The following is a 230,686-nucleotide window of genomic DNA, read 5'->3' on the forward strand; positions in this document are numbered from 1 at the left end:
GTGGCTCCAATACGCCGATCAGCCAGTGGCTCCATTATGGCGATCACGCCGTGGCTCCATTACGCCGATCATCCACTGGCTCCTATATGCCGATCACTAGATGGCTCCAATATGCCGGTCGGTGACACCTCCATCGCCCCCCGGTGTCCGCTCGAGATTCGCTGTCTGTCGGACCCAACGCATATGCTCTGCGCGCGAGTCGACGGCGTTCGGCATCCGTGAATCGCAGGCGTCGACCGCCGAGGCGCTCCTTCAGCAGCCGATTCTCTTCCTTGAGGTACTCGATCACATCGAGCTGCCGGCGATTAATCCAGCGAGCAAGCAGAGTCAGGAGGAATTGCAGTGGCTGGATGGGGGGAAACATCCGGGCAAGTATGGCCCGTTACGAACCATGGGACCCGCGGACTGTCGAATCTCAAAGCCGGAGCAGGTGACAACTCTGGCGAGTGTCGACCCCCGTTATCAGGCGCTGAGGAGCTCGCGGATCAGCGAAAGTAACTCGTCCGCGTTGATGGGTTTGCTGGTGATGCGCAACCGCTGATCGTGCTGCAGGTTGCGCACTACCGAGGACGTGTCGCCCGTCATCAGGATGGTCCGGAGATTCGTCTCGAGTTGCCCCCGTATCGCTGCGATCACCTGGGCGCCCGTCTCCTGATTCGTGAGATGGTAGTCGGTCACCAGCAACTCGATGTCAGTGTGTTCCTCGGCTTGCCGAAGCGCTTCGGCGATCGAGCCGGCCGTGGTCACACGATAACCCTCGAGGACCAGCAGCAGACTGGTGGCCGTGCGCACGCCCGGGTCGTCCTCGACCAGCAGGATGTGCGCCAGGGCTGCGGGCTGTTCTGCGATGATCTCGGAACGCTCCGACACATGATCGTCCGCATCCGTTCGCCTGCCTCTGGGCAATTGCAGCGAGAATGTCGAACCTCTGCCGAGCTCGGATTGAACTTCCAGCTTGAGGCCGAGCAGGTTTACGATCCGGTGCACGATGCTCAGTCCGAGGCCATATCCTTCGCGCGCGGTGTTGGTGGGGACACCAACCTGGTAGAACTCATCATAGATATGCGTCAGCGCATTCTCCGACATCCCGATACCCGTATCGAGGACTTCCAGGCGCACGAATGCCTGGTCGTGCAGGCACCGCAACTGCACGAAACCGTGTCGAGTGTATTTGATCGCGTTGGATACCAGATTTCGCAGCACCTGCTCGATGAGCGATGGGTCGGACTGCACGCAGTCGGCACATGTATCCACGCGTAGCTGCAGACCCTTTTCCGCGGCCAGATTGGCAAACTCATTACGCAGCTCGGCAAAGATCGCGGCAACGGTGAAGTCGGTCACTTCCGGCTTGATGGCGCCGGATTCGAGCTTGCTGATGTCGAGGAGCGCGTTCAACAGGCGCGACATCGCGCCGATGGCCTGCTCCTGTTGCGCCAGGGCTTTGGCGGGCTCGGGATCTTTCACCATCCGGCGCAGCGCTCCGTTCAGCAGCGCGAGAGTTTGCAACGGTTGGCGAAGATCGTGGCTCGCGGTGGCGAGAAAACGGCTCTTCGTTTGATTTGCGCGCTCGGCTGCTTCCCGTGTGTCCAGCAGCTGCAGCTCGATCGCGCGGCGATCCGTTACGTCGTGGATCGTGGCGGCTCGCAGCTCATCCTTTCCGACGATCGGGCTCAAGCTGATCTCGATGGAAAACTCCGTACCGTCCTTACGCAGGGCGAACAGATCGAGGCCCCAGCCTTCGGAGATTCGCACGTTCTCGGCGCCGTTCCGGGGATGCGCGATGTGGTGTTTGCGACAGCGTTGTGCCAGGAGGACGTCGACGGGCCGGCCGGAGATCTCGTTCAGCGCATAGCCGAAGAGCGATGAAACGCGGCGATTCGCAAATACAATTGCCTCGCAGGCGTCGATGATCACCATTGCATCCGGAGCGGAATCGAAAGCGCTGCCCGCGATATCGGAGGAAAGCATAGGCCACCAATTGTTGGAGCAATACCAGCGGCTGGTTTCTCCCTGTCGTCTGACAGGGAACACGGGGGCATGCGACGCCCACGCAGAAGCCGCTCCCGGCAGTCGCTGCAAGGTCACGATTAGTCGTCAGTATGCACCGGAGGCGTGGTTGGTCTGTGCGTTGGCGTACGTACGCAGCGAGTCACGCTATATTCCCGACCCGAGTTCTCGCCGGCCATTCGTAGTTGGGGGCCGGCAGGCAGCCTCTACCTAGCGAACAAGCGGTATCCGCGAGTTCAAATCAACCGCGGAAGCGCAAATCGCCGCCGGTCTGGGCATCGCCTATCGTTCCATTCCGATCCAGGGAGCGCAGTCACTGACGGAGGAGAACGCTCGCACGCTGGACGCAGCGCTCGCGGAGGTCGGGCCTCACGTCGCTGGAAGCTTCAGTTCGCGAGCTGCTCGAAACGCGCGCGCAGTCGAACAGGCCGTAAGCGGACCAACTCGGCATCGAGTGCACCGGCGACAACGCTAGGTGCCCACCGCGCCGATCACTTTCGCGAGGCGTCGCCGAACTTCTCCGGCCGTCGCGGCAAGCGCTGGATTTCCAGTGCGCTCCATGGCAACCACTGGATCGACGCTAGCGATCTCCACCTGCTTCTCGGGTGTCTCGCGCACGATGACATTGCAGGGTAGGAGCACGCCAAGCTTGTTTTCCAGCGCGAGCGCTTCGTGGGCGAATGTGGGATTGCACGCGCCGACGATCCGATATTTGGGAATATCAGCGCCGATCTTGTTCTTCAGCGTCGCTTGCACGTCGATGTCGGTCAGGACCCCGAAACCTTCCTGCTTCAGTTGCTCGACGACCGCGGCGAGCACGCTTTCGAACGATCCCGTGACGGTCTTCGCGATGTAGTAGCTCATAAGTACCTCTCAACGTTCGCAGAATTCCCGGTGCAGCAGGCCGATGATCTCGGTCGCTACGCCCGCGGGCAGTGCATATCGAATGCTCTGCGATTCTCGCGTGGTCGCGACGATCTGCGCCTCGCGCAATACCGCAAGGTGTTGCGAAAGGGCGGATTGGCTCAAGGCGACGCGCCCATTCAGCTCGCTCACCGACAGCGGGCCCTCGATGAGCGTACACAGGATCATCAATCGTTGCTCATTCGCCAGTGCCTTGAGCAATGCGGCAGCCCGAGCGGCATGCGGCTCGATGTCCTGCGCTGCGCCGGGGCGCAATGCACCTGTCTTCTTTCGCGGTTTGCTTGCCAATGTCTGCTCGAGTCTACGATCGGGTGGATAGATAATAAATCAGTGTGTTCTAAATTAGCAAGTGATAATGTAATGGCTCGGCAGAACTGACCGATCTTGCTAAGGGGATGTTCTGTACGGCTAGCCGGGGTTCCGGATACGGCAGAAGGTCGCCGCGCCGTTTAATGCTCTGGCTCGATCTCAATGACTACAAACCCGTTGCAAAGGTGCCCTATGGTGATCGATCGCATCGTGCTCGCGTTCGCGGGCCTCATGGTCCTGACCAGCTTGTCGCTCGCGTACTGGGTCAGCCCGTACTGGCTGATACTCGCGGCATTCGTCGGCTTGAATCTGTTTCAAGCGGCATTCACCGGCTTCTGTCCACTGGCAATGGTGTTGAAGAAGCTGGGCTATCGGCCCGGCGCGGCGTTCTAAAGTCATGCGTCGCCTCACACCATTCGTGGCGGCTGGATTGGCGTTGCTATCAGTCGGCTGCTCGCACGAAGAGCCCGAGCGCGCGGGCGCATCGGTACCGGTGCTGGAAACGGTAGTGATATCGCCGCGCCCCACGCCGATAGAGCGGCTCCTGGACGGCACCGTCGAGGCAGTGAATCAGGGGACGGTGGCGGCGCAAACCTCCGGGCGCGTGACCGAGATTCTGTATGACGTGAACGATTTTGTGCCGGCGGGCGCCGTCATCATGCGTTTGCGGGCGACGGAACAGCAATCAGGCTTGAAGCAGGCGGAGGCGGCGCTGCAAGAGGCCCGGGCGCGCGAGCTGGAAGCACAGACGAGATACAAACGTGTCGCCGACATGTATGAGCGCCAGGTGGTGCCTAAAGCCACGTTCGATGAGGCCACGGCTGCTCGCGACTCCACAGTGGCTCGCCTGGCGGCGGCGCGTGCGGCATTGGATACGGCGAAAGAGGGCGTCAGCTACACGGAGATTCGAGCGCCATACGCGGGCGTCGTGACCAAACGACTCGTCGAGCCCGGGGAATCCGTACATCCGGGCACACCGTTGATGAGCGGATTGTCGTTGCAGTATCTGCGCGTCTCGGTGGACGTGCCCCAGTCCAGCATCGATGCGATCCGACGTATCAAACAAGCCGCGGTTTATATCGACGGCCGTCGCGTCGAGGTCAGTAAGCTGACCGTCTTTCCCGAAGCCGCCAAGCCGTCGAACACGTTTCGCGCGCGATTGGAACTGCCGGAGAACGCCGCCGATCTGTATCCCGGGATGTTCGTCAAAGTGGGCTTCGTCACCGGCGAGGCTCGACGTTTGTTGGCGCCACTGAGCTCAGTGGTCGAGCGCGGTGAGGTCACAGCATTGTACATCGTGAACGACGACGGCCGCGCCTCGCTGCGTCAGGTGCGATTGGGTCATAAGTTCGAGAAAGACGTTGAAGTGCTTGCGGGGCTCGCCGAGGGTGAGCGGGTTGCTCTGGATCCGGTGGCCGCGATGAAGCAGCTGCGGCGTGCCGAGGACCTCGATTCATGAGCGAGGAACTCGGGTTCAGCGGGCGGATCGCGCGTCGATTCCTTGGCAATCAGCTGACGCCGCTGCTCGCATTGGCGGCGCTGTTGCTTGGAGTGTTCGCGGTTCTGGTCACGCCCAGAGAGGAAGAGCCGCAGATCGATGTGACTTTCGCGAACGTGTTCGTGCCGTTCCCCGGCGCTTCGGCCGTGCAAGTCGAAAGTCTGGTAGCGACGCCGATGGAGCAGGTGCTCGGGGAAATTGCCGGCGTGGAGCACATTACGTCGATGTCGCGTCCGGGCATGGCCGTGCTCGGCGTGCAGTTCAAAGTGGGCGAGCCGCGCACGGAGGCCATCGTACGCCTGTATAACGCCATCTATTCCAATCAGGACTGGCGGCCGGCGAACGCTGGCATCCTGCCTGCGCTGGTCAAGCCCAAAGGCATCGACGATGTGCCGATCGTCACTCTGACCTTGTGGACCGCCGACCCGCAGCGTGGCAGTCATGAGCTCGGGCTCGTGGCGCGCTCGATTCAAACCGAGCTCAAACGTGTTGCCGGCACTCGTAACATCTATGCGATCGGCAGCCCGCGGAACACCGTGCGAGTCGAGCTCGATGCACAGAAGCTGGCGGGCTATGACCTCACGGTCGGCGAGCTGACCGCGGCCCTGCAGGCAACAAATATTGTTCAGCACATCGGCTCCGTGGTCGGCGACGATCGCGTATCGGTGGTGGACGCCGGGCAATTCCTCGCAGGGCAGGAAGACGTTGCGTCGCTCGTAGTCACCGCGCGCGACGGCCGACCGGTTTATCTGAGCGACGTCGCCGACGTGAGCCAGGGCGCCGAGCAACCGGTTTCGTATGTTTCTTTCGGCACCGGTCCCGGAGCGGCGTCGCGCGGCCTGCCGGAAGTCGAGCATGCGCCGGCCGTCACCATTGCGATCTCCAAACAGCCGGGAGCCAATGCGATCGACGTCGCCGACGAGGTTCTGCGTCGCGTCGAGGGATTGAAGGGAACATTCATTCCGGAAGGCGTGGAAGTCACCGTAACGCGCAACTATGGCGTGACCGCAAATGACAAAGCACAAAAGCTGATTCAGAAGTTGCTGTTCGCGACCGCGTCGGTGGTGCTGCTGGTGGTGCTGGCCATGGGACGGCGCGAGGCGCTGGTCGTCGGCGCGGCCGTCATCGTCACCCTGGCGGCCACGCTGTTCGCCTCGTGGGCTTGGGGATTCACGATCAATCGTGTCTCGTTGTTCGCCCTGATCTTTTCCATCGGCATCCTGGTGGACGACGCCATCGTGGTGGTGGAAAACATTCATCGACACATGCGCCTCGACGCCGGTCCGCTCACGGAGTTGATTCCAAGAGCGGTGGACGAGGTCGGCGGTCCAACCATCCTGGCCACGCTGACCGTCATCGCGGCGTTGCTGCCGATGGCGTTCGTCAGCGGTTTGATGGGCCCCTACATGAGCCCGATTCCCATCAATTCGAGCATGGGCATGCTGATCTCACTCGCGGTGGCGTTGGTGTTCACGCCATGGCTGTGCCGCAAGTTGCTCAGTGGACATGCCGAGCGTTCGGCGGAAGAGGACAGCGGGTTGCATCGATTGTTCACCCGACTGTTGCGCCCATTCCTGGATGCTGAAAACGGTCGGCGCCAGCGACATCGATTGTACGGGGGCGTCGCCGTCGCCATCGTGCTCGCGGTCGCGCTGGCAGGAGTGCGTCTGGTGGTGCTGAAGATGCTGCCCTTCGACAACAAGTCCGAGTTTCAGGTGGTGTTGAATCTGCCGGAGGGCACGACGCTCGAGACGACCGCGCGCGTGCTCGACGAGCTCGCACATCGGATCGATCAGGTGCCGGAAGTGAGCGACTATCAGGCTTACGCCGGGACCGCAGCGCCGATCAACTTCAACGGATTGGTGCGGCAATATTATTTGCGGGAAAGCCCGGAACTGGGCGATCTGCAGGTGAATCTGGTCGACAAACATGAGCGCGACCGGCAGAGCCACGAGATTGCGCGGGCCGTGCGAGCGGATCTCACCGCCATCGGCGAGCGCTTCGGCGCATCGGTACAGGTGGTGGAAGTCCCGCCCGGGCCGCCGGTGCAAGCGCCGCTGGTGGCGGAAATCTACGGGCCGAGCTACGAAGCACAGCGACACGTGGCTTCGGAGGTGCGCAAGCTCTTCGCAGCCACGCCAGACATCGTCGACGTCGACGACAGCCTGGAGACACCCGCTCGACGTTTCGTGGTGACCGTGGATCGTCAGAAGGCGGCGCTGCTCGGCGTATCACAAGAGCAGATCGTCCAGACCCTGGCAACGGCGCTGCACGGCGCCGATACAACTTATATCCATGCCGGCCACGAGCGGCAGCCCATTCCGGTGCGCCTGGAGCTGCCGATCGCGGACAAGGCCAGTCTCGGCTCGATGACGGCGTTGCAGGTTCGTAGTGCCAGCGGCATCGCGATCCCGCTATCGGAGCTGGTGCGGATACAGACGACGGAGTGGGACGGCGCCATTTATCACAAGGATCTGCTGCCAGTCGTGTATGTCACGGGCGATATGGCGGGGCGGCTGGACAGTCCGCTGTACGGCATGTTCTCGATGGTCGGCAGCATCTCACGCGAGCCACCCGGCGGCGCGCCGATCGCGCAGTACTTCATCAGGCAGCCCGACGATCCACTCGCGACCGCGGTCAAATGGGATGGCGAGTGGCAGATCACCTATGAAACATTCCGCGACATGGGGCTGGCGTACTCGGTCGGGTTGATCTGCATCTACCTGCTGGTGGTCGCGCAGTTCGGCTCTTATTTTCTGCCGCTGATCATCATGGCGCCCATCCCTTTGACCATCATCGGCGTCATGCCCGGGCACGCCCTGCTGGGCGCGCAGTTCACCGCGACTTCCATGATCGGCATGATCGCGCTGGCCGGCATCATCGTGCGCAACTCAATATTGTTGGTGGACTTCATCGATGCCGAGGTGCGCACCGGCCGCACGTTGGAGGATGCAGTCATGCGGGCCGGCGCGGTGCGGGCCAAGCCGATCGCACTGACCGCACTCGCGGCCATGATCGGCGCGTTCTTCATCCTCGACGATCCTATCTTCAGCGGGCTCGCGGTATCGCTGATCTTCGGCATCCTGGTGTCGACCGCGCTTACGTTGATCCTGATTCCAGTCCTGTACTACGCGTATCTGCGGCGTCGAACGTTGCAAGGAGCATGACCATGGCACACGTGATCGTGATTGGGGCTGGCATCGGCGGCGTGCCCGCAGCGTACGAATTGCGCAAGAAACTCGGCAAACAGCACGCGGTCACGTTGATCGGCGCCTCGCCGTACTTCGAGTTTACCCCGTCGAATCCATGGGTCGCCGTGGGCTGGCGTCAATGCGAGCAGACACGTGTCGCCTTACAAGAGCCGTTGCAAGCCAAAGGCGTGCAATGGATTGCCGAACGCGTCGATCGCATCGATGCGGATACCCGGCGCTTGCAACTGAGCGGCGGTCGCGAGCTCGACTACGATTATCTGGTGATCGCCACCGGACCGAAGCTGGCGTTCGACGAAGTCCCGGGACTTGGGCCTGCCGGTTTCACGCAATCGGTCTGCACGCAGGAGCATGCGGCGCAGACGTGGCAGAAGTATCAGGAGTTCATCAAGGATCCCGGGGCGATCGTGATCGGCGCTGCCGCCGGCGCGAGCTGCTTCGGGCCGGCGTATGAATTCGCGATGATCGTGGATGCCGACCTGCGCAAACGCAAGCTGCGCGATCGGGTGCCGATCACGTTCGTCACGAGCGAGCCGTATATCGGACACATGGGGCTCGGTGGCGTCGGCGACAGCAAAGGACTGATGGAATCGGAGCTGCGCCAGCGCCATATCAAGTGGCTGACCAACGCCAAGATCACGCGCGTCGAGAGTGGTTCGATCCTGGCCGTCGAGCACGACGAAGACGGCAAGCCGAAGAAGGAGCACGAAGTACCGTTCAAGTACGCCATGGTGATCCCGGCGTTCAAAGGTGTGGACGCGGTCGCTGCCGTGCCGGGATTGTGCAATCCACGCGGTTTCGTGCTGATCGATATGCAGCAGCGCTCGACGAAGTATCCAAACATTTTCTCCGCAGGCGTCTGTGTGGCGATCCCACCCGTGGAGGCGACACCGGTACCCACCGGCGCGCCCAAGACAGGTTACATGATCGAGTCGATGGTCAGCGCGCTGGTCGAGAACATCGCGGCGGATATCGACGGCAAATCCGCCACAGCCCAAGCGACCTGGAATGCCGTCTGCCTCGCCGACTTTGGAGACACGGGCGCGGCCTTCGTCGCGTTGCCGGAGATCCCACCGCGCAACGTCACGTGGGCTGGCGTGGGGAAGTGGGTGCATCTGGCGAAGATTGCCTTCGAAAAGTATTTCCTGCGCAAGGTCCGCACCGGCTCGGTGACGCCGATCTATGAGCGGTATGTGCTGAAGCTGTTGGGCATCGTTGCGCTCAAGGAGCGTCCTCAATGAGATGGCCGGCGCGAGCGGGGAGCGTATTTCTCGCCATGGCGGCGGCGTCGGTCTGCATGTCATCTTCGGCGGAATCGCTATCCGAAGCATGGCAGATGGGACTGAGCAGAAACATGGAATTCGCAGCCGTTGCGGCGGAGGCGGAGAGCGCTCGTGCCGCCGAAAGCGCGGCGCGTGCCGAACGGTGGCCGTCATTGACCGCTGCCGCCAGTTACACGCAATTCGATAACGCTCCGCAGCTCGACATCGTCGCGGCAGGGATGGCGTTGCAGGCTCCGATCTTTCCAGGTCAGTCCTACGCATCCGGTGGCGTACAGTTGAAGTTGCCCTTGTACACGAGCGGTCGCCTCTCGGCGCAGATCGGCGCCGCACATAAAGTGGCGATGGGCGCGGCGGATTCCGAGGCGGCCGCGCGCTCCGGCTTACGCATGGCGATCGCGACGGCCTATGTGAACGTGCTCCGGTCGCAGCGCCTGCTGCAAGCGGCGCAGTCATCGGTGACGAGTCTGAAGGCTCATGCGAGCGACGTGAAGCTCATGGTCGAGCGTGAGTTGGTGACCCGCAGCGACTTGTTGGCGGCGCAAGTGGCCCTGGCAAATGCGGAACAGCTGCGCGTGCAGGCTGACAACGGCGTGGCGTTGGCCTACGCAGGCTACAACCGGCTCGTTGGCGAACCGAGCGAGCGCACGCCGGAGCTCGACGCCGTGTTGCCCATCGAGCGGGCGCTCAGCGAACAACCACTGGATCAACTGATTCAGAGCGCGCTGAATTCACGCAGTGAAATTTCGGCGCTGGGCGCCCAGGCCGATGCGTTGTCGCTGCAGTCGGATGCACAGCGCGCCCTATTGCTGCCGCAGCTGGCGCTGTCCGGCGGCTATACCTATGTCGAGAACGAGATCCTCGACCGGCAAAGCTTCGCGGCGGTCGGCATCGGCGTGAGCTGGAATCTTTTCGACGGTGGCGTGGTGCGTAATCGCAGCGAATCGCTGCGGCGTGCCAGTCGCGCGGCTCAGCACCGGCTCGATGATTTGCGATCCCAAGTACAGCTCGAGGTTCGGCAAGCCTGGTTGGATGTGCGTGCGGCTCAGGCAAGAATCGCCGCACTACGAGAAGCCAGAGCGCAGGCCGAAGAGAATCTGCGCATGTCGCGGGAGCTTTACGGCGGCGAGCTTGGCACCAATACGCAGGTCTTGGACGCCGTCACTTTGCAGATCACCGCGACCAGCAATCACGACAATGCGGTGCTGGACGAAGCGCTGTCACTGCTGGCGTTGGAGCGCGCGGTGGGCAGGTTATGAGCGCGGCACACGGCGATGATTGGCGCAGCTGGCTGCGACGGAAGATCGGCTGGTTGCTGCTGGTCAAACTGCTCGGCTTGCTGTTGCTGCGCTCGATGTTCTTCTCCGGCGAGCATCGCCAGAGCGTCGATGAGGACAGCCTGGCGCAGCGCCTGGCGATCGAGCAAGCCAACAACCAACGAGAAGCGAGGTCACCGTGATCGATTTCGAAGTCGTCAATCTGTCGCGCCTGCAGTTCGCGCTGACCGCGCTGTATCACTTCCTGTTCGTGCCGCTGACGCTCGGGCTGTCGATGATCCTGGTGATCATGGAGGCCACATACGTGATGACCGGCAAGGTCATCTGGAAACAGATGACGCAGTTCTGGGGCGTGCTGTTTGGGATCAACTTCGCCATGGGCGTTGCGACCGGCATCACCATGGAGTTTCAGTTCGGCACCAACTGGGCCTATTACTCGCACTACGTCGGCGACATTTTCGGCGCGCCGCTCGCGATCGAAGGACTGATGGCGTTCTTTCTGGAGTCCACGTTCGTCGGGCTGTTCTTCTTCGGCTGGAACCGGCTGTCGAAAGTGGGGCATCTGATCGTCACCGGGCTGGTGGCGCTCGGTTCGAGCCTGTCTGCGCTGTGGATTCTGATCGCGAATGCCTGGATGCAGAATCCGATCGGCGCGGAGTTCAATTACGAAACCATGCGAATGGAGCTCACCTCGTTCGGCGCGGTGATCTTCAATCCGGTCGCGCAGGCGAAATTCGTCCACACGGTTGCCGCAGGCTATGTGGTCGGGTCGATCTTCGTGCTCTCGATCAGCGCGTGGTATCTGCTGCGCGGTCGTAACGTCGAGGTCGCACGGCGCTCGCTCGCGGTGGCCGCGAGTTTCGGCCTCGCGTGCTCGCTGTCGGTGGTAGTGCTGGGCGACGAGTCCGGCTACGTCGCCAGCGAGAACCAGAAGATGAAGATCGCCGCAATCGAAGCGGCGTGGCACACGGAGCCGGCGCCGGCCGGATTCACATTGTTCGGCGTGCCCGATGTGGCCGAGCGGCGCACGCATGCGGAAGTGAAGGTGCCGTGGCTGCTCGGGCTGATCGCGACGCGCTCTATCGACGGTGAGGTCGCTGGAATCACGGAACTCGTGGAGCACGCCAAGCAGCGCGTGCGTAATGGCATGCAAGCGCACGGCGCCTTGCAAAGACTGCGAGCCGATCCAAACGACAGCGTGGCGCGTGCCGAGTTCGACAAGCATCGGAGCGATCTCGGCTACGGATTGCTTCTGCTGCGCTATACAACCGATCCTGCCAAGGCCGACGAGGCCCTGATCGAGCGCGCGGCCTGGTCGACCGTGCCCAATGTTCCGGTGCTGTTCTGGAGCTTCCGGATCATGGTGGCGCTGGGCTTCTTTTTCATTTTCCTGTTCGGCGCGACCTTCTATCTGGCCTCGCGCCATCGCCTCGATCGCCACCGCTGGTTCCTGCGACTGGCATTTTTCAGCTTGCCCTTGCCCTGGATCGCCGCCGAGCTGGGTTGGATCGTGGCCGAATACGGTCGACAGCCGTGGGCGATCGATGGACTGTTGCCGACGTTTCTCGGTGTCTCCACGACGTCGGCGGCCAACGTCTGGATGTCGCTGCTGGGCTTCGTCGTGTTCTACACCACGCTCGCTGTCGTCGATATTTATCTAATGCTCCGAGTGGTGCGTCGAGGGCCGGACGGGCTCGGCTACTGGCCGCAACCGTCATCCACTTCCCAACCTGCGCCGGCCGCGGCCGCCGTTTCCTGAAGGTGCCGCCATGTTCGACTATGAAACATTGCGTCTGATCTGGTGGGCGATTCTCGGCGTGTTGCTCATCGGCTTCGCGGTGATGGACGGCTTCGATCTCGGCGTCGGCGCGATCTTTCGTTTCGTCGGCCGCAACGATGAGGAGCGCCGCGTGCTGCTGGAGACCGTGGAGCCGGTGTGGGAGGGCAACCAGGTCTGGTTCATTCTGGGCGGCGGTGCTGCGTTCGCGGCGTGGCCATTGCTGTACGCCGCGGCGTTCTCGGGGCTATATCTGGCACTGTTCCTGGTGTTGATCGCGCTCATCTTGCGGCCGGTGGGTTTCACTTTCCGAGGTCACGTAGATGATGCGCGCTGGCGCAATGTCTGGGACTGGGCGCTGTTCGTCGGCGGCGCCGCGCCGGCGCTGCTGTTCGGTGTCGCCTTCGGCAATCTGTTGCTGGGCATTCCATTTCATTTCGATGAGTTGAGGCGGCCCGTGTACACGGCGGGCTTCTTCAACCTGCTGCATCCGTTCGCATTGTTGGCCGGGATCGTCAGCCTGAGCATGCTCGTGATGCACGGTGCGACGTATGCCGCGCTGAAGATCGACCGTTCCCTGGCTTCGCGGGCCGCGGCGGTCGGCAGGGTAGGGGCGCTGGTGTTGATCGTCGCGTTCGTAATGGCCGGGTTCTGGATCGCCACCGGCATCGACGGGCATCGGATCGTGTCCGAGATCAACACCGCCGGACCTTCCAACCCGGTGGCGAAAGGCGTCGAGTTGATACGCGGTGGCTGGCTTGAGAACTATCGCGCGCACGCGTCGTTATGGATCGTTCCCGGACTGGCGTTGGCGATGGCGCTCGTGACCGAGCGCCTGCTGAACCGCGGACGTTACGGTTTGGCATTCCTGAGCAGCGCGCTAGCAGTGGCGGGGGTGATTCTCACCGCGGGCATCGCGATGTTTCCTTTCCTCATGCCATCCTCGATCCAGCCGGGTCACGGGCTGACGATTTGGGATGCCTCCAGCAGCGCGAAGACGTTGGGAATCATGCTGGTGGCGGTCATCGTGTTCTTGCCGATCGTGCTGGCGTATACGAGTTGGGTGTTTCGCACGTTACGCGGCGAGGTAACGCTCGAGCACGTGCGGCGTCAGTCCGGACTCTACTGATCCATTAAGTGAAGAGGCAGTCCTATGTGGTACTTCTCCTGGATTCTCGGCTTGGGCTTGGCCCTGGTGTTCGGCGTGCTCAATGCCATGTGGTATGAGTTCGGTGAGCGCGACGAGCAGCATGGCTTTGGGCCCGAGGCATAGGGGGATTGATCATGCATCCCTATCCCCATGTGTATCGAGTGAGTGCCAAGGCCGTGCTGAGCGGCAATGTCACGGTCGAATCGCCCGGCCTGCCGCCGTTGCAGACTGCGCCGCCGGTGGAGTTCGATGGCCCCGGCGATGCCTGGTCGCCCGAGACGTTGCTCTGTGGCGCCATCGCGGATTGTTTCATCCTGACTTTCCGGGCGGTCGCGCGCGCCGCGAAGTTCGAGTGGTCGAAGTTAGAATGTCACGTCGACGGAACCCTGGAGCGCGTCGAGGGCGTAGCGCAGTTCACGAAGTATGCCGTCCATGTCACGCTCACGCTGGCAGGGAACGGGGATGAGGCGAAAGCCAAATCTCTGCTGGAGCGCTCGGAGCGCGGCTGCTTGATCTCGAACTCCGTGCGGGGTGAACGCACCTTATATATGGAGGTGCTGTCCGAGGTGTGATTCATATTTATCATGCACGGTCGATGCCGGTGGATGCGCTCGGGCTCGAACGGCTACTACTTCGCATCAGCGACGGCTGTGTGCGAGCGGGCGTCCACAGCTGAATGAGCAACCTTCTGGACGTGGCTGCCCTCCTTGGAGCGATACTGCTGGGCTATCTGCTCTACCTCGTGCTGTTCGAACGCGGCGTATTCTACAAAACCAGCACAGCGCTCCATGGGCTGAGCGAATCGCAGCGCCTGCGGCTGCTCAGCGCCGTGTTGGGGACGCCAGCACAGCGCATCGATTCGATTCGCGTCCTTCGAGAGGGCGCCGACCTCTATGACGCTCAGTTTGCCGCGATGGCTGCGGCGAAACACTCCGTTCACCTCGAAGTGTATATCTACTATCCGGGGCGGATTGCGGAGGCCTATCTTGCTGCCCTCTGCGAGCGCGCCAGATGTGGGGTGCGCGTGCGTGTGGTGATCGATGCGATCGGCAGTCTGCGCCGTGCCGGGCGCCGTCGGTACGGCGTGCTTCTCGAGGCAGGGGTCGAGATCTTTGAATACAACTCGGCGAGTTATCGAACGTCATCAGTGAGATGTCGTAGTCCCTCAGCTAAGAGGGAACACGTGCCTCATGCGCGGATGTCCCGGTTCGTTACGCGATGAGAGGCACTAGTATCTTCGACAGCAATCGCAGTCGTCGGGCGGACCGCCATGTATCGGAAAATACTCGTCGCAGTCGATGGCAGCACGACCTCGCTGCGGGGGCTGGATGAAGCGATGCGCGTAGCGAAGGCGACCGGGGGATGCCTCGGAGGAGATCATCGCTCAGGCCAAGGACTGGCCCGCGGACTTGATCGTACTCGGAACACACGGCCGCCGTGGACTGACGCGACTGGTCATGGGCAGCGACGCGGAGCGAGTGTTGCGGCGATCGCCGGTTCCGGTATTGATGGTTCGAGGAAATTGGCTAGACCGCGGCGAGCCTGTTCTGTCTGAATCCAGGAGATTGAATCATGAGTAAGTCACAAATTGCGTCTGGACCGATCCAGGTCCTGATGGCGGCAATCATGTTCGCCGGCGCTGCATTCGCAGCAGAAGTGCCACCGGCCGCCGACCCGGTTCCATCCAAGGAAGTGCGTGCGAAGATGGCGGCAGCGCACGAGGCGATGGCGGCCTGCTTACGCTCCGATAAGAGCGTTGCCGATTGCCGTAACGAAATGCAGACGACCTGCAGGAAGATGCACGGCGATGGCTGCATGATGATGAGCATGGGAATGCATGATCACATGCAGAAGTAATAGCCCAGGTGGCGTCGCCTTACCGCGGATGGGACGCCAGTTGCTGCAAGGAAAGTGAAACCTCATGCAGCAGATCGGTGTCGCGACAAGGCATGCCCTCATCCTCGGCGGTCGCGATCTCCACGGCGTCGTATTGCCAGTGGCGCAGGATGTCGATCTTCTGAGCGTCCGGCAATGAGTCACATTTCAATAGCGCTGCGGGCGAGCCAAACGTCGAGCCCGGATCGAGCTGCGGCTCTTCAATGTTCGGCTGGCCGCCGTCGTTTCGATCGGCGGGCATGCCAGTTGAGTCGGGCTCGCCGCAGTGTTCGAGGATGTGGCGCCGGGCGGCATCGCGCAGTTGGATCGTCGCTGCGAAGGCATTGCGTGCGCCAGGTGGTTTGATTGGAGCGCCGACATGAACGGCGACAGGTCCGCGTCGTGGTAGCCACTGGCCATCGCGAAGTAGGGCACGGGCACCGTGTAGCGCAACCGGAACGATGGGCTGGTCAGCTTCAACTGCCGCGGCAAATGCCCCCAGATGGAATGCCAACAAGCCAGGCACGGCAACGAATGTTCCTTCGGGAAAGATAATGCACGACTCGCCTTGTGACGCCAGCGTCGCCAATCGATGCGCATCTTCGACGCCGGCACGAACATCGAAGCGTTCGACAAACACAACGCCGAACCGGCGCAGGAAGGTGCCGACAATCGGCACGCGAGCGAGCTCGCGTTTGGCGACGAAGCGGCAGGCCTGCGGAAGGGCCGCCATGAGTAGCACGCCGTCGAGATAGCTGGCGTGATTCGCCACGATGATTGCACCTTTTGCTTCAGCAGCAGCGTCGAGCCGATGGACGGTGAGCCGGACGCCGGCCATGCGGAGGAACGAGCGAGCTGCGCGATGGCCTATCGACCAGATTGTTTGTGCCGGCAGTGGCAGAAGGGAGAGCAGGAACGTAGTGCCGCCGAGCAAGCCGAACACCGCCCAGAAATACGCGCCGTACAGAAGATCCAATACTCGGTGAACGGCGCGTTGTGACATGGGACGCGCGGTGCTCAACGCGAGATGCAGCAGCTGCACTCCCGTGCCGTGCTGGTGCATCGGTCCATAGTGCTTCGATTCGTAAATTTCGCGGCTGGCCGCCCGGCGAATCTTGCCGCTCGAGGTCTTGAGGACAGTGTGGGGGGCTGCTAACGCGACGTCGTCGGGCGGTTCGCCGAGCAGCCCGAGTGTAGTTGCAATGATCGACTGTCGCAGGCTCTCACGATCCTCGGCGCGCTGTAGATGCGTCTCGGCGAGCACGATGACGCGCTCGGTGCCAGTAGCGGTATCCGTGCTACCGAATACTGCGACACAACCTTTGCGCACACCCGGGATGGCGCCGATCGCAGACTCCAACTCATCCGGGTGAATGTGGCGGCCGGCACGAATGATGATGTCCTTGATGCGGCCGGTGACGTAAATTTCGCCGCCTGTCATGTAGGCACGATCGCCGCTATCCAACCAGTCATCGTGTATTAGCTTCGCAGTCGCCTCTGGGTTTCGGTAGTAGGCTTGGGTAGCGGACGGCCCGCGAAACTCCAAGCGGCCCTCGTGACGTTCCCCCACAGGCCGGCCGGCGTCGTTGACGATGCGAACATCGTGCCGTGCGAGGGGGCGGCCGCACGACACGAAGGACAGTGTGTTGGCGCCTGCGATGACAGGAGCCGCGATGCCTTGTCGCACGAACGATTCGCGGTCGATCACATCGATCAGCGGACCGCGTTCCAGAGGTGGCACAGTCAGGCCGACCGAGCATTCCGCAAGACCGTAAACCGGAGTCAAAGCACTCCGACGTAAGCCACATCGCGCGAACCTGCTCTGAAATTTCACGAGCGTGTCCGGCATGACCGCTTCCGCGCCGTTCATGGCAATACGCCATGTGCTCAGGTCCAATCCGGCGAGGTCCCGATCAGTCACGCGTTTCAGGCATAGCTCGTACGCAAAGTTGGGCGCGGCAGAGAGCGTCCCCCGGTGCCGATGGATTGCTTCCAGCCAGCGCAGCGGACGGGAGAGGAAGGAGATCGGCGACATCACGACCAGCGGCAGGCCGTGATACAGCGTTCCAAGCCATGCGCCAATCAGTCCCATGTCGTGATACAGCGGCAGCCAACTCACGAACACATCTTCCCGTCGCACCGCGAGCGCGTTTCCTAACGCTGTGATGTTGGAGAGCACGTTGGCGTGGCTCAGCACGACGCCTTTGGGCTGCCCGGTGCTGCCCGATGTGTACTGGAGCAGGGCAGTCGAGCCGTGGTCTACATCGACGTGTATCGGTTCAGCGTGCGCGCATCGCAGTTCATCGGCGGTCGCAATTCCGTGCAGCGACGGCACATGCATGCGCAGAACGGCCGCGAGCCGGTGCATCGCCGCTGTAGTAATGAGAGTGTCGGCCATAGCATTTGTGAGAATCCCCGCGTGCCTGCGCACATGCTCTTCGATCTGGCTCAGTCGATTGGGAGGATAAAGCGGCACAGGCACCGCGCCCGCGAGCAGAACTCCGAAGAACGAGCCAAAGTAGTCGCGACCCGTTGGCAGCATCAACGCGACAGTGTCGCCGCGCCGGACTCCTTGATGTTGAAGGCCGCCGGCCACCGCGCAGGCGTCGTTCCACAGTTGTTCGTAAGTGATGGTCTCCTCACCGGTATCCAGGCACACCGTGATTTGCGGGAAGTCGGGATGATGCTCACGATGCCAGCGAAGCACCTGCCCAAGAGTGTCGATGTTCGCTGGAGGCGAGGCGACCGGATAGGGCGCCGGCGTGCGTTCAGCGGGCTGACGCGAGAGCGCTTCGAGAGACTGAGCTCCTTTAAGCGCGGCGGCGATATCACCCAGCGTTTCGGCGGTCTCGAACAACGAGTCGGGCAATCGAACGCGCAACTCTTGCTCGATGCGCGCGAACAACTCTACGCGAGCGAGACTGTCGAGGCCGAGGTCATGATCGAGTGTGCTGTCGAGGGTTAACGGCAGCGAATCGGCTTCCACCTGATGGAGATCTCGCAGGGTTGCTCGCGCGATCTCAACCAGAGGCTCGGGCACATGCACTACGGCCGCGCTCATAACTAATGAAGGCGTGGCGGCCGCGCGCGTGCTGGGGCCTCGTTCCACCACGATGGCTGTGGTGACGGTGTCCAGCGCGCAGGTTCGAGCGCGGGAGCTGGCAATTGGGGCTCGCTCATCGTTGAGTCGTCGGGTTCTGGCTGCGGGGGCTCGCCAGCGAACAGCGGGAAGATTCTTTGCTTGCCCATGACGTTACTCCTTTGACGTGCCAGTGCATGAGCGTAGGGGGTTTGTCGAAATAAACTACCGGGGGATCCCATGCGCTACTAAGTTGGAGTACGTGGGGCTTTTTCCACTCGGTCAAGCATCCTTCATGATGGTCTTGCGCCTCCAGTACCTAGTCACTCACGGGAAGACACGCTGCACCGGACGATCCGGGCGCGCAGCATCGACTCACGGACCTAACTCAACGGGAGCGCCGCAATGATCAACAAAGTACTGGTTCCGATCGATGGCAGTCCAACCTCGATGCGCGGCCTTGCCGAAGCTGTAGCGTTGGTAAGGCAAGTGAACGGCACACTGCGGATACTGCATGTAGTGGACGAGTTGCTGATGAGCGACGTCCCGTTGGGTACGGATTACTACAACAAATGGGTCGAAGGGGTGCGCGCTCGCGGCCAAAAGGTCATCCGCGACGCTCAAACGTTTTGCCGTGCGAAAGATGTCGATGCGGAGGCGGTGCTCGCCGAGACGATGGGCAAGCGCGCGGCCGATGCCATTATCGACCAAGCTAAGCAATGGCCCGCTGACATTATCGTGATGGGTACACACGGACGGCGAGGGATCACTCGCGTACTGATGGGGAGTGATGCAGAGCTAGTGCTCCGGTCTGCCGCAGTTCCGGTAATGCTGGTGCGCGAACATCCCGAATCAACCTGGACTCCGGGAGCTGCGCCGGTGTAGCGGATCGAACACTTATTACCTCGACGTAGTGACCCTGGGCGGAATTTCCCGGAGCGCGGTCAAACAGGCATTCGTCGGTAGTACGGCGGAGTGCGCTCTCGAGCGGCTACCATGCGATGCGCTGGTCGTCAAAACGTAGAGGTGAATGGATCGCCGAGGACCATTGATTATGCAGCCTGCTAACACCCGATACATATTGTGGTTCGAGAGCTTGAGCCGAGGCGATGTAGCGCGGGTCGGAGGCAAGAATGCCTCGCTCGGTGAGATGGTTCAGCGACTCACGTCGAAGGGTGTGCGTACGCCGGAAGGATTTGCCACGAGCGCCGATGCGTATCGCGCCTACGTCGAGGAAAACGCCATTGCGAGCGCTCTTGCGACAAGGCTGCAGGCACTGAAGGCAGGCAAGGTGAGCTTGCACGACACAGGCGAAGCTGTGCGCCGCCTGTTTCTCGACGGTGAGTTCCCCAAGCCGATCGCAGAGTCGATCACAGAGGCCTATAGAAAATTATCAGCCCGTTGCGAGCAAGGCGAGGCGAGTGTGGCGGTTCGCTCGAGCGCTACGGCCGAGGACCTGCCGGACGCCAGTTTCGCCGGCCAACAGGAGACGTTTCTCAACGTGCGCGGCGAGCGAGAGCTGCTCGATGCCTGTCGTCGTTGCTACGCCTCGTTGTTCACGGATCGAGCGATCTCATACCGCGAGGCTAAAGGCTTTGACCACTTGCAGGTCGCACTCTCGATCGGCGTACAGCGCATGGTGCGCTCCGATATCGCAAGCTCGGGTGTAATGTTCTCGATCGATACCGAAACAGGGTTCCCGCGCGCCGCAGTGATCAATGCAGCGTGGGGCCTGGGCGAGACGGTCGTGCAGGGCTCCGTCGACCCGGACAAGTACGTCGTGTTCAAGCCGCTGCTCGAGAACGAGCGGCTGCAGCCGATCATCGAAAAGACGCTCGGGAGCAAGCAGCGCAAGATGATCTATGCAAGCGGTGGAAGCGCACGCACCGTCACTGTCGAGACGACACAGAAGGAACGTCGTTCGTACGTGCTTTCCAATGAGGAGATCCTGCAACTCGGCCGCTGGGCGGTGCTCGTGGAGAATCACTACGGCTGCCCCATGGACATGGAATGGGCAAAGGATGGTGAAACTGGCGAGCTATACATGGTGCAGGCACGACCGGAGACGGTGCAGTCAACGCGCGGCGCCGGCACGCTCAAGACGTTTCGCTTGCAGAGGCGGAGCAAAGTTCTCATCACCGGTTCAGCCGTCGGCGAGGCGATCGCAACCGGAGTCGCGTGTCTTATTCGTAGCGCAGATGAGATAGACCGCTTCAAGGACGGCGCGATTCTCGTTACCGAAATGACCGACCCCGATTGGGTGCCTGTCATGAAACGCGCCGCGGGCATCATCACCGATCACGGCGGCACGACCAGCCACGCTGCGATCGTCAGCCGCGAGCTCGGTGTGCCTGCGATTGTCGGCACGGGTCGCGCGACTGAGCTGCTGCGCGATGGCGATGCTCTGACGCTGTCGTGCGCTGAGGGCGAGCAGGGTGTCGTATATGAGGGCGCACTGCCGTTCGAAACGCAGCAGGTGGATCTCACCACCATTCCCCAGACACGGACCGCAATGATGGTGAACATTGCGAGCCCCGCCGCGGCGTTTCGTTGGTGGCGTCTTCCCGCGAAGGGCGTGGGACTGGCGCGCCTTGAATTCATCGTGAGCAATTCGATCCGTGTGCATCCAATGGCGCTGGTGGAGCCGCAGCGCGTGGCAGATCCGGCCGCGCGGCGCGAGATCGACGCGCTCACCCGCGGCTATCAAGATCCGACGGACTTTTTCGTCGACAAGCTTGCGCTCGGCATCGCAAAGATCGCCGCGCCGTTTTACCCCCATCCAGTGATCGTGCGCTTGAGCGACTTCAAAACGAATGAGTACGCCGATTTGCTCGGCGGTGCGGCGTTCGAGCCGAAAGAGGAAAACCCGATGATTGGCTGGCGCGGGGCATCGCGGTATTACGACGAGCGCTATCGCGCAGGTTTTGCGCTCGAGTGCCGGGCCTTGCGCAAGGTGCGCCAGGATATCGGCTTCGACAACGTGATCATCATGGTTCCATTCTGTCGGACGCTCGATGAGGCCGATCGAGTACTGGCAGAGATGGCGAAGGGCGGGCTCACCCGCGGGCGGGATGGTCTGCAGGTCTACATGATGTGCGAGGTTCCATCGAACGTGATCCTCGCGAAAGAGTTTGCAAGTCGCTTCGATGGATTCTCGATCGGTTCCAACGATCTCACGCAGCTGGTGCTCGGTGTCGATCGCGACTCCGCCGACCTCGCCCGCCTGTTCGATGAGCGTAACGAAGCGGTCAAGAGATTCGTCGGCGCGGCTATCTCGGAGGCGCATGCGACCGGGATCAAGATCGGGATCTGCGGTCAGGCGCCGAGCAACTATCCGGAGTTCGCGGCCTATCTGGTCGAGTGCGGCATCGATTCGATCTCGCTGAATCCGGACAGCTTCGTGACCACGACGCGACGCGTAGCGCAGGTGGAGCAGCAGAAGAATAAAGCGCCCGAGGCGATCGCGACTTGAGGAGCCAGTGGTCCTTCAAGCCGAACATCCCGCCACTTCATGGTTTGGCCGCCAGGCCCCCGACTCGGGTCGCACGCGTTGGCTGTCCTGGCTGGCCGGCGTGGCATTGGTTGGCGCGCTCGGCATTGCGGTAGTCCATTTCTCGGAAGCGGAGGAGATCGCTCGACTTGCCCAAGGCGCGCAGCCCTGGTGGCTGTTGCTTGCCTTCGCCTTGCAAATCGGGACGTATTTTGCGCAGGGTGAAATCTGGCGCGCAATCGGCAATGCCGCTGGCTTCGCATTGACTCATGCGGCGGCTGCCCGACTGAGTCTCGCAAAGTTGTTTGTCGACCAGGCGCTGCCCTCGGCCGGGATTAGCGGCACTGCCGCCGTCGCGAAGCATCTCGAGCAGGCCGGCATGGCGAAACCCGCGGTGATGGCGGGCGTTGCGATCAACCTCACTTCCTACTTCACTATTTATGTAGTGCTGCTGCTGGCTGCCGTATTCCTCTTGCCGATATCAGGCCCGGCAGGCAGGGCCGTGATGCTCGCGGCTGCCGTATTCGTCGCGTGCGCCGTTGCGTTGATTGTCTTGATGTTCTTGCTCCCTGGACGAGTGGGCTCGCGCTTGCCCCAACAGCTGGGGCACATTCATCCGCTCAAGAGTTTGCTCGCTTCATTCGAAGCGGCGGACACTGTCATGGTTCGCAACCGGCGGCTGTTCCTGGTGGCCTGTGCCGGCCAGGCAGCAATCATGTTGCTCGATGCCGCGACCGTTTGGGTCCTGATCAAGGCACTCGGCGTAACCGCGACCGCATCGGCGGTCTTCGCGAGTTTCATGATCTCGAATGTCTTTCGTTCGATCGGCATTTTGCCCGGCGGGCTGGGCGCGTTCGAGACGAGTTCGGTCGTCACCTTGCAGCTGGTGACTGTCCCGTTGCCCGTCGCGCTGTCCGCGACGCTGCTGTTTCGCGGCTTGAGCTTCTGGCTGCCGATGATCCCCGGCATGTGGCTGTCGCGCCGGATCTTCGGTCGCCGACCTGGCGGTTCCGCTGCTACGAACGCCGGCGACTATTGGTCGCTGACAGTGGATGATTTACTGCGACAGCTGGGCACTACGCGAAGCGGACTTGCGTCGGCGCAGGCGGCTGAGCGTCTGGCGAGATTTGGGCCGAATGAGCTGCGGAAACAAAAACCGCTGTCGCGTCTGGCGGTGCTATTACGCCAGCTTGCAAGCCCCTTGTTGTTGCTGCTGGTGTTTGCGGTGGTCGTGGCAGCTGCATCGGGGGATCTGACGAACGCCACCATCGTGCTCACGATTCTGTGTGTGAGCGTATTCATTGGTTACAGCCGGGAATACAGCGCACATGCCGCGGCCGCAGCGCTGCGCGAGCGAGTCAAGATACGAGCAAGCGTGCTACGGGACGGCCAGGCGCAGTCGGTGCCGACGGAAGAGGTCGTGCCGGGAGATGTCGTCCTGCTGTCGGCAGGAAATCTCGTGCCGGCGGATGCGCTGGTGTTCGAGGCTGCCGATGGATTCGTCAGCGAGTCCGTGCTCACCGGAGAAAGCTTTCCGGTCGAGAAGGAACCCGGTGTGATCGCGGCCGATGCGCCGCTCGGCAAGCGCCCGAACTGCGTTTATCTCGGTACAAACGTTCGCAGCGGAAACCTGCGCTGTGTGGTCGTCGCGACCGGTGCGGCGACCCAGTTCGGCGCAATCGCGCAGCGCCTCGCCTTGCGGCCTCCGCAGACGGAATTTGATCGTGGGATACGAAGCTTTGGCTATTGGCTCACCAGCGCCATGCTGGTGATGGTGCTGCTGGTTTTCGCAGCGCATATGTTGGCCGGCCGGCCCGTCGTCGAGACGCTGCTGTTCGCCATTGCACTGGCGGTGGGCTTGAGTCCCGAACTGTTGCCTGCGATCCTGAGTGTGAATCTGGCGCGTGGTGCACAGATGATGGCACGCCATGGCGTGCTCGTGCGGCATCTGAACGCGATCGAGAATCTCGGCAGCATGGACGTGCTGTGTACCGATAAGACAGGCACGCTCACCGAAGGCGTCATCAATCTGGAGGGTGGGTACGACGCCACCGGCATGGCATCGCCCGCAGTCGTGGAGTTGGGCGCGATCAATGCGGCGCTCGAGACCGGGATCGCAATCCCCCTCGACGATGCGATCCTGGCGACTCGCAAGCCCGATCTCACTAACGTGGAAAAGCGTGGGGAGATACCGTTCGATTTTGTCCGCAAGCGAGTCAGCGTCTTGATCGAGCGGGACGGCCGCGTGCAACTGATCAGCAAAGGAGCTTTTGAGCACGTGCTCGATGCCTGCACGACGCTCGCCACCGGCGTAGCGCTCAACGAGGGTGAACGCGCCGGTCTCGTGCAGCGCTACGCAATCTGGAGCAGCCAGGGGATTCGCGTGCTCGCTGTCGCGACACGGTACATCGAGAAGAAGGAAAAATATGACCGCAACGATGAGCATGATCTCGCCTTCGAGGGCTTTCTAACATTCATGGATCGGCCCAAGGAGGGCGCAGCCAAAGCCCTCTCGGAGCTGGCTGCCCTCGGCGTCTGCGTAAAGCTCATCACCGGCGATAGCAAGCTCGTAGCTCAGCACGTTGCGGGATTGGTTGGCATGCGTCACGAGCGGGTGCTCACCGGCATGCAACTGGATGAGTTGCACGATGAAGCTTTGTGGCGCGAGGCGGAGCGCACCGATTTGTTCGTCGAGGTCGACCCAAATCAGAAGGAGCGCATCATCCTGTCGCTCAAGAAGATGGGACACGTCGTCGGCTTTCTGGGGGATGGGGTGAACGATGCGCCGGCGATGCACGCGGCCGATACGAGTCTGTCGGTCGAGTACGCGGTTGACGTGGCTCGGGAGGCCGCCGACTTCGTGCTGCTGGAGCGGGACCTGGATGTCATCCGACGCGGTGTGGAAGAAGGCCGGCGGACATTCGCAAATACACTCAAATACGTGCTGACAACGACCAGCGCCAATCTCGGCAACATGATCAGCATGGCGGTCGCGTCGGTGTTCTTGCCGTTCTTGCCGCTGACTGCCGGGCAAATCCTGCTCAACAATTTTCTCTCCGACATCCCAGCAGTGGGAATCGCAGATGACAGCGTCGATCGCGAACTGGTGGAGCGCCCGCGGCGGTGGGACATCCGCTTCATCGGCCGGTTCATGCTGGAGTTCGGATTGTTGAGCTCCGTGTTCGATTTCCTGACGTTCGGCGCGCTCCTCTATATATTCCACGCCTCGCCGGAAATGTTCCGCACGGCGTGGTTCATCGAATCGCTGCTGACCGAGTTGGTGATTGCGCTCGTCGTGCGCACGCGGCGGACCTTCTTCCACAGCCGGCCAGGAAATACACTGTTGGTTTCAACGCTGGTGCTCATAGTGCTGACGCTGGCGATTCCTTATCTGCCATTCGCGCCTGCCCTTGGGTTCATGCCGTTACCTGCGGCGCTCGTCATGACGGTAATTGCCATTACCGGGTTCTACGTTCTGGCGGCGGAGACCACGAAGCACTGGTTCTATCGCTTGGCGGACTGAGCGCGCTGCTGGGATTCTGGGTCCTCGACCTCGTGTTCCGCTGCAGCCATGTCAACAACCACCACGGACACCGTCGAACTGCACGCATTGCATTCCTTGCCCGGAAAACATGCATTCGTGTGCTCTGCGTAGCCAGCCAGGAAATGCCCTGTGTCGTAGACGCAAGCGCCCGTGACCAGGAGCATGGAGCTGGGCGTGCTCGGGCAGAGTTCTCGACTATCGAACAACTGCACGAGGCTAAGCATTACATCCATGCGCGGATGCGAGTTGGACGGGAGGGACCTTCGTGCGAATTTCACAAATCATTGCTGTTGTCGCGCTTGCATCAGTTACAGCTTGCGCCGGTCAAACATCACGCCGGGAGGTGTCCCAGATGTCCGGCAAGGAGATGTATGGGCGGCTGTGTACGAGCTGTCACGGGGTGGGAGGAAGAGGCAATGGCCCAATGGCTCCGATGCTGAAGGTGGAAGTGCCCGACCTGACCGGAATCGCGCAGCGCCATGGCGGCGAATTTCCGGCGGAGCAGGTGAGGCGCACCATCGACGGACGATTCGAGCGTCCGGCCCATGGGCTGCCGTACATGCCGGTCTGGGGCTGGAAATTCTATGATGCCGAAGCCTCGAATGACGCGGAGGCGCGTGCGCTCGCCGACTCACTGATCGATCGCCTGGTCGTGTATCTTGGCTCGATACAGGAAGACTGAACTCTGCGGCCGGATTGGCCAGTGCCGGCTTGACACTCGACGGGGGAGGAGCGAATGAAGAAAGGGAAGCGTCGAGCTTTACCCGACAGCGCCGAACAGGGCACCCGCAGCGCTCGTCACGGCCATGGCCATCGCTCCCCACAAGGTCACGCGCCACGCGCCAACCGATAGACGAGCGCCGCCGATGTTAGCGGCGAGTGCACCCAGCATCGCCAGCAATCCCACAGAGACTGCCGACACCGCCCAGCTCACAACAGGCTCAGGCGCGAGCATCACAACGATCAATGGAAACATCGCGCCCACTGCGAAGCTCGCTGCCGATGACAGAGCGGCCTGGACGGGCCGAGCGGTGAGCGTTTCGGCAAGGCCCAACTCATCGCGCGCATGGGCACCAAGTGCATCGTGCGCCATGAGTTGCTCAGCGACTTGCCGCGCCAATTCGGGTGTCAGGCCTCGGCGGATATAGATGCCAGCCAGTTCACGCCCCTCGGCTGCGTAGTCAGTAGCCAATTCCTGGCGCTCGCGGGCTAGATCGGCTTTTTCCGTGTCCGCCTGTGAGCTCACGGAAACATATTCACCTGCCGCCATTGAGGCTGCACCGGCGATGAGTCCAGCGACGCCTGCGGTGAGAACGCCTCGCATATCAGAGCCAGCGGCCGCCACGCCCAGAATCAGGCTGGCCGTGGAAATCAATCCATCGTTGGCGCCGAGCACTGCCGCTCGCAGCCAGCCAATGCGCTGCGTCCGGTGTCGTTCGGTATGTCTTCGCACCTCGGGGCTCCTTTGAAATATACGTCGTCTGCCAGGTTATATCGTAGTTGGCGCTTCGCGCGGGAAGCGACAGGTTTCTGCGCGGGGCGCGGAAGTCTCGAAGCGCGACGGGTCCGAGTAATTCGCACAGGCTCTAAAGATGAGATTCGTGAGCTGCGCTCGCCGCTGCCGAAGGCTCGACAAGCAATCCGGTCCTCCGCGTAACGTCTCCGGAATTCCCACGTGGAGCAGGCGGCGGCTCGCGATTAGGCAGGTTCTCGGCGTTCTTGGCGGGAATCCCTAATAACCCCGCGCGGTGCGAGACGACACTCTGAAAACTTCAATGCCAAGCGGCGAGGCCCGCACCTCATGAATGCCGGGAGCGCGGATCATCCGCTCGTCACAGTGCAACTGGACGCCGGTGCCATCCAGGGCCGGCTGCAGCTGTCGCGTGCCTTCGGGATTTTGGTGGCGACGCTCGGCGCGAGTGTGTTACTCGGCTGGTGGTTGCGCATTCCCATCGTGACCACCGTTCTCCCCGGGCTCGTATCGATGAAGGCGAATACGGCACTTGGCTTTGTGATGACTGGTATCGCCTTGGCACTCGCGCCCTGGAGCAGCCGAGGTGCCGCTCACGTCGCGCGTATCTGCGCGTCGATTACGATGGCGATGGCGTCGCTTACGCTGCTCGAATACGGCAGGGGTGTCGATCTTGGCATCGACAATCTTCTGATCACCGGTCTGAACTACCAGCCGCCGCCGACCCGCATGTCGCTCGCTACCGCCGTGGCGTTTGTGGCAGCGAGCCTGCCGGTGCTGCTGCTGTCGCGCACTCCCCGCAACAGCCCGCTCATTCGTGACATCGCCGCCATGGCCAGCGCTATCGTCGTCATCATAGGCACAGTCGGACTGATTGGTTACGCCATTGATATCGACGTGCTGTACTCATGGGCCGCATTCGGTACGGTGGCGATGCACACTGCGGCGGCGTTCTGTCTGCTGGGAAGCGGCTTGTGGTTGATCCGAACTCGTTGGCGTGCGCCGCGCGCCGAGGAGGTACGCATCGCCCGGCGCGCGAGCGGGCTCATTGCGTTGGCTGCGTGCGCGCTCGGCATCGCCGCCCTCGTCTCGAACGCGAACAGCTTGAAAAGTATGTTGGCGCAAGGATTGGAGTCGACGCTTCATGCGCGCGCCGCACAGATCCGCACCTCCATGACGCTGCGAGCGAATCGCGCTTCGGTGCTAGCAAATCGGCACGACTTGCTCCGGTGGGTACGGCTCCTGGCGGCCGATCCGACGCGCTCGGATCTTCGCGGCGCCATCCGTGAGGAGGCCCAGAGCCATGCTGCGGGCGATGTTACATCCATTATTGTGATGGATGGTGCCGGTCGCGAGCTGGTCAGCATTGGCAATCCGATGGAGCGCGACGCGCAGGGTTTGCATGCCACGGCCGATATTCCAACCACGCTCGCGTGGAATCGGGGCATCCACGTTCGACACGAAGTGCCGTTGGACGACGAGCTGGGGCCGCTCGGCACGCTCGTAATGGAGCAGTACATGCCTGAAGCCACTCGCGGCCTGCTCGGTTTGGCGGAGGCATTCGGAAAATCGTCGCGCCTGATGTTGTGCGACAGGCAGCGGCGCGGCATCGATTGTTTCCACGTCAACACAACGATTCCGGCGGTGCTGTTGAAGGATACGGATCCGTTGACGCAGCCGGCGAATCGGGCGTTCAGCGGACAGCACGGGGTCACGAGCAGCTTCGCTGCGGGACGGCGGCTGACGGTCGGCTACGCTCCGATCGAGCCGTTTGGACTGGTTGTTTTGCTGAGCGTCGACTCGACGGAAATCTATCGACCCCTCGGGCGGCAGCTGCAGTGGGTGCTGGCGCTGGTCATGGCGACCTCGTTCGCGGGTTATTTCCTGGTGAGGACATGGGTGCGACCGCTCGCCGTGAGCTTGGAACAACGGGTTCAGGCCCGGACGGCGCAGTTGGCTAAGACCAATGGGCGATTGGCACTCAGCGAGCAGCGATTCCGCACGCTGTTCGAAGCAACGCCTGTCGCGATGGTAGTCACTGACGCCGCGGGACGGATCGCGCTGGTCAATGCCGCGACCGAGGCGTTGTTTGGTTATGAGCGTAGCGAGCTGCTGGGCCAATCCATCCAGATCCTGGTACCGCGTGATCTGCGTGCGAAGCATGAAACGCTCTGCCGCGAGTTCATACGCGAAGCCAGTACGCGCCAGATGGGGAGCGGCCAGGAGCTGCATGGACTGCGCAAAGACGGCTCTGAGTTCGTAGTCGAAATCGGACTGAGCCCGGCGCAAGCCGATGGCGGCATGACGGTGCTTGCGACGATCGTCGATCAAAGTGAGCGCTTGCGCCAGTCAGCCGTGCTGAGAAATGTGAATGCGGCGCTCAAGCGCAGCAATCTGGAGCTGGAACGGTTCGCATACGTTGCCTCACATGACCTGCAGACACCGATGCGCGGCGTCGCCAGCTTCGCTGAGTTGCTGAGCTCGAAGTATGCCGACAAGCTGGATACTCAGGCGCGCGATTGGCTGCGGCGCATAATCGACTCGATCGATCAGTTGCAGCGACTGATCCGCGACTTGCTGGAGTACTCCCGCATCGGCGCGGAAGTGCAGCCGCTGGAGCGCGTCCAGCTTCGCGACGTTTTCAATCAGGTGCTGGGTCTGCTCGAGAGCACGATACGTGATACCGGCGCGCAGGTCACGTGCGGTGAGCTGCCGACGGTCATGGGACATCGTTCGCCGCTTGTGGAGCTGCTGCTCAACCTCATCGATAACGCGATCAAATACCATGGACCTGAGTCGCCGCGCGTGTACGTTTCAGCCGAACGCGTCGGTGGGGAATGGCAGGTCACCGTCCAGGACAACGGTATCGGCATCGCGCCTCGCTATCACGAGCGCATCTTCGAAATATTTACGCGGCTGCACGGACCGCATGAGTTTCGTGGGACGGGCATTGGTCTTGCCGCTTGCCGTCGCATCGTTCACCGGCACGGTGGCCGCATCTGGGTGGACTCGGATGCAGGTCTAGGCAGCGTGTTCCGTTTTACCCTTCCGGAGTTGAGCGATGAGTAGCACTCTCGTGGCATGCGGCCGGCCCGTGGATATCCTGCTGGTCGAGGACAACGACAACGATGCGGAGCTGATGCGGCTGGCATTCCAGGACGCCAAGCTGCTGGTGAGGGTGCATCGCGTTTCTGACGGAGAGGCATGCATGGCGTTTCTGCGCAAGCAGACGCCGTTTGAAAACGCCCCGGAACCGGACTTGGTCTTTCTCGACTTGAACATGCCGCGCATGGACGGACGCGAGGTCATGCAGGAACTAAATAAGGACGAGCGACTCAGGCATTTTCCCGTCATCGTCATGACCAGCTCCGACGCCGATGCCGATGTGCTTGCTTCATACAAGCTGCGGTGCAGCTCCTATGTCGTCAAGCCGATCGGTTTCGAGAACTTTGCGCAAATTATCCGCTCGCTCAGCAACTACTGGTTCACGGTCGTGGTTCTGCCGACCACGGGGAGCCCGGGCACGGTCACATGAGGTGTGACAATGCAGTACTCACTCAGCGGCATCGAGCGTGCGCCAGATCTGGTACTGAGCGCTGAAGTCCTGGCCGTACAGCGTGGTGCTGACAGCGCGCTGTAACGAAGTAGGTCAGTGCCTCCGGCGCGATCGGGTAGTACCAGACGCGCTCGGTCCGGCCTTTAATGGAGATGATGGGCTCGCCGATGCCGAATGAGGCTCCCCGGCCGCGCTGGAGCGAGAACAAACGATCGTCAGCTGCGATCTCGAGTCTTGCGCCGCTCGCCGGCAACTTTGAGTTCTCACTCACGGTCGACCACGCGCGCGCCACCAGATACGTCCGCCGCTCGCCCCTAGTATCCAACAATTCGAACGGCTCGCTTCAGTCGAGGACGGAAGGCGCTCGATGAGTCGTATCTCGCTATGCTGACGAAGATGCTTCGCTCCATCCAGCCGCTGCAGTTCCTCCTGACGCTGGCTGGATCGAGCGCCGGCAGCTCGAGGCGATCGAGTACCTAAAGAGGAAAATCGGTTGCTGAAGGGGAGCGGCTCGGCGACCGACGCCTTCGATTCACGATGCCGAACGCCGTTGACTCGCACGCAGAGCGTATGCGTTGGGTCGCAAAGCGCTCAGCGAACTCGACACGTTGATCGCATGAGACCCAAGGCAATGCCCGGCGAGCTGCACCACGCGTACTCGCTGGCGCGTGCGCGATGCAGATCGGCAGATCGGCAGATCGGGGCCGCAGGCTATCCGCGGCGAAGGCGTCGGCGTCGACGATTGCCGTCATGCCGGCAAGTCAGTTGCCGGTAGCAGAGCGTTTTTGGTTGTCAGTGCAACAATCCCCAGAGAATGTCTTGCTCATGGCCGTAACCGGCCGCCCCCAGGAGATCGACCACGGCGGGTGCGAACTGAGCAGCGACTGACGGTGCGATGCCGAGACGCACCAGTACCGATTCGTATTCGCCGACATTGTCGATCGGCTTCGTCACGATTCCGCTCTGCTTGACATCTTGCATGATGCGCTCTGCATTTGGGATGCGCTCGGAAAGATCGTCGAACTCGGGCTTGGCAAGCCGTTCGCGGGAAAACACCAGCAGAGCACCGAGGGCGCCGCGCACCTGATGCTCGCTGAGGCCGAAACGTTCCTGCAGGGCTGGAACGAGGCTCCACGCGCGCTGCGCGAGGACAGGTCCATTCGCTGTGAGACACGCAATTAGGGTGGCGAGCATTGCGGCTCGCCAAAAATGCAAGCGACTTCCGCGTGTGTGCATTCGCATTTCCGGACGGAATGTGGATCGCCACTCGAGGATTCGTTTTAGTATGGAAATTCCATCGCCACGATGCGTATGCAGGGCACGTGCTTTCACGCGCCGAACGAAGCCATACGCGTGTGCTCTGTACTCTCGTTGGTGCTTGTTCAGCGCTGCGTTGCCACCCAGACCGTGGATCAATGAGTCAGTTGGCTGCGCTTCACGCTTGGCGTTCTTTTTCCGTGCGCTCCGCCCGCGAGACAAGAGGACCTTGGGCCATCCGCGAAAAGTCCAATCGTGCGAGTGCCGTAGCCTGCGTACGTTGATCTTTTTCTGAGTTTCTCGTGCCCTGTCGAGGGCTGCGACGAGCGGGAGAATGGCCATGGCACGCAATGCAGAGCAGGCGCGACTCGACGAGGCACGCGACAAAGATGGTGCCTGGAAGCGATGGGGTCCCTACCTCAGCGAGCGCCAATGGGGAACCGTGCGAGAGGACTACAGCGACAACGGTAACGCGTGGGACTACTTCACCCATGAGCAGTCGCGCTCTCGGGCCTACCGCTGGGGTGAGGACGGACTCGCCGGGATCTCGGATGACAAGCAAAGGCTTTGCTTTGCGCTCGCGCTCTGGAACGGCAAGGACCCGATCGTCAAGGAACGCCTGTTCGGTCTCACCAACAGCGAAGGCAATCACGGCGAGGACGTGAAGGAATACTACTTCTACCTCGATAGCACTCCGACGCACTCGTACATGAAATATCTGTACAAGTACCCGCAATCCGAATATCCGTATGAGCAGCTCGTGGCCCGGAACAGACAGCGCGGTAGGCAGGATCTGGAGTACGAACTGCTCGATACGGGCATCTTCGACGCGGACCGCTACTTCGATGTCTTCGTGGAGTACGCCAAAGCGGATCCGCAGGACATCCTGATCCGGATCACTATCGCGAACCGTGGCCCTGAGGCGGCAACACTGCATGTGCTGCCAACGCTCTGGTTCCGCAATACCTGGAGCGTCGGACCGCATGCATCGCGACCGATACTGAGAAACGCGGGCGGCGAGTCGGGCATGCCGGCGATCCTGGCCTCGCATGATGCGCTCGGCGAACGCGAGCTGTACTGTGAAGGCGCTCCCACTCTGCTATTCACGGAGAATGAGACCAATAACAAACGCCTCTTCGGCGGCAACAACGCCACGCCGTATGTGAAGGACGCATTCAACGAATACGTCGTCCATCAGCAGCGTGATGCGGTGAACCCCGACGGCATGGGCACCAAGTCGGCCGCGCACTACATGCTGACCGTGGGAGGGCAGGAGAGTGCGGTGATTCGACTACGTCTCACCGACCCGAGCCGGCGAGCGGGCGAGCTGTTCGGAACGGCCTTCGATGCGGTGTTCACGGACAGGCTGCAAGAGGCGGATGAGTTCTATAAATCCATCACGCCACCGTCCGCCACTCGGGACGAGGCGCGTGTGCTGCGTCAGGCGCTCGCCGGCATGCTCTGGAGCAAGCAGTACTACTTCTTCGACGCCAACCTGTGGCTGGAGGAGCATCGGGCCAATCCGTTGCATGCGCAGGAGCGCGCAATGCGCAATCGCGAGTGGTATCACATGGTGAACGACAATGTGATATCGATGCCGGACAAATGGGAATATCCCTGGTACGCGGCCTGGGACCTGGCGTTTCACTGTGTGGCGCTGGCCGCGGTCGATCCGGATTTTGCACGGACGCAGCTCGATCTGATGCTGCGTGAGATTTATATGCACCCGAGCGGGCAGATCCCCGCGTACGAATGGAACTTCAGCGACGTCAATCCGCCCGTGCACGCGTGGGCCACTCTATTCATCCATCGCGTCGAGATGGCCCTTGGCCACGCGCCGGACATGGACTTCCTCAAGCGCGCTTTCAACAAGCTGACGCTCAATTTCAGCTGGTGGGTGAATCGCAAGGACCGCTTCGGCAAGAACGTCTTCGAGGGCGGCTTCCTCGGGCTCGACAACATCGGCGTGTTCGACCGTAGCGCGCCGCTGCCGACCGGCGGCAATCTCGAGCAGGCCGACGGCACGGCATGGGTCGCGCTCTTCTGCCAGAACATGATGGAGCTGGCCGTGGAGCTCGCCGGCCAGGATCCGAGCTACGAGGATATGTGTCTCAAATTCGTGGAGCATTTTCTCTGGATCGCCTCGGGCATGAACCGCACCGGGACTGGTGGGATGTGGGATGAGGAGGATGGGTTCTATTACGACGTGCTGAGATTGCCCGATGGCAGCGCGCAGCGACTGAAGGTGCGCTCGATCGTGGGCCTGCTGCCGGTTTGTGCCACAACCGTTATCGAAGGGTGGCAGCGCGAGCGCATGCCGCGGGTGGTGGCGGCGATGAGCGAACGCGTCAAGCGCATGCCTGAACTGATGCAGAGTGTGCACGCGACCGGCGCAGGGCACCTGGGCGTCGCCGGCCGCGGCATTTTTGCGCTCGTCAATGAGCAGCGGCTACGCCGCATCCTCACACGCATGCTCGATGAGCAGGAGTTTCTGAGCCCATACGGTCTGCGCGCGCTGTCACGCTACCACTACGAGCATCCGTTCACATTCGATGTTGGCTGGCAACACTTCTCGGTGGGCTATCTCCCCGCGGAGTCCGATTCGGGCATGTTTGGCGGCAACTCGAATTGGCGTGGTCCGATCTGGATGCCCGTCAACGCGCTGCTCATCCGGGCGCTGCTGCAGTACTACCTCTACTACGGCGACAGCTTCCAGATCGAATGCCCGACCGGATCGGGCCACAAAATGAACCTATTCGAGGTGAGCATGGAGTTGTCGCGGCGTCTGGCACGCATCTTCCTGCGCGACGCGAACGGTCGCCGCCCGGTGTTCGGAGGGTCGGAGAAATTCCAGACAGATCCGCAATGGCGCGACCACATTCTCTTCTACGAGTATTTCCACGGTGATAACGGCGCGGGCCTCGGCGCAAGCCATCAGACGGGATGGACGGGCGTCGTCGCCCGTCTGATCCAGATGTACGGCATGTTCGACTCGCGCAAACTACTGGAGGCGGGCACGAAGGGAGCGTTCGGCCACCGCGCGGCGGGGTGAGTTGTGAGTGAGTGGCCGAAGCACCCTTCGATTTATGAGATCAATACGTGGGTGTGGCTCGCGGAATTGAGTCGCAAGGCGGATCGCTCTCTGACGCTCGCCTCGGTCCCCGACGTGGAGTGGGACACGATCTCTGAACTCGGCTTCGATGCGGTCTGGCTCATGGGAGTGTGGGAGCGCAGTCCCACAGGCATTGAAATTGCGAATCGCAACGAAGCGCTGCGCGCGGATTTCCAGCGAGCCTTGCCGGACTTTCGTGTCGCGGACAATGTCGGTTCACCATATTGCGTGCGCCGCTATGTCGTCGATGCGCAGCTTGGCGGCCGTGAAGGGCTGGCAACGGCGCGCCAGGCGCTGGCGCGCCGTGGTCTGCGCCTCGTGCTCGACTTCGTGCCGAATCATGTCGCCTGCGATCATCCTTGGGTGAGCGAGCATCCGGAGTACTTTATTCGAGGCACAGCGCAGGACCGCGCGCGCGATCCGTCCTCCTTCGTCGAGCGTGACGGGCAGGTGCTCGCATGTGGCCGCGACCCTTATTTTCCGGCCTGGCCGGACGTACTGCAGGTCAACGCGTTCGTACCGTCGCTGCGCGCTGCCGCCATCGAAACGTTGCACGAAATCGCAAATCAGAGCGATGCCGTGCGCTGCGACATGGCGATGCTCATGCTCAACTCCGTTTTCGAGCGCACGTGGGGAGCGCGCGCTGGCCAGCCGCCGCAGAAGGATTACTGGAGAGAGGTGATTCCCGCGGTGCGCGCGGAGCATCCCGGCTTCAAGCTCATTGCTGAAGCCTATTGGGACCTCGAATGGGAACTGCAGCAGCAGGGCTTCGACTATTGCTACGACAAACGGCTCTACGACCGCCTCGAGCACGGCGATGTCGAGGCCGTGCGGTTGCATCTGTGCGCAGACCTGGCGTATCAGGCCAAGCTACTCCGGTTCCTCGAGAATCACGATGAGCCACGGGCGGCTTCGACATTTGAACCGCGCAAGGCACGCGCGGTTGCGGTTACGGCGTTGACGTTGCCCGGCGCAATGCTCGTGCACGAGGGACAGATCGAGGGCCGGCGTGTGCGCGTTCCTGTCTTTCTTGGGAGGCGACCGGATGAACGTCCGGACGAAGCGCTGAGCGACTTCTATCACAAGTTGCTGCGTGCGATCGCGGATGATGCAGTCCGCAACGGCGAGTGGCGGCTGTGCGAACGAACCGGCTGGCCGGACAATGCGAGCTTCCAGAACATACTGGCATGGTACTGGCGAGGAAGGAACACGCGTTACGTCATCGTCGTCAATCTCTCCGGTGCGCAGTCGCAGGCCAACATCCGATTGTCATGGGAGGATGCGCCCGGACATCGATGGCGCCTCGACGATCAGTTGAGCGGGCAGATGTTCGAGCGGGACGGCCTTGACGCCGCGGGCCCCGGCCTTTTCGTGGACTTGCCGCCGTGGGGAAGCCACCTCCTGCGGGTGCGGCCCGCGTGAGGGTGCATGTCACGGGAACCCTGTGTATTGCAGGCGACTTCGAGCGTCCTTCTGCGCATACCCCCTGGGCCTAACCGCGCCTGAGAATGCCGAACGCGTAACTGCCAAAGTGGAAGTTCTTCGCGTCCCGCGTGTTAGCTGTTGGCGAGGAACGGATCTCGATGTTGCAATCGTCGATAAAGCAAGTGGTGAATCGATTGATCTCATCGACATCATTCGCATCCTGCGAGCAGTGCAGCGGTGTGTCTCGCTTCCCCGGCCGTCCTCTCGAACATCGACATGTATATGGGGGCAAGAAGCTCGTATGAACCGCGGATCATCGATCAAGGGCGGCTTTTGGGCGACCACACTTGTCGTCTTCGTCGGCTGTTCGAGCGGATCTGCGCTTGCGGCCGAGCATCTCAATCCCGACGCCGACGAGATTCTGCGGGCCATGTCAAAATTTCTCGCGGGTACCAAGGCCTTCAGCGTGTCAGCGGACGTAAGTAACGAGATCATCACGCAGGAAGGTCAGAAGCTGCAGTTGAACAGTTACGCAACTGTGATCGTCGAGCGCCCGTCGCGGATCCATGTGGTTCGACAAGGCAAGTTTGCCGACGCCGCGTTGATCTACGATGGGAACAAGCTGACGATGTTCGGCAAGACGTTGAACATCTACGCTCAAATGGATGTTGCGGGCACCATCGACAATGCGATCGCTGCGGTCGAAAGCCGCACTGGATTGGATTTTCCGGGGGCTGATCTCCTGTTCTCCGATCCTTATGCAGTGCTGGCGTCGGGAATAAGCAGTAGCGGCTACTACGGCAAGGCATATGTGCAGGGCGTCGAGTGCCATCACCTGGCATTTCGCAAAGACAACGTCGATTGGCAGGTGTGGGTCATGACCGGCGATCGGCCGTTGCCCGTGAAGTACGTGATCACGACCAAGTGGATGACCGGCGCGCCGCAGTACAGTATGCAATTCAGCCACTGGAACACCAGGCCGGCGATCACTCCTGGAGAGTTCACATTTGTCCCTCCGAAAGGTGCAAGGAAGGTCGATACGCTGCCGGTTGACGAAGCCGGAGAGGTCACCGCAACGGAGGAGGGCAAATGAAGAGGAGATCGACGTTGGTGATGCTGGCGACGGGGCTTTTGTTCGCCGTCATCTGTATGGAACCAAGAGGCGCGTTCGAATACATATCACCGATAGCGTATGCTCATGCCGTCGTCGGCCGGCCGGCGACGCCAGCAAGCGTGGCAGGCGTGGCCCGGCGCACTACGAGGCGCACCATTTACAGAACATCCATGTACGTCGCTTCGCTGCCGCCTTCCTGCACCGTCGTCGTAATAGAAGGCACCAGCCTGCACCAATGCGGTGGAACCTACTATCAGGCCTCTGGTAGTCAGTATGTGGTCGTGAAAGTCGACTGATCCTGCGGACGCGTTGGATTACTTGCCCGGTCGCCATCCGTCGCAGAATGAAGCGGATGTGAGTGTGCACCGTGAACAGACTGACCTCGATCCTCGCGGCTATGGTACTGACCGGCTGCGCCAGTGTCGGCCCCCGCACAGTCGAAATGGATCGATTCGACTACAGCACCGCCATTGCGGACTCATGGAAGCAACAGACGCTGCTCAATATCGTGAAGATTCGCTATGTGGACCTGCCGGTGTTCGTGGACGTCTCGTCCATCGTCGCCGGGTATTCGCTGCAGACCGGCGTCTCGGTGAGCGGCGTACTGTCGTCCGAGCGGGCCGTGCAGGGCGATTATGCGTCGCTCGGTGGGCAAGCCATTTACACGGATCGACCGACGATCACGTACCTGCCGATGACCGGGGAGAAGTTTCTGCGCGGATTGATTACGCCCATCGATCCGAAGAATATCTTCTTCATGCTTCAGTCCGGGTACGCCGCGGATTTCATTCTGTCGCTGTGTGTCGAGTCCTTGAACGGCGTGCGCAATCGAACAGCTTCGGCAGGCTCGGTGAGCGAGGCTGACCCCGATTTCGTGCGGGCGCTGCAGTTGATGCGCGAGGTGCAGCTGGCCGGCGGCGTCGGCATGCGCGTGGAGGAAGATCAGGCCAAGCGCTCAACCGCTGTTCTGTTCTTCCAGCGAGACGACCTGTCTGCAGAAATGAGAGAGAAAACGGCTGAGGTGAGGCGGCTGCTGAAGCTGCCCGAAGGACTGCAGAAATTCGTGCTGTCGTATTCGCCGATGCGAGGCGCTGAGGGCGAGCTTGCAGTGAACAGCCGGTCCCTGTTGCAGATACTGCAGGCACTTGCGAGTTACGTCGAGGTGCCCGATCAGGATCTGCACCAAGGGTTTGCTACGCCATCCTTCGAGCACGCCGACGAGGGCATGCGTGGGATCGGGCGGATTCGTAGTGGGCTCGAAAAGCCGCAGGCTGCGTATGTCTCGGTTCAGTACCGCGGAAAATGGTTCTGGGTGGATGATAACGACTGGAGGGCAAAGCGAGCGATCACGGCCGTCGTGTTCTTCTTCACGCTGGCCGACACTGGCGCCCCGGAACGGTTGCCCTTGGTGACGATTCCGGCGCAGTAGCCGACCGCCCTCCAAGAGTCCGCGGTGCGTCCGCAACAAACATTGCGGCGGCCGCAGCGTCGCGGGTTTACGTCGTCACGTGCCCTACCTACGCATCGTACCGACGGGACGCGAGTACTAAAACTGGCTTCTGCCGGCGATCCACATTTCGGTGCAGATCCAATGCAGCACATCCGGGAGGCGGTTGCGGCCCGCGAATGCCGAACGCCACGCTTCGCTCGATGACTCTGCAGGAGCTTCTACCAATGACACGAACCGCCCCTGCTCGTAAGCACCACTCGCTGGACTACGACGAGCCCGAGGCCGCGCCAGGAGCGCATGTGAAGAGACCATCTATCTGCATGGTCGCGGGCTTTATCGCGGCGTTATTCACCGTGACCGTTCAGGCGCAGACGCAGGTGAAGAAGCCGAATATCGTCATCATCCTCGCCGATGACATGGGTTTCGCCGACATGGGCGCGTTTGGCGGCGAGATCAAGACACCCAACCTCGACTCGCTTGCGAACGAAGGCATGCGCTTCACGAACTTCTATACACACGCAAGCTGCTCGCCAACCCGATCGATGTTGTTGAGCGGCGTCGATACGCATTTGAATGGCCTGGGCAACATGGACGAGTGGACCGCGCCCAACCAGCGTGGCGTTCCCGGCTACGAAGGCTACCTCAACGACCGCGTGGTGACGCTCCCACAGCTGCTGAAGGACGCGGGCTACCACACGTACATGGTTGGCAAATGGCATCTGGGCAAGGCGCCGTCGCAGATCCCGGCTGCGCGCGGATTCGAGCGTGACTTCTCGCTGCTCGACGGCGCGGGCAGCTACTGGGACATGACGAATTTCACGAACGCATCCCCGAAGTCGGTGTTCACCGAGGATGGGCGCTATCTGAGGCGGCTGCCGAAGGACTACTACGCGACCAAGACATACACCGATAAGCTGATCAAATTCATCGATGACAACCACGGCGATGGCAAACCCTTCTTTGCCTACGTCGCGCATCAAGCACCGCATGATCCATATCATCTGCCGCGGGATTGGCGTAATCGTCACGTTGGCACGTACGACCAGGGTTGGGATGCCATGCGCCAGGCAAGGCTGAAGCGGCAGATCGATCTGGGCATCATGCCCGCAGGCACATCGCTCTCCGAGCGCATGTGGTTCGTGCCTGATCCGACGTTGCTTGCTCCGGCGACTCGAAGCGTCCTCGGCAAGAAAATGGAACTCTATACCGGCATGGTGGAGAACCTCGACTTCCATGTCGGCCGGCTCATCGACCACCTCAAGAAGATCGGCGAATACGAGAACACGATATTCATCGTGTTCGGCGACAACGGCGCGGAGGGGAGCGATCTGTTCGCCATGATCTCGGGCACGCCGGGTACGCGCGACTACCTGTTCGCGGCAATCAACTGGTCGCAGACCAATCCGAACGCCTGGGGCGATCCGGGATCGTACGTCGCTTACGGGCCGATGTGGGCACAGGTGTCCATGACACCCTTCAGCCAATACAAGGGGTGGCTCGCCGAAGGCGGCATCCGTAACGCGCTCATCGTTAGCGGCCCCGTGGTGAAGCGGCCCAAGGGAAGTATCAATCACGGGCTCCTGCACGTCGCGGATCTCATGCCGACGCTGCTGGAAATTGGTGGCGCCAGCTATCCAAAGACACACGAGGGGCACGAACTGCCGCCGCTCATGGGGAAGTCCTGGGGGCGGGTGCTCGCGGGCCAGGAGGAATCGCCGCGAACGGACCAGGATTATCTCGCGTGGGAATTGTTCGGCAATCGAGCGGTGCGGCAAGGCGAGTGGAAGCTGCGCTGGCAATTCAGGCCATTGGGTAAGGGCGATTGGGAGTTGTTCGACCTCAAGTCCGATCCCGCCGAGCGCAAGGACCTCGCCGCGGAGCGTCCCGAAAAAGTGAAGGCGATGGTCGAGCTCTGGGACAGCTATGTGCGCGCCGACAACGTGGTGCTACCGAATCGCTCCGTGTTCGAGACGCTATATGACCAGCTTCCCCCGCGCGTTCCGGACGACCCGGGATACCCGCCGCTTACGAGCAAGCGGCAATTCGTGCCTCCAAAGGACATGATGGCCGATCCGAAGCCCTGAGCGTTGTCGACTCAATTGGCATCACGGTTGACTGCGGAATTGCGCGGGAGGTCCGATGAGAGCGGTGATCTGGTTGCGATGGTCGGTTGCAACGATGCTCACCATCGGATTGCTCGGCGCAATGCAAGCTCAGGCTCAGGTCCCGGCGCGTTTCTATTGGAAGACTTTATCGGGCGCCAATGCGGTGCCACTCATTTTCGAGTCGATCAGTGGCAACACGAACCCTTTCGACCCTTCTCACACCGTGACAGCTGGCGCGAACTTCGATGCCACGCTGGCGATGGCAGGCTATGCGCGCACCTTCACTTTGCTCGATCGCTCAGCCTTGGCTGCGGTCATCTTGCCCATGGGGCGGATCTCCGGCTCGGTCACCGCGGCTGGCAATTCAGTCACGCAATCGGCCGATGGGTTCGGCGACCCGATGATCGAGTTTGTCGTCAATCTTCTGGGCCCGCCGGCGCAGAAGAACCTTCCCGACGTCTTGCGTTATGAGCCGGGATTCTCCGTGGACTTGCTCGCCGACCTGGCAGTGCCGGTTGGCGAGTACGACAGCAGCCAGCAGCTGAATATCGGACAGAACCGCTGGTATGGACGCCTGGGCCTGCCGGTGATCTGGCAACTCGGCGCATGGGTGCCGGGCCGGCGTACGACCCTGGAGTTCCTGCCCGGTGTGTGGCTGTTCGGGTCCAACGACGACTACGTTGGGCAGTCGTTGAAGACCGATGCGCTGTTCCAGCTGGACGCGCACCTGACACACGACTTCACCGAGCACGCCTGGGGATCGCTCGACGCCGCCTGGTACAGCGGCGGCAAAGCGAGCATCAACGGTGTGTCGGGAGAGAAGCTCGACAACTTCGGCCTCGGACTCACTCTCGGTTACCAGATCAACGACAACCTGAACCTCACTTTCGGCTACAAGTCGACGCTGAACGATGAGGCGCCGGACGACCTCCGCATGGATGGTTTCATGATCACGCTGGTGCTCGGTTGGCATCCGCTCCTGGAAGGCGCGCGACGGCTGCACGGCGAGAAGTAACTTCACCGCAGAGGCAAGAGGCAATGGGAATTTCCCGAGCCAGGAGACTCAGACCATGAAGATGGAGCAGGTCAGCGCCAATTGTTTTGCCGTCTTGAATGAAAAGAACCTCGTGTGCGATGCCAATTCGGGCCTCATCAATCTCGGTGGCGGCGTGGTCATCGATACGCAGTCCGATCTCGCCCATGCGCGTCAGATGATCGAGATATTCGGCAAGGTCTGGCCGGGCATACCGAAACGCGTGATCAACACTCACGAAGACGCCGATCATGTGTGGGGGAACCAGCTCTTCAAAGGCGCCGAGATCATTGCCCAGCGCAGGGCGGCGGAACGCATGAAGCACGTCGCCGACCCGCAGGAAACGCAGCAGTTGCTCAAGGCGGCGAATGGCTCGCTGTCCAGCCTGCTGCTCAAGATGCTTCATCCCGGCGCGCTGGCCATCGCCAAACAGTTGGCGCGGGACTACAACTTCGATGGCATCGAGCTCGCGCTGCCAACGACCGTGTTCGATGAGCGCTGCGAGCTCAATCTCGACGGTACGCCGGTTCACCTCATCTTCGTGGGGCCATGCCACCAGGCCGGAGACACGATCGTGCACGTGCCGGAGGAGGGCGTGCTGTTCGCTGGCGACGTGCTCTTCCGCCTGTGCACCCCCATGGGCTGGACCGGCACCTACGCAAAATGGATCGAGACGCTCGATCTCATCATCTCGCTCCAGCCAAAAATCGTGGTGCCCGGACATGGGCCGGTGTGCGGGCTCGACGCGGTGGCGCAGATGAAGGCCTACCTCGAATACATGCGCAGCGAATCCAAGCGCTGCTTCGAGAAAGGGCTGACTTCCCTGCAGGCGTCCGAGCAGATCGACCTCGGACCGTATGGCACATGGCGTGCCCCGGCACGTCTCTATCTGAATGTCGAGCGGGCCTATCGGGAATTCCGCCATGAACCGTCGGACAAACCTTGGGATTCGGCGAAGAGCTTCGACGCCATTTACAGAGTCGCTAAAGCGCGCGGCATCGAGGTTGAGTTCTGAGCTGGTCAACCTGGCAGGACGACGTTGGCTGTGGCCGACGCTGTTGATGATCGAGTTGTTGGACAGTACGCCCTGATAATCAATTCGCCCCAGGCACGGTGCGGGTACGTAAAGAGTTCGCTTTCAGCGCGACGCGCGGCTTGCGGCGTCGATCGCCTTGCGCATATCGGGCATGGCGCCTTCGATGGCCTTGTCGATGCATTTTCTCTTGGTGTCGCCTTCGGCGGCGACGGGATATTTCTGCTCCAGCTCGGTGCAGGCGGAATACGCTGCATCTCGGATGCGAGTATCGAGAACCTTCTCGCCTGAGGCTGTTGCCAGGCTGATGTCTGTATAGCTGACCACACGTTTAGCCGTGACAACCTGAGTCTTCTCGCCGCGATCACCGCGCGCGGCCTCGACTGTGATCCCCTCTCTCGTCTGTATCCCAGGAGGCGGGGCGACATACGCAGGCCCGCGTTGCTCGGCGGCGTCGATTGCTTTCTGCGCATCGGCCATAGCGCTTGCAACAGCATCATCGATACATTTCTGAGTGGTGTCGCCCTCAGCCGCGATCTGATACTTCTGGTCCAACTCGCTGCAGGCGGAAGTTGCCGCATCCCGGATGCGAGTCTTGAATACCTGCACGCCCGAGGGCGTCGTGAGGCTCAGACCGGCATAACTCACTAGGCGCTTTGTCGAGACAGTTCTGGTCTCGGCGCCAATTGCGGAACGGCCGAGGCTCGTGGCTTTCACAATGATCTCCTCCTGGGCGGCGTGCTCCTGTGCGGTTACCGCGCAGGGTATTGCGGTCATCGCAAAAGCAAGCGCCACGGAGGCGAGCGTTGGAGGTTGGCAAGTATGGCTGCGCATGGAGAGTTCCCGCATCGGACGATCACTGAGCTCATGATTGCCATGACGCTCGACTGAGACTCTCAACGTGACAAACATGAGGTTGCGCCGGCTGCCGATCGAGCCACATTCGTACCGAGGGCAGGCTGCGGATCACGCCACCTCGATCGTCAGTTCTGAGATGTGTCTTCTCGGCATCGTTCGACGACTTTCGCTCGGCCCATGCCGGCTGCCCCCTCTACATACAGACCCATGCTGCGGCTCATTACACGATCGATAGAACGTCGGGAGTGAGTGGGATGTCACAGCATTTGAATCGCAGCAGAGCTGGTTACGGTCGCGTATTGCTCCCAGGCGTGTTCTTGTGCGTGCTGAGCGCCGAGGTCAGTACAGCGCAACTCGACGATGCCTATTTGTTTCACGACTCGCACTTTCACCTGACGAACTACGTGCAGAAGGGCACGGACATTCGCGACTATCTCGCAATCATGGGCGACAAGATCGGCCGCTCGACGCTGTTTGGCATTCCCTTGCAGCAAACCTGGTCACACGAGAACTCCGGCGATTTCGCCCCGACGTATTACCTGCAATCCGACGCGCCGTTGTATTACTACTCGTTCACGGACGCGTACATCGCGATGGCCTACCGCTCGCTGACACCGGAACAGCAACAGCGACTCGACCCGATGATCACGGGATTCAACCCGGCGGACATGTACGGCGTCGATCATATTAGGCGCGTGCTCGAAACATTTCCCGGCGTGTTCACCGGCATCGGTGAATTCACGATTCACAAAGAGTTCGTCTCCTCGAAGGTGGCCGGCGAGATTGCGAGCCTGGCCGACCCGGCGCTCGACCGCATCCTGGACTTTGCCGCCGAAGTCGGACTGGTCGTGATCCTTCACAGCGACATCGACATGCCCTTTGCCAAGGTCAACGAGGAGCCGGTGTTCTTGTCGCAGATGAAGTTGCTACTGCGCCGCCATCCGAAGGCGACGATCATTTGGGCGCATACGGGCCTGGGACGCGTCGTCCATCCGGTGCAGGTGCAAGCCGTCGCGGGTTCAGCCGAGCGCGATGCCAATCACCTCGAGATCATCTCCGGCATGATCGAGGACCCGACACTGCGGCATGTTTACTTCGACATCTCATGGGACGAGGTCGCGAAGTACGCGGTCTCCTCGCCGGAGGTCGAACGCAGGACGGCTGCGGCGTTCAACAAGTACTCGGATCGCTTTCTGTTCGGCACGGACAATGTCGCGCCTCAGGATCAAGCAACCCAGCTGCGGGTCTTTCACATGTGGGATCCGGTGTTCGCGCGGCTGACGCCAGCAGCCAGCCGCGCCATTCGAAAAGGCAACTACGAACGACTCTTCGATGCAGCTCGCCAACGTGTGCGCGCGTGGGAAAAGGCGAACGTCAAATGATGGCTGTGGCGAATCGAGCTTGGCTAACGGTGGCCAGTCTCGCCGCGCCGATTTGGGCGTTCGCTCAGGCGCCGGCGTCAATCGGCACCGAAGAGCGGCAAAGTATCGAGAAGCAGTTGATCGAGCTGCGTGAAATGCGACGGGACATGGTCCGCCGCATGCAGGATTGGGATGAGCGTATCGCCGCGCTCGAGACCGAGCTTCAGGCCGCGTTGCCGGAATCCGCCGCTCAGCGCTCGCCAGGTGCTCCGGTCTCCACGATCGGCGAGCCACCGACGGAAGGCAACGTTGCGCAAAAGGATCGCTGGGGTGCATTCGAACCTGGTCGGGGCTTCGTGCTCGCCCGCACCGAGCTGGGTGAGGTCGACTTCAGCGTCTTCAGCTATGTGCGCTACCTCAATCAGCGCGCGCTCGACCACGACTACACTGATGCGTTCGGCCGCACGACGCGACTCGATCTGCGCAACGACATTCAGTTTCAGAAAGTGACGCTGAACTTCAAGGGTTGGTTCATCGATCCCGACTTTCGCTACCTCTTCTACACCTGGACTTCGAACACCAGCCAAGGAGATCCCGCGCAAGTCGTCGTTGCGGGAAACTTGAGCTACACGTTCAACGAGCATCTGTCGCTCGCCGCGGGAATCGGTGCGTTGCCGACGACGCGCTCGACGAATTCCACGTTTCCGAATTGGCTCAAGAACGATCACCGAACGATTGCGGACGAGTTCTTCCGTGGCTCATATACGACTGGCGTATGGGCCTCAGGTACGATCGTTCCCGGACTTCGCTATCGCGCGATGATCGGCAACAATCTGAGCCAGCTCGGAGTCAACGCCGCGCAGTTGGACGACAGCTTCAACACAGCATCCGCGGCGGTGTGGTGGATGCCCACGACCGGCGAATACGGTCCCGGTGCGGGTCTCGGCGATTTCGAGCAGCATGAGCGCCCCGCAACTCTGCTCGGCGCTCACTTCACTCACAGCCGCGAGGATGCGCAGGCGCAGCCGGGGACGGAAGGTTTCGAGAATTCGCAGCTGCGCCTGTCGGATGGCACGCTGATCTTCAGCCGTGATCCGTTCGGCACGGGCGGCGTCATTCGCAAGGCGACTTACGAGATGCTGGCGCTCAACTCCGGCGTCAAGTACCGCGGCTGGTCGCTGGAGGGCGAGTTCTACTACCGCTGGCTCGATGACTTCCTGACCGTTGGGCCGATCCCGGTCTCCGAACTCACCGATTACGGCTTTCAAGTGCAAGGATCGACTATGCTATTGCCGCGGAGGCTGCAGGCCTATGCGGCGTACTCGAAGATTTTCGGCGACTACGGCGAGCCCTGGGATGTGAGCGTCGGCGTGAACTGGTTCCCGTTCGAGCGCAAGGAAACGCACTTCAGCGTTCAAGCTCTCTACTTGAAGGACTCACCGGTCGGGTACAGCAGCGTGCCGTTCGCCGTCGGCGGCAACGGCTGGGTGCTCTCGACCGACGCCATCGTGAACTTCTAGCTTGCAACGCTCGCCATTGCGAAGAACTGCGCGAGCTGATCGACGGCCAAGCGAGCGAGGACAGTGTGGCGTAAGGTTTCCATCGTATGCTGCGTCAACATGAGGCCTCCGATGTTAGTTGTAATACTCTGCGCCACGTACATTGGGATGCTTGGGCAGATCGAGCGGTTCAGGCGCCGCCGCTGAGTGCTGGTCACGCCCGGTCTTCAAGATCGACAGCACACTCTTGCGAGTGGGACTTTGTAACTTCACCGCTACGGCGCTCGCTGCCTCGAGTCGCGCCTGTCCGTACTGCCGTGACAGCGACAGCAGTCCCAGACACGCCCGATAACCCTGCTCCGGGTGGGGCTTGCTCTTCAATAGATGCTCAACGACTGCGCCGGTGTGGTTCAGGCCAACCGAATACTCGCTGGATTGCACCACGAGTACTCGTTGGCGCGCGCGTGAACAAGATCGACTCGGCCAAGAGCGGTCTGGCTGAGATAGTTGCGGACCACAACCGACAGTCCGACCGGTTCGGCGAGAACGAGATCGCGTTCATGTCGGAGCGAGGCAGGTTCTATATCGCGTCCGTGTCTGAAACGGGTTGGCCCTATATTCAACATCGCGTGGGCCGAGGCGATTTCTCGGGGGCATCGACGATCGCACGCTCTCGTTCGCCGACTATCGCGGGAACCGCCAATACATCGGCACGGGCAGCTTCATGGCGAACGAGCAAGAGATTGCCGAGGCTGTCCAGCCGGCTGCGTCGTATCCGTGCATGATGACTCGCGCCATGCATGAGGACTGCTCGAGCCTCGAATGTTACTTTTTACTCACGGCTGGAGCGCTGATCTCGTCTCGGCTCAACGTCTGCGGATCGTCACCGCCTCGCCGTCATTCCCCACCACGATTTCCGGGTCGTGCCGCAGGAATTCCAGCAGCGCCTGTGGGTCGTCGGCATTGAAGACGCCGTTGAGTTCGCGTTGCGCGACTTGCGGATCATCGATACGGATCTGCATGCGATTGAAGCGATTGAACTCGCTGGCGACGCTGCTCAGCGAGGCGCCCCGAAAATCCAACTTGCGCTGACGCCAGGCGATCTGGCGCGCCACCTCATCCGCCGAGTGTAGCGCCACACGGCCATCGTTGCGAATATCCGCAACCTGGCCAGCGGCCAACAACTGTGCCGCGCCATTCTTCGGAGAGATCCGTACGATGCCTTCCACAACGGCAACGGTGGTCATCTCATGGCGGCGATAAACGTTGAATTCGGTACCGACGGCCTGAATGACCGCGTGTTCGGTGATGACGCGAAAGGGACGGCTCGCGTCGTGCTCGACGGAGAACAGCGCTTCGCCGTCGAGCAGACGGACGTCTCTCGTCGCCGCCGAAAGATCCACCTCGATACGTGAGCGCGCATTCAATTCGATCCGCGACGCATCCTGAAGCTTGATCGTGCGTTGTTCGCCGATTGCAGTTGTGTAGCGCGGCGTCAGCAGTGCGCCGGCGATCAGCCAGGTGAGCAATGCCACGGCGGCAAGCCCTGCGGCAAGGCGCAGCTTGGAGAAATGCGTCGGCAATTTCTCCGGCATCGAAGCGGGCGGCCTCGTGACTGAGGCCGAGGCGGATGCATTCAACGCCACGATGTTGGAAGCTTCCTCTGCCGACCATTCACCGATGAGCCGGCCGGCGTCGATGCTGCTTGCCCCCTTCAGTGCGTCCAGTTCCTGGTAGGCGGCCGAGACCAGCAGAAAGTTCTCCACATGAAGCGGTGACTGCGACAGCCAGGCCGAGAACTCCGCTTTGCATCCGGCGGTCGGCTCCGCTTCCAGTCGAATCAGCCAGCCGGCTGCGTCTTCGGTGATCTGTCGTACGTCCATGTGGTTATGCCTTTGGTCCGGTGTTGTCGAATTCGTGCTTGAACTGGGCGACCGCACGAATCAGGTAGGTGTAGACGGTCGCCTTGCTCAGGTTCAGTCGCTGCGCGATCTCCTCCGGGGAGAGGCCGTCGCGCTTTCTCAGTAGCAGCACGATCTGATAGCTCTTGGGCAAGCGCCGCAGGACGGTGTCGATCTGCTGTGCCGTGCTGATGCGTTCGCTCACCTCATCCCGCCAGACATCATCCGAGCGCTCGGCGAGCCCGTCGGCGACTTCGGAGTCGAAGGTCACGTGGTTGCGGCGCTGGCGGACATGAAACTCGTAAACGAGATTGGACGCCAGCCGGTAGAGCAGCGCCTGCGGCTCCCGGATGGTTTCCTGGGCCGAGATCTGCAGGAAACGCAGGTAGGCGTCCTGCGAAATGTCATCGGCGTCGCGCGGGTTGCGCAGCCGAAACACCAGGAATCGATGTAGTCGCTCACGGTACTGCTCGAAGGCCGATTGCGCGGCGGCGCGTACGGACTCATTCTCATCGAAGCGGATGGGACTCATGCCTCAGGAGAAGACGCTAGGTTCCTGGACAGTGAGACTGTCCGGGCACGATACTTTAGGGACAGAATTTTATTTCGATCTCTAAAGTACCCGCCCCGCACAGTCTACTCGACCAAGAGCGGTCAACATTACACCGCCATGGGGAGTCGACGATGAAAGTTCTGCATTCGGGCATTCTGGCACCATGCATGGTGGCGACCTGTCTTCTGGCCGGGCCGTCAGGAGCGGCGACCAACCAAGTGCCGGCGCCAAGGATTGCGCTGAACATACCGGCTCAGCCGCTGAGCGACGCGTTGAACGTCCTGGCGCATCAGTCCAATGTCCAGGTGGTTTTCTATAGCGATGTAGGGCAGGGGCTGGCGGCCGAGAAGCTGGAAGGCTCGTTCACGGTCCGCGAAGCGCTCGAGCAGTTACTGGCAAAGACCGAGCTCACGTATGAGTTCGTCAACGATGATGTAGTCCGCATCCTGCCGAAGCAGACCACCGGTAACGCGATGCGCCGGATCTCGCAGGTCACGGAGCATGAGACTGCGCGCGCTGGGGGCGCCGCCGCCCTGAACATCGACGAGGGCGTCGAGGAAGTCCTGGTCTTCGGTACGCTCGAGAATCGGCTGAGTGCCGGCTCCAAATCGGGGTTGTCGCTGCGAGAAACGCCGAAGTCCGTGACCTTGGTGACCCGCGAGCGCATCGAGGCGCAAAACCTGACATCGCTCAACGATGCGCTCAACCAGACCACTGGTGTCACGTTGAGCAGCTTCACCTCGGTCAGCACTTTCTTTTTCTCGCGCGGATTTCGAGTGCAGACCCTGCAGTTCGATGGCGGCGCGCCTGCCTACGATGGCGGTTATGGGTTGTTCCTCACGCCGGATACGGCGGTCTACGATCACATCGAGATGCTACGCGGTGTCGATGGCATGTACAGCGGTGCCGGCGAGCCGGGCGGCGTCATCAACCTGGTGCGAAAGCGCGCCAAGTCGATCCCACAAAGCAAAGTCAGTCTGTCCGCCGGCAGTTGGAATCGCTATCGCGGCGAATTCGATCTGACCGGTCCGATCACCGAGGATGGCCGCCTGCGTGGCCGCGTGGTCGCGGCCTACGAAGACAAGGACTATTTCTACGATCGGGGCGAATCGAACAAGTCGGTGTTCTTCGCCACCGGTGAGTACGACCTTACCCCGAGCACGCTGCTGATCGCCGGGGCGAGCTACGAGCGTCGCAAGGAAGATGGCTATTTCACCTGGGGCTTCCCGCGCTACACCGACGGCCGGGCGCTGAACCTGCCGACCAGCACGGCGTTCAACCCGAAGTGGGCGCATTGGTATTTCACCAACCAGGAAGTGTTTCTACGCGCCGAACAGAAGTACGGCGACACGGGCGTCATCAAACTGAACATGACGCGCTTCGCGCAGAAGAGCGAGAACCGTCAGTTCATCAACTACGGCGGCGTCGAACCGATCACTCGCACCGGCACCATCAGCTATGGCGGCGGGACGGACTACGACTCGGCGGAGAATCTGGTCGACCTGTCGTTCAACGGCACGCTCTCGCTGTTCGGGCTCGAGCATCGATATACGTTCGGTGCGGATTATTCGCAGGTCGACGGCGGTGGCCAGAAGGACTTCGATCTGCCGGGTTACGGCTATCCGGGCCCCGCGGTCGATGTATTCAATTTCGATCCTGGCGCCTACCCGGAACCCACCGCGGTCCTCTCGGGGTACTACCCGGAGAACGGTCAAACGCAGAACGGTTTCTATGCCACGGTGGGCGTGCAGTTGGCCGAGCCGCTGCGCTTGACGCTGGGCGGTCGCTACGGCGAATACCGTTTCAAGCGGATTTATCGATCCGTGGCGCCTGATGGAACGTTCGGTGCGCCCGGCACCCTGCGTTATGACGACAGCAAGTTCATTCCCAGCGTGGCGTTGAGTTTTAACTTTGCCGAGGATTGGTCGGCCTACGCGAGCTTTGCTGAAACGTTCAAGCCGCAGGGGAACTTGCTGCGCGCCTCCGGCGGTTCGCTGGATCCGATCACCGGCGACAGTCTCGAGCTGGGTATCAAAGGTGAGATCGCAGGCGTCCTCAATGCGTCGGCGGCGGTCTATCGCATGACGCGCAATGGGCAGGGGGTGAGGGATCCCGCCTTCCCGCCGACGCCGGGAAATAACGGTTCGAGCTGCTGCTACGTGCAGCAGGCAGACATTACCAGTGAGGGTGTCGATCTCGAAGTCAGCGGCACGGTGGCCCGCGGCTGGCAGCTGTTTGCCGGCTACACCTTTAACAGCAACCGTTACGAGGGCGACAGCAGAGGGTTGTACTCCGCGGGCGCGTACTTCCTCAACATGACGCCGAAGCACATGATGAAGATGTGGACGACGTGGCAGCTGCCGGGGGAACTGTCGCGTTGGACCGTCAACGGTGGCGTGCTGGCACAGACCGAAAGTTACGTAACGGGGACCGCGCTGACCACGCCTGGCGGTACGACTTACGCACCGTACCGGTTTGCCCAGAGCAGCTATGCGATCGTGAACGCATCCGTGCAGTACGAGATCAGCGATCGCTGGTCCGTGGGCCTGTACGGCGACAACTTATCCAACAAGACGTACTACCAGACGCTGGGCCTGCCTTCTTCGGAAAATGTTTACGGCACACCGCGCAGCTACATGCTGACCCTGCGGGGCAACTGGTAGGCAGCCGCGATTCCTGAGGCGAAGTCAAACAGTCGGGCGGCATTGGCCGCCCGGCTCATTCCATTGCGGAAGGTGCTATGAAATCCTGGCTGGGATCGTTTGTTTCCATCGCATTGGGCTCGGCCTTGCTGAGCCACGGTGCGCTGGCGGATCGCTTCGACGGCGTGCGGGAGGCGGTCCGCCGCCACATGCAGGAGAAAAAGGTGCCGGGTCTGGCCGTGGCGGCCTGGCGGGACGGCAAGATTCTTTGGGAGGAGGGGTTTGGCTGGGCGGATGTGGAGAATCGCGTGGCCGCCACTGAGCACACGATGTTCTGTCTTGCGTCGGTATCGAAGACATTGACGGCCGTCGGTGTGATGACGCTGGTGGAGGCGGGCAAGGTCGATCTCGACCGGCCGGCCAACGACTATCTCGGGCCGGACAAAATGAAATCCTGGATCGGCGATCCGAACGCGGCGACCGTGCGCCGACTCGCCAATCACACCGCGGGGCTCACCGGTAGCAGCCAGTTCTTCTATGGCGAGGAAGCCAGGCAACTGCCGTCGATGAGTCAGACCATCAGTCGTTACGGCATCCTCGTGGCGCCGGCAGGAGAGCGTTATCGATACTCCAACATCGGTTACGGCATCCTGGGTCATCTGATCGCGCAAGTGTCTGGAAAGAGCTATGGGGACTACATGCGCCAGGATGTGTTTCTGCCGTTGGGAATGACACATTCCTCGTTGAATCTCGCGCCGGGGCTCGAGAAACATCAGGCCGTGCGCTATGACTTCGACCGGAAGCCACTGCCGTTCTACGAATCCGCCGAGCCGGCATCGGCGTCGATCTATTCCAGCGTGCACGATCTGGCGCGCTTCGGACTGTTCTTTCTCAACAATCGGCAGGCGGATCAGGCTGCCATCCTGAGCGCGCGGTCGATCGCGCAGATGACCGGGCAATTGGTCCCGCAGAATGCGCCTGTCGGCTCGGAGACCGCGAAATCCTACGGCGTAGGCTGGATGGTGTCGCAGGAAGGCGGCTATGAAGTTATCTGGCACGAAGGCTCGACCTCCGGTGTCGGCACGGCGCTGTATCTGGTTCCCGGGAAGAAGGCTGGCGTGGCGATTCTGTCGAATGCCGATGGCGGCGCGTCCGGCCTTCACTCCATCGTGCTCAAGAGCCTGTTGCCTGAGTGGCGCGAGCGAACACCGATCGACAGCGCCGCACCCGTCCCCTCCGCGCCATCTCAGCCGAGCGCGCAGTTGACGGGCAAATGGCGAGGCATCGTGCAGACCTATGAGGGCGAGCAGCCCATCCAGTTGCAGATCCTCGGCACGGGTGATGTGCACATCCGTGTGGGCGGGCCGCCGAAATTCGCCGGCCGCAGCACGTTGCAGCAGGAGGCTCTGCTCAATGATGTCACTTTCAACAATGGCGCCCTGACCGGCACGTCGCTCGCGAGCATTGCGACGTCGGATACGCAGCGTCACCCATCGACCTTGTCGTTGCACCTGCAACTGCGAGGCGACGTGCTCAATGGATATGTAAGTGCGGAGTCGATCTACGAGGGTCGGTGGGGCTATTCATTGCCGTACTGGGCGGAGCTCAGGAAACAATAGGTGCGACTGTCACTTGCTGGCTGCCGACCAACTAGATTGATAGGGCCATCAGAACGCTTCAGCAAGCGATTCTGCAGCCCCTGTAGAGCGCCGGGAGAGAGTCGGTGGAATGCTCAACTTCTATCATCGAGAAGCGGCTTGACGACGGAATTTTCAGATACTACGCGGTCGAGGGCTTCAACTCGATCTGGGGCTACTTGAAGTCTGCCGCCCTCAAGGCCGGCGTCATCGCTCCGGGCCAGCGTGTCACGCTGCAGGGCTTGAAGCGTCGAGGTGTAACAGACACTAAAGGATGAAAATTCAGCGAGAAAGGGTGCAGATTCGGCGTCCAATTTTATAGAGGCTTTCGCGTGTACTCCTCGAGCGCTCGTCCGGATTGGATGGAGGAAGAGTTTCACTGATTTATCGGCGATACCCGCTCACGCCATGGAAAAGCGGCCAAACCGCAAGTGATGGGATTCTCGAGCAGTGCGACGGCCTGCTCATTGAAAGTAAGGGGAGTTGCCTTACATTTGGAGCCTTAAGTGCTCTGAAGGAGGGTTCCCCAATGTCGTCGCTTACCGTGACAACGAAGGGCCAGGTCACGCTCAAGCGGGACCTGCTGCAGCACCTTGGCGTCAAGCCAGGGGAGAAGGTCGATCTTGAAAAACTGCCAGGTGGAGAGCTTCGGGTGCGCGCGGCGCGGCCGGTCGGCAGCATCGACGGCTTCCTCGGACTGCTCGCGGGCAAGACGGACAAGGTCGCCACCATCGAGGAAATGAACGAGGCCGCCGCTGCCGGCTGGGCGGGCGAGCGGTGAAGGTCACTGTCGATACCAATGTGCTCATCCGCGGTGTCGTGCGCGACGACACCAAGCAGGCCCGCGCCGCCGACAAGGTACTGAAGCAGGCATCGCTGATCGCGGTCTCGCTGCCGTGCCTGTGCGAATTCGTCTGGGTGCTGCGTCGGGTGTACGGCTTCGACGCCGCAACGATCGCCGTCGCGATGCGCGCATTGCTCGATACCGCGAACGTGGTCATGAACCGTCCAGCCATCGAAGCCGGACTTGCACTGCTGGCGGCTGGCGGCGACTTCGCCGACGGCGTGATGGCCTATGAGGGCGCCTGGCTTGGTGGCGACACCTTGGTGTCCTTCGACAAGAAGGCGATCGCGTTGTTGAAGAAGCAGGGCCAGGCCGTGCAACTGCTGTCCTGAGCGCGGACGACGGACTGATCGACAGCGATCTCACTGCCGCTGCTTATATCAGCCAGCCTGTGGCCGCGAGACGATCAATTCGCCCCACACAGGCGATGTGCGAAGGCGGGGGCATTGCCAATGTGACTATCGTTGAGGCGCTGTGACGCGGAGTACGTAACGGACCGATATGATCGAGTGCGATCGCTCACAGGCGAAGCCGCAATGAGCGCCGGGAATGTCGGCAGCTCGGCGGTTCGCGAAGGCTTCGAATTCGACGTGCCACGGCTGCACGCATGGATGTGCGACCATGTAGAGGACTATCAAGGCCCTCTACGTGTCGAACAGTTCGCCGGAGGGCAATCCACCCTACTTATCGACTGATCACCCCGGACCGCAATTACGTCCTGCGGCGCAAGCCGCCCGGGCAGCTGATCAAGGGCGCGCACGCGGTGGAGCGTGAAGCGCGCGTGCTGAGGGCGCTCGCGAGCGTCGACTTTCCGGTCGCGAAGGTCCATGGACTGTGCACCGACGATTCGGTCATCGGTACTTGGTTCTACGTGATGGAGATGGTCGAGGGGCGTATCTTCTGGGATACCGCGCTCCCGCAAGTCGATCGCAGCCAGCGGGCCGCCTGTTTCGATGCCATGAATGCGACTATCGCTCGCCTGCACGGGCTGGACCACGAGACATTGGGACTGCGCGATTACGGACGGCCGGGCAACTATTTCGCGCGGCAGATTACCCGCTGGAGCCGACAGTACCAGAATGATGACGCTGCCGGTCGCGATCCGAACCTCGATCGGCTCGTCGAATGGTTGCCCGCGAATATTCCATCCGGAGAACAGACATGCCTGGTGCACGGTGACTTTCGGGTCGACAACCTGATCTTTCATCCCACCGAGCCACGGGTGCTCGCCGTGCTCGACTGGGAGCTATCGACTCTCGGTCATCCCCTCGCCGATTTCACTTACCACTCGATGATGTATCGCATGCCGCCGCACATCGTCACGGGGCTCGCGGGCAGGGATCTCGGCGCATTGGGACTTCCCACGGAATCGGACTACGTCGCTGCGTACTGCCGGCGTACCGGGCGAGCTGCCATCGCCGACTATGGGTTCTACATGGCATTCAACTTTTTCCGCCTGGCAGCGATCATCCACGGGATCAAGGGACGAATGATCCGCGGTACCGCGTCCTCTGCTCAGGCGAAGCGGCGCGTCGAGGTGCTGCCGGAGCTTGCGGCCCTGGCGTGGCGGCAGGCCAGCGGTTCAGAGCCTGTGTGATGGCTCGGTACGTGATCGTGGAGGAGACGGAGAGCGTGTCGTTCGCAAAATTCGATCCTGCCCTCGGTCGCGTAATGTCCATGTATGGACTCCAGATGCAAGCCTTCTACTGCCGCGTCGGGCCTGGGCGGTAACGATTGACAAAATGAGCTGTTGCGGGGAGGGCGGCACTATCGGACTTCAGTGCCGCCCCTTGCTTCAACGCGAGTTGCGATCAGCGCGTCATCCTAAACCGCAGGTGGTTTCCAGCCTCACTGCCGTGCGATCGCGTCCTCGATGAGAGGTTTCAGCGTCCGCTCGATCTCCGTGCCGAGACCCCGGTCGGAGCGCAGGTCGTCCAGTTGCATCCCTAAGATCGCGTAGTAGCCGGCGGTACGGTCGAGCCACGGTGTGAAGCCAAACACGCCGGGTGAGGAGATACTCGTGCAACCGGTCGCGGGCGTGGGGCATTCGAGCCAGGCTGTGAGGCCGTAGCGGGCTTCGCTACGAGGCGAAGTGCCGATGACGGCGTTCGGGTACGGCTCGATCGACTGAGTGTCGAAGATGCTCGCCGCCAGCAGCTGCGATCCTTGCCACCGGCCTTTGTCGAAGACGAAATGCAGCACGCGCTCGTAGTCGTTCATCGAAGCGCGCATGCCGCCGGCGAGTAGCGGGTTGGTCGGCCGCGTATCGCGCCCCTGACGGGGCGCGGCGTAGTAAGCAAATTCCGGAGCCAACTGCAGGGGCTTGTGAAGCTGCTCGGCGAAGATGTCGTTCCAGTCGCTGCCCACTGCGACTTCAGCCATGAGACCGGCGACGTGCAGGTGCGTGCTGCCGTAATCGAACCGGCTGCCCGGCGCACCGAGCAGGTCGCGCTGGCGGATCTGCTCCACGCAGTCGACAAGCGCGATGTCGGGCTGGTACGTGCAGGCATGTTCCGGCTCGAGGCCGGATGTAAACGAGAGCAGATGACGCAGCGTGATCTCGCCCTTCGTGCCGGTCCAGCCCAGCAGCTCGCCGGTCGTGGAGTCGAGCGACAGATAGCCCGCATCGATGAGCCTGAATATCGTGACGCCGGAAACGAGTTTGGACGCCGAAGCGATCGGCACGCGCCGATCGGCGGAGAAGTCGCCATACATGCGCTCGAACACCTTGGTGCCCTCGCGATCGTACACAGCGAGACCCATCGGCACTTGGTGTGTCGTATAAGCAGCGCGAGCTGCATTGTCCACCTCCACGAATGCGGCGGGAACGGAAGGCTCCGACGGCGAGTTGTCGTCGCTGCCGCATGCGGCGAGCAACAAGATCGAAGATGTGAGTAACAGGCGACTCGCGGAGAAATTCTGCATCGATGAAACCATCCAAGTGTTGAACGAGCTGCATAGAACGCGAGGGCGAGCAGTACGTTGACTGCGCGTCACGGTCACGGCGCAACTCGCAGCAATCCTGCAATATTTGCTACTCGTGTGCGGTGATTCGATCACGACAGTTCGACGGTAAGGGGCTCGGGATGTCTGGCGCATGTCATGAATGTGGAGCGACGCTCCCGGAAGGCGGAACGTGTCGCGATCTCTTCCATGCGCTCTTGCTGCTGGAATCGCAGATGCGCGGTGGGCCCGGAGAAACATCGCATTTTCTGGCCGTCAGCGGCTACGTCCTGCAGCATCCGGAGGGAATGAATTACACCGCGGAGGCGCTTGCCGGGTCGCGCCGCTGCGTGGCCGACCGCCTTGCGGGGATCGTCACGATGGAACAGATCCGCAACGACGTGCGACGTGCGGTGGACGGTTCGAAGCGGGTGACTCGACGCAGCGGCGATCCAATCATCCGGTGGCAAGTCTCGGCTTGGCCCATGAATGTCGCGCACGTGTTGGCCGGCGGCGCGGAGGGCTATGCCAGCCGCGTCGAAGCGTGGGCGCGTTCGATCGTTCTGGCTTTGGATCAGGCGGGCGCTGATGCGGCTCGGCGCTGACTCCAGCGACGCAATCGGCTCGATGCGGGCACGATCGGCCGAACAAATGCGACGGTCGCGCGGGCTCGGAGCGGGGGCCACGCTTCGCGCGCGGAATAGAATGGCTCGGCGAGAAGTGCAACACGCAACCTTCACCATACATGGGACTCGGAAATGGATCGCAGAACTGCTATCTCGATGGTGGGGCTCGGCCTGGCTGCGACAGGGACCAGCGTCGCCGAAACCACTCCGTCCAGCGGCGGAATCAAATTGGTGATGCTCTACGGTCATCCACCGGACCCGGCAGAATTCGACAAATACTACCTTGGCGTACACATGCCGTTGGTCGCCGCCATCAAAGGTTTCCGACGAATGGAGGCGGCCAAATGTTTGCCGCAGGCCGATGGCTCACCGCCCGCGTTCTACAGAACCTTCGAGATGTGGTTCGATAGTCCCGAACATATGGCCGCGGTGCTCGCCACACCCGAAGGAATGAAGGTGCGAGCCGACGTTGCCAATTTCACCACCGGAACGACCGTCACACGACTCGTTTGCAAATTGGATCGATGGTGAGACAGGCCGAGTCCATCGCTGGAGCGCACGCCTGCGGCAGGGCCGGCGTGCTCGATGAGCAGACCGATTCGCCTCCAATGGCGACGCTCGATCGGGCTAAGTAATGGCTTTACTGTGCGTATGCCGGGAAGGCGGGCAGCTTGCGGATGTCCGCCTCCTCGTGCTGAATCACGACGAGGGCACGCAGATTCTTGGCGATGCCTTTGAATCGATCCAGCGAGGCGAGTGACTCCGAGCGGTCGGTGTTGAAGATGGGCACGCCGTTGGCTGCGTAGTTCTCCTCGAAGTGCGCCACGTCGCCTGACAATAGAACGTAACCTTGCCTCGGCAACTTTACCAACAAGCCGTGGTGCCCCGGCGTGTGCCCCGGCAAGTCGAGCATCACGACGCTCTGATCGCCAAACACATCTTTGTCGCCCGTGACTTCTTCCAGCTTGCCTGCGCCCGTGAGCCAATGGGCGAGCGGCTTCGCTCGCGCGCTGCCCGGCACTCGAAGCGCAGTGATATCGCCTTTGCCCATCAGCAGCGTTGCCTGCGGGAACAGCGCCGCCTGGCCGGTGTGGTCGTAGTGATAGTGGCTGATGCCTATGATCTCGATCTGCTTCGGATCGATGCCGAGCTTGTTCAGCTGCTGCGGCAACGCCTGGCTCAGACTCTCACCCGTCGCGCCTGGGCCTCGCAACGGCTTGCCGAGTGCATCCGTCGAGATGCCGGTGTCCCAAAGCATGTACCGCTCACCGTGCTTGATGAGATAGCAGCTCGCGGCTAGCTGCTTAGACTTGCCGACGTACGCGTAGGTGTCGGAGAAGATGTTCAGGTCATCCTCCTGAATCACACCGCAGTCCAGACGCCACAGCTGAATCGTCATCGGCGGTTCGGCCGGCGCCGCGGCGGAGAAGAAGAGCAGGATTGCGGCAAGCGATTTTGCGAATCTCGGGCGCATCAGTGAAACCGGTAGCTTTCGAGTATGTAGCGAATGATAGCCGGAACTATCGTCCTCCGGCGATTCCATGACGTCACCTGTCCCGGGTCGTCGGAACCGTTGTTTCTCGTGCTCTCTCGTCGACTTAACTTCCGCTCCGACGGTGCTAATAAAAAATATCGTTTCGCACAGGAAAACTTCAATCTGGCGAATCCCATCGTCGTCAGGTTCCACGCAACCGTAACATGGCACACAGGCCACTCGGCGTGTTCGGTATCAGCCGCAACTCGCCGCCGTGCTGATGAGCCACGCGATCGACGATGGGCAACCCAAGGCCGCTGCCGCCGTGCTTTAGGCTGCGCGCAAAGGGTTGTCGCACACGGTCGGCCTCCTCGGGCGACAGGCCCGCGCCCTGGTCGCACACTTCGATTGTCCACGAGTCTTGCGTCCGAGTCAGACACAAGCTGAACGGCGGCGCGCCATGACGCTGGGCATTGGCGAGCAAGTTGCTGACAGCGCGCAGCAGCGCCATCGGTCGGCCGTGCATCGACGCGGTATCTGGCGCAAAGATGATCCAGTCGCCATTTGCTGCGGTCACGGCGTTGCGGCAGATGTCCGCCAGATTCACTGCTTCGCTGGCCTCGTCGCGACCGTCGCGAGCATAGTCGATGAACTGCGTGAGGATGGCGTCGATCTCCTCGACGTCGCGGCCAATGCCGGCGCGCAGCTCCGGGTCGGTGTCCGGCAACAGCTCGATGGCGTATTGCAGTCGTGTCAGTGGGGTTCGCAGATCATGTGAGATGCCGGCCAGCATCATCGAACGATCCTCGGCCGCGTTGCGTACTTCCTCGCTGGCAGCTGCCAGAGCCTGCGCGAGTTCCGCGACCTCGCGAGACGAGGCGGCGAGCCCCGCGGGCGGAGGCTCTCCACGACTGATGCGAGGTGCTGCTTGCGCGAGTTGTCGCAGCGGCAGGACCAGCCGTCGCGCGTAATATGCAGCCGCGAGCCACACGAGCGGTACGCTGCCAGCCAGCAGCAGTACGGAGAACCGACGTACTAGCTTGCCTGCCCTTGGATATCCCAAGGACATCCAGACGGGCGGAGTCGTATCCAGTTCGAACCAGATCGCTTGCGTGCCGTCGGCCTGCCCCATTTGTATGACCCGCTGTTCCTCCGATCGCTGCTGGGCCTGATCGATGATCTCTCGCATGAACGGTCCAAGGCGCTGCGTGGATCGTTCCGGCGGCGTTTCGCTGACCTGCAGTCCCGCTTCACGCAACGTTTCCAGCATTCGTGCGCGCGGCTGGTGCCTGTCCAGTTCTTCGATTACATCGGCGAACCCATCTATGGCGCGCAGTAATTGCGCGGCGGCAGGACGCGTGACCAGTTCACGGCCGAGCAGCACCGCTAGCATCGCCGCGCCAATCAGCGTAAATGCAATCACGAGCGCCAGCTGAGCGAAAACTCCGCGCGATAGGGGAGTCATGGCGCTTCTCCCGGCGGCACGTACACGTAGCCCGTGCCCCATACCGTTTGAATCAGGCGTGGATTGCGCAGATCTTCTTCGAGCAGCCGTCTCAGCCGCGCGATCGTGACGTCGATACTGCGCTCGAACGCATCATGTTCGCGGCCGTGTGCCAGACTCATCAGCCTGTCGCGGCTGAGCGGCTGGCGCGGATAACGCAACAGCGCTGCGAGCACGGAGAATTCGCCGGAGGTCAGCCGCACGTGTTGGCCATTGCGCAGCAGCTGGCGCGTACCCAGGTCGAGCTGAAATTCTCCGAAACGAATTTCGCCGCCTTCGGGTTTGGGCGCACCGGGCACCGGCCGCGTCCTGCGCAGGACCGCCTTGATGCGCGCGACGAGCTCACGAGGATTGACCGGCTTCGGCAGATAATCATCGGCGCCGATCTCCAGGCCGACGATACGGTCGATCTCGTCGCCCTTTGCGGTCAACATGACGATCGGCGTGACATCGCCCTGGCCACGCAGCCGGCGACAGACCTGCAGCCCGTCTTCTTCCGGCAGCATCAGATCCAACACGATCAGATCGTAATGGCCGCGGTCCATTTGCTGCCGCATCTGGATGGCATCCGCGGCGCCTTTGGCTTCGAAGCCCTGCGACTGCAAATAGCGCAGCAGCAGTTCGCGCAGCCGCGCATCGTCGTCGACCAGCAGGATTCGTGCGGCCACATCGTTCATGCGATCACTATCGCGATTGCGAGCGGCCATGGCAAACGGCGCGGGCGGCAAATTTGTAAATAAATGTTTCGGCGGCCCAAGCTCGCAACAACTGCTGACAAAACGCTGCTGCGCATTCGCCACGGCCACCCTATCTTGTCTTTCACACCGGTTGCCCGAATTCAACGGCGAGTCGGTGCCGCCAAATCATCCAGCCCAAAGACTACTTATAGGGAGTGCATCGATGACCGCCTTCAAAGGTGTTCTTGTCGCAATGGTTGCGGTCGCGGCGATGGGCGCCGCAGGCCCGGTAGCAGCCCAGGCTCGAGAGCGACAGCTGACCGAGGAGCAGCGAGCCCAGATCGAGGCACGGCTCGCGGAAGTTCGCAAACGCCTCGATCTATCGGCCGAGCAGGAAGCGAAACTCGAGCCCATCCTCCGCGACAGCTTTGCAAAAAGGCTCGCCCTGCTGGATTCGTATGGACTGAGCCGGGACGGCGCAGAGCGGCCGAGCTTGCGACAGATGCAAGCCCTGGGCGGCGAAATGGCTGATATCAGGGAAGCCACGGAGAAGCAGGTCGCGACCGTGCTCGATCAACGCCAGATGGCCGAGTTCAGGAAGATTCAGGATGAAATGCGTGAGCAGATTCGGGCGCGCATCCGAGAGCGGAAGCGGTAGAGCGGGAATGCCAGTCGTGACAGCAAGCACACAAACTCATCTCGCGCCGGCGCTCGCAAGGTTCGTGCTCGCGAGCTGTTGCATGCTGGCGCCCGTTTGTTTCTCCGTGGCCAAGGCCGCATCGGATCAAGGGGAGGAGACAAACGGGGCCGAATGGAGCGACAGCAGATGGCTCGACGATCTGGCGACGCTCAAGGCCGAGCTCGAAGCGAGCTATCCGAACTTGCTGTGGAAAGCGTCGCACGAGAGTGACGTGGATCTGCCGGCGCTCGCATCGGCCGCCGAGAGCGCGATCCGGCGCGCGACCACCGATGAGGAAGCGTTCGAGGCAATCGCTGCGCTGATCGACGGCATCGGCGACGGTCATCTCTACGTCGCCGACGTGGAACGTTCCGCGGATCAGCCCCCGAGCGAGGCCAGGGAGCTTTTCCATGATGCGGCTTCCGCCTGCGCCTCGATCGGTTACATCGATTTCGACGGCGACGCCTATTCGCTCCCCTTCGAAGCGGCGGGGAGCTTCGAGCTGATTCGCGGCACTCCGGCATCGGGTTTCAGGACGGGCATCGTCACAACGGCGTCGGGACCGAAAATCGCGGTGCTGCGCGTTGCCTCCTTCCTATCCGTCAATCTCGTGGAGGCCTGCGAGGCATCCTTCATGAAGGTCTCGGTGCAGGCCGGGCGTGGGGGCGGACGTGCAGACTGGCCGCGCTGGTGTTCGGCGAATTGCCTGACCCGGCTCAGAGACGAAACCATTGCCCGGAGCATCGCCTTCCTACGGCGGGATCTGGAGGTGGCGTGGCATCGGGGCGCCCGGATGTTGCTCGTCGACCTCGGCCAGAATCCCGGCGGCGAAGGTTGGGCCTGGGATCTGGCGCAATCGCTCGCACGAACCCCGCTCGACGCCCCGGTGCTCGGCGTCGTCGCGGACGGCCGCCTCGATCGGTATCTCTCTATCGAGACCGATGAGCTGCACGAAACGGCACACGACGCCCGCAACGACCTGGCAACTCGCGAGGCGGCGCTTGCCGCCCACGACGCGCTGCTGCAGTTTCGTGTCGATGCGACGAGCAGCGAGCCGTGCGACCTGTCATGGGCTTGGACGGAGAAGCGAGCGTGGTCGGTGGATGCCTTCTGGCAATGCGGCCGCGTCGCTCGCCTGCCGTTCGACGCCAGCGGCGAACTGCTACTCGACGGGAGGGTGATCGCTCCTGGAAAGGGAGTACTGCGGCGACTCGAGATTGCCGTCGATAAGATCGGATGGCGCGGCTCCTTGGGCGTCTATGTCGATCGCGACAGCGCGTCCGCGGCCGAGCTTTTCGCGGGATATCTTCAGGACTCCAATGCCGCGGTCGTCATCGGCGAGCAGACGCTCGGCGCCGGTTGCGGCTTCATCGGCTATCAAAGATCGAACATCGTGCTGCCGGCCTCCGGCTTGAAGGTCGTCGTGCCTGATTGCGTCATCCTCAGAAAAGATGGGAGCAACAGCGCCGCAGGCGTGCGTCCCGACATATCTATCGACAGGTCTTATGCGGAGAATCCTGCATTGTTTGCTGCCCGCGTCGTCAAGGCGGCCGCCCCGAGGCGTTGATCGGCGCCGTGCCGGGTTGCGATGCGGTTGCCGCTGACGCGCAACGCGTTCGAATCGCGACAAACTTGTCACTCCTAGCCCAAGATCTCTGCAATCTAATCTATCGCACGAACGACGACCGACCGGTCGTCGAGATGGAACGCAGAGACTTATGAACAGCAAGTGGTTTCGCTCCCTGATCGCAATTGCCTTCACAGTTCCCGCGGCCGCGGCAGACACAGAGCGGGAGACGGCGCTCGAAGCCATGCCGGCACAGCTCGAAACGCGGTTCGCGCTGAGCGCACTGCCGCCGGCCTTGCGCGAGCAGGCAACGGTCTATCTGCTCGATCCCAAGTCAGGATATCGCCTCACCCGGCAGGGAACCAATGGCCTGGCCTGTCTGGTCGAGCGGACCGCTTGGGAACTGGCGGATTTCCGGAACGACATCTACATCCCGCTGTGCTACGACGCCGCGGGCGTTGACGCCCATTTCAAAGTGCTCAGGGATACCGCCACTCTGCGCGCGCAGGGATTCGGCCCCGCCGCCCTCAAGGCCGAAATCGAGAAGCGCTATCAGAATAAAACATACCGTGCGCCCCAGAAGCCCGGTCTGTCCTACATGATCGCACCGATCATGCGCACGATCGGACCGCCGGATTTGCAGGTGCGCACCATGGCGATGCCGCACTTGATGTTCTACGCGCCGTTCGTCACCAACGAAGACATCGGTGCGCAGCCCAACCTCGCCGATCCCTCCAGCCTTGCCTGGCCTTTCATCGACCGCCAGGGCAATGCCGAGCAGAGCTACATGATCCAGATGATCGGCGAAGCCGAGAAGGCCCAGATCCTGACGCGCGAAAAGGCGCTCGTCGATGCGCTCTGCGCCTATCGTGCGGTGCTGTGCCTGACGCACACGCACTGATCCGCTTCCGGCTCAAAGATGTTGCCGGAACCATTGCGAGATCCGGGCCCGCAACGGATCGCCCGACGGAGAATCGGCCCAAGCGTGCGCCACGTCGGGAACCAGCGCGAGCTGCAGGCGGGAGGGGGCGGCAGCGCGCTCGTATAGAGGTAGCAGCGAATCGTAAAGATCGCTGGCGGTCCGCGGCGGCAGCATCTGGTCACGCTCGCCATGAATGATCAACAAGGCCGGTGGCGGGTTTCCCGCAGTGATGTCCGCAGCCCGTTTCACTGCATCGGAGCGGTCGGCCAGCGCCCTCGACGCAGGTGTCCAAATATATGGCTGCTGCACGGCTCGTTCGAACGCGGCAACGCTTGCGGACAGGCCCGTAGAAGCGTTGAGCGTGACGGCGGCTTTGATGTTCACTTTCCTGTCGGCGAGTGCCAGCAGCGTCGATGCGCCACCGGCGGAGAAGCCGAACAGACCCACTCCATCCTGCGGGTCGAGACAACCTGCGTCGCCAAGAGCGTGCACGACGTTTGCCAACTCCTCGGCTGCGCCCATCACGACAGGTGCAAAGACGAGCGTGCCCACATCCTTCTTCTGTCGCTCGGCGATCTCATCCATGCCGCGGGCATGCATCCTTGCACCGAACATCGGCAGGCCGAGATAGACCTTGATTGCGGGCACATCATCGAGCGGCAATGCCGTCATGAGCGCCTGCTCGCTGGCCGGAGGCCCGAATCCGTGCCAAAGGATGATCGGCGGCAGCGTCGTCTTCATCGGCAGGCGCACGATGGCCGGCACATCCGCCAGCGTGGTCTCGATCGTTCGCTGCTCGCTGCGCGAGGCTCTGCAGTTCAACGGCGATGCAGTGACGGAGGCGGCATTCGACGCGTGCGCCGTGGTCCAGCAAGCACAGCACCACAGCCCGATCAGAATTTTCCGCAACACTATCGTTCGATTCATTGGCGACGCGCTCTTAAGTAGAAGCGGCCCTCCTCCCGGCGGCGGGAGGAGGGCCGATGAGGGGACGATTTGCAGCCCGCCACCTCGAAGTAACACTCAGAAATCGATAGTTACCAGTCCGAAGATCTGACGTCCCATCGCGTCGTACACCTGCGGCCAGGTGTTGCCGTTACATGGACCGGTCGGGCAACTGGTCGAGCCATTCAACGGCGGATCCTTGTCGAGCAGGTTGTTCACGCCCAGGCGCAGCGTATAGCGATCCGCCAGCGTCATCGAGCCGATGAGATCGAAATAACTGCGGCTACCCAGGCGCGAGTCGGTGGGCAGCTTACCGTCCACCTGCCCGAGGAACGACAGGAACTCATTGCTGTCCTCGGCATCGCGCTTTACTTCGTCGAAATACCGCCAGCTCAGTGTCACGTCGATGCCCGCCCACGGTGTGCGCCAGGTCGCATCGAATTTGTGACGCCATTCGGGCGCCGGCACGAGACACACCGAGCCGTAGAGTCCCGCGCAGTCATAGGTGACGCCTTGCTGCGGCGTGAACTCCAGCGAATCGAGGAGCGTGCCGACGAAATCCAAGCCGAGCCGCCCGGCGGCGCCGATGTCGAACGCGTAGGACACGTCGAAGTCGATGCCCGAGGTGCTGATCTCGCCGATGTTCTCGAATGTATCCATCACGTAACCGTCCACCGACTGCCACAGCGAACCGTCGCCGTCACGCCGGATGCGGCCGCAAGTCACCGGATCGCCGGTACGCGCGCACATGAGCAACGTGAAATCGGCATTGGGATTCTGAATGGCGTCCTCGATGTTGATTTCGAAGTAGTCGATGTTGACACGCAGTCCGGGCACGGCCTGCGGCTGGAACGCCAGGCCGAAGGAGACCGTGTCCGCCGTTTCCGGCTGCAGGTCGGGATTGCCGCCGATCAGGCCGTTGTACTGGGACGAGGAATTGTTCTGGATGTTGCCGTACTGAGCCGCGGTCACGCCGGTCCTTGCACATTGCTCGAACGATGCGCCCGGCAATTCGCCGGCGGCGACATCGCTAGCGCAGATGTCGATCGTTCCATCCAGGCCCACTGCCTGCACGCCATACAACTCCGTGATATTGGGCACTCGCACCGAACGCTGATAGCTGGCACGAGCGCGGATATCGCGGATCGGCGACCACTCCAGGCCCATCTTGTACGTGTCGGTGCTGAAGTCGAGATCGTAGTCGGAGTACCGATAACCCGCCTCGGCAGACAGGCTGTGTGCGAACGACTTGCCTTGGATCAAAGGCATCCGTGCTTCGGCGAAGATGTCACGTGACGTGTAGCTGCCCTGCACTGGCGTGGTCGGCCCGCCCTGGCCGGCGCCGTCGCCGGCTTGCAGTGGCAGATCCGGCGTGAGCTCCGATTCCTCCTGACGCCATTCCACGCCGAAGTTCATGATCAGGCCCGAATCGGCGGAGGGCAGCTTGACGCCGTAGCCGGTGAGATCGCCAGTCACTGACGCGTTCAGGATGCGCTCGGTGTTCGTGCCGCGCGAGACCAGCGGGATCTGCAGATATGCGATCTGCTCCGGCGTGACCCCGTTCAGCTGGAACGGATTGTACGGAACGCAGGCGGGATCGATGCCGTTGATGGCCGAACGGCATACCACATTGCCGTTCGCATCGCGCACAACGTCGAGCGAGCGAGCAATGCGAGTGATCGAAAAATCGTTGGTCTGCAGCGACGACAGCTCCGTCTGGCCGAACTGGCCGAAGGCATCGTACGACCACGCATCGCTCAGTTCGCCGCGCATGCCGACCACGGCGCGGAAGGCCTCGTGCGAGATGTCACTTTGCCGCGGCCCGCCCTCGACGTTGCGCTTGCCGATTCTCAGGTTGACGGTATCGGTGGAGTCCGGCGCCGTCGACAGGCCGAACTGCTGGCAGAACACTTGCTGCTCGTCGGCGGTGAAATAGGGATGGTTGCAGGGCACGGCGAATTCCTGATTGAAGATGCCGCTGGGCGCGATCTGCGCCACCGAGCGGTCCTTCATGAACATGAACTCGCTGTACACCTCCTGCGACTCGCTCATGTTCAGGTTCATGAACAGCCCGGCCGTATAGCGCTCGTCCGGACGCTGATAGAAATTCAGCGGTTGGAAATTGTAGGCGTCGGTGGCTCCGGCATAGCGCCGCAGTCCGCCGGTGTTGGCATCCAATATCATGTTGTCGGCCAGCTCGCCGGTGAGCGGACTGCGAACCTGCATACGCGTCGGGGTGGTGGTGGAGGAGCCGCCGCAGGTGAACAGATCGCCGGAACTGAAATTACATGCGCTGTAGTCGAAATCTCTCTGCAATACCGCATCGACGTCGCGGTAGGTCGCATAGAAGGTGGCATTGCCGCGGTCATCGGCGAAGTTCGATCCCATCACGAACGAGAAATCGCGCGTATAGCCCGTCGTCACGTTGTCGTCCGGCAGGGCGTAGCCCTTGGCACGCACGATATCCGCAACGGGATTGTCGTTCTTATGCTGGTTGAAGCTGTAGTTGCCTTCGATCTTCACGCCCTCGAAACGAGTGTTCATGATGAAGTTCACGACGCCCGCAACCGCATCGGCGCCGTACACGGATGAGGCGCCGCCGGTCAGCACTTCCACGCGCTCGATCAGCGAGCGCGGAATCTGGTTGAGGTCGGGCGCGCCGGAATTCACGCCCGGTGAGCTATCCGGATTGCCGGGCATGAGGCGCCGGCCGTTGATGAGCACCAGCGTGCGCTTGGCGTTCAGGCCGCGCAGGTCGACCGTTGCAGTGCCGGTCGAGCCGTTGGAGATGCTCGAGCCCTGGGCCGCCATTGCTTGCGGCAGCTGATTGAGGATGTCCTCGACGCGCACCTTGCCCGTGACCTGGATGTCTTCGGAGCTGATGGCCGTGACCGGACTGATGCTGGTCATGTTTGGTGTCGAGATGCGCGAGCCGGTGACGACGACTTCCTGTATGGATTCGTCCGCGGCTAGGACCGCAGGCGCAGCGAGCGCGGCCAAGCTGGCCGATAGCACGCCACGCACTGCCATTGAGATCGCAGTGCTGTTCATGTCGATGAGTTCTCCCGGATGTTTTAGTTTGCGAGCAGCCGACGCCCGAAGCGGTGCGCCGTTAGTGAAATCGGCAAGCCCACGCAGACCATGTGGATGAGCAGGCCCTCGAGAACCTGCGCCGGCGGTGGGCTTTGGATGGGACTTGCGGAGAGCGGCACGACGACGTACGTCATGACCACGAAGACGACGATGCCGTACGCGGCGCCGGCCACGAGAAAATGACGAATCAGGAACTCAAGGCGACGGCTGGCCAGCACGAACACCAATGCGATCATGCTCATGATCATGTAATGCAGCAGCACTCCAAACCAGGCGGTCACGACGTCACCGGAAAAGGCGTACGTGCCTAGCAGTCCGCTTGCGATGCTCTGCAGGACGCGCATCGCTGGAACGTCGCGCAGTGCCCAGACGATGATCGCGGCAAGAATGTCCATGGTGCCCGCGACAGCCGTGCCCACGAACACCGGACGCGCCAACGAATCGGATCCGCAGTCCGGCACGTCCACCGACGTTTGCTCCAATACCTTTCCATCCGCCATCGCGCTTTGTTCCCTGGGGTGTAGCGAAGGCGCAGATGGTTCACCATCGTAGTGACTCGCGTGCGCATGTTTGGCTGATGATCAGCGCGGTTGGGTAAGTTACTCGCGCGGGATCTTGGCAACTCTCGCTGTCGACGATCATGTTCTATTCATTGCGCCTCACTGTGGTGCAACTGTCGCGATCGGCACGCATCAGGCGCACTGGTAGCGCGCGTCGATGGAAACATAACTCAGCAAACAAATGACAAGCGTGGCTGTCGGAATGTGACGAACTTTGAACGGATGATAATCGGCAGCTGTAGTCAGCGATCAGGCATGACAGAGGAAGTACTGCGCCGTGCGCGTGTGGCTCGAGAATCGAGCTTACAAACAATCGCTCCGTTGAACGGCCGAAACAGCCTCATGGCGGCCTCCAATCGTTGCCAAGTCCCGTTCGCCCGCGCCTGCGGTCAAGGACGCTTGGGTTACTGGCTTCGGGCCGCGAGGTCTTCGATGAAATCGACGAGCAGCGTGTGGAATCGATCGGGTTGGTCGATGAAGACCGCATGGCCTGCGTCCTCGACGATCTCGAAGCGCGCGTCCTCGATCTATCTGGACATCTCGCGCTGAGCCTCGATCTCGCTCGAATCCGCGGCGGCAATGATCAATGCAGGCCGATTGAAGCGCGCCAGGGTCGGACGGCGGTCGTGTTTGGCGACGGCAGCGGCGGCGCCACTGCCGATGGCGGAGTCCACGAGCACATAGCCGAGGATCGATTCGCCACCGAAGGCTGCGGCGTAAGCGGCCACGTCCTGCACGCCTTGTGACCAGCCGACCAGCACGATATTGGCGAGCCGGAGAGAACGAATGACTTCGTGCAAGTCCTTCGCGCGCTGTTCCGGCGTATTGGATTTGACAGTGATTGTCGAGTCGCCCTGAGATCTCGGGTCGATAGAAACGACGCGGGCCCGTGAGGCAAGAGCCGTCATCTGGTCGCGCCAGACGGCAGTGGAGGTGGACCAGCCCGGGACGAACAGGACGGTCGTCGTTGCGCGGGGGACGCCGCCTTCGACGTAATGAATTCGAACCCCGTCTCCCACATCGACATCGCCAGTACGTGAGGAGGACTGCGTCTGCGCGAGCGATAACGTCGAGCATCCCAGGCAGAAAGTCCAAAGCAATGTTTTCAATATGCGGGCAGCCGTGGCTGAGAGAAAAACAGCGGCAGGCGCACGGCAACACGCGCTCCACCCGTTGGGGCATCGGTGATGGCGATCGTGCCGCCATGCGCCTCCACGAGATTGCGGGCCACTGCAAGACCGAGGCCCGCGCCGCCGGTTTGCCGGTTGCGCGAAGCTTCGAGCCGTACGAAAGGCTCGAGCATGGCTTCGCGCTGCTCCGGAGGAATGCCCGCGCCCGCATCGTCGATCGTCAGCAACATCGTGCGCTCGGCGCTCACCACTTGGACATGAGCGACCTGGCCGTACTTCAAAGCATTCTCGATGAGATTGGCGACCACGCGCCGCAGCGCGAGCCGATCGCCGAGCACAGCGGCATCTGCATCTTTCAGCGCCATTTCCAGATCGACCGCCTGGCCGGCGGCGCGCCGGTCGTCGACTTCCGCCCGCACGATCTGATGGAACTCCACGAGCTCCTCGTCCAGCTCGTTGGCGCCGGCGCGGCTGGCAAGGAGCGCATCGTCGAGCAGCTTGATCATGTCGGCGATATCCGCGATGGCTCGATCGCGCTCGAGGCCCGCGGGCATGTGATCGATGCGCAGGCGCAGGCGAGTCGCGAACGTTCGCACGTCGTGCGAGATCCCGCCGATCATGCCCATGCGCGCGCGTAACAGATGCGACAAACGATCCTGCAGACGGTTGAACGCCCTGATGAGCGCCCGTACTTCCGGCGCGCCGGAGCGCTCTTCGGGCAACAGCACGGGCGAGCCAGCGAGATCGGTACGATCGACCGCCGCGGACAGGCGCATGAGAGGCTTCGTCTCCCGATGCATGATGATGAGCGCGATCAGTCCGATCAGCGAACCGAGCAGACCCGACACGAATCCGACCGGCAGCCCGAAAATATTGGCCACCGAGAGGCTGCGGGCCTCGATGATCAATGTCTCGCCGGTGAGCAGCCCGACGCGTATTTCCAGGTCGACCGGAACAATGAAGGACCGTCCCGAGATGCCTCGCGGTTGGCCGCTCTCACTGGCAAGCACCACGCTGACGGGGCGTTCTCCAAGCGCAGCCAGATGATCTTGCAAGCCGCGCGCGTTGAGTCGCGTTACGAGCTGACGGGAAGTCGTGGCGATGTGCATCCCGGATTCGATTCGGGCTTGGAAGATTTGCGAACGCAGCGCGCGCAGTAGCAGTGTCCGCTCATCGCCACTCGTGCGCTCGACCAGCTCGACCACTGCGGCCACCTGGCCGGGCAACGGCCGCGGATCGCCTTGGTCCGCGTTCGCCGACAAATAGAAGAGAGCGATCGACCCGATCCAGGCCGCGGTCAGGCTCAGCACGACGATCAGGCCGGTGCGAGCCGCAAAGGTCAGTCGCATCACGTCAGCAGCCTCACGTGGGCGGTGAACAGATAGCCGCCGTTGCGCACGGTGGCGATCAAGTTGGAGCCCGGGCTCGCCGCTTCGAGCTTGCGCCGCAGGCGCGATATCAAGGTATCGATGGTTCGATCGAAAGGGTCGGTGGCGCGGCCGCGCGCCGAATCGAGAATCTGATCGCGGGTCAGCACACGGCGCGGCCGCTGCACCAGGCAGGCGAGGATGTCGAACTCGCCGCTCGTCAGTTTGACCGTCGCCATGCGCTCATCGAGCAGTTGCCGGGCGTCGAGGTCGATGACGAAGTTGCCGAACGCGAAGCGCCGGTCGCGCTGCTTGGCGGGAGGCATGTGGCTCCTGCGCAAAGCCGCCCGTACTCGCGCCAGCAGCTCGCGTGGTCCGAACGGTTTGACCAGGTAGTCGTCGGCGCCCATTTCGAGTCCCACCACTCGGTCGATCTCCGCGCTCTTGGCGGTGAGCATCAGAATAGGCAACGTGTCCTGCGCGCGCAGCCGCCTGCAGATCGACAGCCCGTCCTCACCGGGCAGCATCAGGTCCAATATCACCAAATCCGGCCGCATGCGCGCCAGGATCGCGTCCATTGCCGGCGCATCCGCGGCGGCTTCGACCACGAAACCTTCCTGGCGCATGAGGTCGCTGATCAGCTGCCTGATCTCGGGGTCGTCCTCGACGATCAGCAGATTCGCGGCGTTGGAAGTCATATCAGAGCCTTGTACGAGTACCTCGGTCGAGTATCAAGGACTGCAGGGCGGTTATCGACAAATCGCCGTGAGCGGTCGACATATCGACACAAAACGTCGCGGCCCGGTAAACCGGCGCCGCACTGGCTCGTGCAATCTGCGGCGAACCAGGGTTGCCGGGAACGTCCTCGTGAGCCAGCAAACGAACCCCGAGAGCATCGTCGCTCAGCATTTCGCAAGTCGCGCCGTGGCCGCCGCGCGCCCCCAGATCCGCCCGCCTCGGGATCGGAAATTCGTGGAAGCCGTCGCTCGCGGCATGTCGATACTGCAGGCATTCGGCCAGCGCGGCGGCCCGCTGAGCAATTCCGACCTGCATGAGCTGACCGGCTTGTCGAAACCCACCGTGACGCGTCTGACGCATACGCTGGTGGTGCTCGGTTATCTGCGGCGTACGAAGAACAATCGCTGCCTGCTGAGCCCGGGCTTGATGACGCTCGTGCGGCCGCTCAGCGATGCGGCCGCTGCACGACTACCTGTCGTCGGTCTCAATGCCGTCGCGTGCGCCGGGCCCTGGTGTATCGCGGTGGTAGAGCCGGCCAACGATACATTGGTGGTCACCGGGAGCTTCAGCAGTTACCAGGCCGGCACGCCGGCTTGTCCCATCGGCACACGGCTCGATCTGTCCCTCACGTCGGCCGGCCACGCCTTTCTCGCGTCCCTGCCGCTCGATGCAAGTCACATTCATATGAACGATCCGGACTGCCCGAAGATTGAAATTATCGGCGCGGCGCGCGCGCAGTTGCTTGCCAAAGGTTTCTGCTTCGAGGCCAACGGCTGGCGCCGCGGCGTTGCGACCGTTGCCGTGCCCGTGCCCGGGCAGCTGTTCGCGCGGCGCGTGGTCATGGGCGCCGCCAGCGACGAGCCCACGACGCGGGAGCGATTGACCAAGGAACTTGTGCCTGCGATCAAGAGCCTCTTCTCATGAACCAAGCGAATGACCTGAGAAATTGTTGGCGCGTTGTCGTGATGGCCATCGCGCTGCTGGCGCGCATGCGTTGCACAGTGAGGCTCGCTGCTTGTTTCGTGGCCGTGCTCGTGGCATGTGCTCAACCGCAGCTGGCGGGTGCGAGCACGACAGTTCGTGCTCCGATCAGGACAGCCGCGGCGTCCCCGCAGCCGCGGCCCGCCGAGCATTCCGGCAAGACAATCTACGACAAGAACTGCGCGGCCTGTCACGACAACGCCGCGGCGACCCGGGCACCGGGACTCGATACGCTCAAGGGGATGCGTCGCGAAGCCATTTCCTACGCGCTCACGCAGGGAAGAATGCAGGTGCAGGCATCGCAGCTGACGGCGGACGAGCGCGCGGCGGTGATCGATTTTCTCGCCGGGAAGGCGCCGACACAGGATGATTGGAGTGCGCCGATGTCTTGCGGGCCGGAACGGGGGCGCATGAATCTGGACGCTCCGCCCACCATCGCGGGCTTCGGGTTCGATCCGCGCAATCACCGTCGTTTGAGCGCGGCGCAGGGCGGGCTTGCGACCACGGATTTCCGCAAGCTCGAGCTTGCCTGGGTGATGGCATTTCCCAAGGCCACCTCCATGCGGTCTCAGCCCGCGGTCGTCGGCACGAATCTGTTTCTGGCCGTGGCCGACTCGTCCCAGCTGTTCGCGATCGACATCGCAGGACCTCCCTGTGTGCGCTGGGTCTATCGGCACGACGCTCCGTTGCGCACCAGCGTTGCGTTCGGCGAGTTGACCGCAGCCAAGCGCAAGGTTCTGGTGTTCGGCGACATCGCCGCCAACGTTCACATGGTGGATGCCGCCACGGGCGAGCGCATCTGGATGCAGCATGTGGGATTGCATCGGCTGTCGCTGACGACCGGCACGCCTGTTCTTCACGCGGATCGCGTCTACGTACCGATCTCACAGTACGAGATCATGCTGGGGGCGAATCGCGATCACGAGTGTTGCAAGACGCATGGCGCGGTGACGGCGCTCGATGCCCGCACCGGTGCGAAGATCTGGACCACGCACACGATGCAAGAAGCACGGCCCGTGCGTGATCGTGGCGACGGCAAAATGATCTGGGGCCCTTCGGGAGCGCCGATCTGGACATCGCCGGCAATCGACGCGAAGCGCGGCGTGCTGTATGTCGGTACCGGCGAGGCAACTTCGGAGCCGGCTGCGCCTACGACCGATGCGATTCTCGCGATCGATCTAGATGACGGCTCGATCCGCTGGAGCTTCCAGGCGACTGCCAATGACATCTTTCTCGCCGGGTGCGTGTTCGATCGCACCGCGCCGAACTGCCCGAAGAACGGCGTGTTTCGGGATGTGGATTTCGGCGCCTCCGTGGTGATTGCACAGCGCGCCGACGGTTCGGATCTGCTGCTGGCCGGTCAGAAGTCAGGAACGCTCTGGGCGCTCGATCCGGATCAACGCGGCAAGGTGCTGTGGCGGCGGGACTTCGGCGAGGGTTCGCCGCTCGGCGGCATACATTGGGGAATCGCAACGGACGGCGAGCGCGTCTTCGCCCCGATAAATTGGCCCTACGGCGTGGCGCGCGGCGCCGACGCGACCCAGCATCCCGGTCTGCACGCGGTGAAGGTGGAGACGGGCGAAGTGCTGTGGACATTCGAGTCCAAGGCAGATTGCAGCGGCGAGCGAGCTGAACGTATCCGAGCTTGCGCCAGCAGCATGGGGTTCTCCGCCGCGCCGGTAGTAATCGACGGCGCCGTCGTGCAAGGCGGCGTGGACGGGATGCTGCGCGCCTTCGACGCGAGAACCGGTGAAGTGCTGTTCGCGTTCGACACGGCACGCCCGTTTCAAACCATCAACGGCGTGCAGGGGCGCGGCGGATCGATCGACAACGCTTCTATCGTCGCGGCCAACGGCTATCTCTTGGTGAGCTCTGGCTATGGAATGTTCGGACAGATGCCCGGCAACGTGCTGCTGGCGTTCGTGCCGAAAGCATCGCGTTAGCGGCGGCCGTAGCAGTGCCGCGCGTATCGTCAGTCCCTGCACCGGGCGGTTCCGGAATGAATCGGCCAGGCCGAACCCTTCAGACACGGGTTCGCGAGAGCATCCTCCAGGCGATTCTCAGCGGCTCGATCCGTCCTGGACAGAGGCTGTCCATCCCGATGCTCGCGGACACGCTCGGCGTCAGCGCCACACCGGTTCGCGAGGCATTGAGCTCGCTGGCCGGCGATGGGATTCTGCATTTGTTTCCAGGGGGCGTGGTGATCGTTCCCGTGATCACGCGCGCGCAGCTGGAGCAATGGCTGTGGCTGCGTCGAGTCATCGAGTGCCGGTTGGTCGAGCGCGGGCTCGAGCGCAAGACGCCGGCCGATGCGGAGGCGATCGCAGACCTGGCGAGCAGCGTGGCGCGCAACCAGCTCGATCCAGCCCTTTGCGTGGAGATCGCCGCCGCCGTGGTCGACCGCATCGTCACGCTCGCCGATCTCCCAGTCATGGAGAACAATCTGCGCAGAGTGCGCGTTCGTTGCGCGGCCACGCTGGCCGACGGCCAGCGACATGCCGGCGCCGAAGCCTCGATCAGTTTCGCCACCGCCATCGCTCGGGCATTGCTTGCCGGGAACGACAGCGATGCGCGCATCAGTCATTGCCACTATCTCGACAGCACCGATGCCGCCGCGCACTCGATCATGGACGCTGCAGAGACGACATCCGGATTGGCCGACTCGACAATATGGAGTACCAGGTGAACCACGTGCGCGTCTTTGCTGATCTACGCATCATCGCCGCGGTTGCATCCTTTCTGCTGGGCAGTTGTACGCTGTCGCCGCCGCGGGCGTCCGATGCGACGCTCGAAGTCGCAGCTCGCCCCGGAAGACCGAATGTAATCGTCATTCTCGCTGACGACCTGGGCTACGCCGACATCTCCTCATATGGCGTCAAGCGGATCGCGACACCGAACATCGATCGTATCGGCGCGGAGGGCGTGACGTTCACGGATGCCTATGCAGCCGCACCGGTCTGCTCGCCTTCTCGCGCCGCGCTGATGACGGGCAGATATCCCGCTCGCTACGGATTCGAGTTCAACAACGGACCGCCGGCACGCGACGCTCGGGAAAACCTCGGCCTCGACGCCGGCGAGATCACGATCGCAGACGCGCTCAGGGGGCGGGGCTACCACACAGGCCTCGTGGGGAAATGGCATCTCGGCGCCAACGACGATTTCTATCCGACCAAGCGCGGTTTCGACGAGTTCGTCGGCTTTCTGGCCGGCGCCACCAATTACATCGACCCGCGGCTGCCTGGCGTGCATTACGCACAGCCGACGGGATCGAGTCTTGCGCCGACGCTGATCCGCGAGCGCAGTCCACAGTTGCGGATCATCGAGGGCGCCGATCGGACGGTGGTGAACAACGAGCACGAGTATCTGACAGAGTACTTCGCGCGCCGCGGCGTCGAGTACATCGAGCGCAATGCCAGGTCGGACGATCCGTACTTTCTGTATCTCGCCTTCAACGCGCCTCACGATCCACTGATCGTGACCCAGAAGTACTACGACCGTTTTGCGCACATCGCCGAGGAGGAGAACCGGATCTATGCCGCGATGGTCTCCGCTCTGGACGATGCGGTCGGCGAGATCCTCGATGCAGTGGCCCGTTCCGGGGAAGCGGAGGACACGATCGTCTATTTCATATCCGACAACGGGTGCGCTGCTTATCTGGGGCGCATCTGCGCTTGCGAGCCGCTGCGCGGGGGGAAGCTCAGTCATTACGAAGGCGGGATGCGCGTGCCGATGATGATGCGTTGGCCCGCACGGATCCAGGCAGGGCAGGTCGAGCGCCGCATGGTCTCGCTCATGGACCTGTTCCCGACCACGCTGATCGCCGGCGGCGGCGAGCTGCCGAAGGATCGCGTTTACGACGGCGTCGATCTGATGCCCTATCTCACCGCGCAGAGGGCGGGCAATCCGCACGAGTCGTTGATGTGGCGACGTTCGCCGCTCGTGTCGATTCGCCAGGGCGAGTGGAAGCTGTGGAAGAGTCTAACAGGCGAATTCACACTGCTGTTCAATCTGCAGACGGATCCGAACGAGACCACGAATCTTGCCGAGCGCGAGCCGGCCCGAGTGAAAGCGCTGGAAGAGGCGATCGCCGAGTGGGCGAAGGATCTGCAGGATCCGCGCTGGCCGTCGCAGCCGCTCAAGAGCTACTCGGTCTGCGGCACGCCTTTTACTCTGCCGATTTGAGCATCGTGCGGCTGCGCCGCGATTGCATCGAGTGGATCGATCGTTGAGGACCGGCCGACCGGAGCAAGGTGTTCCGGTCGCCGGTCGCCAGTTGCGGGTTGACTTACTGTGCAGAGCCCGTCAGCCAGGCTTTACGGATCAGGCGCCCACACGCGGACGAGGCAGCGCCAGCCCCTTGACTGAGGTCGGCGCGCGCCAGGATTCCGTAGTAGGTTCTCGAGGAGTCGATCCAGGGATAAAAGCCCGCCAGCCCGGGGCTGCTATACGCGGGATCTCCGCCGCCGGCCAGCCACTGCGGATCGCTCTCGACCCAGTGTCCGATCGAGTATTGCAAGGCTTCGTTGCTCGGAGAGTCCATGGCGCTCGCGCAATTCACTCGGCCACTGACGGGATCTGTCGGACCCGTGTAGGTGCACACGGCATGAGAGCCAAGCGCGCCGCCGGACAGCAGTAGCGTACCGTTGAGGATCTTGCGCAGGAACTTCGCATAATCGGCGGCGCTGGACTTGCCGCCGCCGGCGAGATCGGTGCGGGAATAAGTGAAGGTCCAGTCGTTGCCCAGATAGTTATGGATCTCGGCCGCAAGTTGATCGGCGGTCTTGCCGGAGAGACCGAGATCCACCGCGGCATGTTTCTGGAAGTGACCCGACGCGTAGAAGAACTTGTCGATGGCGGCGGTATCGCGCGTGCTCATGCTCGAATGGCACGCACCAACAGTGAGCTGCAACAGGCAGGCTTTGGTGTCGGTGTAACCGTCGCGCATGCGCAGGGCGCGCAGGTCGTTGTCGTTGAGAATGCCGTTGCGACGCTGATAGACGTACGCGCCATAGACCCACTTGCTCGCGGAGTACACGTTCATCTGCGTTGTGGCTGTGGGTGGCGAGGAGCCGCGCGTGCCGCCCGCGAGCTTGGCATTGCGATCGCCGATCTCCCAGTAGAAGCTGGGTAGAGCGGTGCACGCCGCGTTGCTGGTTGCGGTCGTGGCCGCGGCCTGCGCTCGTTGCTGATTCGTCTGTGCGATGCTCGGCGGCGCGCCGCTGTAGAGCGCGATGCCCCAGGCGACCGCGGCTCCGAACGAGCCGCGTAGCTTCGTGAGTGCATGGTTGTCTTTCATGATCGATCCCCCTGATCCGCATCTGAGATGGCGGCGGACGCAGCTGCGGAGACTGCGTCACCGTTGGAAAGCTGGTATTCGCAGTGGCCTGGATCTCCCGGGCAATCGATCGTGAGGTCCGGCTCGGACGCTCCGGCACGTCCGAGTCGGATCGGAAGCTCGCGAGGCGTCAGGTTCTCTTGCCGGTGAAGGTGCCTTGCATGGCGTCCCCGAGCGAGACTTTGCCCTGGATCGTGTCGCCCTCGACGGTGCCGGTGTAGACGATCTCGTAGTCCATTCCCTGGGCGTTCACCTTGAAGCTCAGTTGCAGGTTCTTGCCTTTGATCGTGCCGCTCACCGGCGCCTCGCCGAACTGGCCCTGGTAGGTTCCGGTGACCGCCGAGCCGTTCTGCGCGAGATCGAAATGCGGTGTGCCGGTGCCCATCTGCGTCTCGACGGTGAGCTCCCATCGGCCCGCGACATTCACGTCGGCGGCCGACACGGCGCCCGGCAGGCAGGCGCAAGCGAGCAGGGCGATGAACGATCTACGCAGCGAATTCATGAATCTTGATCTCCGAGTACAAAAGGAATCGAACACATCATCGTGGCTTGAGATATAGGTCGAACCATTCCAGCGCCAGCTGATGCGCCTGCGGCCAGGCTTGCAGGTAGACGCCGTAATGCGTGATGCCGGGCACGATCACCAGATCCTTCGGGCCGTTGTAACGTCGGTACGCGAGAATGCCCTGCTGGTCGTTGTCGAACAGTTCCTCATGCTCCGCGACGACGATGCGCATGGGAATGTCGCCGGCATCGTTGATGTGATCCACCGGAGCGTAGTTGGCGAAACGCGCGTAGATAGGCGCGCCGCGCAGATTGCCCAGCACGCGCAGGCCGGGCTCGGGATAGCCGATCTCACCGCGTGCCCGCTTCGTGGCATCGATGTAGGCTTCGCGCGTTCTGCCGAGTTCACGCGCGTCGAAGGCCCCCACCTGGCTGTACACCGCCTTGATGCGGTGATCGCGCGTCGCCAGCTCCGCGACGAAGCCTCCCGACTGGCTGCTGCCCCAGACGCCGATGCGGCTGGTATCCACTCGCGGTTCCCCGTGCAGCCAGTGCAGGGCGTTCTGCCAATCCGCGACCATATCGATCGGGTCGACGACTTCGCGCACCTCCAGAACTTCGGCGCTGAAGGTGCGATCGTCTCCTGCCGGGCGCTGCGCCGTCGGTTTCGCAAGGATGATGCGCGAGTCGCTCTCGCCCCAGCCGCGATAATCGAACGTCACGACCAGATAGCCCGCTTGCGCGAAGCCGAGCGCGTCGCGACGCAATGCAGAGGCCGTGCCGCCCCAGCCATGCGCCATCAGAATCGTGGGCAGTTTCTCGCCTCGAGCGGCACTGGATACGTACACCGTGCCGGACATCCGTGTGCCTTCACTCCATATGTTCGCCTTGCGCTCGCTGACCTCGGCCGAAGCAGCCTCGGGGCGTGCTGCTTCCTGCTTTGCATTCAGCACAGGCGCAAACAGCACCGCATACAGCACCGCGGCCGTCGTGCACACGAATCGAAAGCTCAACATCGTCACATCTCTCCTGGTATGGCGGGCGCGGCAGCTGCGCATGCCGCTCAATGCCCGAAACGGAACTGCACTTCGAGCCCGTAGAGGCGCGGTGGCCTCAAGCTTGCCTCGATGGAGCGCACACCCCATGACGACTCGGTTGCGCTGACGCGTTCGGTGCTCTCGTCATCGAAGACATTTCTCACAAAAGCGATCAACGTGTAGTTGCGCTCGGGATGGCTCCACAACGCCCGCAAGCTGGTCTCGTCGTAGGACGGTGCGAGGTGGTGCTCGCGCGAGAACACCTCGTAGTAGGTTTCGCTGCGATAGATCCAGGAGCCAGAGAGCGTCAGCGCGCCGGCCGGCATGCGCCACGTGTAGTCCGCACTGAATGCGATCTTGTTTTCTGGCGAGCCCGGCAGACTGTCGCCGTTTATGCTCTGACCTCGCTGCGCGGCAGGTTCGCTGCTGCACGGCCGCGCGTCGGCGGCGGCCGCGCGTACGTCGGCATTGTCGATGAAGCAGCGCGAGTCATCGATCTCGGTGTCGAGATAGCTGTAGCTCAGCTGCAATTGCAGCGCATCCGTCGCCGCCCACAACGCCTCGAGCTCGACGCCTCGTGACACGGCGTTCTCGAGGTTGAAGAAGCGCGTCTCGTTGAGATTGCTGGCCGGATCGCGGACCGTCGAAGGGTATTGCGCGTCCTCATAGTCGTAATGGAACAACGACAGGTTGGCGACCAGGCGGTTCGCGAAGGTCTTCTTCAAACCGATCTCGTATGCATCGATGAACTCGGGCTCGGTATAGCCGGTCAGCCCCGGGGCGAACTGGCCGGCGTTGAAGCCTCCGCTCTTGTATCCGCGCGTGTACTTCGCGAATGCGAGCGTGTCGGCTGCGGGCGTCCATTGAATCGCAGCCGTGCCAGTCGTGCCGTGCCATTTGCCGGTGAGGTGGTTGCGTCGATCGATTTCGGGAACCGTCGTGCCGTCGACCACGGAGCTGGCATAGAACGCGTACGGTACGCCCGGAGCACCAAACAAAATGCGAGAGCGGTATTCCTCGGCGTCCTTTCGATCCTCGGTGTAGCGCGCACCGACCGTCAGTTTCCACGCGTCGCTCAGGCTGTATCCGAGCTCGCCGAAGACAGCTCGCGCATCGGCGTCCAGGAAGGCCCCGGAGACTTGCAGATTGCGATCCGGATTGGTGGGGCCCTCCTCCGGATTGAAGCGGTTCGCGGCACTCGGCGCCGCGACGCGCGGGTTGGTCAGCTCGGGCTGCAATGGCGCACGCACGCCCTGGAACTGATTCACCTGCTCATGATACTGGTAGAGGCCGAGTATCCATTGCAGCGGCCCGGTGCGGGTGGAGATCAAGTTGATCTCGTTGCTGTAGTACTCCTTGTCCTCCAGGTAGAAGGACTCCAGCTGCGGGAAGATCGTGAATGTCACACCGGGCGTGGTCGGCGGGGTGGGCGGCCTGGTGGTGTAGGGCCCGCGGTCGATGCCGTCGAAATCATCGTCGAGCCGGTATGTGTAGCCCTGGTATCCGCCGGTGTACTTGATGTCCGCCCAGCCCGTGTGGCCGACCAGTTCGAGCACGTAAGTGTGCGAGCCGTCGAGCGTTGCCACGGATGGAGTGTCGGTGTCGTACAGCCGCGCATTGTTGACGCCCGGATTGGTATCGCCGAACGCAGGCGTCACCGGCTGCGTCGGCGTACCGTTGAACGTGGCGTTGGGAAACAAGCCGCTGAAGTAGACGGGAGCGATGTCGTAGGGAGTGATCAGAACCTCGGAGCGCCCGTCGCGATCCCATTCGGCTTGCGAATATTTCAACCAGCCTTCGATGCTCTCGCCGATATCGAATTCGAGCTGCCCCTCCACGTAGCGGTCGTCTTGCACGCCGCCTTCGCCGCGGCCGCCATCCACGTCCTGGTAGAATCCCTCGCCTTGACCGCCGCTGGTTCCCGCCACTCTGAAACGCAACCACTCCGCGACCGGGCCGGACAGGGCCGCGCCAAATAGCTGAGTGTCGTAGTTGCCGACCGTGGCGTGCACCTCGCCCGCGAAAGTATCGGTCGGCCGCTTCGAGATGATATTGATGGCTCCGCCGATCGAATTGCGTCCGTAGAGCGTTCCCTGCGGCCCGCGCAGCACTTCGATGCGATCGACCAGGATCGGATGCTTGCCTGCTTCGGCGGTGCTCGATGTGTAGAAGCCGTCGGAGTAGTTGGCGAGGCCCGGGTCCGAGCCGTAGTTGTTGGTGAGGCGTCCGACGCCGCGCACGCTCATGCGGCCGAGCCCCTGCGAGAAATTCAGCCCCGGAGTGAAGTCACTCAGGTCCGGTACGCTGAGCACGCCTCTGAGATCGCGCGTCTCGGCGGTGTATGCGGAGATCGCCACCGGCACTTGCTGCAGGCTCTCGGCGCGCTTCTGCGCGGTGACGACGACTTCCTCTACGACCATCATCTGTCTGGACGTTGTTTGCTCCGCCGCGAACGTCTCCGAGACACTCGTCGCGCCGATGCCGAGCAGACTACATGCTGCGCCGGACAGCAGGCTCCGCTGTTGCCGTTTCATGCTCCCCCCCCAAATGTCAGCAAATGTCGAGCGAATGTTTTTTGTTGATCGATCAAGTAGGCTTCCGAGAGTTTCGAAGCTAAGCTCCCATGCCATCCGCGGAAACACAAAATATCGTTTCGCACCGAGAAATCGCCGTCCTCAAGAGGTAACCCGAGCCATGGATCGACGCAGTTTTATGATCGCAACAATGCTGGCCGGCGCCGCCGGGCTGCAGCCACGAGGGGCCGAAGCTGTCGCCAGCGATCGCCGGCTGCCGCTCGAGGAGGCGGCTGCCGAAGCGTGGTTGTATGGTTTGATGCTGATCGAGAACGCGCAGGCGCGGCAGAGAATGCTGGCGATGATGCGTCCCAATCATCTGTTGCATCGACAGGCGCTGCTCACTCCGCGGACTCAGACGGTCACCACGCCGAACAACGACACGTTGTACTCGGTCGCATGGATCGATCTTTCCGCCGGCCCGGTCTCGCTGACGTTGCCGGAAGTGGGCGAGCGCTATGTCAGCTATCAGTTCATGGACATGTATGGCAACAACTTCGCCGTGCTCGGCTCGCGCACTACCGGTGGCGGCGCGTGCACGTTGACGATCACCGGACCCGCCGACGCGTCGCGCGATTCGCTCGCGCTGCGCTCGCCGACACGCTGGGTCTGGCTGTTGGCGCGTTTGCTGATCGATGGACCGGATGATCTCGCCGCGGCGAGCGCCATTCAGAAAGGCATGTCGATCGCGGGTCCGACCGTACCTCCGCCGCCGCGCTTCGCGCAGCGCTCCGATCCGTGGCCGGAATATTTCGCATCGGTGCAGCGGTTGCTCGCGGAGAACCCGCCGCCCATCGCCGATCTTGCGTTCTTCAAGCGTGTCGAGGCCCTCGGCCTCGGACCCGTCAAAGGTTTCGATCCCGGTCGATTCTCGGCGGCGGAGGGCAAAGCGATCGAAGCAGGTATTGGCGCTGCGCGCGCTCAGTTGACGGCCACGGGAGAGTCGGGGCGGATCGCCAACGGTTGGCTCTATCCGAAAGCGACGCTCGGCAACTTCGGGCAGGACTACAGGTTCCGTGCGCAGATCGCGCTGACCGCGCTTGCAGCGCTGCCTCCTCAGGAGGCCATGTACATGCGGCCGATCGCTCCGGGTGGCGCGTACGACCTGCCGAGCGACGTGCGTTGGCGAATGCGCTTCGAGGCGAGCCAGTTGCCGCCGGTCGATGCGTTCTGGTCGTTGACCATGTACCAGGTCAATGGCGATGGCCAGTACTTCTTCTTCGACAATCCGCTGAACCGCTACTCGATCGGCGATCGCACGCCCCGTCTCAAGCGCGGCACGGACGGCTCGCTCGATATCTGGATTTCTCGCGACGATCCGGGCGGCGAGCGTACCGCCAACTGGTTGCCGGCGCCGCCGACCGAAAAGTTCTCCATCATGTTGAGAGCGTATCTGCCGCGTCCCGCCCTGCTGGAGGGGCGTTACCTGCTACCGCCGCTCATGCGCGGATGACACGCGCCTGGCACGCGGCGCTCATGTCTCGACCGCATGTGCGCGATATGTTGGGGCGAAGCGGTCGACAAAGTGACACAAATCGTCGCGCGTCAGTCAACCGCTGTCGCCATGAGTCGTTCAAGTTCATGCCGAAGCGCGCGCAATAGCAGTTCCAGGTGATCAGTGCATGCTTTCACAAGCACAAATCGAGTCGTTCGTACAGGAGGGATTCGTTCGCATCGAAGACGCTTTCCCGAAGGGCGTGGCAGAAGCAGGTCGCCGGATCCTGTGGGCGCACACCGGCTGCGACCCCGACGAGCCGGCGACGTGGACGCGGCCCGTGGTGCGCCTTGGCGGTTATTCCGATCCGCCGTTTGTTCAGGCGGTGAATACGCCGGTACTGCGCGATGCATTCGACAAACTCGTCGGGAGCGGCCGATGGTTGCCGCGAGAAAGCCTGGGTACGTTTCCTATTCGCTTTCCATCGCCGGTTGATCCTGGCGACGCCGGGTGGCATGTCGATGCGAGCTTCGGCACCGAAACCCCTGACTTCATGTCCTGGCGCGCCAACATCCATTCGAAGGGACGCGCGCTTCTCATGTTATTTCTGTTCTCCGACGTGGGCGACGAGGACGCGCCCACGCGCATCAGGATCGGGTCGCACTTCGACATCGCCCGGCAACTCGCCCCGGCCGGCGAGGACGGCCTGTCGTTGAGAGAGCTGGCCGCCAACGGCTTCGAGGAATCGGCGGGAAGGCGCGAGGCGCTCGCGACAGGACGCGCGGGCACCGTCTATCTATGTCACCCCTTCCTTGTCCACGCAGCGCAGCCGCATCGAGGCAGGCAGCCTCGTTTCATAGCGCAACCGCCTCTACACGGCGCCGAAGAGTTTCGTCTGCACCGGCCGGATGGTGCGTACTCTCCAGCAGAGCGAGCGATTCGGTATGCGCTCGGCGACTTGCCGTCCAATCCTACGAAGGCATGAACAACCTGCCGTGAACGCGCGGATGGAATAGCAGCCATTGCGACCACGGAGTGCAACCCGGCCAATGGCCGGTCGCGTCTAAACGTGAGGAATGCGCCACCTGCTCTAGCGGAGACCATAGTGATCGGCACTCGCACCACGATACTAATGACATTGTTCTGCATCGTGTCGACGCCGCAATGGAGTCATGCTTCCCCCTCGCCGAACGACGCCTTTCGAGACATTCGAAAGATCGCCACGGAGCATGGCATCGAGCAACAAGAGATTGTGAACATCGGCGGCGTCCCACAGTGGATTTCGATCCGAGCGCGCGATCGGAGTGCACCTATCCTTCTGGTGGTGCACGGAGGGCCCGGATTTACGCTCTCGGCGGTCAGTGACTACTACATGCGCGACTGGGAAGAGTTCTTCACGGTCGTGCAGTGGGATCAGCGTGGCGCGGGAAAGAGTTATCGACGCGAGGATCGGCAGTCGCTTGCGGCAACTCTGACGATCGACCGCTTGGTCCGGGATACGGAGGAATTGATCGAGCTCGTAGGCAAGCGGTTCAAACGCGACCGGGTGTTCCTGCTGGCGCATTCCTTCGGCACCATTCTCGGCGTGAAGGTTGCGCAAAGGCGTCCGGATCTGCTCTACGCTTACGTCGGAATGGGTCAGTTCGTTGACGCCGCACGCAGCGAGGCGCTCGGATACGAGGCAACTCTGGCGGATGCGCGTGCTGAAAGGAACACCGAGGCGATCTCGCAGCTGGAGGCGATCGCGCCGTTCCCGGATGCCACTCACCCCGAGCGCAACCTGCAGAACCTCGCGGTCGAGCGCCGCTGGCTAGCGCACTATGGCGGCTACTTCAAAGCCGGCGGCGCAGGCCGGCACCATGCAGTCGCTCAACTCAGCCCCACGTATACAGCAGCCGACCTTCAGGCTCGCCAGGAAGCGCACGATTTCATTCTCCAATCGATGTGGGGCGAGCTCGGCGGGGTCGACTTGAACAATGACATCCAGTTCGACGTGCCTGTCATCATCATGCAAGGTCGCCACGACCGAGGCACGTCATCGGTGCTCGTGAAGGAATGGCATGACGCGCTGAAGGTGCCCTACAAGAAACTCATCTGGTTCGAGGAATCCTCGCACATGGTGTACGAGGAAGAGCCTGGCAAGCTGCTGGTGGCACTCGTCAATGAAGTGCTGCCCCTGGCCCGGCCGCGGTGATCGATGCGTCGTTAAATGCGCGCCGCATTTGAGTTTGCCAGGACATAGTCCGCGGTCTGATCGACCGTGAGCTTGGAGTTATCGATCCACAGGCCCAGCCCGCGAAGCTCGGCGGTCAACGTTTCATGCAGTTGAAGCCAAATGCCACCAACGTGCTTCTCCGGGCGTGTCCGATCACGTTGCAAGGCGGTGTCCACACCAGGCGCGAGCGTCACCAGGCGCACGTCGCATGCGCTCAAGTGTTCCCGGTATTCCTCCACTCGGGCTCTGTTGACCAACACGTAGTCGATTATCGCCACGAAGTCCTCCTCGGCGAAGGAACGCGCGAGCAGGCATTGGTTGCGAACGTTTAGATGGATTTGCCGGTGCTCTTCAGTCTGCGGCAAGGCGCCAGGCGGCACGGAGCCTGAAATAATGAAGCCTTGCAGGCAATCTCCTTCAATATGCGTCGCGCGCTCTAAGCGCGCGGCCAAGGCGCGCGCGAGCGTGGATTTTCCGGCTCCCGGGATACCGTTGATGATCCAAATTTCGCCCTTCATCGTGCGATGCTATTCCATGACTTGGCTGGATACGCGTCGACCTTGGGCGAGCATCGCGTCCCGATCGGCCAAGCGTGTCAAAGTCGAGCCGATCGCGCTCTAGTGTTGTGGCGGATCTCGCCGCGCCACCACGGCACGCCGGGCGATACGCGAGCTAAAGACCCGCCAGCCAACGTCCCCGGGAGGAATCGCTGGCCCTGAAGACGCACTGAGTGACGGTGGTAATCGAGCAGTCCACCCCGTACCTCACCAGCCGGCGGATCGTCGGCTTCTTCAAGAAGACCTCTGAATGTGGGTGAATTGATATTGAAAGTCAGAAGTCGAGGGTTGGGCGTGGTGCTCAAGGTCTTTCGTGGCACCCATTGGGGAGGGCGGTAGTGCGTAAACGGATGTTCCGTCTCGTCGGATTGCGCGCGGTCGACACCACTTATTCCACGCACCCATGTCGCCTTCCTTGACTGCTGCGCGCGCCGTGATGCGCGGGCCCCCGTTGGCAACTCGCAGGAAGACATACTTGCGTTTCGTGGCTCGTGCACGTTGCGCGGCGACCTGAAGTACACTCGGTACTAGGACACTAGGGAGTGGTACGGTTTCCAGAAGAACCCGAACGAGATGCGCAACCGGGATTGGTTGATCCTGATAGCTCATCTCATGGTCACGACAGTCAGGATCGTGATCCCGGGCGGTGTCCGCGCAGTCATCGCCGAATCCCTAGTTGCTGATTCTGAATCGTCCTCGAAAGAAGGCGCCGAGGCTACACACATTGGACCACATCGTGCTGGGACTGAGCGCGATGCTCGTTTCGCCGCAACGTATGTTGAAAGTCGCAGTGGCCCTCAGGCCCGCGACGTTGTTGCGCTTTCACCGCGCGCTGGTCCGCGCAAGTATCAATGGCTGTTTTCACTGGGTCACTACATATCGCTCCTCGTATCCCACCGCCTCTCGCAGCTGCTGCCGCGTCCACTCCGCTGTCGGATGCGCTGTCACATTAAAGTGAATCAGTCGACGGCTGTGATGTTCGATGACGACGAGCACGAGCGCGGAAAGCGCACGTCATGGTCGACGTTTCGCAAGGCGCACTGGGACAGCATAGCGGCCACGGACTTCTTCACGGTCGAGGTCTTCACGCTGCGCGGATTGGTGACATACTACGTTCTGTTTGTGGTCGACTTGGCGAGTCGGGCCGTGAAGATTGCGGGAGTCACCTCTCACCCAGACGAAGTCTGGATGATGCAGATGGTGCGCAATCTCACCGATGCCGAGGAACCCTTCCTTCGGCACACGCGGTTCCTGATCATGGATCGAGATACGAAATATTCCGCAGCCTTCCGCGCGGCACTGACCAGGGAGCGAATCGAGCCGATCCGACTGCCGCCGCGATCACCAAATTTGAACGCGTATGCAGAGAGATTCGTACGTTCGGTGAAGACGGGAGTGTACCGGGCGGATGGTCTTCTTCAGCAGATCATCGCTTGAACGCGCGCTGACGCAGTACGTGGCGCACTATCACGAAGAGCGTAATCATCAGGGGCTGCAGAATCGTCTGTTGAAGCGTGCCGATCGTCCTATTCGTCGAGGTGGTCGAGTACAGCGCCGGGAGAGGCTGGGTGGAATGCTCAGCTTCTATCATCGAGAGGCGGCCTGACGACCTAATTTTCGGACAGGGCAGACTTGTGCAAGCGAAACGGATCGGCGACGCCCTGGATGAGTCGCTGCATGATGTCGGTCTCCCGGTTCTCGATGATCTGCAGCAGCCCGTTCGCGCCATGCATTGGCTCGAAGGCCCGGTAGCCGCGTTCGACGAATCCATGCAGATCCATGACGCCCAACATCCGCGCGGGCACGCGGGCCACGCGCAGCGCCGTGCCCAGCGCCGGAATGGCGAGCATTGAGTCGAGATCACGGCCAGCCGCGAGAATGAGGGCGATCTGTCGGCGGCGATCTTCGAAGCGATCGGCGACGCGATAAGCCGCGGGATAGGTTTCAAAGTCTGGTGGCGTATTCTTCAACGCATCCAACACGGAGACATCGAGTGCGTAGGTCAGCAGCTCGAGCTCAAGGGCGCGGCTCACTGCGTGCAGCCCCCGTGCTGGTAAGAGCCGTGCCCATTGGCCGACCACTTTGTGAAGATCGCGGTCGCGTTGAGTGTGGTCATGTGGCCCGTAGAGGTCCGTGACGAAGAATTCGAGCGCGGCACGGTATCTGCGCTGCGCGGCGCAGTCGGAGTATGTTCGTCGTAGGCGCTCGACTTGAAAGCGCTGCAGAGCTCGCAAGCGCTCGCGCCGTAGTGGATCGCGGTCGATCTGGGCCCGATGACGCGCGAGGCACTCGATGATCAGCTGTGCGGGTTCCGCCATGGAAGTCCCTGCCGGAGTGGGCTCGAGAGTCAAAGATATTGCCGAGCGCGAGCAAGGTGCTTCGTGACCCTCGCGTAGATGGTTAGTGGAACTGGCAGCGATGAGACCCCGGGTGGAGCGGATCGCATTGCGCCAGTGAAGATCGAGCTCACGCCGCTCCGGTGTATTACGTAAGCCTTCACGGCCGTTCCCGGGTGTTCAGCGTCGCCGGAGCTGACACTCTCATCTGCATCCATCGCCGCGACTGCAGGGGTAACTTCGATGTCACAAGAGCGCCGAGGGACTTACTGGGACGCCGGACACAACTGGGCGTTGATTCTGGCGGGAGGCGAGGGTACGCGGCTGCAATCGCTCACTCGGATGGCGTCGGGCATTGCAGTACCCAAGCAGTTTTGCTCGCTGGGTCACAGTGGCTCGCTATTGCACGATGCCGTGACTCGCGCAAGTCTGGTCACATCGCCCGAGCGAATCACCGTTGCGGTGTCGGAGCATCACCGCCGCTGGTGGCAGAGCCTGGACCTGAGAATTCCGGCGCGCAACCTGATCAGCCAACCCAGTAACCGTGGGACCACGCATGGCATTCTTCTGCCGTTGCTGCGAATCCTGCATTGGGATCCGGAGGCGAGCCTCCTGGTTCTGCCTTCCGATCATTACGTGAGTAACGAGCTCGTATTGGCGGCCAGTCTGCGTGAAGCGATGAGCGACGTCATTCGTACGCCCGAAGGGATCCTGCTACTCGGTATGACCGCCGACGAGGCGGATCCCGAGCTTGGATACATTGTGGCCGAGAGTGCCGCTGACGTGAGCGCCGTCCGAGAATTCATCGAGAAGCCGGATGCAGCCACGGCGCGAGAACTGATCGCTCGCGGTGGCGTGTGGAACTCCTTTATCTTCGCCGCTAACGGGCAAAGTCTGCTGCGCCGTTTCGAGCAGTCGTGTCCCGATCTGGTCGACGAGATGCGGCACATCGTCGCTTCCGTGCCGGCCTCGGCGCAGATGCCTCGACTCGCCGAAGTGTACGCACGTTCGCCCACCATCGATTTCTCACGAGACATTCTGCAGCGCTCAATCGACTTGCTGCGCGTGCTGAGAGTACCCGCATGCGGGTGGAGCGATCTGGGCACGCCCCACCGGGTCATCGAAACAGTGCAGCGGATGAAAGCGCAGGCGAGCGCACTTGCCTCCGGGCACGCTGATCCATCCGCTTTCCTCAACCTGGCAGGCCGCACACCGGCGATGTACGCCACCTGGTGAGTGCACTTATCACACTAATGGAGGTCGTCATGAACACGTTCATCATGTTGACGAAACTCGGCAGCGGCATTGCGCGGACCGGAACCATGCTGGAGGAACTCGAGCGTTCCGCCGTCGACAAGATCCGGGAGCAATGTCCGAATGTACGCTGGTTGCACAGCTATGCTGTGCTCGGCCGTCCCGATTACGTTGACGTCTTCAGCGCTCCTGATGTCGAAACTGCGATAAAGGTTTCGGCTCTCGTGCGCACCTTCGGCGCCGCCGACACCGAGATCTGGCCGGCACTGGAATGGGAGCATTTCAAGGCCGTCTCTCGCTCGCTGCATACGTAACTGGCGACGTAACTTGTAGGCGCGGTCCGTCGGTTGCATCCACCCCGTGACAGGTGTGACATGCGGAATGAAAAGCACGCCAGCCTAAGAAGGTGGATTCGTCGACTTTGCCATCGACGACTCGATAAGGAGCTTTGTCGCCGCCCTGCGGCTCGGCGGCCTGAGCGTGCGTCGATGCAACCAGTGCGCCTGCGGCGAACAAGGTGAGCCGCCGGGTCATTGCGATCATGGTGCACCTCCTCAAGAAAACTCGCGGATCTTCGGCTCATTCAACGCGATGGTCATGACTGGATTATTCGAAGCATTCACGGAGCCACGGCATAGCGTGCAGGGTGCATGGCGCAGTCGTATCCAGTCTGGAGAAGGCACGCATCATCCTTCAATCCAGTTAATTTCTGGTGGATTGCGCTCGTGCGCGTCAGGCCAATGTTTCGGATGGCCGACAATGATCGGGGCGACGACCGGATAGTGCGCCGGCAATCCAAGTTCATCCTTCGTCGCCGGTACATTCAGCCACGGCCGGGCAAGGCCGATCCAGCACGTGCCCAGGTTTTTCTTACGCGCCGCCAGCATCAAATTTTGCGCGGCCAGGCAGCAGTCCTCCGCGGACTGCGTCGAGTCGTCCGTGGCGAGGATGATCACCAGGGCGGGCGCATGATGGAAGAGTGAATAGCCGGGCGGCTCCAGCATGGGAGCAAGCTCGCCGAGTTCCTCCCTGTGATGTTCAAGTAGCCATTGTCTCGCGCTCTCGGCGTACCCCGCGATTCGGTCGCGGTCGTGCAGAACTGCGAATGACCAAGGCTGACGATTGCGAGCGCTCGGCGCCTGGATGGCCGCATCGATCAGTTCGTGAATGGACTCGCGCGATACCGGCGCATCGGTGTAATCACGAACGGCTCGCCGAGCCGCGATAGCACGCAAGACATCCATAGCATCGTCCTCGTGTCGAGTAGCCGGAAGCCAGCATCGTCGGCGCTGCTCGTCGGCCTGAGAATCCGAGGAACCGGCAAACAGATCTGGAAAGCACCTAGTGGACCGCGTGAGCGCAAGGCGGAGTGCGACGACGAAGGCAGCATGCGAGATGTTGCTATTCGTTACGCGCATGTCCCCATGCACGCAGCGCGATTTCAGGAAAACACTGGTGCTCATCGACCGCACCGCTGAAGAGGCGAAGGCCATGAGCAAACAGAAATCTCCGCAGAGCGCGAAACACGCCCGGCACAAGCGATCCGCGACTCGAAGTGAATCGGCGTCGACCGAATCCGATCAGTCCCCGCCGTCAGGATTCTCCATCGCTGAGGCGGCAAGACAGAAAATGGTCGCCGAGGCCGCCTTCTATCGGGCCCAGAAACGTGGCTTTGCCCCGGGACGCGAGCTCGATGACTGGTTGGCGGCCGAGGCCGAAATCAGCGCTTACTTCCTGGAGCAGGAGCCCGCTGCGGCTGAGTTGCATTGAGATGCAGCGCGAAAAACTTCGCAATACTGTTTGCGCGCGCGAGCAGGTCCGTCACTTCTTCGTCGGTCGTTTGTGTGAACTCCTCGTACCACTGACCAACGGCGTAGAAGCCGATCGGTGCGCCCAGGCAGACCACTTGGTCCGCTTCGTTCCTCAGCAGCTCATAAGCCTCCATGGATGCTACCGGCAGCGCGACGATCACCTTCTTGGCGTTGAGCTTGTGGGCTGCACGCACGGCGGCGCGCATGGTCGCGCCGGTGGCGGCGCCATCGTCCACGAGGAGGACGGGTCGATCTTTGGCGATGAGCGGCAAATGACCGCCGCGAAATGCCCGTTCGCGACGTTCGAGCTCGATTCGTTCGGCCGCGGCTGTGCGCTCGATGTCTCCGGAGCAAATCGACCAATGCCCCGGTCCACGCATTGTTTGGTCGCTCTGAGAACCCCCGATGAATTCGTTGTCGCGTCGATGTGTCGAATGCCAAGGCTATGTACAGGATGTGGATTGGCCGATCGCTTCGCCTGACGATCAGTAAGGCGTGATTTGCGCGCCGGCGGCGGAGCTCTCGATCCGGAACGTTCCCAGGCTGTCGAGAAACATCACCAACGATTGCGGATCGTCGGCATCGAAGGTGCCGGTGATGCGTTTGTCCCGAACGTCGGCGCCGTTCAGTTCCAGGCGATACGGGCTGTAGCGTGCGAACTCGTTGGCGATGTCTTCCAGCCGATCCTCGCGAAACACCAGTCGGCGGCTCTGCCATGACATGACGCGGGCGATGTCGGTGCTCTCCTGCTTCTCGATACCGCGATCGCGAGACACATCGGCACCTTGGCCGGCGCGAATCCGCACTCGCGCATTCGACGTGTCCTCGACAGTGGTGCTCGCTTGAATATCAGCGGCGTCGCGGGTCACTTGAACCACGCCTTCGAGGACGGACACCACGGTGCGGCCGGACGCCTGACGATAGACGTTGAACTGCGTTCCCACTGCTTGAATGACAGCATCGGGGGTGTGGACCCGAAATGGCCGCTGGGTGTCGTGCTGGACGTCGAATACGGCTTCGCCTTCCAGCAACTCCAGGTCGCGAGCGTCCGCCGAATAACGGACAACGAACTTGGAGCGCGCATTCATTTGCACTCGCGAGCCGTCCTCCAAGCGAATGGTCCGTTGCTCGCCGGTGTGCGTCGTATATGTGTTGAGCCGGTCGATGGTCCACGGAACGATCAATACCGCGCCGAGTGCGAGCATGCAGATCGCGGCGGCTGCGGCCATCCGACCGCGGCGACGTGCAAGGTCGGCGGTGACTTTCGGTCGCTCATCGATCGTCGCGTGCAGCTGCGTGACTTCCGCGCTGGGCGGTGCTTGTAATGCTGCTGCGATGAGGCGCTCGACTTCGTCGGAATTGCTGGTACGTTCACGAGCGAAGGAGGCACAGATCGTCGAGGCGAGCAGGAACTCTTCGATGTGCGCCGGCGAGCGCTTCAACCACTGCACGAAATCGACGCGCTTGCCGGCGTCGCTGTGGGGTAGTTCGCATAGCCATTGCGCGGCCTGCTGCGCAATGATGTCCCGCGATGCGTCCTCTAAAGGCTTCATTAGGCTCGCGTCCTGTTCTGGCTGATCAATTGTGTTCGACAGTAATGCAGGGTCCGGTACAGATACTTGCGCACGGTGTGCAGCGAGATCCCCAACCGGGCCGCGATTTCCTCGTGCGGCAAGTCGTGGCGCACGGCGAGCAGGAACACCGAGCGCTGCATGGCTGGCAGCGTGGCTAGTACCGCCTCCAACTGCTGCTCGCGATCGTTCTGCTCGTAGAGTTGTTCCGCCGTCGGCGCGTCGTCCGGCAGCAGCGATTCCAGTTCCGTGACCGTGGTCGAATCGAACTGCACCGGACTGCGACGTTGATGCAGGCGGAACTCGTGCAACACGTTGAAGGCGACGCGATAGACGTAGTTCTCCGGCGATTGCACCAGTTCGCGATCGGCGAACCGCAACAGCCGCAGGTAAACCTCCTGCGCCAGATCCTCGGCGGCCTGTCGATGCGACAGCCGGCTCAGTAGGTACCGGTACAGGCCACCTCCGAACTGCTCGGCCACAAGCGCTGCGAAGCGCGGGGACCGGCGCCGTTCGGCAGGGTCGCCGGCCGGCGGGGTCGAGGAGGATTCGTTGGGCGGAGCCATACCTCTATATAGAGCGGTTGCGAGGTCAAAAGTAGGTACAACCTTTTCTGTCCTGTGTTCTTCATGTTTCCGGGGCGCAGGCGTACCTAGTTCGCCAGCCGTCCGAGGTCTATCCGGTTAGCGGACCGTCGTGGTGCCGGGGCCGTCTCACTATAAAACCGGGGAGTTCATCAATGGCCTTACATTCAGGCGTAGTCACGACTGTCACGGTGCTGGCGCTGGCCGGCGCGCTCGGTGCGCAAGGCGCCGAGACGGCGACCAAATTCGACATCTCGCCGCAACCCATTGGCGACGCGCTCAACCAGTTCGCGCGCCAGACCGGCTTGCAGGTGGTCATCGATCCGCAGGAAGGGCGGGGGGTGGTCGCACGCGAGGTGGTCGGTTCGTTCACGCCGAGCGAGGCGCTGGCGAAGCTGCTCGCAAATACCGGGCTCACGTTCTCGTTCCTCAATGAGCGCACAGTGTCGGTGCGGCGGGATCCGGCGGCGCGCATCAGCGACGCTACGCAGGAAACAGTGATCGTCACCGGCACGACCATCAACGATCCCATCCTAAGCTCGCGCACCGGCGACACGCTCCGAGATCGGCCGCAGTCCGTGACGATCGTGACGCGCGAGCGCTTGGATGCGCAGAATCTCAACACGCTGACGGCCGCGCTGGAGCAGACCACGGGCGTGACGATCACGACCACGTCGCTGACGCAGAAGGATTTTTATTCGCGTGGCTTTCGCATCGAGAGCATCCAGATCGACGGCGGCGCGCCGATCACCAACGGCTTTGGCTTTCGCCAGTTGCCCGACCTCGCGATCTACGAGCAGGTCGAAGTGACGCGCAGCCCCGATGCGCTATTCTCCGGCAACAGCGAGCCGAGCGGCAGCATCCAGCTGATTCGCAAGCGGCCCACCGCGGACCACCAGGTGGAGCTCGCGTTGCTCGCGGGACGATGGGATCAGTTTCGCGCGCAGCTCGACGTCTCCGGCCCGATTGGCTTCGATGGCAAGCTGCGTGGCCGCACCGTCGTCGTGAGCGAGCGCAACGACCTGATCTACGACATCGGCCGTCAGTCGCAAAACACGCTGTACGGCGTGCTCGAGGCGGATCTCACCGACAGCTCGCGCTTGCTGGTCGGTCTCACCTACGAGGACAACGAAGGTCCGCACGTGGGCTTCGGCTTCCCTCGCTTCCGGGATGGCGGCGATCTGCACTTGCCGCGCGAAACAGTGCTCTCGCCTTCATGGGCCCACGAGGAAGCGCAGACGACAACGGTGTTCGCGACGCTCGATCAGCGTCTGAGCGAGCGTTGGTCGTTGCGGGTCAATGTCACGCGCAGCGATCAGGAGCGCGTCGATAGCAATATGTATGCCTACGGCGCGGTGAATCGCGCTACCGGCCTGATTCCGAACATGTACAGCAGCGAGACCCATCTCGAACCGGTGCAAACGCTGGCGGACGTGACCCTGAAAGGCACCTTCGACCTGTTCGGGCGAACCCATCGCTTGGCCGTGGGTTGGGATTGGCAGGAAGTGGCAAGCGGCGGCGTGGCCTGGTTCTATCCCGGTGCCACCAACATCAGTGCATTCAACTTCGATCCCGACAGCATTCCGCGTCCGAGGCGGAGCGCGAATCCCGACATGTTCATCGACTGGAATCAGAAACAGGACGGTGTCTACGCCAGCCTGAAGCTGAGTGTGAGCGACCCGCTGAACATCGTGCTGGGCGCCCGGCGCAGTAACTACCAAACCAACTACAACGAGGGCGATCCGGTCACCGGCGACAGCTATTACTTGTACAGCTATCGCGATCGCAACGTCGTCACGCCGTACGCCGGCTTCACCTATGACTTCAATCGCGATTGGGTGATGTACGGCAGCTTCTCCGAGTCGTATCAATCGCAGTCGAATCGCCTGCAAGGCCCGCTGCCGGGCACGCCGCTCGATCCCAAGACCGGCAACGGTTTCGAGATCGGCGTAAAGGGGGGGCTGTTGGAAGGTCGCGCGGCGACGCAGATCGCGGTCTACCAGATCACGCAGAAGAACGCGTTCGTCCAGGATGGCAGCTATCCACCGAGCAGCACGCAGAGCGGTGCGAATTGCTGTTACTTGGGCGACGGCGAAGTAGAAAGCCGCGGCGTGGACGTGGAGGTCAACGGCCGCTTGCTCAGGAACTGGGATGTGTTCCTCGGCTACACGTACAACACCAACGAGTTCAAGGCCGGTTACGCCAACAACGGCGCAGCGTACATGGCGCAAACCCCGAAGCACTTGTTCAAGCTGTGGACCACGGTGACGTTGCCCGGAATGCTGGACAGCTGGAAGCTCAGTGCCGGTGTCAACGCCCAATCGCGCACTTACGTTGCCGGTAGCGTGTCGCTGTACGACTCGAACGGTGCCTACGTGGGCAGCGCGCCCTACGACTTCGAGCAGGGGGGCTACGCGCTGGTGAATGCTCGCGCCGAATATCAGATCAACGAGTCGTGGTCGGCCGCGTTCAATATCAACAACGCCACCGATAAAACCTACTACCAGAGCGTCGGCTCGGCGTTCATGTCGAACTGGTACGGCGAACCTCGCAACTACATCCTGTCGGTTCGCTTCAAGCACTGAGGCCAATGCCATGGTGAATTTTTCTCGCCGTACGGGCTTGCTCGCGGCGGCCGGGGTCGCGCTCGCTCCAAAAATGCTGGTGGCGGCGTCGACCCCGACGCCGCCGGTGCCCGGCAAACTGGAATCGGTCATCGACGCCTTGTTTCATGAGCACGTGGCTGTGGGCGAGCCTGGAGCGGCGATCGGCTTGTATCGAGGCGGCCATGTGCTGTTCGCCAAGGGCTACGGCGTGGCCGATCTGGATAGCAGCACGCCGGTGACGCCGACGACGCAGTTCAACGTCGCGAGTGTTTCCAAGCAGTTCACCGCGTTCGCCATCGCGTTGCTGGCGAGTGAAGGCAAGATCGATCTGGATGCCGAGGTGCATCGCTACCTGCCGTGGGTGCCCGATTTTGGGCACCCGATCACGGTGCGGCAGCTGGTTCATCACACCAATGGTTTGCGGGACTCGTACACATTGGTGGAGGTCAGCGGGCGCGATACGCGAGATGTCTTTACGCAGCGGCAGGTGATCGAGCTGGTCAAACTCCAGCGCGAGCTGAATTTCGAGCCGGGGACTGCGCATTCTTATAACAATACCGGCTACACGTTGCTGGCGGAGATCGTCGCCACGGTCTCCGGCAAGTCGTTGCGGCAGTTCACGACGGAGCGCATGTTCGCGCCGCTCGGCATGCAGCGTACGTTCTTCGGCGACGATGTGGAGGAGATCGTTCCGGAGCGCGCGACCTCATACGAGAAACGCCCGGATGGGCGGTGGCAACGAACCCTGCTGACCACGGAATCGGTCGGCCACAGCGGGCTGGTGACGAATGTCACGGACCTGGCGCAGTGGTCGGATAACTTCTTCCGTCCGCGCGTGGGCGACCGATCGTTGCTCGACCTGGTCTGCACGAGCGGCACGCTGCGCGATGGTCGCAAGGCCAACTATGCGTTCGGGCTCACTCCCGGAGAGATCCACGGGCGCAAGATCGTGAGTCATTCCGGCGGCGACGGCAGTTTCACCACTTACTTCACGTTTTATCCCGATCACGATCTGGGCGTGGTGGTGCTGGCGAATCGTGCCCTGGACGTGGGCGGTCTGGCGCACACCGCGGCCGAGGTGTTTCTATCCGGGAAATCGGAGAAGTCCGCCGCGACGAATGCGCCCAAGGCTCACGTTCTGAAGAAAGCCACGCTCGAACGTTTGCCGGGCATGTACATCCATCCGACCTCGCCGTCGGTCACGCTGGAGCGTCGAGGCGACGCGTTGTATGGCTGGTTCGGCGTGGAGCCGGCGGCCGCGGCGCGCGTCAAAGCCGACGGTACTTTCAGTGTCGGTAACTGGTCGCATTTCCGCATCGTTACCGGCGAGGGTGGTGCCATCACTGCGTTGGAAAGTATCTATGGCATCAGCATGCGGCCGCGCTTGTTCAAGCGTGTGCAGCCCGAATCCGTCACTGATCTATCGGCTTACGCGGGCGATTACTACAGCGACGAATTGGAAACGAAGTACCGTTTCACCGCCGAGGGGGGCGATCTGGTGATGCGCCACATCTGGCGTCCCGATCCCATCATGCTCGTGCCGGTAACGCGCGAGCATTTCAATGCACGCAGCGGTTGGGCGCCGCACGTCGTGACGTTCGAGCGCGATGCTCGCGGCGAAGTCGTGGCCGCGAGAATGAGCGGTGCGCGGGCTGACAACATGCGCTTCGAGCGGCGTACCAAAACATGAAACGTTGGGGAGTGCTGCTGCTGGCGTGTATGAGCGTGGCTCACGGCGCCGATCGGTTCGACGCCGCGCGTGCTCGCATTCACGCCAAGATCGAGAACGACGGCGTTCCCTCTGTCGCTGTCGCCGTCGCCAAGGACGGCAGGGTATTGTGGGAGGAGGGCTTCGGTTGGGCGGATCGTGAACAGCGCGTCGCCGCCGATCCGCACACCGTGTATCTGCTCGCGTCCATCAGCAAGACGTTCACCGGCGTCGGGCTCATGAACTTGGTGCAACAGGGCAAGATCACGTTGGATGCGCCGATCAATGACTATCTGGGCTCGGCCAGGCTGCATTCGTGGTTCGCGGATGCCGATGCTGTCACCGTGCGGCAGATGGCGAATCACACTTCGGGTCTCGCGCCAACCGAACAGTTCTTCTACGGCGAGCGCGAAGCCACGCTCGTGCGGCCAACGGATCTCACGATCGCGCGCTATGGCAATGTGATTCGTACGCCAGGCGCGCGCTTCGAGTACAACAACTTCGGCTATGGCGTGCTGGGGCAGGTCATCGCTCAGGTGTCCGGCCAGCCGTTCGCCGACTACATGCGTCGGCAAGTATTCCAACCGTTGAATCTGACCCGGACCGTGGTGAGCTCCAACGGCGCGCCATTACCCAACACAGCGATCTTGTATGGCCCGCAAGACGAACGCATTCCGCGGCTTGCGTTCGATGAGCCGGCGTTCGTCGGCATCCAGTCCAGTGCCCACGATCTGGTGCGCTTCGGAATGTTCCTGCTCGGTCAGCGTGTGCCTGGTCAGCGTACTTTGCTCGACGCGGCGACATTGAGTGAGATGCGACGGATGACCTCTCATGGCGAGGGCATCGAAGACGACTACGGCGTCGGTCTCTACACCATGGACACGTACGAAGGCGGCCCCGTGGGCGTCGGCCATGGCGGCTCGATGTCGGGATCGCACACCAATCTGTTCCTGCTGCCGGAGGAAGGACTGGTCATTGCGGTGCTGACCAATCGGTTCGCCTCGGCGCCCGCTGACGTTCGTAACGAGATCCTGCGCGCGCTGTATCCGAAGTGGCGAGGCAAGACGTTACCGCCAACACCGGAAGCCTCAAAGCCACCGAGTCAGCCGCCGGCACAGTGGCAAGGAGAATGGGCGGGGACGCTATCGACCTATGAAGGCGACAAGCGAGTGGCGCTGCGAGTGCAGCCCGATGGTGACGTGCACCTTCGCATCGAGAATCAGCCCTGGGCCTTGGTGGATCGCGCCAGCTTTCGCGACGGCTCGCTGCAGGGCCTGACTTCAGCATTCGTCCCCACGTCAGACGCGGCTCGACGGCGTCACACCACGAGCTTGCGACTCCACAGCGAGGGGGATCGTCTGGTCGGTGTGGCGATCGCCAACAGCGGCCCGTTCGACGGCGCCGACCCGTACTTCGTATTCGCGCTGAACTATCGAGTGGAGCTGCGCCGGGCGGCCGCCGTTGAAGGGCTGAAATGAGCATACCGCTGACCCCTGTTTATAAGGACGTCTTCCAGGGGCGACGCTTTCTGAGCCGTGTCGCGGTGGAGCGAGGTGCCGGCGGCCGAGTGAGCGCCTTGCTTGCCAGCAGCAGTCTGGAGCGGAATATCCGCTTCGACAAAGTGCGTTAGGTGCAGTCGTGCACAATCGTCTACCAATGCTTGCCGCATGGCTCGCGCTCGGCCTTGGTCTGCAGGCGGAGTCGGTTGCCGCGGAGGAAGTGAATTTCTCCACCGATGAAGGCACCTGGATGTCCGTCGACGTGACACGCGACGGCCGTGCGCTGCTGTTCGATATGCTCGGTGATATCTATCGGCTGGATTCCGGCGGTGGCTCAGCTCAGCCGCTGATCAGCGGCCCGGCGTTCGATACTCAGCCGGTGCTCTCGCCAGCGGGCGTGCAGATCGCATTCATCAGCGATCGCAGTGGCAGCGAGAACGTTTGGATTGCCGATGTGACCGGCGCGAATGCGCGTGCTTTGAGCGATGATCTCGACGCGGTATTCGTCGCGCCTGTATGGTCCGCCGATGGGCGCGATATCTATGTCACTCGCTTCGATTCGCGCAGCCGTCTCGATGCCAAGACCAAGGCGCAATTGTGGCGATTGTCAGTGTCGGGCGGCAAGGGTGAGCCGGCAGTGGCAGCCGCTGCGGACAACGCGCCGGTATTCGCTGCTTCGGTCTCGGCGGATGGCCGTTTTCTGTACGGAACCGCGGCCGGCGGTCGTGGCAAGTACGACATCGTTCGGCTCGATCTGACGACGAACGAGTCCATCGTTCTCATCAGCGGCCGAGCCTACGCGAGCGGCGTGATGCAACCGGTCGTGTCCCCCGATGGCGCCGTGTTGATCTATGCCGTCGATGTCGGCGGTCGTACCGAGTTGCGGGTGCGCGAGCTCCGTAGTGGCGACGATCGAGTGTTGATCCCTGCCATCGAGACTTCGTTTGCCAAGCAAACGCCCGCATTTCAGGGGCTGCTGCCGCGGTTCGCGTTCACGCCCGATTCCAAAGCGTTGGTCATCGCTTTCGGCGGCCGCATTCGTCGCATCGAGTTGGCAAGTGGCGAGGCACGGATCGTTCCTTTCACCGCCACTGTGCAAGCGCAAGTGACCGCCAGTCCGCGGCCGTTGCTACGTGACGAAGCCGGTCCCGTGCGTGCTCGCATCATCCAAGCTCCGCAATTGTCGCCTGACGGAAAGCAAGTCGCGTTCAGCGCCTTCGGCAAACTTTATGTGGCGAGCCTGCCGCGTGGTAAAGCCAGGCGGCTGACAGACACTGCGCTCATCGAAGCAGGCGTCACCGAGAATCAACCGAGCTGGTCGGCGGATGGGCGTTGGATCGTTTACGCGAGCTGGTCGCGCCGTGATGGCGGGCATATCTGGAAAGTGCCAAGCACTGGCGACAGCGCGCCGGAACAGCTGACGCAATTGCCCGGCTACTATCGCAAGCCAACCCTGACGCCGGATGGACGGTCCGTGATCGCGTTGTACTCGGCGACGTACGATCAGCTCAACCTGCTGGTGCCGCGCGGAGGAAGTCCGGAACGCCCTGGCGCTCAGCAACTCGTTCGCCTGTTGAGCAGCGGCGAGCGCGAAGTGTTGGCGAATCTGCCGCCGACCGCGAGGCGAGCGGACCATGGGCGATTGCATTTCATGCCCGACCGGCGCTCGCTGCTGGCCTACACCAGCAAGGGCTTGATGCAGGTCCCTGTCGACGGCGGGCCGCCGCGCAAGGTGTTGGAAGTTCAGGCTGTCGATGTCCTGCATTCGCAGACTGCCGTGGACGAGTTGGAAGTCAGTCCCGATGGTCGATGGGCGCTGGTGCTACAGGGCTCGCAGTTGCATCTGCTGGCGATGCCGTCGGTCGAATTGCCGGAGCCGATCGATCTGGCGTCGCCACCGGGCTGGCATCGTCAGATCACCGAGATCGGTGCCGATGAATTCGGCTGGTCGGCGAATGGCAAGGAAATATTCTGGTCGGTGGGCACGAGTCTGTTTCGGGCCCCGCTGGATCGGTTGCTGCAACCGCCTGCGGCGACTCTTTCTGCGACCGACGAGGATTGTGCCGATACCCGCTTCGCGCGAGTCGATCTCGATGTATCCATCGCCCGCGACCGGCCGAGCACGCAGATGCTGCTGCGAGGAGCGAAGGTCGCCACCATGCGTGGTGATGAGATCATCGCCAGGGCCGATGTCTTGATCCGAGGCAATCGGATTGCCGCGGTCGGCCCGATGGGCAGCGTCGCAACGCCAGCGACCGCCATCATTCACGACTTCGCCGGCAAGACCATTACGCCGGGATTCGCCGATACGCACGCTCACTACTGGCGAATCGGCCGGCAGGTGCTCGACTACGACAGCTGGGAGCACCGGATTGCCTTGGCCTACGGCATCACTACGTCGATCGATCCGCAGTCGTTCACCAACGACATGTTCGTTTACCAGGACTTGATGGATGCCGGCGTGATGCGGGGGCCGCGGGCCTATACGACCGGGCCGGGCATCTTCGATGCCAATCGCATCGGTTCGGTGCGCCAGGCCAGCTGTATTCTGCGGCGCTATCGCGATCACTATCGAACGCCGATCGTGAAGTCCTACATGATCGGGAACCGCGCGCAGCGACAGCAGATGGCGCAGGCCGCACGCAAGTTGCAGATGATGTTGATCGCGGAGAACTGGGGCGTACCTCGCTACGCGCTCACTCAGGCGATGGATGGTTTCGCCACCAATGAGCATGCCTCCGACGCTATCGATTACTACAACGATGTCGCCCAGCTCTACGCCCGGACCGGCATTGGCTATTCGCCCACGACATTGATCGGTGGCGCCGCGGGACTGCCCGGCATCAATTACTTTCTTGCCCGACGCGACCTGCTGACGAATGCCAAGCTCAACTACTTTACGCCCTCGCTGGTCGTGAACGAGCGTCTGCGCAGTGTGACGTGGCAGCCCGACGACTGGTTCATCGGCAGCCGTCTCGCCGCCAGTGCCAGCAAGATATTCCGTGCCGGCGGCAACGTCGGTGTCGGCGGGCACAGCGAGGTGCAAGGCCTCGGTTATCACTGGGAACTGCAAACAATGGCCATGGGCGGCCTCACGCCCCATGAGGTGCTGCAGATGGCGACGCGTGGTTCGGCGACCGTCATCGGGCGCAGCGCCGAAGTGGGTACGATCGAGCCCGGCAAATACGCCGACTTGATCGTGTTCGAGCGCGACCCGCTGCTGGACATCGCCGCTACGGAAACGATCTCGCATGTCATGAAAAACGGGCGGCTGTATCGGGCCGACACGTTGCGAGAGATGAATACTCCGCTGACTTCCCGCCGCTGATTCGTCAAGAGGTCGATGTCGATGAAATATGTATCCGCGTGCGCCTGCGCGTTGCTCGCCTGTGCGTCGGCCGCCGGCGCCGATCGATTCGGTGGGGTGCGTGAGGCGATCCGTGCCCGCATGGTCGAGCACACCGTGCCTGGAGTGGCGATTGCCGTGTGGAAGGATGGCGAGGTGCTATGGGAGGAGGGTTTCGGTTGGGCCGATGTCGAGAATCGTATTCCGGCCAGCGGGCATACGATGTTCAATCTCGCCTCGTTGTCGAAGACTTTCACCGCGGTGGGGCTGATGACGTTGGTGCAGGCGGGGAAAGTCGATCTGGACCAGCCGGCCAACTTGTCCATGGCGGAATGCTGATCACGCGGCAGTCGGTGTGTGGAAGAGGCCGGAGCAGTCCAATCGCCATGCAAAGTGATTGAGATTCGCAGGCTGATCTGCAATCGTGCCGCATTGCTCGACAGGCGTCCGACCATTCAGTCCAGCATGAACGCGTCGCTGGTTGTAATAGAGGGCGAAACGATCCAGCTTGCGATAGAGGTCGAGGCCGTTCCAGAAAAAGGTTTGGTCGAGATATTCGCGCCGGAGGTTCCGATGAGGTGGGTGAGTAGGCCGGTGGCTTCCGCCGGCCTACTCACCCAGCCAGTCAAGGCAACGTGCCGCTCAATGCCTACCATCCGCATCTCGGACGATGAGATCACAGTGGACATCACGGGCTCTGCGCCACAGCAGGTCGGGCCGGTGAACTCGCCGCTACCTTCGACGGCGTTGGCCGTCTGTGATGAAGATGATGATCGCGCCCAACTGCGATGACAACGCAGGCTTCCTCCGTCCGCGCTCCGGCCTGAGCCGATGCGCGAGTGGCCTGCGGCGCGTTTGGCCCGGCGTAAATGGCCACTTCATCCAACGGCAAATGGGTCATTTGGCTCAAATGATACCAGCTGCATCCATGAATCCGATCCCGGTCTATCCGGTGGGCACTTTAACGGCGCGCACTCCGTAGAGAACCGGCGAGCGAAGAGGCCGGCACATATCCCGCAGCAAATAGCAGGTAGAGTGGAGGTGGATTTTTATCGACAAATAAAGCCAGTGCCGCTATGCTTCCTTTCAGTTCGATCAGGAGGCGGTTCCCAGCATGAATTCCACCCCGCAAGGAAGGCCAGGCGCGCGTCGCGATACGGGCTTTTGGTTTTCCACTTCGAATGTCGTCGCGGCAGAGCTCGCCGCAGCTCGGGGCTTCGGCTACGCGGTGCTGGACCTGGAGCACGGGGCGTTCGATCAGAGCGGCCTCGATCTGTTTATTCCGCTGTGTCGTGCGCTGGGACTGCGCGTGATGGCGAAGGTGCTCGGGCCGCAGGCGGAGGCGATTCAGCAGGCGCTGGATTTCGGTGCCGACGCAGTCATCGTGCCGCATATACTGGGAATCGAGCACGCACGCGCAGTTTGCGCTCATGCCTCGTATCCACCGCGAGGCGATCGCAGTTATGCAGCGGGTCGCATCGTCGGTTATGGCAAACCGCCGGCGGGCTTTTTCACGGCGGAAAATCAACGGGTCCTCTGTCTGCCGATGATCGAGTCGGCGCAGGCGTTGGCGGATGTCGAACGCATTCTCGCTTTGGACACCGTCGATGGGCTGTTCGTCGGCCCGACGGACCTCGCACTGTCGCGAGGTCGTAGCGAATACGTTTTCAATGCGGACGACCAACGCGACATCGAGCGCATTGCTTCCGCTGCGCGTGTGGCGGGCAAGCCGTGGGTGCTCCCCGCCTGGTCGCCCGCCGAGCGCAGCTTTGCGGCCGCTCACGGTGCTAGCTGGACCGTGGTGCTCGATGAGCGCGGCGCGTTCGTCAGCGGATTGGATGCTTTCCTGGATCGTCTGGAGCAGGAGCGAGCGGCATGACTGCCTTTCCGACGATCAGATTGGCGGGTGGTCCGCTGGAGCGGGGCGTGCAGCACGGCCGGCAGGCGGCCGATCGAATTGCACTGGCGCTCGATCTGTATCGCACTGAGTTCGCACACAAAGGCGTGGAATGGGACGAGGCGCTCGCGCTTGCGAGTGAGTTCCTGACACACATGCGAGCGTACGATGCCGAACTCGTCACCGAGCTCGAAGGTATCGCGCAGGGCGCGCGGCAGGCGTTGCCTGCCATCGTGATCATCAACGCCCGCACCGAGATCATGTATTGGAAGGCCGGCAAGCAAAAAGCACGAGAGCCGCTGGCGGCGGCCGACGAATGTACCAGCGCCGTCGCAACGCCGGATGTGACACTCGACCAACGCATGCTGCACGCGATGAATTGGGATTGGCAGGTCGACTGCGCGGATCTGATCGTCGTGCTCAATATCGCCGCTACGGATCAATCGCCGGCGATTCTGACGAGCGTCGAGGCTGGTCAGCTCGCGCGTCACGGCTTCAACGGTGCCGGTATCGCCATTACGATCAATGGGCTGCATAGTAGCCAGGACTACGGTCGCTTCGGCATTCCCAGCCCGATGATCCGTCGGCGCATGCTGATGAGCACGCGACTGTCGATGGCGATGTATGCGCTGAACAATGCTCCGCGTGCGTTTTCGCATTACGTGGCCGTGAGCCATGCGGGCGGCGAGGCGTTCGGCATCGAGGCGACGCCCGACGACTTGTTCATTCTCTCACCGCGCAACGGCATCCTGGCGCATGCCAATCATTTCCAGAGCCCGATCGCGCAGCTCAAGCTCACCGATCTGAACATCGCGCGACTGCCGGAGACCCTGTACCGCGAGCGACGCGTTACACGACAGCTGGAAAAGGCGGCGGGCTCCATCACCGTCGATACGCTGAAGTCGGCGCTGGCGGATTCCTACGGCTCGCCCGATGCCGTGTGTCGCAGTCCGTCGCAGCGGCCCGGCGGCATGATTACCGGCACTGTCTATACTCTGGTGATGGACGCCGGTGCAAAATCCATGTGGCTGGCGCCTCGGCCTTATCTTGGCGCGCACTATACCGAGTATCGTCTGGATGCTTAGAGCGGGCAGGCATGGGTGGCGAGCATGCGCTCCCCTCATGTTCATGTGGGGTTGCCTGTGCTTCGCGGGGCCTGGCGGGGCGGCGGCGAATGCCGAGCCGATCCTGCGTGTCGCGCTCGCCAGCGATCTTCGCAGCACCAATCCCGGCATCAATCGCGACTCCGTCACCGATTGGGTGATGACGCATGTTGTCGAGGGATTGGTCGCGACCAATGCCGAGCTTGCGCCGGCGCCCATGCTCGCCGAATCGTGGAGCGTCTCGGACGACGGCCGCGAGTACACGTTCCGCCTGCGCCCGGACGTGAAGTTCCAGAACGGCGCCACGCTTCGTGCCGCACACGTCGTGTGGAGCTGGCGTCGCATGCTCGATCCGCAGACGCGCTGGCCCTGCCGCTCTTGGTACGACGGCAATGGCGATTCGGGCGTCCGCATCGATGCGATACAAGCAGTCGACGAGCACACAGTGCGTTTCCGCCTGCGCGAGCCGGATCCGCTGTTCTTGTATCGGCTGGCAGACGTTCAATGCCACGTGGCGATCATTCATCCGGAATCGCTGGATGCGAACGGCAACTGGCGCTGGCCGATTGGTACCGGTCCGTATCGACTCAAAGAGTGGCGTCGCGGCCGTTACGTCGAGCTGGAACGCTTCGATGGTTATTCGCTCGCGGCTCAGCCCGCCAGTGGATTCGCCGGTCGCAAGGAAGCATTCGTACGCAACGTTCGACTGGTCGTCATTCCGGATGCGAGCTCGGCCAAGCTCGCCGTTCTTTCCGGTGAGATCGACATCTGGCCGCTGACAGCTGCCGAGGCTCTGCCCGAACTGCGCCGTGATTCACACGTCGACCTGCTTCAGGAAGCATCGCGCGATTGGAGCGTCCTGCTGATGCAGAACCGCAGCGGTGTGATGAGCAACCCGGCGCTCCGAGCTGCAATCGCAAGCGCGCTCGACCCGGAGTTGATCTCGCAATCGACCATGCATGCGAGCCGGCCTTTGCGTCCGTACGGCGTGCCGGCGGAAGAAATCGCACCCGACATCCTGGCGCGAATCCCGCCGGCATATCAGCCCCAACGAACGCAGGAGTTGTTGCGGCAGGCGGGATACAAAGGCGAGCTCATCGAAATCGATGTCAGTCGCGAGACTGGCAGCTACTTCAACGACGCCATCGTCGTGCATGCACTGCTGGTGCGCGCCGGCATCAATGCACGAGTACGCAGCATGGATTGGGCGACCCAGTTCAAGCGCTACCTCGGCCATGAGTACCAGCTGAGCCTGTTTGGTTACACGGGACGTGCGACGGGGCCGATGATGTACTCGGTGTTCGTCTGCGATCCCGTGAAGCGCGTCAACTGCGTCGTACATACGCCGCGTGCCTTGGCCATCATGGGTGAGCTGAACACGTCCTCGCCACAGCGATGGCCCGTGCTGATGGGCGAGCTCGAGATGGAAATCGCGCACGACCGATCCATCATCGGGCTGTATGCGCCGCTGCGAATCACCACTGTGCGTCGTTCAGTTGTCGGCTACGAAACCTGGGCGCTGGGCATGCCTAGATTTTGGGGCGTAAGAGTGGACGCTCCGGGGCAAACCACTGCCGTCGCCAAACGGCTCGCAAGGGTCTCGGCCGCTTCCGGCCAGGGAACGTGGCCATGATGCTGACCTTCATACTCAGGCGCGTCGCTCAGGGGCTGCTCACGCTTGCGATTGCAGGCACCGCGGTGTTCCTGTTGATCCGAGTGATTCCGGGCGATCCCGCGCAGATGCTGGTGGGCGATGTCGGCGATCCCGCAATGGTTGCTGCCACGCGCGCGAGTCTGGGGCTGGATCGACCACTGCCCGAGCAATGGCTGCTGTTCGCGAGCGATCTGGCGAATGGCGATCTGGGCACGTCCATCATGACCGGTCAGCAGGTGCGAGAAGTCATCATGCAGGCGTTTCCCGTCACTGCTTCGGTGGTGCTGCTGGCGACTGCGATTGCGGCCTTGATCGGCATCCCCGCGGGCATGTGGGCCGCGTGGCGTCAGGGGCGAGCGGCCGACTATCTGCTGGTCGGTATCACCTCGGTGTTGCTGTCGGTGCCGACGTTCTGGTCGGGATTGATCGTGCTGGTCATCTTCTCGGTGAAGCTCGGCTGGCTGCCTGCCTTGGGCTATGTGCCGCTGGGCGAAGATCTGCGAGCGGGCTTGATTGCTTTGATCATGCCCGTGGGTGTGCTCGTGCTGGCGGAGCTGGCGACCCTTGCGAGGATGATGCGCTCTTCGACACTCGAAGTTCTGCGCCTCGACTACATCACCAGCGCGCAGGCGCGCGGCGTTGCTCCTTGGGCGGTGCTGCTACGTCACGTGTTTCGCAACGCCTTCGCGCCAACGATGACGACACTCGGCTTGATGCTGGGACATCTGCTGGGTGGCGTGGTGGTCATCGAAAAAATCTTCGGCCTGCCCGGCATCGGCCGCCTGCTGGTGGACTCGATCGTGCAGCGTGACTATCCGATCGTGCAGGGTTGTCTGTTGTTCGTCGCCTTCATTTTCGTGATCGTGAATCTGATCGTCGACCTGCTGTACGCGGCGCTCGATCCGCGAGTCAGGGTTTGATCATGCGCGGCTTCAAACTCGGCATGGCTGGAACGGGCGGCGCGCTGCTCCTTGGGTTCATGGTGCTGCTGACACTGGCTGGGCTGGTGGTCATGCCGCACGATCCGATCGCATTGGATTTCACGCAGCGCCTGGCGGCGCCGTCCGCCGCGCATTGGCTGGGTACCGACCAGTTCGGCCGCGACGTGCTCAGTCGCGTCATGCTCGGCGGGCGGGGCAGTTTGCTGGTCGCCTCGCTCACTGTGCTGCTGACGGTGGCCATCGGTCTGCCTTTCGGCGCACTGGTCGCATACGTCGGCGGTTGGTTCGAGCGGTTGAGCATGACCGTACTCGATGCATTGCTGGCGTTCCCGAGTTTGCTGATCGCGCTCGGCATCATGGCCGTGATCGGTCCGTCGACCTCCGGCGTGGTCATGGCGCTGACGATCGCGTACACGCCGGGCGTCGTGCGAGTGACGCGTTCGGTCGCTTTGAGCTTGCGAGAAACGGGCTTCGTGCAGGCGAGCGAAGTGTTGGGCTGGTCCACCGCGCACGTCGTATGCCGGCATGTCATTCCGAATTGCATCGCGCCGATCGCCGTGATGGGAGCTTCGCTGTTCGCAGCGGCGCTGCTCGCCGAGAGTGCGCTCAGCTTTCTAGGTGTTGGCTTGCCACCGCCCGCGCCCACGTGGGGCGGCATGCTTGCGGATGGCCGGCCATTCCTCTCGGAGGCGTCGTGGTTGTCGCTGTTCCCCGGGCTTGCGATCGCTGTCTCGCTGCTCGGCTGCAACTTGCTCGGCGATGCCTTGCGCGACCGGCTCGATCCCCGCATGCGTTCGGCGGGAGGATCGACATGAGCGCGGCGCTGGCGAAGCTGGTGAACATTAGTGACGTGTCGGTGGTTGCCTCCGGTCAAGGCCGCGTCATCCTGGACAATGTTTCTATCGATGTCGACGCAGGCGAAGTCGTCGCGATCGTCGGCGAGTCGGGTTCCGGCAAGAGCACGCTGGCGCGCGCCACTATCGGTCTGCTGCCGCGGGGTGTGCATGTGAGCGCCGGCCGAATCGAGGTGGCCGGTGTCGAGCCTGCGTTGCTCGACGAGCGCGAGTTGCGAAGCCTGCGCGGTCGAACGACCGGCATGGTGTTTCAGGAGCCGATGAGCGCGCTCAATCCGACCATGCCGGTGGGCCAGCAACTCACCGAAGTGTGTCGCACTCACTTGGGAATGAGCCGTGGCGAGGCCGACGAGCGGGCGGCAACGATGCTCGAGCGAGTCCGCATCCGCGATCCGAAAGCGGCGCTCCGTCGCTACCCGCACGAGTTCTCCGGAGGCATGCGCCAACGGCTCATGCTTGCGGCGGCGTTACTTCATCAGCCGAAACTCTTGATCGCCGACGAGCCGACGACCGCGCTCGATGTCATTGTGCAGCGTGAAGTGCTGGAGCTGATGACGGAGCTGGTGCGTGAAATAGGAGCAGCGCTGATGCTGGTTACTCACGACCTGGCGGTGGTCGCGGCGTATGCGCAACGGGTCGCGGTGCTCGATGCTGGTCGCAGAGTCGATTGGGGCCCGGTCGCCGACGTAGTTTTGAATCCTCGTGAAGCGCACGTGGAGCGGCTGCTTGCAGCGCTGCCAACCGGCCGTCGCGGCAATATGCAGAAGACTGGCGCGACCGCGCCGCCTGTGCTCGAGATCGAGCAGTTGTGTGTGACTTATCCAGGTCGGCGCAAGTTGCCCTGGTCGCCGCGCGTGGATCGTGTAGCCCTGCAATCGGTGACGCTGAATGTCGACGCCGGCGAAACGCTGGCGGTGGTCGGGGAGTCGGGCTCGGGCAAAAGCTCACTGGCGCGCGTTCTGGTGAGATTGCTGCGTCCGGCGTCCGGTTGCGTGAAGTTTGCCGGCCACGACCTGGCGCAGGTCCGTGGCGCCAAGTTGCGCGAGCTGCGGCGCGAGTTGCAAATCGTTTTCCAGGATCCGGCATCGGCGCTCGATCCACGCATGAGCATATTCGAGGTCGTCGCCGAGGGACTGGCGCCGAGTGCGCTAGGAGATCGTGCAGAGGCGCGGCGGCGTGTGGCGGCTCTGCTGCTCGAAGTCGGTTTGGAAGAGCGCTTTCTGGAAATGTTGCCCCACCAGCTTTCCGGTGGTCAGCGCCAGCGAGTGTGTATCGCGCGCGCGCTGGCGGCGCAGCCTCGCGTGCTCGTGGCCGACGAAGCCGTGTCCGCCCTGGACTTGTCGGTGCAGTCGCGAATCCTGGCATTGATCGAACGCTTGCAACTCAAGCACGGCTTCGCATGCATTTTCGTAACTCACAACCTGGCTGTCGCCGAGCGCATCGCCGATCGCGTAGTCGTGCTGTATCGAGGCGAACTGGTCGAGTGCGGAACCACGGCCGAGGTGCTCGATCGGCCTTCTCACCCCTATACGCGAGCGTTGCTTGCGGCCTCCTTGGAGCTGGGACCGATCGCACCCGGCAAGTATGGGCTTCGCGCACGCGCCGCCCATGCCGCCACACCGACCGATTCGATTATTTCCTAGAGAGCATTCCGATGAAGGCCGTTCTACTGCAATTCAACTCCAGCGACGACAAGCAGGCCAACCTGGCGATGGCGGAGCAGTTGATTCGCGCCGTGGCCAAGGCCGAGCGGCCCGAGCTTATCGTGTTGCCCGAAATCTGGACGTACCAGGGTGGCAATCCAGCAGGCGCGCGCGCGGCGGCTGAGTTGGCGGGTGAAGGAGTGGCGTGGCGCATGCTCTCGTCACTGGCACGCGAGTTAGGTTGCGTCATTCATGGCGGCAGCATCAACGAAAGCGCCGACGGCCGCATGTACAACACCTCTTTCGTGTTCGACATCGGCGGCAATCAGGTGGCGCGCTATCGGAAGATCCACCTGTTCGACATGATCGGCTCCGACGCTTCCGTGTACAAAGAATCGGCGCTCTACTCGCGTGGCGCGGAGCTCGCGACATTCAGCGTCGGCGAGTTCTCGTTCGGCTGCGCCATCTGTTACGACCTGCGCTTCCCCGAGTTGTTTGCCACGCTCGCGCAAAGGGGCGTCGACGCTATCGTCGTCCCCGCGGCGTTCACTCTCGCAACCGGGCTCGCGCATTGGGAAGTGCTGTGCCGGGCCCGAGCCATCGAAACACAAACCTATCTCTTGGCCGCGAATCAGAGCGGTCCTTACGCGGTAGGGAATGAAGTGCGCGCGAACTTCGGCAACTCGATGGTAGTGAGCCCGTGGGGTCAGGTGGTTGCGCGCGCTGAGGATGGCATCGGCTACATCGCAGCGACGTTGCAGCTCACATCGGTTCTGGATGTGCGTAACAGGATGCCAGTCGCTCACCACCGCGTGCCTTTCGGGTGACCGGCGGAGCAGATGATGAACGCCACACGAGCGCTATATAACGCGCACAAGTGGGTGGGGCTCGGCATCACCCTATGGCTGGTGCTGACCGTGCTTGCGGGTGCAACGTGGACTATTAGAAACACGCTCGATGCGTCCGCCGGCTCAACCGATTCGGCTGGCGAATGCGTGTACCCCGCTGACGAGGCATGGCAACAGCCATTGCGCGCGGCGGGGGAGAGGATCGTTCGCATCGACGGCTACGACGAAACATTCCAGCGGGTGCGTGTCACCACGATCGACTCGAAAGGCACCGAGCGGATCCTTCATGTCGAGCGATGCTCGGGATCGGTCGAAGTGGAGTCGGCGGGCTGGCAGGCAATCGTCGCTGCCGCCATTTGGATCCACGGCAGTCTGGTGCCTGGGCCGATCGGCCGCCCATTGATTGCGCTACTCGGAGTGCTCACCGTTGGATTGATCGTAGTCGGCATCGCGCTATGGTGGCTGCGGGGTGGCGGTACGCTGCGCAAGGCGTTGACGATCACTTCTTCGAGGCAAGGCCTGGTCCGGCTGCGCAGCTGGCATCGAGTCGGCGGCGCCCTGACCGCGGCTCTGCTTTTATTGATCGTTGCATCCGGCATCTTCCTCGCATGCGCGACCTGGCTCTTGAAATGGCCGGCGGTGAGTTCACATTGCGTGGCTGGCCAGCCGCTCTCGGATCTGGCTCCTCACCTGAATGAAATCTTGCGCGTTACGCGAGAGCGCGTGAGTGATGGCGAAGTTCGCAAGGTGCGGCTCGACGCAGCCAATTGTCTCGCTCGTGTCGAGGTTCTCTCACGCTCTGTCACTCCCGCGGCTCTGACCGATCGTCTGTGGATCGATCCGCGCGAGCAGCGTGTCGTCGCGCACGCGCGCGGCGGGGAGGCCGCTCTCGGTCAGAGAGTGTGGGCATGGGCTTCCGTCATTCATACCGGCGAGCTGTATGGGCCTTACGGCTGGTTGCTGACGCTGCTCGCTGGGGCGCTGCTGCTGGCTTTCTCGGGCACCGGGTTATGGATGTATCTATGGGCGAGGCGGATGTTGAATCGCCCCAAGCAGAGGTGATGTACGCATGCTTTGCAGCTGCCTGGTGTTCGGCGCCGACGGCAAGATGCAGAGGCAGGGCCACATCCTGTGGCGTTGGGCGGCGCATGCGCTGGTTACCGTCGGAGAACCGGTGATCCTTGTGACGATAGCGTCAGAGCGGATGCTCGCCGACTGCGGGGGCGGCGGGGTACGATAGGAAGCGTTAGCCACAGGTGCATAGCCCTTCATGTCCTCAGCAAAGTCAGCTGCCGCCGCTGCGCCGAAAACGGCCCCCAGGCCGTCGTCGCGCGCCGGCAAGAAGAAACTGCCGGTCAAGAAAGGTCGGGATGTCCTGCAGGGCCGTCTGGCCCGTCAGATTCTGCAGCACATGCGCGATGCGAACTTGAAGATCGGCGACGCTCTGACGGAGCGCACGCTGGCGAATCAATTCGGCGTATCCCGCTCGCCGGTTCGTAATGCGCTGAAACTGTTGACCGAACAGAAGGCGATCAAGTTCGAGCCGGCCACCGGCTACCAGGTTGCGCTGGATGCCTCGGCGCTCGAGGCGCAGCTGGCCGATGTGCCGGATACTGCCGCCGACACGCTCTACATGACGATTCTGCGCGACCGCTTCGCCGGTCGGATCGACCGGCTGATCGGCGAGTCCGAGCTCAAGCGTCGCTATAACGTGTCGAGCGGCCTGCTGATGGACGTGCTACTGCGCATGTTCGACGAAGGGCTGATCCGCCGCAGCCAGGGGCACGGCTGGCTGTTCACTCCGATGGTCAACACCGTCGAGGGCTATCGCGCCAGCTACGAATTTCGCCTGGCCCTGGAGCCGGCGGCCATGCAATCGTCGCGCTACAGGATCGACCCGCAGCAGTTCGAGCGGCTCTACGCTGAGCAGATGAAGCTGCTCAAGGGCGAGATGGGCGATCTCACCGGACGTGAGTTCTTCGAGTACAACACGCGCTTCCACGAAACCCTGGTGGAGTTTTCGCAGAATGAGTTCCTGTTGCAGGCCATCCGCCAGCACAACCAGCTGCGCCGCGTAGTGGAGTACGAATCGTTCTTTCAACGTGCCCGTGTCGCCGAATCGGCGCGCGAGCACCTCGAGGTGCTGGATGCTCTCAAGAAGGGCGACCTCGAATGGGCCGGCACCTTGATGCGCCGGCATCTTCAGGTCGCCGGCCAGACCCTCTCCGCTTTCGGAGCCGCCGGAGCCGCGTCCGCGGCCAAGGGCTGATCTCGGCGCGGGCCAGCCAGCCCGCGCCATTCTCCAGATTCGTTGCACGGATTCGCGCAGGCAGGGGCGCAACGGCATTGTTTTGCCGGTTGGTCGAGTTCAAAGAAGTTATGCCACCGCTATGACTTCTTGGGCTGGACTGGGTCTTGCGGACGAAAAGGCAATCGTCGGCATTATCACGGAGGAGTCAGCGGCAGATATTTGACGCGTTCCTGTTGCATGTGGTTTTCTTTTTAATCATTATACCACCCACGCCATGTGCGTTTTGGGGTGCCGGCTAATGACAAAAGATAGGAGACGGGACATGCATAGGTTCATTAGGCTTGATCTGCCCTTGGTGTCGGCGCTCGCTCTGGTCAGCGTGCCGGCGTTTGCCGCGGATGAGGATCCGGCGGTCGAAGAAGTCATCGTGCACGCCTCTCGCGTGGGCATGAGCGCGAAGTCGCTGCCGAACAAAATCGAAGTCTTCCAGGAAGATGAAGTACGGCTACAGCAGACGCTGGCCGTCACGCCGACCGAGCTGCTCTCGAATCTGGTGCCGAGCTTCGCGCCGAGCCGTCAGAAACTCAGCGGCAGCGGCGAAACGTTTCGAGGCCGCACGCCGCTGTACCTGATCGACGGTGTGCCGCAATCCACGCCGCTGCGCCCGGGCGGACGCGAAGGCGTCACCATCGATCTGGAAGTGATCGAACGCGTCGAAGTCATCTTCGGCGCCAATGCCATCCAGGGTCTCGGCGGCACCGGCGGCATGATCAACTACATCACGATCAGCCCGCCCCGCAGCGGCGAGCTGCATCAGCGCGCGTCCGTGACCGTGTCCAACAACGACGATTTCGACAGCGACGGCCTGGGCTGGCGCGCGCACTATCTGGCGGCACAGAAATTCGGGCAGTTCGACCTGACGGCGGCGGTCTCCTATGAAGAGCGCGGCATCATGTTCGACGCCAACGACCAGACCATCGGCATCGAGAACATGGACGGCGACATCGCCGACTCCTACAGCCGCAACTTTTTCGTCAAGTCGGGCTGGGAGCCGGATGAGAACCAGCGCCTGCAGTTCATGGTGAGCGATTTCTATCTGGAGCAGAACGGCAACTACGTGCGCATCGACGGCGATCGCACCACGGGGCGGCCCTCCATTTCCGTCGAGGGCGATCCGTTCGGCGCGCTGCCGTTCAACGACGTGCTGACCATGTCGCTCGATTACACGCATCGGGACTTCCTGGGCGGATCGTTCGCCGCGCAGGCCTATTACCAGGATTTCCAGTCGCTGTTCGGCGGAGAGATCGTCGCTTCGTTCCAGGATCCGCAGATCGCGCCGCTGGGAACGTTGTTCGATCAGTCGCAGAACAACTCGGAGAAGTACGGCACGCGGCTCACCTATGGTCGGCAGCACATCGCCGGCACGCCGGTCGACTTGATCGTGGGTTACGACTTCCTGCGCGACCTCACATCACAGCCGCTGGTCGTGACCGGTCGTGTGTCCGTGCCGCCGACCACGTTCTATAACCACGCCGGGTTCGCGCAGCTCAACTACAAGCCGTTCGACTGGCTGTCATTGAGCGGGGGCGCGCGTTATGAGTACGCCGAGCTCGAAGTGCCCAGCTATGTCACCCGCGCCGGCAATCGTCGCGATTATCAGCGTGTCCCGGTGGAAGGCGGCAAACGCGATTTCGATGAAGTGCTCTACAACTACGGCGTGGTTCTCAATCCGACCGACGCACTGAGCTTCTATGCATCGTACGCGCAGGCTTATTCGATGCCCGATGTGGGCCGCGTGCTGCGCTCCGTGTCGACGTTCGGAAGCTCGGTGGATACGCTGCTCGACATCGGTCCGCTGGTGACCATCAATCGTGAGATCGGCGGCTCGTACAAGATCGACCTGGGCGAGTTTCGAGTGGCGCGCTTCGAGTCCACGTCCGACTATGGCCAGCGCCTGCTGCCGCGGACCGATGGCACCTTCGATCTGGCGCGTCAGGCCACCGAGACCAGCGGCTGGGAATTCTCGCTGAAGATGGAGCCGATCTCATGGCTGGCGTTCTCGGTCGACTATTCCATGCTGGATGGCGAATACGACAGCAACAATGACGGCCGGCTGGACTCGGATCTCGGCGCGAGCGAAGTGGGAGCGAATCGTTGGCTGGTCGGAGTCGAGTTCAGGCCGCCGGGCATCTTCAGTGGACGCCTGCAGGCGTCCAAGTATGAAGACCGTGACTTCCGCAACGCCACCGGCGCCCTGACGGCGAGCTTCGACGGCTACACGACGGTGGATGCGAGTGTCGCGGCGGCGTTCAAGTGGGCGACGATCAGCCTGTCCGTGAGCAACCTGCTCGATGAGCAATACATCACATACTTCAGCCAGGCGGCGACGACGGCGAACTCGCTGTACTACGCAGGCCGCGGCCGGACGATCACGCTGCGCACGGCCACGTCGTTCTGAGTGTTGCCCAGCATGAGGAAATCGCATTTTCGCAGCCGGTTCGCACTGGCGCTGATGGTCGCTGTGCCATCAGCGGCTTCGCTGGGTGGCGCGCTCGATACATTCACTCCGGTACAGCCGGAGATCTTCGCGACACCCGGCGCTTTTTCCAGCGCCTGGGCGGATTTCGACTCGGATGCGGATGCGGACCTGGCGGTGAGTTTTCGCAGCGGTGAAGTGCGCCTGTATCGCAACGATCACGGCTCGTTCAAGAACGTGGGCGGACAGCTGGGTTTGCCGGCGAGCGGGCCGGAAGCGCGCTCGCTGGCGTGGGGCGACTTCGACGGCGATGGCGATGCGGACCTGTACATCGGCGCGAAGGATCGCAGCTATCTCTTCAGAAACGAGCGCGGCGCCGGCTTCAAGGAGGTGACGGCGGAGCTCGGCATCAAACAGCGCGCCATCAACAGTCGGCAGGCGAGCTGGATCGACTACGACAATGATGGCGATCTGGACCTGCACGTCGCCAATCGTGCCGGACCAAATGTGCTGTTTCGCAACGATGGCAGTCGCTTCGTCGAGACGGCCGAGGCGGTGGGCCTCGCCGACCGAAGGCGCACCGTGGGCGCCTGCTGGTTCGACATGGATCAGGATGGCGATCTCGACGTGTTCCTCGCCAACCAAAATGGGGACGCCGACGCGCTTTATCGCAACGACGCCGGCAGGTTCATCGACGTCGCAGCGTCGCTGGGCGTCGCCAGTCCCGGGCGCGATTCATCCCAAGGCGGTGTGGGTTGCACCGTCGGCGACTACGACAACGACGGCGACTTCGATCTGTTTGTCGCGATGTACGGCATGAGCCGGTTGTATCGCAACGACGGCGGAGTTTTCAAAGACGTGGCTATGGACGTGGGCATCGTCGTCGACGGGCACGCGGTGGCCGCGAGCTGGGGCGACTATGACAACGACGGCGACCTGGATCTGTATGTCACCGATTATCACAAGGAGGGCGAAGTCTCGCGGCCCGCGTCGCACTTGTTTCGCAACGACGCCGGCAAGTTCGTGAGTGTCCTCGAACAAGACGACCTCATCAATGCCGCGGATCACGGCGTGCAGTGGGCGGACTACGACAACGACGGCGATCTCGATGTTTCGTTGACTCAAGGCTATTCGGCGGATGCCGGCGCGCCGGTGTTTCGCAATGAGCTCAATCGACGAGCGCGCGACCGTTCCATGCGAGTGGCAGTGCTCGACCGGCGCGGTCGCGCTGCACGAGTCGGGGCCGAGGTGCGAGTGTTCAATGACGCAGGTCGCCTGCTTGGCGCGCAGCTTGTTTCCAGCGGTGATGGCTACGGTGCGCAGAGTGCGCTGCCAGTGCGCTTTGTGTTGGTCGATGCCAAGCGGGTGACGGTTGAGGTGACGTATCTCACCTCGCATGGGCGCGTTCAGCAGCGCGTCGAGAAGTTGAGGCCCGCGCAGTGGATGAATCGCTTGGTCCAGGTCCGCGAACCGTAACAGCCAATCACTTCGAGAGGTCGAGCATGCCGAAATTTCTATGCGCAGCACTGGCGTCGCTGGTTGCAATGCTGGCGTTCACCGCTCCCAGTGCCGCGCGCGAAGAGGTGAGCCCGTACGATGGCAGCGCCGTCATCGTCGAGCACAACGTGATGGTGCCTATGCGCGACGGCGTGCGTCTCGCAACCGATGTTTATCGCCCCGCCGCCGAGGGCAAGTATCCGGTGATTCTCACCCGCGATCCGTACGACAACGGCTCCGATGACAACTCGGTCGCTGAAGGTCATGCATGGGCCAAGCGCGGTTACGTGTTCCTGCATCAGGATGTGCGCGGTCGATACGACTCGGAAGGCAGCTTCTATACGTACTCTTCAGAGGTGGCGGACGGCTACGACGCTCAGCAGTGGGCGGGGTCGCAGCCCTGGTCGAGCGGCAAGGTGGGCATGCTTGGCGGTTCCTATCTCGCCTCGGCACAATGGTTGAGCGCGCATTTGCGGGCGCCCGCGCTGGTCGCCATCGCGCCGCGAATGACTCCATACAACTACTACAAAGACGTCGCATATCCGGGCGGCGCGCTGTCGCTGTCGTCACGCATCGACTGGGCTGCACTCATGGCGGGCCACACCAACCAGACACGCAACTACGATTGGAATCGAGTGCTCCGGCATCTGCCGCTTACCACCATGGATCGTGCGCTGGGTCGTGACATGCCGCACTGGCGCGATTGGATCGCGCACCCGAGTTACGATTCTTTCTGGAAGGCGCTGGACGTGGAGTCGCGCGCCAGTGAGATGGATGTGCCGGCGTACAGCATCGCGGGCTGGTACGACGTGTTCCTGCGCGGCAATCTCACGAGTTTTGCAGATATGCGCACCAAGGCGCGCAGTGAGCGTGCCCGCAAGAATCAGAAGCTCATCATCGGCCCGTGGCCGCACGCCGAATTTCCCACGCAGAAGCTGGGCGACCTGGATTTCGGCGCCGACTCCGTGGTCAAGTTCGAAACCCTGCACCAGCGTTGGTTCGATTACTGGCTCAAGGGTGAGAACACCGGCGTGACGAGCGAGGCGCCCGTGCGGCTGTTCGTCATGGGTGAGAATCGCTGGCGCGACGAGCAGGAGTGGCCGCTGGCTCGTACGCAGTACACGAAGTTCTACCTGCGCAGCGCGGGCAAGGCGAACGGTCGCGACGGTAACGGTCGTTTGGAACGAGCAGCGCCCGGTGCTAGCGAGCCGACGGACAATTATGTCTACGATCCGGAAAACCCGGTGCCGACCATCGGCGGCAACTTGATGTTCAAGCCATTGCCGGCAGGACCATTCGATCAGTCGGCGCTCGACGGCCGCGACGATGTGCTGATGTTTGTTACCGCGCCGCTGGACAAAGAGCTGGAAGTGACCGGCCCCATCCTGGTGACGCTCTATGCCGCGTCCACCGCGCGCGACACCGATTTCACCGCCAAGCTGCTCGACGTACATCCTGACGGCAAGGCGTACAACCTGGCCGACGGCATCATTCGCGCTCGGTATCGCAAGTCCTTCGAGCAGGAGAGCTTGATCGAGCCGGGCGCGGTGAACGAATACACCATCGACCTGTGGGCGACCAGCAATGTCTTCAAGAAGGGTCATCGCATCCGCATCGATGTGTCGAGCAGCAATTTCCCACGCTTCGATCGCAATCCCAACACCGGCAAGCCGTTCGGCACCGACACGAGCACGCAGCCGGCGACGCAGACCATCTATCACAACAAGCGTTATCCGTCGCACGTGACACTGCCGCTGATTCCCAGGTAACCCATGTCGGCGCAATCACAAGCCGTATCCGCAACGGCGCCCGCCGGCGAGCGCAGCAGCACGATCCGGTCGATTCTCGGCGCGTCGTCCGGGAATCTGGTCGAGTGGTACGACTGGTATACCTACGCCGCGATGTCGCTCTACTTCGCGGACTCGTTCTTTCCCGGTTCGAACCGTACCGCGCAGTTGCTGAACACTGCGGCCATCTTCGGTATCGGCTTTCTGGTGCGACCGCTCGGCGGCTGGCTGATGGGCAGTTATGCAGATCGTTATGGACGCAAGGAGGCGCTCACGTTGTCCGTCATGATCATGTGTGCCGGATCGTTGATCATCGCGCTCACGCCCAAGTATGAAACGATCGGCGTCGCGGCTCCTGTCATCCTGGTGATCGCGCGGCTGCTCCAGGGGCTCAGTGTCGGGGGCGAATATGGCGCCAGCGCAACGTATCTATCCGAAGTGGCCTCGTCGAATCGACGAGGGTTCTACTCGAGCTTCCAGTACGTGACTCTGATCATGGGCCAGTTGCTCGCGCTGGGCACGCTGATGCTGCTGCAATTCGTGTTGCTGACGCCGGAGCAGTTGAACGATTGGGGTTGGCGCATTCCGTTCGTCATTGGCGCGGCCTGTGCACTGGTAGCGCTTTATATCCGCCGCAACCTGGTCGAGACGGAGTCCTTTACGCACGCCAAGCCGCGAGCCCCGGATGTGAGTGTACTGCGCACGCTGCTGGGGTATCCACGGCAGATCGCGATCGTCATCGGGCTCACCATGGGTGGCACCCTGGCGTTCTATACGTTCACCACCTATACGCAGAAGTTTCTGGTGAACACCTCGGGCATGAGCAAAGAACAATCGACGCTGATCCTGGCGGCGGCGCTGTTCGTGTTCATGTGCCTGCAGCCGATGTTCGGCGCACTTTCCGACCGCATTGGACGTCGGCCGTTGCTGATTGGGTTCGGCGTGCTGGGCACGTTGCTGACAGTGCCGGCGTTATCGACGCTTGCGACGACGAGCTCGCCGTTGAGCGCCTTTCTGCTGATCGTCGGCATGCTGACCGTCATCTCGGGCTACACATCGATCAATGCTGTGGTGAAGGCCGAGCTGTTTCCGGTCGAGATCCGCGCGCTAGGCGTCGCGCTACCCTATGCGATCGCCGTTTCCATCTTTGGCGGCAGTGCCGAGTATGTCGCGCTGTGGCTGAAGAATCTGGGCCACGAAGAGGCGTTCTACGGCTACGTCGCGGCCTGCATATTCGTCTCGCTGCTGGTCTATCTGACCATGCCGGAGACGCGCAAGGTGAAACTATGAGCAACGTTGAACGCCCGGCGTTGAACCACTACGAGCGCGGCGAGACTGCCTATAACGCGTGCCAGTCCGATCAGCGCTTCGGTTACTACCTTTACGTGCCGACGCACTTCTCGTTCGAGACCGCGACGAGTTACTCGCTGGTGGTGATGGTTCACGGCACGGAACGCATGCCGCAGGCTTATGTCAGCAAGTTCGCTGCGTTCGCCGAGGAGCATCGCTGCATCGTGCTGGCGCCGTTGTTTCCTGTGGGCATCATCGAGCCGCGCGAGCTCAACAACTACAAGTTCATCAAGTTCCACGATATTCGCTACGACTTGCTGCTGCTGTCCATGGTCGAGGAGGTCGAAGCGCGCTATGGCATCGATGCCGAGCGCTTCCTGCTGCACGGATTTTCCGGCGGCGGGCATTTCGCGCATCGTTTCTTTTATCTGCATCCGCGACGGCTGCTGGGGGTTTCCATCGGCGCGCCTGGGATGGTGACGCTGCTCGATGAGGGCCAGGACTGGCACTGCGGCGTGCGGGACTTCGAGCAGCAGTTCGGAGTGCGGCTGGACTATCCGTCGATGCGCGAGGTTGCCGTGCAGACCGTCATCGGCGCCGAGGATACCGAAACTTGGGAGATCACGATCGAGCCTGGCAGTCGGCTGTGGATGGAAGGCGTCAATGATGCCGGCCGCACCCGGCTCGACCGCATTGCCTCGCTGCGCGCCAGTCTGGAGCGCGCTGGAATCAGCGTGCGTCACGATGTCGTGCCCGGAGTTGCACATCGCGGCTACTACGTTCTCGAACCGGTTAAAGAGTTCTTCGCTGCCATGCTGGCGCGGGGCGCGAGATGACCATGTTAGATGCAGGCGGCGTGCGCGAGCCGCCCAGAACGCTGGGCGGTCTGTTGCGAAACATCGGTCCCGGCGTCGTCGTGGCGGGATCGGTAGTAGGCGCGGGAGAGTTGCTGGTGGCGCCGCGCGTCGGCGCTGAACTCGGCTTCGAGCTGCTATGGGCGGTGGTCTTCGCCTGCTTCGCCAAATTTTTCATCCAGCTCGAGCTCGGGCGCCAGTGCATCCTGCACAACCGTACCACCATTCAACTCTTGGATCTGATGCCGGGCTGGCGTCTGCGCGGCACGTCCTGGCTCGTTTGGTTGTGCATCGTCGGTTACTTTTCGGTGACGCTGACTCTGATCGGCATTCTCGGCTCCATCGCGGGGTTGATGGTTGTGGTCGTACCTGCGGTTTCCGAGTACGTGTGGGCTGTCGCCGCTTTCCTGCTCATGGTGCTGCTGTTGTGGCGGGGCCTGTACAGGGATCTCGAAACGATGGTCATGGTGATGGTGGCTGTGTTCAGCCTGATCGTCGTCGGTTGTTTGTTGATGCTCTCTGGCACGCAGTACGCCATCAGTGCGGCAGAGCTGGCTTCAGGGTTTCGCTTCGCCATGCCGGAGAGCGGCGCCTTCGTGGCGTTGGCGCTGATGGGTGCGGTCGGCACCACCGCGGTGGAACTGTTCATGTATCCGTACTGGATCAAGGAAAAAGGCTATCCGCAGTTCGTTGGACCGCGCGAAGACACTCCCGAGTGGCGCGATCGTTATCGCGGCTGGATGCGAGTGCTGACTACCGATGCGTTGGTGTGTACAGGGGTGGCGTTGGCGGTGACGTGCGCTTACTACCTTCTCGGCGCGTCGGTGCTGGCGCGTCTGAAGGTTCTTCCTGAAGGCATGCGAGTGGTGGAGCAGGTCTCGATGATTTTCACCGAGACGTTCGGCGGCTGGGCCTATGCGTTGTTCATGTTCGGCGCGTTCTGCACGCTGTTCTCCTCGCTGCTGGTGTGTGCCGCGTCGGCCGGGCGAATCACCGTGGACTTTCTGCACCAGGTCGGAGTGCTGGATCAGCGTGCGGACGACGCCAAGCTGTCGCGTTACCTGCAGGTCGGCTTCCCGCTGCTATGGCTGCTGTTCATCCTGGTCGATCTGCGCACGCTGGACTTCATTCTGAAGGGTGCCAACGCCAACAACTTTTTCCTGATCCCGCTGGCGTACGGGGTACTGCACATGGCGATGAGCACCGCGAAGCGCGAGCGTATGCCTGTACTGGTGGAGCTGGCACTGCTGATTACCATCTGGGCGGTACTGAATTTCACGGCGACCAATCTGTTCAATATGCTCGTGGCCTGAAGCTCGCGGCTGGAGAGAGGATGAGACGCGTCAATGTATGGCAGGCAGCGTGCTTGGCAGCCATGCTCATGGCGAGCGCCCAAGCTGCGCAGCCATGGTCCGTGGAAGCTGCGCACGGCCCGACCATGAACTTCGACATCACGCTCGATGAAGCCACGTGGATGTCGCTCGACGTCTCGCCCGACGGTGCGACGTTGGTATTCGATTTGCTTGGCGATCTGTACACGCTGCCCATCGCCGGTGGCGAAGCAAAGCGCATCACTCGCGGCCCCGCGTTCGACATGCAGCCGCGTTTCTCGCCCGATGGCCGGCGCATCGTTTTCATCTCCGATCGCGATGGCGGCAACCAGGTCTGGACGATCCAAGTCGATGGCCAGAATCCGCGCGCGGTGACGAACGACGCCAGTGCGACCTTTGCTTCGCCCGAATGGATGCCGGATGGCAAGAGAATCGTCGCGAGTCGTCACGGCGATTGGCAGGCCAACACTGCTTTCGATCTGTATTTGCTCGGGCTCGACGGCGCCGCGACCAAACTCGTCGATAAGGAGAAGGACGCACTCGGTGCGGCTGTATCGCCCGATGGTCGCTGGATCTATTTCAATCGCACCCGTGGCGAGGGTGGTGCAAGCATTGAGCGGTTGAGCCCTGGCGGTGGGGTGAGTGAGCCATTGGCTCAGGGCTATGGTGGGGCGGTGCGGCCCGCGCTGAGTCCCGACGGCCGCTGGCTCGCGTTTGCTCGTCGCTTCGATACGGAGCCTCGGCAGCGCATGGTCTTGCGCGACCTGGCGACCGGCGCGGAGAGAGAGCTCGACGTCGCGCTCGATTGGGATCAGCAAGGCAATCCGTTGCGCGATGTGGATATGCTGCCGGGATATACATTCACGCCGGACAGCTCGGCCATTCTCTATGCGGCGCGCGGCAAGATACGGCGCTACGATCTCAAGCGCGCCGCGTCGACGGTGATACCGTTCAGCGCGCGCTTCGAGCAGCAGATCCAGCAGAGACTTGCGGTGAAGTCTCGGATCGATGATGGACCGGTGCGGCTCAAGTTGCTGCGTTGGACGCACGAGAGCCCGGATCGTAAAGCCTTGTATTTCAGCGCCGCCGGCAGGAACTATCGCTACGACGTTGCAACGGCCGTGGCTCGACCCATCGGCGACGGCCCGGGCCTGGAATACTCGCCGGCGGTTTCACCGGATGGCCGCTGGCTTGCTTACGTCGCGTGGTCGGATCGAGAAGGCGCGCACATCTATAAGACTTCGACAGTCGATGACCGGCCGATCCGCCTCACACAACAGGCGGGCCACTACGAGCATCTCGCCTGGTCGCCCGACGGCAGCAAGCTGGTGTTCCTGCAGAGTTCGGGCGGCGAGTTGCGCGGCGAAGCCAATCTCGAAGAAAACATGCTCAAGAGCGTGCGCTGGCTGGCGACGAGCTCCAGCGGTCCGACGCATTTTGTCGTAGCAGTTCGCTCGCGCGGCGATCGGCGCCAGGAGATGCGACCGAGCTTCGACGGGCGCGGCGAGCGCATCTACTTCTCCGAAACCCCGGTGAAGCGTCAACCCACGACGTTGTTCTCGATTCGCCTGGATGGCTCCGAGCGACGTGCGCTGATGCGATTCGATTTTGCCGACGATCTGATGCCCTCGCCGGATGGCAAGTGGGTGGCGTTCACCGAACAGTTCGAGGTCTATCTCAAACCGCTGTCCGATGCCGCTGCCGCGCCAGCGGTCAAGTTGAGCGAAGAGGGCGGATATTTCGTCAACTGGACTCATGACGGGTCCGCCGTGACCTGGGGTTGGGGGCCGGAATATTTCCGCATGCCTCTGGATGTCATACAGCGGCAGGGCGAAAAGCCTGCGCGCACGGCGGTTTCACTCAGCGAGCCCCGAGCCGGTGCAAAAGGCCAGTTGCTGTTGAAAGGCGCGCGCATCATCTCGATGGGTACACAGGGCGTGATCGAAAGCGGCGACATTTTGGTCGATAACAATCGAATCAAGGCAGTCGCGCCAAGCGGAGCAATCGCCGCGCCGATGGCCAAAGTCATCGACGTGACGGGCAAGACGATCCTGCCGGGGTTGATCGATGCCCACGCACACTACCGTGAAAATCGTAACGCCGAGATCTTCGTCGAAAACGATTGGGGCTATGTGGCGCAACTGGCCTACGGCGTGACCACCGTGCGCGATCCGTCGGCGCGTTCGCAGTCCGTTTTCACTCAAGCGGAAATGATCGAGATGGGCCGCTCGATCGGGCCGCGCGTGTATAGCAGCGGCCAGCCGATTTACTTTGCCCAGACTGCGTTCTCGCGATCCGTGCGGGATCTCGACGATGCGCGCATGCAGGTGCGACGTCTGAAGAAACTCGGGGCCACTTCGATCAAACAGTACACGTTACCCCGCCGCGACCAGCGGCAATGGCTGGTACAGGCCGCGCGGGAGCAGGGGATGCCCATCATTCCGGAGGGCGCGCAGAAAATCGCGTTCGACCTGACGCTGCTGATGGACGGTTATTCGACGCTGGAACACGCCATCAAGACAGACCATCTCTACGCCGACGTGCGTTCGCTGATCACGGCCACCGGGACGTATTACGTGCCGACGTTGATCGTCGGGCCGAACGGCTCCGCCGAAGATTATTTCCTTCAGCATAGCGACGTGTTCCGGGATGCGCAGCTGCTGCGCTTTACTCCCTATGAAGAAATCGCCGTCAACGCACGCCATCGGGAGCTGCGGCCCGATGAAGATTTCTTCTTCATGCGCCTAGCGGAGAGCACCGCGCGGGTGGCGCACGAAGGAGGCAAGATTGCGCTCGGCGCTCATGGCAATCGACAGGGACTGGGCGCGCATTGGGAACTTTGGGCCATGGCCATGGGCGGTCTCTCGCCACTGGAAACTCTGCGCGCCGCGACGCTGACCGCCGCCGAAGCGCTCGGTCTGGACGAGGACATCGGCTCGTTGGAGGTCGGCAAGATTGCAGACCTCGTCGTACTGGATCAGAACCCGCTGGCCGACATCCGCAACAGCAAAGAGGTGCGTTACGTGATGAAGGACGGCGTGGTGTGGGACGCTCGGACCATGGATGAGGTCTGGCCGCGGCACAAGCCGTTCACCGGATTTTATTGGCGACGGTGATTGTGCCGAGTGCCGCGGCCAAGCGCGGCGAGTTCAGCTCTTACGATGTGCTCCAGGCGGGGACTGTGGTCCGCAACAATTCGATCGTGCTCTCGGGAGTGGCCAGCTTGCGTGACTATGGCATGATTCGGGCGTGGTAAGCGCGTTACGCATGATCGCCAGTCTGGCCTGGGACCTGCTCCAGTGGTGCGGGCTCTTGCTTCGACCGCTCGAGTCGTTAGAGGCGGAGAATCTGTTTCTACGTCGCCAGCTGGCGCTGTATCGGGAACGCGGTATCAAGCCAAAACGGGTCGATGCGGCGACCCGAGTGACACTGACGTTCCTGTCGCGCTGGTTCGATTGGCGATCTGCATTGATCGTCGTTCGGCCTGAAACGCTGATCCGGGTCAAGAGCGCATCGCGAACGAATTGCTGTTGAAGCTTGGTCTTCAAGTGTCGCCACGCACGATGGCCAAGTACATGCCGCGACCCGCGCCAGCCGGCCGCGCGGAGATCAACGATGGTCAACCTTCCTGCGCAATCACGCACGAGCCATCATCGCGTGTGATTTCTGTGTCGCGGTGACCAGCACGTTCCGAGTCCTGTACGTGCTCGTCGTCATCGAACATCATAGCCGTCGACTGATTCATTTTAACGTGACAGCGTATCCGACCGCGCAATGGACGCGGCAGCAGCTGCGAGAGTTGCGCCTTGAAGCGCAACAGGTTCAGTGGCCTGAGATGGCCACCGTGGCAAAGCCTAGCCAGCAGCCACGTATCGAGTCTTGCGTGGGCGGGGGTAACACCGACTGCGAAGCGTAGACAGAAAGTGTGCAGGCCGGAACGAAAGTGAACGGAAGAGTTAACCTCGAAATTGATCGATCGAAGCAGCCGACCCTCTCTCTCAAAGGGGAAGGCAGAAACGCGCACGGCTCGTCAGTGGCGAGAGCCGGATGTTGCTTCCGGGGTTCGTATCCACGGCATGTATGCAAAGGACTTGTTGGGAACAAGGGAGAGCCTGTGAGTTCAGGTGGAGCTTGTAAGGTCGAACGAGCCCGCAAAGCGAGGACGATCTGATGGCTCACAGGCAGTCAGACTGGCTGATAGTACTCTGCGGTGGGGAGAGCCCACTACACGGGGAAGCGGCCGGCGGAAGTCGAAGTGTTCTGGGGAAACATGAGCCTCATTCAATGGGGGGAACGGACCACTATGCAACGAGTGGAGCATCCAGTCATGACAACGGGACTAGAACGCATAGCAGCGAAAGCTCGGGAAGACGGGAAGCTGAAATTCACCTCGCTCGCGCATCACGTGACGGAGGAGCTTCTATGGGAAAGTCTTTGTCACATTCCCAAGGACTCTGCGCCGGGTAGTGATGGGCAGACGGTGGAGGAAGCGAAGGAGACCTTCAAGCAATGGGCGCCGGAGATGCTCTGTGCGATCTATGAACGGAGGTACCGACCGCCGCCGATCCTACGGGTGTTCATACCGAAGCCCGGAAAGAAAGAGAAGCGGCCGCTGGGAATTCCGTGTGTGGCCGACAGAGCGCTACAGCGCAGCGTAGCTGCAGTCTTGAGTGCGATCTACGAACAGGAGTTCTTGCGATGTTCGTTCGGAGGTCGCCCCAGACTGGGTGCGCACCATGCGTTGGCGACCCTGGGTGAAATACTCGCGGGGGTGCCGGCGATCGGCTGCGTGCTCGATGCGGATTTGAAGAACTTCTTCGGGAGTTTAGACCACGGATGTCTACTCCGCTTTCTCGAAGAACGAGTCGGAGATCCACGAATCATTTGTCTGGTTCGACGCTGGCTGAAGGCCGGCATCTTGGAGAAGGGTGAGTTGACGCCGAACGAGCAAGGCACGCCGCAAGGTGGTTCGATCAGTGTGTTGCTAAGTAATCTGTACCTGCATCGGGTTCTAGACCTTTGGTTTGAAAAACAAGTCAGACCTCGGTTACGAGGCGAGGCTTGTCTGGTGAGGTACATTGATGACTTCGTAATTTGCTTCCAGTTCAAGGAAGACGCCGATCGAGTCCATGCGGTTCTGAGCAAGCGGCTGAACAAGTATGCGCTAGCTTTGGAGCCGAGCAAGACCAAGCTGATCCAGTTTGGGCGATTTGCGCAGCAGGCAGCTCGCGTGCAGGGCAAGCGTCCCGAGACGTTTTCCTTCTTGGGTTTTACCCATTACGGCACGCATAATCGCAACGGCAACTACAAGGTTGGCCGAAAGACGGAGAAGTCTCGACTTCGCCGCACTTTGGTGAACCTCAAGGAGCTTATGCGTGACATCCGGCACTGGTCGCTTAAGGATCAGGTCGGTCGGCTCAACCAATCTCTTCGTGGCCACTACGCGTATTACGGATTAGCCGGCAACTGGCGATCCCTTCACAAGGTCTATCGCTTTGTGGAGCGGTACTGGCACAAGATGCTCTGCAGTCGGAGTTGGGCTGCGAAGATCACGTGGGATGTCTTTCATCGGTTGAGAGACTTGTTTCCGTTACGGCGTCCGAAGATCTACCTGACTTATCAGGAGATGCAAGCATGCGCTGTGCTGTGAAATCCACATCGCCTTCTGACGAGCGTAGTGCGGGAAATCTGCACGCTACGTTCTGTGGGAGCCAGGAGCGGGTGACCGCTCCTGGCGACCCGGTGCGGTGGGATACGAGGAGGGATACAAATACCTGCTGCACGATCGCGACAGCATCTTCTCGGCCGAGGTGGATGAGTCCATCCGGCGGTTGGAGCCGCGCGTATTGAAGAGTCCACCGAGAAGTCCAAAAGCGAACGCCCTCTGTGAACGCGTTCTGGGAACCCTTCGCCGGGAGTGTTTGGACTGGCTCATTCCGCTCTCGGAAGCGCATCTACGTCAGACGCTGAAATCGTGGGTGGCGCATTGCAATCGCGGACGTCCTCACTCAGCCTTGGGCCCAGGGGTTCCCGACCCTCTCGCGAACTCGACCGTGCCGTTGTCGAAGTCGCGGCATCGGCTCGATGATTTTCGTTTGGTTCAGGCCAACCCAATACTCGATGGATTGCACCACGAGTACTCGCTAATGCGCGCTTGAAGTGTATTGGCCGCCCGCGCACAGGCCCAATCGAGAATTTGCGGACCACAGAGGATTTTTGCGTAACCAATGACATCGCCAAATTGGGACGAGGCGGTTCTCCGTCTGACCGGTGGCCGTGGCGTCGATCACGTGCTCGAAGTCGGTGGCGATGGAACGATCCAGCAATCGATCCGCGCCACCAAGGACGGCGGGCGGATCGCCTCGATCGGCAACCTCAGCGGTGGCTTCACCCGGGTCAGGCGTGCGGAGCGCGGCGTGGAGGTTACCCCTATCGCTGTCGGCTCGCGCCAAATGAATTCGGATTTGATGCGCGCGATCGACATGCATCGCCAGATGCCGGTGATCGACAGTACTTTCCCGTTTGCCGACCTGAAGAGGGCGCTTGGCTATATGGAGGCCGGCAAGCACTTCGGCAAGATCGTCATCACTTTCTAGATACGGCAAAGCGGAGCAGGGTCTATGTACTAAGAGAGCTCATGAATGGCAATCGTCGCTCCGGTGCCACCTTTTTTTGCAGGCCGCGCCCGGTGAGCATGCACCAAGTCGCAGTGGGCACACGGAATCTATAAGTTGTACCTATAAGGGCATGCGCAATCGCGAGCTTAATCCCCAACGGCTTTGCGCCTACCATTGGTAGTGATGATCGCGTTGAGGAACATGCCCATGAAACCGTCCAATTCAAGACCTACCGTCGTGGCTGCGCTGCTTGCGATTACCGCGGGGCAAGCCGGCGCGGCGGACTACAAGAAGAATCCATTTACTCTGGTCTACGATGGCGCCATCGTTGAAAACGTTTCGGGCCACGTCAATATCCATCCCGTTACGTACAAACTCAACGGTCTGGAAATCCGGGCAAACGTTTATACCCCTGCGAGTTACGATCCTGCGAAGAAATATCCGACAGTTGTCGTTGCTCACCCGAACGGCGGCGTGAAGGAGCAGGTCGCGGGTCTGTATGCCCAACGCCTGGCGGAACAGGGCTACATCACGATTACTGCGGACGCGGCTTACCAAGGTGCGAGTGGCGGTGAGCCGCGGAACGTGGACAAGCCAGCCTATCGCATTGAGGATATTCATGGCATGGCGGATTTCATCACCCGTTATCCCGGGGTCGATAGCGCTCGATTGGGGTTGTTTGGCATCTGCGGGGGAGGCGGCTACTCACTGAAGGCTGCGCAATCCGACAAGCGCTTCAACGCGATCGCGACCTTGAGCATGTTCAATTCCGGGCGAGTCCGACGCAATGGCTACATGGATTCGCAACTGGACACGATCCAGCAACGTCTGCAGCAGGCTTCCGCGGCCCGCGCCCAGGAATCGGCCGGGGGAGAAGTACTCTATGCCGGCGATGCCAACCTGACGGATGAGCAGATTGCCAGATTGCCGTTCGATCTATATCGGCAAGGGTACGAGTACTACTGGAAAACGCACGCGCATCCCAACGCGACCTTCAAGTACACCATGAGCAGCTTGCTGGACCTGATGAGCTTCGACGCTACCGACCAGATCGAATTGATCGACAAGCCCTTGCTGATGATGGCAGGTAGCAAGGCGGACAGTCTGTACATGAGCGAGGATGCGTTTGCCAAAGCCACTGGAACGAAGGACAAGGAGCTGTTCAAGATCGATGGCGCCACGCATATCGAAACCTACTGGGTGCCGCAGTATGTGAACCTGGCGATGGAAAAACTGACGGCCTTCTACGCGAGGACCCTCTGACTTCAAGGGCGCGTGCGGTCAACGGCCCGGCGCGCCAAGATACTGCGAATCGCTGACCTTCTCGAGCCACTCCACCGTTTGGCCGCCGGCATGTTCCTGGATGGCGATATGTGTCATCGGCGTCGTACTGGTCGCACCATGCCAATGCTTCACGCCGGCAGGGATCTGGACGACATCGCCTTCGCGCATCTCCTGAACAGGTCCGCCCCATTGCTGCACCCAGCCGGTACCCGATGTCACGATCAACGTCTGGCCTAGGGGATGCGTATGCCACGCCGTGCGGGCACCGGGCTCGAATGTGACGGACCCCGCCGAAACGCGCGCAGGTTCCATAGGCGCGGACAGGCGTTGCAGCCTGGCGGAGCCTGTGAATCGATCGGCGGGCGTAGGCTGCGCCTGAATGTCAGTGCTTCGTGTGATACGCACCGTCGATGCTTTTTGTGGCGCGCTGTTCGTCGTCGTGTCACGCGGGGCGGGTTTCGCGGCGCGGGTTCGCAGCGTATCCTCGAGCAGCCGGGACGCCTTGTCCGCTTGCTGTTTGTCGACGTCCGCGGCGATCACGGAAAGGATATTTCGGAGCTGCGCCTCGCTCAATCCTACATTCAGTCCAACGTTGAAGTGACTTCGCAGCTGGGACTCGACGCCTTGGAGTGCCGCCAGTGCCGAGATAGTCGCGATTTCCCGGCTCTGAAAATCGAGATTGTCGCGGCCGAAAATATCTCCGAACAGATGGGAACGCAGGAACTCATCGATCACCGGAACGAATTTGGCATAGCCGGCAGGGGTGGTACTGCCGGTAAGTTGTGTACGAATCTCGGTTCCGAGTTCGAGGCTGCTCTTGTCCGCAGGCAGCGGATTCGGCGCCGCGCCCACCGGATCTTTCTTTCCCTGCAGTTGGCGTTGTTGCAGGACCTGCTCAAACGTATTGATACCGTTCAGGCTGCGAGGAAACCCGGCGTACGCGTACATCTGTACCAGGATTTCCTTGATCTCGTTGATGGTGAGGCCCGCGTCCAGTGCTTCATTCAAGGCCGTCCTCAACTTGGGAATGTCGCCGCTCGCGGTGAAAGCGGCGACGGTGACAATGTTTGCCTGCCTGTCGCTCAGCGCCTCGGTCTTCGCTTGGCTCGTGCTCGTGAATAGAGCGAACGACATGAGGGCCACTTGCCGGATCGCGGCAAGCAGCCAAGTTCTGACGCTCTTGCCGCCGCTTACTTCACGATGTTGAGCCGTAACCTGCATCATTTGCTTCTCGCACTGGGTTTGCCGGCATGCTCATCGAGCCATTGCAGGATGAAATCGGCGATCTGAAGGCTGTTCTTGTCCTGCATGATCATGTGCGTGTTGCCGCGAATGCCGCGCTCGGCCGGGTCCAACATTTGCGCTTGGCCGCCGGCCGCTTTCAGACGACCGATGAGTGCCTGGCAGCCTTCAAAGCGCTGCTGCCACGTCGGTAGCGAGGGCATGCCGGTGGGGTTGGTGCGATGATCGCCGAAGACGACCAAAAGCGGCACGGTCGACAGCGCCTTGATCTGGTCATCGGTGTAGTTGGCGGGGCAGGCACCAGGCTCGACGAGTACCATTGCTTTGGTCACGGCAGGGTTGAGCAACGCCGCCGCCAGAGGAAACGATCCGGATTGTGAGTGGCTCATCAAGACCGTACCCTTCAGTTGAGTGGCGAGTTCGGAGAGCGCTTTGATCGTGGGTGTGGGCGTGGGAAGTCCTCGATTCAAATCCGGCACGGCCTGCTTCGCCAACTCATCGACAGCGGCTATTGGAAACTGAGTGTCCGGAAATGGCGCCCCGGCTTTCGTTCCGAAGCGGAAATTGGGCCAGACGGCCTCGTCGCTGAAGCGCAGAAACTCAGGTTGATTGGCGGGAGGAGTCGAGCCAGCACGTGCATTGTTGAAGATTGCCTGATTGAAGCCGGATCGCCCGCGGCCAACCTGATCCGGTACATACACTGGATGGCCCTTGCGCACGAAGTACTCGTCCCACCCCATCCGACCGTCCGGTGTGGTCTCCCATGTCTTGCCGGTCAGCGTCGCGCCGTGAATCATCACGACCGGAGGACTACGATCATTCTGGGGCACCATATAGCGCACATACATCTGATTGACGGTGATGTGTCCTCCGGGGCCGAGGTTGCCAAGCTCGCCTTGAGTTTGTTCAACCTTCTCGCCACCGATGTAGAAGCTGCCTTGTGCTTTCAGCACCAGCGGTGCGCTCGCGGTCTGCACATCCTGGAGAGCCTGAGCCCGCACCGGGGTGGTTCCCAGAACGGCTGCAACGCCGGCACCACACCACATCGCAGTCCGGAAAAACTTCCACAAGCGCTGAGTTTGCAAGTTCATGCTCATTATCGTGCTGTCGTTAGGTCGCAAGTTGGGGGAGGTGTTTGATCGGCATGTGGCGGTGAGTCGAAGTAACAGGTCAGGTGAGAATCTACAGGCCGGTCATCTTCAGCGCCGCCTCCGGCAATCTCTCACCCTGGATCTGAATGTTTGCCAGCGTCGCACGAATCTCGCGAAGCTCCTCTGCGGTGAGTTCGAGCTCGGCGGCGCCGATGTTCTCTTCCACCCGGTGCAGTTTGGTAGTGCCGGGAATCGGTACGATCCAAGGCTTTTGCGCGAGCAGCCAGGCGAGAGCGACTTGGGCCGGGGTTGCTCTTTTGCGAGTTGCAATGTTCTTCACCATTTCTACGAGCGTTTCGTTGGCCTTGCGCGCCTCGGGGGAGAAACGCGGTACCTGGTTGCGAAAATCGTTCGCGTCGAACTTCGTGTTCGAATCGATCTTGCCGGTTAGAAACCCGGCGCCCAGCGGACTGAAGGGCACCAGTCCAATGCCGAGCTCTTCCAGCACATCCAGGAGTCCCACCTCCGGGCCTCTCCAGAACAGAGAGTATTCGCTCTGCACCGCGGTGATGGGTTGCACTGCATGGGCGCGACGGATGGTTTGTATCCCTGGCTCCGACAGGCCAAAGTGCTTCACCTTGCCGGCCGCAATCAAATCCTTGACGGCACCCGCGACGTCCTCGATCGGCACCAATGGATCGACCCGATGCTGGTAGAAGAGATCGATACGATCGGTCCGCAGTCGTTTCAGCGCGGCATCGGCGACGGCTTTGATGTGCTCTGGCCGGCTATTGGTGTTGCCGCTGCGTGTGCCGGTCCGTTGATCGATGTCGAAGCCAAATTTCGTGCCGATCACGACCTGGTCGCGAATGGGTTCGAGCGCTTCGCCGACCAATGCCTCGTTCACGAACGGCCCGTAGGATTCAGCTGTGTCGAAGAACGTGATTCCACGATCATTGGCGGCGCGGATGAGCTTGATCATCTCTTGCTTGTCGGCCGGTGGCCCATAGCCCCAGGTCATGCTCATGCAGCCGAGGCCGAGGGCAGAGACTTCAAGGTTTCCAAGCTTGCGAGTGCGCATATCGAGACTCCTCGGCGGCAGTTTCCGCCACAGCAGCTGGCGCCCTGCCATTTGGGGAGGGCGCTCCAATCGCTTGCAGGGGAGTGAATATAGAACTCCCACCTCGCCGCGATAAGATGCTCTAATCGGCATGTAGTCATTAGCTGAGCTAATCAATGCCGCACGAACACTTCAATGATCTCGCCTCGTTCACCGTCGTTGCGCGTGAACGTAGCTTTACCAAGGCAGCAGCCAAGCTGGGGGTGTCGCAATCGGCGCTGAGTCAGACGATACGTACGCTCGAACGGCGCTTGGGATTGCCTTTGCTCATACGCACGACTCGCAGCGTCGCACCTACCGAGGCAGGGGAGCGATTGCTGCAAACCATCGCACCCCGGTTTGAAGAAATAGAAACGGCTCTGGCATCGTTGAGTGAACTAAGGGACAAGCCCGCCGGCGCGATTCGTATTACCGCGGGCGAGCACGCTGCGCACTCTGTGCTTCAGCCGGCATTGAAGAAGATCCTTCCCAAGCACCCAGACATCAAAGTCGAGATCGTCGTCGATTTTGGTTTGGTGGATATCGTGGCTGAGCGTTATGACGCGGGCGTGCGTCTCGGCGAGCAGGTGGCGAAGGACATGATTGCAGTTCGTATCGGTCCCGACATGCGTATGGCGGTCGTAGGGGCGCCGTCGTATTTCAAACGTTATCCCATCCCGAAGACGCCGCAGGATCTCACCGCTCACAATTGCATAAGTATCCGGCTACCTACCTACGGAGGACTCTTTCCCTGGGATCTGGAGAAAGCAGGGCGAGAAGTGAAGGTTCGTGTCGAGGGACAGTTGATCTTCAACAACGCGGCGCTTCGACTCGCGTCCGTGTTGCAAGGCCTGGGGCTCGCCTACATGCCCGAAGACCAAGTGCTGAAACACATCGACGATGGGCGGTTGATTCGTGTGTTGGACGATTGGTGCCCACCGTTTCCCGGATATCACCTTTACTATCCGAGCAGGCGGCATTCTTCGGCGGCTCTCACTCTATTGGTTGAGGCGCTACGTTTCCGCGGTTGATCCCTTTCGAACTGCAGTACTTTCATGAGGTCTGCTTATAGGATTTAGCGAGTCCCACCGGCTAGTCGTGTCCTGTCTGCGTGACTACAGTCGTCGGTGATGAATCTTGGCTCATTTGAGACAGCAGGAGATGCGAGATGGCTTCGTCGAATGATCCGACGCGACGCGCTGTGATGACGGCACTTGCCGGAATCTCGCTGGGTGGGGCTTCCCTGACCGCCGTTGGTGGCGAGGCGCGTGTGTCTTCGCGTACGCTGGTTGCCTATTTCTCACGCTCCGGCAATACGCGAGTCGTAGCCGGACTGATTCGGCGGACGCTCAACGCGGATCTATTCGAGATCCAGCCGGCCACGCCGTATCCAGAGGATTATCTCGAGACTGTCGAGCAGGCGCGCCAAGAACGCGACAGCGACCACGAGCCCGCATTGGCCGCCAGCGTAGCGAGGATCGCAAACTACGACACGGTATTTCTCGGGTTTCCGATCTGGGGAGAAACAACACCGCCGGTCATTCGATCGTTTCTCTCCGCCCACGATCTTTCGGACAAGCCGCTGATCCCGTTCATAACACATGGTGGGTATGGGCTCGGAAACAGCCGTGCCGTTCTGGCCAGACGCGCACCGCGCGCTGAACTGCGCCAAGGCTTTTCGATGCAAGCCGACCAAGAGCGGCAGACCATGAATCTGGTGAATGACTGGATGAAGAGCGTCAACGTCACTCGCTGAGCCCGGCGATGGCAGGACGCCAGCAACGCATGGAGCCAATCGGGCGCATAACCCATCGCAGCCGCGATACCTCACTGTTGGCTTCGCGCTATGCCGATATAGGAACGATGTTCCTAAACGACTTGCTGAGTTGCTGCGGGTCGCGCTATATTCCAGTGAACATATCGAAAACAACACCTGGGAGTGATTGGTGCGTTTCAACTTTGTGCTCGCCGCGGCGTCGGCTCTGTTGTCGGCATCTGCGGTTTCCGCCGAGGAGTCGGCAACACATGGCCACCGCGTCGACGTTGGCGGTGGGCGAGTCCTCGACGAAGTGATGGTGACTGCTCGCCGCCGAGAGGAGAGTCTGCAGGCTGTTCCCGCAGCGATTTCAGCGATCAGTGGCGATCTGCTGGATAGCTCATATACGGTGAATACGCAGTCGCTCAGTCAGCTCGTTCCAGCCCTCTACTACAACTCTGCCAATCCAAGGAACACGGCGTACACCATTCGTGGTCTGGGCTCGAACACGCTCTCCATCAGCGCCGCTAACGATGGTATCGAACCCGGTGTCGGTTTCTATGTCGACCAGGTCTATCACGGGCGCCCAGCGACTGCGTCGTTCGATTTCACTGACATCGAGCGGGTAGAGGTGCTGCGCGGTCCGCAGGGAACTTTGTTCGGCAAGAACACGACGGCGGGCGCGATTCATATCATCAGCCGTGAGCCCACCTTTGAACCGGAGGCCAATGGCGAAATCTCTTTTGGCGACTACGACTTCAAGCAAGCCAAAGGTGCCGTATCCGGCCCGCTAGTTGGTGACGTCGTGGCGGGGCGCATCTCGGCGCAGATCACCCAGCGCGACGGTCTGATTCACAATGTCAGAACCGGAAAGGATCTGAACGAACTCGACAACTATGCCGTACGGGGCCAGCTCCTGTTCGTGCCCACTGAAGATCTCAGGCTGCGTCTCATCGCCGACGTGTCCGATCTCGATTCGGCCTGTTGCACGCAGAATTTCCTTCGAGTCGGTCAGAGCCAACGCAGCGCCGCCCGTCAATTTCCCGCGTTAGCCGCTGGGCTGGCTTACGCACCGCCGAGTACGGACGTCTATGACCGCTTGACCGATATCGATGCCAATCTGCGCATCAACACGCAGGATGGCGGCATCTCTCTGATCGCCGACTGGAACTTGGGCGCGACGATGCTCACATCGGTGACTGCCTGGCGTTACTGGGATTGGGATGTCGCGAACGACCGCGACTACACCGGTATTCCGATCCAGATGGTTCAGAGGATCCCCTCGCGGCAGGACCAATACAGTCAGGAGATTCGTCTGGCCTCGACGGGCGATGGACCGCTGAGCTATGTCGGCGGACTCTACTTCTTCCGGCAGGAAATCTCTGGCCGCCCCACGAGTATCTACGGATCCGAAGCTGCGTATTGGCTGCTCAATCAATCGAACTTCACAGTGCCGATTCCGCGCAACTTGCTGGATGGGTATGGGCAAGTCGGTAACTCGACCTTCGAGATGAAGAGCTACGCGGCATTTGGTGAGGTGAACTACAAGTTCACCGAGCGTCTGACCGCGACACTGGGTCTGCGCTACACCGAAGAGGACAAGGAAGGCCGCTATGCGACACAAGTGTTCGGCGGACTGGATCTGACCGGGCTCGCGCCCGCGGTAGCCGCGGAACTCAATCGTGCCAAGCTTTCGATCTTCCGCCCCCAGAATTACACCGCCGAGGATGATGGCGGCAGCCTCTCCGGGCGCACCAATCTCGCGTATCAGGTCACGGATGGATTGCTTGCCTATGCGAGCTTTGCATATGGCTACAAGTCCGGCGGCCTGAACATGTCAGGACTGCCGCTGGACGCGCAGAATCAGCCGGCGCTTGCAACCGCTGTTATCGAAGACGAAAAAAACATTACATACGAAATCGGCTTCAAATCCACGCTGCTCGATGGCCGGGCGATCTTGAATCTTGCGGCCTATCGGACGGTGGTCGAGGACTATCAAGCGAACATTGTTTCCAGTTTGGAGACGGCGGCCATTCGTTCGTATCCTGCCAATGTCCCGGAGGTCCGCGTGCAGGGCGTCGAGGCGGACATTGGCGCCGTGCTGTTCGAAGGCTTCACTGTGCGTGCTTCGCTCGCGTACGCCGAGGGCGAGAACACCGACTATCCTGCCGGACCATGTCCGCTCGAGGTGCAGACCGCCGCCACCGTGGCCTGCGATCTCACTGGAGTGAAGCTCGCGGGGCTGTCCGAGTGGGCGGGGTCGCTCGGATTCGACTACCAATTCCCGCTGAGCGCCGGCGATGTTCTCGTCCATGTGGATTCGAGCGCTCGATCTAGCTACAACAGCGACACCTCCGCGTCACGCTACACGCGCATCGCTGGGTACGGCGTCACCAATGCTAGCGTCGGGTATCGATTTTCCAGCGGATGGGAAGTCGATGTGTTCGCTCGCAACTTGTTCGACAAAGACTACATCTCCGCGCTCACGATCCAGACCGGCAACTCCGGCCTGGTCCTGGGGCAGCCCAGCGATCCTCGTATCGTGGGAGTGACCATGCGAATTTCATTCTGACATTCATCGGGAGTCCGGATGAGCGTAATCAGGGCGTCGGCACTGACAACTTATGGTGTCAGTGCCGACGGACTTCACGTTCGACTTCACGTTCGCGATCACGCGGGTGCGCCAGCTACGATGGAGCTGCCGACGACGGCACTTAACGAGCTAATGATGACCTTGCCCCGCATGCTTCGTCGGGCGCTGCAAAATCAGTTCAACGATCCCACTCTCCGTCTGGTGCACGATCTCGCTGAGTATCGAGTAGAGCGGGTCGCCGGCGACGATCGGCTGATTCTGACGCTGCGCACGCCGGACAAGTTCGAAGTATCTTTCGCGATCAGCGACGAAGAGCTCTCCGCTCTTGCTGCTGCCATCGATACTGACGCCTCGCGAGGACTGTCGCAGCTCATGTGAGTCGAGTCAGCGCCCTTATTACTATCATCGTCTGGCCGCGGAATCTCGATCGGCTCGCATCACTCGCGCTTCTTCAGGCCCGCGCCCTCGATGCCGGCGAGCGCGCAAAGCTCGTCGTTATCTGACAAGTCGCCGGTCACTCCGACGGCGCCAAGCACCTTTCCGTCAGCCGAGGCCACGATGATACCGCCGGCGGCAGGAATGAGTCCGCCTGCTGCCAGCGGACCGACCGCTGCGATGAAGGCGGGACGCTCAAGCGCCATCTCGGCGATCTTTCGGGAAGAGACTCCCAGGGCAAGCGCTCCTGCCGCTTTGCCGATCGCGATCTGCGGCCGCGCATTCGATGACGCATCCTGCCTCTGGAGCGAGATCAGATGACCGCCAGAATCGAGGACCGCAACAGTGAGAGGTTTCAGGCCCAGCGCAGCGCCCTTCTTAAAAGACTCAGCAATGATGCGATTGGCTAACTCGAGGCTGATGGACATGGGTGACTCCGAATTTGACTGAGAGATGCTCGCTGACGGCGCGACCGCGGCGACGTGGGCCGATATGAATGTTCGTCGATTCAACATGAACTGCAATTTCCGCCGTTGTTCAAAGGGGTAGGCGCGGCACCGAATTCCGTCGGGGATTCGTCCATGCAGCGACGTCGTCAGAGCCGCGGCCTCGCGGCTAGAGTGTTCTCATATGCGAACGGATGCGTGCCGGGCCAGAAGCGATAGAGTAGGTTGATTTCGAATGCTCTTCCACTATGGGAACGACGGTGCTAAATTTCGACCAACCCCAACCCGGCAGTCTCACCGTCAATGCTCACTAGGAGCGCCTATGGAACTCACTAAAGCTCGCGATCCGCGCGGTCAGGTCGTCGACGACGAAGCAAGCATCGCACTCATCGACAATCCGGACTCGACGGAGGAGATCCCCACGATCGATTTCGGGCCGTATCTGGACGGCTCGCCCGGCGGGCGCGAAGCGGTCGCGGCGAAGTTGCGCGAAGTCACCATGACCGTCGGCTTTTTCTACCTGAAGAACCACGGCATTCCGCAGGATGTGATCGACAACGTCTTTGCCGCATCGAAGCGCTTCCATGCCTTACCGATCGAAGAGAAAGAGAAGGTGTCCTTCAGCGACCGCGAAGGATTCAAGTCGGGATATATCGGCTTTCCGAAGGAACAGCTGAAGGTAAACAACGTTGGCCTGGTTGCGGGTGCCAAGCCGAACATCCTCGAGCAATACACGGTTCATCTCGAAGGCAGCGGCAATGAGAATCGCTGGCCGCAGAATTCCCCGGGCTTCAAAGAGGCCGTGGACAAGTATCATCGCGCCATAGATAAGCTGGCCCGTAGCTTTCTGCCGCTGTGGTCGATCTCGTTGAAGCTGCCTCTGGACTATTTCGATCGCTGGTTCTCGAACCCGCATCTCCAGCTCTCGTTGTTGCACTACCCGCCGCAAACGCAGACGGGCAATCGGCAGTACGGGATTCAACCTCATACCGACAACGCGATGATGACTTTCTTGGCGCAGGACAACGTGACGGGCTTGGCCGTCCGCATGCCGTCGGGACGCTGGCGTGCGGTGGAGCCGCGCCCCGGATGCTTGCTTGTCAACACGGGAAATTCGCTCGTTCGCTGGACCAACGAGGAATACCTCTCCACCAAGCATCGCGTGATCAACACCAACACGGTGGATCGCTATTCGATCCCGGTGTTCTTCGGCCCGAGCGACGACACGGTGCTGGACGTACTGCCCCCGTGCAAGAGCACGGACAAGCCCGCTCTGTACGAACCGATTACCTACGGTCAGTTGCGCCGTTGGTACTACAACAAGCCGAAGAAAGACGCTTGAGCCGAACATTACAAAAATAAGATGGCTGCCACGCGGCGGTGGCCTGCATGTCATGCTCGGAATTTTTGGGGTTCGAGCCACGCCTGCAGCCTCCGCCGATGTGTCTCGCCGTCCCGTTTCATGCCGGTGCCTCTGTCAACCGACAGCCAGGTGGGCACTTAGCCGCAAAGAGCTAAGCCTCAGTCTGCTTAGCTGTCGAATTGAGGCAGGCGAGGACGATTGCTACGGGGGCATTGTTAAGGAATGCGGACATGTCGAAGGTTGGCGCGTTCGTGGCTTCTGTCGCGAGGGTTGTAGACCGATGGCGTTGGTTGGCGAGATCGCATGCTGCGCAGGGCTTGCAACTGGCTCTGGTCTGCTTGAGTGTTTTCACCGGTGTGGCGGTAGCGGGGCATCAGGTGCCCGATCTCGGCGGCGCTCATGTTGATGCACGATCAAAACATCAGCGGGTCGTCAGGACGCAGGCCGGATATATCAAAGGATTTGTCGAAAACGGGGCCGAGCAGTTCCTGGGGGTTCCGTATGCCAAGCCGCCTGTTGGCGAATTACGTTGGGCCAATCCAGTAGCGCTCGAGCCGTGGCCGGAAGTGCGCGATGCAACCGCGTACGCAAGTCCGTGTCCTCAGCAGAAGACGCTCGGCAATTTCTCAATGCCCAGTGTCAATGAAGATTGTCTGTACTTGAACGTCTATGTGCCGCGGCGAGGCCGCAAGCATCCCGTCATGGTCTGGCTGCACGGAGGCGGATCGGTGGGGCACGGCAACGGTTACGACGGCAGCGTTCTCGCAAGAGAGCAGGGTGTCCTTGTGGTCACCCTGAACCATCGAATCGGCGCGTTGGGTGACCTTGTTCATCCTGCCTTCGACAATGGCGGGGCCACGACGCTCTATGAGTTGCGGGATCAGCAATTCGCGCTGAAGTGGATCAAGGACAACATAGCCGTATTTGGTGGCGATCCTGACAATGTGACGCTTTTCGGAGAGTCGATCGGCGGCGCTTCCATTCAACTGCACATGGTATCTCCCACGGCGAAGGGTCTCTTCCATAAGGCTATCTTTCAGAGCGGTCCATCCCGTTACTACCACCCTCTGGTGCCGCTGGCCGAGGCCGAAGCGCGCGCTAAGGTGTTTGCGACGGCAGTCGGCTGCACCGATCAATCAGCGGAATGTCTGCGTAACGTGCCCGTGAGCGCCATTCTCGAGGCCCAGGGCTCGTACGGTGGCGCGTGCTGTGCGACGTTTCCCGTTGACGATGGCCATGTATTGACCTCGACTGTCTACGAGGCGATTCGATCCGGACAGTTCAATCGAGTTCCATTTCTTGATGTGACGAATCGGGATGAGCACCGCTGGTTTCTGGCGCTCACCGAGGTGAGCACGAGCCACTCCATCGCTGCCGATGAATATCCGGCGCGACTTCAGGCGGCTTTCGGCGCCGATGCCGCAATCGTGCAGGCGGCGTACCCGTTGAGCCAGTTCGACTCACCCAGTGGTGCTCTCGCCGCTGCCCAGGGGGATCGTGGCTATCCGTGTCAAGTACGAAACTTCGACGTGGACGCATCGAAGTATGTTCGGGTGTACGCCGCCGAGTTCAACGATCCGACTTCGGCGGAAGCGGTGCTGCCGGCCGTCTCCTTCCCTTATCTCTCGGCACACACTCATGAGATTCCGTACATCTTCCCCGGTTGGAAGGGCGCCGCATCGGATCCACTGCCGCCATTGAATCGCCAACAGCAGAAACTGGCGAGGCAAATGCGCGAGCTGTGGGCGACGTTCGCGGAGACAGGTGAGCTGCGTGACTATCCTGCGCTGACCAAGAGTCGTGAAGCCGTGATCTCCCTGGAGATTCCGAGGCTTCGCGTCATCACGGATTTCAGCGAAACGCACCGCTGTCAGCTGTGGAATTCGATCCGAAACTGGACGCCGGTGCCATAACGATTCATGAGTGTCGGATGCATCGCGCGCCGCAAAGACTTGCGGACCGGATCGTCAATGTCTTGGAGCAACATGCAGATGCCCTCTATTCGATGTTGGGTCGGAGCCTCAATCAAAAGTGTGCTGGCCGCGGTGCTGTTCACGAGCATTACGGTCCACGCGGAGGATGGTCGGAAAGAGGGTGATCGTCCGATCGTTAAACTTCAGTCCGGCCGGATCCAGGGCTTCATCGAGAACGAGGCTGCCAAATTCCTGGGGGTTCCGTATGCCAAGCCTCCCGTCGGAGCGTTGCGCTGGGCGGAGCCGGTGGCGATGGACCCGTGGGAGGGCGTGAGAGACGCAACTCGCGAAGGAAACATTTGTCCCCAATCGAACGAGTTGGGCACGGATTCCTTGTTCAAGGCCGATGAGGACTGCCTCTATCTGAATATTTTCGCCCCGAGGCGTGGCCGAGGGCATCCGGTGTTGCTGTGGCTCCATGGCGGCGGAGCGGTGGGGCACGGTAACGGTCTCGATGGCAGTGCGCTTGCCCGGGAGCAGGGCATCGTCGTGGTCGCGATGAATTTTCGGATCGGTGCGCTGGGGCGCTTGATTCATCCCGCATTGAACGGAGGCGGAGCGACGGCTCTTTATGAGCTACGCGATCAACAGTTCGCGCTGCAATGGATCAGGGACAATATTGCGAGCTTCGGTGGAGATGCAAATAACGTAACTCTTGCCGGGCACTCAGCAGGTGGGGCTGACGTCCATACACATTTGATCTCTCCGCTGGCAAAGGGGCTTTTCCATAGAGCGATCTTCGAGAGTGGGACCTCGGCATATTTCAATCGGTTGACCTCGCTGTCAGACGCCGAGGAGCGCGGCAGGTCCTTTGCTGTTGCGGCTGGATGTCCAGATCAGACGGCTTCGTGTCTGAGGAAGTTGCCAGTAAGCACGATTCTCAAAGCGCAAGGCTCATTTGCTGGGTCGTGCTGCTTTACCTTGCCTATAAACGACGGTCACATTGTTTCATCGACGGTGCACGATGCGGTCCGGTCGGGCCAGTTCAACCGTGTGCCCATTCTTGATGTCACGACGCGTGACGAATACCGCTGGTTTGCTGCTCTCAGCGAGATCAAGACCGGTCATGTGATGACGGCGCAGGAATATCCGGCCAGTATACAAGCGGCGTTCGGTGCCGATGCTCCAGCGGTATTGGCAGCCTATCCGCTCGGCGATTTCGACTCTCCGGGTGGAGCGCTCGGCACGGCAAGGGGGGACTACATACACTCGTGCCAAGCGCGCAGTTTTGATGTGGACGCGTCCAAGTTCGTTCCGGTGTACGCTGTGGAGTTCAGCGATCGCAACTCGCCGCAAGACATGTTGCCGCCGGTTTCATTTCCGTACCTTGCATCTCATGGGCATGACCTTGGCTACCTTTTCCCCGGATCGAAGCGAAGAGCTGCGCTGCCTCCGATGCCGCTGAACGCCGACCAGGAAGTGTTGGCGAGGAGAATGCGCCAGCTTTGGGGGCACTTCATAACTACGGGGTCGCTGCCGCCGGAGATGCCGAGGGTGACCAAGAACCAAATCGCAGTGGTGTCGCTGGACATTCCGGAAATCCGCGTAGTCGACGATTTCCGCGTGGCCCATAAGTGCGATCTATGGGATTCGCTTCGTAAGTGGTCTGCTGTCCAGTGAACATTGACATCGGCGGCCGAACGCTAGATTCATAAACAATCCGATGAGACCGGCTGCTGCCGGCATCGTCCGCCGATAGTTGCTCCGGTAACTTCGTCATCCGGGCCTCTGTTCGCCCGGTTTTCTCGGCTTTTCACGTGCCTCGCTGTCAACCCGGCAGTCGCCCCGCGTCCGCATTGCATTCGAAGCGTGTGCCTAAGACCGCTCGTGATATGTGGCCAACGCAGCTTGCTTGCGACCCTCTCTGTGGCGCAGTATCGGATATACGAACGACGTTCGCAAAAAGCGTCGCGTTCGCATTGGGGGATGAGATTCCATTAAAACAATGGGAGGCAGAACATGAGTAATCGAAAGCGAGCCGCACGAGTAGCCGGTCCAGAACGGTGCAAAGGCGCACTGTCCGCGACGGCAATCTCCGGTGGTATGGCGTTTTGCGCAGTCGTTGGTCTTGCGAATGCGGCAGAGCCGTCTGAATCCGCAGATGTTCCGAAGCTCGATGAGGTCGTGGTAACGGGCAGCCGTATCACCCGTGACGGGTTCGAGGCACCGACGCCGGTTGCGGTTACGAGCGCTGAGGATATTCTGCGCAACGCACCGCATAGCATTGCGGACTTGCTGAACAAGCAACCGGTATTTGCAAACAGCGTCACAAATCGATTTAGCAGCAGAGGCGGCGTGGGTGGTGCCGCGGCGGGCGTCAGCAGCCTGAATCTGCGTGGTATCGGTGCAAACCGGACGCTGGTGCTGCTCGATGGCGTGCGTATGGCTGCCGGGTCGATTGACGGCTTTTACAGCAATGGTGGTGCTGTGAACACCAACGTGATCCCTGACTCATTGGTCGAGCGAGTGGACGTCGTCACAGGCGGCGCGTCTGCGCCGTACGGTTCGGATGCGGTGGCCGGCATCGTGAATTACATTCTCGACAAAGATTTTACGGGTCTGAAGGGATCGGCTCAGATGGGTGCGACCACTCGGGGCGATGACGACCAATACTCGGCCTCGCTCGCGGGCGGTATGCCTTTCGCCGATAGCCGTGGGCACATCCTGCTCAGCGTTTCTTACGACAATATCGACGGCATCCCCGACGGGAGAACGCGGGAGTGGGTGCGTGAAGGCTGGGGGCGCATGCTCAATCCGGCCTACACGGCGACGAACGGGCAGCCCTATTACCTCGTGCGACCCAATGTCGGAACCTCCGTGGCTGCCACTGGGGGACTCATCTCATCGGGCCCGCTTCGAGGAATCACCTTTGGCGAGGGCGGCGTGCCTCGCCAGTTCAACTATGGGTTGAACGATGGTACCTCGATGTCGGGCGGCGATTGGGAGCTGGGTACGACGGAGTTCGCCAACGCGAGTCTCGACCTGGCGATGAAACGCACCAGTCTGTTCGGGCGCGTGAGCTACAACATCACCGATCGTGCTGAAGTTTATCTGCAAGTCATGGACACGGATTCCGACGCGTGGACCGCGTGCTGCACGAGGGCGCTGCGAAACGTCAGTATCTCGAATCAGAATCCCTTTGTGCCGGCGAGCGTACTGAGTCAGATGCAAGCGGCTGGTGTGACATCGTTCCCGCTCGGTGTGTACTTTGGTGAGCAGGGGTCAGTGGGCTCCACGATCCGCCGGGCTTTCAGTCAATACATCGTTGGTACGCGCGGTGAGTTCGATCTGTTCAGTTCGCCTTGGTCGTGGGATGTCTATGCCACGGAGAGTATCAACCGAACGACCGGCAAGCCCGAGAACACTTCGATTACCGGCAATCTCATGTTGGCGCTGGACGCGGTGCGTGATCCGGTGACCGGCAATCCAATCTGTCGTTCGACGCTGACCAACCCAGGCAATGGTTGCGCGCCGTGGAATCCCATGGGCATTGGCGTGGTTTCTCAAGCCGCCCGCGACTATGTTTATCAGGACGTGAGCTGGATGCGGCAGGATCTGACGCAGCGTGTGGCGTCCGCTTCGCTTCGCGGCGAGCCGTTCTCGTCGTGGGCCGGCCCGGTGTCGCTTGCTGTGGGCGCTGAATATCGACGGGAGGAGGTCGAGACCACGACGACGGCACTCGATCACGCCGGCGGATTCTACGGTGGTAACTATAGAGACGTTGACGGCCACTACGACGTCAAAGAGGCCTTCCTGGAGACCGTCATTCCGTTGGCCAAGGACATGAGCTGGGCACAGTCGCTGGATTTCAACGGTGCTGTTCGCGCAACCGAGTACAGCACTTCGGGCTCCGCGTTTACCTGGAAGGTGGGTGCGACATATACGCCGGTGGATGACATCCGCTTCCGCGTCACCCGTTCATTGGATATTCGTTCGCCAAACATGGGTGAATTGTTCAATGCTGGCGCGACAGCGATCGCTAGCGGCACGCGTGATCCCTTCAATGGCAATCAGACCGTGATTGTCATCTCGACGAATGTCACCAATCCAAACCTGCAGCCCGAGGAGGCCGATACATTTGGTTTCGGTATGGTGTTACGGCCGAGGTTCCTGCCAAAATTGACCGCGTCCATCGACTATTACTCCATCGACCTGCAGAAGGCGATCAGCTCGCTCTCCTCGCAGGAGATCCTGAATCTCTGTTATCAGGGAAATCAGGAGATGTGTGCGGCATTTCGGCGCGATCCGGATGGTACGGTTCGCTTGAATGGCATGCCGATCAACGTCTCTGCTCTGAAGACGGAAGGCGTCGACGTAGAGATGAGCTACACCCAGCCCCTCTCGGAGCTTTTCGACGGCTGGCGGGGAAATTTCACTGCTCGGTTGCTTGCGACTCGAATCATGGATTTGACGACGACGCGGCCCAGCGGCGAAAAACTGCAGGGTGCTGGCGTGACGGGTGGCGGAATGTACCCGATCGTCATTGCGCCGGACTGGCGTTACTCATTGACGCTGGGCTACCAAAGCGATGCCTTCTCGATCTCGGCGACGGGTCGTGGTTTCAGTGACGGTGTGATGAATAGTCAGTGGATCGAATGCTCATCGGGCTGCCCGACGGCGGTGAATCCGCACTATACGATCGAAGACAACACCGTGCCCGGTGCCTTCTATGTGGATCTTTCGCTGAGCTACCGTCCGCAAACATTTGCGTCCGCGTTCAATCCCGAGATCTTTGTAGCAGTGGACAATGTCAACGACAAGAATCCTAAGGGATATGAGGTGCTGGGCTATGCGCCTGGTTTCCACGATACCTTGGGCCGCTTGTATCGTGCCGGCGTCCGTTTCAAGATGTAATCGATGATGATGAGTGGCGCGACATGGTTGTCCATGTCGCGCCCTCGCTGCCAATTCTAGTTGTCGCGCGAAGAACTGATAGATTACGGCGCTCGAGGCAACTGTTTCGAGCAAGATTCTGGTGGGCTTGAAGCGCGCGGCGGACTAAAACATCGGCCCTGCCGACACTCAGCAGCAGCTTGTACTGGTTTCGCCATGGGCGCCGATCGCGCCAGCCACGTGCAGACAGATGCCCGGTTGAGCCGCTCGCCGCCGCCAGGATCTCCGCAGATCGTGTTGCTCGGTAGGCCGACGGCATTGGCAGAGTGAAACGAACCATCATGGTCGTGGATCCGGGGGCCGCAATTCACCCACGGGTCGATCAGAGCCGTGTGACATCCGATTGAAATTCATCGAGAGGCGTGCGCGATATGAATCGCTTCACTATGAATGTGTTGCTCACGTTCCTGTGTGTCCCTGGGTTGCTGCCCGGACCCGCCATTGGGGATGGCTGGGCAGACGCCAGGCGCGATCCCGAAAAGGTGAGAATCATGAGAGATAAGGCTGTTGTTCTGGTCGTCGGCGCAAGCGGAAGCATTGGCAGGCCGGTCGTCTCGGAAGCGCTCAGGAAAGGGTACGAGACCCGAGCGTTGGTGCGCGACCCGGCCCAGGCGAGCTTGTTTCCCGATGGCGTGCAGATCGTCGTTGGCGACCTGACCCGGGCTGAAACGCTGCACGAGGCAGTCACCGGTGTCACCGGCATCATCTTCACTCAAGGCGTGAATGGGAACGATCCGAAAGGTGCCGAGCAGGTGAACTACGGCGCGGTACGCAATGTTCTGAGCGTGCTAAAAGTGCCGGCGCGAATCGCCCTGATGACCGCTGTCGGCGTCACGAAGCCCAGCGTCGGGCACGACTGGAAACGTCGCGGGGAACGGTTCGTGCGCGCCAGCGGTCTGCCTTACACCATCGTGCGGCCCGGCTGGTTTGACTACAATGCGCCCGACCAGCAGCGCCTAGTAATGCGCCAAGGCGACACGCACTGGGCAGGATCTCCTGCCGACGGGGTGGTTGCCCGCGCACAGATCGCCCAGATCCTGGTCGCCTCGCTGAGCTCGCCCGCCGCGAACCGCAAGACCTTTGAGCTGGTCGCCGAACGAGGTGCTGCGCAAACTGATCTGGAGCCGCTTTTTGCAGCACTCCTCGCCGATCCCGCAGATAGCGACGACGGCCTCCGGGACCAGGATAATCTGCCGCTCGCCAAGGAACCCTCCAGGGTCGTTGGCGACTTAGGTGCGATCCGCGGAAAGTTCAAGGATTGAAGAACCATCGAGGATCTGCTGGCTGGCTGGATGCATGACCTGGTCATCCTCGCTGGAGGCGTCATGGCGAGCATTCTGAAGGGGGATCGAGTAATATCCCGCCATGATCCCATCGGCTTGACCATCGATGGTCAAACCTGAGGATCGGGCAACTCGAAAGCTGCCGCCATGTAAGTGATCCGGTACGGGCGGTTGAGCCGGGAAGCTTCAACTCACTGAATGTCGGGAGCAGCATGAGTAGCGCACGCCTAACTGTCGTTTCAAAGGTGAAAGAAGGCGAGCGCCCGACAAAGCGAGCGACGGGGGCCGTAAAAGTTCGCCGCAGTGGCCCGCGTTCGGTGACTCGGCTACTCAATGTACTTCGTGTGTTGGCCTTGTCCGAGGAAAGCGTAAGCCTTGCGCAGCTCAGTCTTGCCATCGGTACGCCAAAGACCAGCCTCCTTGCATTGCTCCGAACATTGGTTGAGGCGGGCTATGTAGTGCAGCGTGAGGCGGGATATACGCTTGGGACTGAGACATTTGCGCTAGGCTCCACCATCATTGGTCGGCGCAAGCTGGGTCAACTGGCGTGGTCGGTGTTGCAGAAGCTTGCCGAGCAAAGCGGAGAGACGGCGCTGCTGGCAGAGCTCTCTTCCGACGCGGAACATGCGATCTACATTGATCGGGCCGAAGGTAGTCGGGCCGTCCGCTTCGTTGCGAGCGTTGGCGACCGCCGGCCGCTCTATAGCTCTGCTTGCGGTCGAATACTACTGGCCTTTCAGAGTGAGCAGTTTCGCAAAGACTACCTTGCGAGAGCTAAGCTGATGCCACTGAATCCAAAAAAGAAGCTCGGACGCAGTGAACTCGAGGGCATCATCCGCGAGATTCGCCAGTCGAATCTCACAATCACCGATGACGATATTACTGAGGGCGTGGTGGGCATCGGTGCCCCGATCTTCGGTCTCGGAGGGGAAGTCGTTGCGGCGCTAGCGATAGGCGTGCCGGTCGAGCGAGTCAATAAGGGCACTGAGAGGTTGTCGCGCCTCGTAAGAAGCGGTGCCGAGGAAATTTCCGAGATTCTTGGGCGTACACACACAGACCAGAGCGAGCAGGAATCCGACTAACGTTGGAGAGTCCCGGCTGCACCTGGACGTGATCATTCATGGTCAAGGGTCGGCGGGCTCTTGATGCAGCGAGCTCATGAATAGCGCTGCGCGTTCGGCCAGGCTCTAGGCGGCACCTGGGATGGACAGTCCGCGGTTGTTGCGGTACGTCGAGCGTCTGGCTCTCCTCTAATCAAGTCGATTGCTGGTTCGGTCACGACTCGACCCGTCTGTGACTCTCTATTCGCATCGGCAAATGCGTCCTCTCAACCTTCGTTGACGAACATTCGAACCCGTCCGGCGCGTGGCTCTATCTGTTCGGCATGCCCGGTGGCAAGCACGCCAGCCATGGGTACCCGCTCGTTAAACAAGCAGCATTCGTAGAGAACTTGTCGAGATGCGGACCAGCAGAGCTCGCGCGTACGACGAAAGCTGTGCTTTGAACAGGCATCTTGGTTGGTGCTCGGCCGAGCGGGAACGCCATACCCATATTCGACTATCGTTCTAAAAAGTGTACACTGCTCTTTGCAACGAGAGGTGATCGACGAGGCGTTCGGGGGAACTGTTTTGAGCAAGATTCTGGTGGGCCTGAAGCGCGTGGTGGACTACAACGTCCGCGTCCGCGTCAAACCCGACGGCACGGGTGTCGTAACCGACGGCGTCAAAATGAGCATCAATCCTTTCGATGAGATCGCGCTCGAAGAAGCGCTTCGCATCAAGGAGCAAGGCGCAACCACTGAGATTACAGAGGTAATCGTGGTGAGCATTGGCCCCGCCGACACCCAGCAACAGCTTCGCACCGGTCTCGCGATGGGCGCCGATCGCGCCATCCTCGTGCAGACCGATTCGCCGGTCGAGCCGCTCGCTGCCGCCAAGATCTTTCTGCAGCTCGTCGAGAAAGAAAGCCCGCAGATCGTGTTGCTCGGCAAGCAGGGCATCGACGACGACAACAACCAGACCGGCCAGATGCTGGCCGCGCTGTGGGATCGTCCGCAGGCCACGTTCGCCTCGAAGGTCGAACTGGAAGGCGGCAAGGCCAAAGTCACCCGTGAAGTGGACGCGGGCCTCGAGACCATCGAAGTCGATCTGCCGGCGGTGTTCACCACCGACCTGCGCTTGAACGAGCCGCGCTACGTGAAGCTGCCGGACATCATGAAGGCGAAGAAGAAGCCACTCGACACGGTGGTGATCGACTCGCTCGGCGTCGACACGGCGCCGCAGTTCAAGACCACCAAGTACGAGCCGCCCGCGGCCCGTTCCAAAGGCATCATGGTGAAAGATGTGGCCGAGCTCGTCGCGGCCCTGAAGCAGAAGGGGCTCGCCTGAGGAAATGAGTATGGTGGCCAAGATTCTCATCGTCGCCGAACATGCCGGCGGCAAGCTCAATCCCTCCACCGCCAAGTGCGTGGCCTGCGCAAGCTCGATCGATGGCGCGCAGATCGACATCGCGGTGTTCGCGACCGACGGCGCTGCTGTCGCCGCCGAAGCTGCAAAGATCCAGGGCGTGAAGACCGTGTTGACGGTCAACAACGCCGCGAATGCCGAGCCGCTCGCCGCCGTGCTCGCCCCGCAAGTGGTCGCCGTCGCCGCGAACTACACGCACGTGTTCGGTCCGTCGACCACGTTCGGCAAGGACTTGATGCCGCGAGTGGCCGCGCTGCTCGGCGTCGGTCAGTTGAGCGACATCGCCGCGGTCGAAGGCGCCTACAAGTTCCGTCGTCCGGTGTACGCCGGCAACGCAATCATCACCGTCGAAGCACCTCAGGATAAGAAACTCGTCGCAACCGTTCGTACCGCCTCGTTCCAGGCGGCAGCGCAAGGCGGCAGCGCGGGCGTTGAAGTGGCGAATGTTTCTGCGTCGCTGCCGTCTCACACTCGCTTCGTGTCTCGCTCGGCGGCCGCTACCGGCCGTCCGGATCTGCAGACGGCGGCCCGAGTCGTGTCGGGTGGTCGCGCGCTCGGCAGCGCGGATAACTTCAAGATCATCTTCAGCCTTGCCGACAAGATCGGCGCCGCAGTGGGGGCTTCGCGTGCCGCGGTGGACGCAGGCTATGCGGCTAACGAACTGCAGGTCGGTCAGACCGGCAAGATCATCGCGCCGGAACTCTACGTCGCCGTCGGTATCTCAGGCGCGATTCAGCACCTGACCGGCATCAAGGACGCGCGCACCATCGTCGCGATCAACAAGGACACCGAAGCGCCGATCTTCGAAGTGGCTGACATTGGCCTGGTGGGCGATCTGTTCACTGTCTTACCGGAGCTGGAGAGGGTAGCAGGGTAGTGGCTCGCGGGAAGGCAACCTTCCTCTGAGGAGTGCTCGGATGCCAGCGAAGTATCGAGGACCGAGATGAACGCTAGTCGATTCAGCATGAACGATATGTACCAATGTTGAGGTGCGATATGGCGGGTGGAATGAAAATCATAGTCACGGCACTGTGTGCGCTATCGATTACAGGGCCGGTGGCAGGGGCGGAGAGGAGGGTGCGCGTCGGAACGCCGACTCCCACCGGGCCGGGCACGGCGAGATTGACGGCAGGTATTGAACTGGGCTACTTCAAGGAGGAGGGGCTCGATCTCGAACTACTCGAGTTTCCTACCACCGTTCCCATCATGAAAGCTGTTGCCGCGAAAGAGGTAGATATTGGCGGCGGCGGAGTGTTTCCCCTCGTTGTGTCCAGCCAGTACGGGAAGGAGCGTCTGCCTATCAAGTTCTTTTACAACCACATACGCAAGTTCGGTTTCGAGATTGTCGTACCTCCGGAGAGTCCGCTACACAGCATTGCGGATCTGAAGGGAAAGCGACTCGGAATACTTTCTTTGACCGCTCCCTATGCTCCGGTCACTCGGGTCGTGCTGAAGGAGAACGGACTTTCAGCCAGCGATGTCGAGCTCGTAGCGGTGGGAGAGAACCGAGCCAGCTTCGATCTCTTGACGAGTGGCAAGATCGACGCGTACGAAACATTCATTGGCAACAGTTCCAAGTATGAGGGCGAAGGCAAGAAGCTCAAACGTCTGCCTTACAGCGACAGAATCAAGAACCTGCTGACATATAGTTACTATGCCCACAACGATACCTTTGCAAATCAACCCGAGGTTCTCATCGGCTTCGGGCGTGGAATCGCGAAGAGTCTGATAACCTGCAATATTGCCCCGGAGTGGTGCGTCAAGACGTTGTGGAAATACTATCCGCACCTGAAGCCCGCACCCCATGAGATGGAAGACGGACTGAAGCGGCAGGTGTATACCCTGATGTCGACGATGCCCGGGTCCTTCGCCTTCCCTCCAGGTCCGCGGCATTTCGGTCAGTACCCAGAGAACTCATTCGAGAACCTGATCGACGTGCTCTATGAGGGGGGCGAGCTGACGACGCGCAATGTCAACAAGACGGCGCTGTACACCAATGAGTTCGTCGATGAGATCAACAAGTTCGACGTGAGTGCGATCGAAACGAGGGCGCTGGAGCTCAGCAGGTCCGCTCGGTAGCCTGTCGATAGGTGCGGTCACTCAGGCGCGGCGCTGAGCAATTCAAGCTCGGCGCTGCGATGAGGTGGCTCGCGTGCGTTTTACCGGAGCATCAGAGCGTAGCGGGCAGCTGAGGATAGCGACTCCGCGGGAATGTGCTGGCTCAGTCAGCGAAAGTTGGGTGCACGCTTTTCTAAGAACGCGTCCACGGCTTCGCTGTGATCCGGTGTCTTATGCGCTATGGCCTGGAATGCTGCGGAGAGCTCGAGCACTGTGTCCAGGCGTGAGTGAAGCGCTTCTCGCATCAGCCGCTTTGTCAGTCTCACGCCATGGCTGGCGTGCTGGGCGATGCGCCCGGCCAATTCCTTCGCAGCGCTCATCAACTGATCGTGCGGCACGATGCGAGAGACCAGCTGGAATGCCAGGGCCTGCTGAGCGTCGATCATATCGCCGGTGAATGCGAGCTCGGCCGCTCGCGACATTCCGATGACACGAGGAAGTAGCCAGGCACCGCCGTCGCCAGGAATGATTCCGAGCTTGATAAAACTCTCGGCAAACTTGGCGTGCTCCGAGGCGATTCGGATGTCGCACATACAGGCAAGATCCAGGCCCGCGCCAATCGCGTGGCCGTTGACCGCAGCGATGACTGGGACCTCGAGATTGAACAAGCCGAGTGTCAGCTGTTGAATCCCGCGTCGGTAGTCGTGACGGATGTCCATTTCCGTGACTTCCGGCGAAGCCTGTCGCTTCATTTCCCGTATGTCGCCCCCTGCCGAGAACGAGGGGCCGTTCCCAGTCAGGATCACGCATCGCACTCTGCGATCGTCGTGGATGCGATCGATCGCCACGAGAAACTCCGCCACAGCCGTGTTGCCTGTGAGCGGGTTGCGCTTCTCCGGCTGATTCATGGTCAGTGTGACCACCGGACCGTCTCGTTCGTAAATCAGAAAGTCCGACATCGCAGGAGGCTCTCGGAAGGCGGCAGCGCCAGGCGGTTAGAAGCGAGCCTGGCGTTCGGCAGAGACGCCGAACTGCTTCTCCAAGGCCTGCACTTCTTCCAGGCCGAGCAGAGTGAAGAATTCGCGAAAGGTGGCGATTTCGCCGACGAGGTTCTTCGCCGACCCATCCGCCTTGAGCGTGTCGAGCGTACGGCTGGCGGCTTTGACGGCGGCCAGCAGCGTGAAGATCGGGTAAATCGCAATCTTGAAGCCGAGCTGGGCGATTTCGTCCTTGTGCAAGAAGGGTGTCTTGCCGCTGGACGCCATGTTGAAGATTGCAGGGCAGGAGAATGCTTTTGGAATGCGCGCGATCTGCTCCATCTCAGTAGGCGCTTCGACAAATATGGCATCAGCGCCCGCATCCGCGTAGGTCTTCGCGCGCTTGAGTGCAGCTTCAAATCCTTCGACTGCGAGCGCATCCGTTCGGGCGATGATCATGAAATCTGGATCGGTGCGCGCGGCCATGGCTGCGCGAATCTTGGCCACCATTTCTTCCACAGGGACGATCGCCTTGCCAGAGAAGTGCCCGCAGCGCTTGGGTAGCATCTGATCCTCGATATGGATGGCAGCGACGCCTGCTTGCTCGAAGCGACGGACGGTTCGCATGACATTCATCACGCCACCGAATCCGTCGTCGGCATCCGAGATCAGCGGCAGGCCGGAGGCCGCAGCAATATTCTGTGCGTTCTCCGCCATTTCGGTCAGCGTAATGACGCCCGTATCCGGTTGCCCGAGTCGGATGGCGCAGGTGCCCGCACCCGACATATAAATAGCGTCGAAACCTTTCTGGGCGACGAGTCGGGCGGTGACTGCGTCGGAGGCGCCCGGCGCCATCAAGAGGTTACCCGAAGCAAGCAGCTGCCGGAGTCGTGTCGTTGCCTTAGTCACTGTTTTGCCTTTGCTTTGCCAGGTTCGATCAAGCCGAGCTTTTCCAGCAGGGAAAATACGCCGCCTTCCATCATCAGGGAGCGCAGCTCCACCGGAATCGGCGTGATCGGCAGGCTCGTGCCGGTCTGTTCGTTGGTTACCAACCAGTTATCGATGTCCACTTGCGCAACCTGGCCTTCTGCGAACAGCTCGTGGATGCCAGGGCACTCCATGGCAACGAAGCCGAAGTTCACAGCATTGCGAAAGAACAGGCCATTCAACGATTCGGCGAGCATGCACGAGAGTCCAACATTCTTGAGCGAGCGCGCCGCGGGCCGGCTCGAGCCCATGCCGAAGTTGCGGCCACCGATGAGCACATCGCCTCGCTGAACTTCGTTGACCCAACCGGGCCGATTGGCCTGAAAGACCGCGCGAGCTTGAGCTTCCGGGCTCGCGTAAGTCACCTCGCTGGGCACCATAAGATCCGTGTTGATGTTGTCTCCAAACGTCCAGACTTTGCCGCGAATCATTGCAGCGCTCCGGGATGGATGATTTTGCCTGCAATGGCCGAGGCAGCGACTGTCGCAGGGGAGGCCATGAAGATGCGCGCGGTGTTGTCTCCCATGCGGCCTTTGAAATTGCGCGTGCTGGCCGTGATGCAGGTTTCGTTCGGCCCCAGCACTCCCATGTGGCCGCCGTAGCAGGCTCCACAGGTGGCGGGGGTAACAACGGCGCCGGCGGCAATCAATGTTTGCAGATAGCCCGCCTTGGCTGCCGCCTGCAACACAGCTTGGGAGCTCGGCGTGATCAGGAAGCGAACGCCCGGCGCCACGTGCTTACCGGCGACCACGCGTGCGGCTTCGGAGAGATCGTCCAGAGTGCCGTTGGCACAGGAGCCGATGAACGCCTGATCGATCTTCTCACCCTCGACTTCTGAGATCGGGCGGGAGTTGTTGATGACGGTGTCGGGCAGCGCGACCAGCGGCTCGAGTTGATCGAGATCGATGGTATGGCGGGCCCGGTACTTGGCATCCGGGCTCGCCACGACCGGTACGAAGGAGCGGTCCGTGCGCTCTCTCATATAATTAATGAGCAGCTCATCGGGTTCGAAGGTCACAAACTCCGCGCTCAGCTCTGCTCCCATCGCCGCCATCGTGCGTCGAGCATTCATGCTCAGTGTCGACATGCCAGGGCCGCCATATTCGATGTTCTGACCGGCATGCTCTCCAAAGCGATTGGCGATATGGAGAAACACATCTTTCGCGGATACGCCCGGGCGCAGCTTGCCGACGAGGTCGTAGCGCACCGTCTCGCCGACTTGGAACCAAGTCTTGCCGGTCGTCAACGCATAGATCATGTCGGGATACCCGATGCCTCGCGCAGCCGTATTGAAAGCACCGCTGGCGCAGGTATGGGAGTCAGAACAGACGAGCACGGTCCCTGGCAGCGCATAGCCTTTGTCCGCTACGACTGCATGGCTGATGCCTTGATCCGGGCCGACGTCGTGAAAGCGCTTGATGCCGAACTTCTTGACGAACTCGCGGCCGTAGTGGTGCGCCTCGGCTGCGGCCTGGTCCGGCGCTGGAACGACGTGGTCGTAGATGACGGCAACGTTTTCCGGGGCGTGAACCTTGAGGACCTCTTTGCGCAGAGTCTTGAAGAAGCTCGTGTCCAGCATCACGACGGTGTCGACGTTCACCACGACAAAGTCGCCGGGGCTAACCGCCGCTCTACCACTCGCCCGCGCGAGAATGGCTTCGGCAATCGTCATACCCATCAGCTCACCTCTTCGCGCTGCGCCTGAATGGTAGGCGTCGTCGGTAACGATGCCACAATTTCGTGCTGGTGTTCATTGACTCGCGGTGGCCGCCGTCGGTACGTCGGTTTCGATCGGCTCATTTTGATGGGGGAGGCCACGCCTCGGTAGCCATCGAGCCCGACAATCATCTCTCGATGAACCGTGTGCGGATGCTCGATAGCTTCCTTGATGTTCTGCACGGGGCCACAGGGGACGCCGGCTTTGTTCAGCCGCTCGCAAATCTCGTGCACGTCCAAGCATGCCAATTTTGTTTCGATCAGCGCTTTCATGGCATCGCGATTTTGGGTGCGCCTCTCGTTGGAGGCAAAGCGCGAATCGGCAGCAAGCTCCGCGGCGCCGATCGCCTGGCACAGGCTTTCGAACTGACCGTTGTTGCCGACCGCGAGAAAAATAGAGCCGTTCTTGGTTATAAAGCGATCATAAGGCGTGATGTTGGGATGCGCGCTCCCGGCCGGTTTGGCGATCTGGCCCGATCGCAAGAAATTAGCGATGAACGGATGCAGCAGGCTCAAGCCATTATCGAACAACGAGGACTCGATGACCTGGCCCTTGCCCGAGATATCTCGATCTCGCAAGGCCAGCATGATGCCCAGGGCGGCATTGATGCCGGTGACCAGGTCGATGATTGGAATGCCGAGGCGTAGTGGCGCCCCGTCGCGTTCGCCGTTCACGCTCATCAGCCCAGTCAGCCCCTGCGCTACGGCATCATACCCCGGCAAGCCGCCCAAGGGGCCGTCCTCGCCAAATCCGGTGATCCAGCAATGCACCAAGCGAGGAAACTGCTTTTGTAACAGGGTCGGATGCAATCCCCAGCGGCGCAATGAGCTGAGCTTGAAGTTTTGTACGAGTACGTCCGACTGCTCGAGCAACTCGAACACGACGCGTTGACCGGCGGGCGAATTGAGATTGAGTGCGATGCTGCGTTTGTTGCGGTTCGCGCCTTCAAAGTAGGCGGCGGACCCCTCATTGAAGGGGGGGCCCCAGGTCCGTGTTTCGTCCCCGTCAGGCGGCTCGACTTTGATGACGTCGGCGCCGTGATCGCCGAGGATCTGCGTGCAATAGGGCCCACCGAGTACGCGACTGAGGTCGAGGACCTTGATGCCGTGTAATGCGCCTGTGTTCTGTTCGTTCACGCGCGGATTCCTTAACTAGCTATCAATGCTCGTGGTCAGTAGGACTTGGGCAGATCGAGCGCCTTCTCGGAGATGAAGTTCATGATCATCTGCGGGCTGACCGGCGCAATGCGAGCGATGAAGCATTCTCTGAGGTAGCGTTCGACGTGATATTCCTTCGAATAGCCCATTCCGCCATGTGTCATTACCGCGTTCTGACATGCTTCGAATGACGCCTCGGCAGCCAGGAATTTGGCGCTGTTCGCTTCGACACCGCACGGTCGGTCCGCGTCGTACAGCGAGGCTGCTCGTTCCATCATGAGTTCGGCCGCAGCGAGATTCATCCAGCAACGCGCAAGAGGATGTTGAATCCCCTGGTTCTGTCCGATCGGGCGCCCGAACACCACGCGTTCGGCTGCGTATCGTGATGCTTTGCGTAGAGCGGCGTAGCCAAGTCCAATCGCTTCGGCTGCAATCAAGATGCGTTCTGGATTGAAGCCGTGCAGGATCTGTCGAAAGCCGTTGCCCTCTTGGCCGATCAGATCCTCGGCAGGCACCTTCCAGTTTTCGAAGAACAGCATGTTCGAATCGACGGCGTGACGGCCGAGCTTGTCGATCTCACGTATTTCGACTGCCGCGCGGTCCAGGTCGGTATAGAACAGACTCAATCCTTCCGTCGGCTGCTTCACCTGATCCAGCGGCGTCGTTCGAACCAGGATCAGCGCTTTGTTCGCTACTTGAGCGGTCGAGATCCAAATCTTGGATCCGGTCAATCGATAGTGGTCGCCGTCGCGAACGGCGCGGCTCTGCAATTTCGTCGTATCGAGTCCGGAATTGGGTTCGGTGACCGCGAAGCAGGCCTTCTCGCGGCCGGCAATCAAAGGACGAAGCATGCGCTGCTTCTGTGCGTCGGTGCCGAAACGCACCACCGGCTGCAGACCGAAAATGTTCATGTGAATGGCGGATGCGCCGCTCATGCCCGCGCCGGACTGCGCAATCGTGCGCATCATGATCGCCGCTTCACGGATGCCAAGCCCGGCCCCGCCATAGGCCTCAGGCATCGCAATGCCGAGCCATCCGGCATCGGCAACGGCGCGGTAGAATTCTTCTGGAAATTCCCCCGAGGCATCGTGCGCTCGCCAGTAGTCGTCGCCGAACTTGCTGCACAGTTGCTCGATCGGCTGGACGATGTCGGATCGGTTCGACTCAGGGCTGATGGAATCTAACATCGGTGAGTACAGTTACCATTTCAGTGCGTGCGCATTCTAGCACGACGTTCTCCATACCGACATAGCGAAATCGGAGCGTCGCGTTGTCTTCGCAAGCCGGAATGGTGACCAGATAGCGCGTAGGCCTTCCACCGGCGCGCGATCAAATCATCAATCGATACTGGTTCTGTGAGCGCAGTAATAAGTAGTCGAGTTGCTGCGCCATCGTGCCATTTTACAACGTGACAATTGCGGCGAAATGGGCTGGAAAGCGCAGGGTCTGGATAGCGATGGCCAATTGTTTTCTATGCGCTCTCGAACAGTCCCGCGCGAATGACAAGATGAGCGCCGGGGCGATACTTATTAATAGGTCATCGGCGCGAGGCGAGCATCCTGCTCGTCTGACTTTGCATCACACGTGCTGCCGATACCCGCAAGCGCTACGCCAAATGCTGGTCGCATTGAGCCATCGGACGACAAGTCCCATGATCGTTTCCCGGTACGGGTATGGGAATGATATTCGGATCTTGACAACCGACTGGTGGAGCGAAGATGCTACTGGGGCACGACAGGCCGAGGTCGCGGCGCTCGTCTGCAAGGGCGGGAGCGGGGGATCTCTGTGGATTGTCGTGGCGCCTGTGCCGCTGGATGGCCCCACTCTTTATCGAGCGCGCCTATCCGGGAGCGCACCTGATCGGATTGATGGCGCTCCGGTCACTAGAACGCAGGATAGGCCAGTCATCACCGATCGAATTCGCCAGCTATTGCGCGTCCCGTCATCACCACTCGGCGACTGTTGTCCACCTGTCTCCCGGGCGATCGAGGGGCGGCATGGCTGCATCGAATCGCCGATTCACCTGGCCTTTTACAAATTCACCCATTGATCACCAAGGTGCGGTTATGACGTTTCCCAGCTTTGTTCATGGTCACACGCTTCGCGCCAACAACATACGTCAACACTACCTTCGCTTCGGAGGAAAGGGCTCGCCGCTCATTCTGGTCCCTGGGATCATGACGCCGGGGCCGATCTGGGATTTCGTTGCCGCCCGTCTTGGCTCGGTTTACGACACGTACTTGATCGATGTTCGTGGGCGGGGCCTGTCGGAGTCGGCGGACGATCTGGACTATAGCCTCGACGCCTACGCGGACGATGTCGCCGGTTTGGCCGGAGCGCTGGGCTTCGAGAAGTACACGATCGTCGGCCACTCGATGGGGGCACGAATCGCGTTGCGCGCGGCTGCGAGGCATGGAGCCTCGATTGATCAGATCGTCATGATCGATCCGCCCGTGAGCGGACCGGGACGGCGGCGCTATCCGGTGCCGATCGAGCGAGTGCTCGAGAGGTTGGCCAAAGCCAAGAGGGGCGAGTTGTGGGAGTTCACCAAGGACGATCCCTACTGGAGCGAACATTCCAAGAGAGTGCGCGCCGAGTGGACGCACACCTGCAACGAGGTTGCGGTGGTGACGACCCATCGTAACTTCCATGACGAAGACATCTTTCAAAACTTTGCCACGGTCAAAGTGAGGACTTCGCTCATGGTGGCGACCCGTGGCGGGACGATCGAGGCGCAGGATATTGAAGATATCAAGGCCCTGATGCCGTCGATCGTGGTCGATCACGTCGAGGGGGGGCACATGATTCCGTTCGAGAACGAGCCTGGCTTCTTCACGAGTCTGGGGCGGTTGCTCGGTACCAAGCTCTAATCCTGTCAGTGTCCCAAAGTTGGTAAGAATGCGATGAACCTTCAAGATTTCGGCGATGCCAGCGACTTCGCGCTCCTGATCTGCGATCTGCAGAATGATTTCTTGCACCCCGACGGCGTGTACGCAAAGTCGGGGATCGCCGCTGCCCACGTGAGCGCAGTGACACCGCGAGTGCGTCGCGTTGCTGAAGCGGTGCGTCGAGCGGGCGGTGTCGTGGTGGGCACCATGTTCACTTTGGTTCCGGGTCGGGATGGCGAACCGCTGATCGCGGAGCATCTGAAGAAAATGCGGCCTTTCCTCGGCAAAGGTCATTTTGCGCCCGGCAGTTGGGGGCAGGCGATGCTCGAGGAGCTGGGGCGGTTCGACGGCACGGTGGAGAAGATCGCGTACTCGGCGTTCTACCAAACGCGACTGGAGTGGCTGTTGCGCCGGCTCGGTGTGAAGCGATTGGCGATAGCCGGCATCGTGACGCAAGGTGGCGTAGCGTCCACGCTCAGAGATGCAGCCGTACGTGACTACCCAATCATCCTCCTCGAGGACGGCTGTGCAAGCTTCGAGATTCCGACTCATCAAGCCGCGGTGACATCGCTTAGCGGGACGGCCACGGTGATGTCCTGCGATGATCTGGTCGACAAGCTTCGGGGCACACCGGCCAAGTGATTCAGGCACCCCGGTCGCGGTGAACGATGCAACTCAATCGTCGAGCGCTGTTGAAGTGCGCCGGAGCCACTGCCGTGTTCGGCATGGCTGAAGGCTCGCCGCTCGATGCGTCGCCGGTACCGCCGATTTCGGTGGTTCGCACCGGCGTGCTCGACATCGCCTATCATGAGTATGGTGATCGGGACGCGTTTCCGGTCATCCTGCTGCATGGGTTTCCGGACGATGCGCATGCCTATCAAGAGGTGGCGCCGGCGCTGGCCAGGCAAGGATTGCGGGCGTTTGCCGTGTATCTGCGAGGCTTTGCGCCGACGAAGTTTGTGAACGCTGATGCGCCACGCACGGCGCAACAAGCTGCGATTGCCCAGGACGTTCTCGACTTCGCGGATGCATTGGGATTGCGTCGCTTCGTGGTGTGCGGTTACGACTGGGGCTGTCGGGCTGCCGGCATCGTCTCCGCACTCCATCCCGATCGCGTGCGCGCTGCCGTGCTGATGGGCGGATACACCATCCAGAATACGGTTACCCCCGGGCCGGTGTGGGATCCGGCCACGTTGAAGATGGCGTGGTTCCAGTGGTATTTCAACACGGATGCCGGTGTGAGAGGACTTCGCGAGAAGCGCCGGGACATCTGCCGCTTCCTATGGAAGGACTGGTCGCCGGCCTGGCAGTTCTCGGAAGAGACATTCAATGCCGCGGCAAAAGCTTTCGATAGCCCGGATTTCGTCGATTGTGTCATCCACTCCTATCGGCATCGAAGCATGAATGCGTCGGGTGAGGCTCGCTTCGAGACCACGGAGCTGCAACTGTCGAGGCGGCCGAAGATCGGCGTCCCCGCGGTCATTCTGCATGGTGCAGATTCAGGATTCGGTCGAGCTGCCGGCGAAACAACGCCCCAACAACGCGCCGATTTCCCCAAACTCGTTGCCCGGCGCCTGATAACTGGGGCGGGGCACTTCGTGCCGCGCGAGAGGCCGGCCGAAGTCGTGGCCGCTGTGCTGGAGGCGTACGCCAGCTCGACCTAGTTGGCGGTCAGCTCTGACTGCTCATCGGGAAGATGAGGTGGGCTATGACTACTACGCACACTTGGTCGTCTACCGGGCACCTCCGAGCGTGAAGTAAAAGGTTGCGCCCGCACCGGGCGCGCTTTCGACCCATATCCGACCATCATGCCGCGTGATGATTCGCTGTACGGTGGCAAGGCCGATGCCGGTACCGGAAAATCCCACAGCGCTGTCCAATCGATTAAACGGCGTGAACAGCCGCGCTGCGCGTTGCATGTCGAAGCCGACGCCGTTGTCGCGGACAAAGAACGTTGGGTTGCCGTGACCATATCGTACGCCGAACTCGATCCGGGGCTGATCGCGCGCGGACGTAAACTTCCAGGCATTCCCAAGAAGATTCTCCAGCGCGATACCCAACAGTACGCGGTCGCCTGTTGCAGTCATCTCTTCAGCGATCACGATATCGACATTCCGGTGCGGCTCTGAGCGCGCCAGCTCGGTCGTGATGCCACGGGCGAGTGCGCTCAGGTTCACGCGCGTCGAAGAGAGCTGTCCCTTCGAGGCACGCGAAAATTTGAGCAGTGTGTCGATGATCTCGCCCATGCGGTGCGCACCCTCACGTACGCGGTTCAGATATCGCTGACCGTCGGCGTCGAGCTGTGCGCCGTAGTGTTCAACGAGCATGTTGCCGAACCCGTTGATTGTGCGTAGGGGAGCACGCAAATCGTGCGAAACGGTGTACGCGAAGCTCTCGAGCTCGCGATTGGCCAGCGACAGCTCTTCGGTACGTGCGGCAACTCGTTGTTCGAGCTCGGCATTGAGGCGCTGCAGTTCCTCCTGTGTCGACTTGATGGCAGTGATATCTGCCAGCAGGGTCACGACCTGACTAACGCGCCCATCGGCGTGGCGAGCGAAGGGCGCGCTGCGCCAGAGATACCAGGCCCAAGTGCCATCGGCGCGGCGAAATCGACATTCCAACTCGCCGATTGCATCGTCTGGGAGATCACGAAGCGATTTCCGATACGCGATACCGCGCTCACGATCCTCGGGGTGCCTCAGCGCATCGGCCGAAGCAATGGAGGACTCCTCGCTATCGTCGTCATATCCCAGTAGCTCACGAAGCCTTGGATTGCCGTAGATCCAGCGTCCCTGGTCGAGATCGAAAAGACAAATGTGGTACGGCGCGACCTCCACAATCTTGTGAATGAATTGGGCGCTTTCCGCCTGGACCTGCTCGGCGCGCTTGCGTGCGGAGATATCGCGAATGAAGCCAAAGCCACGGGTAGGCCGCCCAGATTCGTCCAGCTCCAGCACCCCGATGCAACTGACCCATACGGTTGCTCCGTCCGGCCGGACGATCCGAAACTCGATATCGATGCGCCGGATCCGCTCGCCCGGATTTACCGGGCCCGCGCTGGCCGCCTCAACCAGGCTTCGATCGTCAGGGTGAACGACTTGCGCCAGGAACGCTTCGGTGTCGAGGGGGCCAGCGTCCTTCTCTCGGCCAAAGAGGTCATAGACTTCTGATGACCACTGCTGAAGGCTGTTGGCCACATCCCATTCCCACATGCCGCCTCGCAGGGCCTCAAGTACCAGCCGCAGTCGTTCCTCGGTCGTGGATTGACGCGCATTCGCCGCCCCTCGCGGATCGGGCGCGCAATCGTCGGTTTTCGTCGTCCTGCTGCGCACGAAGATCTCGCATGTCGCGGCAGAGGCAAGTCGCGTGTTGATTCCGGTTCATCCGTGCTCCGCACTCGCGCCTCGAAGCCGCGACACAGAAGCCGCCAAGCGACTGCCGATCGGCCGTGATGAGCGGCACGCCGCGGTGAACAACAGCGAGCAGATCCCTGGTCTCGTGGCTTTCGTGGTTGAGCGCCGATGCTTCCCGCGTCAGTGATCACGACACGCTTTCCGCAACCAACGAACTGCGCGCACCAGAAATCCCGAGTGCCTCTCCCGCAATGAGGCCAGGGCTCGATCAGGCCTCGTATGCTCTTCAGGAACTGTCACGAGCGAGCCGTAGCGGATCAGCAATCACGGTGGAAGAGTGCGACCTGCGTATTCCGTTCGATTCGACCCTACGCCCCCAGGGATCGCGCCGCAACCCGTGTCAAGGTTTCTTGGTGCGTCGCGGCCTTGCAGAGGGCGGCGTCTCATGCTGGGTTGGACTCACAGGCGGTCGATCTTGGTCAACCTTCGAGTACCTCCATCCAAGACCCTGTCGCGAGTTCGCTCATGCCGTGTCGTGGTCTTGATTGCGTCGCTGTCTTGCGTCTACGATTTCAATATGTGAACTAAGTGCCCATTATTGAACCGTTCACATATGAGAACAGAGGTTCTCAACGGTAGCCGTCGCGGCTGTGTGCAGATTCGCTGCATCGAGGGTCGGCACGGCTAGCAAAAAATCGTCATCACGAAGGATGAGGTGCAGCGGATGAAAACGATTCTGTGGAGCGTGAGGCTCGGCTTGGCACTCGCCGTTGGCACCGTGCAAGCAACTGCCGCCGCGGCAAGCTCTGAGGAGACGCATGACCATCCTGTGCAGCTTGGGCTCGAGCAAGGCCGCATCGCATACGTCATCACAGCAAGAAACTGGGCGGTGTATCATCGGACGCCGGATGCCAAAGGCGAATGTCCCCGAGGGTTCAACGACGGCCCGCGCGAGCAGTTCTCGCAGCTGTTTCCAAATGATGGCACGAAACGGACGCTCCTCGAAACGCAACTCATGCGCGAGGGACGGCAATGGTTTCCTTCTCCTGAACCTGAGCCGTTCAAGTTCAAAGAGCTTGCAGGAAAAGTTTCGTACGGCCTGAATCTGGATGGCCAGGTGAAGGACAACGACTTCGTCAGCCCACAAGGAGAGGCGGGCATCGACAACCAACTGTATCGCGCGATCGGATGCATCGCTGCATACCGCGAACACGACGGCACGAGCAAGAGCAGCCGCAACGAGACTCTGCGACGTTATAACTACAACCGCTTCATCATCGAGATCTCCGACGTCGATAGCTTGATCGATGATGATCGAGTGACCGTGAAGAGTTATCGCGGTTTGGATCCATTGATGACCGACGCTTCCGGCGAAGCTTTCTTGCCGGGCGGTACGCAGGAAATCGATGAGCGTTGGGGCGGCTTTGCCCGCGCAACTTGGACCGGTCGCATCGTCCAGGGGGTCCTGCATACCGAGCCCGCCGATCTGACGCTGCCGGCCGCTGGCAGCTTCGGTACCACGGACAACTACTCGCTCAAAGCGTATCGCTTCCGGCTCGCGCTGACGCCGGAACATGCCGAGGGCGTCATGGCCGGCTACGTGGACGTCGAAGAGTTCATTCATCATGTAAACATGACGGCGACGTCGCTACAGAGCTACGGCCAGCTTTCCTCACCTTCCCTGTATCGCGCGCTGCGACGGTTCGCCGATGGCTATCCGGATCCAACGTCAGGCGAGATGACTGCGATTTCATCTGCATTGGAGGTCGAGTTCGTACGCGTGTATCTCGTCGAGCCGTCGACGCCGGCGAAACAGAGTTCGCGCGTGTCTCGCGCACACTGAACGCCTTAGTCTCTTGCGTGGTGCGAGACTGATCCCTTCATCAATTGCCGGCAGTAGTGCGCGACCGTAGTGCGTTCTTGTTTCCAACCGCCCTGAGCGAGTGCAGGGCAGCTGCAACTATGAGCAAGCGTGTCTTCGGCACCACAAATTCCCTACGTCGCGCCGCTCGCGGCCGCACTGGCCGTTGCAATATGCGCACGTCGATCTGAATGGTGCCGCGAAGCTCTTGACGCTTTGGTTACACCAAGATCAGAATGGCGTTCGCAAATAGGCACGCTAGCGCACGAGGCGATTGTAGATGCAAGTTGGCAAGCGCGTGGGTCCGAAACGCAAGATCTGGTTATTGTCGGGCGCGGTCGTCGGCATCGCTGCGGTGCTGGGGCTGGTAGTTCACTTCCTGCCTTCTTCCGGCTACTCGGGCGAGATCCGGGGCACCGAGCCAAAGATGCGGTTGATGTCGAAAGAGCAGTACATCAACACGCTCACCCATATTTTCGGTAGCAACCTGCGCATCGATGCCCGCTTTGCGCCGATGAGCCGCAAGGACGGCCTGCTCGCCAACGGGGCGGCGGTCGCCAACCTGGACGCCGGAAAGCTCGACCAGTTTCGGCGTACCGCCACCCTGGTGGCGTCGGCTGTAACGGGGCCGGAGTACCGAGACTTCCTGATCCCGTGTCAGCCAAAGGATGAGAAGGCGGCGGACGCGGCCTGCGCCAGTCAGTTCCTATCTTCCGTTGGCCGGTTGCTTTACCGGAGGCCGCTGACCGATGAGCAGACCAACGTTCTGGTGCAGGTGGCTGGCGTTGGCGCGGAGCGGCTCGGCGGCTTCTATTCGGGTCTGGCCATTGCACTGGAAGGAATGCTCATCAGCCCGGACTTTCTCTTCATCTCGGATAGCTACGAACCGGACCCGGACAACAAGGGCAGGTTCCGCTACGACGCATATTCGATGGCGCAGCGATTCAGTTTCCTGCTGTGGAATGCCGGACCGGACGACGCTTTGCTGAAGGCTGCCGAGAGCGGCGAGATCCAGACGCGCAAGGGGCGGGAGCGAGTCGTCGACATGATGCTCGCGAGTCCGCGGTTCGAGGTCGGCACGCGCGCGTTCTTCGACGACCTGTTGGACTTCGAGGTCTTCGACACATTGTTCAAAGACCCGCAGATCTATCCGTCCATCACTGGCGCAACTATCGTCGATGCACGGGAGCAGACGCTGCGAACCATCGTCAATCATCTCGTGACGCAGAAGAAAAGCTACCTGGATCTCTACACGACGCGTGAGACTTTCATCTCTCCCGCGCTTGCCGTGGTGTACGGAGCGCCTGCAGTGCAGGGCTGGACTGCGTATGAGTTTCCCGAAGACTCCGGTCGCGCGGGAATTCTCACGCATCTGAGCTTCCTCACCAGCCATGCGCATCCCGGACGCAGCTCGCCGACTCGACGTGGCAAGGCAGTGCGCGAGCTGCTGCTCTGTCAAACCGTTCCGAATGCCCCGCCGAACGTGGATTTCTCGGCGTTGAACAATCCCAACCCGGCACATCGTACCCAGCGCGATAGAGTCAAAGCGCACTTGGAAAATCCGGTGTGCGCAGGCTGTCACAAGATTATGGATCCGATCGGGCTGACGATGGAGCTGTTCGACGGCGCTGGCGTCTATCGCACGAGTGAGAGAGGAAACCCCATCGACGCTTCCGGCGATCTCGACGGGACCGCATTCAAGGATACCGTCGGGCTTGCGCAGGCTTTGCACGACAACCCGGCATTACCGAGCTGCTTCGTGCGTCGCATGTACAGCTACGCAACGGGCGGGCCCACAACTCATGACGATGGTCCCTATCTGGATTACTTGAACAAAACATTCGGCGAGGAAGGATATCGGCTGCCGGAGCTGCTGCGAACGATTGTACTCAGCCCGGCATTCTCGCAGGCCATTCCGACCGAGCCAGCGGGGGATGAGATTTCGGAGCCCGGTAAGGCCGGCAACTTGACGGCAAATGCGCTTCAACACGAGGGGTCGCGATGAGTAATTGGAGCAGGCGCCGCGTCCTGCGCGGCATTGTGAATGGCGGCGTTGTTTCGGTCGGTCTGCCGTTGCTGAATTGCTTCCTCAACGATAACGGTACAGCGCATGCTGATGGCAGACCGCTGCCGGTGCGCTTCGGCACATGGTTCTGGGGTTGCGGCATGAGTGCCAAGGTGTTCGTGCCGACGAAGTTTGGTACGAACTACGATCTGCCCGAGGAGATCAAGGCGTTCAAACCCATTCAGCAGCATATGAACATGCTGACCAACTACACGGCGTTTCTGGATGGAAACGAGAACCTTTGCCACTTTTCCGGTTGGGTCGCGACGCGCGCGGGGCATGCGCCAAAGTCGCGCGAGGACCGCCCGGGCGAGACCATCGATATCACTATCGCGAATCAGATCGGTCGTACCTCGCGTTTCAAGACGCTGACTGCCACCGCGACCGGAGAGCCGCGGACCACGGTGAGCTATGAAGGTGTCAATTCACCAACCATGCCGGAGTACACGGCTCTGCACCTGTACCAGCGGATCTTCGGCTCTGAATTCCAAGACCCCAACGCGCCGACGTTTACGCCAAGCCCGGCGGTGATGGTGCGTAAGAGCGTGCTGTCGGGAGTCATGGACGATGTCAAGAAATTGAATCGCCGCGTGGGCGCCGAAGATCGGGCGCGACTCGATCAATACTTTACGAGCTTGCGTCATCTCGAGCAGCAGTTCGATCAGCAATTACAGCGTCCAGATCCCATTGCGGCGTGCAAGGCTCCGCCTGTGATCAAAGACGATGTGCCGGCAGGGCGTGACTTCGAGCTCGTGGCGCGCAGACACAAGATCATGTCGGAGCTGATGGCCATGGCCGTGGCTTGCGACCAAACGCGGGTTTTCAACCTCGCCTATTCCGCGCCATTCGCCGACACGGTGCGAGCCGGATATGAAAAGCCGCATCACTCGGCGACTCACGAGGAAGGAATCGACGAAGAACGAGGCTATCAGCCTGAGGTGTCGTGGTTCACGCGACGCGCGATGGATGGCTGGGTGGAGCTGGTGCAAGCCTTCGCGAATGTGAAGGAAGGCGATGGGACGTTGTTGGATAACTGTTTCATCATGGGCAATTCCGATCACGGACTCGCACGTATCCACTCTCTGGATGGCATGGCGATGTTTACTGCCGGCAGGGCCGGCGGACAGCTCAAGACGGGGTTGCACATCGATGGCGCCGGCAGCCCGACGACGCGTCTGAGCTACACAGCGCTACGCCTCATGGGCGTCAATGCCAACTCCTTTGGCTCAAAGAGCAACGCGACTTCGAAAGAGATCTCGGAGATCGTCGCCTAGTCCTTGGCTTTATTAGAGACTGCAATGCGTCGACTTGCTCATATCAATACTCTGATGACCTGTGCCGCGCTCGTTTGCGGAGTCATGGCGCATGCGGGACCGAACAGTGACTACCGCCCGCCGGTCAAGGAATTCGAGGAATATAAACCCGAGCCGCTGCCGCCGGGCTTCAGCGTTCAGCTGACGGACGTGGACGGTCCCGTGTTCGCCGACCCGCGGGGGTTGACTCTATACACGTGGCCACTCGAAACATTGCGCAATGGCGAAGCCGGGGAGCACCCGGATCAGCCCACCTGCGACAACACGCGCTACACGGAAAATACCGGCTACATGACGCCTTATCCCAAGGGCCTCGTGCTGCCTGATTTGCCCATTCGTGCGACCTGTGCAGATGTATGGCGGCCGGTGACTGCGGATGCTGGGGCGAAGCCAGTTGGCAAGTTCTCGGTCGTCACGCGCAAGGATGGCACCAAGCAGTGGGCGTATGAGCGATATGCGTTGTATACGTCCAGTCTGGATACCAAGGCGGGGCAGGTGAACGGTGGTACTCGGCGGGAGCGTCGTTACGACGCGCCAGTGCTTCGCCGGCCGATCGGACCTGCTTCCAATGTTCCGCCGGCGTTCGATGTCAAACCGCACGCGACCGGGCGCCTCATCGTGACCGGCGACAGTCACTCTGTGTACACCTGGGATGGCGATGAACCGAACAAGTCGAATTGTCGCGCCCAGTGCAGTGATGAATGGACTGCGGTGATTGCCGGAGAACTGGTCGTGGCGAAGGGAGATTGGGGGATCATCGAGCGCTCGCCTGGCGTGAAGCAATGGACGTTCCGAGGCAAGCCGCTCTACACGCGAGTGCTGGATCGCCGTCTTCGAAGTCTCGAGGGCAGCGATGTTCAGGGATGGCACAACGTGTACACGCAAAAGAATCCGGAACCGCCCGCCGGCTTTACGGTGCAGAGCGCCCGAATCGGTCAAGTGCTCGCCGATAGTGCCGGTCGAACCTTGTATGTTTACAACTGCGGCGAAGATACGGTCGATCAGCTCGCCTGCGATCATCCAACCACGACCCAGGCTTATCGTCTCGCAGTGTGTGGCAACTTCGATGCCGAGCGTTGCAACAAGACCTGGCCCTACGTGCCCGCGCCGGAAAACGCCGTGAGCGGCAATCTGATCTGGGGCACTGCGTGGATCGATCCCAAATCCGGCAAGCTTGCCGAAGCCAAAGCGGCGGGGGCGGTGCACGTGTGGACGTTCCGTGATCGGCCGGTCTACACGTTTGCTCAGGATACGAAACCCGGCGATGCGTACGGCGATGCATGGGGCGAGTTCTGGGGCAACCGCAACGGCTTCAAAGCTTTCTGGCTGCGCGATGATTTCACGAGTGCGGGTCGGGCCGGCGGCAACGCCGACTGATCGGGGCCTCGCAAGGTTTGGAGTTTAGAATGCAACAGGTAAAGACGTCCGTGCTGCGCGCCGCGCTTGCTTTCGCTTTGGGGGCTGGCGTATTCCAAAGTGCCGCCGCGGCCGAAAGTTCGCGGGTCGATCCGCTCAAGCCGCTGATGCTCACGAGCGACGGTCGGCTTGCTTACATCATTACGACGCGGCACTGGGCGGTTTATCCGGGCAAGGATCTCAAGACGGAGTGTCCCAAAGGCACTAACGACGGACCCCGGGAGCAGTTTGAGAAGCAGTTTCCGACTAACGGTGCCAAGCGGACGCTGGTGGATACACAGCTCATGCGCGAAGGTCGTCAATGGTTTCCTTCGACCGAGCGCGAGCCGTTCGAGTTCAAGGAGGTCGCTGGCAAGGTCTCCTATGGCATGGACCTCGATGGCCAGGTGAAGCCCACCGATTTCGTCGGCCCCGACGGCGAGAAGGGCATCGACAACCAGCTGTTCCGTGCGATCGGCTGTATTTCTTCCTATCGTCCACCAGGCGGGCACTGGCGCACCAGTGAGACCCAGACGCTGCGTCGCTACAACTACAACCGGTTCGTGATCGAGATCACAGGCGTCGACAGCTTGGAAAACGACGCGCAGGTGACTGTCAAAAGCTATCGCTCGCTGGATCCTCTGATGACCGATGCCAGCGGTGAGTCGTTCACTCCGGGCGCGCCACAAGAGATCGATGAGCGCTGGGGCGCTTTTGCTCAATCGACCTGGACTGGTAAGATCGTCAATGGCGTTCTCATCACCGATCCTGCGGATTTGGTGATGCCTACGGCGATGAGTTTCGGTACGACCGCAAACCACGAGCTCAGGGGCGTGCGTTTCAAACTGACCCTGACGCCGGAGAGCGCCAAGGGCTTCATGGCCGGGTATGCGGGTGTCGATGACTTCATCAGGCACTTGAATGTGTCATCCGCCACTGCCATTCAGAGCTATGGACAGCTGTCCTCGCCGTCGCTGTATCGAGCAATGCATCGCCTGGCGGACGGCTATCCCGATCCGAAGACCGGCGAGATGACGGCGATCTCGTCGGCATTGGAAGTGGAGTTCACGCGCGTCTTCCTGACACGCGGCAGTGCGACCACCGGCGAGAATCCGCAGTTGTCGCAAGTCAAGTCAGGCACGAAAAAGTAGCGAACGTTCGTAGCGCGTGTTTGCCCCGAGCGCCTGCTCGGGGCGGTTCGCTTCCACCCGTTTCCAGCTCTATCCTCCGGGCTCCGTTACCGGTTCGGTGAGCGAGGCTGCCGTCGTTTGAGCGGCAGGCGAGAAGGTCGCTGGGCGCTCGAGCATGCGTTGTATGATCGGCGATCCGGGGCCGCGATGGAGCGCCTTGAGGCGTTCGAACAGGCTTGCGTCATCCTTGGTGACGCGGCTGGTGTGCCGGATGTACTCGAGCCATGTCGCTGTCTCATAGCGCTCGATCCAGATCTCACGATTGGCGAGATCGCGCAATAGCGTGACGTTGCGTGCGCCGTCGCGCCGTCGGATGCGTTGTCGCTCGGCCATCAAGCTGAGAAACTCGCCGACATCCGCCTCCTGGATACGATATTGAACGGACACCACCACCGGACCGGTGCGAAAGTCGACCGGCACATCGGTCTCGGGTTGGTGCGATGGCCAGAGCGGATCGAGGTTGAGAGACCTCACTTCCGATACCGGTAGCCAATGGCCGACGACGGCATTCGAGAGTATGACGCAGGCAGCGGTTAACAATGCGAGCTGGAGGCCGCCATGTCCGGCGAGCGCGCCGAGCGCCCAACTGCCCATAGCCATGCCGCCATAGGTCGCCATCTGATAAATCGACAATGCGCGAGCGACGACCCAGCGCGGCGTAGCCATTTGGACCGCGACGTTGTAAGTCGATAGCGCGAGCACCCATGACGCCCCCGTCAAGACCAAGGCAAACATCGTGAGCCACAGATGACTGCTGAGGCCTATCACCGCCGCGGCGGATGCGCAGCTGATGCTTGCTGTTCGCACCACTCCTTCTGTTGAGAGTCTCAGCCGGAGCGGCGCGCTGCATAGTCCGCCAGCCATCGCGCCCAGGCCGAATGCACCCGACAGCAATCCATAGGTAAAGGGACCGCCCCCGAGAAGATGTTTGGCCACGACGGGCATCAACGCCATCGTGGCGCTTGCGCCAAAACCAAACAATGCCCCGCGAGCCAAGACGGTGCAGATCGCCGGTGACATGCTGACGTAGCGGATTCCTGCAGCGACGGCCATGCCGAGAGGTTCGCGTGGCAGCGTTTTTGATTCGGTAGTGCGACGCCAGCGGGCCAGCACACCGACGAGACCGATCTTGCCGAGCGCATTTACCGCGAAGGCGGCTGCTGGACCGGCGCTTGCCACAATGATTCCGCCGATCGCGGGGCCGACACTGCGAGCCATGTTGTATCCCATGCTGTTGAGCGCAACTGCACTCGGTAGCTGGGAGCGCGGAACGATATCGCCGACCGACGCGCCCCACGCTGGGTAGTAGAAGGCGCCGCCACAGCCGATCAGGAACGTCAGCGACAGCAGCAGCCAGGGTGTGAGTACTCCCGCCCAAGTGCATACGGACAGGATGCAGGACATCACCACCATGAACGCTTGAGACGCCAGCAGCATCTTGCGGCGCTCGATGTTGTCGGCCATCGCGCCGGCAAACAGGGACAGCAGCATGATGGGCAGTGCCACCGCAGTTTGTACCAGCGCCACCATATCGGCAGTGCCGACAATCGACAGCATCATCCAAGATGCGCCGACTGACTGGATCAGGCCGCCGAGGTCCGAAACCAGGGACGCGGCCCACAGAGAGCGATACGTCCGCATTCTTAGGGGCGCGAACGCCGATTCAGTACCGGATGCTTCGCCCGGAGTTGCCTTGGATTCGTTGGTCACAGAGAAGTCTCGAGCCGTGCGCTGCATGACTATGTCGATTCGGCGCGAGTGCGAGTGAAGCAAATCTGTCGAGTAGCGGAACTCGTCGTAGGATTGCGCTCGTGGCACGGCCTGTCAATAAAAAGAATAATATACGGATATGAGAACGGCAGGGGCTGCGCCAGGTGTGCTTCGTCATGAGTAAACGCGACACGTTCGGGTTTGTGACTACCGATCTGGCGAGACGGTACGTTGCGCGGTTCGAGCAGCGCGCCGCTGAGTTTTCCCTCACGCTCGGGGATTGCAAGGTGCTTGCACACCTGGATCGCAGTGAAGGCATCAATCAAATCGAGCTCTGCAAACTGACCGCGATCCATCCCATGATGATGGTGCGCATCCTGGATCGCATGGAGGCGAGCCGGCTGATCGAGCGGCAGAAAGATCCGCAGGATCGTCGCGCGAAGCGCCTGTTCTTGACCAAGAAAGCGCAACCCTTACTGGCGCAGATCGCGAAGCTCAGTGAGCAGGTACGCGCCGAAGTCTTTGCGGGCGTTGATCCAGCGGACGCGGAGGTGTTCATGCGCACCCTGCTGAAGTTGTATCGAAACCTTCTTGCCTTTGAGGATGAGCAGACGGCTGCGGCGTCGAGTGCTTCGCAACCGGCGAGAGCTGAAGGCCGGGTGCAGCGGACCTCGAGGTAAGCAACGACGTTGTGCCTCAGTGGAAGAATGTGGCGCCTAGAGCTTGGAGAATGCGGCGTCGAGACGCGCGTCCGCGGCAGCTAGTTGTTCGTTCTTTTCTCGTAGCCAGCCACGATCGGTTTCCAGCTGCAGGGCGAGTTCGCGAAGCATTGCCGCCACTTCGGCGGGCTGCGGTCCGCCATAGCCGCGGCTCGACATGACCATGTTCTCTGGCCGTAGGACTCGCTTGAACTCGGCTTCGTTGAATGCCGCCCGCAAGCGAGGCAAGTGATATTTCGCAGCCGCGTCGGCGTAGATCCGCTTGAAATCTCCGAAGGCAATCTCCGTGGGGCGCAGTTTGCGATCACGGCCGAACTGCACGACTGCGGCCGCGACATGATGTGCGTCCCGGAACGGCACGTCGGCGAGTCGTTGCAAAGCGTTAGCAAGTTCGGTCGCCACGGCATAGTCGCTGAGAACTTCGTCCAGAGCGCGGGGTTCGTCAAATTGCAACACTGAAAAGATCCTTGCCACGCTTCGCATCATCGCAGCCGTGTCTGTCAATGCCTCGTTCGGGCCGGAAAACATCAGATCGGTGTCTCCCGCGGACGCCTTGTGGGCACCAAACATGTACGACACGCTGCGCCCGAGCACAGTGCTCGCTTGAGCGCGTGTTTCGTTGATCATGGTCGGATTCAACTTCTGCGGCATGATGCTGCTCCCGACTGTCAGTTCTCGCGGCAGCGTGAGCCACGGATGGGTCATCCGATATTGATCCTCGAGATCCGACATGAGCTCGCTGGTCGTCATGGCCATAGCGGAAGTTGCGCCGGTGATGCGCATGCTGGCTTCGAGCGTGGCAAGCTGCACGGCATCGAAGGAATTGCGAATCGGTGCTTCGAAACCCAGCAGATCGGCGAGTCGCTGGCGATTGATGAGGTAGCTCGACGTTCCCAGTGCAGCCGCGCCTAGCGGTGACTGATTGATGTTTAGGTACGTGTCCGCCAGTAAGGTGGCGTGCCGCTCGAAGACGCTCAGATAGCCGGCGATGTAGTGACCCAATGACGTTGGCTGCGCCTGCACGCCCAATGTATAAGCTGGGACGATTGCTTGGGCATGAGCTTCGTCGAAGCGGAGCAGTGTCGCGCGTGCCTCGAGAAGCTCCTGATATGAGTTCAGTATCAGATCGCGCTGCTGGAGTCGCAGGTTGGTCCGGCCGGTGTCGATGGTGCTTCGGCCAGTGTGCAAGCGTGAGACGTCGGGGCCGCCAATCTCCAGCAGACGAGGCTCGATGGATACATAGAGGCCGCTGCGGCGGAAGTTCGGCTCGCGCGACTCCGCGTGTAGTTTCTCAATCGCCGCAGCGATGGTCGCCGCTTGTTTCGGTTCGATGATGTCTTCTTCGAGCAGCATGACGGCCGAGGCGCGGTTCATTCGATCCAGCCACTCGAACGGATCGCGCGCCTCGCGAGCCTGCAGTCGCGGTGCCAGGCCGAGCAGCATTAGCAGGCACGTCGCGGTTCTCATCGAAGATCGAAGCATTGGGGTTTCCTCCGCGACTGCCTGGCCGGACAACTGCCCTCAGGTCTGGGCAGTGTCTCTACCGTCAGCGCTGTCGGCTCACGTCCGCCGGCTCGACGGCGCTGGCCCGGTTGCCCCAATTGTTTCTCACATAGCTGAGTAAGTCTGCGACTTCCTGATCCGACAGCTTGTCGGCGTAGGGTTCCATCGTTTTCCAACGTCGTGCCTGCCATTCCGATGACGGCGCCTCATGGGGCAGCTCGGGGGCATGCAGAGTTGCATTGATCAGCGAGGCAGGATCGGGGGCCAGCACAATGGAGCTGCCTGCCAGTGGCGGCGCAGTCGTGTCCGAGCCCAGTCCTGTCGGCAAATGGCATGTGCCGCAGTGGATGGAGTACAGCAAGTCGCCTTTACGCAGGGTTTCGGCACTGGGTGTTTTGCTCACGCTCTGCTCCCGGGCGGGCAGGGACTTCAAATACACCGCCATGGCGCGCACATCGCTTTGTGACATATGGCGGGTGCTATTGAGGATGACTTCGTTCATCGGCCCAAATACGCCCGCGCGAGCGCTGACGCCGAAGTGCAGGTAAGAGGCTACTTCGTCGACTGACCACGCACCCAATCCGCTCGGTGCAGTTGTGAGATTCGTCGTGGACCATGCGCGAAGCTTGCCTGCGGAAGGATGTGTTTGGCCACCGCCCGTGAGCGCCATTGCGTTGTCTTCAGCGCCGAGAAAGTTTCTCGGAGAATGGCAGGCTCCGCAATGGCCGAGCCCCTGCACTAGATAGGCGCCGCGATTCCATTCGGCAGATTGGCTGGCGTCCTGTTGATAGCTGCCCGTCTCGAAGAAGAGCGCCTTCCATACGCCGAGTAGCCAGCGTTGGTTGAATGGGAATCGCATATCGTTCTCGGGCGGCCGATAGTTGACGGCATCGACTGTCTTGAGGAAGGCCCATAGAGCTGTGGCGTCGGCGTCCGTGATTTTCGTGAAGGCCGTATAGGGAAAGGCGGGGTACAGGTGGCTGCCATCGGCCCGAATGCCTTCGCGCAGCGCGCTGATGAACTGCTCTTCGGTCCAGCCGCCGATGCCTGTCTTGGCATCGGACGTGATGTTCGTCGAATAGATCGTACCGAAGTCGGTGTGAAACGCGACTCCGCCGGAAAACGGGGCGCCGCCATTTCGCGTGTGACAACTGGTGCAGTTGCCGGCTGTGGCGAGATAGCGGCCGCGCTCCACTGGATCCGCAGCTTGATCGACATCGGCGATCGCGGTGGTCGCGGCCAAGCTCAGCAGGTTGGTTACGATCGCCAACCAGCCAAGAGCATATTGTTTGAAATGACGCGTGCGCAGCGGCTGTGCCGAATGGTAGGGGGCCGTCATGTCTCTATCAGCCAGCGGCGGTGTTCGGAGTTGCGGCACGCGCTGTCCAGGATCTGCAATAGCCCCCCGGATTGACCGGGCCTCCATTGAACATGTCACATTTGCCGCAGGCCTCGCCTGAGGCGGGGGCGTGAAAGAAGGCGCATCCGGCACAGACGCTTTGCGGGTTGCTGGATTGCTCGACGTAGCCCACGGCTTTTCGAGTGGAGAGCTCGGTAGGACCGAGTTTGGACGGGTCGGCGCAAGCCTGCGTGGCGCCAGTGGTTTTGGAGCCGCCGCCGCAGGCGCTCAACGTCGCTGCCACTGCTACACCGGCGGACAAGTGCAGTCCGCGTTCCAACAAAGCTCGTCGAGTGATGCGCCAGTTCATGAAGTCACCTGTGTCATGTCAAACCCCGATGAAGTGCCAGGCAGCTAGTGGTCGGCGCGGCCGCAGGCGCCCACCCTGTCCTGGCTGATTGTTGTTCCGGAAACGCTTCCCGCTGCTGTGAGCGCGAGAGCGTGGGCTGCGCTGCATTCACAGTGCCCCTTCGCGAAGCAACGATCCGCAGCATTCGAGGCGTGTGAGGCGCGCCGGCAATGGCCTGGAGCGCTCCTATCGATCTGCGCTTCGCCGTCACGTCGATGTCGTGGGAATTTCCCCAAAGTAGATCGATGCTTGTGCGGTTATGAGAATGTCATTCCCATCTTGGTGAGTCAAGTTACACACCGTTCATTTGTGGGGTGGCATTCTGATATGAGCACGTAAGATCGCGACCGAGGCTGAGGCTGCCCGCGCCGATGCCCTGAGCGATCGGCCCGCCGAAGGCGCACATTGATGTACGTGGCTTCAGCTGGTTACTAGATCAATCGGCGCGGCAGCGAAGGTCTTGATGCTGTCGCCAGCATTGCGACGTTGCGCCGATGCCAGAGTTGGCGGCGTTGGAAGAACGCTTACTGGGGCATGCTCGCATGCTATGCGAGGGAGCTACGCCGATCCGCGCACTCGGGAGCGGTGCTGGTCGTGAGTCGGCGCTATCGTTTGAGGGCGGGGCAGTCGGAGGCCTGTTGAGGCCTCCGAGATGGGAGTGGGCGTCGCCCGCGCCCTTTATTCTTCCTCTATATGCCCGAGGATGCGTGAAATTTCCTTGGCTCCGCTCTTCACCAATTTCGACATCATGGCTGCGTTCTGCTGGCCGCGGATGACCGGCGCGCCAATGGATAGCGCGGCAACGACTTCGCCGCCGCGTCCGAAGACCGGCGAGCCGAAGCCCATCACGCCCTCGCTGACATCTTCGTTGGTCGTCGTGAGGTAGGACTTGCGCGCGTCTTGAATCAAGCCTTCCAGCTCACTGCGAGTCATTTTCTTTTTCTTCGGGTTGATCGGCTCGAGCTTGGTCTTGGCGAGATAATCCTTGCGGAACTCGTCGCTTTGAAATGCAAGCAGCACGCGACCACCGGCAGAGCTGTAGAGCGGGCGGCGCTCGCCGACGTTGGCGATGAAGCGGATTGCACGTGTGCTTTCTGCTTTGTCGATATACACGGCATAGGCTGCATCCGACGACAGCTCGGCCAGAAGAATGGTTTCGCCGCTTTGCTCCGCGAGCTTTTGCAGCACCGGCCGGGCGAGTTGACCAAGCTTGCGCTGACCGATGATGACCGAACCGAGGGCGAATGCCTCGGGCCCGAGGGCGTAGCCGGCCTCCCGCTGCACCACATACCCGGCTTCAACGAGGGTACGCAACAGGGCAAGCAAGCTCGTTTTAGGTGTCCGAATCGCCAGACTGAGCTGTGCGAGGCTCGAACTCTCTTCCGACATTGCAAGTACGCGAAGCACATTCAGCAATCGGGTCACCGAACGGGGACCGCTGCGTCGGACCTTTTCAACGCCGCGCCCGCGTTTGGCGGGACGCTGCCCTTCGGGCGCACTGACGACATTCAAGCGTGCGCTGCTCATCGAACCACTCCGCTTAGTTCCATCATTAGTAGTTCCGTCCTCTGGCGGTTGAGTTGCCTGAGATCTCATAAATCTGGACCGATTAGCCAGTTTACACGAATTTCCGGAGTTACAAGGTCGCAACCGTTGACGACTGACTGACGGTTGGCATAGCCGACTGAGGCCAGGAGGCCGCCGACGATGGGGTGTAAACCGGTCGCGCCCCCTCGCCGACCTCTAATCAAGAAAAGAATATCATTCCCATAGGCGCACACGCTACAATTGTTCGATCTAAATCGCGACTTTTCCCACCCGCTCATGCCGGTGCGAAGTCGCAATGTCGGTGGAGTGCTCGCTCGGCCTGAGTGCGTCATCGCTGACCGCTCAACGGTACGGACTTTCCGTCTTCGCGCAACACCACTGTCGCTGACCCATGTGCAAGACGAGGAACCGCAGACCGTGCGAGCCGCATTACAAAGAGTTCTGACCCTCGGTCTTGGAATGGCCGTACTAGCGTCGGCTGCCGCGCACGCCGACGCCAAGAAGCTTACCGACATCGTGATCGGCCTGCCCAGCAGCGCCAGTCTGAATTATTCGATGTTCACGGCGGCGATGGAGTTGGGCTACTTCGAGCAGGAAGGCCTTTCGGTTCGTCTCCAAGAGCTGCAGGGAGGGGCGGTGGTGATGTCGCAAGTCGTCACCAAGTCCATCCCGATCGGCACCGGGACGGCAGATCCCCTGATGATCGCCAATCAACCCGGCAGAAGCCGACTGCCGCTCAAGTTTTTCTACAATCAGACACGCGAGTACAACTGGGAGTTCGTGGTTCCGGAAAGCAGTCCGATTCGAGCCATTGCCGATCTGAAAGGGAGAAGAATCGGCGTAGGGGCACTGACCAACTCGCACATGCCTGTGTCGCGAATGATCCTGAAGGATAGCGGCTTACAACTGAACCGGGACTATCGATTCATCGCGATCGGCTCCGCCGGCCCCGCGTTCAGTGCGTTGCTGAACGGTCAAGTCGACGCCTACATCACGTTCACAACCAACATTGCCCGGTTCGAAAGCTCGCCAGAGGGGCGCCAGCTCCGCTCGCTGCCCATCGGCGACAGGTTCAAAGGATTATTTCAGAACGGATTCTTCGCTCATGAAGACGTGATCAAGAACACTCCGCAGCTGCTGATCGGCTTTGGTCGCGCATCCGCCAAGGCAACCATCTTCTGCCAGCAGGCGATGGAGTTCTGTCTGCAGAGTTACTGGAGACATTTCCCGAACCTGAAACCTCGCGACAGTGACGCGCAGAGTGAGCACCGTCTGGTGGAGTCCCTCAAAGCACCCTGGAATGCCTACTTTGCGTTTCCACAGGGGCAGGTGCGTCGCTTTGGGGAATATCCGCAGGCGGGCTGGCAGGCACTGATGGAGATTCTGTTCGCGGGCGGTGAGATCGCTTCGAAATACGATCCGGCCACGTTATACACGAACGAACTGGTCGCACGAATCAACGATTTTGATGCCGCGGCGATTGAGAAGCAGGCGCTGAGCTACCGCAAATAAGCTTCGACCGGCGCGGCTGGGGCGGTTGTTGACCGCTTTACTTGCTTCCACTACAGTCGGAAATGCGAATATCGTGCGTATTCGTGTTCCTGTGCTGCTGGTGACATGACATTGCCATCCGTTTCGATCGACGACAAATACCGCCTCGATGCTCGACGCATCTACTTATCCGGCACGCAGGCGCTGGTGCGTCTACCTTTGCTACAGCGAGCACGCGACCGTGCGCAGGGCCTGAACACAGCAGGGTTTATCTCGGGCTATCGCGGGTCGCCGCTGGGAATGTATGACCAGGCTCTGTGGCGTGCGCAGAAATTCTTGAGGGAGAACGACATCAGTTTCGTGCCGGGCCTCAACGAAGACCTGGCAGCCACATCGGTCTGGGGAACCCAGCAAGTGGGATTATCGCCAGGCGCCAAAGTGCAAGGCGTATTCGCCATTTGGTATGGAAAGGGACCGGGCGTGGATCGATCGCTCGATGCACTCAAGCATGCCAATGCCGCCGGAACCTCACCCTACGGAGGCGTCATCGCCATCGCGGGCGACGATCATGGCGCCCAATCTTCTACACTGCCCCATCAGAGCGAACAGGTGTTCGCCGCGGCATCGATGCCCGTCGTCAACCCGGCGACATTGCAGGAATACCTCGACTACGGTCTGTATGGATTTGCGTTGTCGCGCTATTCCGGTTGCTGGGTGGGATTCAAGGCAACCGCCGAGATCGTGGAGAGCTCGGCCTCCATTGTCAGCGATCCCGAGCGCATCGACATCGTTATCCCCGGTGACTTCGAGCGGCCAGTGGGGGGACTGGGTATCCGCTGGCCCGATCCGCCGCTCGAGAAAGAGCGACGGTTGCATGGGCCGAAGATGGATGCCGTCGCCGCCTTCGCGCGCGCCAACGATCTGGACCGCGTCGTGCTCGGGGGGAGCTCTGCCTGGCTCGGCATTGTGACGACGGGCAAAGCCTACCTCGATGTGTGTCAGGCGCTGTCCGATCTGGGTATCGACCACCAGCGGGCGTGTGAGCTCGGATTGCGGGTCTATAAGATCGGGCTGGTCTGGCCGATCGAACAGACCAAGGCGCTGCGCTTCGCGGACGGTCTGCAAGAGATCCTGGTTGTCGAGGAAAAAGGAGATTTTCTGGAAGCGCAGCTCACGCGTCTGCTCTATAACCTCAGCGCGAGTCGCCGCCCCGCGATTGTCGGCAAGCGCGACGAAACTGGCGCAAGGTTACTGCCCAGCGAAGGCGAGTTGACGCGTACGATGATTGCGGTCGCTGTGGTAGCTCGCCTGCATAAGCTGGAGCATCGCGACGCGCAGTTGGAGAATCGGCTTGCACGACTAAAGACATTCGAGCAGGCGCTACCATCGGCTGGCGCAGGTGCGCAGCGCACGCCGTTTTTCTGCTCCGGTTGTCCCCACAACAGCTCGACGAAGGTGCCCGAGGGCAGCCGGGCGATGGCTGGGATCGGTTGCCATGGGATGGCGGTATATGTGCCGAGCCGGCGCACGACAATGATGTCGCACATGGGTGGGGAAGGTGCGAGCTGGATCGGCGAAGCTCCGTTCACGAGCGAGCCTCACATATTTCAGAATCTCGGCGACGGTACGTACGCTCATTCCGGCATCCTGGCGCTGCGCGCCGCGGCGGCGGCCGGCGTCAACATTACCTACAAAATTCTCTATAACGATGCCGTTGCGATGACTGGCGGTCAGCCCGTGGAGGGGCAGCTCACGCTGGTGCAGATTGCACATCAGGTTGCGGCGGAAGGTGCGAAGCGCATCGCCATCGTCAGCGATGAGCCTGATAAATATCCAGCGACGAGCGCTTTCCCGACGCTCACCACCATTCATCATCGCCGCGATCTCGATGCCGTTCAGCGCGAGCTGCGCGAGATCAAGGGGTTGACGGTACTGATCTATGATCAGACCTGCGCGGCTGAAAAACGTCGGCGCCGCAAGCGCGGGTTGCATCCGGATCCGGCTCGACGCGTCATCATCAATGAAGCGGTCTGCGAGGGATGCGGCGATTGCTCCGTTGCGTCGAACTGCATTTCGGTCCAGCCCGTGGAGACCGAGTTTGGTCGCAAGCGCCGTATCGATCAGTCTCAATGCAATAAGGATTTCGCCTGCGTCGAGGGTTTCTGTCCCAGCTTCGTGACTGTTCATGGTGGCAAGCCCAGGCGCGCCGCGAGTTCGGTCAATGCGATCGCTGCGGACTCGGTAGACGATCTGCCGCTTCCGCGAGCGACGATGTCGGCCGACAGGTACAACATTCTTGTCACCGGAATCGGCGGGACCGGCGTCATTACCGTCGGTGCGCTGATCGCGATGGCTGCGCACTTGGAAGGTAAGGGTTGCTCAGTGCTCGATGTCACCGGGTTGGCGCAGAAAAATGGCGCGGTCACCAGTCATATTCGCATCGCAGCCCGGCCGGATGACATCACCGCAGCACGCATTCCCACCGGCGGCGCCGATCTGATTCTTGGCTGCGACATCGTCGTCTCCGCGAGTCCGGCGGCCGTGGCCAGAATCAACCGCGGGCATACCGTGGCCATCATCAATACAGATACCCAGCCCACCGCAAGCTTGGTGATGAATCCGGATGGCGAGCTCGATATCGGTGCCAAGCGGGAGATCCTGCGTGGTGCGATCGGGGACACCAAGCTGGACTTCATCGCTGCAACCAGCATCGCAACGGCGTTGCTGGGGGACGCCATTGCGGCCAATACCTTCCTGCTGGGCTTCGCTTATCAAAAAGGAGGCATTCCGCTCGCTGCCGAGTCGCTCCTGCGTGCCATCGAGCTCAACGAAGTGAGCGTCGCTGCAAACAAGCAGGCCTTCGCATGGGGACGATTGGCGGCACATGATGTGACGAAAGTCGGGGAAGTCGTCAGATCGCGCCTGCCGGTGGAGCGATGGCAGCCGAAGACGCTGGACGAATTGATTGCTCGACGGGCCGAGTTTCTCACCAGCTACCAGAACGACGCTTGGGCTGATCGCTACCGTCGCGTTGTCGCAGCGGTGCGGGAAGCTGAGCAACGAGCGGCGCCGGGGCAGGAGTCACTGGCAGCAGCGGTTGCGCACAACTTGTTCAAGTTGATGGCATATAAAGATGAGTACGAGGTGGCGCGTCTGCATTCCAGTGCAGCCTTTCGGGAGGCCATCGCCAGACAATTCGACGGTGATGTGCGCCTGAGCTTTCATCTCGCCGCGCCAATGCTGGCTGGCATCGATAAGGTAACCGGCCATCCTCGTAAGCGCGAATACGGCGCTTGGATGATGAGTGCGTTTCGCGTGCTTGCGAAGCTCCGGTTTCTTCGCGGCACCGTGCTGGATCCCTTTGGCCGAAGCGAAGAGCGACGTGCCGAACGCCGGCTCATAGATGAGTACGAGCAGCGCCTGCTGACACGGACCGCGAAATTTTCTGCTGCGCAGCTGCCGATCCTCGTGCAGCTCGCGAAGCTCCCCGAGATGATCCGAGGTTATGGGCACGTGAAAGCCAAGGCCATGCAGCGGGCCGCCACGGAACTCGTACGGCTGGAGCGGGAGCTCGAGCAGCCCGAGTCAGCATCCTAGTCCGGACGTGACTTTGCGGGCGGGCTCTGCTAATCCAGCAGGCGCTCGAGCTCGGACAGCACGGCGGCGCCCATGTCCGTCGTGGACAGGCTTTCGCCGCCCATGGCGATATCTCGCGTGCGCGCGCCTGCCGCTAGGGCGTTGGCAATCGCTTGTTCCAAGAGGTCAGCATCGTGGCGGCGGCCTAGTGAGAAACGCAGTAGCATTGCCACGCTGTAGATCGAGCCGAGCGGATTGGCGATAGATTGCCCCGCAATGTCAGGCGCGCTGCCGTGAACGGGTTCGTACAACGCGGCACGCCGGCCATCTTCGCGTAATGGCCCGAGCGACGCGGACGGCAGCATGCCCAGCGAGCCCGTTACCATCGCGGCACAATCGGAAAGAATGTCGCCGAATAGATTGTCTGTGAGAATGACGTCGAATTGCTTCGGGGCGCGGACCAGTTGCATTGCGCAGTTGTCGGCCAACATGTGGTTCAGTTCGATATCGGGATACTCACTATCGCGAACAGCCTGGACCTCCTCTCTCCAAAGCCTCCCGGCCTCCATGACATTTTCCTTCGCGACGGAGCACACGCGGCTGTTGCGCGTGCGTGCCAGGTCGAAGGCGGCGCGTGTCACTTTTCGAATCTGAGTGCTGGTGTATTGATGGGTATTCGTACCGAGTCGTTCGCCATTCGCCAGCACTTCGATACCGCGTGGCTGGCCGAAATAGATGCCGCCGACGAGTTCACGAACGATCACCAAGTCCACGCCGTCGATGACTCGGGCCTTGAGGGAGGACGTCTCGTGCAGCTCGGGTACGGGCTTGATGGGGCGCAGATTGGCGAATAGATCCAGCTCCCGACGCACAGCGAGCAGATTGCCGGCTTTGCGAGCGGCCGCGGGGATGGCGTCGAACTCCGGACCGCCGGTCGCGCCGAACAGAATCGCGTCTGCGTCGCGCATGGCCGCAAAGGCAGCCTCCGTCAATACCTTGCCGTGTCGGTTATATGCACTCGCTCCATACTCCACATCCACCAGCTCGAAGGGCAGGGCGCGCTTGTCGATGATCCGAGCGAGGATACGGCGCCCTTCCGCGGTGACCTCTGGGCCTACGCCGTCCCCACCGGCGATCACGATCGTGCGTCGGCCAGCGACAGTCATGTCGGCACCCATGACTGGAAGTCCGATGAGGTGCACGCTGGCGCACGCTGACAGGTGAGGTGATTCATTGTCGTCGTCCGCAAATCCAGCTCAACGCTGGTGCGCATTTAAGCACAAAGGTCTCAAAAGCGACATGGCCGGGGTTGCCCAATCAAACATAAATTTCCCAAGATCCGCAAATTCTCGCGCCGACTGGAGTCGCGACAGCCGAATGGCGCTCACCGGCCTTGATTGCCCGACCGCTTTGGGTCTAGGATCGAATATGTGAACGAAGTACGCATTTAAGCGAACTCGATATCCGGACACCGATCTACGAATCGGAACAGGTGGGTGGAGGCATGAAGAGCGAAATGTCCGGGCGTGGTTCGACGCTGCCATGCGTCGCTGACAACATCTCCGAGACCAGCGACAACGACGCCGCTTCTCTGTTTTTTTCCCGATCGTGCCGTCGTTCGACCGACCGCCGGCGACTCTGGCGCCGGAGCTTCGTTTAGGCGCGATCGTTTTATCGTCGGCGGCCGCCTCGCGGTGTCGATATCGTCCATAGCGAACCTCCGTCACACCTGGCGGGGAGGGGAGAGAAGTCGAATGACTCCAGACAGGAACGAGTTGTCCAGCATCAAGACCAAGGTGGTCTACGGCCTGGGCTCGGTCGCCTTCGGCATCAAGGACAATGGCTTCAACATCATCCTGCTGCTCTTCTATAACCAGGTGATCGGATTGCCGGCCTATCTGGTGAGCGGGGCCATCGCGATGGTACTGGTGGTGGAGGGCATTCTCGATCCGATCATCGGGCAGGTATCCGATAACTTCCGCTCCAGATGGGGACGGCGACATCCCTTCATGTACGCATCGGCGCTTCCTGTCGCGCTGTCATATCTGATGCTTTGGAATCCTCCGGAGATGTCACAGTCCGCGACTCTGGCATACCTCGTTTGTGTTGCTCTCGTGGTACGAACGTTCATCAGCTTCTACGAGATTCCGAGCGCGGCCTTGGTGCCCGAGCTCACGGACGATTACGACAAGAGAACCTCGTTCCTCGCATTCCGTAGCTGCTTTGCCTGGTATGGCGGGCTCACGATGTCGTTCCTGTCGTTCCGCGTGTTCCTCGTCCCGGACGCAGAGCACCCCGTCGGACAGCTCAACGAGGCGGGCTATCACCTCTATGGCATGACTGCTGCGGCCATCATGTTCGTCGTCATCATGGTGTCGGCGCTCGGGACTCACAAGTTCATTCCCTTGTTCCGGCAGCCAGTGAAGCGTGAGCTGACATTGAAGCAGTACGGCGACGAGTTGCTGACGACGTTGAAGAACCGGAGCTTCCTGATCGTCATGGCAAGCTCGATGCTTGCTTACATATCCATGGGTTTGACCCACGGCCTGTGGGTGTACTTCATGAGCTACTTCTGGGAGCTCAGTAACGTCGGAATGTCGATGATGACGCTCTCATGGTTCGTGGCTGTGTTCGCGGCCTTCTTCCTTGCACCCAGAGTGTCGCACTGGATCGGCAAGAGAAACGGAGTCATGGTGCTATATCCGCTGGGATTTGCGATTACCACGCTGCCGCTGGTCTTGCGCCTCGTCGGGCTGTTTCCCGACAATGGGTCGGATGCAATGTTGCCGCTATTGCTGATATTCACTGGTGCCGGCGCAATCCTGACCAGCGCGAGCTGGATTCTCACGCCGTCGATGCTCGCCGACGTGGTCGAGGAGAGCGAGCTGAAGACGGGGCGGCGCTCGGAAGGGGTTTTCTTTGCCGGTTCGGCCTTCTTGCAGAAGTCGATGTCGGGCATGGGTGTCTTCGTCTCCGGATTGATTCTGACGTTGGTGGGGTTTCCTCAAGGGGCGAAGCCGGGTCTGGTCGACCCCGAGGTCCTGCGCAATCTGACGCTCGTCTTCGTGATCCTGGTGTCGCTGTTACATTTGGGAGCCGTTCTGATCATCCGCTCCTACAAGATCACTCGCGCAAGTCATGCTGAGAATGTGCGTCGCTTGGCGGCGAGAGCGGCATTAACCGGCGGACGAAATGCGGCCGCGGGCGATGAGAATGCACCCGCTGCCGCTCCAGCGAATACCCGCGTCGAACCTACATAAGGTCGCTTCGAGACTCACGTCAAAGAAACATTCGATAGCATTTCAAGCGCGGCGCGATGGGAACATCGCGTCGCGTTTTTTTTCCACGAAATGTTTGGAAAGACGCTGCGGCTGTAAACCAGGATCCCAAAAAAATGTGTTCCGGCACTTCGAACCCTATTTCCACTATGAGAACGTAGTGCTAAATTCCGAATCAGCCTCCAGACGTTGAGGCATCTGACAATCGCTGCATCCAGCAGGAGCGCTTATGGCACTTACCCAGACTCGTGATCCGCGCGGCCAGATACTCGATGACGATGCGAGCATCGCGCTGATCGACAACCCCGATTCCACCGAGGAAATCCCGACGCTCGATTTCGGGCCCTATCTGGACGGGCGCCCGGGCGGTCGCGAGGCAGTCGCTGCCCACCTGCGTGAAATCACGATGACGGTCGGCTTCTTCTACTTGAAGAATCATGGGATTCCGCAAAGCCTCATCGATGCGGTCTTCGCCGAGTCCAAACGCTTCCACGCCATTCCGCTGGAAAAGAAAGCCGAGCTGTCGTTCGTCGATACCGACGGGTTCAAGTCGGGCTACATCGGCTTTGCGACGGAGAAGCGCAAGGTCAATGTCAATATCGTCGCGGACACAAAACCGAACATCTACGAGCAGATCACCGTGCAGCGCGAGGGCGCGGGCAATATCAATCGTTGGCCTGAGCTGCCGGGCTTCAAGGAAACGGTGAACGAGTATCACCGCGCGATCGAGAAGTTGGCTCGATCGTTCCTGCCGCTGTGGTCGACATCCCTGAAGTTGCCGCTCGACTTCTTCGATCGCTGGTTCGTGAATCCGCACCTGCAGCTGTCTCTGCTGCACTATCCGCCACAGAAGGAAGTTGGCAATCGACAGTACGGAATTGCGCCTCACACCGACAACGCGATGATGACGTTCCTGGCGCAAGAGAACATTCCGGGTCTCGCCGTGCGAATGCCGTCCGGACGATGGCGGGCGGTCGATATCGTCCCCGGTACGCTATTGGTCAATACGGGTAACGCGTTGGTGCGATGGACCAATGAACTGTACCTGTCGACCAAGCACCGTGTGATCAATACCAGCAATGTGGATCGCTACTCGATCCCGGTCTTCTTCGGCCCTCAGGACGATACCGTGCTCGAAGTGCTGCCGCCCTGCAAGAGCGAGGATCAGCCGTCGCTGTACGAACCTGTAACTTACGGCGATCTGCGTCGTTGGTACTACAACAAGCCAAAGACCTGACCGCGTTGGAATAACAAGTTTTCGAGTGGGGAAGCGGATGCGAGTGGCTGTGGGGAGCTTCGGGCGAATCCTGGACCTGGCAGGGTTCTGGGCAGGCTCGAAGCTCTTCGCCCACGTCTGCCCGTGTCGCTCGCGTGCAAGCAGGTCTCCGATCGTGACGACTGAGCCTGGCCGCTCTATCTGATGGTTTGCAGGAGCTTCAGTCCAAACACGGAACGTCATCGTATGTTCGAGATGTGAGAGCGCAGTCGAAGTCCGAATCGGTTGTATGCCAGTGCCCGAGGCACTTCCCCTTGACCACTAAGAGTCGCTTAAGACGAGGGAGGACATCTATGCTTACATCACGCACCATGTTGCCGATAGCCGATAGAGCCCGGAGTTGGTCGAAACTATTCGTCCGACTGTCCGCTTCGCTCGGTGTGTTGCTCGCGGTAACGGCCACGCAAATTTCCACTAGCGATGCAAAACCCGGCGGCCGGGACATCGAGAAGGATCGCTGGCACGGGCATTCCCCGCCACTGGTACAGGTCGAGTCGGGTGTAATCAAAGGTGTCAACGACGGTGACACCCTCCGATTCCTGGGAATCCCGTACGCCAAACCACCGGTTGGAGAATTGCGCTGGGCGAATCCAGTCAAGCCAGATCGTTGGAATGGCGTGAGAGATGCCACTCACTACGCGAGCTTTTGTCCTCAGGTAAAAGAGCTCGGCGACTTCGCCGCGCCCAGTACGGATGAGGATTGTCTCTATCTCAATGTGTTTGCACCCAAGCATGCGCGTAAGCGCCCGGTCATGGTCTGGCTCCATGGCGGCGGGTCCGTCGGTCACAGCAACGGGCACGACGGTAGCGCGCTCGCGAGCGAGCAGGATGTTGTCGTCGTCACGCTCAATTTCCGTCTCGGGGCGTTGGGGGATCTGGTTCATCCTGCGCTGGATGGCGAAGGTGCCACGACTCTCTATGAGCTGCGCGATCAGCAATTCGCTCTGAAGTGGGTCAAGAAGAACATCGAGAATTTCGGCGGCGATCCGAATAACGTGACGCTGTTCGGCGAGTCCACCGGCGGTGCCGCGGTTCAGTTGCAAGTGATTTCGCCGACCGCAAAGGGACTGTTCCACAAGGCGATCTTCCAAAGCGGGCCGTCGCGTTACTTCAATCGCGCCGTGCCCTTGGCTGAGGCTCGGACGCGCGGCCAGGCATTCGCAACAGCGGTGGGATGTCCTGATCAGACGGCCGAATGCCTGCGAAGCGTGCCGGTGAGTGCGATCCTGGAAGCGCAGGGTTACTTCGCGACCACCTGTTGCTCGACGTTCCCGATCGTCGATGGCCACGTGCTCACCTCGTCTGTATACGATGCCATCAGGTCGGGTCAGTTCAACAAGGTGCCGTTCCTCGATGTCACCAACCGGGACGAGTATCGGTGGTTCGTCGCCTTCACCGAGATCAGCACGGGTCATGCCCTGACGCCCGAGGAGTATCCAGCGCGACTTGCGTCATCGTTTGGCGCCAATGCCGGTGCCGTCGGTGCTGCCTATCCGCTGAGCGATTTCGACTCGCCGAGTGGCGCGCTAGGCGCGGCGCAGGGCGATAGGGCGTATCCATGCCAGGTGCGCAATTTCGACATCGATGCGTCCAAGTTCGTACGTGTGTATGCGGCCGAGTTCAACGACCCGACATCACCGGAGAATGTTTTTCCGGCCGTGTCTTTCCCATACCTTGCCTCTCACACTCATGAGATTCCTTACATCTTCCCGCTGTGGAACGGCGCCTCGCCGAACCCAGCGCTACCGCTGAATCGCCAGCAAGAGAAGTTGGCGAGGGAGATGCGCAAGCTCTGGGCCACATTCGCGGAGAAGGGGGCATTACCATCGAATCTGCCGCCGCTCACCCGAGCCAAGCAGCGCGTCATCTCGTTGGAGATCCCGCGCGTTCGAGTGATCTCGGATTTCAGCGAGACTCATCGGTGCGAGCTGTGGAATTCGATTCGTAGCTGGACGCCGGTGGAGTAGTTCAGAATGGCGGCCGGCGCACGCTTCGACTGGGAGCGTGCGCCGGGCTTGCGAGCAGGCTCATCGAACCGGCGCCCAGTTTCGGATGGCGTTCCAAAGCTCGCAATGGTGCGCCTTGCTGAAGTCGTCGATGACCCGGATGCCGTCGAGCTGCAACGAGATCACCGATTCGTTGTTTTCGGTTAGGGGCGGCAGATCATCCAGACTTCCCTTGCGGGCGAAACCGGCCCAGATACGGCGCATGTTCATCGCCAGCTTCTCCTGTTGGCGATTCAGCGGCGGCGCCGCGTCAGCCGCGCCGCCACTCCATCCGGGAAAAATGTAGGGGATCTCGTGAGTGTGTGCTGCGAGATAGGGAAAGGAGACATTTGGAAGTGAAATTTCCGGAGACGTGGGGTCATTGAACTCGGCCGCATAGACCCGTACGTATCTTGATGCGTCGATGTCGAAGTTTCGGACCTGGCAGGCGTATCCCTGATCTCCCTGAGCAGCCGCCAATGCTCCACTGGGTGAGTCGAAATCGCTCAGTGGATAGGTGCGCTCAACGGCAGCGGCATGGGCGCCGAAAGATGCTTGCAGCCGCAATGGGTACTCATCAGGTTCGAGCCGACGTCCGGTGTCGAGCTCGGTATGTGCCACAAACCATCGATGTTCGTCTCGATTGGTCACATCGAGAATCGGCACCCGATTGAACTGACCCGATCTGATGGCATCGTAAGCCGTCAAGGTCAGTATGTGACCGTCATTGATCGGCGGCGCGTAACAGCAGGCGCCTGCAAACGGGCCCTGTGCCGCCAGGATGACATCTACCGGCACGTTTCGCAGGCAAGCAGCCGATTGGTCGGGGCAGCCGATGGTCTGCGCGAAAGACATTCCGCGCTCTCGAGCTTCTGCCAACGGTACCAGTCGATCGAAATAGCGCGATGGACCACTTTGGAAGATGGCTCTATGGAACAGTCCCTTCGCAGCCGGGGAGATCATATGCATCTGGATGGCGACGCCTCCCATGGATTCGCCAAAGAGGGTGACGTTGTTCGGATCGCCGCCGAAGTGCCCGATGTTCTGCTTCACCCATGTCAACGCGAACTGTTGATCGCGGAGCCTGTAGAGCGTCGTTGATCCGCCGCCGTCCAGGGCTGGATGCACCAAGCCTCCGAGCGCGCCCAGGCGGAAGTTGACGGTCACGACAATGACATTCTGCTCACTTGCCAAGGCGCTGCCGTCATAGCCGTTGCTGTGTCCGACCGCGGTTGCCCCGTGAAACCAGACCATCACCGGCAATTGCTGTCCCTTCCTTGGGGCGAACACATTCAAATAGAGGCAGTCTTCGTTGCCGCCGTTGGCTGCAAAATTACCTAGCACTTTCTCTTGCGGGCAGAAGTTGCCGTAACTGGTGGCGTCTCTCACGCCCGTCCAGCGATCTGCTGCGACCGGATTCGCCCAGCGCAGTTTTCCGACGGGCGGCTTGGCGTAGGGAATCCCTAAATACTTTACGGCCCCATCCGTGAGCATCCCTTCGACGAGCCCTGTCTGCGTCTTGGCTATCCGATGCGTACTCGATGCCTGATCGTTCGGGAGCGCCTCGGGGCAAACCGACTGAGCAATGAGCAATGCTGCCATCAAGGATGACCGAGGTCCCGGGCATCGCAGAGGTGTCGTGGGGGAAGCCGACAGCATCGAATTGTGCATAGACGGGCCTTTCAACGGCGCCCGAGCAAGCATGCGAGATCGGTCGCGGACGCTAAAAAAGCAGGACAGGCCGGGGGGCAACCCATCCTGTTGGGAAAGCTCAAATCGATGGCTGCGGAAGACTTGCGCGCGCGCCCGCGCGGGCAGGTCTAGACGGCTACCGAGGTAGCGTCGTAGCTGTACAGCCAATCGCGCAGGTCGAGTTGTCTCGCCGACTCTGTGTCGATGTACTTGCTCGCTTTTTCCGGGTCCGCGAGATCGGGATGGTGCAGGCGGTGCTGATTCGCGCCCGAGGCCTCCACGATTTCGGTGGTCCGCGGTATGCGCAGCTCTGCATAACGCTTCAATGCGGCTTGCACTTGATCCCCATGCTGCTGCAGACAGCGGGCCAGCACGTAGCCATCCTCGATGGCCATATTGGCGCCGAAGCCGAGATAGGGCAGCGTCGGATGACACGCATCTCCCAACAAGGTCACACGACCGACTGACCACTCCTTCATGGGCGGACGGAGGAATAGCGCCCACTTGTAAGGCGTGTCGATGTTGCGAATCAGGGTCTGGATCTGCTCGTGCCAACCGGCGAAGTCGGCGCTGATTTCTGCCAGGCTGCCTTTCTCGATCCACGACTCCACCTGCCAGTCGTTGCGCTCGATGTGTCCCACGATATTGATGAGCTGACCACGGCGGATCGGGTAGCAGACGAAGTGACCGTTAGGAGCCATCCAGTTCTGTGTGCCGCGCAGCCGGTCCTTTTCGGGGAGGCAGTCCATCGGAACGATGCCTCGCCACGAGATGCAGCCGGTAAATTTCGCCGGCGTTTCACCGAACATCTGCCGGCGAACTCGTGAGTGCAGGCCGTCGGCACCGATCAGCGCATCGCCGGAGAACGTTCTGCCGTCTTCGAGAATGACCGTAGCGGAGCGCTCGGACTGTTCGAAGCCGCGGACTCGCGCATTGAGGTGAATGGCGTCGGGCTTCTTGCTCCGAACGGCTTTGACCAGGATATCGTGCAGGTCGGCCCTGTGGATGTAGATGTTCGCGAAGCCGTAGCGTTCGACCAGATAAGAAGTTAACGTCGGCGTGGAGGCCCGATATCCCGTGTTCCACACCAGCATTTCCCGCCCTTGAGGCAGGACCCAGACAGACTCGATCTGTTCTTTCAGGCCCAGTGCGAACAGCACCCGCAGCCCGGTGGGGCTGATCTGTACGCCGGCGCCGACCTCGCCCAACTGCGCGGTCTGTTCGAAGACTTCGACGTCCAGCCCCTTGTCGAGACAGGCCAATGCCGCCGTCAGCCCACCGATGCCTGCGCCAGCGATCAGAACGCGCTTCTTGACTCCCATGCCCCACACCAGCTGAAAAATTGTGTTGCAAGCATCCGCGCTCGTTCGCTGCGTTGTCAAGATGAGAATGACATTCCCATAGCCGTACGCGCTATACTGTCCCGACTGGTAGATGTGCTCGCTTCAGGCGAGTGCGACAGGAGCTGATTGTGACCCACCATGCATCCTTCGATTCGACGGCCCCGGTCCTCGGTCAGCCGGTTCCGCGGCGTGAAGACGAGCGTCTTCTGACCGGGCGCGGCCGCTTTGTGGACGATTTGAAGCTGCCGGGCATGGTGCACATGGCGGTTCTGCGCAGCCCGGTCGGTCACGCAAGAATCCGCAGCATCGACAAGACGGCTGCGCGTGCAGCGCCGGGTGTGTTGGCGGTGATCAGCGCAGAGGATGTGGAGGGCTACGCCCATCACATGCCCGTGTCGGACACGTGGGTGATGCCGGGCTACAACCGATTTCTGCAGTGGCCGATTGCAAAAGATTTCGTGCGTTTTGTCGGCGAACCGATCGTGGCGGTGGTGGCCGAAACGCGCAGCCTGGCCGAGGACGCCTGCGGTTTGGTGGAAATCGATTTCGAAGTGCTCGATGCGGTCACGAATATCGATGAAGCGTTGACTGACAAAGTCGTGCTGCACGAATCGGTCGGCACCAACCTCGCATGTCACTATGTCGTCGGGCGCGGGGACGCGGACCAGGCATTTCAGAATCCTCACTACACGCGCAAAGAAGTCTTCCGGGTTCATCGTCACACGGGCATGGCGCTCGAGACGCGTGGCTATGTGGCTCAGTGGGACCCGGTTGCCGGCAAGATGACCTGCTGGGGAGCAAACAAGCGGCCGTGGCAGACGCGGGACACGCTGGCTTCGATGCTCAAGCTGAACCGGGAAGATGTCACGCTGATCGAGAACGACACCGGCGGCAATTTCGGCACTCGCGGACATTTCTATCCCGAGAATCTAATGGTGGCGTTTCTGGCCATGCGCCTGGGACGACCCGTGAAGTTCATCGAGGATCGGCGCGAGAACATGATGGCCACCAACCATTCGCGCGAGCTCAGCGCCGAACTCGAAATTGCCGTCAACCAGGATGGCAAGATTGCGGGCCTGCGTGCGCGCGTGTTCTGCGATCTCGGCGCCTATGCGACGGGTGGCGGCTCGGCCGTGCCGCCGGCAAAGACCGTGCAGTTCATTCCGGGGCCTTACAAGATCGATAACTATAAGTGTGAGCTGAGTGTGCTCGTCACTTGCAAGACTCCGGTCGGCGCTTTCCGTGGTCCTGGCCGCTATGAGGCTGGGTTCTTCATCGAGCGGCTGCTAGACATCGTTGCGAAAGATCTGGGTTTGGACCCGATCGAGTTTCGCAAGAACAATCTCATCCGCGCGGAGGACATGCCGTACAACGGCGGTGTGCTGGTCCCTTATCTGGGCGAAAGCCCCTACGATACCGGCGACTATTTGGAAACATTCGAGCGCGCGCTCAAGCTGTTCGACTACGATGCGCTGAAAGCCAAATCGGGAAAAATGATCGACGGCAAGCTGCACGGGGTTGCGGCGTCCGCCTACGTCGATTCCACCGGCATGGGGCCTTCCGAAGAAGCACGAATCGTCGTCAAGTCGCCCAAGCAGATTGAGCTGTTCGTCGGCACCTCCGCCAACGGGCAGGGAGTCGAAACGACGATGGCGCAAGTGGCGGCTAATCAGCTTGGGGTGCCTTACGATCTGATACAGGTATTCGCCGGCAGCACCAACTACGTTGCCAACGGCAACGGGCACGGCCACAGCCGCGCAGCTGTACAGGGCGGAAGCGCGGTGTTCATCGCAGTAAACAATCTGATCAAACAGTTGCTGGATGCCGCAGCGTTGCGTTTCAACGAACCGGCGGAGCATCTCGAGTATCGCAATGGCGCCGTTTTCCGCAAAAAGGAACAGGTGCCGCTGGCCACGTTCGATGAGTTGGTCCGGGTCGTTGCAACCGACCTTGGCCGTGAAGATCTGCTGCAAGCGGCAGGAAAATATGTCAACAGTGCGCTGACCTACAGCTACGGGGCGCAGGTCGCTCACGTCACCGTGGATCCAGAAACCGCCGTCGTCGAAGTGGAGCGCTTCTTGACGGTGGAGGATGTCGGGCGGGCATTGAATCCGCTCATCGTCCACGGTCAGTCGATCGGCGCGGCGGTTCAGGGGCTGAGCGGAACGTTTCTGGACGAGTTCGTCTACGACGCTTCCGGTCAACTCCTGACCGGAAGCTTTGCGGACTACCTGGTCGCCACGAGCACGGATTTTCCGAGCGTCGAGGCCGAGACCCTGCAGAATGCCCCAGCGAAATCCAACCCGCTCGGCGCGAAGGGGGCGGGCGAGGGGGCTATTTCCACAACGGGTGCGGTGCTGGCCAATGCCGTCTCCAATGCACTCTCATCGCTGAACGTACAGGTCTACGACTTGCCCATATCACCGAACAATCTGTCCCGCTTGATACGACAAGCCAAGGCGGGCGGTTCCAATCGACCCGAGACTGGCGCTGGGGCGAAGTTCGGGATTCGGCACGATTCCGTGTAAGTGCCCGCTGGGCGTCATGGGTAGCCGGCATTCCTGACGGCCGGCATTCCACGCGCGATCAATTCTCAATCGGAGCATTCGAATGGCCGCTGTCCCGCAGGGCGCGCTCAATCTTCGCGATTCCAGTTTGTTTTGCCAGCAGGCCTTTGTCGGTGGCCGTTGGGTGCAGGCCGCGGGCAATGCGGTGAAGCAGGTTTTCAATCCGGCTAACGGTCGGCTGATCGGCACAGTGCCCAACTGCGGAGCCCTGGAAGCGCGCGAAGCGATCGAAGCAGCAAACAAGCAACTGCCGCACTGGCGCGCGCGCACCGCGAAGGACCGTGCCCAACTCTTGCGCAAATGGTTCGATCTGATCCTGGCAAATCAGGAAGATCTCGCGGTGCTCATGACGATCGAGCAAGGTAAACCGCTAGTTGAAAGCCGTGGTGAGATTGCATCCGCTGCGGCATTCATCGAATGGTTCGCCGAGGAGGGCAAGCGCGCTTACGGCGACGTCATTCCAACTCACGCAACGGACAAACGCCTGTTAGTGCTGAAGCAGTCGATCGGCGTCACAGCTGCGATTACGCCGTGGAATTTTCCGACTGCGATGATCGCGCGCAAGCTTGGCCCGGCGCTGGCGGCCGGGTGCACGATGGTCATCAAGCCATCCGAGCTGACTCCGTTTTCGGCGCTCGCCTTGTGCGTTCTCGCCGAGCGCGCTGGCTTGCCCCCCGGCGTTGTTTCTGTCGTCACTGGCGATCCGGAGCCGATCGGCGGCGAGTTCACCAGCAATCCTCTGGTACGGAAAGTGAGTTTCACGGGCTCCACGGCGGTGGGAAAACTGCTGATGTCGCAGTGTGCAGGCACGGTAAAGCGAGTTTCCCTCGAGTTGGGCGGCAACGCACCGTTCATCGTGTTCGACGACGCGGACCTGGATGCAGCCATCAACGGTGTCATCGCATCGAAGTACCGGAATGCCGGTCAGACGTGCGTGTGTGCCAATCGAATCTATGTTCAGAGCGGCATCTACGAACGCTTCGCCGAGCGCCTGGCGGACCGCGTGTCCAGGATGAAGATAGGCGATGGCTTGGAATCGGGCACTGTCATCGGACCGCTGATTGGTGAGCAGGCCGTCGCAAAGGTCGAACAACACGTGCGGGATGCTGTCAGCAAGGGCGCCACCACATTGGTGGGCGGCAAGCGCTTCGAATGCGACGGCTACTTCTATATGCCGACGGTGTTGACCGGCGTGAAATCCGACATGCTCGTCATGCGCGAGGAGATATTCGGGCCGGTGGCGCCGCTCGTGAAATTCGAAACGGAGGCAGAAGTCATCGCGCTGGCGAATTCCACAGAGTTCGGCTTGGCCTCGTATTTCTATAGCCGAGACATCTCGCGTGTGTGGCGCGTGGCGGAGGCGCTGGAGAGCGGCATGGTCGGGATCAACGAAGGAATTATCTCTACCGAGGTGGCGCCTTTTGGTGGCGTAAAGCAGAGCGGCATCGGTCGCGAAGGCTCCCGGTACGGCATCGAGGATTACCTGGAAATCAAGTATTTGTGTATCGGTGGAGTGAGTGGATGAGATAGGGCGCGGCCGGTTCACGCTCTGCCCTTGACTCGCCGAAAGGAGAATGTCATTTTCATACTCGCACGCATGGTGGCGTGCCCCGGATCCAGAGGTTGAACGCGGCGTAAGGCCCGAATCCGGACGAGGGGGCGCCTGGCAACGGCCGACTGACGGTTTGGGGTAAGTGACTTGGCCAACATGATCGATGTGGAAATGCTGCGCGTCTTCACGGCGGAGCTGGAGCTTTGCAAGGTCCAGCCCGGAGAGACGGTCGCCGTGTTGACGGCAGCCGGCGCCATGAACGACTACGCGCAGACGTTCATGATTGCGGCGAGTAGCCTCGGCGCCACGGTCTTTCACGTCGACATCATGGATCATGCGACGGCGAACCGGGCCGGTGTCTACGGCAAGACGCCGCTGGCGGGCAATCGCGCGGCCATCGATGCACTGAAGTCCGCCGATATGGTCATCGACCTGATGGGAATGCTGTTCTCCGCCGAACAGATCGAAATCCAAAGCGCTGGAACCCGCGTTTTGCGCGTGGGCGAGCCCATGCATATTTTGAAGCAAATGTTTCCGACCACTGACCACCGGCGGCGCGTGGAGTTGGGCGAACAGATGATCAAGAACGCACGAGAGCTGCGCGTGACTTCAGCGGCCGGTACAGATCTGCGCTACCGTCTTCAGCAATATCCGGTAGTGACTCAATATGGTTACACTGACACGCCGGGCCGCTGGGATCACTTTCCCTCGGCATTTGTTTTTACGCAGGGCAACGATGGCGAGATCGACGGTACCGTGGTGGTGCAGCCGGGCGACATCCTGTGTGCCTTCAAACGTTACATTCAGGACCCGGTGAAGCTGACGGTGAAGGAAGGCCGAGTTACGGCGATCGAAGGCAATGGCATCGACGCCGCGCTGCTCCGAGACTACATCGAGAGTTTTCAGGATCCGCGCGCTTACGCCATTTCTCACATCGGTTGGGGCATGCACGAGCGGGCCACCTGGTATCACATGCTCGCGACTCCCCGGTTGCGCGAGGAGCGGATCATGAATGCGCTTTCCTACTATGGAAACGTATTGTTCTCGACCGGGCCGAACACCGAAGTCGGCGGCACCAACGACACGCCCTGTCATCTCGACATTCCCATGCGCAAGTGCAGCCTGTATCTCGACGATCGGCCGATCGTCGCAGCCGGAAAGATCGTGATTCCGGAGCTCGCGGCGGCAGGGATGTAGTCCGCACGCCCATGACCGGTCTCGAGGAACTCGTCTCTATTTTAAGCGTCGATCGGATCGAACAAGGCACCTTTCGCGGCCGTCAGCCCCTGGAAAAGCCGCACCGCGTCTTCGGCGGGCAAGTGATTGCTCAGTCCATCGCTGCCGCGTATCGAACGGTGGAGGCGCGCACGCTGCACTCACTGCAATGTTACTTCGTGCGGGCGGGAAACTCGTCGTTACCGATCGACTTTCACGTCGAAGCGCTTCGGGACGGTAAGAGCTTCTCGGTGCGCCGCGTGCTGGCGTCGCAAGCTGGCGAGGCCATATTCTCGTTGCACTGCTCGTTCCATGAGGGCGAGGGCGGCGCGGAGCATCAGTTGGCGATGCCGGACGTCGCTCCGCCGGAACGACTGCCCGATCGCCAGCAGATGGTCGAAAAATTTCAGGGCCGATTGCCGCCGGTCCTGGAGCGACTGTTGCGTGAGGATCGTCCTATAGAGTTTCGCCCTGTCGACCTCGATTCGATGGTGACGCGCAGGATGGACGGCGACGGTCGGTACTTATGGATCCGCGCGAAAGGCGCTCTGCCGGACGGCTTACCGCTGCATCAGTCGATTCTCGCCTATGCCTCGGACATGTCGCTGATCGACGTAGCCTTGCACAAGCATGGTCGCGGTCTGTTCGATGGATCGCACCAGAGCGCAAGCCTCGATCATGTCATGTGGTTTCACCGCCCGTTTCGCGCCGACGAGTGGCTGCTTTACTGTCAGGACAGTCCGAGCATGGCGTTTTCCCGAGGCTTCACGCGTGGCTCGATCTTTTCGAGGAGTGGGGCGCTCGTGGCATCCGTGAGTCAAGAGGGGCTGTTGCGGGCAAGCCGTCAACCGCCAGCCGCCGGAGCACATTGAAATGCAAACTACCGCCGCCCGTCCCTGGACGATCGCATTCCCCTGGGTTGCTCGCTGGCATGAGCCGATCAAGGTCACGACACTCGCCGATCTGCTAAATGCAGCGGTAGCGCGGTCGGGCGAGAAGCGCGCGGTCACCTATAGTGCGACTACACTGACTTATCGCGAGCTTGCTGCGGACGTCGATCGGCTGGCCACCGGGTTGCGCCGGCTTGGCATCGGGCGGGGCGATGCTGTCGCGCTCTATCTCCCCAATACACTGTTCCATCCCATCTCGTTCTTTGCGGTGACCAAACTCGGGGCGCACGTGGTGCACCTGAGCCCACTCGACGCACCACGCGAGATTGCTCACAAGATGAAGGACGCAGGCGCGAAAGCGCTGGTGACGACAAATCATGCGAATTTGCTGACCACCGCGCAAAAACTCCTGGAGCAGGGAACCATCGAGCAACTCCTCGTCGGTGATGATGCTCATTGGGGCGGCGACCCCGCCGTCGTTCCCGTGCCGCGAAGTTCACGAATCACACCGCTGCTCGAGCTATTCGTGGAGCCGACGGGCGAGCCGTGGCCGGCGTTATCTCCCGATGATCTGGCCGTTCTTCAATATACCGGCGGCACGACGGGACTGCCGAAGGGCGCGATGCTGACGCATGCGAACCTGACTGCCGCTGTTTCCATGTATCACGGCATCAATCCCGCGCCCGACTTCAAAGCGGGTGAGGAGCGGGTGATCTGCGTGGCTCCGCTGTTTCATATCTTCGGCCTGTCCGGAATCATGCTTTCGCATCTCGCCCACGGCAACGAGATCGTGCTGTTCCCTCGCTTTGACGCAGAGGCCATCGTTCGTGAGATCGAAATCAACAGGGCGAGCATCATGCCCGGCGTGCCGACGATGTGGATCGCCATCGCGAACCTGCCGGATATCGATAAGCGCGATCTGAGCGCCCTCAAGGATGCTCGCTCGGGCGGCGCTCCGATGCCGAGCGACGTCCAGCGGCGGCTCGAACAGAAGATTGGCAGACGCATTCTCGGCGGATGGGGGATGACGGAGACCTCGCCGGCCGGAACTCGGCTGGTCCCCGAAGAGCCGAGCAGGCCGGGGCTCATCGGTATTCCCTATCCTGGCATCGACATGCGGATCGTGGCTCTCGATGACTCCTCTCGCGAGCTGGGGGTCGGCGAGGTTGGCGAAATCGCCGTGCGCGGACCCAATGTTTTCAAAGGATACTGGAACCGGCCCGAGGTGAATGCCGAAGCCTTTGCGGCGGGCTATTTCCTCACCGGCGACATCGGCAGCATCGATGAGAAGGGTCAGTTCACGATCGTCGATCGCAAGAAGAACATGATCATTTCCTCGGGGTTCAACGTGTATCCCGCAGCCATCGAGAACGCCATTTACGAACATCCCGGCGTGCGGGAGGTCATCGTCATCGGCGTCTTCGATCTCTATCGCGGACAGGCGGCCAAGGCGTTTATCACTCTCAAGCCGGGCGCGCGCGAGCTGCCGATCGATGAGCTGCGCGAGTTTCTGAAGGATCGGCTGGGGCGGCACGAAATGCCTGCGGCGGTCGAGTATCGCGACTCCTTGCCGCGCAGTCCGGCCGGCAAACTGCTCGCAAAAGTGCTGATCGACGAGGAGAGCGCCAAGTTGGCGCAAGCCTCGGCGCAGGTCATCTGACATCGGCAATTCTGATTCAATTTGTACAAGGCAATACCTATGAGACTTTGCGAAGGCCGCGTGGCCATCGTCACCGGTGCGGGTCGTGGTGTGGGGCGCGCCCACGCTTTGCTGCTCGCGGAACACGGAGCAAAGGTTGTCGTCAACGATCTCGGCGCCAGCGTCGATGGCACTGGCAACGATCTTTCCCCCGCCAACGAGGTGGTGGCGCTGATCAAAAGCGCCGGCGGCGAAGCGGTCGCGAATGGCGATGACATCTCGAGTTGGGCCGGGGCGAAGCGCATGATCGATCAAGCGGTCGATACGTTCGGAACCCTGGACGTGCTGGTGAACAATGCCGGCATCCTGCGCGATCGGATGTTCGTCAACATGAGCGAAGAGGAATGGGACGCCGTCGTCAAAGTTCACCTCAAAGGTACGTTCGCGCCGTGCCGCCATGCGGTGGACTACTGGCGCGCGAAGAGCAAGGAGATCGGCAAACCTGTCAACGCCCGAATCATCAACACCAGCTCGACCTCCGGTGTGTTCGGCAACGTGGGGCAATCGAACTATGGCGCGGCCAAGGCTGGCATCGCTGCGCTTACTGTGATTCTTGCTCGAGAGCTCGCACGCATCGGAGTGACTGTCAACGCGATCGCGCCAAGTGCGGTGACGCGGATGACCGAAGGGTTGCGTGAGCGAACCGAGGAGCAGAAGGCGGCCGGCGACCCAAAGTGGATAGCGCCCGTCGTGACTTACCTCGCGAGTGCAGACTCCCAAGAGATCACGGGACGAGTGATCCAGATCGGCATGGGAATTTTCTCGGTCATGGAAGGTTGGCACCGCGGGCCGGAGCATGCGCCGTTGCTCGATCCGGTCGAGCTCGGCCCCGTCTTGAAAGATATGGCGGCGAAGGCGCGTCGCAATGCCGGCATGGATGGTAAGGACCTCGACTGATGACCAAGGTCCGTTTTCCCGTCGAAGCTACACACATAGTGATGTTCGCGCGCGCCATCGGCGAAACCAATCCTGTGTACTTTGAAGCAGAAGCGGCCGAGCGATCCGAAGCCGGCGGTCTGATCGCGCCGCCTACTTTCACCGAGGCCGCGGCGCAGTTCGATCCCGACTATCGGTTGCGCCCGAAGCCCGGAGTGAAATGGTTTGGCTCCGGAGCGACGCCGAGCGGTATCGAGAGCGGGCCGCCGTCCGCCACGAGTCTGCATGCCGAACAGGAGTACACCTATGTCCGGCCGATCCGGCCAGGCGAGGTGTTGACGCGACAGACTAAAGATGGCGCGGTGTGGGAGAAGGCCAGTAGACGCGGCGGGAAGCTGGTCTTTCGCGAACGGATCCATGAGTTCCGCGACGAGGGCGGCGCGCTGGTCGTTACGGCGCGTGCCGTCCTCGTCACGCCGGTGTCGAGTAGCGAGTCCTGAAGTTTCTCTGTCTGCCAGTCCAATTACAGAATACGCATGGCCCTCAAAGCATCGCAACTCAAGGTCGCGGACGTTTATAGCGAGTGTGTGGTCGAGAATCTGACGCGGACTCAGATCGTGCAATACGCGGGCGCCTCCGGGGACTACAACCCCATTCATTCCGATGAGGTTTACGCGGTCTACGCGGGTCATAAGGGAGTATTTGCCCACGGCATGCTCACCATGGGACTGACCGGCAGAATGCTCACGAACTATGTAGGCGATGCCAGACTGGTGAAATTCGGGGTCCGGTTCCTGAGCCAGGTCTGGCCGGGAGATACGTTGACCGCGACCGCCACCGTCACCGAGCTCAACAAGGTTGGAGACCAGGATTTCGTGGAGCTCGCCATTGCCACGGTCAATCAGGAAGGTAAGGAAGTCCTGACGGGTCATGCAACTGCGCGCATCGATCCGTAGTAGCGGGCCCGGCATCCCCCGACGGCAGGTGGCGAGGGCTTGACCGCTACCGTTGGGCGCACTAAGGTCGAATATGTGCACGGCGTGCTATTATTAGACCCGCGACGAGATCTGTATCCCGGTTGGAATGAAGCGAGAGAACTCATGAGCAATGCCGCAAAACTTCGGTCGTTGTTGGCCAGTGGCAAGATGATCGTGGCCCCGGGTGCCCTCGATGGGATTACGGCACGCACAATTATGCAGGCGGGGTTTCCGGCCGTTTATATGACAGGCGCGGGAACTGCGATGTCACTCGGTTACCCGGACTATGGGTTGACAACGATGACCGAAATGGTCGCCAACGCTACCCGCATCGTCAATTCCATCGATGTGCCGTTGATCAGTGACAGCGACACGGGTTTCGGCAACGAGCTGAATGTGTTCCGCACCGTGCAGGAGTTCGAGCGCGCGGGGGTTGCTGCGATTCACATCGAAGATCAGGTGTTCCCGAAGAAGTGCGGCCACCTCGACAACAAGGAAATGGTGAGTCGCGAGGACTACATCGCAAAGATTCGAGCTGCCGCCGCTGCGCGTAAGTCGAAGGACTTCTGTGTCATTGCGCGAACCGATTCGCGGGCCGTACTGGGCTTCGATGAAGCGGTGGAGCGCGCCAATCTGGCTCTTGCCAACGGTGCCGATGTTGCGTTCGTCGAGGCGCCGCAGAGCATGGCGGAGATCGAGGCCGTGCCGAAGCGCGTCAAAGGGCCGTGCCTGCTGAATATTGTCCGCGGCGGCAAAACGCCGGAGATCGACCTGAAGACGGCGGAGGCCCTCGGATACGCGATTGCCATCGTGCCGGGGCTACTGTTGGTCGGCATCATTCAAACCTGCGATCGCTTGCTGGCCGATCTCAAAGAAGACAAGTTTCCGCCCATCACCAGTGCGCCGGTTAGAACCTTCGCTCGTTTCGGTGCCGCCGAGTGGGATGAGCGACGCACGGCTTTCCGAGCCCCGCTCAAATCTCCCACCGAGTGAACGCTGCCATGACTGCTGCGACCATGTTCGAGAAGATCTGGCGGCGTCACATCGTCGTCGATCGAGATGACGGCTACACGCTGCTCTATATCGATCGGCATCTGATGCACGATGGCTCGGCCATGGGCTTCGCAAAGTTGCGCGAACGGAATATCAAGGTCAGGCGGCCGGAGCGGTCGTTCGCTACTCCCGACCACTATGTTCGCAGCGACAGTGGGCGCATCGACGATATCGTCGATCCACGGCACAAACGAATGATCGAGCAGATCGGCGAGAACACGACTGCTCATCGTGTGACGCTATTTGGTTTGGGGGATGCCCGGCAAGGTATTGCTCATGTCGTCGGCCCCGAGCAGGGGATTACTCAGCCGGGGTTGACGTTGGTGTGCGGCGACTCGCACACATCGACCCACGGTGCGCTCGGCGCGTTGGCATTTGGCATCGGGACATCCGAGGTTGCTCACGTGATGGCGACTCAGTGTCTTTGGCAGCGCAAGCCGAAGGCCATGCGCGTCACCGTCGATGGGCAACTCGGCGTTGGTGTCACTGCGAAGGACGTGATCCTGGCCGTTATTGGCAAGATCGGCGCGGCGGGCGCGGTGGGCCACGTCATCGAATATGCGGGCAGCGCAATTCGTAGCCTGAGCATCGAAGGGCGACTGACTGTCTGCAACATGTCGATCGAAGCCGGTGCGAGAGCCGGCATGGTGGCGCCGGACGATAAGACAATCGCCTATCTTGAGGGCCGTCCGTTCGCGCCCAAGGGGGCCGATTGGAACGCAGCGGTGGAGTTGTGGCGGACGTTACCCAGTGACGCTGAAGCAGTGTTCGATCGGGAAGTGAGGTTGTCCGCCGCCGATGTGGAGCCGATGATGACGTGGGGAACCAGCCCCGAGGATGCGTTGCCGATCAGTGCTCGCGTTCCCGACCCCGCCTCGGTTGCGGATAGCGCGAAGCAGGAAGCGATGCAAAGAGCCCTGGATTACATGGGGCTGACGCCAGGCACTCGCTTGGATGAGTTGCCGGTTGATCGCGTCTTCATCGGCTCGTGCACCAACAGCCGCATCGAGGATCTGCGCGATGCTGCCCGCATCGTGCGCGGTCGCAAGGCGACCGTGCCGGCGTGGGTCGTGGCAGGCTCGGGGCTGATCAAGCGCCAGGCCGAGGCCGAGGGGCTCGATCAGATCTTTCGCGAGGCCAATTTCGAGTGGCGTGAGCAGCCGGGCTGCTCGATGTGTGTCGGCATGAATGGCGACATAGGCAAGCCGGGACAACGGATCGCTTCGACTTCGAATCGCAACTTCGTCGGTCGGCAAGGGCCGGGTGTGCGCACCCACCTTGTCAGCCCTGCGATGGCCGCCGCCGCGGCCATCACGGGACACTTTACCGACGTGCGCCAGCTACCGGTGTAGGAGTCGTCATGCAGCCCTTTACCACGCTCGAGGCCATCGCGGTCCCGCTCGATCAGCCGAACGTCGACACCGATCAAATCGTCCCGGCGCGTTTTCTCAGAGAACCGCGTCAGATTCAGGCGGAGATCTATTTTTACGATCTGCGCTATGACGACGAGGGACGGCCGCGTCCCGAGTTCGTGCTCAATCAGCCATCCTACAACGGCGCCCGCATCATGGTCGCGGACCGAAATTTCGGCTGCGGATCGTCACGTGAGTGTGCGGTCACAGTGCTGCTCGACAACGGCTTTCGCACAGTCATTGCCCCAAGCTTCAGTGACATTTTCTTCAACAACTGCTTCCAAAATGGTGTGCTGCCGATTCGGCTCGACGCCGACCGGGTGAAACAGATCCGCGAGATGCTGCATTTCTCGCCCGGTGCACGCATCGCGATCGATCTGGCGAATCAGACCGTACTCGGTCCGGATGGCAAGACCGATCACTTCGCGGTCGATTCGTTCCGCAAGGATTGTCTGCTCAAGGGGGTCGATGACATCAATCTCACGTTGAGCTACGAAGGCGACATCGCGGCTTTCGAGGCGCGTCAGCGTGAGACGATGGCTTGGCTCGGTTAGTTTCCCATCGTAGCGAACGCGCGCTGACATCCTGAGATGTTTTGATTGCAACGGTTAAGTGAGTGAATTCATGGTTGATGCTGTCATCGTCTCCACTGCGCGCACGCCTATCGGCAAAGCTTTTCGAGGTGCTCTGAACGATACTGACGGCGCGACGCTCGGTGGCCACGTCATCGCAGAGGCGATTGCGCGTGCGCACCTCGATCCCGCGCAAATCGAGGATGTTGTGATGGGCTGCGCGATCCAGCAAGGAACGACTGGCGGCAACGTGGCACGCAAGGCCTTGTTACGTGCCGGTGTACCAGTCGGGGCCGCCGCGGCGACCGTGGATCGGCAGTGTTCGTCAGGGTTGCAGGCGATCGCCATGGTGGCCCGCTCCATCGCGTTTGACGGCGTCGAGATTGCAGTCGCGGGCGGTCTGGAGTCCGTCAGCCTCGTGCAAAACGAACACCGTAATACCTTTCGTGTGGTCGATCCGGCGCTGATGGAACTCAAGCCCGATGTCTACATGAATATGATCGATACCGCGGAGGTCGTGGCCGAGCGCTATAAGATCTCGAGGGAAAGCCAGGACGAGTATGGATTGGAAAGCCAACGGCGCACCGCGGCGGCTTTGGAGGCCGGGCGTTTCAGCGATGAGATCGCGCCCATCAACGTGCGGAAGAGCGTTCTCGATAAAGCGACGAACGAGATTTCCTACCAGCACGTGACACTGTCGCAGGATGAAGGGCCTCGTCGGACCGACGCCGCCGGGCTGGCTGCGTTGAAGCCGGTGCGCGAGGGGAAAACAGTCACGGCCGGCAATGCCAGCCAACTCTCCGACGGCGCCAGCGCCTGCGTGGTCATGAGCGATGCACGCGCCGCTGACGTGGGCCTGAAGCCGCTGGGTATCTTTCGCGGATTCGTTGCCGCGGGATGCGAGCCAGATGAAATGGGCATCGGCCCCGTGGTGGCCGTGCCGCGACTGCTGAAACGGCACCGCTTGACGGTCGATGACATCGATCTGTGGGAGCTGAACGAGGCGTTTGCCGTGCAGGTGATCTACTGCCGCGATCGTTTGGGGATCGACCCGAACAAGCTCAATGTCAATGGGGGAGCGATTGCGCTCGGCCATCCCTACGGAATGTCCGGTGCCCGGCTGGCCGGCCATGCGCTGATCGAAGGGCGGCGTCGCAAGGCCAGGTTTGCAGTCGTTACGATGTGCGTGGGCGGTGGCATGGGCGCGGCGGCGCTGCTCGAGATCGTCCATTGACGCCCGTTCAGCGCGACTACCTGACAGGATGAGATGATGGATCTTAGCTTTAGCAAAGAAGAAATCGCGTTCCGCGAAGAAGTACGTGCCTTCTTCCGAGCCGCCGTTCCTGCGACGACTCGAGTCAAACTGATCGAGGGCCGAGAGCTGAGTCGGGAGGAGATCGTAGCCTGGCAACGCGCGCTCAACGCCAGGGGCTGGGCGGTTCCGTCGTGGCCGAAGGAATGGGGCGGAACGGGGTGGACGGCCGTGCAGCACTACATCTTCCGAGAGGAGATGCAACTCACACCCGCGCCACCGCAACTGGGGTTCGGAATCAATATGCTCGGCCCGGTGCTTTACAACTTCGGCAACGAAGTACAGAAGAAACGCTTCCTGCCGCGCATTGCCAACCTCGATGATTGGTGGTGCCAGGGATTCTCCGAGCCGGGCGCTGGATCCGACCTCGCAGCGGTCAAGACCACGGCGAAGCTCGAAGGCGACGTCTATGTCGTGAACGGGCAGAAGACCTGGACCACCTTCGCACAACACGCGAATTGGATCTTCTGTCTGGTGCGTACCGATACGACGGTCAAGAAACAAGCCGGCATCTCGTTCCTGCTCATCGAGATGAATACGCCCGGCATCACGGTGCGGCCGATCCAGACGATCGACGGCGGACACGAGATCAACGAAGTGTTCTTCGACGATGTGAGGGTGCCGGCCGAGAATCTGGTGGGAGAGCCCAACAAGGGTTGGGACTACGCCAAGTTCCTGTTGGGCCATGAGCGTTCGAGCATCGCTCGCGTCGGCATGTCCAAGGAGCGCGTTCGTCGCATCAGGGAATTAGCTGCGAAGACGTTGGCAGGCGGACGGCCGCTCATCGAGGATGGGCGATTCCGCGAAAAGCTCACGGCGTTGGAGGTGGAGCTGAAGGCCCTGGAGATCAACCAGCTGCGAGTCGTAGCTGCCGAGTCGAGCGCGGAGAAGGGCAAGTTCAATCCGGCTTCGGCCATCCTGAAGATTGTGGGCTCCGAGATCCAGCAAAAGACCACGGAACTGATGTTGGAAGTGGTTGGTCCGTTTGCCGCACCTTACGCGACAGAGTGCGGCGATGACGGCGGCAGTTGGATGGGGCAGGTCGCGCCTACTTATTTCAACAAGCGCAGCGTGACCATCTACGGCGGCACCAACGAAATTCAGCGCGGCATCATCGCCAAGGCAGTGCTGGGGTTGTGAGGGACGCTCGCCGCCGCGGGCGGTTTTCGTCTGTTTTCGGCGGATCGATCGGTAACCTGGTGGAGTGGTACGACTGGTATACCTATTCCGCCTTCGCGATCTACTTCGCACATGTGTTCTTTCCCGACGGCAATCAGACTGCGAAGCTGCTGAACGTCGCGGCCATCTTCGCGGTCGGCTTTCTGGTGCGTCCCGTAGGTGGCTGGATCATGGGGCGATATGCGGACAGGCGCGGCCGCAAGGCGGCGTTGACGCTGTCCGTGAACCTGATGTGTATCGGATCGTTGATCATTGCCGTGACACCGGGCTACGCGACCATTGGCCTCGCTGCACCGACCCTATTGGTATTTGCGCGAGTGCTGCAAGGATTCAGCGTAGGTGGCGAGTATGGGACGAGCGCCACCTATATGAGTGAGATAGCAACCCCGGAGCAGCGCGGATTCTATTCCGGCATTCTGTACATGACGCTCGTCATGGGGCAGTTGCTCGCGCTGGCGGTGCTGCTGCTGTTGCAGTTCGTGTTTCTGGATGCCGAACAACTCAGTTCCTGGGGCTGGCGGATACCCTTCCTGATCGGAGCGGCGGCAGCGCTGGTGGCGTTATATCTGCGCCGCAATCTCCAGGAGACCGAGTCCTTCGAGCAGGGGAAAAAGCGAGCGGGCGAGGCAGGGCATCTGCAGCTCTTGCTGCGTTACCCGCGTGAGACGTTCACCGTCGTCGGTCTTACGATGGGGGGCACGCTGTACTTCTATGTGTTCAGCAACTACATGCAGAAGTACCTGGTGAACACGGTCGGATTGACCGCCGGCGAGTCCACGCTCGTCTCCGCGGGAAGTCTGTTCATCTTCATGTTGCTTCAACCGTTGATGGGGGCGATTTCCGATAGCGTCGGACGCCGGCCCATGTTGATCGTCTTCGGCGTGCTGGCCCTCTTCTCGACGGTGCCGCTGCTCTCGACATTGGAGCGCACGCATGACGCCTGGACGGCTTTCTTTCTGATCATGACGGCCCTGCTGATCTCGTCGCTGTACAGTTCCATCAGCGCAGTGGTCAAGGCCGAGCTGTTTCCGGTCGAGATCCGCGCTCTCGGTGTCGGATTGCCGTATGCCATCGCGGTATCTCTGTTCGGCGGCACGGCGGAGTACATTGCCCTGTGGTTCAAGAGTATCGGGCACGAGACGTGGTTCTATTGGTATGTCACCGGATGCGTCGCTATCTCGCTGTCGGTCTATGTCTGTATGCGTGATACGCAGAAGACGTCGAGGATCTAGCACGACAGACGTGTCGTCCTTCGAACCTGATCTGGACTCATGGGCTGCCCTTGCGGGGGCAAGAGAGGCGGGGTAGAAGACATCATGGAAATGTATTCGGCTGCAGGGGAGAAAGCTCTGCCTGACACAACGGTGTCGGTGCGAGAGCTGTTCGGCCTCGACACTCTTCTGCGCGTGCCCGCGTTTTCGCAGGTGAGCGAACACGTGCCGGATATCGACACCGCGTACCGCTTCGACAACGACACCACCCTCGCCATATTGGCGGGCTTTGCGCACAACCGGCGCGTTCTCGTGCAGGGCTTCCATGGCACCGGCAAGTCCACCCACATCGAGCAGATCGCCGCTCGGTTGAATTGGCCTTGTCTGCGCGTCAATCTGGATAGTCATATCAGCCGTATCGATCTCATCGGCAGGGATGTGATCGTCGTGAAGGATGGCAAGCAGGTGACGGAATACCGCGAGGGCTTACTGCCGTGGGCGCTTCAGCACGCCTGCGCACTCGTGTTCGACGAGTACGATGCCGGTCGGCCCGATGTGATGTTCGTGATCCAGCGAGTCCTGGAAGTGGAAGGCAAGCTCACCTTGCTCGATCAGAATCGCGTCATCCGGCCTCATCCGGCATTCCGCCTGTTCGCGACGGCTAACACCGTGGGGCTCGGCGACACCACCGGCCTGTACCACGGCACGCAGTTGATCAACCAGGCGCAGCTGGATCGCTGGAACATCGTCGCGACGCTCAATTACCTGCGGGAAGATGAAGAAGTTGCCATCGTCCTGGCCAAGGTGCCCTCGCTCGTTCAGCGACGCGATCTGGTGCGAGCCATGGTGGCGTTGGCGGGACTGACGCGCCAGAGCTTTGCCCAGGGAGATATCGCGACGGTCATGTCGCCGCGCACGGTCATTTCCTGGGCCGAGAACGTCGAGATCTTCGGTGACGCGGCTACCGCATTTCGCGTGTCGTTCTTCAATCGCTGTGATGAAGGGGATCGACCCGCCATCGCCGAGCTGTTTCAGCGTTGCTTCGATACGGAGCTAGCTGCGAGCGCCGTGCAGAGTTGACGAGGAGTCATCGCATATAGCACGTGGCAGTTGCGAGCGATCATGACCTTCGATCTTAACGTGGAGATATTCGAGCGTGCGACGACGCTTGCCGTTCGGTCGATCGCGCGGCAGCCAGAAGTGGCGGTGACATTTGCCGCGGAACCCGTCGGCGTGGCTCAAGGGCAGGTGAATCTCCCGCCTGTCTCTCGTCCTCCGTCTCGGACTGACATTGTTGTCATTCGCGGTATGGCGGATGCCTGTGCACTTCGTCTTCGTTACCACGACCCGCAGATCCATGCACGATACGTGCGTGGAGATACTTTGGCTCGCGCGGCATTCGAGGCGCTCGAGCAATCGCGCTGCGAATCTCTGGGAGCACGGCGCTTTTCGGGTGTCGCTCACAATCTCAAGTACGTTCTTCAGGAGCATTGCAGGCAGCGCGCTCTTGATCGAGCTCGGTCCAGAGCCGAGGTGCCGTTGCTCGATGCGCTTCGCGTCATTGCCTTCCAAGTCTTCACTGGGGAAGTCTCGTCGTCGCCCGCCAAGCGCGCTGCCTCACTGTGGCGGGAATGGCTCGACGATCGAGTGGCGCCATCGCCCTTGGGGCACTTGCCCAAGCTCCTTCATGACCAGGCGGCATTCGCAGCCGAAGCGTATCGGCTTCTCGAGTCGATGGGGCTGGATACCTCGCGGATCGAGAATGCCGATGACCGCACGAGTGAAGAGCAGAATTTCTTCGGTGCCGATCAACCGTCTCTCGATCCTGTGAATGCCGATGTTGCGAGGACGCCGGACGGTGGCTTCGTTAGTGAAGCGCAGGCGTTGGGGGAGCGCGCAGTCGAGCAGCAGCCATCGATCGAGGACGCAGATGGCGACTCGTTCGCTCATGAGCCGGCTGCGCCGGGCCATCAGGGAGAGTCCGTCGGCGGACCCCGCACGAGTTATCGTGCCTTTACCACACGATATGACGAGATCGTCGCGGCCGCCGAGCTTTGTGACGGCCGCGAGTTGCTGCAGCTTCGACAGCAGCTCGATCAACAGCTGCGTCCTATCGAATCGGTGACCGCGCGTCTGGCGAATCGCCTGCTGCGTCAGCTGATGGCCCAACGAGCGTACAGTTGGGATTTCGAAGTCGAGGAGGGTGTCCTCGATGCGGGGCGTTTGGCGCGTATCGTGGCCGCTCCGCTATATCATCTGCCTTACAAACGTGAGAAGCAGATCGACTACCGCGATACCGTGGTGAGTCTGTTGATCGACAACTCGGGTTCCATGAGTCGGCGGCCCATTGCGCTCGCCGCCCTTTCCGCGGAGTTGCTCGCGCGTACGCTCGAGCGCGGCGGTATCAAGGTCGAGATTCTGGGGTTTACGACTACCGCGCGTAAAGGCGGGCGGTCACGCGATGATTGGCGGAAGCGTGGCGAGCCACGCCTTCCCGGACGGCTGAACGATCTACGACACATCGTCTATAAATCAGCCGATGAGCCCTGGCGACGAGCACGGCGCAACCTTGGATTGATGCTTCGTGAGGGGCTGCTGAAGGAGAATATCGATGGCGAGGCGTTGTTGTGGGCGCATCGGCGGCTCATCGCCCGACCCGAGCAACGACGGATCCTGATGATGATCTCCGATGGCGCGCCGGTCGATGACGCAACGCTCTGCGTCAACCCCGGCAACTATTTGCAGGAGCATCTTCGCGCGGTCATCGGCTGGATCGAGGCGCAGTCCGATATCGAGCTGATGGCGATCGGCATCGGTCATGACGTCTCGCGTTACTACAAACGGGCTGTAACCATCAGGGATGTGGAGCGACTTCCCCTGGTGCTGCTGGAGCAGCTCATCGAGCTGTTCGACGAGCGCCGCTCAGGTCGCAACGCCCGCCGACACCTCAAGAAGTAGGCGGCTGGTAGGCCGAGCCTTTGAACACGAAAGCATGCACCTGCGAGACGATGGCAAGCGCAATGGACTCCGGTGTTCGACCGCCGAGCGCAAATCCCACCGGGCTATGCAAGCGAGAACGCAGTCGCTGCGCCAGATTGCCAAGATCATTCATCAACTGCTGGCGCCGCCGGGCCGGGCCGAGCAGGCCGACGTAAGGAATATTGGCATGCGCGAGCGTTCGCAAGTGAACCAAGTCCGACGGTAGATGGTGACTCATCACGACCGCAGCCGAGAAGCTCGCGAGATCGATGTTCTCGCCGACGCGATCGGTCGGGGTGAGCACAACGTTCTCGGCAGCGGGAAAATGCGATGCCTGGGCATAGGCTGGACGGTGGTCTGCAAGTGTGACTTTCCATCCCAGGCGCGCGGCGAAATCGACGACGGGGATGGCATCGGGCCCGGCGCCGAGCAGCAGCAGACGTGGCGGAAGCCATAACGGCAGCGCGAACAGTTTCCACGAAGGAGAGATTGAGCTCGCCCACCCCGTCTCGGCGCGCTCCGCGGCGTCCTGTAACGCGAAGTGAACCTGATCTCCTTGTGTTCCATTGGGAACCACGACGGTTCCGACGGGCGTATTCGTGTCCGCTGATTCGGTGACGATGCCGACAGCGGTCCGGGTGTGACTGAGCAGTGCCTGGCTGAGGTGTGCCAGAGGCTGCCATTGTGTGTCCGGCCCGACCCGCAGCAGCAACACTTCCATGGCTCCTTCGCATCCCAGTCCGATGCCCCACAGTGCATCGTCCGTCCCGCGCGTATCGTATGTCACGAGCTTGGGCTCGCCGGTGTCTATCACTCGTCGGGCATGATGCCCGAGGTCGCCTTCGAGGCAGCCGCCTGAAATCAACCCGGCATACTCTCCGCTGGCCGCGATGAGAATGAGCGCCCCTGGTTTGCGGTACGTCGAGCCGATGGTGTTTATGAGCACGCCCAGCGCAACGGCGCGGCCGGCATCGCGTTCACGCTCGAACAGAGGCAGCAGAGGATCCAGGGGGGCGTTATGCATTGCCGGTTACCAGACCGATCACAAAAGGGCGCGACGATTATGCGGCGAGCGGACCGCCCAGCGCTGCCAGTCGCTTCAGGTGGAAGTCCGCGTCCCCGAACGTGCTATCGATCATCGTCAGGCGTTTGAAGTAGTGTCCGATGCGCGCCTCCATGGTCAGACCGATGCCGCCATGAAGCTGGACGGATTGTTGACCGATGAACCTGGCCGATCGCCCGATTTGCACCTTGGCGGACGCCACGGCTTTGCTTCGCTCGCCGGGCTCCAGTTCGGTGGCCATGGCGGCGTACATGGCGATGCCGCGGGCCTGTTCGAGCGCGACGAACATATCCGCGGCTCGGTGCTGTAAGGCTTGGAACGATCCGATGGCCGCGCCGAACTGCCGACGGGTCTTGAGATATTCCACCGTGATTTTCAGTGCCTCGTCCATGGCGCCGACGGCCTCGCAACACAATGCAATCCGGGCTTCATCGACCACCCGTTCGATCATTGGAAGCGCATTTTCCGGATTGCCAATAACAGCATCCGGGCCGACCTCGACACCTGCAAAGGAGATGTCGGCGGCGCGCATCGAATCCTGGGTCGAATAGCCTTTGACCGTGACGCCCGGTGCGTCGGCAGGCACGAGAAACGCGCCGATGCCTTTGTGGTCGCGATGAGAACCAGCCGTGCGCGCGGTGACTACCAGTGTCGAGGCGCTATCCCCGTGCCACACTACATACTTCTGGCCGTCGAGGATGTAGCCGGCGCCCGTGCGCTTTGCTGTGCTGGTCACGTCATTGAGATCGTCGCGCGAGTGCTTCTCGAGCTGAGCGAACGCCATGGTTTTCGAGCCGTCGATGAGGCTCGGCACGTAAGCCGCACGCTGTGCATCCGTCCCGCCGTGCCTCAGAAATCCGCCAGCCACCACGATGGAGGTGAGGTAGGGCTCCAGGCACAGTGCCCGGCCCAGCGCCTCCATGATGATCATCGTCTCGATGGGCCCGGCGCCGATGCCGCCATCCGCCTCGGCGAAAGGGGCCGCGAGCAGTCCCTGGTCGGCAAACTGCTTCCACACCGGCTCGCTCCAGCCCTTCGGTTGTGCCGCCGCAGCTTTGCGTTGTGTAAAGCCATACTGATCGCTCAGCAGACTCTCGACGCTGTCCTTGAGCAGGCGCTGCTCGTCGGTGAAATCAAAATCCATTGCGCAGCTCCCGATTGCCGGCTCGATATGACATTAGTTTCATTTTCGCCGTCGAGGGCGCTTCTCGGGTAAGACCGACGAGGTGCGTGGTGGGCATCTTCGTGCCTGGGAAAGTTGGTGCAGGGGCCATTACGACGTCAATCATGGACTAAGCTCGGTCTGAGATTCAGGTCATCCAGGCAATGAGGAGCGGGAGTGCAGTGCTGAAAACAGCACGATGTGCACATAGTGGACCATAGAGCCGTCGGTCACGACGGTCAAGTGGCGTAGCTTTCGGGTGCTGCGAATCGGTGCACGGCCCGGTCGCGGGCGTCAGCGGACCGGCGAGAGGAGTAGGGATTCGCGATGATTTTCCGGCCGGAATTCGCTGGGCAATCCACTCTCCCGGAGCGCGTCCACGGCGGCCTTGACCGCCGTGTCGATCCGCCCTAGCATCGAATATGTGAACAGCGTGCTGAATATCGTCATCCCCGTGAGCCCCGGCGTCGCCTCGACGGCGCAGTCGAAAGTGCACGTCTGCGACGATCACGACTCAATTGAAGGGGAGGTCGAAGGCGTGCGTGGTGTGTGCGAGGCGGGTAGCCGCCGATGAAGATCCATTCCCGCACCGATGCGAGCGCACCCTTGGTGGGTCAGCCGGTCCTGCGCCGCGAAGACGCCAGATTCCTCACCGGTCGCGGTTGCTATGTCGACGACCTCAAATTGCCAGGTATGGTGCACGCGGCGGTGTTGCGCAGTACCTTGGCGCATGGCCGAGTGAACAAGATCGATACTCGGGCGGCACTGGCACACCCCGGCGTGCTCGCGGTGATCACTGCCAAAGATCTCGAAGGCGTGGCCTCCAAAATTCCGATGCCCGAGTACATGACGTTACCGGGCTATGAGCGATACCTCCAATGGCCGATCGCGACCGATACCGTGCGCTACGTCGGTGAGCCGATTGCCATCGTCGTCGCCGAGAATCGCTACATCGCTGAAGACGCGCTGGAGCTCATCGATTTGAACATCGAGGAGCGTCCGGCGGTCACTACGATCGATCAGGCGCTGCGTAACGAAGTGCTGGTGCACGAGCAAGCAGGCACAAATCTCGCATCAAACTACTATGTGAAGCGAGGAGACGTCGACGCCGCGTTCGCCTCTGCGTACTACACGCGTAAGGAGATCCTTCGTTGTCACCGGCACACGGGGATGCCGCTGGAAACCCGCGGCTACCTGGCTCAGTGGGATGAGTCAACGGGTGTGCTCACGTGTTGGGGAGCTTCAGCGATCCCACGCAGAACGCGCGATCGGCTCGCCGAGATGCTGCGGATGGACCGCGAAAAGATTGTCTATGTCGAGAACGACACCGGCGGCAATTTCGGTGTGCGCGGTCATTTCTATCCGGAAGATCTGCTCATCGCGTTCCTGGCGATGAAGTTGAAACGGCCCGTCAAATACATCGAGGATCGACGCGAGCACATTCTCGCTACCAAGCACTCGCGCGAGCAGAGCTGCGAAGTCGAGCTGGCGATCAACCAGGACGGCACGATCGCGGGCATGCGTGCCCGCTTGTTCACCGATCTTGGTGCATATGCGGGCGGCGGCGGCGGCGCGGTCGTGCCGGCAAAGACCGCACAGTTCATTCCCGGACCGTACAAGATCGACAATTACGCCTGCGAAGTGAACGTCGTCGTCACGAACAAGACACCCATTGGCACCTACCGAGGGCCAGGGCGGTACGAAGGCTATTTCTTTTGTGAGCGCATTTTCGACCTCGCGTGCGCCGATCTGGGACTGGATCCGATCGAGTTCCGGCGCAAGAATCTCATTCGCGCCGAACAGATGCCCTACAACGGTGGCAAGCTCGTGCCGTTCTCCCCGGAGAGCGACTATGACACCGGCGACTACCATCGAACGCTCACTCGCGCGCTGGAGCTCTTCGACTACGACAACCTCAAGTCGAAGTCCGGCACGTTGATCGACGGCAAGTGGCATGGCGTGGCGGTGTGCTGCTACCTGGACTCGACGGGCATGGGGCCGTCGGAGGATGCCCGCTGTGTCGTCAAGTCGCCAACCGAGGTCGAGGTGTACGTCGGATCGTCGAGCTCGGGCCAGGGCTTGGAAACGAGCATGGCCCAGATCGCTGCCGACCAACTCGGCCTGCCCTACGATTCCTTCCGTATATTTCATGGCAGCACCCACTATGTCGAAAACGGCAATGGCCATGGTCATAGTCGTAATGCCGTGCAGGGTGGCAGTGCTGTCTTCATCGCCGCGAACAATCTGATCGCTGAAATCCTGAGCCTGGCATCGCTTCGCTACAACGAAGCGCGAGACAACCTCGAGTACCGCGGCGGCGCGATCTTTCGGAAGGGTGAGTCCGAGCCGGTTGCGACATTCGAGCAGCTCGTACAGTCCGCTCAAGCGACCGATACGATCGACCGACTGCAGGCAACCGGAACCTACAAGAACAGCGCCCTCACTTATAGTTACGGCGCGCAGGCCGCTCATGTGGCCGTCGACCCGGAGACCGCCATGGTCGACGTGGTCCGCTTCCTGACCGTCGAGGATATCGGCAGGGCCATCAATCCGATGATCGTCCATGGGCAGACCATCGGTGCCTCGCTGCAAGGCTTGAGCGGCACCTTCCTGGAAGAGTTCGTGTACGACGAGACAGGGCAGATCCTCACCGGCAGTCTCGCCGATTATCTGGTTGCCACGGCAACGGACTTTCCGAGCCTCGAGGCCGAAACGCTCGAGGAAGCGCGTTCGAAACTCAACCCGCTGGGTGTCAAGGGTGCGGGGGAGGGGGGCATCTCGGCGACCGGAGCGGTGCTGGCAAATGCGGTGTCGAATGCGCTCGCGTCCATCGGTGTGCGAGTCAATGACTTGCCTATCTCGCCCAATAATCTGTCGCGCTTGATTCGTGATGCCAAGGCGTCCAAAGCCACTGGAGCGCCGGTGGGCGAAAGCGTCAGACTCAGCATCAGTCATGGAATCTGACTGTTATCGAACCACCATGTCCGCTGGCCGTGACATGCTTGGAGACAAAAAGGCAGCTTTGTGAAAGTGATGACCATACCTTCTCGCGATGTCAGACCCAGTGCGTCGCCTGGGCAACCCGCAATGGCGGCCGCGGGGGCGAGTGAGATCCTGCGTGTCGATGATATGTCGGTGGTCTATCCGAGCAGCCGAGGACCGATCTCGGCCGTCTCGAATCTATCGATGAGTATGAACGCCGGCGAGTTCGTGTCCATTCTCGGGCCCTCGGGTTGTGGCAAGTCGACTCTGCTGAACGTACTTGCCGGTTTGCAGAAGGCATCCAGTGGGCAGGCGTCGCTGTTCGGTAAGCCCGTTGACGGTCAACCCCACCGAAACATCGGCATCGTATTTCAGCAGGCCAGGCTGTTGCCATGGCTGACGGTGCTCGAGAACATTTTCATTCCTATCGATGCCATGCGACTGAAGCGGGCAGACTACCTCGACCGCGCGCATGCCCTGTTGAAGCTCGTGGGCTTGCCGAAGTTTGCCAAGCACTATCCGGATGAGTTGTCCGGAGGAATGCAGCAGCGCGTCGGGTTGGCCAGGTCAATGATCCACGATCCAAAACTGATTCTGATGGATGAGCCCTTCGCTGCGCTCGATGCCATGACACGCGAGCGTATGTCGGTTGAATTGCAGGAGATCCTTGGTAAGAGCAAGCAGAGCGTATTGTTCATTACGCACAGTATTCCCGAAGCCGTGTTTCTTTCGGATCGGGTCCTCATGATGTCCTCATCGCCGGGACGGTTCATCGAGGAAGTCCATGTGCCACTCAAGCGGCCGCGCGCCCTCGACGCCATGGCTTCTGGTGAGTTTGCGGAACTGTGCGGTCGCCTGCGCAAGCTGTACAAGCACTGAGGTCAGATGTAATGAGTGACTCCACTAACACGGTCGCACTTACTGCGCATAATCAGACGACGCCATCGTTCTACAGCTTCGAACGGATCTCCTCGGTCCTGTATCCGACGATCACGCTGGCCGCGCTCCTGATCATCTGGCAGACATCGGTCGCATACTTCAATGTCCCGCAGTACATCTTTCCGAGCCTGACCGACGTGCTGCGCGAGCTATGGGTTGGTTTCGTCGATGGCGGTACGCTGTATCCTCATCTTGCCTACACGCTGAAGTCGGCATTGACGGGATATCTCCTCGGCTGCGGTGCCGCTATCGTCGTAGGAGCGCTGCTTGCCGAATCGCGTGCGTTCGAGAAGTTCGTCTATCCGCTCATCATCGGCCTGCAGTCGACACCGAAGATTGCGATCGCGCCCTTGTTGATGGTGTGGTTGGGTTACGGTTTGTCCTCCAAGATCGCAATGGTGGCCATGATGTGCTTCTTCCCGTTGTTCGTGAACACGGTGCAGGGCATCCGTCAGACCGATCCCGCGTTGTTGAACATGATGCGGGCGTTCTCGGCGCCGACCTGGCTGACGTTCTTTCGCGTCAAGATGTTTGCCGCGACGTCGAACATCTTCGCGGGCTTGCAGATCACCATCGTGTTCGCGTTTATCGGTGCCATCGTGAGTGAGTTCCTGGGCTCCTCCGAAGGCCTGGGTTATTTGATTCAGTCCGCGATGGCGAATTTCAACACGCCAGTGATGTTCGCAGCGATCGTCACGCTGATCGCGCTGTCTTTGATAGGAACCGCTTTCGTCCAGTGGGTACACCGTAAGGTCGCCTTTTGGGACCGCACGATGCGGAACAAAGGCCGCTGAGCTCATTTCAATACGGAACGCCGGATAACGTTGGTCGGAGTTGCACATGGCACAAGTTGACGTCGATATGCTGCGCGTCTTCACCGCGGAGCTCGAGCTCTGCAAAGTAAAAGCAGGCGAAAGTGTAGCGGTGCTCAGTGCCGGAACGGCGAAGGGTGAAATCGCCCAGACATTCATGATCGCGGCGCAGAAGCTCGGTGCAGCCGTGTTTCATGTGAACATCCCGGATCTCGCGACGGCAAATGCCGCCGGCGTGGTGGGGCGATCGCCATTGGCGGGAAATCGCCGTGCGGTCGAGGCGCTCAAGTCAGCCAATATGGTCATTGATTTGTTGGGAATGCTGTTCTCGGCGGAGCAGCTCGAGTTGCAGGCGGCGGGCGTTCGCATCCTGCTCGTCGTGGAGCCGTTGCACATCCTGAAGCAGATGTTTCCAACGGTCGAGCATCGTCGGCGCGTCGAAGCGGCTGAGAAGCTGCTCAAGAAGGCTCGCGAGCTGCGCGTGACTTCTGCGGCAGGTACCGATGTCCGCTATCGATTGCAGCAGTATCCGGTGATGACCCAGTACGGGTACACCGATACGCCGGGCCGGTGGGATCATTGGCCTTCGGCATTCCTGTTCACCAACGGCAACGATGGGGAAGTGGACGGAACGGTGGTGCTTGCGCCGGGCGACATCCTGTGCGCCTTCAAGCGCTACGTTCAAGAGCCGGTGACGCTTACCATCGAGAGGGGTTTCATCACGCGCATCGACGGCAAAGGCATGGATGCGGCGCTCATCCGGGACTACATGGAGAGCTTCCGCGATCCCCGCGCTTATGCGATTTCGCACATCGGGTGGGGCATGCATGAGCGGGCGACGTGGTATCACATGCTCGCGACCCAGCGGCTGCAGGAGGAGCGCATCATGAACGCGCTCTCGTTCTACGGAAACGTGCTGTTCTCTACCGGTCCGAATACCGAGTTGGGCGGCACCAACGACACGGCCTGCCATCTGGATATTCCACTGCGCAATTGCAATCTGTTTCTCGATGGAGAGCAGATCCTCGACACCGGCAAGATCGCGGTGCCTGAACTCAGAGCCGCCGGTTGGCAGTGATCACGGGAGCGTTCGAGAATGCAGAATGACGAATCCAAGGTCGGCGGCAGGTCGGTTGTGAGAGCCGTCGCCGGGCTTTTCCTGACGGCTTGGCTTGGAAGTGCGCAGGCCGCCGAAACGCAGGTCGTCTTCGCCACACCGACCAACGCCGGCATCAATCTTGCCAACCTCACGGCGGCCATGGAACTTGGCTATTTCGAGAAGGAGGGCATCAAGGTCAAGATTCAGGAGTTCCAGGGCAGCGCCATCGTGATGTCGCAAGTGGCCGTGAAGTCGATCCTCATCGGCGGCGGTGGCGGAGAGCCCCTGATCGTCGCGAACCAGCCCGGGAAGTCGCCGTTGCCGCTGAAATTCTTCTACAACAGTCTGCGCGACAACATCTGGCAGTTCGTCGTGCCAGCGAGCAGCAAGGTCAATACGATCGCGGATTTGAAGGGCAAGAAAATCGGCGTGAGCTCTCTGGCGAATGCTCACGTACCGATCAGTCGTCTGATTCTGAAGCAGAACGGCATCGGCCCGAACGATGCGCAGCTGATTGCCATCGGTGCCGGCGGTGCTGCGTTCCAGGCATTGATCGATGGTCGCGTCGACGCCTACAACACCTACAATGGAAACATCGCGCTGTACGAGGCCAATGGCACCACACCGTTGAAACGGCTGGCGTTGCCGCCCCAGCTTGCCGCCCTCTTTTCATTAGGCTATTTCGCTCACGAAGACACGCTGAAGAAGCAGCCGCAAGTACTGGCAGGTTTTGGCCGCGGCGCCGCGAAAGGCACCCTGGTATGCAAGCATGCCGCGGAGTGGTGCGTGAAGACGTTCTGGAAGTACTACCCGAACCTGAAGCCACGCGATGACTCCGCCAAGGAGCTGGCGCGTCAGGTTCACGTCCTCGAAGCGAACATGAAATCCTACCTCGCGTTTCCGCCGGGGCAGCCTCAGCGTTTGGGGGAATTTCCTCCGGACGCTTGGAAATCCTTGGTGAACATTCTGTACGCCGGCGGCGTGTTGAAGGACGCGAGCGTCGATCCGCGGACCTTCTTTACGAACGATCTGGTGGGGCAGATTAATAACTTCGATGCAGCGGCGATCGAGTCGATGGCTGCAGGGCTCAAATAACTATGACTAGATCCGCTCTCACCACGCGCGTGTTACGCCTGACAGCAGGAGGGTTCGCATGAAGCCCGCTGCCTTTGAGTACATAGCACCTGTCACGGTGGAGGAAGCCCTGGAGGCGCTGGGTGGCAGCGGCAAGGATGCTCGGGTTCTGGGCGGTGGCCAAAGCCTCGTTCCGATGATGAACTTCCGTCTGGCGCAGCCGGAACTGCTGATCGACCTCAATCGCATTTCGGAGTTGGCGGGCATCGCGATCCGTGAAGATGGAGTCGTGCGCATTGGTGCGATGACCCGTCATCGCACGGTGGAGCTCTCTCCGGAGATTCGCGAGTGTCTGCCGCTGTTGCACGAGGCGATGCCATACATCGCACACGTTCAGATCCGTAACCGCGGCACGATCGGTGGCAGCCTGGCTCACGCCGACCCGGCGGCGGAATGGCCGGCGCTGTGCTTTGCTCTCGATGCCACTATCGTTGCGAGATCGTCTTCCGGCAGCCGTGAAATTCCAGCCACGGAGTTTCCTCTCGGCATCCTGACAACGGCGCTGGAACCGGATGAGATCATTGCCGAGGTGTTGTTCCCGCACCAGCCGGCGGGGCGGCGCTATGGATTCCAGGAGATCTCGCGGCGTCGAGGCGACTTCGCTCTGACCGGTGTGGCCTGCACACTCGATCTCAATGCGGATGGCGTTGTCGATGCGTCTCGCATTGCCATCTTTGGTGTCGACGATATTCCTTTGCTCTCAGCGGAAGCAGTGGATGCCCTCACCGGCAATACCATGACGGATGTGCTCGCACGGGAGGCGGGGCGAGCTGCGGCAGCAGCTATCAATCCGCGCTCGGATCTGCACGCTTCGTCCGAGTATCGAACTCAGCTGATCGAAACATTGGTGTACCGCGCCTTGAAGCAGGCTGCGGGAGCCGACCTACTGAAGGACGTTGCATGACGCGCCTTGTCGATATCGCCCTGACCGTAAATGGTAAACCAGTCACTGGCAAAGTTGAGCCGCGGCGTACGTTGGCCGACTTCCTGCGTGACGATCTGGATATGACCGGCACTCACGTCGGCTGCGAACACGGGGTCTGTGGAGCCTGCACGATCCTGGTGAACGGCGCGTCGATGCGTTCGTGCTTGATGTTCGCCGTCCAAGTCGACGGCGCCGAACTCAACACGGTGGAAGGGCTGGCGGTAGATGGCAAGCTGACGCCGTTACAGGACGCGTTCCATCGTCATCACGCCTTGCAGTGCGGCTTCTGTACGCCCGGCCTGCTGATGACGGCCGAGGCGTTTTTGAAAGAGAACCCGTCGCCGACGGCCGATGAAGTTCGTGACGCCATCTCAGGAAATATTTGTCGCTGCACGGGATACATCCCCATCGTCGAGGCCATTCTCGACGCCGCCGAGCAGCTGAAAAAGACGGACGCAGCCTAACTCATGCCTATCTGGATCACTATCAGGAGAGCGTCGTGACCAACCCCTGGGACGGCTTCATCCCCGAGGAAACCCTCGATCTGTATCGACGCGCCGGATTTGCCAAGGAATTACAGCCGGGTCGCAAGCCCGCGCTGCTGGTGATCGATACCCAGTACGCCACGACCGGTGAGCATCCCATGCCGATCATGGATGCGATTGCGTATCACCCTTTGAATTGCGGTGAGTTCGCCTGGAAGGCCATTCCCCATATCGTGAGGATCATAGCGGCGTTTCGCGAGCACGGGTTGCCGGTCATCTATCCGCACATGGCGGGAAGACCCTACAGTGGCAATCACGCGCGCATCCCGAAGGTCGCGCGCAATCCGCGACACTACGAGTTCGTCAAGGATCTCGCTCCGCAGGAGGGCGACATCCTGCTGCCCAAGACCTCGCCGAGCGCATTCTTCGGCACCCCGCTCATTCAGTACTTGCATGTGCTGCAAGTCGATACGTTGTTCATGGTGGGCAACACGACGAGTGGCTGTATTCGGGCGTCGGTCGCCGACGGTGCGTCGTACGATTACAAAGTGATCGTCCCGCATGAAGGATGTTACGACCGGGCGCCGATCTGTCACGCGGTGAACCTATTCGACATCGCCAGCAAGTATGCGGCGGTCGTGTCCACGACCGAGGCGGTCAGCATGCTGAAATCGATCGTCGATGCGCAGCAGCCGGCGGCCGCGGCGTCGTGATCGAGCAACGAGATAACAAGAGATGACTGCTAAACCAACTATTCTGATCGCGGGTGCCGGACTGGGCGGCTTGACCGCCGCTATCGCCCTGGCTCAATCGGGCTTCAAGGTGCAGGTGTTCGAGCAAGCCCAGCAATTGGGCGAGATTGGCGCCGGTGTGCGCATCCATCCGAATGGATTTCGCGCCCTGGCCGGGCTGGGCCTGAAAGAGGCGATACTGAAGGATTGTTACACGCCTAAGTGTCGGGAGATTCGAGTCTGGAATACCGGCTACTGTGCGTCGGCGCCGTTCTCCGTGGACGCCGTCGTTTCCCGGTATGGATATCCGGGCATCGCCATGCATCGAGCAGACTTGCACGCGGTCCTGGTAAATGCTCTCGAAGCTTTACAGCCGGGCGCGGTCCAGGTCAGCTCCAAAGTCGCGGGGTTCGAGCAGACGAACGACGGCGTGCAGTTGTCTCTCGCGGATGGTCGTCGGTACAAGGCGGATGTACTTGTCGGCGCGGATGGGCTTCATTCGGTAATCCGCAAGCAGCTCTTTGGTGCATCGAAGGCGGAGTTTACCGGCACCATCTCCTGGCGCGGAATCATTCCCGTCGACAGTTTGCCGGAGGGGGCACGCACGTTCTGCGGCCAGGGCTGGATGGGGCTGAATGGCCACTGGGTGGTCTATCGCATCCGACGAGGTGAGTTGATCAATATCGTCGGGCACATCGATCGCGACGACTGGCAGGTTGAATCCTGGACGGAGTTGGGCACCACCGAGGAGATGCAGGCCGACTTCAAGGGTTGGCATCCTCACATCCAGGCGCTGATCCGAAACATCGACAAGCCTTACAAGTGGGCATTGTTCCTTCACCCCACGATGCCGCAGTGGACCGAGGGACGTGTGACGCTGCTCGGCGATGCATGTCATCCCACGCTGCCATATCTGGGCGCGGGCGCAAACATGGCGATCGAGGATGGCGTGATACTGGCTCGTTGTCTCGACCGCTACGATCCCATCACGGCGTTGAAGCGCTACGAGGAGTTGCGAATTCCGCGTACCACGCAGATCGTCAACGCCTCCGCTGCCAATCGCTCACGCTATCACCATCCGGATCTCGGTGATCCCGACAAAGCCCGGATTCACATCGATCGCATTGCATCGAATCTGAACGACTCGGATGCCTGGGTCTACGGCTACGACGCGGCCACTGTTCCCATCTGACCGCGAGTTCGAGCGATGAGCGATGAGTCGATGCGGCCCTATCACGGGGCCGCCGGCGGCTGGGATGCACTTGTCTCCACACGCCGGGCCCTCAAAGAACAGGGGGCGCCAGCGACCGGGGCACGCGCGCTGCTGAAGGCGAATCAACCCGACGGGTTCGATTGTCCCGGCTGTGCCTGGCCGGATCCGAAGCACACGTCATCCTTCGAGTTTTGCGAGAACGGTGCGAAGGCCGTCGCTTGGGAGACGACATCGCGCACGATCGCCCAAGACTTTTTCGCCGCACACTCTGTTTCGCAACTACGGGCGCAGTCGGATCACTGGCTCGAGTCGCAAGGCCGACTGGGAATCCCACTCAGATACGATTCGCGCACCGACCACTATGTGCCCATCGAGTGGGCGGATGCGTATGCCTTGATCGGCGAGCATCTAAGATCGCTGACGACGCCACACGCGGCGGCGTTCTATACGTCGGGTCGCACCAGCAACGAAGCGGCATTCCTGTATCAACTGTTCGCTCGGGAGTACGGCACGAACAACATGCCGGATTGCTCCAACCTGTGCCACGAAGCCACCAGCGTCGGATTGCCGAAGTCGATCGGTGTGGGCAAAGGCACCGTGCAGTTGAGTGACTTCGATCAGACTCAGCTCATCTTGAGCTTCGGGCACAACCCGGGCACCAATCATCCACGGATGCTCGCCACACTACGTGACGTCGCAAGGCGAGGTGTACCCATCGTGGTGTTCAATCCGATGCGGGAGCGCGGTCTTGAACGCTTCCGCTCGCCGCAGCATCCCGCGGAGATGTTGACCGGCACGGCAACGAATCTGGCGACACACTATTTCCAGCCGAGAGTCGGTAGCGATTCGTCCGTTTTGCAAGGAATCATGAAGCGGCTGCTCGAGATGGAACGGGAGGGCGTGGCTGGCAGTGTCGATCGGGCATTTATCGGCGAGCACACTGTGGGGTTCGAGGCTCTCTCTGAGCAATTGCGCACAGTCGATTGGCAACAGATATTGAACGACACCGGATTGAGCCGCGAGGACTTCGATACCATCGCGCAGCTCTACGCCGGCTCCAACTGCACGATCGCCGCGTACGGGATGGGTATCACGCAGCATCGGCACGGAACGCAGAACGTGCAGCAGCTCGCAAACCTGTTGCTGATGAAAGGAAATATCGGAACGGCGGGGGCGGGGATCTGCCCGGTGCGTGGTCATAGCAATGTGCAAGGCGACCGGACGATGGGCATCGACGAGCGTCCAGCGCCCCGACTGCTCGATCGAATCAAGGAGGTGTTCGGTTTCGAGCCGCCCCGCGCCGACGGTTGCTCCGTCGTCGAGTGCATCGAGCAGATCCTGCGAGGTGACGTTCAGGTGCTGATTTCGATGGGGGGGAATTTTGCGGTGGCGGCACCAGACACCGTGCGGACCTATGACGCGATGTCTCGCTTGAGGCTGACCGTCGGAGTGCACACCAAGCTCAATCGTAGTCACTTGCTGCATCGGGGCGAGGCGCTGATCCTACCGGCGCTGGCTCGAGCGGATCTCGACGTTCAGCGCAGCGGCATCCAGTGCGTGACGGTCGAAGACTCGATGTCGATGGTGCATGCCTCGCGCGGCTTCAAAGCGCCGCCGACCCAACAGACGCGGTCGGAGCCAGCCATCGTGGCGGGAATTGCGGCGGCCTCGCTGCCTCACAGCCGCATTCGCTGGCGCGACCTGGCGGATGACTACCGAGCGATCCGTCGCTTGATCGAACAGGTGATTCCCGGGTTCGAGGACTTCGAGGAGCGAGTGAAGAAACCAGGAGGTTTCCACTTACCTAACGCGGCTGCGCAGCGTCGCTGGCTCACGCCGAGTGGCAAGGCACAGTTCAGTCCGGCCTCCGTCGATTCGTCACGGGTGTCCGCGGAGTTCCCGCTCATGTTGGCCACTATTCGGTCTCACGATCAATACAACACTACGGTGTACGCCATGAACGATCGCTATCGCGGCGTGCATGGGCGTCGCGATGTTGTCTTCATGCATGAGGATGATATGCGCGCGCGCGGGCTGACAACGGGAGATGCAATACGCCTCAGGGGCGTGCATGCAGAGCTCAGCGGATTCGTTGTGGTGGCTTACGCAATTTCGCGCGGCTCGTGTGCGGCCTATTTCCCCGAGGCAAATGGGCTCATTTCGCTCGATGATTTCGACGAGCAGAGTCATACGCCGGCGTACAAGTCCATTCCGATTCAGATCATTCGCGCCCGGAGCTGAGTCACGTGCGGGACTCTGCCGAAGCGTTGCGGAGTGCGAGGATGCGGCCGCCGAGCTGATTCACCACCAATCCCATCAGTACCGCTGCCGTGCCGAGCCATTGCTGAGGGAGTGGCCATTCATCGAAGAACATCCAAGCTGACCACAGCCCCACCACCGGCACCAGCAGCGAAAATGGTGTGACGCGCCCTGCGGGATGACGCTGTAGCAGCTGAGTCCAAAGACTGTAGGCCAGCAGTGTAGAGAGCCACGCTAGAAATAGGACCGCAAGCACAGTCGGCGTCTGCATACCGGAGATCTGCCGCAACACGGTTTTCGGCCCATCCATCCACAGTGCCAGCACTGCGAAGGGCAGGATCGGGAAGACGCCGCTCCAGACGATGAACGGCAACGGATCGTAGTCGGCTATGCGACTCGCCAGGCGCGCAACCAGGTTGGAGACGGCCCACATGAACGCCGCCGAGAGCGTGAGCACGAAACCGACGAGCGACATCTGCCCCGGACCGTCGCCGTGAGCGGTGGCAATCAGTACCAAGCCAGCCAGTGCCACCAGCAGCCCGAGTCCTTGCGACCAGCGTGCGCGTTCGCCCAGTACTGGCGCTGCCAGCAGCAGTGTAAAGAAGGCTTGTGTTTGCATGACCACGGAGGCCATTCCCGCGGTCATGCCCATTTGCAGGCCCAGGAACAGAAAAGCGAATTGGCCGAAGCCTTGTGCCAGGCCATAGGCCGCCATATAGCGCCAGGGAAGTTTCGGGACTCGCAC

Annotated in this window: 179 protein-coding genes and 6 pseudogenes (1 of these 185 cut by a window edge); 131 read left to right on the forward strand and 54 right to left on the reverse strand. The window is 61.2% G+C overall.

The features are described 5' to 3' along the window. Positions 1-462: 462 nt before the first annotated feature. The 3 genes from EKO19_RS36085 to EKO19_RS36095 all read right to left on the reverse strand — a co-directional run bounded on the left by EKO19_RS36085 (position 463) and on the right by EKO19_RS36095 (position 3,186). Positions 463-1,968, reverse strand: a complete 1,506-nt coding sequence (locus EKO19_RS36085; protein ID WP_129782296.1) for an ATP-binding response regulator — start codon at positions 1,966-1,968, stop codon at positions 463-465. A 510-nt stretch (positions 1,969-2,478) separates the two neighbouring features. Further along, positions 2,479-2,871, reverse strand: a complete 393-nt coding sequence (locus tag EKO19_RS36090) for a DUF302 domain-containing protein (RefSeq protein WP_129782297.1) — start codon at positions 2,869-2,871, stop codon at positions 2,479-2,481. A gap of 9 nt (positions 2,872-2,880) precedes the next feature. Then, complete coding sequence (locus tag EKO19_RS36095) at positions 2,881-3,186, reverse strand: ArsR/SmtB family transcription factor (RefSeq protein WP_407676683.1); 306 nt, start codon at positions 3,184-3,186, stop codon at positions 2,881-2,883. A 246-nt stretch (positions 3,187-3,432) separates the two neighbouring features. Here EKO19_RS36095 and EKO19_RS36100 point away from each other — a divergent pair, with 246 nt between their 5' ends. From EKO19_RS36100 to EKO19_RS36160, 13 genes and pseudogenes are all read left to right on the forward strand, one after another. Next, the gene (locus tag EKO19_RS36100; RefSeq protein ID WP_129782298.1) at positions 3,433-3,633 is read left to right on the forward strand and encodes a YgaP family membrane protein; all 201 of its coding nucleotides are present in this window, start codon (positions 3,433-3,435) and stop codon (positions 3,631-3,633) included. A 4-nt stretch (positions 3,634-3,637) separates the two neighbouring features. Then, a complete protein-coding gene (locus tag EKO19_RS36105) occupies positions 3,638-4,699 on the forward strand; it encodes an efflux RND transporter periplasmic adaptor subunit (protein ID WP_129782299.1) in 1,062 nt (353 codons plus the stop codon). Further along, the gene (locus tag EKO19_RS36110; protein ID WP_129782300.1) at positions 4,696-7,905 is read left to right on the forward strand and encodes an efflux RND transporter permease subunit; all 3,210 of its coding nucleotides are present in this window, start codon (positions 4,696-4,698) and stop codon (positions 7,903-7,905) included. The genes EKO19_RS36105 and EKO19_RS36110 overlap by 4 nt, the downstream gene beginning before the upstream one ends. A gap of 2 nt (positions 7,906-7,907) precedes the next feature. After that, positions 7,908-9,188 (forward strand): NAD(P)/FAD-dependent oxidoreductase, encoded by a 1,281-nt coding sequence (locus tag EKO19_RS36115; RefSeq protein ID WP_129782301.1) that lies wholly within the window; start codon positions 7,908-7,910, stop codon positions 9,186-9,188. 56 nt (positions 9,189-9,244) lie between these two features. After that, positions 9,245-10,486, forward strand: a complete 1,242-nt coding sequence (locus tag EKO19_RS36120; protein ID WP_281281155.1) for a TolC family protein — start codon at positions 9,245-9,247, stop codon at positions 10,484-10,486. Next, complete coding sequence (locus tag EKO19_RS36125) at positions 10,483-10,686, forward strand: hypothetical protein (protein ID WP_129782303.1); 204 nt, start codon at positions 10,483-10,485, stop codon at positions 10,684-10,686. The genes EKO19_RS36120 and EKO19_RS36125 overlap by 4 nt, the downstream gene beginning before the upstream one ends. Continuing rightward, entirely contained in the window at positions 10,683-12,263 is a 1,581-nt protein-coding gene (locus EKO19_RS36130) for a cytochrome ubiquinol oxidase subunit I (RefSeq protein ID WP_129782304.1), read from the forward strand. The genes EKO19_RS36125 and EKO19_RS36130 overlap by 4 nt, the downstream gene beginning before the upstream one ends. A 10-nt stretch (positions 12,264-12,273) precedes the next feature. After that, on the forward strand, positions 12,274-13,410 hold the full coding sequence (gene cydB, locus EKO19_RS36135) for a cytochrome d ubiquinol oxidase subunit II (protein WP_129782305.1): 1,137 nt from the start codon (positions 12,274-12,276) through the stop codon (positions 13,408-13,410). Between the two features lie 24 nt (positions 13,411-13,434). Further along, on the forward strand, positions 13,435-13,554 hold the full coding sequence (gene cydX, locus EKO19_RS36140; protein WP_129782306.1) for a cytochrome bd-I oxidase subunit CydX: 120 nt from the start codon (positions 13,435-13,437) through the stop codon (positions 13,552-13,554). Between the two features lie 11 nt (positions 13,555-13,565). After that, complete coding sequence (locus EKO19_RS36145; RefSeq protein ID WP_129782307.1) at positions 13,566-14,003, forward strand: OsmC family protein; 438 nt, start codon at positions 13,566-13,568, stop codon at positions 14,001-14,003. A 104-nt stretch (positions 14,004-14,107) separates the two neighbouring features. Continuing rightward, complete coding sequence (locus tag EKO19_RS36150) at positions 14,108-14,653, forward strand: phospholipase D-like domain-containing protein (RefSeq protein WP_129782308.1); 546 nt, start codon at positions 14,108-14,110, stop codon at positions 14,651-14,653. 48 nt (positions 14,654-14,701) lie between these two features. After that, positions 14,702-15,011 (forward strand): annotated as a pseudogene (locus EKO19_RS36155) (universal stress protein). Then, the gene (locus tag EKO19_RS36160; RefSeq protein WP_129782309.1) at positions 15,004-15,288 is read left to right on the forward strand and encodes a hypothetical protein; all 285 of its coding nucleotides are present in this window, start codon (positions 15,004-15,006) and stop codon (positions 15,286-15,288) included. Before EKO19_RS36155 ends, EKO19_RS36160 begins: the two are co-directional and overlap by 8 nt. Positions 15,289-15,307: 19 nt before the next feature. Here EKO19_RS36160 and EKO19_RS36165 read toward each other — a convergent pair whose 3' ends face one another. Beyond that, complete coding sequence (locus tag EKO19_RS36165; RefSeq protein WP_129782310.1) at positions 15,308-18,367, reverse strand: AMP-binding protein; 3,060 nt, start codon at positions 18,365-18,367, stop codon at positions 15,308-15,310. 423 nt (positions 18,368-18,790) lie between these two features. On the opposite strand from EKO19_RS36165, the gene EKO19_RS36170 reads away from it, so the two are divergent. From EKO19_RS36170 to EKO19_RS36185, 4 genes are all read left to right on the forward strand, one after another. Continuing rightward, positions 18,791-19,270 (forward strand): universal stress protein, encoded by a 480-nt coding sequence (locus EKO19_RS36170; protein WP_129782311.1) that lies wholly within the window; start codon positions 18,791-18,793, stop codon positions 19,268-19,270. 169 nt (positions 19,271-19,439) lie between these two features. Beyond that, positions 19,440-21,857, forward strand: coding sequence for a phosphoenolpyruvate synthase (ppsA, locus tag EKO19_RS36175; protein WP_129782312.1), 2,418 nt, complete (start codon positions 19,440-19,442; stop codon positions 21,855-21,857). A gap of 7 nt (positions 21,858-21,864) precedes the next feature. Next, on the forward strand, positions 21,865-25,398 hold the full coding sequence (gene mgtA, locus EKO19_RS36180; RefSeq protein WP_129782313.1) for a magnesium-translocating P-type ATPase: 3,534 nt from the start codon (positions 21,865-21,867) through the stop codon (positions 25,396-25,398). 388 nt (positions 25,399-25,786) lie between these two features. Then, entirely contained in the window at positions 25,787-26,101 is a 315-nt protein-coding gene (locus EKO19_RS36185; protein WP_246039040.1) for a c-type cytochrome, read from the forward strand. Between the two features lie 78 nt (positions 26,102-26,179). On the opposite strand, the gene EKO19_RS36190 is transcribed toward EKO19_RS36185, so the two are convergent. Next, a complete protein-coding gene (locus tag EKO19_RS36190) occupies positions 26,180-26,872 on the reverse strand; it encodes a VIT1/CCC1 transporter family protein (protein WP_217705819.1) in 693 nt (230 codons plus the stop codon). A gap of 348 nt (positions 26,873-27,220) precedes the next feature. Here EKO19_RS36190 and EKO19_RS36195 point away from each other — a divergent pair, with 348 nt between their 5' ends. After that, positions 27,221-29,959 (forward strand): PAS domain-containing sensor histidine kinase, encoded by a 2,739-nt coding sequence (locus EKO19_RS36195; protein WP_129782316.1) that lies wholly within the window; start codon positions 27,221-27,223, stop codon positions 29,957-29,959. 25 nt (positions 29,960-29,984) lie between these two features. Continuing rightward, positions 29,985-30,425, forward strand: coding sequence for a response regulator (locus tag EKO19_RS36200; RefSeq protein WP_217705820.1), 441 nt, complete (start codon positions 29,985-29,987; stop codon positions 30,423-30,425). Positions 30,426-31,238: 813 nt separating this feature from the next. Here the strand turns inward: EKO19_RS36200 and EKO19_RS36205 are convergent. Then, entirely contained in the window at positions 31,239-32,045 is an 807-nt protein-coding gene (locus EKO19_RS36205; RefSeq protein ID WP_129782318.1) for a DUF2780 domain-containing protein, read from the reverse strand. On the opposite strand from EKO19_RS36205, the gene EKO19_RS36210 reads away from it, so the two are divergent. The 7 genes from EKO19_RS36210 to EKO19_RS36245 all read left to right on the forward strand — a co-directional run bounded on the left by EKO19_RS36210 (position 32,044) and on the right by EKO19_RS36245 (position 42,957). Beyond that, positions 32,044-34,755 carry an MGH1-like glycoside hydrolase domain-containing protein gene (locus EKO19_RS36210; RefSeq protein ID WP_129782319.1) on the forward strand — a complete coding sequence of 904 codons (2,712 nt, stop codon included), beginning with the start codon at positions 32,044-32,046 and terminating at the stop codon, positions 34,753-34,755. The genes EKO19_RS36205 and EKO19_RS36210 overlap by 2 nt on opposite strands. A 3-nt stretch (positions 34,756-34,758) precedes the next feature. After that, the gene (locus EKO19_RS36215) at positions 34,759-36,237 is read left to right on the forward strand and encodes an alpha-amylase family glycosyl hydrolase (protein WP_129782320.1); all 1,479 of its coding nucleotides are present in this window, start codon (positions 34,759-34,761) and stop codon (positions 36,235-36,237) included. Between the two features lie 304 nt (positions 36,238-36,541). Continuing rightward, positions 36,542-37,333, forward strand: coding sequence for a DUF2092 domain-containing protein (locus EKO19_RS36220; RefSeq protein ID WP_129782321.1), 792 nt, complete (start codon positions 36,542-36,544; stop codon positions 37,331-37,333). A 388-nt stretch (positions 37,334-37,721) separates the two neighbouring features. Continuing rightward, positions 37,722-38,783 carry a hypothetical protein gene (locus EKO19_RS36230; RefSeq protein WP_129782323.1) on the forward strand — a complete coding sequence of 354 codons (1,062 nt, stop codon included), beginning with the start codon at positions 37,722-37,724 and terminating at the stop codon, positions 38,781-38,783. A 320-nt stretch (positions 38,784-39,103) separates the two neighbouring features. Further along, on the forward strand, positions 39,104-40,888 hold the full coding sequence (locus EKO19_RS36235) for an arylsulfatase (RefSeq protein ID WP_157995602.1): 1,785 nt from the start codon (positions 39,104-39,106) through the stop codon (positions 40,886-40,888). Positions 40,889-40,943: 55 nt separating this feature from the next. Further along, positions 40,944-41,924, forward strand: a complete 981-nt coding sequence (locus EKO19_RS36240) for a transporter (protein WP_129782325.1) — start codon at positions 40,944-40,946, stop codon at positions 41,922-41,924. A 55-nt stretch (positions 41,925-41,979) separates the two neighbouring features. Beyond that, a complete protein-coding gene (locus EKO19_RS36245) occupies positions 41,980-42,957 on the forward strand; it encodes an MBL fold metallo-hydrolase (protein ID WP_129782326.1) in 978 nt (325 codons plus the stop codon). 123 nt (positions 42,958-43,080) lie between these two features. On the opposite strand, the gene EKO19_RS36250 is transcribed toward EKO19_RS36245, so the two are convergent. Then, positions 43,081-43,887 (reverse strand): UrcA family protein, encoded by an 807-nt coding sequence (locus tag EKO19_RS36250; protein WP_129782327.1) that lies wholly within the window; start codon positions 43,885-43,887, stop codon positions 43,081-43,083. A 200-nt stretch (positions 43,888-44,087) separates the two neighbouring features. Between EKO19_RS36250 and EKO19_RS36255 the strand changes: the two genes are divergently transcribed. Next, the gene (locus tag EKO19_RS36255; RefSeq protein WP_129782328.1) at positions 44,088-45,215 is read left to right on the forward strand and encodes an amidohydrolase family protein; all 1,128 of its coding nucleotides are present in this window, start codon (positions 44,088-44,090) and stop codon (positions 45,213-45,215) included. Then, positions 45,212-46,714 carry a hypothetical protein gene (locus EKO19_RS36260; protein ID WP_217705821.1) on the forward strand — a complete coding sequence of 501 codons (1,503 nt, stop codon included), beginning with the start codon at positions 45,212-45,214 and terminating at the stop codon, positions 46,712-46,714. Before EKO19_RS36255 ends, EKO19_RS36260 begins: the two co-directional genes overlap by 4 nt. A gap of 114 nt (positions 46,715-46,828) precedes the next feature. On the opposite strand, the pseudogene EKO19_RS36265 reads toward EKO19_RS36260, so the two are convergent. Next, positions 46,829-47,092 (reverse strand): annotated as a pseudogene (locus EKO19_RS36265) (IS21 family transposase); the annotation flags it as partial. A 65-nt stretch (positions 47,093-47,157) separates the two neighbouring features. Here EKO19_RS36265 and EKO19_RS40105 point away from each other — a divergent pair. After that, positions 47,158-47,432, forward strand: a pseudogene (locus tag EKO19_RS40105) (pyridoxamine 5'-phosphate oxidase family protein); the annotation flags it as partial. 127 nt (positions 47,433-47,559) lie between these two features. Here the strand turns inward: EKO19_RS40105 and EKO19_RS36275 are convergent. Both EKO19_RS36275 and EKO19_RS36280 read right to left on the reverse strand, forming a co-directional pair. Further along, entirely contained in the window at positions 47,560-48,576 is a 1,017-nt protein-coding gene (locus EKO19_RS36275; protein WP_129782330.1) for a FecR family protein, read from the reverse strand. Between the two features lie 4 nt (positions 48,577-48,580). After that, on the reverse strand, positions 48,581-49,126 hold the full coding sequence (locus EKO19_RS36280) for an RNA polymerase sigma factor (RefSeq protein ID WP_129782331.1): 546 nt from the start codon (positions 49,124-49,126) through the stop codon (positions 48,581-48,583). 152 nt (positions 49,127-49,278) lie between these two features. On the opposite strand from EKO19_RS36280, the gene EKO19_RS36285 reads away from it, so the two are divergent. The 5 genes and pseudogenes from EKO19_RS36285 to EKO19_RS36305 all read left to right on the forward strand — a co-directional run bounded on the left by EKO19_RS36285 (position 49,279) and on the right by EKO19_RS36305 (position 55,867). After that, the gene (locus EKO19_RS36285) at positions 49,279-51,810 is read left to right on the forward strand and encodes a TonB-dependent siderophore receptor (protein WP_129782332.1); all 2,532 of its coding nucleotides are present in this window, start codon (positions 49,279-49,281) and stop codon (positions 51,808-51,810) included. 77 nt (positions 51,811-51,887) lie between these two features. Next, complete coding sequence (locus EKO19_RS36290; protein ID WP_129782333.1) at positions 51,888-53,408, forward strand: serine hydrolase domain-containing protein; 1,521 nt, start codon at positions 51,888-51,890, stop codon at positions 53,406-53,408. A gap of 547 nt (positions 53,409-53,955) precedes the next feature. Continuing rightward, positions 53,956-54,207 (forward strand): AbrB/MazE/SpoVT family DNA-binding domain-containing protein, encoded by a 252-nt coding sequence (locus EKO19_RS36295; RefSeq protein WP_129782334.1) that lies wholly within the window; start codon positions 53,956-53,958, stop codon positions 54,205-54,207. Next, positions 54,204-54,602 (forward strand): type II toxin-antitoxin system VapC family toxin, encoded by a 399-nt coding sequence (locus EKO19_RS36300; protein ID WP_129782335.1) that lies wholly within the window; start codon positions 54,204-54,206, stop codon positions 54,600-54,602. Before EKO19_RS36295 ends, EKO19_RS36300 begins: the two co-directional genes overlap by 4 nt. 204 nt (positions 54,603-54,806) lie before the next feature. Further along, positions 54,807-55,867 (forward strand): annotated as a pseudogene (locus EKO19_RS36305) (phosphotransferase). A gap of 251 nt (positions 55,868-56,118) precedes the next feature. On the opposite strand, the gene EKO19_RS36310 reads toward EKO19_RS36305, so the two are convergent. Next, positions 56,119-57,195: a serine hydrolase domain-containing protein gene (locus EKO19_RS36310; protein ID WP_157995603.1), complete on the reverse strand. Its 1,077-nt coding sequence runs from the start codon at positions 57,193-57,195 to the stop codon at positions 56,119-56,121. A 161-nt stretch (positions 57,196-57,356) separates the two neighbouring features. Between EKO19_RS36310 and EKO19_RS36315 the strand changes: the two genes are divergently transcribed. After that, complete coding sequence (locus tag EKO19_RS36315) at positions 57,357-57,818, forward strand: DUF5946 family protein (protein ID WP_246039031.1); 462 nt, start codon at positions 57,357-57,359, stop codon at positions 57,816-57,818. Positions 57,819-57,971: 153 nt separating this feature from the next. Continuing rightward, positions 57,972-58,370 carry an EthD family reductase gene (locus EKO19_RS36320; protein WP_217705823.1) on the forward strand — a complete coding sequence of 133 codons (399 nt, stop codon included), beginning with the start codon at positions 57,972-57,974 and terminating at the stop codon, positions 58,368-58,370. A gap of 109 nt (positions 58,371-58,479) precedes the next feature. Here EKO19_RS36320 and EKO19_RS36325 read toward each other — a convergent pair whose 3' ends face one another. The 3 genes from EKO19_RS36325 to ompR all read right to left on the reverse strand — a co-directional run bounded on the left by EKO19_RS36325 (position 58,480) and on the right by ompR (position 61,494). Next, positions 58,480-59,238 carry an N-acyl homoserine lactonase family protein gene (locus tag EKO19_RS36325; protein WP_217705824.1) on the reverse strand — a complete coding sequence of 253 codons (759 nt, stop codon included), beginning with the start codon at positions 59,236-59,238 and terminating at the stop codon, positions 58,480-58,482. A 277-nt stretch (positions 59,239-59,515) separates the two neighbouring features. Beyond that, positions 59,516-60,778, reverse strand: a complete 1,263-nt coding sequence (locus EKO19_RS36330; protein WP_175597327.1) for an ATP-binding protein — start codon at positions 60,776-60,778, stop codon at positions 59,516-59,518. Beyond that, positions 60,775-61,494, reverse strand: a complete 720-nt coding sequence (gene ompR, locus EKO19_RS36335) for an osmolarity response regulator transcription factor OmpR (RefSeq protein ID WP_129782340.1) — start codon at positions 61,492-61,494, stop codon at positions 60,775-60,777. Before ompR ends, EKO19_RS36330 begins: the two co-directional genes overlap by 4 nt. A 28-nt stretch (positions 61,495-61,522) precedes the next feature. On the opposite strand from ompR, the gene EKO19_RS36340 reads away from it, so the two are divergent. The 3 genes from EKO19_RS36340 to EKO19_RS36350 all read left to right on the forward strand — a co-directional run bounded on the left by EKO19_RS36340 (position 61,523) and on the right by EKO19_RS36350 (position 64,641). After that, complete coding sequence (locus tag EKO19_RS36340; RefSeq protein ID WP_129782341.1) at positions 61,523-62,152, forward strand: hypothetical protein; 630 nt, start codon at positions 61,523-61,525, stop codon at positions 62,150-62,152. Positions 62,153-62,258: 106 nt separating this feature from the next. Next, the gene (locus tag EKO19_RS36345) at positions 62,259-63,740 is read left to right on the forward strand and encodes a S41 family peptidase (protein ID WP_157995604.1); all 1,482 of its coding nucleotides are present in this window, start codon (positions 62,259-62,261) and stop codon (positions 63,738-63,740) included. A gap of 151 nt (positions 63,741-63,891) precedes the next feature. Beyond that, positions 63,892-64,641, forward strand: a complete 750-nt coding sequence (locus tag EKO19_RS36350) for a hypothetical protein (RefSeq protein WP_129782343.1) — start codon at positions 63,892-63,894, stop codon at positions 64,639-64,641. A gap of 12 nt (positions 64,642-64,653) precedes the next feature. On the opposite strand, the gene EKO19_RS36355 is transcribed toward EKO19_RS36350, so the two are convergent. The 6 genes from EKO19_RS36355 to EKO19_RS36380 all read right to left on the reverse strand — a co-directional run bounded on the left by EKO19_RS36355 (position 64,654) and on the right by EKO19_RS36380 (position 72,455). Further along, positions 64,654-65,589, reverse strand: a complete 936-nt coding sequence (locus EKO19_RS36355; RefSeq protein WP_129782344.1) for an alpha/beta hydrolase family protein — start codon at positions 65,587-65,589, stop codon at positions 64,654-64,656. Between the two features lie 96 nt (positions 65,590-65,685). After that, positions 65,686-68,658 carry a TonB-dependent receptor domain-containing protein gene (locus tag EKO19_RS36360; protein WP_129782345.1) on the reverse strand — a complete coding sequence of 991 codons (2,973 nt, stop codon included), beginning with the start codon at positions 68,656-68,658 and terminating at the stop codon, positions 65,686-65,688. A 23-nt stretch (positions 68,659-68,681) separates the two neighbouring features. Next, on the reverse strand, positions 68,682-69,200 hold the full coding sequence (locus EKO19_RS36365) for a hypothetical protein (protein WP_129782346.1): 519 nt from the start codon (positions 69,198-69,200) through the stop codon (positions 68,682-68,684). A gap of 587 nt (positions 69,201-69,787) precedes the next feature. Next, entirely contained in the window at positions 69,788-70,279 is a 492-nt protein-coding gene (locus tag EKO19_RS36370) for an alpha/beta fold hydrolase (protein WP_157995606.1), read from the reverse strand. Between the two features lie 86 nt (positions 70,280-70,365). After that, complete coding sequence (locus EKO19_RS36375) at positions 70,366-71,739, reverse strand: sensor histidine kinase (RefSeq protein WP_246039041.1); 1,374 nt, start codon at positions 71,737-71,739, stop codon at positions 70,366-70,368. Beyond that, positions 71,739-72,455 (reverse strand): response regulator, encoded by a 717-nt coding sequence (locus tag EKO19_RS36380; RefSeq protein WP_129782349.1) that lies wholly within the window; start codon positions 72,453-72,455, stop codon positions 71,739-71,741. Before EKO19_RS36380 ends, EKO19_RS36375 begins: the two co-directional genes overlap by 1 nt. Positions 72,456-72,624: 169 nt before the next feature. Between EKO19_RS36380 and EKO19_RS36385 the strand changes: the two genes are divergently transcribed. The 4 genes from EKO19_RS36385 to EKO19_RS36400 are packed head-to-tail and all read left to right on the forward strand — an operon-like array spanning position 72,625 to position 77,658. Further along, positions 72,625-73,419 (forward strand): helix-turn-helix domain-containing protein, encoded by a 795-nt coding sequence (locus EKO19_RS36385; RefSeq protein ID WP_157995607.1) that lies wholly within the window; start codon positions 72,625-72,627, stop codon positions 73,417-73,419. Beyond that, entirely contained in the window at positions 73,416-75,419 is a 2,004-nt protein-coding gene (locus EKO19_RS36390) for an outer membrane protein assembly factor BamB family protein (protein WP_129782351.1), read from the forward strand. The genes EKO19_RS36385 and EKO19_RS36390 overlap by 4 nt, the downstream gene beginning before the upstream one ends. 56 nt (positions 75,420-75,475) lie before the next feature. Next, the gene (locus EKO19_RS36395) at positions 75,476-76,162 is read left to right on the forward strand and encodes a GntR family transcriptional regulator (RefSeq protein WP_129782352.1); all 687 of its coding nucleotides are present in this window, start codon (positions 75,476-75,478) and stop codon (positions 76,160-76,162) included. 5 nt (positions 76,163-76,167) lie between these two features. Next, positions 76,168-77,658 (forward strand): sulfatase-like hydrolase/transferase, encoded by a 1,491-nt coding sequence (locus tag EKO19_RS36400; RefSeq protein WP_157995608.1) that lies wholly within the window; start codon positions 76,168-76,170, stop codon positions 77,656-77,658. A gap of 103 nt (positions 77,659-77,761) precedes the next feature. On the opposite strand, the gene EKO19_RS36405 is transcribed toward EKO19_RS36400, so the two are convergent. The 4 genes from EKO19_RS36405 to EKO19_RS36420 form a co-directional block, all read right to left on the reverse strand. Beyond that, positions 77,762-78,772, reverse strand: a complete 1,011-nt coding sequence (locus EKO19_RS36405) for a hypothetical protein (protein ID WP_129782354.1) — start codon at positions 78,770-78,772, stop codon at positions 77,762-77,764. A gap of 169 nt (positions 78,773-78,941) precedes the next feature. Next, positions 78,942-79,313 (reverse strand): hypothetical protein, encoded by a 372-nt coding sequence (locus EKO19_RS36410; protein ID WP_129782355.1) that lies wholly within the window; start codon positions 79,311-79,313, stop codon positions 78,942-78,944. A 37-nt stretch (positions 79,314-79,350) separates the two neighbouring features. Beyond that, a complete protein-coding gene (locus EKO19_RS36415) occupies positions 79,351-80,331 on the reverse strand; it encodes an alpha/beta hydrolase (RefSeq protein WP_157995609.1) in 981 nt (326 codons plus the stop codon). A 47-nt stretch (positions 80,332-80,378) separates the two neighbouring features. Beyond that, positions 80,379-82,886 carry a TonB-dependent receptor gene (locus tag EKO19_RS36420; RefSeq protein ID WP_175597328.1) on the reverse strand — a complete coding sequence of 836 codons (2,508 nt, stop codon included), beginning with the start codon at positions 82,884-82,886 and terminating at the stop codon, positions 80,379-80,381. A 178-nt stretch (positions 82,887-83,064) separates the two neighbouring features. Here EKO19_RS36420 and EKO19_RS36425 point away from each other — a divergent pair, with 178 nt between their 5' ends. The 3 genes from EKO19_RS36425 to EKO19_RS36435 all read left to right on the forward strand — a co-directional run bounded on the left by EKO19_RS36425 (position 83,065) and on the right by EKO19_RS36435 (position 86,554). Beyond that, positions 83,065-84,378, forward strand: coding sequence for a DUF1254 domain-containing protein (locus EKO19_RS36425; protein WP_175597329.1), 1,314 nt, complete (start codon positions 83,065-83,067; stop codon positions 84,376-84,378). A 169-nt stretch (positions 84,379-84,547) separates the two neighbouring features. Further along, positions 84,548-85,345 (forward strand): phytanoyl-CoA dioxygenase family protein, encoded by a 798-nt coding sequence (locus tag EKO19_RS36430; protein ID WP_129782359.1) that lies wholly within the window; start codon positions 84,548-84,550, stop codon positions 85,343-85,345. A gap of 147 nt (positions 85,346-85,492) precedes the next feature. Continuing rightward, positions 85,493-86,554, forward strand: coding sequence for an alpha/beta fold hydrolase (locus EKO19_RS36435; protein ID WP_129782360.1), 1,062 nt, complete (start codon positions 85,493-85,495; stop codon positions 86,552-86,554). A gap of 11 nt (positions 86,555-86,565) precedes the next feature. Here EKO19_RS36435 and EKO19_RS36440 read toward each other — a convergent pair whose 3' ends face one another. Next, positions 86,566-87,093, reverse strand: coding sequence for a P-loop nucleotide/nucleoside kinase family protein (locus EKO19_RS36440; protein WP_129782361.1), 528 nt, complete (start codon positions 87,091-87,093; stop codon positions 86,566-86,568). A 651-nt stretch (positions 87,094-87,744) separates the two neighbouring features. On the opposite strand from EKO19_RS36440, the gene EKO19_RS36445 reads away from it, so the two are divergent. Next, positions 87,745-88,569 (forward strand): DDE-type integrase/transposase/recombinase, encoded by an 825-nt coding sequence (locus EKO19_RS36445; RefSeq protein ID WP_129782362.1) that lies wholly within the window; start codon positions 87,745-87,747, stop codon positions 88,567-88,569. A gap of 173 nt (positions 88,570-88,742) precedes the next feature. On the opposite strand, the gene EKO19_RS36450 is transcribed toward EKO19_RS36445, so the two are convergent. After that, on the reverse strand, positions 88,743-89,366 hold the full coding sequence (locus tag EKO19_RS36450) for an FFLEELY motif protein (RefSeq protein ID WP_129782363.1): 624 nt from the start codon (positions 89,364-89,366) through the stop codon (positions 88,743-88,745). A gap of 345 nt (positions 89,367-89,711) precedes the next feature. Here EKO19_RS36450 and EKO19_RS36455 point away from each other — a divergent pair, with 345 nt between their 5' ends. Both EKO19_RS36455 and EKO19_RS36460 read left to right on the forward strand, forming a co-directional pair. Next, a complete protein-coding gene (locus tag EKO19_RS36455; protein ID WP_129782364.1) occupies positions 89,712-90,704 on the forward strand; it encodes a sugar phosphate nucleotidyltransferase in 993 nt (330 codons plus the stop codon). 29 nt (positions 90,705-90,733) lie between these two features. Beyond that, positions 90,734-91,036, forward strand: coding sequence for a GYD domain-containing protein (locus EKO19_RS36460; RefSeq protein WP_129782365.1), 303 nt, complete (start codon positions 90,734-90,736; stop codon positions 91,034-91,036). A gap of 372 nt (positions 91,037-91,408) precedes the next feature. On the opposite strand, the gene EKO19_RS36465 is transcribed toward EKO19_RS36460, so the two are convergent. After that, entirely contained in the window at positions 91,409-92,185 is a 777-nt protein-coding gene (locus EKO19_RS36465) for a nitroreductase family protein (RefSeq protein WP_217705825.1), read from the reverse strand. A gap of 166 nt (positions 92,186-92,351) precedes the next feature. Between EKO19_RS36465 and EKO19_RS40110 the strand changes: the two genes are divergently transcribed. Then, positions 92,352-92,492 (forward strand): DUF2934 domain-containing protein, encoded by a 141-nt coding sequence (locus tag EKO19_RS40110; protein WP_407676684.1) that lies wholly within the window; start codon positions 92,352-92,354, stop codon positions 92,490-92,492. On the opposite strand, the gene EKO19_RS36475 is transcribed toward EKO19_RS40110, so the two are convergent. The 3 genes from EKO19_RS36475 to EKO19_RS36485 form a co-directional block, all read right to left on the reverse strand. Continuing rightward, on the reverse strand, positions 92,443-92,913 hold the full coding sequence (locus EKO19_RS36475; RefSeq protein ID WP_129782368.1) for a phosphoribosyltransferase: 471 nt from the start codon (positions 92,911-92,913) through the stop codon (positions 92,443-92,445). The genes EKO19_RS40110 and EKO19_RS36475 overlap by 50 nt on opposite strands. A gap of 105 nt (positions 92,914-93,018) precedes the next feature. Then, entirely contained in the window at positions 93,019-94,086 is a 1,068-nt protein-coding gene (locus EKO19_RS36480) for a FecR family protein (RefSeq protein WP_129782369.1), read from the reverse strand. Continuing rightward, positions 94,086-94,586 (reverse strand): RNA polymerase sigma factor, encoded by a 501-nt coding sequence (locus EKO19_RS36485; RefSeq protein ID WP_157995612.1) that lies wholly within the window; start codon positions 94,584-94,586, stop codon positions 94,086-94,088. The genes EKO19_RS36480 and EKO19_RS36485 overlap by 1 nt, the downstream gene beginning before the upstream one ends. Positions 94,587-94,843: 257 nt before the next feature. Here EKO19_RS36485 and EKO19_RS36490 point away from each other — a divergent pair, with 257 nt between their 5' ends. Genes EKO19_RS36490 through EKO19_RS36510 form a run of 6 tightly spaced genes read left to right on the forward strand, consistent with a single transcriptional unit; the run spans position 94,844 to position 104,186 of the window. Then, complete coding sequence (locus tag EKO19_RS36490; RefSeq protein WP_129782371.1) at positions 94,844-97,273, forward strand: TonB-dependent siderophore receptor; 2,430 nt, start codon at positions 94,844-94,846, stop codon at positions 97,271-97,273. 10 nt (positions 97,274-97,283) lie between these two features. After that, the gene (locus EKO19_RS36495; protein WP_129782372.1) at positions 97,284-98,984 is read left to right on the forward strand and encodes a serine hydrolase domain-containing protein; all 1,701 of its coding nucleotides are present in this window, start codon (positions 97,284-97,286) and stop codon (positions 98,982-98,984) included. Next, positions 98,981-100,480: a serine hydrolase domain-containing protein gene (locus EKO19_RS36500; protein WP_129782373.1), complete on the forward strand. Its 1,500-nt coding sequence runs from the start codon at positions 98,981-98,983 to the stop codon at positions 100,478-100,480. Before EKO19_RS36495 ends, EKO19_RS36500 begins: the two co-directional genes overlap by 4 nt. Beyond that, on the forward strand, positions 100,477-100,632 hold the full coding sequence (locus EKO19_RS38530; protein WP_157995613.1) for a hypothetical protein: 156 nt from the start codon (positions 100,477-100,479) through the stop codon (positions 100,630-100,632). The genes EKO19_RS36500 and EKO19_RS38530 overlap by 4 nt, the downstream gene beginning before the upstream one ends. A gap of 8 nt (positions 100,633-100,640) precedes the next feature. Further along, positions 100,641-103,829: an amidohydrolase family protein gene (locus EKO19_RS36505; protein WP_129782374.1), complete on the forward strand. Its 3,189-nt coding sequence runs from the start codon at positions 100,641-100,643 to the stop codon at positions 103,827-103,829. A 21-nt stretch (positions 103,830-103,850) separates the two neighbouring features. Further along, the gene (locus EKO19_RS36510; RefSeq protein WP_157995614.1) at positions 103,851-104,186 is read left to right on the forward strand and encodes a serine hydrolase domain-containing protein; all 336 of its coding nucleotides are present in this window, start codon (positions 103,851-103,853) and stop codon (positions 104,184-104,186) included. Here the strand turns inward: EKO19_RS36510 and EKO19_RS40115 are convergent. Continuing rightward, positions 104,187-104,363: pseudogene (locus tag EKO19_RS40115) on the reverse strand (hypothetical protein); the annotation flags it as partial. Between the two features lie 598 nt (positions 104,364-104,961). Between EKO19_RS40115 and EKO19_RS36520 the strand changes: the two are divergent. The 22 genes from EKO19_RS36520 (at position 104,962) to EKO19_RS36620 (ending at position 132,153) form a co-directional block, all read left to right on the forward strand. Further along, entirely contained in the window at positions 104,962-105,726 is a 765-nt protein-coding gene (locus EKO19_RS36520) for an HpcH/HpaI aldolase family protein (RefSeq protein WP_129782376.1), read from the forward strand. Beyond that, positions 105,723-106,829, forward strand: a complete 1,107-nt coding sequence (locus EKO19_RS36525) for a C45 family autoproteolytic acyltransferase/hydolase (protein ID WP_129782377.1) — start codon at positions 105,723-105,725, stop codon at positions 106,827-106,829. Before EKO19_RS36520 ends, EKO19_RS36525 begins: the two co-directional genes overlap by 4 nt. A 37-nt stretch (positions 106,830-106,866) precedes the next feature. Then, positions 106,867-108,480 (forward strand): ABC transporter substrate-binding protein, encoded by a 1,614-nt coding sequence (locus EKO19_RS36530; RefSeq protein WP_157995615.1) that lies wholly within the window; start codon positions 106,867-106,869, stop codon positions 108,478-108,480. Beyond that, entirely contained in the window at positions 108,480-109,421 is a 942-nt protein-coding gene (locus tag EKO19_RS36535; protein WP_129782495.1) for an ABC transporter permease, read from the forward strand. The genes EKO19_RS36530 and EKO19_RS36535 overlap by 1 nt, the downstream gene beginning before the upstream one ends. Before the next feature lie 2 nt (positions 109,422-109,423). Next, on the forward strand, positions 109,424-110,257 hold the full coding sequence (locus EKO19_RS36540) for an ABC transporter permease (protein WP_129782379.1): 834 nt from the start codon (positions 109,424-109,426) through the stop codon (positions 110,255-110,257). Further along, on the forward strand, positions 110,254-111,939 hold the full coding sequence (locus EKO19_RS36545) for a dipeptide ABC transporter ATP-binding protein (protein ID WP_129782380.1): 1,686 nt from the start codon (positions 110,254-110,256) through the stop codon (positions 111,937-111,939). The genes EKO19_RS36540 and EKO19_RS36545 overlap by 4 nt, the downstream gene beginning before the upstream one ends. 11 nt (positions 111,940-111,950) lie before the next feature. Further along, positions 111,951-112,766 (forward strand): carbon-nitrogen hydrolase family protein, encoded by an 816-nt coding sequence (locus EKO19_RS36550; RefSeq protein WP_129782381.1) that lies wholly within the window; start codon positions 111,951-111,953, stop codon positions 112,764-112,766. Positions 112,767-112,781: 15 nt separating this feature from the next. Continuing rightward, positions 112,782-113,849, forward strand: a complete 1,068-nt coding sequence (locus tag EKO19_RS36555) for a PepSY-associated TM helix domain-containing protein (RefSeq protein ID WP_157995616.1) — start codon at positions 112,782-112,784, stop codon at positions 113,847-113,849. A gap of 208 nt (positions 113,850-114,057) precedes the next feature. Continuing rightward, positions 114,058-115,056, forward strand: a complete 999-nt coding sequence (locus EKO19_RS36560; RefSeq protein ID WP_129782383.1) for a GntR family transcriptional regulator — start codon at positions 114,058-114,060, stop codon at positions 115,054-115,056. A gap of 304 nt (positions 115,057-115,360) precedes the next feature. After that, positions 115,361-117,496: a TonB-dependent receptor gene (locus EKO19_RS36565; RefSeq protein ID WP_175597330.1), complete on the forward strand. Its 2,136-nt coding sequence runs from the start codon at positions 115,361-115,363 to the stop codon at positions 117,494-117,496. Positions 117,497-117,508: 12 nt separating this feature from the next. After that, positions 117,509-118,990: an FG-GAP repeat domain-containing protein gene (locus EKO19_RS36570; RefSeq protein WP_129782385.1), complete on the forward strand. Its 1,482-nt coding sequence runs from the start codon at positions 117,509-117,511 to the stop codon at positions 118,988-118,990. Positions 118,991-119,016: 26 nt separating this feature from the next. Continuing rightward, positions 119,017-120,780 (forward strand): CocE/NonD family hydrolase, encoded by a 1,764-nt coding sequence (locus EKO19_RS36575; RefSeq protein WP_129782386.1) that lies wholly within the window; start codon positions 119,017-119,019, stop codon positions 120,778-120,780. A 3-nt stretch (positions 120,781-120,783) separates the two neighbouring features. Beyond that, on the forward strand, positions 120,784-122,088 hold the full coding sequence (locus tag EKO19_RS36580) for an MFS transporter (protein ID WP_129782387.1): 1,305 nt from the start codon (positions 120,784-120,786) through the stop codon (positions 122,086-122,088). Further along, positions 122,085-122,924, forward strand: a complete 840-nt coding sequence (locus EKO19_RS36585; protein WP_129782388.1) for an alpha/beta hydrolase family protein — start codon at positions 122,085-122,087, stop codon at positions 122,922-122,924. The genes EKO19_RS36580 and EKO19_RS36585 overlap by 4 nt, the downstream gene beginning before the upstream one ends. A 2-nt stretch (positions 122,925-122,926) precedes the next feature. Continuing rightward, positions 122,927-124,255, forward strand: coding sequence for an Nramp family divalent metal transporter (locus EKO19_RS36590; protein ID WP_175597331.1), 1,329 nt, complete (start codon positions 122,927-122,929; stop codon positions 124,253-124,255). A 101-nt stretch (positions 124,256-124,356) separates the two neighbouring features. Beyond that, positions 124,357-127,389: an amidohydrolase family protein gene (locus EKO19_RS36595; protein ID WP_175597332.1), complete on the forward strand. Its 3,033-nt coding sequence runs from the start codon at positions 124,357-124,359 to the stop codon at positions 127,387-127,389. Beyond that, entirely contained in the window at positions 127,377-127,529 is a 153-nt protein-coding gene (locus tag EKO19_RS38535; RefSeq protein ID WP_157995617.1) for a hypothetical protein, read from the forward strand. The genes EKO19_RS36595 and EKO19_RS38535 overlap by 13 nt, the downstream gene beginning before the upstream one ends. An 11-nt stretch (positions 127,530-127,540) precedes the next feature. Continuing rightward, a complete protein-coding gene (locus tag EKO19_RS36600; RefSeq protein WP_129782391.1) occupies positions 127,541-127,807 on the forward strand; it encodes a hypothetical protein in 267 nt (88 codons plus the stop codon). Positions 127,808-128,576: 769 nt separating this feature from the next. Beyond that, positions 128,577-129,923, forward strand: coding sequence for a group II intron reverse transcriptase/maturase (gene ltrA / locus EKO19_RS36605; protein ID WP_217705828.1), 1,347 nt, complete (start codon positions 128,577-128,579; stop codon positions 129,921-129,923). 160 nt (positions 129,924-130,083) lie between these two features. Next, positions 130,084-130,431: an integrase core domain-containing protein gene (locus tag EKO19_RS40120; protein ID WP_407676685.1), complete on the forward strand. Its 348-nt coding sequence runs from the start codon at positions 130,084-130,086 to the stop codon at positions 130,429-130,431. Positions 130,432-130,500: 69 nt separating this feature from the next. Then, positions 130,501-130,869 carry a zinc-binding dehydrogenase gene (locus tag EKO19_RS36615; RefSeq protein WP_129782393.1) on the forward strand — a complete coding sequence of 123 codons (369 nt, stop codon included), beginning with the start codon at positions 130,501-130,503 and terminating at the stop codon, positions 130,867-130,869. A 228-nt stretch (positions 130,870-131,097) separates the two neighbouring features. Continuing rightward, complete coding sequence (locus tag EKO19_RS36620) at positions 131,098-132,153, forward strand: alpha/beta hydrolase (protein WP_129782394.1); 1,056 nt, start codon at positions 131,098-131,100, stop codon at positions 132,151-132,153. A gap of 18 nt (positions 132,154-132,171) precedes the next feature. On the opposite strand, the gene EKO19_RS36625 is transcribed toward EKO19_RS36620, so the two are convergent. The 3 genes from EKO19_RS36625 to EKO19_RS36635 all read right to left on the reverse strand — a co-directional run bounded on the left by EKO19_RS36625 (position 132,172) and on the right by EKO19_RS36635 (position 135,588). After that, complete coding sequence (locus EKO19_RS36625) at positions 132,172-133,308, reverse strand: (R)-mandelonitrile lyase (RefSeq protein WP_129782395.1); 1,137 nt, start codon at positions 133,306-133,308, stop codon at positions 132,172-132,174. An 86-nt stretch (positions 133,309-133,394) separates the two neighbouring features. Further along, positions 133,395-134,507, reverse strand: coding sequence for an alpha/beta fold hydrolase (locus EKO19_RS36630; RefSeq protein ID WP_217705829.1), 1,113 nt, complete (start codon positions 134,505-134,507; stop codon positions 133,395-133,397). A gap of 91 nt (positions 134,508-134,598) precedes the next feature. Continuing rightward, the gene (locus EKO19_RS36635) at positions 134,599-135,588 is read right to left on the reverse strand and encodes an aldo/keto reductase (RefSeq protein ID WP_129782396.1); all 990 of its coding nucleotides are present in this window, start codon (positions 135,586-135,588) and stop codon (positions 134,599-134,601) included. Between the two features lie 155 nt (positions 135,589-135,743). On the opposite strand from EKO19_RS36635, the gene EKO19_RS36640 reads away from it, so the two are divergent. From EKO19_RS36640 to EKO19_RS36655, 4 genes are all read left to right on the forward strand, one after another. Beyond that, positions 135,744-136,637 carry a LysR family transcriptional regulator gene (locus EKO19_RS36640; RefSeq protein ID WP_129782397.1) on the forward strand — a complete coding sequence of 298 codons (894 nt, stop codon included), beginning with the start codon at positions 135,744-135,746 and terminating at the stop codon, positions 136,635-136,637. Between the two features lie 137 nt (positions 136,638-136,774). Further along, positions 136,775-137,362, forward strand: a complete 588-nt coding sequence (locus EKO19_RS36645; protein ID WP_129782398.1) for a flavodoxin — start codon at positions 136,775-136,777, stop codon at positions 137,360-137,362. A 190-nt stretch (positions 137,363-137,552) separates the two neighbouring features. Beyond that, positions 137,553-139,934: a TonB-dependent receptor gene (locus tag EKO19_RS36650; RefSeq protein WP_217705831.1), complete on the forward strand. Its 2,382-nt coding sequence runs from the start codon at positions 137,553-137,555 to the stop codon at positions 139,932-139,934. Positions 139,935-140,087: 153 nt separating this feature from the next. Next, positions 140,088-140,333, forward strand: coding sequence for a hypothetical protein (locus EKO19_RS36655; RefSeq protein ID WP_175597334.1), 246 nt, complete (start codon positions 140,088-140,090; stop codon positions 140,331-140,333). A 59-nt stretch (positions 140,334-140,392) separates the two neighbouring features. On the opposite strand, the gene EKO19_RS36660 is transcribed toward EKO19_RS36655, so the two are convergent. Next, positions 140,393-140,818 carry a GlcG/HbpS family heme-binding protein gene (locus tag EKO19_RS36660; RefSeq protein WP_129782400.1) on the reverse strand — a complete coding sequence of 142 codons (426 nt, stop codon included), beginning with the start codon at positions 140,816-140,818 and terminating at the stop codon, positions 140,393-140,395. Between the two features lie 340 nt (positions 140,819-141,158). On the opposite strand from EKO19_RS36660, the gene EKO19_RS36665 reads away from it, so the two are divergent. The 9 genes from EKO19_RS36665 to EKO19_RS36705 all read left to right on the forward strand — a co-directional run bounded on the left by EKO19_RS36665 (position 141,159) and on the right by EKO19_RS36705 (position 154,892). Beyond that, on the forward strand, positions 141,159-142,178 hold the full coding sequence (locus EKO19_RS36665) for an isopenicillin N synthase family dioxygenase (RefSeq protein ID WP_175597335.1): 1,020 nt from the start codon (positions 141,159-141,161) through the stop codon (positions 142,176-142,178). 251 nt (positions 142,179-142,429) lie between these two features. Next, on the forward strand, positions 142,430-144,112 hold the full coding sequence (locus tag EKO19_RS36670) for a carboxylesterase/lipase family protein (RefSeq protein WP_129782402.1): 1,683 nt from the start codon (positions 142,430-142,432) through the stop codon (positions 144,110-144,112). 72 nt (positions 144,113-144,184) lie between these two features. After that, positions 144,185-145,792, forward strand: a complete 1,608-nt coding sequence (locus EKO19_RS36675; protein WP_217705832.1) for a carboxylesterase/lipase family protein — start codon at positions 144,185-144,187, stop codon at positions 145,790-145,792. Between the two features lie 423 nt (positions 145,793-146,215). After that, on the forward strand, positions 146,216-149,026 hold the full coding sequence (locus EKO19_RS36680) for a TonB-dependent receptor domain-containing protein (RefSeq protein WP_246039043.1): 2,811 nt from the start codon (positions 146,216-146,218) through the stop codon (positions 149,024-149,026). 410 nt (positions 149,027-149,436) lie between these two features. Then, positions 149,437-150,327 (forward strand): SDR family oxidoreductase, encoded by an 891-nt coding sequence (locus EKO19_RS36685; RefSeq protein ID WP_175597337.1) that lies wholly within the window; start codon positions 149,437-149,439, stop codon positions 150,325-150,327. A 233-nt stretch (positions 150,328-150,560) separates the two neighbouring features. Continuing rightward, positions 150,561-151,430: an IclR family transcriptional regulator gene (locus EKO19_RS36690; protein ID WP_129782405.1), complete on the forward strand. Its 870-nt coding sequence runs from the start codon at positions 150,561-150,563 to the stop codon at positions 151,428-151,430. A 546-nt stretch (positions 151,431-151,976) separates the two neighbouring features. Further along, entirely contained in the window at positions 151,977-152,735 is a 759-nt protein-coding gene (locus tag EKO19_RS36695) for an electron transfer flavoprotein subunit beta/FixA family protein (RefSeq protein ID WP_246039034.1), read from the forward strand. Positions 152,736-152,748: 13 nt separating this feature from the next. Then, positions 152,749-153,690: an electron transfer flavoprotein subunit alpha/FixB family protein gene (locus EKO19_RS36700; RefSeq protein WP_129782501.1), complete on the forward strand. Its 942-nt coding sequence runs from the start codon at positions 152,749-152,751 to the stop codon at positions 153,688-153,690. Between the two features lie 131 nt (positions 153,691-153,821). Beyond that, complete coding sequence (locus EKO19_RS36705) at positions 153,822-154,892, forward strand: ABC transporter substrate-binding protein (protein ID WP_157995620.1); 1,071 nt, start codon at positions 153,822-153,824, stop codon at positions 154,890-154,892. A gap of 146 nt (positions 154,893-155,038) precedes the next feature. Here EKO19_RS36705 and EKO19_RS36710 read toward each other — a convergent pair whose 3' ends face one another. From EKO19_RS36710 to EKO19_RS36735, 6 genes are read right to left on the reverse strand one after another with little or no spacing between them, the layout of a single operon-like run. Then, entirely contained in the window at positions 155,039-155,830 is a 792-nt protein-coding gene (locus tag EKO19_RS36710; RefSeq protein WP_129782407.1) for a crotonase/enoyl-CoA hydratase family protein, read from the reverse strand. A 36-nt stretch (positions 155,831-155,866) separates the two neighbouring features. Beyond that, the gene (locus tag EKO19_RS36715; RefSeq protein ID WP_217705833.1) at positions 155,867-156,757 is read right to left on the reverse strand and encodes an isocitrate lyase/PEP mutase family protein; all 891 of its coding nucleotides are present in this window, start codon (positions 156,755-156,757) and stop codon (positions 155,867-155,869) included. Beyond that, complete coding sequence (locus EKO19_RS36720) at positions 156,754-157,266, reverse strand: LeuD/DmdB family oxidoreductase small subunit (RefSeq protein ID WP_129782408.1); 513 nt, start codon at positions 157,264-157,266, stop codon at positions 156,754-156,756. Before EKO19_RS36720 ends, EKO19_RS36715 begins: the two co-directional genes overlap by 4 nt. Continuing rightward, the gene (locus tag EKO19_RS36725) at positions 157,263-158,513 is read right to left on the reverse strand and encodes a 3-isopropylmalate dehydratase large subunit (protein ID WP_129782409.1); all 1,251 of its coding nucleotides are present in this window, start codon (positions 158,511-158,513) and stop codon (positions 157,263-157,265) included. Before EKO19_RS36725 ends, EKO19_RS36720 begins: the two co-directional genes overlap by 4 nt. Continuing rightward, on the reverse strand, positions 158,513-159,688 hold the full coding sequence (locus tag EKO19_RS36730) for a CaiB/BaiF CoA transferase family protein (protein WP_129782410.1): 1,176 nt from the start codon (positions 159,686-159,688) through the stop codon (positions 158,513-158,515). The genes EKO19_RS36725 and EKO19_RS36730 overlap by 1 nt, the downstream gene beginning before the upstream one ends. A gap of 35 nt (positions 159,689-159,723) precedes the next feature. Then, positions 159,724-160,896: an acyl-CoA dehydrogenase family protein gene (locus tag EKO19_RS36735; RefSeq protein ID WP_129782411.1), complete on the reverse strand. Its 1,173-nt coding sequence runs from the start codon at positions 160,894-160,896 to the stop codon at positions 159,724-159,726. A gap of 603 nt (positions 160,897-161,499) precedes the next feature. On the opposite strand from EKO19_RS36735, the gene EKO19_RS36740 reads away from it, so the two are divergent. The 3 genes from EKO19_RS36740 to EKO19_RS36750 are packed head-to-tail and all read left to right on the forward strand — an operon-like array spanning position 161,500 to position 164,261. Next, the gene (locus tag EKO19_RS36740; protein ID WP_157995621.1) at positions 161,500-162,579 is read left to right on the forward strand and encodes an alpha/beta fold hydrolase; all 1,080 of its coding nucleotides are present in this window, start codon (positions 161,500-161,502) and stop codon (positions 162,577-162,579) included. Between the two features lie 33 nt (positions 162,580-162,612). Beyond that, the gene (locus tag EKO19_RS36745) at positions 162,613-163,239 is read left to right on the forward strand and encodes a cysteine hydrolase family protein (protein WP_129782413.1); all 627 of its coding nucleotides are present in this window, start codon (positions 162,613-162,615) and stop codon (positions 163,237-163,239) included. A 26-nt stretch (positions 163,240-163,265) separates the two neighbouring features. Further along, positions 163,266-164,261, forward strand: a complete 996-nt coding sequence (locus tag EKO19_RS36750) for an alpha/beta fold hydrolase (protein WP_129782414.1) — start codon at positions 163,266-163,268, stop codon at positions 164,259-164,261. Between the two features lie 69 nt (positions 164,262-164,330). Here the strand turns inward: EKO19_RS36750 and EKO19_RS36755 are convergent, their stop codons facing one another. Further along, on the reverse strand, positions 164,331-165,929 hold the full coding sequence (locus EKO19_RS36755; protein WP_129782415.1) for a sensor histidine kinase: 1,599 nt from the start codon (positions 165,927-165,929) through the stop codon (positions 164,331-164,333). A 745-nt stretch (positions 165,930-166,674) separates the two neighbouring features. Between EKO19_RS36755 and EKO19_RS36760 the strand changes: the two genes are divergently transcribed. From EKO19_RS36760 to EKO19_RS36780, 5 genes are all read left to right on the forward strand, one after another. Further along, complete coding sequence (locus EKO19_RS36760; RefSeq protein WP_217705834.1) at positions 166,675-167,793, forward strand: hypothetical protein; 1,119 nt, start codon at positions 166,675-166,677, stop codon at positions 167,791-167,793. 298 nt (positions 167,794-168,091) lie between these two features. Further along, entirely contained in the window at positions 168,092-169,816 is a 1,725-nt protein-coding gene (locus EKO19_RS36765) for a DUF1588 domain-containing protein (RefSeq protein ID WP_129782416.1), read from the forward strand. Beyond that, complete coding sequence (locus tag EKO19_RS36770; protein WP_129782417.1) at positions 169,813-171,150, forward strand: DUF1552 domain-containing protein; 1,338 nt, start codon at positions 169,813-169,815, stop codon at positions 171,148-171,150. Before EKO19_RS36765 ends, EKO19_RS36770 begins: the two co-directional genes overlap by 4 nt. Positions 171,151-171,174: 24 nt before the next feature. Further along, on the forward strand, positions 171,175-172,566 hold the full coding sequence (locus EKO19_RS36775; protein ID WP_129782418.1) for a COG4315 family predicted lipoprotein: 1,392 nt from the start codon (positions 171,175-171,177) through the stop codon (positions 172,564-172,566). A gap of 29 nt (positions 172,567-172,595) precedes the next feature. Further along, positions 172,596-173,735 (forward strand): hypothetical protein, encoded by a 1,140-nt coding sequence (locus tag EKO19_RS36780; protein WP_129782419.1) that lies wholly within the window; start codon positions 172,596-172,598, stop codon positions 173,733-173,735. A 69-nt stretch (positions 173,736-173,804) separates the two neighbouring features. On the opposite strand, the gene EKO19_RS36785 is transcribed toward EKO19_RS36780, so the two are convergent. After that, positions 173,805-175,484 (reverse strand): MFS transporter, encoded by a 1,680-nt coding sequence (locus tag EKO19_RS36785; protein WP_217705835.1) that lies wholly within the window; start codon positions 175,482-175,484, stop codon positions 173,805-173,807. A gap of 176 nt (positions 175,485-175,660) precedes the next feature. On the opposite strand from EKO19_RS36785, the gene EKO19_RS36790 reads away from it, so the two are divergent. After that, entirely contained in the window at positions 175,661-176,164 is a 504-nt protein-coding gene (locus EKO19_RS36790; protein WP_129782421.1) for a MarR family winged helix-turn-helix transcriptional regulator, read from the forward strand. Positions 176,165-176,200: 36 nt separating this feature from the next. On the opposite strand, the gene EKO19_RS36795 is transcribed toward EKO19_RS36790, so the two are convergent. The 4 genes from EKO19_RS36795 to EKO19_RS36810 all read right to left on the reverse strand — a co-directional run bounded on the left by EKO19_RS36795 (position 176,201) and on the right by EKO19_RS36810 (position 180,981). Next, positions 176,201-177,670 carry a lyase family protein gene (locus EKO19_RS36795; protein WP_175597338.1) on the reverse strand — a complete coding sequence of 490 codons (1,470 nt, stop codon included), beginning with the start codon at positions 177,668-177,670 and terminating at the stop codon, positions 176,201-176,203. A 79-nt stretch (positions 177,671-177,749) separates the two neighbouring features. After that, positions 177,750-179,045 (reverse strand): cytochrome c, encoded by a 1,296-nt coding sequence (locus tag EKO19_RS36800; RefSeq protein ID WP_129782423.1) that lies wholly within the window; start codon positions 179,043-179,045, stop codon positions 177,750-177,752. Positions 179,046-179,052: 7 nt separating this feature from the next. Continuing rightward, complete coding sequence (locus EKO19_RS40125) at positions 179,053-179,415, reverse strand: high-potential iron-sulfur protein (RefSeq protein WP_129782424.1); 363 nt, start codon at positions 179,413-179,415, stop codon at positions 179,053-179,055. 717 nt (positions 179,416-180,132) lie between these two features. After that, positions 180,133-180,981, reverse strand: coding sequence for an IclR family transcriptional regulator (locus EKO19_RS36810; protein ID WP_175597339.1), 849 nt, complete (start codon positions 180,979-180,981; stop codon positions 180,133-180,135). Positions 180,982-181,395: 414 nt separating this feature from the next. Between EKO19_RS36810 and EKO19_RS36815 the strand changes: the two genes are divergently transcribed. After that, positions 181,396-182,514 carry an ABC transporter substrate-binding protein gene (locus EKO19_RS36815; protein ID WP_157995622.1) on the forward strand — a complete coding sequence of 373 codons (1,119 nt, stop codon included), beginning with the start codon at positions 181,396-181,398 and terminating at the stop codon, positions 182,512-182,514. A 105-nt stretch (positions 182,515-182,619) separates the two neighbouring features. Then, positions 182,620-186,090, forward strand: coding sequence for an indolepyruvate ferredoxin oxidoreductase family protein (locus tag EKO19_RS36820; protein WP_129782427.1), 3,471 nt, complete (start codon positions 182,620-182,622; stop codon positions 186,088-186,090). 29 nt (positions 186,091-186,119) lie between these two features. Here EKO19_RS36820 and leuB read toward each other — a convergent pair whose 3' ends face one another. Next, the gene (gene leuB, locus EKO19_RS36825) at positions 186,120-187,235 is read right to left on the reverse strand and encodes a 3-isopropylmalate dehydrogenase (protein WP_129782428.1); all 1,116 of its coding nucleotides are present in this window, start codon (positions 187,233-187,235) and stop codon (positions 186,120-186,122) included. A gap of 588 nt (positions 187,236-187,823) precedes the next feature. Here leuB and EKO19_RS36830 point away from each other — a divergent pair. The 3 genes from EKO19_RS36830 (at position 187,824) to EKO19_RS36840 (ending at position 192,590) form a co-directional block, all read left to right on the forward strand. Beyond that, positions 187,824-189,329, forward strand: coding sequence for an MFS transporter (locus tag EKO19_RS36830; protein ID WP_129782429.1), 1,506 nt, complete (start codon positions 187,824-187,826; stop codon positions 189,327-189,329). A 247-nt stretch (positions 189,330-189,576) separates the two neighbouring features. Continuing rightward, the gene (locus tag EKO19_RS36835; protein WP_129782430.1) at positions 189,577-190,584 is read left to right on the forward strand and encodes an isopenicillin N synthase family dioxygenase; all 1,008 of its coding nucleotides are present in this window, start codon (positions 189,577-189,579) and stop codon (positions 190,582-190,584) included. Positions 190,585-190,934: 350 nt separating this feature from the next. After that, positions 190,935-192,590 carry a carboxylesterase/lipase family protein gene (locus tag EKO19_RS36840; protein ID WP_246039045.1) on the forward strand — a complete coding sequence of 552 codons (1,656 nt, stop codon included), beginning with the start codon at positions 190,935-190,937 and terminating at the stop codon, positions 192,588-192,590. Between the two features lie 60 nt (positions 192,591-192,650). On the opposite strand, the gene EKO19_RS36845 is transcribed toward EKO19_RS36840, so the two are convergent. Next, entirely contained in the window at positions 192,651-194,210 is a 1,560-nt protein-coding gene (locus EKO19_RS36845) for a carboxylesterase/lipase family protein (RefSeq protein ID WP_157995623.1), read from the reverse strand. 218 nt (positions 194,211-194,428) lie between these two features. Then, complete coding sequence (locus EKO19_RS36850) at positions 194,429-195,622, reverse strand: FAD-dependent monooxygenase (protein WP_129782433.1); 1,194 nt, start codon at positions 195,620-195,622, stop codon at positions 194,429-194,431. 149 nt (positions 195,623-195,771) lie between these two features. Here EKO19_RS36850 and EKO19_RS36855 point away from each other — a divergent pair, with 149 nt between their 5' ends. The 16 genes from EKO19_RS36855 (at position 195,772) to EKO19_RS36930 (ending at position 215,116) form a co-directional block, all read left to right on the forward strand. Beyond that, positions 195,772-198,171 (forward strand): xanthine dehydrogenase family protein molybdopterin-binding subunit, encoded by a 2,400-nt coding sequence (locus EKO19_RS36855; RefSeq protein ID WP_129782434.1) that lies wholly within the window; start codon positions 195,772-195,774, stop codon positions 198,169-198,171. An 82-nt stretch (positions 198,172-198,253) separates the two neighbouring features. Further along, positions 198,254-199,735, forward strand: coding sequence for an NAD-dependent succinate-semialdehyde dehydrogenase (locus EKO19_RS36860; protein ID WP_129782435.1), 1,482 nt, complete (start codon positions 198,254-198,256; stop codon positions 199,733-199,735). A gap of 183 nt (positions 199,736-199,918) precedes the next feature. Next, a complete protein-coding gene (locus EKO19_RS36865) occupies positions 199,919-200,959 on the forward strand; it encodes a M29 family metallopeptidase (protein ID WP_129782504.1) in 1,041 nt (346 codons plus the stop codon). An 11-nt stretch (positions 200,960-200,970) separates the two neighbouring features. After that, positions 200,971-201,849 (forward strand): acyl-CoA thioesterase, encoded by an 879-nt coding sequence (locus EKO19_RS36870; protein ID WP_129782436.1) that lies wholly within the window; start codon positions 200,971-200,973, stop codon positions 201,847-201,849. A gap of 1 nt (position 201,850) precedes the next feature. Then, positions 201,851-203,527, forward strand: coding sequence for an AMP-binding protein (locus EKO19_RS36875; RefSeq protein ID WP_129782437.1), 1,677 nt, complete (start codon positions 201,851-201,853; stop codon positions 203,525-203,527). A 39-nt stretch (positions 203,528-203,566) separates the two neighbouring features. Beyond that, entirely contained in the window at positions 203,567-204,463 is an 897-nt protein-coding gene (locus EKO19_RS36880; protein ID WP_129782438.1) for an SDR family oxidoreductase, read from the forward strand. Then, positions 204,463-204,942, forward strand: a complete 480-nt coding sequence (locus EKO19_RS36885; protein WP_129782439.1) for an FAS1-like dehydratase domain-containing protein — start codon at positions 204,463-204,465, stop codon at positions 204,940-204,942. Before EKO19_RS36880 ends, EKO19_RS36885 begins: the two co-directional genes overlap by 1 nt. 36 nt (positions 204,943-204,978) lie before the next feature. Beyond that, complete coding sequence (locus EKO19_RS36890) at positions 204,979-205,398, forward strand: MaoC/PaaZ C-terminal domain-containing protein (protein ID WP_129782440.1); 420 nt, start codon at positions 204,979-204,981, stop codon at positions 205,396-205,398. 144 nt (positions 205,399-205,542) lie between these two features. Next, the gene (locus EKO19_RS36895; RefSeq protein WP_129782441.1) at positions 205,543-206,412 is read left to right on the forward strand and encodes an isocitrate lyase/PEP mutase family protein; all 870 of its coding nucleotides are present in this window, start codon (positions 205,543-205,545) and stop codon (positions 206,410-206,412) included. An 8-nt stretch (positions 206,413-206,420) separates the two neighbouring features. Then, positions 206,421-207,824 (forward strand): 3-isopropylmalate dehydratase large subunit, encoded by a 1,404-nt coding sequence (gene leuC / locus EKO19_RS36900; protein ID WP_129782442.1) that lies wholly within the window; start codon positions 206,421-206,423, stop codon positions 207,822-207,824. A gap of 8 nt (positions 207,825-207,832) precedes the next feature. Next, on the forward strand, positions 207,833-208,438 hold the full coding sequence (gene leuD / locus EKO19_RS36905) for a 3-isopropylmalate dehydratase small subunit (protein ID WP_129782443.1): 606 nt from the start codon (positions 207,833-207,835) through the stop codon (positions 208,436-208,438). A 70-nt stretch (positions 208,439-208,508) separates the two neighbouring features. Then, positions 208,509-209,690, forward strand: a complete 1,182-nt coding sequence (locus EKO19_RS36910) for an acetyl-CoA C-acyltransferase (protein ID WP_129782444.1) — start codon at positions 208,509-208,511, stop codon at positions 209,688-209,690. A 36-nt stretch (positions 209,691-209,726) separates the two neighbouring features. Further along, positions 209,727-210,908: a pimeloyl-CoA dehydrogenase large subunit gene (gene pimC / locus EKO19_RS36915; RefSeq protein WP_129782445.1), complete on the forward strand. Its 1,182-nt coding sequence runs from the start codon at positions 209,727-209,729 to the stop codon at positions 210,906-210,908. Next, positions 210,905-212,179, forward strand: a complete 1,275-nt coding sequence (locus EKO19_RS36920; protein WP_129782446.1) for an MFS transporter — start codon at positions 210,905-210,907, stop codon at positions 212,177-212,179. Before pimC ends, EKO19_RS36920 begins: the two co-directional genes overlap by 4 nt. 84 nt (positions 212,180-212,263) lie before the next feature. Then, on the forward strand, positions 212,264-213,238 hold the full coding sequence (locus EKO19_RS36925; protein ID WP_129782447.1) for an AAA family ATPase: 975 nt from the start codon (positions 212,264-212,266) through the stop codon (positions 213,236-213,238). A 42-nt stretch (positions 213,239-213,280) separates the two neighbouring features. Next, positions 213,281-215,116 carry a cobaltochelatase CobT-related protein gene (locus tag EKO19_RS36930; RefSeq protein ID WP_129782448.1) on the forward strand — a complete coding sequence of 612 codons (1,836 nt, stop codon included), beginning with the start codon at positions 213,281-213,283 and terminating at the stop codon, positions 215,114-215,116. Here the strand turns inward: EKO19_RS36930 and EKO19_RS36935 are convergent. From EKO19_RS36935 to EKO19_RS36940, 3 genes and pseudogenes are all read right to left on the reverse strand, one after another. Beyond that, positions 215,106-215,858 carry an XdhC family protein gene (locus EKO19_RS36935; RefSeq protein ID WP_246039037.1) on the reverse strand — a complete coding sequence of 251 codons (753 nt, stop codon included), beginning with the start codon at positions 215,856-215,858 and terminating at the stop codon, positions 215,106-215,108. The two genes, EKO19_RS36930 and EKO19_RS36935, sit on opposite strands and share 11 nt — an antisense overlap. 66 nt (positions 215,859-215,924) lie before the next feature. After that, a pseudogene (locus EKO19_RS40130) lies at positions 215,925-216,161 on the reverse strand (XdhC family protein); the annotation flags it as partial. A 37-nt stretch (positions 216,162-216,198) separates the two neighbouring features. After that, positions 216,199-217,344 carry an acyl-CoA dehydrogenase family protein gene (locus EKO19_RS36940; protein ID WP_129782450.1) on the reverse strand — a complete coding sequence of 382 codons (1,146 nt, stop codon included), beginning with the start codon at positions 217,342-217,344 and terminating at the stop codon, positions 216,199-216,201. 588 nt (positions 217,345-217,932) lie between these two features. Between EKO19_RS36940 and EKO19_RS36945 the strand changes: the two genes are divergently transcribed. From EKO19_RS36945 to EKO19_RS36990, 10 genes are all read left to right on the forward strand, one after another. Continuing rightward, the gene (locus EKO19_RS36945; RefSeq protein ID WP_129782451.1) at positions 217,933-220,326 is read left to right on the forward strand and encodes a xanthine dehydrogenase family protein molybdopterin-binding subunit; all 2,394 of its coding nucleotides are present in this window, start codon (positions 217,933-217,935) and stop codon (positions 220,324-220,326) included. A 123-nt stretch (positions 220,327-220,449) separates the two neighbouring features. Continuing rightward, on the forward strand, positions 220,450-221,223 hold the full coding sequence (locus EKO19_RS36950) for an ABC transporter ATP-binding protein (protein ID WP_407676682.1): 774 nt from the start codon (positions 220,450-220,452) through the stop codon (positions 221,221-221,223). Between the two features lie 11 nt (positions 221,224-221,234). After that, a complete protein-coding gene (locus EKO19_RS36955) occupies positions 221,235-222,077 on the forward strand; it encodes an ABC transporter permease (protein WP_129782453.1) in 843 nt (280 codons plus the stop codon). 46 nt (positions 222,078-222,123) lie between these two features. Further along, positions 222,124-223,173, forward strand: a complete 1,050-nt coding sequence (locus tag EKO19_RS36960) for a M29 family metallopeptidase (RefSeq protein ID WP_246039038.1) — start codon at positions 222,124-222,126, stop codon at positions 223,171-223,173. An 18-nt stretch (positions 223,174-223,191) separates the two neighbouring features. Further along, entirely contained in the window at positions 223,192-224,289 is a 1,098-nt protein-coding gene (locus EKO19_RS36965; RefSeq protein WP_129782454.1) for an ABC transporter substrate-binding protein, read from the forward strand. Between the two features lie 58 nt (positions 224,290-224,347). Then, positions 224,348-225,232: an FAD binding domain-containing protein gene (locus tag EKO19_RS36970; protein ID WP_129782455.1), complete on the forward strand. Its 885-nt coding sequence runs from the start codon at positions 224,348-224,350 to the stop codon at positions 225,230-225,232. Continuing rightward, the gene (locus EKO19_RS36975) at positions 225,229-225,717 is read left to right on the forward strand and encodes a (2Fe-2S)-binding protein (RefSeq protein ID WP_129782456.1); all 489 of its coding nucleotides are present in this window, start codon (positions 225,229-225,231) and stop codon (positions 225,715-225,717) included. Before EKO19_RS36970 ends, EKO19_RS36975 begins: the two co-directional genes overlap by 4 nt. Before the next feature lie 35 nt (positions 225,718-225,752). After that, positions 225,753-226,451: an isochorismatase family protein gene (locus EKO19_RS36980; RefSeq protein WP_157995624.1), complete on the forward strand. Its 699-nt coding sequence runs from the start codon at positions 225,753-225,755 to the stop codon at positions 226,449-226,451. Positions 226,452-226,473: 22 nt separating this feature from the next. Further along, entirely contained in the window at positions 226,474-227,661 is a 1,188-nt protein-coding gene (locus EKO19_RS36985; RefSeq protein ID WP_129782458.1) for an FAD-dependent monooxygenase, read from the forward strand. Positions 227,662-227,676: 15 nt separating this feature from the next. After that, positions 227,677-229,923 (forward strand): FdhF/YdeP family oxidoreductase, encoded by a 2,247-nt coding sequence (locus EKO19_RS36990; protein WP_129782459.1) that lies wholly within the window; start codon positions 227,677-227,679, stop codon positions 229,921-229,923. A gap of 1 nt (position 229,924) precedes the next feature. Here the strand turns inward: EKO19_RS36990 and EKO19_RS36995 are convergent, their stop codons facing one another. Beyond that, positions 229,925-230,686, reverse strand: the 3' portion of a protein-coding gene (locus EKO19_RS36995; RefSeq protein WP_129782460.1) for an EamA family transporter. It continues 165 nt past the right edge of the window; 762 of the gene's 927 nt are visible here — the last part of the coding sequence; its start codon lies beyond the right edge, outside the window; the stop codon is at positions 229,925-229,927.

The organism is Peristeroidobacter soli (assembly GCF_004138485.1).
GTDB classification, from domain to species: Bacteria; Pseudomonadota; Gammaproteobacteria; order Steroidobacterales; family Steroidobacteraceae; genus Steroidobacter; species Steroidobacter soli.

Excerpts from the sequence above, each read along its gene's own strand:
- EKO19_RS36085 (WP_129782296.1), bottom strand. The coding sequence starts at position 1,968 with ATGCTTTCCTCCGATATCGCGGGCAGCGCTTTCGATTCCGCTCCGGAT.
- EKO19_RS36090 (WP_129782297.1), bottom strand. The coding sequence starts at position 2,871 with ATGAGCTACTACATCGCGAAGACCGTCACGGGATCGTTCGAAAGCGTG.
- EKO19_RS36100 (WP_129782298.1), top strand. The coding sequence starts at position 3,433 with ATGGTGATCGATCGCATCGTGCTCGCGTTCGCGGGCCTCATGGTCCTG.
- EKO19_RS36105 (WP_129782299.1), top strand. The coding sequence starts at position 3,638 with ATGCGTCGCCTCACACCATTCGTGGCGGCTGGATTGGCGTTGCTATCA.
- EKO19_RS36110 (WP_129782300.1), top strand. The coding sequence starts at position 4,696 with ATGAGCGAGGAACTCGGGTTCAGCGGGCGGATCGCGCGTCGATTCCTT.
- EKO19_RS36115 (WP_129782301.1), top strand. The coding sequence starts at position 7,908 with ATGGCACACGTGATCGTGATTGGGGCTGGCATCGGCGGCGTGCCCGCA.
- EKO19_RS36120 (WP_281281155.1), top strand. The coding sequence starts at position 9,245 with ATGTCATCTTCGGCGGAATCGCTATCCGAAGCATGGCAGATGGGACTG.
- EKO19_RS36125 (WP_129782303.1), top strand. The coding sequence starts at position 10,483 with ATGAGCGCGGCACACGGCGATGATTGGCGCAGCTGGCTGCGACGGAAG.
- cydB (WP_129782305.1), top strand. The coding sequence starts at position 12,274 with ATGTTCGACTATGAAACATTGCGTCTGATCTGGTGGGCGATTCTCGGC.
- cydX (WP_129782306.1), top strand. The coding sequence starts at position 13,435 with ATGTGGTACTTCTCCTGGATTCTCGGCTTGGGCTTGGCCCTGGTGTTC.
- EKO19_RS36145 (WP_129782307.1), top strand. The coding sequence starts at position 13,566 with ATGCATCCCTATCCCCATGTGTATCGAGTGAGTGCCAAGGCCGTGCTG.
- EKO19_RS36150 (WP_129782308.1), top strand. The coding sequence starts at position 14,108 with ATGAGCAACCTTCTGGACGTGGCTGCCCTCCTTGGAGCGATACTGCTG.
- EKO19_RS36160 (WP_129782309.1), top strand. The coding sequence starts at position 15,004 with ATGAGTAAGTCACAAATTGCGTCTGGACCGATCCAGGTCCTGATGGCG.
- EKO19_RS36165 (WP_129782310.1), bottom strand. The coding sequence starts at position 18,367 with ATGAGCGCGGCCGTAGTGCATGTGCCCGAGCCTCTGGTTGAGATCGCG.
- EKO19_RS36170 (WP_129782311.1), top strand. The coding sequence starts at position 18,791 with ATGATCAACAAAGTACTGGTTCCGATCGATGGCAGTCCAACCTCGATG.
- ppsA (WP_129782312.1), top strand. The coding sequence starts at position 19,440 with ATGCAGCCTGCTAACACCCGATACATATTGTGGTTCGAGAGCTTGAGC.
- EKO19_RS36185 (WP_246039040.1), top strand. The coding sequence starts at position 25,787 with ATGTATGGGCGGCTGTGTACGAGCTGTCACGGGGTGGGAGGAAGAGGC.
- EKO19_RS36195 (WP_129782316.1), top strand. The coding sequence starts at position 27,221 with ATGAATGCCGGGAGCGCGGATCATCCGCTCGTCACAGTGCAACTGGAC.
- EKO19_RS36210 (WP_129782319.1), top strand. The coding sequence starts at position 32,044 with ATGGCACGCAATGCAGAGCAGGCGCGACTCGACGAGGCACGCGACAAA.
- EKO19_RS36205 (WP_129782318.1), bottom strand. The coding sequence starts at position 32,045 with ATGGCCATTCTCCCGCTCGTCGCAGCCCTCGACAGGGCACGAGAAACT.
- EKO19_RS36220 (WP_129782321.1), top strand. The coding sequence starts at position 36,542 with ATGAACCGCGGATCATCGATCAAGGGCGGCTTTTGGGCGACCACACTT.
- EKO19_RS36240 (WP_129782325.1), top strand. The coding sequence starts at position 40,944 with ATGAGAGCGGTGATCTGGTTGCGATGGTCGGTTGCAACGATGCTCACC.
- EKO19_RS36245 (WP_129782326.1), top strand. The coding sequence starts at position 41,980 with ATGAAGATGGAGCAGGTCAGCGCCAATTGTTTTGCCGTCTTGAATGAA.
- EKO19_RS36250 (WP_129782327.1), bottom strand. The coding sequence starts at position 43,887 with ATGTTTGTCACGTTGAGAGTCTCAGTCGAGCGTCATGGCAATCATGAG.
- EKO19_RS36255 (WP_129782328.1), top strand. The coding sequence starts at position 44,088 with ATGTCACAGCATTTGAATCGCAGCAGAGCTGGTTACGGTCGCGTATTG.
- EKO19_RS36260 (WP_217705821.1), top strand. The coding sequence starts at position 45,212 with ATGATGGCTGTGGCGAATCGAGCTTGGCTAACGGTGGCCAGTCTCGCC.
- EKO19_RS36275 (WP_129782330.1), bottom strand. The coding sequence starts at position 48,576 with ATGGACGTACGACAGATCACCGAAGACGCAGCCGGCTGGCTGATTCGA.
- EKO19_RS36280 (WP_129782331.1), bottom strand. The coding sequence starts at position 49,126 with ATGAGTCCCATCCGCTTCGATGAGAATGAGTCCGTACGCGCCGCCGCG.
- EKO19_RS36285 (WP_129782332.1), top strand. The coding sequence starts at position 49,279 with ATGAAAGTTCTGCATTCGGGCATTCTGGCACCATGCATGGTGGCGACC.
- EKO19_RS36290 (WP_129782333.1), top strand. The coding sequence starts at position 51,888 with ATGAAATCCTGGCTGGGATCGTTTGTTTCCATCGCATTGGGCTCGGCC.
- EKO19_RS36295 (WP_129782334.1), top strand. The coding sequence starts at position 53,956 with ATGTCGTCGCTTACCGTGACAACGAAGGGCCAGGTCACGCTCAAGCGG.
- EKO19_RS36310 (WP_157995603.1), bottom strand. The coding sequence starts at position 57,195 with ATGCAGAATTTCTCCGCGAGTCGCCTGTTACTCACATCTTCGATCTTG.
- EKO19_RS36315 (WP_246039031.1), top strand. The coding sequence starts at position 57,357 with ATGTCTGGCGCATGTCATGAATGTGGAGCGACGCTCCCGGAAGGCGGA.
- EKO19_RS36320 (WP_217705823.1), top strand. The coding sequence starts at position 57,972 with ATGGATCGCAGAACTGCTATCTCGATGGTGGGGCTCGGCCTGGCTGCG.
- EKO19_RS36325 (WP_217705824.1), bottom strand. The coding sequence starts at position 59,238 with ATGACGATTCAGCTGTGGCGTCTGGACTGCGGTGTGATTCAGGAGGAT.
- EKO19_RS36330 (WP_175597327.1), bottom strand. The coding sequence starts at position 60,778 with ATGACTCCCCTATCGCGCGGAGTTTTCGCTCAGCTGGCGCTCGTGATT.
- ompR (WP_129782340.1), bottom strand. The coding sequence starts at position 61,494 with ATGAACGATGTGGCCGCACGAATCCTGCTGGTCGACGACGATGCGCGG.
- EKO19_RS36340 (WP_129782341.1), top strand. The coding sequence starts at position 61,523 with ATGGCAAACGGCGCGGGCGGCAAATTTGTAAATAAATGTTTCGGCGGC.
- EKO19_RS36350 (WP_129782343.1), top strand. The coding sequence starts at position 63,892 with ATGAACAGCAAGTGGTTTCGCTCCCTGATCGCAATTGCCTTCACAGTT.
- EKO19_RS36355 (WP_129782344.1), bottom strand. The coding sequence starts at position 65,589 with ATGAATCGAACGATAGTGTTGCGGAAAATTCTGATCGGGCTGTGGTGC.
- EKO19_RS36360 (WP_129782345.1), bottom strand. The coding sequence starts at position 68,658 with ATGAACAGCACTGCGATCTCAATGGCAGTGCGTGGCGTGCTATCGGCC.
- EKO19_RS36365 (WP_129782346.1), bottom strand. The coding sequence starts at position 69,200 with ATGGCGGATGGAAAGGTATTGGAGCAAACGTCGGTGGACGTGCCGGAC.
- EKO19_RS36375 (WP_246039041.1), bottom strand. The coding sequence starts at position 71,739 with ATGCGACTGACCTTTGCGGCTCGCACCGGCCTGATCGTCGTGCTGAGC.
- EKO19_RS36380 (WP_129782349.1), bottom strand. The coding sequence starts at position 72,455 with ATGACTTCCAACGCCGCGAATCTGCTGATCGTCGAGGACGACCCCGAG.
- EKO19_RS36390 (WP_129782351.1), top strand. The coding sequence starts at position 73,416 with ATGAACCAAGCGAATGACCTGAGAAATTGTTGGCGCGTTGTCGTGATG.
- EKO19_RS36395 (WP_129782352.1), top strand. The coding sequence starts at position 75,476 with ATGAATCGGCCAGGCCGAACCCTTCAGACACGGGTTCGCGAGAGCATC.
- EKO19_RS36405 (WP_129782354.1), bottom strand. The coding sequence starts at position 78,772 with ATGAAAGACAACCATGCACTCACGAAGCTACGCGGCTCGTTCGGAGCC.
- EKO19_RS36410 (WP_129782355.1), bottom strand. The coding sequence starts at position 79,313 with ATGAATTCGCTGCGTAGATCGTTCATCGCCCTGCTCGCTTGCGCCTGC.
- EKO19_RS36415 (WP_157995609.1), bottom strand. The coding sequence starts at position 80,331 with ATGTTGAGCTTTCGATTCGTGTGCACGACGGCCGCGGTGCTGTATGCG.
- EKO19_RS36420 (WP_175597328.1), bottom strand. The coding sequence starts at position 82,886 with ATGAAACGGCAACAGCGGAGCCTGCTGTCCGGCGCAGCATGTAGTCTG.
- EKO19_RS36425 (WP_175597329.1), top strand. The coding sequence starts at position 83,065 with ATGATCGCAACAATGCTGGCCGGCGCCGCCGGGCTGCAGCCACGAGGG.
- EKO19_RS36430 (WP_129782359.1), top strand. The coding sequence starts at position 84,548 with ATGCTTTCACAAGCACAAATCGAGTCGTTCGTACAGGAGGGATTCGTT.
- EKO19_RS36435 (WP_129782360.1), top strand. The coding sequence starts at position 85,493 with ATGACATTGTTCTGCATCGTGTCGACGCCGCAATGGAGTCATGCTTCC.
- EKO19_RS36440 (WP_129782361.1), bottom strand. The coding sequence starts at position 87,093 with ATGAAGGGCGAAATTTGGATCATCAACGGTATCCCGGGAGCCGGAAAA.
- EKO19_RS36445 (WP_129782362.1), top strand. The coding sequence starts at position 87,745 with ATGGTCACGACAGTCAGGATCGTGATCCCGGGCGGTGTCCGCGCAGTC.
- EKO19_RS36455 (WP_129782364.1), top strand. The coding sequence starts at position 89,712 with ATGTCACAAGAGCGCCGAGGGACTTACTGGGACGCCGGACACAACTGG.
- EKO19_RS36460 (WP_129782365.1), top strand. The coding sequence starts at position 90,734 with ATGAACACGTTCATCATGTTGACGAAACTCGGCAGCGGCATTGCGCGG.
- EKO19_RS36465 (WP_217705825.1), bottom strand. The coding sequence starts at position 92,185 with ATGAGCACCAGTGTTTTCCTGAAATCGCGCTGCGTGCATGGGGACATG.
- EKO19_RS40110 (WP_407676684.1), top strand. The coding sequence starts at position 92,352 with ATGGTCGCCGAGGCCGCCTTCTATCGGGCCCAGAAACGTGGCTTTGCC.
- EKO19_RS36475 (WP_129782368.1), bottom strand. The coding sequence starts at position 92,913 with ATGCGTGGACCGGGGCATTGGTCGATTTGCTCCGGAGACATCGAGCGC.
- EKO19_RS36480 (WP_129782369.1), bottom strand. The coding sequence starts at position 94,086 with ATGAAGCCTTTAGAGGACGCATCGCGGGACATCATTGCGCAGCAGGCC.
- EKO19_RS36490 (WP_129782371.1), top strand. The coding sequence starts at position 94,844 with ATGGCCTTACATTCAGGCGTAGTCACGACTGTCACGGTGCTGGCGCTG.
- EKO19_RS36495 (WP_129782372.1), top strand. The coding sequence starts at position 97,284 with ATGGTGAATTTTTCTCGCCGTACGGGCTTGCTCGCGGCGGCCGGGGTC.
- EKO19_RS36500 (WP_129782373.1), top strand. The coding sequence starts at position 98,981 with ATGAAACGTTGGGGAGTGCTGCTGCTGGCGTGTATGAGCGTGGCTCAC.
- EKO19_RS38530 (WP_157995613.1), top strand. The coding sequence starts at position 100,477 with ATGAGCATACCGCTGACCCCTGTTTATAAGGACGTCTTCCAGGGGCGA.
- EKO19_RS36510 (WP_157995614.1), top strand. The coding sequence starts at position 103,851 with ATGAAATATGTATCCGCGTGCGCCTGCGCGTTGCTCGCCTGTGCGTCG.
- EKO19_RS36520 (WP_129782376.1), top strand. The coding sequence starts at position 104,962 with ATGAATTCCACCCCGCAAGGAAGGCCAGGCGCGCGTCGCGATACGGGC.
- EKO19_RS36525 (WP_129782377.1), top strand. The coding sequence starts at position 105,723 with ATGACTGCCTTTCCGACGATCAGATTGGCGGGTGGTCCGCTGGAGCGG.
- EKO19_RS36530 (WP_157995615.1), top strand. The coding sequence starts at position 106,867 with ATGTTCATGTGGGGTTGCCTGTGCTTCGCGGGGCCTGGCGGGGCGGCG.
- EKO19_RS36535 (WP_129782495.1), top strand. The coding sequence starts at position 108,480 with ATGCTGACCTTCATACTCAGGCGCGTCGCTCAGGGGCTGCTCACGCTT.
- EKO19_RS36540 (WP_129782379.1), top strand. The coding sequence starts at position 109,424 with ATGCGCGGCTTCAAACTCGGCATGGCTGGAACGGGCGGCGCGCTGCTC.
- EKO19_RS36545 (WP_129782380.1), top strand. The coding sequence starts at position 110,254 with ATGAGCGCGGCGCTGGCGAAGCTGGTGAACATTAGTGACGTGTCGGTG.
- EKO19_RS36550 (WP_129782381.1), top strand. The coding sequence starts at position 111,951 with ATGAAGGCCGTTCTACTGCAATTCAACTCCAGCGACGACAAGCAGGCC.
- EKO19_RS36555 (WP_157995616.1), top strand. The coding sequence starts at position 112,782 with ATGAACGCCACACGAGCGCTATATAACGCGCACAAGTGGGTGGGGCTC.
- EKO19_RS36560 (WP_129782383.1), top strand. The coding sequence starts at position 114,058 with ATGTCCTCAGCAAAGTCAGCTGCCGCCGCTGCGCCGAAAACGGCCCCC.
- EKO19_RS36565 (WP_175597330.1), top strand. The coding sequence starts at position 115,361 with ATGCATAGGTTCATTAGGCTTGATCTGCCCTTGGTGTCGGCGCTCGCT.
- EKO19_RS36570 (WP_129782385.1), top strand. The coding sequence starts at position 117,509 with ATGAGGAAATCGCATTTTCGCAGCCGGTTCGCACTGGCGCTGATGGTC.
- EKO19_RS36575 (WP_129782386.1), top strand. The coding sequence starts at position 119,017 with ATGCCGAAATTTCTATGCGCAGCACTGGCGTCGCTGGTTGCAATGCTG.
- EKO19_RS36580 (WP_129782387.1), top strand. The coding sequence starts at position 120,784 with ATGTCGGCGCAATCACAAGCCGTATCCGCAACGGCGCCCGCCGGCGAG.
- EKO19_RS36585 (WP_129782388.1), top strand. The coding sequence starts at position 122,085 with ATGAGCAACGTTGAACGCCCGGCGTTGAACCACTACGAGCGCGGCGAG.
- EKO19_RS36590 (WP_175597331.1), top strand. The coding sequence starts at position 122,927 with ATGTTAGATGCAGGCGGCGTGCGCGAGCCGCCCAGAACGCTGGGCGGT.
- EKO19_RS36600 (WP_129782391.1), top strand. The coding sequence starts at position 127,541 with ATGATCGCCAGTCTGGCCTGGGACCTGCTCCAGTGGTGCGGGCTCTTG.
- ltrA (WP_217705828.1), top strand. The coding sequence starts at position 128,577 with ATGCAACGAGTGGAGCATCCAGTCATGACAACGGGACTAGAACGCATA.
- EKO19_RS36615 (WP_129782393.1), top strand. The coding sequence starts at position 130,501 with ATGACATCGCCAAATTGGGACGAGGCGGTTCTCCGTCTGACCGGTGGC.
- EKO19_RS36620 (WP_129782394.1), top strand. The coding sequence starts at position 131,098 with ATGAAACCGTCCAATTCAAGACCTACCGTCGTGGCTGCGCTGCTTGCG.
- EKO19_RS36625 (WP_129782395.1), bottom strand. The coding sequence starts at position 133,308 with ATGTCGTTCGCTCTATTCACGAGCACGAGCCAAGCGAAGACCGAGGCG.
- EKO19_RS36630 (WP_217705829.1), bottom strand. The coding sequence starts at position 134,507 with ATGAACTTGCAAACTCAGCGCTTGTGGAAGTTTTTCCGGACTGCGATG.
- EKO19_RS36635 (WP_129782396.1), bottom strand. The coding sequence starts at position 135,588 with ATGCGCACTCGCAAGCTTGGAAACCTTGAAGTCTCTGCCCTCGGCCTC.
- EKO19_RS36640 (WP_129782397.1), top strand. The coding sequence starts at position 135,744 with ATGCCGCACGAACACTTCAATGATCTCGCCTCGTTCACCGTCGTTGCG.
- EKO19_RS36645 (WP_129782398.1), top strand. The coding sequence starts at position 136,775 with ATGGCTTCGTCGAATGATCCGACGCGACGCGCTGTGATGACGGCACTT.
- EKO19_RS36655 (WP_175597334.1), top strand. The coding sequence starts at position 140,088 with ATGATGACCTTGCCCCGCATGCTTCGTCGGGCGCTGCAAAATCAGTTC.
- EKO19_RS36660 (WP_129782400.1), bottom strand. The coding sequence starts at position 140,818 with ATGTCCATCAGCCTCGAGTTAGCCAATCGCATCATTGCTGAGTCTTTT.
- EKO19_RS36665 (WP_175597335.1), top strand. The coding sequence starts at position 141,159 with ATGGAACTCACTAAAGCTCGCGATCCGCGCGGTCAGGTCGTCGACGAC.
- EKO19_RS36670 (WP_129782402.1), top strand. The coding sequence starts at position 142,430 with ATGTCGAAGGTTGGCGCGTTCGTGGCTTCTGTCGCGAGGGTTGTAGAC.
- EKO19_RS36675 (WP_217705832.1), top strand. The coding sequence starts at position 144,185 with ATGCAGATGCCCTCTATTCGATGTTGGGTCGGAGCCTCAATCAAAAGT.
- EKO19_RS36680 (WP_246039043.1), top strand. The coding sequence starts at position 146,216 with ATGGCGTTTTGCGCAGTCGTTGGTCTTGCGAATGCGGCAGAGCCGTCT.
- EKO19_RS36685 (WP_175597337.1), top strand. The coding sequence starts at position 149,437 with ATGAATCGCTTCACTATGAATGTGTTGCTCACGTTCCTGTGTGTCCCT.
- EKO19_RS36690 (WP_129782405.1), top strand. The coding sequence starts at position 150,561 with ATGAGTAGCGCACGCCTAACTGTCGTTTCAAAGGTGAAAGAAGGCGAG.
- EKO19_RS36705 (WP_157995620.1), top strand. The coding sequence starts at position 153,822 with ATGAAAATCATAGTCACGGCACTGTGTGCGCTATCGATTACAGGGCCG.
- EKO19_RS36710 (WP_129782407.1), bottom strand. The coding sequence starts at position 155,830 with ATGTCGGACTTTCTGATTTACGAACGAGACGGTCCGGTGGTCACACTG.
- EKO19_RS36720 (WP_129782408.1), bottom strand. The coding sequence starts at position 157,266 with ATGATTCGCGGCAAAGTCTGGACGTTTGGAGACAACATCAACACGGAT.
- EKO19_RS36725 (WP_129782409.1), bottom strand. The coding sequence starts at position 158,513 with ATGGGTATGACGATTGCCGAAGCCATTCTCGCGCGGGCGAGTGGTAGA.
- EKO19_RS36735 (WP_129782411.1), bottom strand. The coding sequence starts at position 160,896 with ATGTTAGATTCCATCAGCCCTGAGTCGAACCGATCCGACATCGTCCAG.
- EKO19_RS36745 (WP_129782413.1), top strand. The coding sequence starts at position 162,613 with ATGAACCTTCAAGATTTCGGCGATGCCAGCGACTTCGCGCTCCTGATC.
- EKO19_RS36750 (WP_129782414.1), top strand. The coding sequence starts at position 163,266 with ATGCAACTCAATCGTCGAGCGCTGTTGAAGTGCGCCGGAGCCACTGCC.
- EKO19_RS36760 (WP_217705834.1), top strand. The coding sequence starts at position 166,675 with ATGAAAACGATTCTGTGGAGCGTGAGGCTCGGCTTGGCACTCGCCGTT.
- EKO19_RS36765 (WP_129782416.1), top strand. The coding sequence starts at position 168,092 with ATGCAAGTTGGCAAGCGCGTGGGTCCGAAACGCAAGATCTGGTTATTG.
- EKO19_RS36770 (WP_129782417.1), top strand. The coding sequence starts at position 169,813 with ATGAGTAATTGGAGCAGGCGCCGCGTCCTGCGCGGCATTGTGAATGGC.
- EKO19_RS36775 (WP_129782418.1), top strand. The coding sequence starts at position 171,175 with ATGCGTCGACTTGCTCATATCAATACTCTGATGACCTGTGCCGCGCTC.
- EKO19_RS36780 (WP_129782419.1), top strand. The coding sequence starts at position 172,596 with ATGCAACAGGTAAAGACGTCCGTGCTGCGCGCCGCGCTTGCTTTCGCT.
- EKO19_RS36790 (WP_129782421.1), top strand. The coding sequence starts at position 175,661 with ATGAGTAAACGCGACACGTTCGGGTTTGTGACTACCGATCTGGCGAGA.
- EKO19_RS36795 (WP_175597338.1), bottom strand. The coding sequence starts at position 177,670 with ATGAGAACCGCGACGTGCCTGCTAATGCTGCTCGGCCTGGCACCGCGA.
- EKO19_RS36800 (WP_129782423.1), bottom strand. The coding sequence starts at position 179,045 with ATGACGGCCCCCTACCATTCGGCACAGCCGCTGCGCACGCGTCATTTC.
- EKO19_RS40125 (WP_129782424.1), bottom strand. The coding sequence starts at position 179,415 with ATGAACTGGCGCATCACTCGACGAGCTTTGTTGGAACGCGGACTGCAC.
- EKO19_RS36810 (WP_175597339.1), bottom strand. The coding sequence starts at position 180,981 with ATGAGCAGCGCACGCTTGAATGTCGTCAGTGCGCCCGAAGGGCAGCGT.
- EKO19_RS36820 (WP_129782427.1), top strand. The coding sequence starts at position 182,620 with ATGACATTGCCATCCGTTTCGATCGACGACAAATACCGCCTCGATGCT.
- leuB (WP_129782428.1), bottom strand. The coding sequence starts at position 187,235 with ATGACTGTCGCTGGCCGACGCACGATCGTGATCGCCGGTGGGGACGGC.
- EKO19_RS36830 (WP_129782429.1), top strand. The coding sequence starts at position 187,824 with ATGACTCCAGACAGGAACGAGTTGTCCAGCATCAAGACCAAGGTGGTC.
- EKO19_RS36835 (WP_129782430.1), top strand. The coding sequence starts at position 189,577 with ATGGCACTTACCCAGACTCGTGATCCGCGCGGCCAGATACTCGATGAC.
- EKO19_RS36840 (WP_246039045.1), top strand. The coding sequence starts at position 190,935 with ATGTTGCCGATAGCCGATAGAGCCCGGAGTTGGTCGAAACTATTCGTC.
- EKO19_RS36845 (WP_157995623.1), bottom strand. The coding sequence starts at position 194,210 with ATGGCAGCATTGCTCATTGCTCAGTCGGTTTGCCCCGAGGCGCTCCCG.
- EKO19_RS36850 (WP_129782433.1), bottom strand. The coding sequence starts at position 195,622 with ATGGGAGTCAAGAAGCGCGTTCTGATCGCTGGCGCAGGCATCGGTGGG.
- EKO19_RS36860 (WP_129782435.1), top strand. The coding sequence starts at position 198,254 with ATGGCCGCTGTCCCGCAGGGCGCGCTCAATCTTCGCGATTCCAGTTTG.
- EKO19_RS36865 (WP_129782504.1), top strand. The coding sequence starts at position 199,919 with ATGATCGATGTGGAAATGCTGCGCGTCTTCACGGCGGAGCTGGAGCTT.
- EKO19_RS36870 (WP_129782436.1), top strand. The coding sequence starts at position 200,971 with ATGACCGGTCTCGAGGAACTCGTCTCTATTTTAAGCGTCGATCGGATC.
- EKO19_RS36875 (WP_129782437.1), top strand. The coding sequence starts at position 201,851 with ATGCAAACTACCGCCGCCCGTCCCTGGACGATCGCATTCCCCTGGGTT.
- EKO19_RS36880 (WP_129782438.1), top strand. The coding sequence starts at position 203,567 with ATGAGACTTTGCGAAGGCCGCGTGGCCATCGTCACCGGTGCGGGTCGT.
- EKO19_RS36885 (WP_129782439.1), top strand. The coding sequence starts at position 204,463 with ATGACCAAGGTCCGTTTTCCCGTCGAAGCTACACACATAGTGATGTTC.
- EKO19_RS36890 (WP_129782440.1), top strand. The coding sequence starts at position 204,979 with ATGGCCCTCAAAGCATCGCAACTCAAGGTCGCGGACGTTTATAGCGAG.
- EKO19_RS36895 (WP_129782441.1), top strand. The coding sequence starts at position 205,543 with ATGAGCAATGCCGCAAAACTTCGGTCGTTGTTGGCCAGTGGCAAGATG.
- leuC (WP_129782442.1), top strand. The coding sequence starts at position 206,421 with ATGACTGCTGCGACCATGTTCGAGAAGATCTGGCGGCGTCACATCGTC.
- leuD (WP_129782443.1), top strand. The coding sequence starts at position 207,833 with ATGCAGCCCTTTACCACGCTCGAGGCCATCGCGGTCCCGCTCGATCAG.
- EKO19_RS36910 (WP_129782444.1), top strand. The coding sequence starts at position 208,509 with ATGGTTGATGCTGTCATCGTCTCCACTGCGCGCACGCCTATCGGCAAA.
- pimC (WP_129782445.1), top strand. The coding sequence starts at position 209,727 with ATGGATCTTAGCTTTAGCAAAGAAGAAATCGCGTTCCGCGAAGAAGTA.
- EKO19_RS36925 (WP_129782447.1), top strand. The coding sequence starts at position 212,264 with ATGGAAATGTATTCGGCTGCAGGGGAGAAAGCTCTGCCTGACACAACG.
- EKO19_RS36930 (WP_129782448.1), top strand. The coding sequence starts at position 213,281 with ATGACCTTCGATCTTAACGTGGAGATATTCGAGCGTGCGACGACGCTT.
- EKO19_RS36935 (WP_246039037.1), bottom strand. The coding sequence starts at position 215,858 with ATGGAAGTGTTGCTGCTGCGGGTCGGGCCGGACACACAATGGCAGCCT.
- EKO19_RS36940 (WP_129782450.1), bottom strand. The coding sequence starts at position 217,344 with ATGGATTTTGATTTCACCGACGAGCAGCGCCTGCTCAAGGACAGCGTC.
- EKO19_RS36945 (WP_129782451.1), top strand. The coding sequence starts at position 217,933 with ATGAAGATCCATTCCCGCACCGATGCGAGCGCACCCTTGGTGGGTCAG.
- EKO19_RS36950 (WP_407676682.1), top strand. The coding sequence starts at position 220,450 with ATGGCGGCCGCGGGGGCGAGTGAGATCCTGCGTGTCGATGATATGTCG.
- EKO19_RS36955 (WP_129782453.1), top strand. The coding sequence starts at position 221,235 with ATGAGTGACTCCACTAACACGGTCGCACTTACTGCGCATAATCAGACG.
- EKO19_RS36960 (WP_246039038.1), top strand. The coding sequence starts at position 222,124 with ATGGCACAAGTTGACGTCGATATGCTGCGCGTCTTCACCGCGGAGCTC.
- EKO19_RS36965 (WP_129782454.1), top strand. The coding sequence starts at position 223,192 with ATGCAGAATGACGAATCCAAGGTCGGCGGCAGGTCGGTTGTGAGAGCC.
- EKO19_RS36970 (WP_129782455.1), top strand. The coding sequence starts at position 224,348 with ATGAAGCCCGCTGCCTTTGAGTACATAGCACCTGTCACGGTGGAGGAA.
- EKO19_RS36975 (WP_129782456.1), top strand. The coding sequence starts at position 225,229 with ATGACGCGCCTTGTCGATATCGCCCTGACCGTAAATGGTAAACCAGTC.
- EKO19_RS36985 (WP_129782458.1), top strand. The coding sequence starts at position 226,474 with ATGACTGCTAAACCAACTATTCTGATCGCGGGTGCCGGACTGGGCGGC.
- EKO19_RS36990 (WP_129782459.1), top strand. The coding sequence starts at position 227,677 with ATGAGCGATGAGTCGATGCGGCCCTATCACGGGGCCGCCGGCGGCTGG.